224 protein-coding genes, 2 tRNA genes, 3 rRNA genes and 10 pseudogenes (1 of these 239 only partly in view) are annotated in these 220195 nt (G+C 62.6%); 120 read left to right on the top strand and 119 right to left on the bottom strand.

Annotated features, from left to right (window positions below; all coding sequences use genetic code 11):
• The 5 genes in view from citE to glmS are tightly spaced (at most 54 nt apart) and all read right to left on the bottom strand, a layout consistent with a single transcriptional unit that may run on beyond the window.
• Positions 1–6, bottom strand: partial view of an L-malyl-CoA/beta-methylmalyl-CoA lyase gene (citE, locus tag K6I40_RS11810; protein ID WP_222919183.1) — the 5' portion only. 1038 nt of this gene lie to the left of the window's left edge; the window shows 6 of its 1044 coding nt (coding positions 1–6); its start codon is at positions 4–6; the stop codon falls past the left edge of the window.
• Between the two features lie 54 nt (positions 7–60).
• Positions 61–1179: a 2-methylfumaryl-CoA hydratase gene (gene mch / locus K6I40_RS11805; protein WP_222919181.1), complete on the bottom strand. Its 1119-nt coding sequence runs from the start codon at positions 1177–1179 to the stop codon at positions 61–63.
• On the bottom strand, positions 1172–2449 hold the full coding sequence (locus tag K6I40_RS11800) for a methylaspartate ammonia-lyase (protein ID WP_222919180.1): 1278 nt from the start codon (positions 2447–2449) through the stop codon (positions 1172–1174). The genes mch and K6I40_RS11800 overlap by 8 nt, the downstream gene beginning before the upstream one ends.
• A complete protein-coding gene (locus tag K6I40_RS11795) occupies positions 2450–3883 on the bottom strand; it encodes a methylaspartate mutase subunit E (protein ID WP_222919179.1) in 1434 nt (477 codons plus the stop codon).
• A gap of 8 nt (positions 3884–3891) precedes the next feature.
• Entirely contained in the window at positions 3892–4347 is a 456-nt protein-coding gene (gene glmS, locus K6I40_RS11790; protein ID WP_222919178.1) for a methylaspartate mutase subunit S, read from the bottom strand.
• 164 nt (positions 4348–4511) lie between these two features.
• Here glmS and mct point away from each other — a divergent pair, with 164 nt between their 5' ends.
• Positions 4512–5684 carry a succinyl-CoA:mesaconate CoA-transferase gene (gene mct, locus K6I40_RS11785; protein ID WP_222919177.1) on the top strand — a complete coding sequence of 391 codons (1173 nt, stop codon included), beginning with the start codon at positions 4512–4514 and terminating at the stop codon, positions 5682–5684.
• An 84-nt stretch (positions 5685–5768) separates the two neighbouring features.
• Here the strand turns inward: mct and K6I40_RS11780 are convergent, their stop codons facing one another.
• The 4 genes from K6I40_RS11780 to K6I40_RS11770 form a co-directional block, all read right to left on the bottom strand.
• A complete protein-coding gene (locus tag K6I40_RS11780; protein ID WP_222919176.1) occupies positions 5769–7115 on the bottom strand; it encodes a hypothetical protein in 1347 nt (448 codons plus the stop codon).
• Positions 7108–8652, bottom strand: coding sequence for an AAA family ATPase (locus K6I40_RS28400; RefSeq protein WP_255681990.1), 1545 nt, complete (start codon positions 8650–8652; stop codon positions 7108–7110). Before K6I40_RS28400 ends, K6I40_RS11780 begins: the two co-directional genes overlap by 8 nt.
• 185 nt (positions 8653–8837) lie before the next feature.
• Positions 8838–9755: a hypothetical protein gene (locus K6I40_RS28395; protein ID WP_255681989.1), complete on the bottom strand. Its 918-nt coding sequence runs from the start codon at positions 9753–9755 to the stop codon at positions 8838–8840.
• A 230-nt stretch (positions 9756–9985) separates the two neighbouring features.
• A complete protein-coding gene (locus K6I40_RS11770; protein WP_222919175.1) occupies positions 9986–10153 on the bottom strand; it encodes a hypothetical protein in 168 nt (55 codons plus the stop codon).
• Positions 10154–10711: 558 nt separating this feature from the next.
• On the opposite strand from K6I40_RS11770, the gene K6I40_RS11765 reads away from it, so the two are divergent.
• The 7 genes from K6I40_RS11765 to K6I40_RS11735 all read left to right on the top strand — a co-directional run bounded on the left by K6I40_RS11765 (position 10712) and on the right by K6I40_RS11735 (position 16896).
• A complete protein-coding gene (locus tag K6I40_RS11765; RefSeq protein WP_222919174.1) occupies positions 10712–13021 on the top strand; it encodes a PAS domain S-box protein in 2310 nt (769 codons plus the stop codon).
• Positions 13022–13053: 32 nt separating this feature from the next.
• Complete coding sequence (locus tag K6I40_RS11760; RefSeq protein WP_222919173.1) at positions 13054–13380, top strand: DUF5785 family protein; 327 nt, start codon at positions 13054–13056, stop codon at positions 13378–13380.
• Positions 13381–13537: 157 nt separating this feature from the next.
• Entirely contained in the window at positions 13538–14308 is a 771-nt protein-coding gene (locus K6I40_RS11755; RefSeq protein ID WP_222919172.1) for a GTP cyclohydrolase III, read from the top strand.
• Between the two features lie 84 nt (positions 14309–14392).
• Entirely contained in the window at positions 14393–15001 is a 609-nt protein-coding gene (locus tag K6I40_RS11750) for a CBS domain-containing protein (protein WP_222919171.1), read from the top strand.
• Between the two features lie 101 nt (positions 15002–15102).
• On the top strand, positions 15103–16326 hold the full coding sequence (gene pgk / locus K6I40_RS11745; RefSeq protein ID WP_222919170.1) for a phosphoglycerate kinase: 1224 nt from the start codon (positions 15103–15105) through the stop codon (positions 16324–16326).
• The gene (locus K6I40_RS11740; RefSeq protein ID WP_222919169.1) at positions 16295–16810 is read left to right on the top strand and encodes a GNAT family N-acetyltransferase; all 516 of its coding nucleotides are present in this window, start codon (positions 16295–16297) and stop codon (positions 16808–16810) included. The genes pgk and K6I40_RS11740 overlap by 32 nt, the downstream gene beginning before the upstream one ends.
• 12 nt (positions 16811–16822) lie before the next feature.
• Positions 16823–16896: transfer RNA gene (locus K6I40_RS11735), tRNA-Thr, on the top strand.
• Between the two features lie 1022 nt (positions 16897–17918).
• Here K6I40_RS11735 and K6I40_RS11730 read toward each other — a convergent pair.
• Both K6I40_RS11730 and K6I40_RS11725 read right to left on the bottom strand, forming a co-directional pair.
• Positions 17919–18089, bottom strand: coding sequence for a hypothetical protein (locus K6I40_RS11730; RefSeq protein ID WP_222920491.1), 171 nt, complete (start codon positions 18087–18089; stop codon positions 17919–17921).
• 849 nt (positions 18090–18938) lie between these two features.
• Positions 18939–19559, bottom strand: a complete 621-nt coding sequence (locus K6I40_RS11725; RefSeq protein WP_222919168.1) for a universal stress protein — start codon at positions 19557–19559, stop codon at positions 18939–18941.
• 184 nt (positions 19560–19743) lie between these two features.
• Here K6I40_RS11725 and K6I40_RS11720 point away from each other — a divergent pair, with 184 nt between their 5' ends.
• Both K6I40_RS11720 and K6I40_RS11715 read left to right on the top strand, forming a co-directional pair.
• Complete coding sequence (locus tag K6I40_RS11720; RefSeq protein WP_222919167.1) at positions 19744–21324, top strand: long-chain fatty acid--CoA ligase; 1581 nt, start codon at positions 19744–19746, stop codon at positions 21322–21324.
• A complete protein-coding gene (locus K6I40_RS11715) occupies positions 21324–22124 on the top strand; it encodes an enoyl-CoA hydratase-related protein (RefSeq protein WP_222919166.1) in 801 nt (266 codons plus the stop codon). The genes K6I40_RS11720 and K6I40_RS11715 overlap by 1 nt, the downstream gene beginning before the upstream one ends.
• 200 nt (positions 22125–22324) lie before the next feature.
• On the opposite strand, the gene K6I40_RS11710 is transcribed toward K6I40_RS11715, so the two are convergent.
• Positions 22325–22771 (bottom strand): dCTP deaminase, encoded by a 447-nt coding sequence (locus K6I40_RS11710; protein ID WP_222920351.1) that lies wholly within the window; start codon positions 22769–22771, stop codon positions 22325–22327.
• A gap of 489 nt (positions 22772–23260) precedes the next feature.
• Here K6I40_RS11710 and K6I40_RS11705 point away from each other — a divergent pair, with 489 nt between their 5' ends.
• On the top strand, positions 23261–23929 hold the full coding sequence (locus tag K6I40_RS11705) for an O-methyltransferase (RefSeq protein ID WP_222919165.1): 669 nt from the start codon (positions 23261–23263) through the stop codon (positions 23927–23929).
• Here the strand turns inward: K6I40_RS11705 and K6I40_RS11700 are convergent.
• From K6I40_RS11700 to K6I40_RS11690, 3 genes are all read right to left on the bottom strand, one after another.
• Positions 23914–24372, bottom strand: a complete 459-nt coding sequence (locus K6I40_RS11700; protein ID WP_222919164.1) for a hypothetical protein — start codon at positions 24370–24372, stop codon at positions 23914–23916. The two genes, K6I40_RS11705 and K6I40_RS11700, sit on opposite strands and share 16 nt — an antisense overlap.
• A gap of 99 nt (positions 24373–24471) precedes the next feature.
• Positions 24472–27567 carry a PAS domain S-box protein gene (locus K6I40_RS11695; protein WP_222919163.1) on the bottom strand — a complete coding sequence of 1032 codons (3096 nt, stop codon included), beginning with the start codon at positions 27565–27567 and terminating at the stop codon, positions 24472–24474.
• 58 nt (positions 27568–27625) lie between these two features.
• On the bottom strand, positions 27626–28078 hold the full coding sequence (locus K6I40_RS11690) for a hypothetical protein (RefSeq protein ID WP_222919162.1): 453 nt from the start codon (positions 28076–28078) through the stop codon (positions 27626–27628).
• Between the two features lie 140 nt (positions 28079–28218).
• On the opposite strand from K6I40_RS11690, the gene K6I40_RS11685 reads away from it, so the two are divergent.
• On the top strand, positions 28219–28752 hold the full coding sequence (locus tag K6I40_RS11685) for a hypothetical protein (RefSeq protein WP_222919161.1): 534 nt from the start codon (positions 28219–28221) through the stop codon (positions 28750–28752).
• Between the two features lie 66 nt (positions 28753–28818).
• On the opposite strand, the gene K6I40_RS11680 is transcribed toward K6I40_RS11685, so the two are convergent.
• Positions 28819–29619 carry a hypothetical protein gene (locus tag K6I40_RS11680; protein WP_222919160.1) on the bottom strand — a complete coding sequence of 267 codons (801 nt, stop codon included), beginning with the start codon at positions 29617–29619 and terminating at the stop codon, positions 28819–28821.
• A 736-nt stretch (positions 29620–30355) separates the two neighbouring features.
• On the opposite strand from K6I40_RS11680, the gene K6I40_RS11675 reads away from it, so the two are divergent.
• Positions 30356–31126, top strand: coding sequence for a creatininase family protein (locus K6I40_RS11675; RefSeq protein ID WP_222919159.1), 771 nt, complete (start codon positions 30356–30358; stop codon positions 31124–31126).
• A gap of 153 nt (positions 31127–31279) precedes the next feature.
• Complete coding sequence (gene nikR, locus K6I40_RS11670; RefSeq protein WP_222919158.1) at positions 31280–31705, top strand: nickel-responsive transcriptional regulator NikR; 426 nt, start codon at positions 31280–31282, stop codon at positions 31703–31705.
• Between the two features lie 71 nt (positions 31706–31776).
• On the opposite strand, the gene K6I40_RS11665 is transcribed toward nikR, so the two are convergent.
• The 4 genes from K6I40_RS11665 to K6I40_RS11650 form a co-directional block, all read right to left on the bottom strand.
• Positions 31777–33105 (bottom strand): PQQ-binding-like beta-propeller repeat protein, encoded by a 1329-nt coding sequence (locus K6I40_RS11665; protein ID WP_222919157.1) that lies wholly within the window; start codon positions 33103–33105, stop codon positions 31777–31779.
• Positions 33106–33170: 65 nt separating this feature from the next.
• A complete protein-coding gene (locus tag K6I40_RS11660) occupies positions 33171–33428 on the bottom strand; it encodes a hypothetical protein (RefSeq protein WP_222919156.1) in 258 nt (85 codons plus the stop codon).
• 220 nt (positions 33429–33648) lie between these two features.
• Positions 33649–34821 (bottom strand): YhjD/YihY/BrkB family envelope integrity protein, encoded by a 1173-nt coding sequence (locus K6I40_RS11655; protein WP_222919155.1) that lies wholly within the window; start codon positions 34819–34821, stop codon positions 33649–33651.
• A 66-nt stretch (positions 34822–34887) separates the two neighbouring features.
• Positions 34888–35853: a carbohydrate kinase gene (locus K6I40_RS11650; protein ID WP_222919154.1), complete on the bottom strand. Its 966-nt coding sequence runs from the start codon at positions 35851–35853 to the stop codon at positions 34888–34890.
• 130 nt (positions 35854–35983) lie between these two features.
• On the opposite strand from K6I40_RS11650, the gene K6I40_RS11645 reads away from it, so the two are divergent.
• Complete coding sequence (locus K6I40_RS11645) at positions 35984–37105, top strand: hypothetical protein (protein ID WP_222919153.1); 1122 nt, start codon at positions 35984–35986, stop codon at positions 37103–37105.
• Positions 37106–37167: 62 nt separating this feature from the next.
• On the opposite strand, the gene K6I40_RS11640 is transcribed toward K6I40_RS11645, so the two are convergent.
• Positions 37168–38637, bottom strand: a complete 1470-nt coding sequence (locus K6I40_RS11640; protein ID WP_222919152.1) for an aldehyde dehydrogenase family protein — start codon at positions 38635–38637, stop codon at positions 37168–37170.
• A 206-nt stretch (positions 38638–38843) separates the two neighbouring features.
• Here K6I40_RS11640 and dpsA point away from each other — a divergent pair, with 206 nt between their 5' ends.
• Positions 38844–39389: a DNA starvation/stationary phase protection protein DpsA gene (gene dpsA / locus K6I40_RS11635; protein ID WP_222919151.1), complete on the top strand. Its 546-nt coding sequence runs from the start codon at positions 38844–38846 to the stop codon at positions 39387–39389.
• 143 nt (positions 39390–39532) lie between these two features.
• On the opposite strand, the gene K6I40_RS11630 is transcribed toward dpsA, so the two are convergent.
• On the bottom strand, positions 39533–39700 hold the full coding sequence (locus K6I40_RS11630; RefSeq protein WP_222919150.1) for a hypothetical protein: 168 nt from the start codon (positions 39698–39700) through the stop codon (positions 39533–39535).
• Between the two features lie 266 nt (positions 39701–39966).
• Here K6I40_RS11630 and K6I40_RS11625 point away from each other — a divergent pair, with 266 nt between their 5' ends.
• Positions 39967–40290 carry a hypothetical protein gene (locus K6I40_RS11625; RefSeq protein WP_222919149.1) on the top strand — a complete coding sequence of 108 codons (324 nt, stop codon included), beginning with the start codon at positions 39967–39969 and terminating at the stop codon, positions 40288–40290.
• A 74-nt stretch (positions 40291–40364) separates the two neighbouring features.
• Positions 40365–40925, top strand: coding sequence for a macro domain-containing protein (locus K6I40_RS11620; protein ID WP_222919148.1), 561 nt, complete (start codon positions 40365–40367; stop codon positions 40923–40925).
• A 161-nt stretch (positions 40926–41086) separates the two neighbouring features.
• Here K6I40_RS11620 and K6I40_RS28390 read toward each other — a convergent pair whose 3' ends face one another.
• The 4 genes from K6I40_RS28390 to K6I40_RS11605 all read right to left on the bottom strand — a co-directional run bounded on the left by K6I40_RS28390 (position 41087) and on the right by K6I40_RS11605 (position 44913).
• Positions 41087–41218 (bottom strand): hypothetical protein, encoded by a 132-nt coding sequence (locus K6I40_RS28390; protein WP_255681987.1) that lies wholly within the window; start codon positions 41216–41218, stop codon positions 41087–41089.
• Positions 41219–41419: 201 nt separating this feature from the next.
• Positions 41420–42415: a phosphoribosylformylglycinamidine cyclo-ligase gene (gene purM, locus K6I40_RS11615; RefSeq protein WP_222919147.1), complete on the bottom strand. Its 996-nt coding sequence runs from the start codon at positions 42413–42415 to the stop codon at positions 41420–41422.
• A 96-nt stretch (positions 42416–42511) separates the two neighbouring features.
• Positions 42512–43144, bottom strand: coding sequence for a metalloprotease (locus tag K6I40_RS11610; protein ID WP_222919146.1), 633 nt, complete (start codon positions 43142–43144; stop codon positions 42512–42514).
• Positions 43141–44913, bottom strand: a complete 1773-nt coding sequence (locus tag K6I40_RS11605; RefSeq protein WP_222919145.1) for a TraB/GumN family protein — start codon at positions 44911–44913, stop codon at positions 43141–43143. Before K6I40_RS11605 ends, K6I40_RS11610 begins: the two co-directional genes overlap by 4 nt.
• A gap of 157 nt (positions 44914–45070) precedes the next feature.
• On the opposite strand from K6I40_RS11605, the gene K6I40_RS11600 reads away from it, so the two are divergent.
• Positions 45071–45520: an acyl-CoA thioesterase gene (locus tag K6I40_RS11600; RefSeq protein WP_222919144.1), complete on the top strand. Its 450-nt coding sequence runs from the start codon at positions 45071–45073 to the stop codon at positions 45518–45520.
• Between the two features lie 182 nt (positions 45521–45702).
• Here K6I40_RS11600 and K6I40_RS11595 read toward each other — a convergent pair whose 3' ends face one another.
• The 3 genes and pseudogenes from K6I40_RS11595 to K6I40_RS11585 form a co-directional block, all read right to left on the bottom strand.
• Complete coding sequence (locus tag K6I40_RS11595; RefSeq protein WP_222919143.1) at positions 45703–45930, bottom strand: hypothetical protein; 228 nt, start codon at positions 45928–45930, stop codon at positions 45703–45705.
• 97 nt (positions 45931–46027) lie between these two features.
• Positions 46028–46813 carry an HAD-IIA family hydrolase gene (locus tag K6I40_RS11590; RefSeq protein ID WP_222919142.1) on the bottom strand — a complete coding sequence of 262 codons (786 nt, stop codon included), beginning with the start codon at positions 46811–46813 and terminating at the stop codon, positions 46028–46030.
• A 115-nt stretch (positions 46814–46928) separates the two neighbouring features.
• A pseudogene (locus K6I40_RS11585) lies at positions 46929–47332 on the bottom strand (SHOCT domain-containing protein).
• A gap of 161 nt (positions 47333–47493) precedes the next feature.
• Here K6I40_RS11585 and K6I40_RS11580 point away from each other — a divergent pair.
• The 3 genes from K6I40_RS11580 (at position 47494) to K6I40_RS11570 (ending at position 49851) form a co-directional block, all read left to right on the top strand.
• Positions 47494–47943, top strand: a complete 450-nt coding sequence (locus K6I40_RS11580) for a hypothetical protein (RefSeq protein ID WP_222919141.1) — start codon at positions 47494–47496, stop codon at positions 47941–47943.
• Between the two features lie 110 nt (positions 47944–48053).
• Positions 48054–49319: a M20/M25/M40 family metallo-hydrolase gene (locus tag K6I40_RS11575; RefSeq protein WP_222919140.1), complete on the top strand. Its 1266-nt coding sequence runs from the start codon at positions 48054–48056 to the stop codon at positions 49317–49319.
• Between the two features lie 61 nt (positions 49320–49380).
• Positions 49381–49851, top strand: coding sequence for a hypothetical protein (locus tag K6I40_RS11570; RefSeq protein ID WP_222919139.1), 471 nt, complete (start codon positions 49381–49383; stop codon positions 49849–49851).
• 63 nt (positions 49852–49914) lie between these two features.
• Here the strand turns inward: K6I40_RS11570 and K6I40_RS11565 are convergent, their stop codons facing one another.
• Complete coding sequence (locus tag K6I40_RS11565; protein ID WP_222919138.1) at positions 49915–50508, bottom strand: class I SAM-dependent methyltransferase; 594 nt, start codon at positions 50506–50508, stop codon at positions 49915–49917.
• 183 nt (positions 50509–50691) lie between these two features.
• Positions 50692–50874 carry a hypothetical protein gene (locus tag K6I40_RS11560; protein ID WP_222919137.1) on the bottom strand — a complete coding sequence of 61 codons (183 nt, stop codon included), beginning with the start codon at positions 50872–50874 and terminating at the stop codon, positions 50692–50694.
• Positions 50875–51053: 179 nt separating this feature from the next.
• Here K6I40_RS11560 and K6I40_RS11555 point away from each other — a divergent pair, with 179 nt between their 5' ends.
• Together K6I40_RS11555 and K6I40_RS11550 are read left to right on the top strand one after the other, a co-directional pair.
• Positions 51054–52280, top strand: coding sequence for an MFS transporter (locus K6I40_RS11555; protein ID WP_222919136.1), 1227 nt, complete (start codon positions 51054–51056; stop codon positions 52278–52280).
• 135 nt (positions 52281–52415) lie between these two features.
• On the top strand, positions 52416–52547 hold the full coding sequence (locus K6I40_RS11550) for a rubrerythrin-like domain-containing protein (RefSeq protein ID WP_222919135.1): 132 nt from the start codon (positions 52416–52418) through the stop codon (positions 52545–52547).
• Between the two features lie 86 nt (positions 52548–52633).
• Here K6I40_RS11550 and K6I40_RS11545 read toward each other — a convergent pair whose 3' ends face one another.
• Both K6I40_RS11545 and K6I40_RS28385 read right to left on the bottom strand, forming a co-directional pair.
• Positions 52634–55714 (bottom strand): chromosome segregation ATPase, encoded by a 3081-nt coding sequence (locus K6I40_RS11545; protein ID WP_255681986.1) that lies wholly within the window; start codon positions 55712–55714, stop codon positions 52634–52636.
• A gap of 131 nt (positions 55715–55845) precedes the next feature.
• Entirely contained in the window at positions 55846–56004 is a 159-nt protein-coding gene (locus tag K6I40_RS28385; RefSeq protein ID WP_255681985.1) for a hypothetical protein, read from the bottom strand.
• Positions 56005–56361: 357 nt separating this feature from the next.
• Here K6I40_RS28385 and K6I40_RS11540 point away from each other — a divergent pair.
• The 4 genes and pseudogenes from K6I40_RS11540 to K6I40_RS11525 all read left to right on the top strand — a co-directional run bounded on the left by K6I40_RS11540 (position 56362) and on the right by K6I40_RS11525 (position 59152).
• A pseudogene (locus K6I40_RS11540) lies at positions 56362–57872 on the top strand (phosphoenolpyruvate carboxykinase (ATP)).
• A 132-nt stretch (positions 57873–58004) separates the two neighbouring features.
• Positions 58005–58196, top strand: coding sequence for an HEWD family protein (locus K6I40_RS11535; RefSeq protein WP_222919134.1), 192 nt, complete (start codon positions 58005–58007; stop codon positions 58194–58196).
• Positions 58197–58262: 66 nt separating this feature from the next.
• Entirely contained in the window at positions 58263–58565 is a 303-nt protein-coding gene (cutA, locus tag K6I40_RS11530) for a divalent-cation tolerance protein CutA (RefSeq protein WP_222919133.1), read from the top strand.
• A 98-nt stretch (positions 58566–58663) separates the two neighbouring features.
• On the top strand, positions 58664–59152 hold the full coding sequence (locus K6I40_RS11525; RefSeq protein WP_222919132.1) for a 50S ribosomal protein L11: 489 nt from the start codon (positions 58664–58666) through the stop codon (positions 59150–59152).
• Between the two features lie 237 nt (positions 59153–59389).
• Here K6I40_RS11525 and K6I40_RS11520 read toward each other — a convergent pair whose 3' ends face one another.
• A complete protein-coding gene (locus K6I40_RS11520) occupies positions 59390–59941 on the bottom strand; it encodes a hypothetical protein (protein WP_222919131.1) in 552 nt (183 codons plus the stop codon).
• A 336-nt stretch (positions 59942–60277) separates the two neighbouring features.
• Between K6I40_RS11520 and K6I40_RS11515 the strand changes: the two genes are divergently transcribed.
• The 4 genes from K6I40_RS11515 to K6I40_RS11500 all read left to right on the top strand — a co-directional run bounded on the left by K6I40_RS11515 (position 60278) and on the right by K6I40_RS11500 (position 63728).
• Positions 60278–60910 (top strand): 50S ribosomal protein L1, encoded by a 633-nt coding sequence (locus K6I40_RS11515; RefSeq protein ID WP_222919130.1) that lies wholly within the window; start codon positions 60278–60280, stop codon positions 60908–60910.
• A gap of 1 nt (position 60911) precedes the next feature.
• Positions 60912–61952, top strand: a complete 1041-nt coding sequence (locus tag K6I40_RS11510) for a 50S ribosomal protein L10 (protein WP_222919129.1) — start codon at positions 60912–60914, stop codon at positions 61950–61952.
• Positions 61953–61970: 18 nt separating this feature from the next.
• A complete protein-coding gene (gene rpl12p / locus K6I40_RS11505; protein ID WP_222919128.1) occupies positions 61971–62324 on the top strand; it encodes a 50S ribosomal protein P1 in 354 nt (117 codons plus the stop codon).
• Positions 62325–62489: 165 nt separating this feature from the next.
• The gene (locus K6I40_RS11500; protein WP_222919127.1) at positions 62490–63728 is read left to right on the top strand and encodes a tripartite tricarboxylate transporter permease; all 1239 of its coding nucleotides are present in this window, start codon (positions 62490–62492) and stop codon (positions 63726–63728) included.
• Positions 63729–63743: 15 nt separating this feature from the next.
• Here K6I40_RS11500 and K6I40_RS11495 read toward each other — a convergent pair.
• A pseudogene (locus K6I40_RS11495) lies at positions 63744–64292 on the bottom strand (BtpA/SgcQ family protein); the annotation flags it as partial.
• Between the two features lie 288 nt (positions 64293–64580).
• Between K6I40_RS11495 and K6I40_RS11490 the strand changes: the two are divergent.
• The 9 genes from K6I40_RS11490 (at position 64581) to K6I40_RS11450 (ending at position 68507) form a co-directional block, all read left to right on the top strand.
• A complete protein-coding gene (locus K6I40_RS11490) occupies positions 64581–66188 on the top strand; it encodes a DUF5817 domain-containing protein (protein ID WP_222919125.1) in 1608 nt (535 codons plus the stop codon).
• Between the two features lie 128 nt (positions 66189–66316).
• Complete coding sequence (locus K6I40_RS11485) at positions 66317–66493, top strand: hypothetical protein (protein WP_222919124.1); 177 nt, start codon at positions 66317–66319, stop codon at positions 66491–66493.
• Complete coding sequence (locus K6I40_RS11480) at positions 66490–66942, top strand: hypothetical protein (protein WP_222919123.1); 453 nt, start codon at positions 66490–66492, stop codon at positions 66940–66942. Before K6I40_RS11485 ends, K6I40_RS11480 begins: the two co-directional genes overlap by 4 nt.
• Positions 66939–67121 carry a hypothetical protein gene (locus K6I40_RS11475; RefSeq protein ID WP_222919122.1) on the top strand — a complete coding sequence of 61 codons (183 nt, stop codon included), beginning with the start codon at positions 66939–66941 and terminating at the stop codon, positions 67119–67121. The genes K6I40_RS11480 and K6I40_RS11475 overlap by 4 nt, the downstream gene beginning before the upstream one ends.
• Positions 67118–67330, top strand: a complete 213-nt coding sequence (locus tag K6I40_RS11470; protein WP_222919121.1) for a hypothetical protein — start codon at positions 67118–67120, stop codon at positions 67328–67330. The genes K6I40_RS11475 and K6I40_RS11470 overlap by 4 nt, the downstream gene beginning before the upstream one ends.
• Positions 67317–67538 (top strand): hypothetical protein, encoded by a 222-nt coding sequence (locus tag K6I40_RS11465; protein WP_222920490.1) that lies wholly within the window; start codon positions 67317–67319, stop codon positions 67536–67538. Before K6I40_RS11470 ends, K6I40_RS11465 begins: the two co-directional genes overlap by 14 nt.
• Entirely contained in the window at positions 67531–67710 is a 180-nt protein-coding gene (locus K6I40_RS11460) for a hypothetical protein (protein WP_222919120.1), read from the top strand. Before K6I40_RS11465 ends, K6I40_RS11460 begins: the two co-directional genes overlap by 8 nt.
• Positions 67703–68278, top strand: a complete 576-nt coding sequence (locus K6I40_RS11455) for a hypothetical protein (RefSeq protein ID WP_222919119.1) — start codon at positions 67703–67705, stop codon at positions 68276–68278. The genes K6I40_RS11460 and K6I40_RS11455 overlap by 8 nt, the downstream gene beginning before the upstream one ends.
• Positions 68196–68507, top strand: a complete 312-nt coding sequence (locus K6I40_RS11450; RefSeq protein WP_222919118.1) for a hypothetical protein — start codon at positions 68196–68198, stop codon at positions 68505–68507. Before K6I40_RS11455 ends, K6I40_RS11450 begins: the two co-directional genes overlap by 83 nt.
• Before the next feature lie 145 nt (positions 68508–68652).
• Here the strand turns inward: K6I40_RS11450 and K6I40_RS11445 are convergent, their stop codons facing one another.
• The 3 genes from K6I40_RS11445 to K6I40_RS11435 form a co-directional block, all read right to left on the bottom strand.
• Positions 68653–69441, bottom strand: a complete 789-nt coding sequence (locus K6I40_RS11445) for a glucose 1-dehydrogenase (protein ID WP_222919117.1) — start codon at positions 69439–69441, stop codon at positions 68653–68655.
• A gap of 56 nt (positions 69442–69497) precedes the next feature.
• Positions 69498–70541, bottom strand: coding sequence for a zinc-dependent alcohol dehydrogenase family protein (locus tag K6I40_RS11440; RefSeq protein WP_222919116.1), 1044 nt, complete (start codon positions 70539–70541; stop codon positions 69498–69500).
• Between the two features lie 154 nt (positions 70542–70695).
• Positions 70696–71460, bottom strand: a complete 765-nt coding sequence (locus K6I40_RS11435) for an SDR family NAD(P)-dependent oxidoreductase (RefSeq protein ID WP_222919115.1) — start codon at positions 71458–71460, stop codon at positions 70696–70698.
• A 242-nt stretch (positions 71461–71702) separates the two neighbouring features.
• On the opposite strand from K6I40_RS11435, the gene K6I40_RS11430 reads away from it, so the two are divergent.
• Complete coding sequence (locus tag K6I40_RS11430; protein WP_222919114.1) at positions 71703–72104, top strand: cupin domain-containing protein; 402 nt, start codon at positions 71703–71705, stop codon at positions 72102–72104.
• A 128-nt stretch (positions 72105–72232) separates the two neighbouring features.
• Here K6I40_RS11430 and K6I40_RS11425 read toward each other — a convergent pair whose 3' ends face one another.
• A complete protein-coding gene (locus K6I40_RS11425; protein WP_255681984.1) occupies positions 72233–72844 on the bottom strand; it encodes a helix-turn-helix domain-containing protein in 612 nt (203 codons plus the stop codon).
• Between the two features lie 266 nt (positions 72845–73110).
• On the opposite strand from K6I40_RS11425, the gene K6I40_RS11420 reads away from it, so the two are divergent.
• Positions 73111–73350 (top strand): hypothetical protein, encoded by a 240-nt coding sequence (locus K6I40_RS11420; RefSeq protein ID WP_222919112.1) that lies wholly within the window; start codon positions 73111–73113, stop codon positions 73348–73350.
• An 81-nt stretch (positions 73351–73431) separates the two neighbouring features.
• Here the strand turns inward: K6I40_RS11420 and K6I40_RS11415 are convergent, their stop codons facing one another.
• Positions 73432–73854, bottom strand: coding sequence for a response regulator (locus K6I40_RS11415; protein WP_222919111.1), 423 nt, complete (start codon positions 73852–73854; stop codon positions 73432–73434).
• A gap of 127 nt (positions 73855–73981) precedes the next feature.
• Entirely contained in the window at positions 73982–74275 is a 294-nt protein-coding gene (locus K6I40_RS11410; protein WP_222919110.1) for a hypothetical protein, read from the bottom strand.
• Positions 74276–74974: 699 nt separating this feature from the next.
• Here K6I40_RS11410 and K6I40_RS11400 point away from each other — a divergent pair.
• The 4 genes from K6I40_RS11400 to K6I40_RS11385 all read left to right on the top strand — a co-directional run bounded on the left by K6I40_RS11400 (position 74975) and on the right by K6I40_RS11385 (position 77588).
• Positions 74975–75352, top strand: a complete 378-nt coding sequence (locus K6I40_RS11400) for a hypothetical protein (protein ID WP_222919108.1) — start codon at positions 74975–74977, stop codon at positions 75350–75352.
• The gene (locus K6I40_RS11395) at positions 75352–75840 is read left to right on the top strand and encodes a hypothetical protein (RefSeq protein ID WP_222919107.1); all 489 of its coding nucleotides are present in this window, start codon (positions 75352–75354) and stop codon (positions 75838–75840) included. Before K6I40_RS11400 ends, K6I40_RS11395 begins: the two co-directional genes overlap by 1 nt.
• On the top strand, positions 75833–76957 hold the full coding sequence (locus K6I40_RS11390; protein WP_222919106.1) for a tyrosine-type recombinase/integrase: 1125 nt from the start codon (positions 75833–75835) through the stop codon (positions 76955–76957). The genes K6I40_RS11395 and K6I40_RS11390 overlap by 8 nt, the downstream gene beginning before the upstream one ends.
• A gap of 106 nt (positions 76958–77063) precedes the next feature.
• Positions 77064–77588, top strand: coding sequence for a hypothetical protein (locus tag K6I40_RS11385; RefSeq protein WP_222919105.1), 525 nt, complete (start codon positions 77064–77066; stop codon positions 77586–77588).
• A gap of 61 nt (positions 77589–77649) precedes the next feature.
• On the opposite strand, the pseudogene K6I40_RS11380 reads toward K6I40_RS11385, so the two are convergent.
• Positions 77650–77958, bottom strand: a pseudogene (locus K6I40_RS11380) (BtpA/SgcQ family protein); the annotation flags it as partial.
• A 138-nt stretch (positions 77959–78096) separates the two neighbouring features.
• Here K6I40_RS11380 and K6I40_RS11375 point away from each other — a divergent pair.
• Positions 78097–79215: an NADH:flavin oxidoreductase/NADH oxidase gene (locus K6I40_RS11375; RefSeq protein ID WP_222919104.1), complete on the top strand. Its 1119-nt coding sequence runs from the start codon at positions 78097–78099 to the stop codon at positions 79213–79215.
• Between the two features lie 55 nt (positions 79216–79270).
• Here K6I40_RS11375 and K6I40_RS11370 read toward each other — a convergent pair whose 3' ends face one another.
• Entirely contained in the window at positions 79271–80059 is a 789-nt protein-coding gene (locus tag K6I40_RS11370; protein WP_222919103.1) for an aldolase/citrate lyase family protein, read from the bottom strand.
• Between the two features lie 94 nt (positions 80060–80153).
• Complete coding sequence (locus tag K6I40_RS11365) at positions 80154–80717, bottom strand: thioredoxin family protein (protein ID WP_222919102.1); 564 nt, start codon at positions 80715–80717, stop codon at positions 80154–80156.
• 124 nt (positions 80718–80841) lie between these two features.
• Between K6I40_RS11365 and K6I40_RS11360 the strand changes: the two genes are divergently transcribed.
• The 5 genes from K6I40_RS11360 (at position 80842) to K6I40_RS11340 (ending at position 84466) form a co-directional block, all read left to right on the top strand.
• Positions 80842–81510 carry a hypothetical protein gene (locus tag K6I40_RS11360; RefSeq protein ID WP_222919101.1) on the top strand — a complete coding sequence of 223 codons (669 nt, stop codon included), beginning with the start codon at positions 80842–80844 and terminating at the stop codon, positions 81508–81510.
• A gap of 207 nt (positions 81511–81717) precedes the next feature.
• On the top strand, positions 81718–81939 hold the full coding sequence (locus tag K6I40_RS11355; protein ID WP_222919100.1) for a hypothetical protein: 222 nt from the start codon (positions 81718–81720) through the stop codon (positions 81937–81939).
• An 11-nt stretch (positions 81940–81950) separates the two neighbouring features.
• Entirely contained in the window at positions 81951–82694 is a 744-nt protein-coding gene (locus tag K6I40_RS11350; protein WP_222919099.1) for a DUF6338 family protein, read from the top strand.
• Positions 82695–82820: 126 nt separating this feature from the next.
• Positions 82821–83306 (top strand): Lrp/AsnC family transcriptional regulator, encoded by a 486-nt coding sequence (locus K6I40_RS11345; protein WP_222919098.1) that lies wholly within the window; start codon positions 82821–82823, stop codon positions 83304–83306.
• 2 nt (positions 83307–83308) lie between these two features.
• A complete protein-coding gene (locus tag K6I40_RS11340) occupies positions 83309–84466 on the top strand; it encodes an aminotransferase class I/II-fold pyridoxal phosphate-dependent enzyme (RefSeq protein WP_222919097.1) in 1158 nt (385 codons plus the stop codon).
• Here the strand turns inward: K6I40_RS11340 and K6I40_RS11335 are convergent.
• Positions 84463–85256, bottom strand: a pseudogene (locus K6I40_RS11335) (ATP-binding protein); the annotation flags it as partial. The gene K6I40_RS11340 and the pseudogene K6I40_RS11335 sit on opposite strands and share 4 nt — an antisense overlap.
• A 388-nt stretch (positions 85257–85644) precedes the next feature.
• On the opposite strand from K6I40_RS11335, the gene K6I40_RS11330 reads away from it, so the two are divergent.
• Complete coding sequence (locus K6I40_RS11330; protein ID WP_222920350.1) at positions 85645–87501, top strand: PAS domain-containing protein; 1857 nt, start codon at positions 85645–85647, stop codon at positions 87499–87501.
• 4 nt (positions 87502–87505) lie between these two features.
• Here the strand turns inward: K6I40_RS11330 and K6I40_RS11325 are convergent, their stop codons facing one another.
• Both K6I40_RS11325 and purL read right to left on the bottom strand, forming a co-directional pair.
• The gene (locus K6I40_RS11325; RefSeq protein ID WP_222919096.1) at positions 87506–88093 is read right to left on the bottom strand and encodes a response regulator; all 588 of its coding nucleotides are present in this window, start codon (positions 88091–88093) and stop codon (positions 87506–87508) included.
• Between the two features lie 170 nt (positions 88094–88263).
• Complete coding sequence (purL, locus tag K6I40_RS11320) at positions 88264–90408, bottom strand: phosphoribosylformylglycinamidine synthase subunit PurL (protein WP_222919095.1); 2145 nt, start codon at positions 90406–90408, stop codon at positions 88264–88266.
• 347 nt (positions 90409–90755) lie between these two features.
• On the opposite strand from purL, the gene K6I40_RS11315 reads away from it, so the two are divergent.
• Both K6I40_RS11315 and K6I40_RS11310 read left to right on the top strand, forming a co-directional pair.
• On the top strand, positions 90756–91439 hold the full coding sequence (locus K6I40_RS11315; RefSeq protein WP_222919094.1) for a PHP domain-containing protein: 684 nt from the start codon (positions 90756–90758) through the stop codon (positions 91437–91439).
• Positions 91436–92569 carry an asparagine synthase-related protein gene (locus tag K6I40_RS11310; RefSeq protein ID WP_222919093.1) on the top strand — a complete coding sequence of 378 codons (1134 nt, stop codon included), beginning with the start codon at positions 91436–91438 and terminating at the stop codon, positions 92567–92569. Before K6I40_RS11315 ends, K6I40_RS11310 begins: the two co-directional genes overlap by 4 nt.
• Before the next feature lie 13 nt (positions 92570–92582).
• On the opposite strand, the gene K6I40_RS11305 is transcribed toward K6I40_RS11310, so the two are convergent.
• The 6 genes from K6I40_RS11305 to K6I40_RS11280 all read right to left on the bottom strand — a co-directional run bounded on the left by K6I40_RS11305 (position 92583) and on the right by K6I40_RS11280 (position 98533).
• Positions 92583–92909 (bottom strand): cupin domain-containing protein, encoded by a 327-nt coding sequence (locus K6I40_RS11305; protein WP_222919092.1) that lies wholly within the window; start codon positions 92907–92909, stop codon positions 92583–92585.
• A gap of 152 nt (positions 92910–93061) precedes the next feature.
• Positions 93062–94153: a P-loop NTPase gene (locus tag K6I40_RS11300; protein WP_222919091.1), complete on the bottom strand. Its 1092-nt coding sequence runs from the start codon at positions 94151–94153 to the stop codon at positions 93062–93064.
• Between the two features lie 148 nt (positions 94154–94301).
• On the bottom strand, positions 94302–94613 hold the full coding sequence (locus K6I40_RS11295) for a hypothetical protein (protein ID WP_222919090.1): 312 nt from the start codon (positions 94611–94613) through the stop codon (positions 94302–94304).
• On the bottom strand, positions 94610–95962 hold the full coding sequence (gene nrfD, locus K6I40_RS11290) for an NrfD/PsrC family molybdoenzyme membrane anchor subunit (RefSeq protein WP_222919089.1): 1353 nt from the start codon (positions 95960–95962) through the stop codon (positions 94610–94612). Before nrfD ends, K6I40_RS11295 begins: the two co-directional genes overlap by 4 nt.
• The gene (locus K6I40_RS11285) at positions 95959–97620 is read right to left on the bottom strand and encodes a 4Fe-4S ferredoxin N-terminal domain-containing protein (protein WP_222919088.1); all 1662 of its coding nucleotides are present in this window, start codon (positions 97618–97620) and stop codon (positions 95959–95961) included. Before K6I40_RS11285 ends, nrfD begins: the two co-directional genes overlap by 4 nt.
• Before the next feature lie 238 nt (positions 97621–97858).
• The gene (locus tag K6I40_RS11280; protein ID WP_222919087.1) at positions 97859–98533 is read right to left on the bottom strand and encodes a helix-turn-helix domain-containing protein; all 675 of its coding nucleotides are present in this window, start codon (positions 98531–98533) and stop codon (positions 97859–97861) included.
• A gap of 135 nt (positions 98534–98668) precedes the next feature.
• Here K6I40_RS11280 and K6I40_RS11275 point away from each other — a divergent pair, with 135 nt between their 5' ends.
• The 3 genes and pseudogenes from K6I40_RS11275 (at position 98669) to K6I40_RS11265 (ending at position 99572) form a co-directional block, all read left to right on the top strand.
• Positions 98669–98896: a DUF2249 domain-containing protein gene (locus K6I40_RS11275; RefSeq protein ID WP_222919086.1), complete on the top strand. Its 228-nt coding sequence runs from the start codon at positions 98669–98671 to the stop codon at positions 98894–98896.
• 62 nt (positions 98897–98958) lie between these two features.
• Positions 98959–99192, top strand: coding sequence for a DUF2249 domain-containing protein (locus tag K6I40_RS11270; RefSeq protein ID WP_222919085.1), 234 nt, complete (start codon positions 98959–98961; stop codon positions 99190–99192).
• A gap of 117 nt (positions 99193–99309) precedes the next feature.
• Positions 99310–99572 (top strand): annotated as a pseudogene (locus K6I40_RS11265) (DUF2249 domain-containing protein).
• On the opposite strand, the gene K6I40_RS11260 reads toward K6I40_RS11265, so the two are convergent.
• A complete protein-coding gene (locus K6I40_RS11260) occupies positions 99556–100497 on the bottom strand; it encodes an alpha/beta hydrolase (RefSeq protein ID WP_255681983.1) in 942 nt (313 codons plus the stop codon). The pseudogene K6I40_RS11265 and the gene K6I40_RS11260 sit on opposite strands and share 17 nt — an antisense overlap.
• Before the next feature lie 667 nt (positions 100498–101164).
• Positions 101165–102154 carry a transcription initiation factor IIB gene (locus K6I40_RS11255; protein ID WP_222919084.1) on the bottom strand — a complete coding sequence of 330 codons (990 nt, stop codon included), beginning with the start codon at positions 102152–102154 and terminating at the stop codon, positions 101165–101167.
• A gap of 197 nt (positions 102155–102351) precedes the next feature.
• On the opposite strand from K6I40_RS11255, the gene gatC reads away from it, so the two are divergent.
• The 3 genes from gatC to K6I40_RS11240 all read left to right on the top strand — a co-directional run bounded on the left by gatC (position 102352) and on the right by K6I40_RS11240 (position 104454).
• Positions 102352–102630 (top strand): Asp-tRNA(Asn)/Glu-tRNA(Gln) amidotransferase subunit GatC, encoded by a 279-nt coding sequence (gene gatC / locus K6I40_RS11250; RefSeq protein ID WP_222919083.1) that lies wholly within the window; start codon positions 102352–102354, stop codon positions 102628–102630.
• Between the two features lie 2 nt (positions 102631–102632).
• Positions 102633–103910, top strand: a complete 1278-nt coding sequence (gene gatA, locus K6I40_RS11245; protein ID WP_222919082.1) for an Asp-tRNA(Asn)/Glu-tRNA(Gln) amidotransferase subunit GatA — start codon at positions 102633–102635, stop codon at positions 103908–103910.
• Positions 103911–104040: 130 nt separating this feature from the next.
• A complete protein-coding gene (locus K6I40_RS11240) occupies positions 104041–104454 on the top strand; it encodes a hypothetical protein (protein ID WP_222919081.1) in 414 nt (137 codons plus the stop codon).
• 256 nt (positions 104455–104710) lie between these two features.
• Here the strand turns inward: K6I40_RS11240 and K6I40_RS11235 are convergent, their stop codons facing one another.
• The 7 genes from K6I40_RS11235 to K6I40_RS11205 form a co-directional block, all read right to left on the bottom strand.
• On the bottom strand, positions 104711–105061 hold the full coding sequence (locus tag K6I40_RS11235; protein ID WP_222919080.1) for a MarR family transcriptional regulator: 351 nt from the start codon (positions 105059–105061) through the stop codon (positions 104711–104713).
• 72 nt (positions 105062–105133) lie between these two features.
• Positions 105134–105949, bottom strand: coding sequence for an NRDE family protein (locus K6I40_RS11230; RefSeq protein ID WP_222919079.1), 816 nt, complete (start codon positions 105947–105949; stop codon positions 105134–105136).
• Positions 105950–106030: 81 nt separating this feature from the next.
• Positions 106031–107653, bottom strand: coding sequence for a class I adenylate-forming enzyme family protein (locus tag K6I40_RS11225; protein WP_222919078.1), 1623 nt, complete (start codon positions 107651–107653; stop codon positions 106031–106033).
• Positions 107650–108744, bottom strand: coding sequence for an o-succinylbenzoate synthase (locus tag K6I40_RS11220; RefSeq protein ID WP_222919077.1), 1095 nt, complete (start codon positions 108742–108744; stop codon positions 107650–107652). The genes K6I40_RS11225 and K6I40_RS11220 overlap by 4 nt, the downstream gene beginning before the upstream one ends.
• Positions 108741–109685 (bottom strand): 1,4-dihydroxy-2-naphthoate polyprenyltransferase, encoded by a 945-nt coding sequence (locus K6I40_RS11215; RefSeq protein WP_222919076.1) that lies wholly within the window; start codon positions 109683–109685, stop codon positions 108741–108743. The genes K6I40_RS11220 and K6I40_RS11215 overlap by 4 nt, the downstream gene beginning before the upstream one ends.
• A gap of 66 nt (positions 109686–109751) precedes the next feature.
• A complete protein-coding gene (locus K6I40_RS11210; protein ID WP_222919075.1) occupies positions 109752–110960 on the bottom strand; it encodes a hypothetical protein in 1209 nt (402 codons plus the stop codon).
• A gap of 42 nt (positions 110961–111002) precedes the next feature.
• The gene (locus K6I40_RS11205; RefSeq protein ID WP_222919074.1) at positions 111003–111893 is read right to left on the bottom strand and encodes a 1,4-dihydroxy-2-naphthoyl-CoA synthase; all 891 of its coding nucleotides are present in this window, start codon (positions 111891–111893) and stop codon (positions 111003–111005) included.
• A gap of 279 nt (positions 111894–112172) precedes the next feature.
• Here K6I40_RS11205 and K6I40_RS11200 point away from each other — a divergent pair, with 279 nt between their 5' ends.
• Positions 112173–113159, top strand: a complete 987-nt coding sequence (locus K6I40_RS11200) for a hypothetical protein (protein WP_222919073.1) — start codon at positions 112173–112175, stop codon at positions 113157–113159.
• Here K6I40_RS11200 and K6I40_RS11195 read toward each other — a convergent pair.
• On the bottom strand, positions 113129–114499 hold the full coding sequence (locus K6I40_RS11195) for a right-handed parallel beta-helix repeat-containing protein (RefSeq protein WP_222919072.1): 1371 nt from the start codon (positions 114497–114499) through the stop codon (positions 113129–113131). The genes K6I40_RS11200 and K6I40_RS11195 overlap by 31 nt on opposite strands.
• Positions 114500–114941: 442 nt before the next feature.
• On the opposite strand from K6I40_RS11195, the gene K6I40_RS11190 reads away from it, so the two are divergent.
• Positions 114942–115955, top strand: a complete 1014-nt coding sequence (locus tag K6I40_RS11190) for a J domain-containing protein (protein WP_222919071.1) — start codon at positions 114942–114944, stop codon at positions 115953–115955.
• 8 nt (positions 115956–115963) lie between these two features.
• On the opposite strand, the gene menD is transcribed toward K6I40_RS11190, so the two are convergent.
• The 3 genes from menD to K6I40_RS11175 form a co-directional block, all read right to left on the bottom strand.
• Positions 115964–117805, bottom strand: a complete 1842-nt coding sequence (gene menD, locus K6I40_RS11185; RefSeq protein WP_222919070.1) for a 2-succinyl-5-enolpyruvyl-6-hydroxy-3-cyclohexene-1-carboxylic-acid synthase — start codon at positions 117803–117805, stop codon at positions 115964–115966.
• Positions 117806–117815: 10 nt separating this feature from the next.
• A complete protein-coding gene (locus tag K6I40_RS11180) occupies positions 117816–119159 on the bottom strand; it encodes an isochorismate synthase (RefSeq protein WP_222919069.1) in 1344 nt (447 codons plus the stop codon).
• Between the two features lie 65 nt (positions 119160–119224).
• Positions 119225–119821, bottom strand: coding sequence for a sulfite oxidase-like oxidoreductase (locus K6I40_RS11175; RefSeq protein WP_222919068.1), 597 nt, complete (start codon positions 119819–119821; stop codon positions 119225–119227).
• A gap of 330 nt (positions 119822–120151) precedes the next feature.
• Here K6I40_RS11175 and K6I40_RS11170 point away from each other — a divergent pair, with 330 nt between their 5' ends.
• On the top strand, positions 120152–120451 hold the full coding sequence (locus K6I40_RS11170) for a hypothetical protein (protein WP_222919067.1): 300 nt from the start codon (positions 120152–120154) through the stop codon (positions 120449–120451).
• Between the two features lie 157 nt (positions 120452–120608).
• Positions 120609–120839, top strand: a complete 231-nt coding sequence (locus K6I40_RS11165; RefSeq protein WP_222919066.1) for a ribbon-helix-helix domain-containing protein — start codon at positions 120609–120611, stop codon at positions 120837–120839.
• A 1-nt stretch (position 120840) separates the two neighbouring features.
• Here K6I40_RS11165 and K6I40_RS11160 read toward each other — a convergent pair whose 3' ends face one another.
• Positions 120841–121029, bottom strand: coding sequence for a hypothetical protein (locus K6I40_RS11160; RefSeq protein WP_222919065.1), 189 nt, complete (start codon positions 121027–121029; stop codon positions 120841–120843).
• A 152-nt stretch (positions 121030–121181) separates the two neighbouring features.
• Between K6I40_RS11160 and K6I40_RS11155 the strand changes: the two genes are divergently transcribed.
• The 5 genes from K6I40_RS11155 (at position 121182) to K6I40_RS11135 (ending at position 125892) form a co-directional block, all read left to right on the top strand.
• A complete protein-coding gene (locus K6I40_RS11155) occupies positions 121182–121916 on the top strand; it encodes a hypothetical protein (protein ID WP_222919064.1) in 735 nt (244 codons plus the stop codon).
• Positions 121913–123007 carry a hypothetical protein gene (locus tag K6I40_RS11150; protein ID WP_222919063.1) on the top strand — a complete coding sequence of 365 codons (1095 nt, stop codon included), beginning with the start codon at positions 121913–121915 and terminating at the stop codon, positions 123005–123007. The genes K6I40_RS11155 and K6I40_RS11150 overlap by 4 nt, the downstream gene beginning before the upstream one ends.
• Before the next feature lie 117 nt (positions 123008–123124).
• Positions 123125–123940 (top strand): imidazole glycerol phosphate synthase subunit HisF, encoded by an 816-nt coding sequence (gene hisF, locus K6I40_RS11145; protein WP_222919062.1) that lies wholly within the window; start codon positions 123125–123127, stop codon positions 123938–123940.
• Positions 123941–124026: 86 nt separating this feature from the next.
• Positions 124027–124851, top strand: a complete 825-nt coding sequence (locus K6I40_RS11140; protein WP_222919061.1) for a hypothetical protein — start codon at positions 124027–124029, stop codon at positions 124849–124851.
• Positions 124852–125010: 159 nt separating this feature from the next.
• Positions 125011–125892: a hypothetical protein gene (locus K6I40_RS11135; protein WP_222919060.1), complete on the top strand. Its 882-nt coding sequence runs from the start codon at positions 125011–125013 to the stop codon at positions 125890–125892.
• A gap of 152 nt (positions 125893–126044) precedes the next feature.
• On the opposite strand, the gene K6I40_RS11130 is transcribed toward K6I40_RS11135, so the two are convergent.
• The gene (locus tag K6I40_RS11130; RefSeq protein ID WP_222920348.1) at positions 126045–126329 is read right to left on the bottom strand and encodes a DNA-directed RNA polymerase subunit L; all 285 of its coding nucleotides are present in this window, start codon (positions 126327–126329) and stop codon (positions 126045–126047) included.
• Positions 126330–126431: 102 nt separating this feature from the next.
• Between K6I40_RS11130 and K6I40_RS11125 the strand changes: the two genes are divergently transcribed.
• Positions 126432–128276 (top strand): rhomboid family intramembrane serine protease, encoded by a 1845-nt coding sequence (locus tag K6I40_RS11125; RefSeq protein ID WP_222919059.1) that lies wholly within the window; start codon positions 126432–126434, stop codon positions 128274–128276.
• Between the two features lie 62 nt (positions 128277–128338).
• The gene (locus K6I40_RS28380) at positions 128339–128992 is read left to right on the top strand and encodes a hypothetical protein (protein ID WP_255681982.1); all 654 of its coding nucleotides are present in this window, start codon (positions 128339–128341) and stop codon (positions 128990–128992) included.
• A 5-nt stretch (positions 128993–128997) separates the two neighbouring features.
• Here the strand turns inward: K6I40_RS28380 and K6I40_RS11115 are convergent, their stop codons facing one another.
• Together K6I40_RS11115 and K6I40_RS11110 are read right to left on the bottom strand one after the other, a co-directional pair.
• Complete coding sequence (locus K6I40_RS11115) at positions 128998–129639, bottom strand: METTL5 family protein (protein ID WP_222919058.1); 642 nt, start codon at positions 129637–129639, stop codon at positions 128998–129000.
• On the bottom strand, positions 129639–130034 hold the full coding sequence (locus tag K6I40_RS11110) for a hypothetical protein (protein WP_222919057.1): 396 nt from the start codon (positions 130032–130034) through the stop codon (positions 129639–129641). Before K6I40_RS11110 ends, K6I40_RS11115 begins: the two co-directional genes overlap by 1 nt.
• Positions 130035–130206: 172 nt before the next feature.
• Between K6I40_RS11110 and K6I40_RS11105 the strand changes: the two genes are divergently transcribed.
• On the top strand, positions 130207–130389 hold the full coding sequence (locus tag K6I40_RS11105) for a zf-TFIIB domain-containing protein (RefSeq protein ID WP_222919056.1): 183 nt from the start codon (positions 130207–130209) through the stop codon (positions 130387–130389).
• A gap of 61 nt (positions 130390–130450) precedes the next feature.
• Here the strand turns inward: K6I40_RS11105 and K6I40_RS11100 are convergent.
• Both K6I40_RS11100 and K6I40_RS11095 read right to left on the bottom strand, forming a co-directional pair.
• Positions 130451–131481 (bottom strand): annotated as a pseudogene (locus tag K6I40_RS11100) (hypothetical protein).
• 98 nt (positions 131482–131579) lie between these two features.
• Complete coding sequence (locus K6I40_RS11095) at positions 131580–132500, bottom strand: permease (RefSeq protein ID WP_222919055.1); 921 nt, start codon at positions 132498–132500, stop codon at positions 131580–131582.
• Positions 132501–132773: 273 nt separating this feature from the next.
• Here K6I40_RS11095 and K6I40_RS11090 point away from each other — a divergent pair, with 273 nt between their 5' ends.
• The 8 genes and pseudogenes from K6I40_RS11090 (at position 132774) to K6I40_RS11055 (ending at position 141161) form a co-directional block, all read left to right on the top strand.
• Positions 132774–133373, top strand: coding sequence for a HalX domain-containing protein (locus K6I40_RS11090; RefSeq protein WP_222919054.1), 600 nt, complete (start codon positions 132774–132776; stop codon positions 133371–133373).
• A 174-nt stretch (positions 133374–133547) separates the two neighbouring features.
• Positions 133548–134548: pseudogene (dph2, locus tag K6I40_RS11085) on the top strand (diphthamide biosynthesis enzyme Dph2).
• A 257-nt stretch (positions 134549–134805) separates the two neighbouring features.
• Positions 134806–136017: a hypothetical protein gene (locus tag K6I40_RS11080; protein WP_222919053.1), complete on the top strand. Its 1212-nt coding sequence runs from the start codon at positions 134806–134808 to the stop codon at positions 136015–136017.
• 131 nt (positions 136018–136148) lie between these two features.
• Positions 136149–136985, top strand: a complete 837-nt coding sequence (locus K6I40_RS11075) for an MBL fold metallo-hydrolase (protein WP_222919052.1) — start codon at positions 136149–136151, stop codon at positions 136983–136985.
• A gap of 58 nt (positions 136986–137043) precedes the next feature.
• Positions 137044–139209, top strand: a complete 2166-nt coding sequence (locus K6I40_RS11070; RefSeq protein ID WP_222919051.1) for an AAA family ATPase — start codon at positions 137044–137046, stop codon at positions 139207–139209.
• A gap of 81 nt (positions 139210–139290) precedes the next feature.
• A complete protein-coding gene (locus tag K6I40_RS11065) occupies positions 139291–140217 on the top strand; it encodes a hypothetical protein (RefSeq protein WP_222919050.1) in 927 nt (308 codons plus the stop codon).
• A gap of 231 nt (positions 140218–140448) precedes the next feature.
• A complete protein-coding gene (locus tag K6I40_RS11060; RefSeq protein WP_222919049.1) occupies positions 140449–141063 on the top strand; it encodes an enoyl-CoA hydratase/isomerase family protein in 615 nt (204 codons plus the stop codon).
• Complete coding sequence (locus K6I40_RS11055) at positions 140976–141161, top strand: hypothetical protein (RefSeq protein ID WP_222920489.1); 186 nt, start codon at positions 140976–140978, stop codon at positions 141159–141161. The genes K6I40_RS11060 and K6I40_RS11055 overlap by 88 nt, the downstream gene beginning before the upstream one ends.
• Positions 141162–141206: 45 nt before the next feature.
• On the opposite strand, the gene K6I40_RS11050 is transcribed toward K6I40_RS11055, so the two are convergent.
• The 8 genes from K6I40_RS11050 to K6I40_RS11015 all read right to left on the bottom strand — a co-directional run bounded on the left by K6I40_RS11050 (position 141207) and on the right by K6I40_RS11015 (position 149473).
• Entirely contained in the window at positions 141207–141995 is a 789-nt protein-coding gene (locus K6I40_RS11050; protein WP_222919048.1) for an enoyl-CoA hydratase/isomerase family protein, read from the bottom strand.
• 96 nt (positions 141996–142091) lie between these two features.
• The gene (locus K6I40_RS11045; RefSeq protein WP_222919047.1) at positions 142092–142775 is read right to left on the bottom strand and encodes a cyclase family protein; all 684 of its coding nucleotides are present in this window, start codon (positions 142773–142775) and stop codon (positions 142092–142094) included.
• 54 nt (positions 142776–142829) lie between these two features.
• The gene (locus K6I40_RS11040) at positions 142830–143546 is read right to left on the bottom strand and encodes an ABC transporter ATP-binding protein (RefSeq protein WP_222919046.1); all 717 of its coding nucleotides are present in this window, start codon (positions 143544–143546) and stop codon (positions 142830–142832) included.
• Positions 143546–144292, bottom strand: coding sequence for an ABC transporter ATP-binding protein (locus K6I40_RS11035; RefSeq protein WP_222919045.1), 747 nt, complete (start codon positions 144290–144292; stop codon positions 143546–143548). The genes K6I40_RS11040 and K6I40_RS11035 overlap by 1 nt, the downstream gene beginning before the upstream one ends.
• Positions 144292–145332: a branched-chain amino acid ABC transporter permease gene (locus K6I40_RS11030; RefSeq protein WP_222919044.1), complete on the bottom strand. Its 1041-nt coding sequence runs from the start codon at positions 145330–145332 to the stop codon at positions 144292–144294. The genes K6I40_RS11035 and K6I40_RS11030 overlap by 1 nt, the downstream gene beginning before the upstream one ends.
• Positions 145329–146252 carry a branched-chain amino acid ABC transporter permease gene (locus K6I40_RS11025; protein ID WP_222919043.1) on the bottom strand — a complete coding sequence of 308 codons (924 nt, stop codon included), beginning with the start codon at positions 146250–146252 and terminating at the stop codon, positions 145329–145331. Before K6I40_RS11025 ends, K6I40_RS11030 begins: the two co-directional genes overlap by 4 nt.
• 21 nt (positions 146253–146273) lie before the next feature.
• Entirely contained in the window at positions 146274–147635 is a 1362-nt protein-coding gene (locus K6I40_RS11020; protein WP_222919042.1) for an ABC transporter substrate-binding protein, read from the bottom strand.
• 152 nt (positions 147636–147787) lie between these two features.
• Positions 147788–149473 (bottom strand): AMP-binding protein, encoded by a 1686-nt coding sequence (locus tag K6I40_RS11015; protein ID WP_222919041.1) that lies wholly within the window; start codon positions 149471–149473, stop codon positions 147788–147790.
• A 191-nt stretch (positions 149474–149664) separates the two neighbouring features.
• On the opposite strand from K6I40_RS11015, the gene K6I40_RS11010 reads away from it, so the two are divergent.
• Positions 149665–150885: an MFS transporter gene (locus K6I40_RS11010; protein ID WP_222919040.1), complete on the top strand. Its 1221-nt coding sequence runs from the start codon at positions 149665–149667 to the stop codon at positions 150883–150885.
• Between the two features lie 4 nt (positions 150886–150889).
• Here K6I40_RS11010 and K6I40_RS11005 read toward each other — a convergent pair whose 3' ends face one another.
• Positions 150890–151039 (bottom strand): hypothetical protein, encoded by a 150-nt coding sequence (locus K6I40_RS11005; protein WP_222919039.1) that lies wholly within the window; start codon positions 151037–151039, stop codon positions 150890–150892.
• 13 nt (positions 151040–151052) lie between these two features.
• Between K6I40_RS11005 and K6I40_RS28375 the strand changes: the two genes are divergently transcribed.
• Together K6I40_RS28375 and K6I40_RS11000 are read left to right on the top strand one after the other, a co-directional pair.
• Positions 151053–151184 carry a hypothetical protein gene (locus tag K6I40_RS28375; RefSeq protein WP_255681981.1) on the top strand — a complete coding sequence of 44 codons (132 nt, stop codon included), beginning with the start codon at positions 151053–151055 and terminating at the stop codon, positions 151182–151184.
• Positions 151181–151648: a MaoC/PaaZ C-terminal domain-containing protein gene (locus K6I40_RS11000; RefSeq protein WP_222919038.1), complete on the top strand. Its 468-nt coding sequence runs from the start codon at positions 151181–151183 to the stop codon at positions 151646–151648. Before K6I40_RS28375 ends, K6I40_RS11000 begins: the two co-directional genes overlap by 4 nt.
• A 201-nt stretch (positions 151649–151849) precedes the next feature.
• Here K6I40_RS11000 and K6I40_RS10995 read toward each other — a convergent pair whose 3' ends face one another.
• Together K6I40_RS10995 and K6I40_RS10990 are read right to left on the bottom strand one after the other, a co-directional pair.
• Positions 151850–152896, bottom strand: coding sequence for a tyrosine-type recombinase/integrase (locus K6I40_RS10995; protein WP_222919037.1), 1047 nt, complete (start codon positions 152894–152896; stop codon positions 151850–151852).
• Positions 152886–153281, bottom strand: a complete 396-nt coding sequence (locus K6I40_RS10990) for a DUF5805 domain-containing protein (protein WP_222919036.1) — start codon at positions 153279–153281, stop codon at positions 152886–152888. Before K6I40_RS10990 ends, K6I40_RS10995 begins: the two co-directional genes overlap by 11 nt.
• Before the next feature lie 1443 nt (positions 153282–154724).
• On the opposite strand from K6I40_RS10990, the gene K6I40_RS10985 reads away from it, so the two are divergent.
• Positions 154725–155591 (top strand): SDR family NAD(P)-dependent oxidoreductase, encoded by an 867-nt coding sequence (locus K6I40_RS10985; RefSeq protein WP_222920346.1) that lies wholly within the window; start codon positions 154725–154727, stop codon positions 155589–155591.
• 161 nt (positions 155592–155752) lie between these two features.
• On the opposite strand, the pseudogene K6I40_RS10980 reads toward K6I40_RS10985, so the two are convergent.
• Positions 155753–157341, bottom strand: a pseudogene (locus tag K6I40_RS10980) (PH domain-containing protein).
• Complete coding sequence (locus K6I40_RS10975; protein ID WP_222919035.1) at positions 157338–157826, bottom strand: PH domain-containing protein; 489 nt, start codon at positions 157824–157826, stop codon at positions 157338–157340. Before K6I40_RS10975 ends, K6I40_RS10980 begins: the two are co-directional and overlap by 4 nt.
• A 414-nt stretch (positions 157827–158240) precedes the next feature.
• Here K6I40_RS10975 and K6I40_RS10970 point away from each other — a divergent pair, with 414 nt between their 5' ends.
• A complete protein-coding gene (locus K6I40_RS10970) occupies positions 158241–158603 on the top strand; it encodes a hypothetical protein (protein WP_222919034.1) in 363 nt (120 codons plus the stop codon).
• A gap of 25 nt (positions 158604–158628) precedes the next feature.
• The gene (locus K6I40_RS10965) at positions 158629–159339 is read left to right on the top strand and encodes a DICT sensory domain-containing protein (RefSeq protein ID WP_222920345.1); all 711 of its coding nucleotides are present in this window, start codon (positions 158629–158631) and stop codon (positions 159337–159339) included.
• A gap of 99 nt (positions 159340–159438) precedes the next feature.
• On the opposite strand, the gene K6I40_RS10960 is transcribed toward K6I40_RS10965, so the two are convergent.
• Positions 159439–159672: a transcriptional regulator gene (locus K6I40_RS10960; protein ID WP_222919033.1), complete on the bottom strand. Its 234-nt coding sequence runs from the start codon at positions 159670–159672 to the stop codon at positions 159439–159441.
• A gap of 301 nt (positions 159673–159973) precedes the next feature.
• Here K6I40_RS10960 and K6I40_RS10955 point away from each other — a divergent pair, with 301 nt between their 5' ends.
• The gene (locus K6I40_RS10955) at positions 159974–161095 is read left to right on the top strand and encodes a hemolysin family protein (RefSeq protein WP_222919032.1); all 1122 of its coding nucleotides are present in this window, start codon (positions 159974–159976) and stop codon (positions 161093–161095) included.
• A 152-nt stretch (positions 161096–161247) separates the two neighbouring features.
• Here K6I40_RS10955 and K6I40_RS10950 read toward each other — a convergent pair whose 3' ends face one another.
• The 6 genes from K6I40_RS10950 to K6I40_RS10925 all read right to left on the bottom strand — a co-directional run bounded on the left by K6I40_RS10950 (position 161248) and on the right by K6I40_RS10925 (position 166337).
• The gene (locus K6I40_RS10950; RefSeq protein ID WP_222919031.1) at positions 161248–162663 is read right to left on the bottom strand and encodes a class II fumarate hydratase; all 1416 of its coding nucleotides are present in this window, start codon (positions 162661–162663) and stop codon (positions 161248–161250) included.
• Between the two features lie 20 nt (positions 162664–162683).
• Positions 162684–164306: a PH domain-containing protein gene (locus tag K6I40_RS10945; protein ID WP_255681977.1), complete on the bottom strand. Its 1623-nt coding sequence runs from the start codon at positions 164304–164306 to the stop codon at positions 162684–162686.
• A gap of 1 nt (position 164307) precedes the next feature.
• Positions 164308–164769, bottom strand: a complete 462-nt coding sequence (locus tag K6I40_RS10940; RefSeq protein ID WP_222919030.1) for a PH domain-containing protein — start codon at positions 164767–164769, stop codon at positions 164308–164310.
• A gap of 153 nt (positions 164770–164922) precedes the next feature.
• Positions 164923–165426, bottom strand: a complete 504-nt coding sequence (locus tag K6I40_RS10935) for a universal stress protein (protein WP_222919029.1) — start codon at positions 165424–165426, stop codon at positions 164923–164925.
• 254 nt (positions 165427–165680) lie between these two features.
• Positions 165681–165941 carry a BolA family protein gene (locus K6I40_RS10930; RefSeq protein WP_222919028.1) on the bottom strand — a complete coding sequence of 87 codons (261 nt, stop codon included), beginning with the start codon at positions 165939–165941 and terminating at the stop codon, positions 165681–165683.
• Between the two features lie 69 nt (positions 165942–166010).
• Positions 166011–166337: a NifU family protein gene (locus K6I40_RS10925; protein WP_222919027.1), complete on the bottom strand. Its 327-nt coding sequence runs from the start codon at positions 166335–166337 to the stop codon at positions 166011–166013.
• A 142-nt stretch (positions 166338–166479) separates the two neighbouring features.
• On the opposite strand from K6I40_RS10925, the gene K6I40_RS10920 reads away from it, so the two are divergent.
• Positions 166480–166983, top strand: a complete 504-nt coding sequence (locus K6I40_RS10920) for a hypothetical protein (RefSeq protein ID WP_222919026.1) — start codon at positions 166480–166482, stop codon at positions 166981–166983.
• A 54-nt stretch (positions 166984–167037) separates the two neighbouring features.
• On the opposite strand, the gene K6I40_RS10915 is transcribed toward K6I40_RS10920, so the two are convergent.
• On the bottom strand, positions 167038–167445 hold the full coding sequence (locus tag K6I40_RS10915) for a winged helix-turn-helix domain-containing protein (RefSeq protein WP_222919025.1): 408 nt from the start codon (positions 167443–167445) through the stop codon (positions 167038–167040).
• Positions 167446–167544: 99 nt separating this feature from the next.
• Between K6I40_RS10915 and K6I40_RS10910 the strand changes: the two genes are divergently transcribed.
• The 3 genes from K6I40_RS10910 (at position 167545) to K6I40_RS10900 (ending at position 170965) form a co-directional block, all read left to right on the top strand.
• Complete coding sequence (locus K6I40_RS10910; RefSeq protein ID WP_222919024.1) at positions 167545–168165, top strand: hypothetical protein; 621 nt, start codon at positions 167545–167547, stop codon at positions 168163–168165.
• Positions 168166–168444: 279 nt separating this feature from the next.
• Positions 168445–169968: a cysteine--tRNA ligase gene (gene cysS / locus K6I40_RS10905; protein ID WP_222919023.1), complete on the top strand. Its 1524-nt coding sequence runs from the start codon at positions 168445–168447 to the stop codon at positions 169966–169968.
• Positions 169969–170260: 292 nt separating this feature from the next.
• The gene (locus tag K6I40_RS10900) at positions 170261–170965 is read left to right on the top strand and encodes a DUF6517 family protein (RefSeq protein ID WP_222919022.1); all 705 of its coding nucleotides are present in this window, start codon (positions 170261–170263) and stop codon (positions 170963–170965) included.
• A gap of 74 nt (positions 170966–171039) precedes the next feature.
• On the opposite strand, the gene K6I40_RS10895 is transcribed toward K6I40_RS10900, so the two are convergent.
• From K6I40_RS10895 to K6I40_RS10880, 4 genes are all read right to left on the bottom strand, one after another.
• The gene (locus tag K6I40_RS10895; RefSeq protein WP_222919021.1) at positions 171040–172134 is read right to left on the bottom strand and encodes a presenilin family intramembrane aspartyl protease PSH; all 1095 of its coding nucleotides are present in this window, start codon (positions 172132–172134) and stop codon (positions 171040–171042) included.
• A 150-nt stretch (positions 172135–172284) separates the two neighbouring features.
• Positions 172285–172545 carry a Gar1/Naf1 family protein gene (locus K6I40_RS10890; protein ID WP_222919020.1) on the bottom strand — a complete coding sequence of 87 codons (261 nt, stop codon included), beginning with the start codon at positions 172543–172545 and terminating at the stop codon, positions 172285–172287.
• 1 nt (position 172546) lies between these two features.
• A complete protein-coding gene (gene srp19, locus K6I40_RS10885; protein WP_222919019.1) occupies positions 172547–172828 on the bottom strand; it encodes a signal recognition particle subunit SRP19 in 282 nt (93 codons plus the stop codon).
• 76 nt (positions 172829–172904) lie between these two features.
• A complete protein-coding gene (locus K6I40_RS10880) occupies positions 172905–173969 on the bottom strand; it encodes a PGF-CTERM-anchored ABC transporter substrate-binding protein (RefSeq protein ID WP_222919018.1) in 1065 nt (354 codons plus the stop codon).
• A 58-nt stretch (positions 173970–174027) separates the two neighbouring features.
• Here K6I40_RS10880 and btuC point away from each other — a divergent pair, with 58 nt between their 5' ends.
• The 5 genes from btuC to gatE all read left to right on the top strand — a co-directional run bounded on the left by btuC (position 174028) and on the right by gatE (position 179378).
• A complete protein-coding gene (gene btuC, locus K6I40_RS10875) occupies positions 174028–175125 on the top strand; it encodes a vitamin B12 ABC transporter permease BtuC (protein WP_222919017.1) in 1098 nt (365 codons plus the stop codon).
• Positions 175122–176504 carry an ATP-binding cassette domain-containing protein gene (locus tag K6I40_RS10870; protein WP_222919016.1) on the top strand — a complete coding sequence of 461 codons (1383 nt, stop codon included), beginning with the start codon at positions 175122–175124 and terminating at the stop codon, positions 176502–176504. The genes btuC and K6I40_RS10870 overlap by 4 nt, the downstream gene beginning before the upstream one ends.
• Positions 176501–176758 carry a hypothetical protein gene (locus tag K6I40_RS10865; protein WP_222919015.1) on the top strand — a complete coding sequence of 86 codons (258 nt, stop codon included), beginning with the start codon at positions 176501–176503 and terminating at the stop codon, positions 176756–176758. Before K6I40_RS10870 ends, K6I40_RS10865 begins: the two co-directional genes overlap by 4 nt.
• Positions 176755–177333, top strand: a complete 579-nt coding sequence (locus tag K6I40_RS10860; protein ID WP_222919014.1) for a plastocyanin/azurin family copper-binding protein — start codon at positions 176755–176757, stop codon at positions 177331–177333. The genes K6I40_RS10865 and K6I40_RS10860 overlap by 4 nt, the downstream gene beginning before the upstream one ends.
• A gap of 128 nt (positions 177334–177461) precedes the next feature.
• Positions 177462–179378 (top strand): Glu-tRNA(Gln) amidotransferase subunit GatE, encoded by a 1917-nt coding sequence (gene gatE / locus K6I40_RS10855; RefSeq protein WP_222919013.1) that lies wholly within the window; start codon positions 177462–177464, stop codon positions 179376–179378.
• 36 nt (positions 179379–179414) lie between these two features.
• Here gatE and K6I40_RS10850 read toward each other — a convergent pair whose 3' ends face one another.
• A complete protein-coding gene (locus K6I40_RS10850; RefSeq protein WP_222919012.1) occupies positions 179415–179897 on the bottom strand; it encodes an Lrp/AsnC family transcriptional regulator in 483 nt (160 codons plus the stop codon).
• Between the two features lie 180 nt (positions 179898–180077).
• Between K6I40_RS10850 and K6I40_RS10845 the strand changes: the two genes are divergently transcribed.
• The gene (locus K6I40_RS10845; protein WP_222919011.1) at positions 180078–181028 is read left to right on the top strand and encodes a DMT family transporter; all 951 of its coding nucleotides are present in this window, start codon (positions 180078–180080) and stop codon (positions 181026–181028) included.
• 236 nt (positions 181029–181264) lie between these two features.
• A pseudogene (locus tag K6I40_RS10840) lies at positions 181265–181929 on the top strand (HTH domain-containing protein).
• A gap of 109 nt (positions 181930–182038) precedes the next feature.
• Here K6I40_RS10840 and K6I40_RS10835 read toward each other — a convergent pair.
• Both K6I40_RS10835 and K6I40_RS10830 read right to left on the bottom strand, forming a co-directional pair.
• Complete coding sequence (locus tag K6I40_RS10835) at positions 182039–183076, bottom strand: hypothetical protein (protein WP_222919010.1); 1038 nt, start codon at positions 183074–183076, stop codon at positions 182039–182041.
• Between the two features lie 88 nt (positions 183077–183164).
• Entirely contained in the window at positions 183165–183926 is a 762-nt protein-coding gene (locus K6I40_RS10830) for an RNA methyltransferase (protein WP_222919009.1), read from the bottom strand.
• An 870-nt stretch (positions 183927–184796) separates the two neighbouring features.
• On the opposite strand from K6I40_RS10830, the gene K6I40_RS10825 reads away from it, so the two are divergent.
• The 3 genes from K6I40_RS10825 to K6I40_RS10815 all read left to right on the top strand — a co-directional run bounded on the left by K6I40_RS10825 (position 184797) and on the right by K6I40_RS10815 (position 188268).
• On the top strand, positions 184797–186026 hold the full coding sequence (locus K6I40_RS10825) for an orc1/cdc6 family replication initiation protein (protein ID WP_222919008.1): 1230 nt from the start codon (positions 184797–184799) through the stop codon (positions 186024–186026).
• 78 nt (positions 186027–186104) lie between these two features.
• Positions 186105–187298 carry a dihydropteroate synthase gene (gene folP / locus K6I40_RS10820; protein WP_222919007.1) on the top strand — a complete coding sequence of 398 codons (1194 nt, stop codon included), beginning with the start codon at positions 186105–186107 and terminating at the stop codon, positions 187296–187298.
• 268 nt (positions 187299–187566) lie between these two features.
• On the top strand, positions 187567–188268 hold the full coding sequence (locus K6I40_RS10815) for a 6-hydroxymethylpterin diphosphokinase MptE-like protein (RefSeq protein WP_222919006.1): 702 nt from the start codon (positions 187567–187569) through the stop codon (positions 188266–188268).
• 64 nt (positions 188269–188332) lie between these two features.
• On the opposite strand, the gene K6I40_RS10810 is transcribed toward K6I40_RS10815, so the two are convergent.
• Entirely contained in the window at positions 188333–188521 is a 189-nt protein-coding gene (locus K6I40_RS10810) for a hypothetical protein (protein ID WP_222919005.1), read from the bottom strand.
• Positions 188522–188713: 192 nt separating this feature from the next.
• Here K6I40_RS10810 and K6I40_RS10805 point away from each other — a divergent pair, with 192 nt between their 5' ends.
• Positions 188714–188971: a hypothetical protein gene (locus K6I40_RS10805; protein WP_222919004.1), complete on the top strand. Its 258-nt coding sequence runs from the start codon at positions 188714–188716 to the stop codon at positions 188969–188971.
• 110 nt (positions 188972–189081) lie between these two features.
• Here the strand turns inward: K6I40_RS10805 and K6I40_RS10800 are convergent, their stop codons facing one another.
• Positions 189082–190245 (bottom strand): tubulin/FtsZ family protein, encoded by a 1164-nt coding sequence (locus K6I40_RS10800; RefSeq protein ID WP_222919003.1) that lies wholly within the window; start codon positions 190243–190245, stop codon positions 189082–189084.
• Between the two features lie 793 nt (positions 190246–191038).
• Between K6I40_RS10800 and K6I40_RS10795 the strand changes: the two genes are divergently transcribed.
• Positions 191039–191452, top strand: coding sequence for a hypothetical protein (locus K6I40_RS10795; protein ID WP_222919002.1), 414 nt, complete (start codon positions 191039–191041; stop codon positions 191450–191452).
• 412 nt (positions 191453–191864) lie between these two features.
• Positions 191865–192173 (top strand): HalOD1 output domain-containing protein, encoded by a 309-nt coding sequence (locus K6I40_RS10790; RefSeq protein WP_222919001.1) that lies wholly within the window; start codon positions 191865–191867, stop codon positions 192171–192173.
• A gap of 32 nt (positions 192174–192205) precedes the next feature.
• Here K6I40_RS10790 and K6I40_RS10785 read toward each other — a convergent pair whose 3' ends face one another.
• The 8 genes from K6I40_RS10785 to K6I40_RS10750 all read right to left on the bottom strand — a co-directional run bounded on the left by K6I40_RS10785 (position 192206) and on the right by K6I40_RS10750 (position 200980).
• A complete protein-coding gene (locus K6I40_RS10785; RefSeq protein WP_222919000.1) occupies positions 192206–193174 on the bottom strand; it encodes a sugar phosphate isomerase/epimerase in 969 nt (322 codons plus the stop codon).
• A gap of 104 nt (positions 193175–193278) precedes the next feature.
• Positions 193279–193524 (bottom strand): hypothetical protein, encoded by a 246-nt coding sequence (locus K6I40_RS10780; protein WP_222918999.1) that lies wholly within the window; start codon positions 193522–193524, stop codon positions 193279–193281.
• A gap of 53 nt (positions 193525–193577) precedes the next feature.
• Positions 193578–194651 carry a Gfo/Idh/MocA family oxidoreductase gene (locus K6I40_RS10775; protein ID WP_222918998.1) on the bottom strand — a complete coding sequence of 358 codons (1074 nt, stop codon included), beginning with the start codon at positions 194649–194651 and terminating at the stop codon, positions 193578–193580.
• A 180-nt stretch (positions 194652–194831) separates the two neighbouring features.
• A complete protein-coding gene (locus K6I40_RS10770) occupies positions 194832–196019 on the bottom strand; it encodes an ABC transporter ATP-binding protein (protein ID WP_222918997.1) in 1188 nt (395 codons plus the stop codon).
• A 4-nt stretch (positions 196020–196023) separates the two neighbouring features.
• On the bottom strand, positions 196024–197109 hold the full coding sequence (locus K6I40_RS10765) for a carbohydrate ABC transporter permease (protein ID WP_222918996.1): 1086 nt from the start codon (positions 197107–197109) through the stop codon (positions 196024–196026).
• Positions 197109–198146, bottom strand: coding sequence for a sugar ABC transporter permease (locus K6I40_RS10760; protein WP_222918995.1), 1038 nt, complete (start codon positions 198144–198146; stop codon positions 197109–197111). The genes K6I40_RS10765 and K6I40_RS10760 overlap by 1 nt, the downstream gene beginning before the upstream one ends.
• Positions 198136–199602 carry an extracellular solute-binding protein gene (locus K6I40_RS10755; protein WP_222918994.1) on the bottom strand — a complete coding sequence of 489 codons (1467 nt, stop codon included), beginning with the start codon at positions 199600–199602 and terminating at the stop codon, positions 198136–198138. Before K6I40_RS10755 ends, K6I40_RS10760 begins: the two co-directional genes overlap by 11 nt.
• 310 nt (positions 199603–199912) lie before the next feature.
• Positions 199913–200980, bottom strand: a complete 1068-nt coding sequence (locus tag K6I40_RS10750; protein ID WP_222918993.1) for a TrmB family transcriptional regulator — start codon at positions 200978–200980, stop codon at positions 199913–199915.
• Positions 200981–201136: 156 nt separating this feature from the next.
• Here K6I40_RS10750 and K6I40_RS10745 point away from each other — a divergent pair, with 156 nt between their 5' ends.
• Together K6I40_RS10745 and K6I40_RS10740 are read left to right on the top strand one after the other, a co-directional pair.
• Positions 201137–202120 carry a mechanosensitive ion channel family protein gene (locus tag K6I40_RS10745; RefSeq protein WP_222918992.1) on the top strand — a complete coding sequence of 328 codons (984 nt, stop codon included), beginning with the start codon at positions 201137–201139 and terminating at the stop codon, positions 202118–202120.
• Between the two features lie 188 nt (positions 202121–202308).
• Positions 202309–202752, top strand: a complete 444-nt coding sequence (locus tag K6I40_RS10740; protein WP_222918991.1) for a universal stress protein — start codon at positions 202309–202311, stop codon at positions 202750–202752.
• Between the two features lie 22 nt (positions 202753–202774).
• On the opposite strand, the gene K6I40_RS10735 is transcribed toward K6I40_RS10740, so the two are convergent.
• Positions 202775–203185 carry a universal stress protein gene (locus tag K6I40_RS10735; protein ID WP_222918990.1) on the bottom strand — a complete coding sequence of 137 codons (411 nt, stop codon included), beginning with the start codon at positions 203183–203185 and terminating at the stop codon, positions 202775–202777.
• A gap of 190 nt (positions 203186–203375) precedes the next feature.
• Here K6I40_RS10735 and K6I40_RS10730 point away from each other — a divergent pair, with 190 nt between their 5' ends.
• Entirely contained in the window at positions 203376–203615 is a 240-nt protein-coding gene (locus tag K6I40_RS10730) for a DUF5816 domain-containing protein (protein ID WP_222918989.1), read from the top strand.
• Positions 203616–203846: 231 nt separating this feature from the next.
• Entirely contained in the window at positions 203847–204155 is a 309-nt protein-coding gene (locus K6I40_RS10725) for a hypothetical protein (RefSeq protein WP_222920343.1), read from the top strand.
• Positions 204156–204175: 20 nt separating this feature from the next.
• On the opposite strand, the gene K6I40_RS10720 is transcribed toward K6I40_RS10725, so the two are convergent.
• The gene (locus tag K6I40_RS10720; protein ID WP_222918988.1) at positions 204176–205387 is read right to left on the bottom strand and encodes an alanine--glyoxylate aminotransferase family protein; all 1212 of its coding nucleotides are present in this window, start codon (positions 205385–205387) and stop codon (positions 204176–204178) included.
• A gap of 194 nt (positions 205388–205581) precedes the next feature.
• Here K6I40_RS10720 and K6I40_RS10715 point away from each other — a divergent pair, with 194 nt between their 5' ends.
• From K6I40_RS10715 to K6I40_RS10700, 4 genes are all read left to right on the top strand, one after another.
• Positions 205582–206574, top strand: coding sequence for a metal-dependent hydrolase (locus K6I40_RS10715; RefSeq protein ID WP_222918987.1), 993 nt, complete (start codon positions 205582–205584; stop codon positions 206572–206574).
• 77 nt (positions 206575–206651) lie between these two features.
• Positions 206652–207272, top strand: coding sequence for a hypothetical protein (locus K6I40_RS10710; protein ID WP_222918986.1), 621 nt, complete (start codon positions 206652–206654; stop codon positions 207270–207272).
• Positions 207265–207924 (top strand): hypothetical protein, encoded by a 660-nt coding sequence (locus K6I40_RS10705; RefSeq protein ID WP_222918985.1) that lies wholly within the window; start codon positions 207265–207267, stop codon positions 207922–207924. The genes K6I40_RS10710 and K6I40_RS10705 overlap by 8 nt, the downstream gene beginning before the upstream one ends.
• Before the next feature lie 86 nt (positions 207925–208010).
• Positions 208011–208211 (top strand): dodecin, encoded by a 201-nt coding sequence (locus K6I40_RS10700; protein ID WP_222920342.1) that lies wholly within the window; start codon positions 208011–208013, stop codon positions 208209–208211.
• Positions 208212–208359: 148 nt separating this feature from the next.
• Here the strand turns inward: K6I40_RS10700 and K6I40_RS10695 are convergent, their stop codons facing one another.
• The 6 genes from K6I40_RS10695 to K6I40_RS10670 form a co-directional block, all read right to left on the bottom strand.
• Positions 208360–208734, bottom strand: a complete 375-nt coding sequence (locus tag K6I40_RS10695) for an iron-sulfur cluster assembly accessory protein (protein ID WP_222918984.1) — start codon at positions 208732–208734, stop codon at positions 208360–208362.
• A gap of 105 nt (positions 208735–208839) precedes the next feature.
• A complete protein-coding gene (locus K6I40_RS10690) occupies positions 208840–209049 on the bottom strand; it encodes a hypothetical protein (protein ID WP_222918983.1) in 210 nt (69 codons plus the stop codon).
• Between the two features lie 89 nt (positions 209050–209138).
• Complete coding sequence (gene hisD / locus K6I40_RS10685; protein WP_222918982.1) at positions 209139–210440, bottom strand: histidinol dehydrogenase; 1302 nt, start codon at positions 210438–210440, stop codon at positions 209139–209141.
• A 120-nt stretch (positions 210441–210560) separates the two neighbouring features.
• A complete protein-coding gene (locus K6I40_RS10680) occupies positions 210561–210782 on the bottom strand; it encodes a hypothetical protein (RefSeq protein ID WP_222918981.1) in 222 nt (73 codons plus the stop codon).
• Positions 210783–210819: 37 nt separating this feature from the next.
• The gene (locus tag K6I40_RS10675; RefSeq protein ID WP_222918980.1) at positions 210820–211329 is read right to left on the bottom strand and encodes a hypothetical protein; all 510 of its coding nucleotides are present in this window, start codon (positions 211327–211329) and stop codon (positions 210820–210822) included.
• A complete protein-coding gene (locus K6I40_RS10670) occupies positions 211326–211631 on the bottom strand; it encodes a hypothetical protein (RefSeq protein WP_222918979.1) in 306 nt (101 codons plus the stop codon). Before K6I40_RS10670 ends, K6I40_RS10675 begins: the two co-directional genes overlap by 4 nt.
• 319 nt (positions 211632–211950) lie before the next feature.
• On the opposite strand from K6I40_RS10670, the gene K6I40_RS10665 reads away from it, so the two are divergent.
• Positions 211951–212580 (top strand): metal-dependent hydrolase, encoded by a 630-nt coding sequence (locus K6I40_RS10665; protein ID WP_222918978.1) that lies wholly within the window; start codon positions 211951–211953, stop codon positions 212578–212580.
• A gap of 28 nt (positions 212581–212608) precedes the next feature.
• On the opposite strand, the gene K6I40_RS10660 is transcribed toward K6I40_RS10665, so the two are convergent.
• Positions 212609–213916, bottom strand: coding sequence for a hypothetical protein (locus K6I40_RS10660; protein WP_255681960.1), 1308 nt, complete (start codon positions 213914–213916; stop codon positions 212609–212611).
• Between the two features lie 526 nt (positions 213917–214442).
• Between K6I40_RS10660 and K6I40_RS10655 the strand changes: the two genes are divergently transcribed.
• The 5 genes from K6I40_RS10655 to rrf all read left to right on the top strand — a co-directional run bounded on the left by K6I40_RS10655 (position 214443) and on the right by rrf (position 219814).
• Positions 214443–214601, top strand: a complete 159-nt coding sequence (locus K6I40_RS10655; protein WP_222918977.1) for a hypothetical protein — start codon at positions 214443–214445, stop codon at positions 214599–214601.
• Positions 214602–214737: 136 nt separating this feature from the next.
• Positions 214738–216211 (top strand): 16S ribosomal RNA (locus tag K6I40_RS10650).
• 143 nt (positions 216212–216354) lie between these two features.
• Positions 216355–216426, top strand: a tRNA-Ala gene (locus K6I40_RS10645).
• Positions 216427–216644: 218 nt separating this feature from the next.
• Positions 216645–219565, top strand: a 23S ribosomal RNA gene (locus K6I40_RS10640).
• Between the two features lie 127 nt (positions 219566–219692).
• Positions 219693–219814: ribosomal RNA gene (gene rrf / locus K6I40_RS10635) — 5S ribosomal RNA — on the top strand.
• The 16S, 23S and 5S rRNA genes sit together here with 1 tRNA gene alongside, the layout of an rRNA operon.
• Positions 219815–220195: the final 381 nt, after the last annotated feature.

Genomic DNA, 220195 nt, shown 5'->3' with positions numbered 1-220195 from the left:
AGTCATGTGTTCGTATCTGGGTTCGTGATTGTCTGCGGTCGTTTGTAATGTTCGATCGTGTTATTTAGAACGCTTTCGAATCTCCGCGGTTCGCGTCCCCGAATAGACGGGTTCGTCGTCCTGATTGAACGCGATGTGCTCGAAGGTGACTGTCCCCGCCTCGTCGCTCGAGGCGTCGTTCTCGGACGATGTCCGAGAGTCAGTCGAGGGTTCCTCGACGCTGTCTTCGGCCTCGAGCACGCGCGTGAAGGCGTAGACGGTGTCGCCAACCGCGACGAACGTGTGGAAGGATTCGTCGTCGAAGCCGACCTCGCGCCAGGTCTCCTCGTCGGAGCGGGCGTGACCCAGCGCCGTCGAGCGAGTCACATCGCCGTAAGTGACGATGTCTCCCGACGGCGAGTCGGCCATCACGTCGACGTTGTGGTGCTGTTTGGCCGTGTTGAGCGTCGCCAACGGTAGCGAAGCGACGGTCACGTCGTCTTGCGTGCGACCGCGCTCGTGCCGGTAGGCGACGGCGGCGTTCTCATCCGCGGCCTGCTCGAGCGCATCGACGAAGTCCTCGTAGTAGCCGCCGTCAGGAGCGATGAACTCGTCAGGGAGGTCGGGACCGTCGTCACCGTCCTCTTCGGCGGCTGCAGTGCCACCCCCACCACCATCCGTCGCCACGGGTTCACGCCGCGGAATCATGTTTGTCCGCTCGTAGGAACACAGCACATCGCCGGTTTCGGCGTCCGTGCCGCGGGTTCGCCAGGAGACGATACCGTACTCGGGTCGGGAACTCGAGGTAGCCGTGTTGACGACCTCGCTCTCGACATGGAGTTCGGTGCCCGCGTAGACGGGCGATTCGGGGAACCGGACATCGGTCCGCCCGAGGAAGTAGCCGCCCTTCTCGCTCAGATCCTCGACGGTGATCCCGAGGGTGGCTGCGGTCAGATAGTCCGGGTGGATCGGCGGTTCGTCGAACCCACGTTCCGCGGCGGCGTCGCTTCGCCAGTAGGCCGGGTCGTGGTTCAAGGTCTGGCTCATCCAGGACTCGTTCCCCCACTCCGTGAGGGTGAGTCCGGGATCGTGTTCGATGAGGTCACCCTCCTCGAAATCCTCGAAGCAGTTACCCTTTTCCTTGGTTTCGACTTGCTCAAGCGCCCGTGCGAACGTGTCCGGATCGGTCCAATCAGTCATCTCCAGTCACCTCGTCAGTCTCGGTCTGCTTGCGGTCCCGCTCCCGTCGGGCGATCGTCCGCCGCATCTCGTTTTCGACGATCATGTATCCCTCGTCGAAGCCCATCCCGGGCTTTGCAAGCACCTGTGCGGCGTCAGTCGCGAGCGCGACGTGAGCGCAGGCCCGCGCGGAGGTTTCGGTCTCGTTGCAGGTGCCGCCGAGGTAGGCGCGGGTTCCGGTCCCCTCGCAGTAGCGGACCGCCTGTCCGCTGCGGTGGACGCCGCCGAGGTCGGGCGTCTTGACCTGCACGAGGTCCGCCGCTTCGGCGTCGACGAACGCCCGCACGTCCGCGAAGGTGTTACACCACTCGTCGGCCACGATGTCGACGTCGACGCCCGCCGCGGCGAGCCCCTCGCGGAGTTCGACCATCGCATCGATCTGATCCGCACGGTCTCCGACGTCCATCGGCCCCTCGATCTGGACCGAGTAGGGGGCTGCGGCTTCCTCGAGCGCGGCGAAGTAGTCGACTACTTCGTCGCGGTCGTAGGGTGCGCCGAAGATTTCCCCAATCATTCCGTAGACATCGATGTGGAACCAGGGCTCGTAGCCGTCAGGGCCCAGTTCTTGGGATCGTTCGGTGAGCCACTCGACGTACTCGAGCAGCGTCTCGCCATTTGCGCCGATCTTCTCGACGCTGTTGATGAGCGCGTGAGGCAGGACGGGGACGCCCTTGACGAACATCTTTTCCGTATTATTGTAGCGGTCGTCGCCGGACTGCCCGAAGACGGGCACCGGCTCCGTCGCGGGCTCGGTGCCGAGCGCGTCGGCCATCACGTCCGTGCGCGTCGTGTTCTCGGCTTCTGCGGCGGCGGCCAGTAGCGCCTGCGAAACGCCGTACCGGATCGCTGTGTGGAGCCGGTCGCCGTCCACCTCCATCTCCTCGAGCAGTTCCGCGTTGGTGAGGAAGTCGGTGGCATCCCGTCCCTCGAGTTCGTCGGCGACGGGGCCCTCGATGACGGGGGCGTACGCCTCGGCCTGAAACAGCGGGTCGCGCCCGCCGGCACCGGAGTACTGGACCGCGGCGCAATCGCCGCGCACCACGGTACTGTCGGCGAGTTCGACGTCGACGATGATCGTCTCGCCGGCCTGGCGAATCTCGTCGAAACCGTCGGTGACGGGCTCGCCCTCGTAGGTGAAGCCATCGTGCTCTGCTCCCTGCTTGATCGCGCGCTGGTCGTCGAAGAAGAACCCGGAGTAGCCGGGCGTGGCGTGTATTCCTGTAATTTCCATTTAGACGTCACCCTGTGGTCGGCCGATGAGTTTGCCGTCGCTGATCGCGTCGACGTCGTCCGCGACCATCCGGAACGACTGGTCGCGGCCCTCAGTCGTGGCACGTTGCGAGAGTCGAGCCTTGTGAATTTCCTTGATGTCGTCGTCCATCTCGAGGTTGGCCCACTCGAAGATGCGGACGCGACCGTCGTCGTCCCGTGCGGGCAAGACAGCACCTGCCGCGCTGTCGCTGGGTGCGAACGGAACGTCGAGTGCGCCCGAATCGAAGGCCTTGAGCGTCCCCTGAACGACGTCGCCGTCGCCGTGCTCGAAGATGGTGTCCATCAGACACCGGGTCTCGCGCTCGATGAGGTCCTGTTCCTCCTCGATGCCATCGATGTCGATCTGCTGTTCGATGGCCATGTCGATGACCTGCCGCGTCGTGCGCAGACCAGCCGAGTTGGCCTCCATGGTCGGCACCCCCTGGAACTCCTGGGGCGACTTGGTGATGACCTTGTCCGGCTGGGCGATGGCGGCGGTCATGCCACCGAGGCTGATGACGCCGTTGGCCCGCGCCTCGTCCGGCGGGAAGCCGCCCATCCACTCGTGGAAGACGGTGGTGACGACGACCTCGTCGGGCAGATACTCGTTGCCCAACTTCTTGAGCGCGTTCAGCGCGGCGACGTCCTGCACGATGTTGCCGACCTGGCCGTAGCCGAGCGTGATCGAGCGAACGCCCTGGGTCGCGGCGAGTTTCCCCTCGACGATCATGATCGCGATCGCGATCGACGGCGGGACGAGCGTCCCGGTCAGCGGGCCGAACGGCTCGCGGTTGATTCGCACACCGCGTTCGGTGTAGGCCCCCGCGAGGCGGTCGACGAACTGCCACTTTTCGATGGTCTCCTCGAGTCCGTGACGTTTCGTGTACGGGATGTTGTAGGAGATCGGCCCGCCCTCGAAGCTCTGGAAGCCGCCGGCGAAGGTGATCGCCGCGAGCAGCCGAGCGTCCGGCGTGCCGTGACGGACCTCGATCGGCGCGTCGACCGTGTCGATCAGTTCCCGGCAGCCGTCGACCCCGTGGTTGACGGCCGGGAAGCCGTTCAAGGTATCGTCGCCCGTCTCGAGGGCTTTGTCCAGCCCCTGCTGGGCCTTCTCGTACTCGTTATCGCGCGTGTACGAGTCGATAGTGGTCGGAATGAGATCCGCCTTCCCCTCCTCAAGAAGGTACTGTGAGAGTTCGATCTGATCGTCGAGCCGCGGCACGCCGGCTCGGGGCTGGAGGAGAGGCTTGTCGGCCGACTCGAGGACGTCCGCGAATCGCTTGTGGTCCGGCAGCGACTCGTGGTACTCGATGGCGTCCTCGAAGTCGACGTCCGCGCCTGTCGGCCAATTCGACCGAATTTCCTCGTCGATACGCCGTAGCTCGTCGGATGGAATGCGTTCGTCTCGTATCATCTGGGCATCTACGAACTGATAGTCGCCCGTTCCGACTCCGTCGGTGAGATCCGGAGATCCTCACGGAGCGCGGCGATCGCGTCCTCGGGATCGGTTTCGGAATCGAAGACGCGGTCGAACCCGAGCTCCCGGAACGTCTGCCGGGTCTGCTCGAAGTCGTCCTGGCCGACGGCGAGGTTGCCGCCGATATAGCTGACCGCGTCGACGCCCGCGTCCTCGAGGACGCTGTGGAATCCCTGGCAGTCCTGCTCGGCATGGCCGTAGAGCGACGAGACCAGTACAGCGCTCGCATCGTGGGCTACCGCGGCCTCGGCGAACTCCTCCTGGGAGGTCTGAACGCCGAGGTTCACGACATCAAAGCCGGCTGCGCTGAAGGCTTGCTCTAAGATTGTGATGCCAACGACGTGGGCATCCGAGCCGATCACGCCGAGGACGACCGTTTGGGACATCGTATCCAGAACCATGATGGACTGGGGTATAAACCTAATGATCTTCCATGATAATACTCCTTAAACACCCTAACAGCGTCCATATGGTGGATGTTCACACGGAGTGTGGTATTTAGAGACAAACTACATAATCAATAGTAAAGGTTTTGGGAATGGTTTAGGAAGGAAGTCGTACACACATGGGTGCACTCTCGAACCTTCGCGTGCTGGATCTGACCCAGGTGCTGGCTGGGCCGTATTGCACGATGTTGCTCGCGGACATGGGCGCAGACGTGGTCAAAATCGAGCGGCCGGGCGGCGACATGATCCGGTCGAACCCGCCGTTCGTCGACGACCCCGAGGCGGAAGCCTACGGCGGCTACTTCCAGAGCGTCAACCGCGGTAAGCGCAGCATCGAGCTAAACCTCGGCGACGACGAGGACCGCGCGGACTTCCTCTCACTGGTCGAGGAGGCCGACATCGTCGTCGAGAACTACCGCTCGGGGACGATGGAGAAGTACGATCTAGGCTACGAGACGCTTACAGAGTACAATCCGGAGATCATCTACTCCTCGATTCGGGGCTTCGGCGATCCGCGAACGGGTGAAACAGATCGGCAGGGCCAGCCCTCCTTCGACCTCATCGCGCAGGCACTCGGCGGCGTCATGGAGACCACCGGCCAGCCCGACGGCCCGCCGACCAAGACCGGCCCCGGCGTCGGCGACCTCTTCACCGCGACGCTGAACTGCATCGGGATTCTGGCAGCGGTCAACCACCGCGAACAGACCGGTGAGGGCCAGTACGTCGACACCGCCATGTACGACTCGATGCTCAGCTTCACCGAACGAGCCGTCTACCAGCAGTCCTACACCGGCGAGGCTCCCACCCGCCGGGGCAACTCCCACCCGACGCTGTTTCCCTACAACGCCTTCGAGACCGCCGACGGCTACGCCGTCATCGCCGCGTTCAACAACAACCACTGGGCCGAACTCTGTGCCGTGATGGACCGCGAGGACCTCGCCGAGTCGTACCCCACAACTGCAGAGCGCCTCGAGAACCGCGCGGCGCTTCGCGAGGAACTGGCCGACTGGGCGATCGAGTTGACGAACGACGAACTCGTCGGAAGCCTCGAGGGCCGGGTCCCAGCCGCGCCCGTCCAGACCACCGAAGAGATCTTCGAAGACGACCACGTCCGCGCCCGGGACATGCTCGTGCCGGTCGAACAGCCCGGTGCCGACAGAGACGTCGAGATCGCGGGCAACCCGATCAAGATGAGCGAGACCGAACCGAAGCCCCGCGGTCGCGCGCCGCTGCTGGATGAACACCGCGAGGAGATTCTGGACGAGGAAGCAGAGACGACGGCCGACGACTGAGAGCTACATTTTCGCATTCACTACCGTTCGCGTTCGACGACGGTACACTCCGTCGAACAGACTGATCCAGAACTTCAAGTGAGTCTATAGAATTTCGCGTAACATGGCGGCTAACTGCTTTTCTAACTCTGCTGCTTGGAGGATCGTGACTGGATTGTCGGATTGCGCCTCGAACGAAGCGGTCTCGTCGTTGAGATCCTGAACGACTAGAAGTCCGTTCCAGCCAGACCCGAAGTAATTCTCATCATCACGACCGAAGACGTAATCCTCATTGACCCGGAGAAACGCGAGATATTCCAGCGTTTCCTTGATTCCGCGGCGGATCGTGTCCGTGTTGGTACTGTTTTTCACTTCTACAATCAGATACTCGTGCTGATCCTCGGATTCAGAGATAATCTCGAGGACGATTACGTCGGGGCGACCTGTGTGATTTCGAAATTCTCGGTCGAAGTAATCGCTCGCGATATCTTGTGCCGTGAGCTGAACTTCGTCGGTCCGTGAGAGTTGCTCCTGCTCTTCATCGGGAACTGCAACGAACGATAGATTCCGATCAGACGCGGAGTTATCGTGATAGAGTGCAATTTCCTTGTCACCATCGAATCGAGCCACCTCTTGTCGACCCGTTGCGATCGTTTTGAATTCCGGTTGACTCTCTTGTAGCCGTTCGAGCGTCGCGACGAACCGAAAGAGAACGAAGAGTTCGAAGAGCGAGTCTTGATCATCAGGTGCGATTGCCGTTTCCTCGAGCAACGCCCTGATTTCGTCCGCGTCTCCCTCGAACAACCGCTCTCGAGATTTGAGAAGGGACGCAGCCTCGCGGTATACCTCCTGTCGCGAGTTAGCGGCAGTCGTGAGCATCCGCTCGGTCGGCTCGTACGTGTCTGGGTCGCGAATGCGACGAACGTGGACGTTTCGCTCGACGATTCGTTGCAACTCGTCGATGAGGTTCTCGTTACCTTTCCAAGTCTCCTGAACCCACTCGTACTCGCCCCGGAGATACTCCTCGGCCTCTCGGATCGTCGTGTGAATGATCGAGATCAACCGTTTAAGGACGATATTCTCGGGAATATCGTAGTCTATCGACCGGTTGTCACAGACGAAGACCGACCTATCTCGGGGATGTTCGGAATAGCGTTTTTTGATGGTCGCTCCCCAGTTGATTCGTCCGTCAACGGCACCACGCCGTGTCCGTGACACCGTTTGCGTTTCCGTACGGATGTTCCGCAGATGTTTCGAAAGCTCTCTGACGAACGATACGACATCCGATTTGAGAACGAAGTGAAGATCAAGGAGCAGTTCGTACTCCTCGAACCGTTCGTCAAGTTGGTCCGGTTTGATCGATTGCGCCAGTTCGCGCTCCGGGAATGACCCTCGCATCACGTAAGCGAGGATATCCTCGGTAAGCTGATCGAGGAGTTCGTCCTTATTCATTCTCTACAACGCTCACCTGAAGCATCTCTCGTGCCGCACGTTCGAGCAGCGCTTCGTCGATTTCTCCGACAGCGGCTATCTCTTGAACGATCTTTCGACGCTTCGGAACGCCCTCGAGTTGTGGGAACACGTAGCTGATGACTGCTTGCGTGAGATGATACTCGAGTTCGTCTTCGGGATGCTGATTGATGTATCGGAGGATATCCTCGATGATCGCAGGACCGATCGCCCGTTCCTCCACTGCGTTGTTCGTCTCCCGCCAGACGCGACCGATAGCCATCGCTTCGGGGCGATTGAGATTGAGGCCCCACGCATCCGCGTAATCGTAGACCATCTCCTCTAACTGTTCTTCGTCTGCTCGGTCCTCGGGAAGTTCAGGGGCAGGAACGCGGATAAATGCGAACCGACGCATAAACGCGTAACTCATCTCGTAGAGCGATGTCTTGTCGTAGGTGTTCATCGTCGCGAAGATCCGCCACGAATTCGGAACGAGATACTGGTGGTCTGCCAGGGAACCGGAACTGTCGTTGATCGTCGTCACCTCGATCTCACGGCCGTTTTTCGTATACGGAAGCTGAACCGACTGCCCCGAGAGGACTGTGAAAAGCTGGCCGAACGCTTTGTCAATGTCGGCACGATTCAGTTCATCGATGATGAGTAACTCGTTCGACTGAGCATCCGTCTGGTTGTTTTTGAGGCGATTGAGGACGATCCCCGGTGTGAACGCAAGGTCGTCACCGCTGGTTTCGGATTCGTTTGGCATGTATCCGCCGACCGTATCGAACGTCGACCAGTCAGCAGTCGCCGTCGTCATTTCGAAATCAGAGTAGAGATATGGATGACTTTTCGCAAGTGAGGTGCAGACTCGACGGGCGATCTCCGTCTTCCCGGTTCCTGGCGGTCCAGTCAGGAGGACATGTTTGCCGGATTGCAGGGCTGTCGTGATCTGCTCGAGAATCCGCTCTCCCTGATCGCCTGGAAAGTAGAGACCGTCGAGTGGGTCGGTCTGAATCGATCCTTGATACGATTTGTGAACGTTGACCGTCGGAACTGCTTTCAATTCGTCCGCAATCGCATCGATGAGCGCCACTGGCCGTTCGTAATCGATTGCACCGTCGTCAGTTCGAAAGATCGCGTGCAGTGACTGGACCGGGAATTCGGTATCAGCCACATCGTTACAGATACTGTTGGCTCGTGTAATCGGGAGGAGATCCGTGGTCAGTGCAGCGGACTCTCGGTCGATTTCCGATGGCGTTTTTTCGGTGATCGATCGAGGCGTATCGATATCGTCGATCGAACCGGTGAGGAAGAGCTGATCGAACGTCGCGATCAGCGGATACGACTCTCCACGTTCGTGTTCGTCCCGCCACCACGGTTCGTCTTTCTCGAACGTACTTCCGAGAATTCCGACTCCGAGTATGCCGTTCGGCTGTTGACTGAGAGCCTCGTCCGATGGCTCCGCACGAGAATGGAGAACAACGACGTCGCCTTCCGAGAGGGTTTCCCACTGGTCACGATGTTCTTCTCCGAACGACACCGAGCTATATTCGATACTCGTTAGCCAATAGTCACACGGAGCCGTGAACTTGTACACAGTCGGCGATTCCGTCCGAATGTGAGAGACTACTGAATGTCCCCCATCTGCCAACGGGAGTACTGAGGTTGTTTTCTCATCGGCCGCGGTGTAGGTGTCGCGGAGAATACTGTTCAGCCGCGGTTGGCTCAACGGAGCCCCTTCGTCGATCTCCTCCTGAAAATGCGTACCCAGCAGAGAAAGAGCATCTTCGCTGGTGAAAACGAGAGGTGAGAACCCACGCCGAGTTCGTCGGCAATGGTCTCGAGTTCGGGCTCAATCGACTCGTAGATTCCTCGCAGTTGATCGAACGTAGCGGCAGTACTCGAGGAAACGGTACCAGACGGTTTGAATCCAGTGAGAGCGGTCGACCACTCTGCGACGAGTACCTCACCGAGACGGGTTTTGAGCCACGACGTTTCTGTTGCGGAGTCTTCGAGTCGAGTTCGGACATCGGCTATCGCTGCCTCGAGAGTCTCATATTCGTCGGCCGATTCGATCGGATAGATCTTGTTACCCTGAATTTCTTCGATGAACCCGTCGACCGAAGTATACTCTGTGAAGAATGTCGACCCGGCGCGATCAAAGTTGATGCCGCTGAACGTGTCGTTCGGCCACCCTCGGAAGCCAAGTGTCTCCCAAAAGTCCTCCTGATCGAGGGTCGTCTCGTACACAGGGTCGAGAAACAGTACGTGAGGATACGAGACATCCGTCACCTCTCCCCATCCAATTGTATCCGTAAACGCCGCTGCAGTCTCCTCGTCTAGAATCGTCGCAAAATCCACACGGGCAAGAAGCATATAGTCGCCTCCATGGCGGCCATCCCGATCGGCAAATAAGAGATAATCACCGGTATCGGCTGGTTTGTCTTCTCGATTACCCCATACTCGGAGCATCTTCTGCTCAAGCGGGATTTCACAGAGATCTTCGAGTTGTTCCCGGCGAACTCCCTCAACAACAGTTCGCTCGAAATTAGTCCGAATTGGCTCGTCGTCTTCCGTCTTTATCGGAACCTGATAGACAGTCGGTGGATCATCGTTTGCCCCATCATCCGTTGATTGTCCCATTCCCATTATTTTCTAAATCGAGACAGTATCTACCTATAAACCCTGTCACGACATCACAGTATTAAGCGTTTAAATTAAACCACTTAGAGTCAAAATAGCCTTCAAAAGAGCTGTACTCGAGGCCCCAATTCCGAACCGACCGTCCGACGAACGATGTCGGCAGGGTGGTGATTTCGATCGGCACCGCCGAACGGCCGGTTGATCGTCGGGGCTCGAGTCCGAGCCCCGGGCTACTCCTCGCGCTGGACCAGATTTGGCGGGACCGTACAGCCACAGGGACTGGCCGATGCCGTCATGGGACCGGTGACGGTGACGAACGCGACCCGCTCGCCACAGCGCGGACAGTCGGGCGGTGACGACGAGTCAGTGTCGTCACTCGCTGTCTGATCGTTACGCATCACGGCCACCGCTCGTACTCTGTTGCAACGTCGAGACTGGTCGTGTCGGGCGATTCAATGATCGTGCGGGACGTTTATATCCCGGTAGAATGTACGCAATCATGGCTTCGGTCCGCATCGGATGGAAGCCAAGTCTCGGGTGCTGGTTCCACCCGGGACGTTTCAATAACGCCCCATTTCTGGAGATCGGCTTCCAGTCTATTCGTTTAGCTGTTATGACTTATATCTACTGCAAAGTTGGTGAAAGAGACCGGCACGAACGCGATCGATCCCGCCTCGGTACGTAATCACCGCCGCTCGAGCGGGGGCCATCCTCGCGATGGGACTGATACCCAGTTCGCAGCGTTCCTCGTCGCTCGGTTCGCGGCGCTATCTCGAACGGCTTCCGGTCGGATTTGGGACACCGATTCCGGGGACGGCGCTCCGATCGATCGCAATTCTCCACCATAAATATCCACAACCGATAATCAGGAATTTCGACAGACAGGGCTTAACGGCCGCCGAAAGCGGTTCGTGAGTGGCCCCAATCTATATCCCCATCGTCCCGAGAAACAGTTCATGAACATTCGAGACGAATCCCCGCGTCGGGGCGTCTCAATGGACCCGATTCGCGTCCTCCACGTGGACACCGACCCGACGTGGACGGCCGCAACCGCCGAGTGCCTCGAGCGAGCTGAGGTCCCCATCGAAACGCTCAGTGTGACCAGCGCGAGCGACGGACTCGATCGCCTCGAGCACACCGAGATCGACTGTCTCGTCTCGGAGTACGAACTCCCCGAGATGGACGGACTGGCGTTTTTCGATGCCGTCCGAGCGACCCACGAGGAGGTGCCGTTCGTCCTGTACACCGATTCGGGCTCGGAAGCCCTCGCGAGCGAGGCGATCGGAGCCGGGGTGACGGACTACGTCCCGAAAGACGACGGGAGTAGCGGGTCCGCGAGACTGAGAGACGGGATCATCGGGGCCATCGAGACGGCCCGCGATCACTCGCAATGCGAGCGCCAGCTCCGCGCCGTCGAAACCGCACGGGAAGGCATCAGCCTACTCGACGATGCGGGCCAATTCGTCTACGTGAATCAGTCCTACGCCGACCTCTACGGCTACGAGCCGGCGGAACTGATCGGCGAACACTGGGGTCTACTCTACCCGGACGAGGATATCGAGACCGTCCGCGACGAAATCATTCCGACGGTGATGGCTGAGGGCGACTGGTACGGCGAGACGACCGGCCTGCGGGCGGACGGCAGTACATTCGTCGAGGCCCACTCGCTGTCGACGACCGGCAACGGCGACCTCATCTGTACGGTTCGAGAGATGACGGACCGCAAGGAACGCGAACGCGACCTCGAGCGCTACGAGACGATCATCGACGCCCTCGGGGACCCCGTCTACACGGTCGATTCCGCGGGGCGATACGCGTTCGTCAACGACGCCTACGCCGAGATGACCGGCTACGAGAAGAGCGATATCGTCGGCAAGCACGTCTCATTTCTCCTCGATGAGCCGTCCGTAGAAGGCGGAGAAGCGTGCATCACATCTCTGCTCTCGGACGACAGCGAGCGCCAGCGGACGTACGAGATCACCGTCGAAACGAGCGACGGCGAGCGGATCCGCTGTGAGGACCACCTCTCGCTGTTACCCCTCGAGAACGGCCGATACCGGGGCGTCGCCGGCGTCGTTCGCAACATCACCGAGCGCAAAGCGCGCGAACGTGAACTCGAGCGCTACGAGACGATCCTCGAGACGATTCCCGACGAGGTGTACACGTTGGACGCCGACGGCTATCTCACCGAGGTCGTCCCTCCGATCAACGCCGAGGAAACGACGACGGGGTACGAGCCCGAAGAGATGGTCGGCGAACACGTCTCGATCATCATGGACGACGACGATATCGACACCGCCGAATCGGAAATCGAGGCACTGTTGTGCGACGACGACCGCGAGCACGTGTCGTTCGAAATGGAGACGATCACGAAAGACGGCGAACGCCACCCGAACGAGAACCATATCGCGGCCCTGCCGACGGACGAGGACGGTCACTTCAGCGGGACCGTCGGCGTCTTGCGCAATATTTCCGACCGCAAAGCCCGCGAGCGAGAACTGACGGCACAGAACGAACGCCTCAATCGATTCGCCGGGATCGTCTCCCACGACCTCCGAAACCCACTGAACGTCGCACAGGGCCACCTCGAACAGGCCCGCGAGACCGATGACTGTACCGACGAGGATCTCGAGGCCGTCGCGTGGGCCCACGACCGAATGGCGGTCCTGATTGAGAACCTCTTGACGGTTGCACGTGAGCGGGATCCGGACCCCAACACCGAACCCGTCGATCTCGCGACCCTTACCGAGGACTGCTGGCGGCACGTCGAGACGGCCGCCGCTGCACTAGAGATCGAGACGGACGCCGTCGTCCAAGCCGACCGGGCGCGGCTCACGCAACTCCTCGAGAACCTCATCAGTAATTCCGTGGAACACGGTTCCACGAGCCCCGCTTCGGGATCTCAGCGGGACGCCGTCGAGCATGGCTCGACGAGCCCTGACTCGCAGGCTCGTCAGGACGCCGTCGAACATGACGATACCGACCTGACGCTCACCGTCGGCGAACTCGACGACGCGGACGGCAACGGCTTCTTCGTCGCGGACGACGGCTCCGGCATCCCGGCCGACGAGCGCGACGAGGTGTTCGAGAGCGGCTACTCGAGCGACGGGGCCGGGACCGGTCTCGGGCTCGCGATCGTCGAGCGGATCGCCGAGGCCCACGGCTGGACGGTGACCGTCACCGAGGGGGACAACGGCGGGGCACGGTTCGAACTGACCGGCGTTGACCTGGTCGACCGACCGCGGACCGGCGGCGACGAGGAGTAATCCTTTTGCGGGACCCCTACACACGTCCGGGTATGAGCAGCAACTGGCCGGTCGATCCCGACGGCGAGGAGGGCAGCGAGGGGATGCGCAAGTTCGACATGCGGATCATCGCGGACAAAGTCGACGAGGAGGAGGACTACCCGATGGACCGCGACGAGTTCGTCGAGGAGTACGGCGACTACCCGATCCGGATCAACTACGAGACGGTCGTCCCGCTGAGCGAGATCTTCGAGTACGTCGAACCCGAGGAGTTCGAGACGATGCTCGACATGCACAAGGCCGTCGGCGATGCGATGCGCGCTGGTAACTTCTGGAAGTACCACCCGCAGGGCGAGAATCCCGAGAAGAAACACGCCTGATACGGATTACTGTAACGATTTACCGGCGCAACCCCAGAGCGGACGGGGTTGCGCCGGCAATGACTTACAGGAGACCGTATGAGGGACGCGTCCGAGCCGCATCACGAATCTGGATTACGTATCACTTATACGACGGCGTTCGAAATGATCGCCTACAGTGACTAACACGCAGGTAACGCTCGTTCAGATCGACAACTACGGGCCGTGGACCGTGACGCCGGAGCCGCGTCGGGAGGCCGACCTTCAGACCATGCAGTCCCGACTGTTCGCCGATATCTCTCAGTTCGTGGGCAATCGCGGCGGCTACGTCTTCTTCACTCGCTTCGACAACATGATCGCCGTCACGAACGGCTGCTCGCTCGAAGACCACGCACTGCTACAGGAATCGGTCGGCAACCGCTATCCCGTCAGCCTGAGCCTCGGCGTCGCGACCGGCACGAGTCCGGTTCAAGCGCTGTCCGACGCGACCGAACGCCTACAGGATGCCGGCAGCGCACAGGACGAAAACCGACGCGAGTGTCTCAAGGGCCGAGTCATTGAGGACGACTACCGGGCCGACGAGGACATCCAGATCGCACACTTCGACGTGATCAACGCGACCGGCAACTACACGGACGAACTCAACGCCTTCGACACCTTCATCGAGATCGAGCAGGGGTATGCCGAACTCATGCGACACATGCGCTACGCCCACGACAGTCTCTCCTTTTTCGTCGGCGGCGACAACGTCATCGTCGTCTGTCCCGACCTCGCGAAAGGCGACTACGAGGAGGCCGTCGCCCACGTCGAGGAGGCCGTCGACGTCGGGATGCAGGTCGGCGTCGGCCGCGGGAAGAGCGCCCACGAGGCCGGCTTCGAGGCGAAACACGCACTCGAGACCTGCCGGGCGGACGGGTCCCGGGTCGAACTCGAGTGGGAGACGGCCTGAAACCCGAAGGGAGAGAACTTCGCCGCCGGTTTGCTTAAGTGTGACGGGGGTACCTTTTAGCCCGTTCGTGGGTACCATTCACACATGGAATCGGAACTGTCCGTCAGAGATGTCTTGACGTCTGATTACGTCGGCGTCAGCGAGTCTGACACCGTCCGCGAGGTCGTTCGACTCATGCGTGAGGAACGGACGAGTTGCGCACTAGTCGTTCGCGGCGCGAAGCCGGTCGGTATCATGACCGAGTGGGACGTGCTTGGGCTCGTCGCCGACGATCTCGATCCGGCCGAGACCACCATCGGCGACGTGATGACGACGCCGGTCATCACGGTCGGTCCCAATCGGTCGCTCACCGACGTCGCGACTACGATGGCCCGCCAGAACATCCGCAACGTCGTCGTCGAAGATGATGACGGCGTCGCCGGCCTGATTACCCAGCGAGACGTCATCGCTGCCGCGGGCTCGTTCCAGGCAACGATGACCCCGGCCCGCTCGAGCGAGCCGCCGGTCGACCGCGATCGAGCGGTCGTCGAACCCGGACCCGCACGCGCGACTGAGGAGAGCGACGCGCCGCTGCGTCCCAACGGCGGCGACGAATACACGACCCAGGGCGTCTGTGAGGCCTGTGGCTCGCTCGCTGACTCGCTCTGGGACGCCAACGGCCAACTGGTCTGTGCGGACTGCCGGACGGTGTGATCGGTAGCCGGCCCCTCCACCGGTAGGCCCGTATCAGCGGCTCCCGATCCGTATCTCTCCGATAGAAAGACCTTTCGGGTGGCGCGGTGGACAGGTCGATAATGATCGAGACCCTCGACGACCTGGACGTCGAAGGGACTACCGTCGGTGTTCGCGTCGACGTCAATAGTCCGATCGACGATGATGACACGCTCGCAGACGACGCCCGACTGCGCGCACACGTCGACACCCTCTCGGAACTGCTCGAGCACGGCGGTCAGGTCGCCGTCCTCGCTCATCAGGGTCGACCCGGCGGCGACGACTTCGTCTCGCTCGCATCCCACGCCGATCGCCTCGCGAAACTGCTTGGCCAGCCCGTCGACTACGTCGATGCGACCTTCACCGACGCCGCCCGCGAGGCCGTCAGGGGTCTCTCTGACGGCGACTGCGTCGTCCTCGAGAACACCCGCTTCTACAGCGAGGAGTACATGGAGTTCGACCCCGAACGGGCCGCTCGGACCCACCTCGTCGAGGGCCTCGAGCCGGTGCTGGACGCCTACGTCAACGATGCCTTCGCCGCGGCCCACCGCTCACAGCCCTCGCTCGTCGGTCTCCCGACGGTGCTTCCCAGCTACGCCGGCCGCGTGATGGAGTCCGAACTCGAGGTGCTGGGATCGATCGAGGAGACCGGCCACCCCCGCGTCTACGTCCTCGGCGGCGCGAAAGTGCCCGACTCGATCGACGTCGCCTGGTCCGTCCTCGAGAAGGGGCTGGCCGACCACGTCCTCACCGCGGGCGTCGTCGGCAACGTCTTCCTCATCGCGGACGGCGTCGATCTCGGCGATGCCAGCTCCGATTTCATCTACGATCAAGGCTACTGGGACGAGATCGACCGCGCCGCAGACCTGCTCGACGCCCATGGCGACCGGATCGCGCTCCCGCGAGATGTCGCCGTCGCACGGGACGGTCAGCGCCACGAACTCGGCGTCAACGCCTTGCCCCCCGGCGACGGGGAGTCCGCGATGGACATCGGCGAATCGACGCTGAACTACTACCGGCGGATCCTCATGGATGCGGAGACGGTCATCCTCAACGGGCCGGCCGGCGTCTTCGAGGACGACCGATTCCAAACGGGCACCCGACAGCTCTACGGCGCTGCCACCGACATTCCAACGAGTATCGTCGGCGGCGGTGACACGGCCTCCGCACTGCGCAAACTCGGTATCGACGAGTTCTCCCACATCAGTACCGGCGGCGGGGCCGCGTTGCGAATGCTCACCGCCGAATCGCTTCCTGCCGTGACCGCACTCAAGAATGCCCCACAACGACCCGCAGCCGACGATTGAATCCGCGTCTCGAGCCGATCTCGACACCCTCGCCGAGCTCTGGGTCCGGCTCGCCACTGACCAGCGCCGACACGATTCGGCGGTCCGCCCCGAGGCGAACCGCGAGGCCATGCGAGAGACGCTCGGGGCCTACCTGGTCAACGACGGCCTGCTCGTCGCACGCCTTGACGGCGCGATCATCGGCTTCGCCTCGGTCTCGATCGAACGCGGCACCCTCGAACTCGACACCACCCGCGGCCTGCTCTCGAATATCTACGTCGAGCCCGCCTATCGGAACCGCGGGATCGGCACGGCGTTGCTCGAGGCAGCCGAGGACTCACTCGTTCAGCGGGGCGCTGACACGATGTTGCTCGAGGTGATGGCCGATAACGAATCCGCCCAACAGTTTTACCGTCGCAAGGGGTACGATGAGTTTCGGGTGACGATGGGTCGGTCACTCGAAGACCGGGACGAAAACGATACACATTCAAAGGAGGACGGCTAACCCACAGACTGCGCCAGGGGAGCATGGGCGGTTCATGCACTCGACTTGTAATCGAGACTTCCGGGGTTCAAATCCCCGCCCTGGCTTGGCTACTGCGAACAAATTCGTGAGCAGCAGCCATTCGAGATCGCAGCCAGCGAGACGTGGCCGGGGCTCCAGTCTCAGGGTACCCCCAGGCGATCACCGATGGACTGCGGACGACGCTGTCGCGGACGGCAGACTCCGATTACCGTTTGCGGTCCATGCGTTTCGACCAGCCGCAGTTGAGACACGGGCTGAGCCGTAACGGCTCGCCACACTGTTGACAGTGGCCTTTTGGATACGTCCTCCCGCCCCCAGATCGATCTGTCATTCGAATATCCCCATAGGCAGATATCGTATTAATAGTATATAAATTAACGGTTGTACCAACCATTAGCGGTGACTGAACAGACGGATACTCTGACAGCTCATATCTGACGGCTCGATGAACTCGAGTGCGGGACGCGTATAGCGCGCTCGAGGTCGGAGTCGATAGGGTGCGGCAGCGAGGTGGGTATGGTCCGTCGCACGCGACCGTATCGGTCAGTAAGGGCCTGATAGCTGATTCGAGTTGTCGGCTCGAGAAGCGCCGGCCAGAGGCCGGTGTTGAAGTCCCAACCCTGTGATGGGGATGGCAGGGGTGGGTGGAATCCGAGATCGGAAGACAATATGGCTATTGACTTGGCGCTGGACCGATCTCGGAGGGCGAGGACCGTCCGTCTCGGATGGACAGATTCTGTCAGGGGGGCAACGACTGAATCAGTTCCTCGCCATCAGTTATGTAGTACCTGGTTGTCATAAACTTGTTGGCTAGTTGTTACGCTGGGTGAGTGGTCGGAATCGCTGCTGTCGGTCGTCGCTGATCCCGATCTGGTGTCGATCGGCAGTAATCGGGTCCGTTGCTGTTTGTAACCGTTCATCCGCATTCGAGGCAGTCCGACCGAGACACTGGCGGTCTCGAGTGGTCGTTCTCGGCGGATATAGTAGCCACTGAAACGATTTACACGCTGATCGCACAGCTGTCATGCGATCAGGTGTGTAGTGACTTTCAGTAGCTACTATAGTTCACGGGTCGGCCGCCACGTCCTCACCAGAACCCGAGTAGATTCCCCGTGACAACGACGACGAACAGCAGCAATGCGATCAACACCAGAGCCACCGGCTCGGGTGAGTCGAACGAGTGTAAAAAGCGTGTGAGTCGTTTCGATCCCATCGCTTCCCCGCTGATGATCAATCGCTCGCCCTCCTTGCTTGACATACGTTACCATATGATAGTGATCACTAAAAGGTATTCATAGCTGAGTTGTCATATCAACCGAAACTATCGTCGCCACTGATAGCCAGTACACATCTGATCGCAAAGCAGTCGCGCGATTAGTGTAAGAATCGATTCGGCTATTCCGAGAGACGACTGCGAGGATGGCGATGTAGCTCATGCTCAGTCGTGAGCACCGGCGGGATCGCGTCGACTGAACAGCGTCGGGCGTCGATGGAGGCGTCGAGAGCCGATGTGGGTAGGTTTATGATTACGGATCGTTCCCGTGTAACTGTCCGCGGGGTGCACTCGAAACCACCACCTACCGCCCCCGCGGGCAGTCGTTCCACGAGCAGCGGATGGTGTTTCTCCGTGAATGATTGGCTGACCCGACTAGTCCGTCGCAGATCGAACTTCAGGCGTCCGGACGATACATCGTTTCTATGGGAGTCGCGGCGGCGATCGCAGTGCCCGGAAAAACCGGCGACAGACCGACGGGAGACGAAATCCCAGATCCGATAGCGACGAACAATCGACCGGGCCGGACGCGTCCGCAATCCGGACCGCCGCCGACTCGTCGGACTGGGATCGGGCGCGGCTGTATGTGATAGGTACGAGACCACTCGCCGCGGTCCCTCGCAGTAGCGTCCGTCGGTTCACAGTGTCTCCCTCATTCGTGTTCGCAAATCAGAATGTAAGCAAAAAGGAGTGCTACTGTTTTGTGGAGAAACGAGACCATTCCGTGTAGGCGTCCCCAGAACGGCGACGGCAGTCCGTACCTGCTGTTGGTTCCGCTTACTCCCATCGGACAAACTACTCGGCTCCGCCGACGCGATCGAGTGCCGTCGATCTCTATTCGGTTTCGGATCCTTTCGCGACGCGGGCCTCGCTCGTCAGGGCGTCGACGTGGACGTGAAGCGGTCCCGAATCGGTCTCAATCGGGATGATCCACGAGGCGCTGGTTCGGTGGGGATCCTCGCGAACGGTCACGTCACCGTACCCCTCCTGTTCGGCCGTCTTTCTGGCGATTCGTGCGGCTTCGTCCGCGTCTTCGATCCGGATCTTGTCGTTCAGGCGGACGGTCACGACCGGCACGTCAGCCATTCGGACGATCCGCTCCGTGACGCTGCCGACCAGCACCCGATCGAGCCCGGTCCGGCCCTGCGTCCCCATGACGATCAGATCGATGCCGTGTTCGTCGGCGTACTCGAGGATTTCCTCATGGGGGACACCCCGTTCGACGGCCGTCACGGCGTCGACGCCCTCCCGGGTCGCTTCGGCTTCGACCCGCTCGACCGCTCGCTCGGCGGCCGGAATCGCTTCGTCGGTCTGAAGCGTCCCGAGCGGTCCTTCCGGAACGATCGACAGTGCGTGGACCGTCGCATCGAAGCGATCCGCGATCGTCAACCCGTGCGCGATCGATCGACGGGTTCCGTCGCTCCCGTCTGTCGGAACGAGGATATCCTGATACATGATACGCACAGTTAGGAATACGGTCGTAAATACCCTCCAGTCGCGACCGATCCATCGCGAGTCGTGTCGCGGTTGTCCGCTTCTCGGGAGCTATCACACCACTTATCAATGGAAAGGAATCCCGGCGTCCTCCCCGAACGATGTAAATCTTTTTTACGATACGCGCGAACGTACCGCATGGACTATGACAAATCTTGTCACTAACGTCGCGGACGCCGTTGAGGAACACGGCGACAATACCGCGATCGGTTTCCAGGGGTCCGAAACGAGCTACGAGGAGTTCTGGGGGCAGACGGGTGCCTTCGCGACCGCACTCGAGGAACGGGGGCTCGGCGAGGACGACCGCGTCGCGCTTTATCTGCCGAACGTGCCGCCCTTCCTGATCGCCTTCCACGGGACGCTTCGGGCCGGGGGGGTCGTCGTCCCGATGAATCCCCAGTATAAGGCCCGTGAAATCAGCCATCTGCTCGCCGACAGCGGGGCAAAGGTCGTCGTCGCGCTCGCCGATCTCGTTCCCTTCGTCACGGAGGTCCAAGACGAGACCGATGTCGAACACGTGGTCAGCATCGGTGGCGAGGCCGAGGGCGCGAGTACGCTCGAGGAGTTCCTCGAGCCGGGCGATCCCGGAATCGCCGAGCGTGACGATGACGACGACGCGGTCCAGCCGTACACGTCGGGGACGACCGGCCAGCCGAAGGGCGTCCAGCTCACTCACGGGAACCTCGCGTCGAACGCGAACGCGGCGTCGGAACTCGTTCCCGACGGAATTCGGCCGGACGACAAACAGCTCGGCGTCCTCCCGCTGTTCCACATCTATGGGATGACCGTCGTGATGAACACGGCGCTGTTCAACGGCGCTGCGTACTACCCGATGGCCTCGTGGGACGCACAGGATGCCGTCTCGCTCATCGAGGACGAGGAGCTGACGATCATGCACGGCGTGCCGGCGATGTACAACGACGTCATCAACCAGCCGAACGCTGAGGAGTTCGATATGTCGTCGCTGCGGCTCTGTGGCGTCGGCGGCTCCGGCATTCCGGTCGAGGTCCTGCGCCAGTTCGAGGAGCTCTACGAGCCGAAAATTTACGAGGGATACGGACTGACCGAGACCAGCCCGATCACCCACTTCAACAGCCCGATCGACGGACGCCGCGTCGGGAGTATCGGTAAGACCGTTCCCGGCGTCGACTCGAAGGTCGTGGATGACGACTTCGGAGAAATCCTGCCGGTCGAGGAAGGACCGGTCGACGAGGAGGAGGCCGACCTCCATGACATCACCGGGGAGATCGTTGTTGCCGGGCCGAACGTCATGAAGGGCTACTACGGCCTGCCCGAGGCCAACGAGGAGGCGTTCACCGAAGCGGGCGGCCGGCGGTGGTTCCACACTGGCGACATCGGCTATCACGACGAGGACGGCTTCTTCTACGTCGTCGACCGGGAGAAGCACATGATCGTCACCGGCGGCTACAACGTCTATCCGCGGGAAGTCGAGGAACTGCTCTTCGAACACCCCGACGTCGCCGACGCCGCAGTCGCGGGCATCCCCGACGAACGCCGCGGGGAGACTGTCAAAGCGTTCGTCGTCCGCACGCCGGACGGCGACGTCACGGAAGACGAACTCAAGGAGTACTGCCTGACCAACCTCGCGGAGTACAAACACCCGCGTGAGGTCGAGTTCGTTCAGGAACTCCCGCGGACGACGACCGGCAAGGTCCAGAAGTTCAAGCTCCGCGAACAGGACGAAGACGACGCGGAGGCCGAATAATGGCACTCGGCGATGCAGTCCTCCTCGAGATCGACGACGAGGGGGTCGCGACGATCACGCTCAATCAGCCGGATCGACGCAATGCCCTCTCGGAAGGGATCAGCGAGGGTCTCTCCGAGGCACTCGAGGAGATCGAGGACAGCGACGCGCGCTGTGTCGTCCTCGAGGGATCGGGCGGCGCGTTCTCGGCCGGTGGCGACATCGAGTCGATGGTCGAGGGGATCGAGAACGAGGTGCCCGCCGACGAGCGGGTCCGCTCGCTCGAGCGCTCGACGAACGAACTGATGCGGACGCTGATCGAGTTCCCGGTGCCGACGGTCGCGCTGGTCGACGGTCCCGCCGTCGGTGCCGGCGCGAACCTCGCACTGGCCTGTGACATGCAACTCGCCAGCGAGGACGCCGTTTTCGGGTTCGTCTTCCGCCAGGTCGGCTTGAGCGTCGACGCAGGTACCTCCTACCTGCTGCCCCGGGTCGTCGGCGAGAACGTCGCGAAGGAACTCGTCCTCACCGGCGATATCATCGGTGCCGATCGCGCCCAGGATCTCGGCCTCGTCAACCACGTCTACGGGAACGACGAACTCGACGAGCGGGTCGAGAAATTCGTCGGGAAGATCGTCTCCGGGCCGCCGATCGCGCTCCGTCACGCCAACCGACTCGTCGGCGAGGGCTTAGAGAAATCGCTTGAGCAGGCCCTGACCGACGAGGCGACGGCACAGGGGATCGTCTTCGAGACCGCGGATCACGAGGAGGGCGTCGACGCCTTCTTCGAGGACCGCGATCCCGAATACGAAGGCCGTTAGCGGTCACAGTATTCGTTTTCCCGCCGTTTGAGTGTCGCTCGAGCCCGAGATCGCGGCCACCACTCGTCGCGCGTGAGGCACAAACAGGCTCGTCGATCAGCTCTCCGACCCCCACTTCGAAACAAACCGGTAGCTCTCGGCCGAGAGCCGGGACCGGTGAACGACCGTTCGCTTCCTGAACCGATCCGATCGGCGAGTGATTACTGCGGATCAGTTCCGATCGGCACTAACGTCGATACCCGCGCGTTCTCCTTGATCTTGAGGCCCCCATCGGCCACCGAAAGCGGGATCAACGGCAGGTGGTCTCGCACCTGCATCGACGGATGGGAGCCGCCGCGAGCCAGCAGTTCGTTGCGGGGCTGGAGCTGTGCCGGCTCCGCGAGGTCAGTCAGGAACTCGTTGTGCTGGATGACGTACTGGCCACCGTCGAGGTGCCACCAGCCGAACTCGTCGTGGGGGGTCTCGAGTTCCGTCGGGACGGGCTCGAGGTCGGCATCCTCGAGTTCGTCGCCGCCGAAGTCGAGACGGCCGGGAGCGGCCACCTCGTAAATGGCACTGACCGTCAGATCGATCCCGTGGTCGGAGACCTGTATCGGTTCATACACCAGGTTGTCGACGGATTCGGCGAGGGGATGGTCGGCGGACATCTCGGGCGAGACGACGGTTCCGAGCGTGAAAAATGGTACTGTCAGCGACGGTGGATGACGGCCGCCCGTCACCGTTCCGCCGACGGAGCTGAGCACAATCGTTTTCACCAGCGCATAGAAAGCCGCTCGAATGAATAGAGAAGCCACTACCTGGGCGAGCGCATGGCCCAGAACATCGCCTGCTACCGCGAACGCGTGGCGGAGACGCCGGGCGAACTCGAGGTACGCAACAGGCCGTTGGTCACCATCGTCCAATAGGAGTCCTGGGTCGACTTCGGCTCCGCTATCTCGTCCATCCGGACGTGGCCAGTGGGTGAAAAACGACCGCTACGAGTACGTCCTCGAGTGATTCACCGAGCATCCCGACCGCGTTTCGTTCCCGGTGAGCCGGAACCGCTGAGAGCCGACGCCGGGACCGCCGTCGGAAGTCCAGATCGGTCCCGATCTGGCCTCCCTGAACCCTATGGGCTGGCGACCGTATGTGTACGTATGACCGACGTTCTTACCGACGAGATCGCTCGCTTCGTTCGCGCGGTCGGCCCGGATCCCGACGAGACGCTGATCGAGATGGACGAGTACGCTGCCGCCAAGGGGTTCCCCCACGTCGGCCCCGATGTCGGCGCGTTCCTCCGGTTCGTCGCCCGCCTGAACGACGCCGAGCGCGTCTTCGAGTTCGGATCGGGCTACGGCTACTCGGCCTACTGGTTCGCCGACGTGCTCCCCGACGACGGCGAGATCGTCCTCACAGAGGTCGACGAAGACGAACTCGAGCTCGCCCGCGAGTACATGGCTGCGGGCGGCTACAACGATATTACGCGGTACGAACTCGGCGACGCGATGGCGACGATCGACCGCTACGACGGCCCGTTCGATGTCGTACTGATCGACCATCAGAAGAGCCGATACGCGGACGCGTTCGAGGCGGTCCGCTCGAAGGTCCCCGTCGGCGGTGTCGTCATCGCTGACAACCCGATCACGGCCAGCGTCGTCGAGTTCGACGACCTGCTCGAGTGGGCCGAGGACGGTGCCCCAACGGACGTCAACGAACACACGCAGGGGGTCATCGACTATCTCGAGATGGTCCGTGCCGATCCGGCCTTCGAGACGATCGCCGTGCCCCTCGGCGAGGGAATCGCGGTGAGTTATCGCGTCGGGTAGTCGGTTGTCTCACCGTCGAACACCTGTTCGTCGGGCTCCTCAGCGGGAGCCGCGGACCCGTACTCACGAAAGCCGAGGAAGATCGTCGTCCCGGCCGCGGCCAGCAGCGTCGCCCACGTGATTGCAGTGAGTCCGGCGACCGTCACCCGTGTCGGCCCCGGCGCGATCGAGCCGATCGTCTCGAGGCCGATGGCGTGACTCCCTGCAACCCCGAGAAACGGGAGCCACAGCCCCAGCGCGGTCCAAGCGAGGGTCCGCCGAGTGACGGACTGAGCGTCGCGAGCGAGACAGTAGACGCCGCCGATGGCGAGCCCTGTCGCTCCGAGTGTGAAGCCGATTCCGTCGGCGGCGATGTTCGTGACGCCGGCGACGGCGAAGCAGACGAGCGAGGCAGCGAGCAGGGATCGATCCGAGCCGCGTGTTGTCGGAATCACGTCGTGCACCGCTTTGCCGGGTTGAGTAGGCGGCCGGATATATAGCTGTTGGCTGACTGCAGGCGTTTCGGACCGCCCGCTCGAGTCGGATCCGTCCCTGTCTGCGTCTCAGTCCGCGCCCGTATCGACGGCCGGGAGGGTAAACGAGAACGCCGCCCCCTCGCCCGGGTCGGAGTCGACTCGGATCTCGCCGCCGTGGCGCTCGACGATCCGATGACAGAGCGCAAGCCCGATTCCAGTCCCAGCGTGGTCCTCGCGGCTATGGAGGCGCTGGAACACCTGGAAGATTCGATCCTGGTCGTCGGGTTCGATGCCGATCCCCTCGTCGCGGACTGTGAGCTCCCAGTTCCGGCCGGCACGCTCGACGCTGATGTGAATCCGCGGTGGCTCGTCGCCGCTGTATTCGATCGCGTTCGAGAGCAAGTTCTGGAACACCTGCCGGAGCTGGCTCGCATCGCCCACGACACGGGGCAGGTCGTCCGCCGTGATCTCGGCGTCCCGTTCGTCGATACAGAACTGGAGGTCCTCGCGAACGTCTGCGAGGATCGCATCGAGATCGACCGGTTCGAAGGGCTCGCCCTGCGTTTCGACCCGGGAGTACTCGAGGAGGCCGTCGATCATCTCCCGCATGCGCTCAGCCCCGTCGACGGCGTAGTCGATGAACTCCTGGCCGTCCTCGTCGAGGTCGTCGGCGTATCGATCCTCGATCAACTGGAGGTAGCTGGTAATCATCCGCAGGGGTTCCTGAAGGTCGTGCGAGGCGGCGTAGGCGAACTGTTCTAAGCGCTCGTTCGATTCCTCGAGCCGGCGCTGTCGTTCCTGTCGCTCGGTGACATCCCGAACGACGCTGATCCGTTCGCAACCGGTGTCCGCGGTCGTAATCGACGTTACCGTCGCCTCTACCGGGACTCGTGCGCCGGATTTCGTCTCGATATCCGTCTCTATCGTCGGCTTGTCGCCCTCGTCGTCGGCGACCTGTCGGGTGAGTTCCATTACTCGTTCGTCGACGATGAGTGAACCGTGGCTTCCGAGTAACTCCTCACGGTCGTAGCCGGTGAGGGAGACGTACGCGTCGTTGACCATCGTGAATCGCCCGTCCTCGTCGAGGGTGTAGATGCCGTCCTCGATGGTCTCGATGATCCGTTCGTACTGCTCGAGGTGTCGCTCGCGTCGCTTCCGATCGGTGACATCGTGGAAGTACACCGACAGTCCCGTCTCGGAGGGATACACTTGGATTTCCATCCAGATGTCCAACGAGTCCGAATAGCGTTCCCACGAAACGGATTGCTGGGTCTCCATGGCTTCCCGATAGTGGTCGATGAGATCTGATCTCGTTCCGCTGGGAAACGTTTCCCAGATGTTCTTGCCGACGAGGTCCTCGTCCGCGTACCCGAGAAGCTCTTTCGCGCGGTCGTTGACGTGTGTGAACCGCCAGTCGTCGTCGAGCGCGTAGAACGCGTCCGAGACGCGGCCGAGGATCTCGCTCAGTTCGGTCTCGAGCTCCCGCTTGCGTCGCTCGAGGCGGCGCTCGTGATCTTTGAGCGCCGTGATGTCCTCGCCGGCCGAGATGACCCGCTCGAGTTCACCATCGGCACCGAACACGGGGACTGCGGTGACGGAGAACCATATCCGTTCGCCCGACGGCCCCTCGATCACGAGCACCTCGTCGGAGACCGGCTCGCCGGTCTCCCTGACACGGGCTGATGGCCCGCGATCGGGCCCGACCGGGTTGCCGTCGACATCGACGACGGTCTGTTCAGCGAGTAGCTCCGTCTCGCCGAGCGGGTCGCGGTCGTCAAGTCCGAGCGCCGTCTGCGCGTGTCGGTTCGCCAGCACGGTCTCACCGTCGGCGTCCTCGACCGAAATCGCGACCGGTGCCGTCTGGAGCAGCGTCTCGGTCTGGGCCCGCTCGCGCTCGAGGGTCTCTTCGTGGCTGATCCGGTCGAAGGTCGCCTCGAGACTCGACGCGGCGACTTTTGCGAGCGAGAGATCGCTCTCGTCGAACGCGCCGGGCACTTCGGATCCGATGATAACGACGCCGTGGTCCCCGATCGGGAGACCGATCTTGCTTCGGATCGGTGTCTCGGGGTTGTAACTATCCGAATCAACGGGTACGTCGTCGGAGATCACCGGCTCGCCGGAGTCGAAGATGCGCCGGGCGAACCCCTCTCCCGCCGCGAACGTCGGGAGTTCGTCGAACAGGGCCGCCGCGGCCTCGGACCAGGCGACCGGCTCGAGGGCCGTCCGCTCGGAATCGGAGAGAAAGACGCCGTTGAGCTCGAGATCGAGGATATCAGAGAGATGGCGACAGGCCTGCTCGGCGACGGCCTCGCGCGTTCCGGTGCCGAGCCACTCACGAACGGCCTCGTTCAGCTGTCGGAGCTGGTAGGCATGCCGGTGCTGTTCGGTCACGTCGTAGTAGAGTTCGACCCGTCCGCCCGCGTACGGGCCGGATTCGATCGGCTTGCTCCGGTGCTCGAGCCAGCGTTCCTCGCGGTCGTCCCCCGGGGTCACGCGGCACTCGAACCGCGCGGCGTCGCTGTTGTCGTCGTAGGCCGCGCTGAGGATGTCGACGAATTCGTCCGGATCATCAACTCGGTCGCGGATCGTCTCGTCGATCACGGTCCGTTTGTCCTGTCCGACCACGTCCGCCGAGTTGAGCCCGAAGTACCGCTCGGTGGCGTCGTTGATCCACGCGACGTCGAACTCGCTGTCGAGCACGAAGACCCCCACGTCGGCCTCCTCAAGTACGCCGGTAATCGATCCGAACGGATGAGGCCGAGTTGACACGGATCCCGACGCCGCTCGAGAGTCGCGGTCGAGTTCGGTGACGACGCCGATCGATCCCCGTCGACCGTCAGCGCCGGGGACCGTCCCGAGCCGTAGCTCGCAGGGAATCGTGGCGTCGTCGGCTGTCCGGATCGATCGCTCGAATTCGGTCACGTCGGTAGCGGACCCTCCCACGAACGATCCAGTACTGAACTCACCGAGGAGGACTGCGATGTGCTCGCCACGGAGCGCTTCGCGGGTGTAGCCCGTCAGCTCGAGGAGGGTGTCGTCGACCCCGACGATGCGATCGTCTGCGTCGAGCTGGAAAACCCCGTCTGCAACCGTATCGACGAACGTCCGGTACCACTGGATCGCCGCCCGATCGTTACCGTCGCTCCAGGGGGCTGGCGCCGCTGGTTCCGCCCGTTCAGTCATTGAGAGTAGGAGGCCGTTCGAACGGATAAGTCCAGCGCCGACGCCAACCTTGAGCGCGCTACTCGTCGCCGCCGTCGGTGAAGACGCGCTCCTCGGGCGTCGGTTGGCCCGGATGGATGCCGTACCAGGCGAAGCCATAGAGGACCGTCATCGACACTGCACAGAGAACGGTCGCGCCGGCGATCGACTCGAGTGCGATGCCGATGACTGGTCCGGCGAGTGCGTCGCCGACGGCGGCCGCCGATTCGCTGTCGGGGGCCGTCGCCAGCGCGTAGGGGAGAAAGGTACCGAACGCGAGCATCCACCATCGTTTCGCGGTGCGTCGGAGCCGTGCTGTTCCGTCCTCTTTCGCAGTGCTCGTGACGCCGGCAACACCGAGCGCGATCAACACGAGCGCCGGTAGTGTTCGAAGCGGGGAGTCAAAGCCAGTATTAACCGCGACGCCGGCCGCGACGATCGCGACGGAACCGGCGAGAAGCGGTATCGAGGGGCTGGTGGCCGTACGAGGCATTCTGTACTCCGGTAGCAACGCATTGCACAAAACTCTCGCGAACTGTCGACGACGGACATCACGTGCACTGATCGCCGGTCGGACACGTCCGCACAACAAAGGACGTATTACCGGTGCCCGCAACTCGAACGTGAGAACGAATGAGGGAACGCGATCGACCCGACCCCGTGACGGCTCTCCATCGACGGGCCTCGGCCGCGTCCGACCGAGCGACTCACATCGCAGCACAATTACCCGGTGCCGGGACTGCACGGCGGCTGGGACGACTCTGGCAGCGACACGTTCGGGAGCGTCCCGACCGGTATCAAGCGTCGATCACCTTTCCGACAGCGCCCGACCAGCCGACGGTCGGCGAGATCCACGGCTGGATCGAGGATCTCGAGTACGCGTTCGAGGGCCGCCTCGATGTCTACGCGCGACGCGGGAGCGTCGCAGTCGAGACGGACCCGCTCTCGGCCGAACTGTTCAACGAGGACGAGTTCGACGAGATCTGTGAGCAAATCGAGGACGGCTACGACGGCTCGCACTCGATCGCACACCTGAAAAAGTGGCGACGGAACGAGGGGCGGCTCGTGCGAGCCCACGTAATCGTTCCGGTCAAGCCGCTGTTTCCGCGCAGCGAAACCGACGAGCCGAATACGGAGCGAGCCACAGCCGAGATCGAAGCCAACTGATCGTCACGCCGTCAGTATCGTCTGTGCGATTTCGCAGTCAGTCGTGACCGCGATCAGTTACCGGGGTTAGTCATCGTCGCCCGGTCCGGGTCCGGGTTCGCGATCGGTACTCGGACTGCTGCCGGTCCGTTCACTGCTTCGCGACCGCTCGCCGGCGGACTCTCCCTCGCTCGGCGCGACATTGCTCGTCCGGTTCATCCAGCTGTCGATGTTTTCGGCGACGTAGTCCTTGCCACCCCAGCCGAACGCGACGCCAGCGCCGATGGCGATTGCCGCGCCGAGGCCCCACGCGAGCGCTCGAGCGAACACGTAGAGGATGCCGACGTCGATCCCCATCGTATCGAGGCCGATGACGATCGCCGTGAAATACAGGAACATCCGTGCGCCGGTGGCGAACCAACTGGTGTAGGCGGTCTCAGTCGCTGCGCGAGTCCGCTCGATGGCATCGCCGATGAAGTCGGCGACGACGAACCCGAAGGTAATGACGAGCAGTCCTGCGATGAACGCCGGCAGGTACGAGACCGCCGCCGAGATCCACTGCGACAGCGTTGGAATCGCGAGCGCGTTCGCGGCCGCCAGGATTGCGAGGCCGTAGACGAACCACTTCGCCAACGTCCCGAACGCGTTCGAGACCGCTCGTTCTGTGCCGCCGAGTATGCGACCCAGCGGCGTCTCGAGGACCATTCGATCGAGTTCGACGCCATCGGCGAGTCGTCGGACGACGCCAGCTGCGACGCGGCCGAGGACCCACCCGATCGCGAGAATGACCAGTGCGCCGATCAGCCGCGGGAGGAACGTGATCAGTTCCGCGACGGGATCTTGCAGCCAGTCGGGAACCTGTGCTTGGGCAGGGTACGGTGGAACCATGTACGACTCCGGTTGGTGTTGTCCGTCCTTTGTAATTGAGTCCGTATCAATCAGTCATGAAACCAATCGTTCTCAACCGACGAAATTGGGACGGTTGAAGTGTCTGTTACAATGAATTGTGTGACGGCCGTACCGTGACGGATCGATACGGGTTCCGGACGATACGACGAGCAGGATTGGAATCTGGAATGAAATGAGCCTCAAGCCGTCGGGCGATAAACGCGTATTGTGACCGAGTTCAGAACCGCAATAGCGACGACCGAGGGTCGGCTACGAACCACCGCCGTCATCAGGCCACCGAACGTGTCCAGTTTCACTCATGGGTTGTGACCGGTGCCGTGACGAATGCAAGCAAGATTATGGCGGGTTCGCGCGACCGACCGCGACGTAGAACGCACGGAATAGTATTTCTCTGCCGGTCTCTTCCGTAGTGATACGGCGACGTGAGGCCGTGTCCGAACCGTCGATTTTCCGCCGTCTTATCGGACATATCGTCGGATTCAGAGCTAATGCGGCCGTTTTGTCGGAATAGTAGCGATAGAGTCCTCTCGAACACGCTCCGAGTAACCCGGATCAGGTAATACAATGTTACCGGCCGCCCCTCATCGACGTGATGCTCCCCCGTTCGACCGGGCGATAGCCGTTGCCGGGTTTCGTCGCCGCGTCCGTGTCTCGACTCGTGAGTCGCTTGTGTCGTGGCACTACGCTATTGGTGATCCGCATACGAGAGAGCATCATGTATCTCGGCGACAAGGCATGGCCAGACCTCGAGACGTACTTCGAATCGGAATCGGTCGCACTCGTGCCGCTCGGATCGACGGAACAGCACGGACCGCATCTGCCGGAGGCGACCGACCACCTGATCGCGGAGGCGTTCGCACGCGAGGTCGCCGACCGGACGGGCTATCTCTGTACCCCAACGGTCAATATCGGCGTCAGCGGCCATCACCGGCAGTTCCACGGGACGATGTGGGTAGATCCGCCGGCGTTCAGGGAGTACATGGAGTCGCTAACCCGGAACCTCACCGTCCACGGCATCGATCGGGTAATCTACGTCAACGCCCACGGCGGGAACGTTCCCCACCTGCGGGAGGTCGGCGGACGGCTCCGGCAGGACGAGGCTGCATACGCCATCGAGTGGATGTGGGACGAGTCGATCCCCGAACTGGTCGACGACCTGTTCGAGCAGAACGGCCCCCACGGCGGGCCGAAGGAGACCTCGATGATTCAGTACCTCGAGCCTGACCTGGTCCACGACGACCGCCTCGAGGAGGCCAGAGAGACCGGTGTCCCGAGCGTCGAGGCGGCTGAGACGGTCAAACACGGCTCGCGGACGTTCTACGACGCAGCCGACAACACCGACAACGGGGTCTTGGGGGACCAGACGGACGCCTCTGCCGAAAAAGGCGAACAGCTGTTCGAGGCGGCAAGCGACCAGCTCGTGCAACTCTGTGAGTGGCTCGCCGCCCAGAAGTTCGAGGATTTGCTCCCCAAGGAGCACGTTTAGGGCGGCCAGACACTCGAGGCGGCCGATCCCGCGTCGACTGAAGACCCATTTGCGACTGCAGCCGACACCACGGCCGCCGGTCGCGTGCGCTCGCAGTATCAGTGACCGCGTGTAATGATAATCCTTAATAGATTGGTGCGGTTGTTTTATTATATGGCAGTCGTCAGCGTCTCGATGCCGGACGAACTCCTCGCGCGGCTCGATCAGTTCGCCGAGGAGCACGGCTACACCGGTCGGAGCGAAGTCGTCAGGGAAGCCTCGCGGAACCTGCTCGGGGAGTTCGAGGATACTCGACTCGAGGAGCGGGATCTGATGGGAATCGTCACCGTGTTGTTCGACTACGAGACCACGAGCGTCGAAGAGCAGATGATGCACCTGCGCCACGAACACGAGGACCTCGTCGCCTCGAACTTCCACAGTCACGTCGGCGACCACTACTGCATGGAGTTGTTCGTCCTCGAGGGCGAACTCGAGGATATCTCGACGTTCGTCGGCAAGATCAGGGCGACCAAGGACGCGCTGACCGTTGATTACTCCGTCATGCCGGTCGATAGTTTCGATCCGCTCGCACAGGGATAGCGCCGCCGAGCGAACGGAGAGAGACCCGTCGCGGGAGTACGGAACCGGTTTCCGCTTCTGGCCGCGACAAATTACGATTCACGGACTGCAAGCAGTCGGCTCTCGGTGTCGTGATCGGGGTTCGTGTGGGCGTATAGGGTGTCGCCGACGACGACGGGTGAACCGACACGCGAACCGATCCGTAATCGCCATCGTCGACTCCCATCGGTGACCGCCACGGCCGCGAGTCCCTCGCCCTGCGCGACGTAGACGGTGTCGCCAGCGACGGTTGGTGAGCGGACGCCGTCGTTCTCGGTTCGGTACGTCCAGGTAACGCTTCCGTCAGTCGCATCGACGGCATGTAAGCGACCGGTATCGGCGTCGGGATACCACTCCCCTACGTACAGCGTCCCGTCCGCGTACGCCGGCGGGCTGAGCGTCTTCCGGGGTAGCTCCCACTCCCACTCGACGGCACCGGTCGCCGCGTCCAGCGCAAACAGCCGCTCGGTCCCCGACCAGTCGGTATCGTCGACTCCCATTGAGACGTGCGGGTCCAGTGCCGACACGAAAATGCGGTCGCGGCCGGCGACGACGTGTCCCTCGAGCGACCAGCCGTCTTCGACCGCCAACTCGGCGGTCCACTCGTGGTCACCGGTCGCGCGGTCGACGGCGTAGACGTCTCGCGTTTCCCGATGTCCGTCGTTCGTATCGAACGTGAACACTCGATCGGCAGTGACCGCCGGCGTCGCCCAGTCGGTCCGCCACGTCGGCCCGTTATCGGTTTCGACGACGTGCTCGCCGAGCACGGCCGTCCACTCGAGGTCCCCCGTCGACGCCTCGCACGCGATCACCCCTCGATTCGACCCGAGATAGACGGACCCGTCGCGGACGGTTGGTCCGGTTGGGGGTCGCTCACCGCTAGAGGCGGTGATTCCGTCTTCGCGGACCCACGCCTGATCGCCGGTCGCGGTATCCAGCGCATGGAGGCGGACCACATTCCCCGTCTCGCGCGTGACCACGAGCAGTCGATCCCCGTGGAGCGCCGGTGCCCAGCGCATCGGCGGCAGGTCGTCGATAGCCCACTGAATCTCGCCGTTCCCCGCCACTGCCAACGCAGCCCCGTCGGTCCAGGCCTCGGTCAGGTAGAGAGCATCGTCGACGACCGGCGGATACACCGGTCGATCGCCGAGCGCCGTCCAGGCGACGTCAGCACCGTTGCGGGGGCCGCGCGCGTCCGGCGTGTGACGGGTGTTTCGAGCGTCGTAGGCGACTTGCGGCCACGTTCCCTCGGCGATACCGTCGTCAGTTTCGGCGGTCGCTTGGTTCGGGTCGCTGGAGTCGGTACGCGTCAGCTCGAGACAGCCGCCTCCTACGCCCGACGTGACGGCACCGATCGTCGCGAGGATCGTTCGGCGGCGCATACTCCCTCATTGACATCTATCGGTAAGTACTTTGTTTGTACTGAGTATTCCGCGTTCAAAAACGATTACCCGCCACTGATTCCGCCACGTTTTCGGTACCAGACGCGCGTACCGATCGGTAACTCGCCCTCCTCGAGGTCCAGTCTGCGCAGGACGAGGTCCCGGATTGCGACCGTGACGACGAGTTCGACCGTTTCGCCCGCGTCGGTCCGCACGTCGAAGACACAGTGGCCGTCTCGCTCGGTGACGCGTTCGATAGTCCCGACGGACCACCGTTCGATGTCGTGCGTCGGCTTTCGGGCGTGGATTCGGTCGTGAGTCACGCGTGAACGGACGTCAGTTACGCAGTTGAGTATCGCGGCTCCGCCGTCGCTCGAGTCCGATTACTCACTCGTCAGCCCGAACAGTGTGAGCCGGAGTGCGGACCGCCTCGATCGCCGCGATTTCCACGATCCGTCGGTCGTCCGGCCGGAGCGGTCGGACCGACGGGAGGAACGGGATCGGTCGCTGATATCTGACGTTCGTGCTGACGCCGGTCGGGTGCTACTCGTTTCGATCCTCGACGACACCGATGTTCAGCGTCCGGACCCGCGTCAGTACGCCGCGTAACCGCCGTCGCCACGACGACCCCCGACGGGCCGCGAGTTCGCGACGGAGTTGCTCGTTTTCCGCCTCGAGTTCCCGGTTCGTCGCTTCTAGGTTATCAACCCGTTCTTCGAGGCCGTTGACCCGGTCCTCGAGCCGGTAGCGACGCGTCCGCTGGGATTCGCGGTCGTTTCGTAACTGGTCGCGTTCGCGCCGGAGTTCCGTGAGTCGCGCTTCGAGGCGCTCGTGTTCGCGCTGGTCCGCGTCGACGAACGATTCCCGATCCGCATCCTCGGGGATGGCCTCGAGCGCCTCGTCTCCGTCGGCCGTCGCCTCGGGTTCGATATCGATGTGTCCCGAGTGGGTGGCGTTGACGACGGCCCCGACGAGCAGTATCAGGCCGCCGAAGTACAGCCAGGTCAACAGGAGGAGGATGGCACCGATCGGTCCCGCTGACTCGGAACTGCTCGAGAGGGCGACGTAGACCTGAAAGAGCGACTGCAGTGCCGCCCAGCCGACAGCTGCGACGACGACCCCTGGCAACACCTCGCGGACGGAGATGTCGACGTCGGGGAAGAGGTAGTACATCGGGAGGAAAGCGATCGTCAGCCCGACGACGAGCAACAGCGGGTTCAACAGCCCGATAAAGAGGCTGTTGGGGAAGAACGCGAAGACGATGCTAGTCGCCCCGGCCGCTACGAGCGCGACCCCGATCGTCCCGAAGACGACGGCCCCGTCGCGCAACTGGTCGACCAGCGAGTTGTCCTCGGTCGACGCGTAGATCTCCGAGAACGCGGTGTCCAGCCCCCGAAAGATCTTCAACGACCCCCACAGGAGGATGAGGAGTCCGATAATCGATGTTCCCGCGCTCCCGGTCGAACCTTCGATCCCGTCCTCGAGAATGACCTGGCCGCTCTCGGGGAGGAAGCCTTCGGTCGCTGACGACACCTGTTGGGCGAACCCCTCGCCGCCGAGAAACGAGACGAGAAAGAAGACCAGTACGAGCAGCGGAATCAGCGAGATAAAGGCCTGGTACGCGATGCTGGCCGCCATGAACGTCACGTTCTTCTCCTGAATCCCCGCCACCACCGATTTCGCGAAGGGGGCCGCACCGCGAACGTTGAGACCCATACTCGCTGTCTGTCACAGGCCCGGATAGCGCTCCGGCTTGCAACCACACGGCCCGTCCCGCCGCCGTCAGTCCGACTCCCGCTCGAGCAGTTCGTCCACTGCCTCGCGAGTCGGCAGCGCCGCCATCGCACCCGAGTCGGTCGTTGCCATCGCCGCGACCGCGTTCGCGACGGCCACCGATTCCTCGAGCCCTCGTCCCTCTCGGAGAGCGGTGATCGTTCCGGCGACGAAGGCGTCACCGGCACCCGTCGTATCGACGGTCTCGACCGCGAAGCCGGGATGGGTCACCGCGGCCGCGGGCCACGGCGCGTCGTCGGCCGCGACCGTGACGGCACCTTCCCCGCCACGCGTGACGAAGACGGTGTGGACCCCGCTCGCGTCGACCGTCGCTCGAGCGATCGCCGTCGGGGTCTCGCCACTGAACCCGAGCGCCTCGAGTTCCGCGACTGTCGCGATACAGACGTCGACGTGTGCGAGCGCGTCGCCGACCACGCTCGCGAACGCCTCGGCGTCGGCCCACAGCTCGGGCCGGAAGTTTGGATCGAACGAGACCGTACAGTCCGCAGCCGCGGCCCGCTCGAGTAGGTCCAGCGTCGCCGCGCGAGCTGGCCCACTCGCCAGCGTTACGCCGCCCGCGTGGACCCACTCACAGCCGGCCAGCGTCTCATCGTCGACCCGCTCGGACTCGAGGCGCGTGTCGGCGGTCCCGTCCCGATAGAAGGTGAACTCGCGGTCGCCGCTCTCGTCGTGGGAGACGAACGCGAGCGTCGTCTTTGCGTCCCCGTCGCGTTCGACGAACCGGTCGGGAAGGCCGTGATCGGCGAGGGTTCGCTCGAGGTACCGCCCGAACGAGTCCGCACCGACGCGAGTCCAGAACAGCGGCGACCGCTCGAGGCGAGCGAGCCCGACAGCGACGTTCGCTGGCGCACCGCCGGGGCGGCGCTCGAATCCACCCACGTCCTCGAGCGGCCCCGGGCGCTCGGGAACCCAGTCGATCAGCGTTTCGCCGGCGACGAGCACTTCGCGAGACATGCTCGAAGTTCAACCGTCGATGGCGGTAGTTCTGTCGACGTAGTGCCGAGCGTGACTACCGTATTCGACCCGGATCCGATTGAATCAGGAAACCTATATCCGATACCCGTTACAAGCAATTGATATTCGTATGGAACACACTTCACGGCGGCGACTACTCGCGGCCGTGGGATTCGGGACGAGCCTCACCGCACTCAGTGCGGGCTGTCTCGACACCCTCTCTGAAAACGAAACCGACGAATCGAATGAACCGGACGACAGCAGCGCGAGCAGTATGACGCCTCTCGAGCGCTGGGTCCCCGCGTCGGGCAGCGCTGAACTCCTCTTTCACTATCGAGACCTCACTGCGGTCCGACGGTATGAGGACGATCTGCAGGCGGCCGTCGTCGAGGACGTGCCGACGGTGCCAGACGTCGAAGGCGGTGAGATCGTCGAGCAACTCACGGACGACAAATCGGCAGTGGAGTCCGTACTCAGATTCGGATCCGAGGGCGTCGCCGGGAACGTCGTCGTCGTCGCCGGCTCGTTCGATCCCGATGCAGTCGACGCCGAGAGCAAATCTGCGGCCGGCGAGTTCGAAATCCTCGAGCGCGACGGCGTCTCTGTCGCCATCTCCGCGGAAACGGTTGTCGTGAGCCCCGACGACGGCGCGGACCTCGATGCGATCCTCGCGGCGGGCGTCGAGGGAACGAACCGTCGTGTCGACGAGCACGAACACTTCGCGCAGTTAACCGAGTGCGTCGGCGAAAGCACGTTCCTCTGGGGCGAGTACGAGGGTGACGCCGACGGCACCGGTGTCGCGTTCTCGTTGTCGGTCGGGTCCGATACGTCGACTGCCGTCTATGCCGATGCCGATCGGGCGGACGAATTCGAGGAGATGATATCGGACCGGTTTGAGGACGTGACGGTTGAGGTCGACGGCAATGTCGTCGTGGCAACGAGAACCGTTCCGACTGAGGAGTACGAGTATCAGGATCTGTTCGCCGAACGCGGAAGCGAACCGACCCGACCGCGGGCGGGAGTGTCTATCGACTCCGACTCGTCGGACCGGACGGTAACTATGTCTTATATCTCGAGAAGTGAGGCGGACCGTCTCGAAATCAGCGACGAGAGCGGGAACGAAGACGAAATGACCGAGGTCGGACAGACGATAACGTTCGAGTACGAGACGGGGGCGTCGGGAGAACTGACCGTCGTCGCCGTCGGGGGCGAGACCGAAACGGTCGTCGCTGCATACTCGTATTCCTTCTGAGTACGGGATCCGGATGGATTTAATCCGGATTCAATGGTGGTGACCGCAGGGTGACCGCCGACTTACAGAATAATGCTCTTTTCGCGCATCATCGCGTGGATCGAGGCGTCGAGACCCTCGCGACCGATCCCTGAGTCCTTGTTGCCGCCGAACGGAACGTCGCCCATCCCGTGGCTCGGCGCGCCGTTGATCCGGACCGCGCCGGCATCGATGCGGTTCGCCATCCGCATCGCACGCTTGTAGTCGTTCGTGAAGACCGCCGCATCGAGCGCGAGGTCCGAACTGTTCGCGATCTCGAGGGCTTCGTCCTCGTCTTCGAAGGTCGTGATCGCAGCGATGGGTCCGAACTGCTCTTCGTCCACGATGCGAGCGTCGCGGGGGACGTTCGCGAGCAGCGTCGGCTCGAAGAACTGATTGGCGAGTTCGTCTGGGACGCCATCCGGAGCGCGCCGTTCCCCGCCCCGAACGATCTCTGCGCCCTTGTCGACGGCGTCCTCGACGAGTGTCTCGACCCAATCGGCCTGATCCTCGCTGATCAGTGGGCCGAAGGCAGTGTCTTCCTCGAAGAGGTCGCCTGCCTGCCAAGCGTCCATCTGGCCGTCGATCAGGTCAACGAGGTCGTCGTGGACCGACTCGTGGGCAAGCACGCGCGAGATGGCCGAGCAACGCTGGCCGGCGTACTTGAACGATCCTTTAGCGCAGTTGCCCGCAACGTCCGTGAGGTCGGCGTCGTCGAAGACGACGGCCGGGGCGTTCCCGCCCAGTTCCATGTGCAGGTTGACCATGCCACTCTCGCGGGCAACGTGTTTGCCCGCGCCCGAGGAACCAGTCATCGCGATCGCGTTGATCCGGTCGTCTCCGGACAGGAAATCGCCGATCTCGCTGGCTTCGCCAGGGACGAAGTTGAATGCGCCGTCAGGAATCCCGTCGACATCGGCGATGACGTCGGCAAGGATCGCCGCCGAAATGGGCGTCTTGCTCGCTGGCTTCAGCAGAACGCTGTTACCGGCTGCGAGCGCGGGTGCGACCTGCAGCGCCGTCGTGGCGAGCGGGTAGTTGTACGGCGTGATACACAACACCGCGCCGATCGGCTCGTGTTTGACGATCGCCTGCCAGCCCTCGTGGCCGGCCGTCGACCCTTCGCGGTACTCGCCCTTGCTGACGATGTTGCGTGCCTCCTCGGCCGCCCGATCGAAGCGCTCGGCCGCCTGGCCGACCTCGCCACGAGCCGACGAGATCGGTTTGCCGGCTTCCCGGACGATGACTTCCGCGAGCTCTTCTTCGCGCTCGCGGAGTCCGTCGGCGATCGTCTCACACCACTCGGCTCGCTCCACGACTGTCGTCTCCCGCAGCTCTGGTTTGATCTCGTGGGCAGCGGCCAGTGCAGTTCGGGCCTCCGTCGGACTCGCAGCGGCTACCTGTGCGAACGTCCCGCCCTCAGCGAGGTCCGAGACTGACAGCACGTTCTCGGTCTCGAGCCATTCGCCGTCGACGTAGATCCGCTCCCGCCGCTGTGCGATTCTCGTTGCCATATCTGTTCCTTGAACCCCCTCACTGAAAATGTTTACTCAGCCCTGAAAAAACAAAGAGTATATTGACGGTGTCGTTCGGTAACACGTTCATTGCGGTTGATACGCAAATAGAGAGCCAAAACACGAAAACTAATCTTTAGGTATACCAAAGAAATGTTCTTGCATGGGGAAGCTTTAAGTGAAATGCGCGCGTATCAGTGGATAGGATGAGCACCCAAAAAACCGTCCGCCAATCGGCTGACAGTGTCGAGGAGAACGCGCTTCGCCTCGAGCAGGACAAGGCCGAGCAGATCGTCGACGCACTGAACACGGAACTGGCCAACTCGTACGTGCTCTACCACCAGCTGAAGAAACACCACTGGGTCGTCGAGGGTGCGGAGTTCCTGCCCCTCCACGAGTTCCTCGAGGAGGCCTACGAACACGTCGAGGAAGGGGCCGACATCATCGCCGAGCGCGCCCAGGCACTTGGCGGTGTCCCGGTCTCCGGCCCGTCGAACCAAGAAGAGCGTGCGACCGTCGAGTTCGAGGGCGAGGACGTCTACGACGTCCGCACGATGTTCGAAAACGACCTCGAGATGTACGGCGACATCATCGAGTCGATGCGCGACAGCATCGAACTCGCGGAGAACCTCGGCGACCACGCGACCGCCGAGATCCTGCGCGAGATCCTCGTCGAACTCGAGGACGACGGTCACCACTTCGAACACTACCTCGAGGATGACACGCTGGTGCTCGAGGACGCGACTCACTGAGCGCGACGCTGACGAGCGGTTCCAAAACGAAGTCGCGTCGACGACGATCGAAGACGACAGACAGTTTTTCGCCGATCACAAGTGACGGCGTAGTTCACGGTCGATACAGACTGGAAGTCCGTGGACCTCGAGTGACGACGAGTTCACCGCTCGAGTTTGACGGCCAGATCGGTCGCGATCCAGCCGTCGCTATTGTCTCGTTCGGTAAAGACGATCTTTCCGGGGCGGGTTTCGTGGCTGCTCACGACCGCTGCCGGCTCCTCGAGTTCCTCGTCGAGTTCGGGATCCTCCCTGCGGGCGGGTACGTCCATCACGCTGAATTAGGTGGGCCTAATTCTAAAAAGGTTTTGGTCGACCTAAGACTCTGAGATGAGCGGACATTCAGCGCATCTAGAACATCCAGAGCGGCGGCGTTCCTTTTCAGACTTCACGTTTCCACTTCTCGAGGTGACTCGGGGGCTCGTACAGCACCCGTCGTTTGCTGCGGACCCGCCATCGGCAGGGACCACTGACCCATGCGAGAGAGGCCCACGCGAAGATAGCATCTTTTTTCGGGTATCAGTGAATTGTTCATCATATGAGTTCACACGAGAACCGATCACAGGGGACAATGGGTCGACGTGGTCGGGGCCTGATCGCTCACCTGTTCGACATCGACATCGAACGCGTCGAGTCGCTGAGCTGGCCACTCGGCAATCGGGTCACCGTCGAAGCGGACGCGAACCGACGCTTTCGGTTCGATCATCGACGTTCTCATCGAACGGTGACCGCGTTCGAGGTGACAAACGATACCTGTGTCCTGCGACTCCGGACGCCGGTCGGCCGCGAGAAATTTTACGGGATCTCGAACACCGATATCGCGACCAAGCCGTTACGGGCCGACTGGATTCGAACGGACTGAACCGCCACACTCACGAGCCGAATCGGTCACGTGCCACGATCAGTTTCATTGGCCTCGGTCCGGACGCCTCACATATGGAATACGACGTCATCCAGGGCGACATCGCCGCACAGTCCGCCGACGCGCTCGTCAACGCGGCCGGCACCAGCCTCCGGATGGGGTCCGGCGTCGCCGGCGCGCTCCGCCGCGGTGCGGGCGAGGAGATCAACGAGGAAGCGATGGAAACAGGACCGGTCGACCTCGGCGCGGTCGCGGTCACCGACGCCTACGATCTCGAGGCTGACTACGTTATTCACGCCGCGGCGATGCCCCATTACGGCGTTCACGAGACTCCGACGGAGTCTCGTGAGCCAACCAGAACCGGTGGTTCTGATGACGACAGCGAAGCAACCGCGGAAAGCATTCGGGATGCGACTCGAAACGCGCTCGAGAAAGCCGACGACCTCCGCTGTCGCTCGCTTGTCGTTCCGGCACTGGGCTGTGGGGTCGCCGGCTTCGACCTCGCGGCGGGGGCCGCGATCATCGGCGAGGAACTCGAGCAGTACGAGCCCGAGACGCTCGAGGATGTCCAGTTCATCGCCAACAGCGACGAGGAGTACGACACGATTCGAGCGGCGACCGGCAAATCCGAGTAGTCGGAGATGACTGCGGAAAGCAAGTTGGATCGGTGAATGGAGCCACTATCGAAGCCGATCGGGATGTGGTACGCTCCCGGTAGTCGGATAGCAGCGTTCGGAACGATCCGCTATTCGTGGTGGACGGTGTGAGAGTGCCGACCGGGAGGCGAACGGTCGTCTCAGACGACGACGTTCCACATGTGGCCACAGCGTTCACACTCGAACGTTCGGTTGACCTCCGGGCCGAGCAGTTCACCGTCGACTTCGGTGCCGTCGGTCCCCTTGCAGTTCGGACAGCGTATGTCTCTCATAGTCAATCCGAGATGCTACGTGACGATTCCGATCCGATCTTCCGTTACTAGTGGACCTGTATGGTAGGTAGTAACATATTACTATCGTTATTTCGTTTCATCACACGACCGATCAGCACACTCCGATCGGAACGAACTGGCCGGTCGCCACGTGCACGTCCTAAATAGCGAATCAGCCACAGAACGGTCGGCCGGTCTCGTTCAGGACAGCGAGAGACCGCGAATTTCGACGGTGTCGCCGTCGGCGACATGCCCGATAACCTGCCCGTTAGTCGCCGCGGCCAGCTCCTCAGCGCGGTCCTCAGGAAGCGCGACGACGAAGCCGGTACCCATGTTGAACGTCCGATGCATCTCCGCGTCGGTTACGTCCCCTTCCGCCTGGACGAACTCGAAGACCGGTTGAGCCGGCAGCGGGTCGTCGATGACGTACTCGCACTCGCCCATCCGAAGCAGATTCGTCCAGCCGCCGCCCGTGACGTGAGCCGCCGCGCGGACCTCGTGATCGCGCATCGGCTCAAGCAGGTCAGTATAAATCCGGGTCGGCCGAAGCAGTTCCTCACCGATCGTTTTCTCCGGGTCCAGCGGGAACTCGTCCGCGTACTCGTAGTCTCGAGTCACTGCCTCGCGAGCGAGCGTCAATCCGTTCGAGTGGATGCCGTTCGAGGGGAATCCGACGAGTGCATCGCCGACCTTCGCTTCGCCGTCAAAAATCTCGTCTTTCCCGGCGAGTCCGACACAGGTGCCCGCCAGATCGAATCCTTTCACGACCTCGGGCATGACCGCCGTCTCGCCGCCGAGCATGGTGAGGTCCGCCTGCTCGAGACCGACTGCGAGCCCCTCGCCGATCCCGTTGGTCAGCTCCTCGTCGGGTTCGTCGATCGCGAGGTAGTCGACGAAGGCGACGGGTTCGACCCCCGCCGCAACGAGGTCGTTGACGTTCATCGCGATGCAGTCGATGCCGATCGTCGAGAAGTCCTCGATCGCTTCGGCGACCAGCAGCTTCGTCCCGACGCCGTCGGTCGCCAGCGCGAGATACCGATCGCCGATGTCGAGCAAGCCCGCGTACTCGGTCCGTAGGTCGCTGCCGAAGGCCTCGAGCAAGGCCGCAGTCGCGTCCTCGCTGGCCTCGATGTCGACGCCGGTCTCGGCGTAGGTGAGTCCCTCCGCGTCGCGTTCCTCGTCGTCCGTATCGGTCATACTCGAAGGACCTCCCGGCGCGAGCAAAAGGTCACCGGTCCGGTATCGAGTTAGCCGGGGCCGGCCGATCGGGTAGCCGGTGAGTAGCCGCGTCGACTAGCCGAACGGCCCGACGAACAGGACCACGTACGCCGCGAGCAGCACTGTTGGGACGAAGACGATAGCGAAAATCCCCTTATGCCACTCGAGGACTGACTTGCCGTCAAGTGGGCCAAAGGGGATCATGTTGAACGCGGCCAGGAAGAGATTGATCCAGATCCCCATCTGACCGATCGTCCCGAACGGCTCGGGGAAGATCATCAGCGGGAGGAAGAGCAGCGCTAACAGGAGGTTCGTCACTGGGCCTGCGAGCGCGATCAGGCCGTTCTCGCGTTGGGTCACCCGTCCGCGGTGGTAGACGGCCCCGGGCGCGGCGAAGAGGAAGCCGACGAGTGCTCCCATGATCGCCAGGAAGAGCATCTGATAGTCGGCCCGGAACTCGGCTATCTGGCCGTGTTCGATCGCGACGACCTTGTGTGCGACCTCATGGAGGAGGAACGCGACGCCGACGGTCACGAGGCTCAGCCCGACCATCGTGACGAACGTGCTGACGCTTCCGCCGCGATGGACCGGCGCGAACAATAGCGCGAACGCGACGCTGAGCGTGAGCCATGCGATCGAGAGATCTCGGATCTCCGTGTCGCTAAAGCGCAGTTCGGGATCGGACTGCTGGGTGGTGCGATAGCTCATGAGAGGAATCCTCTGAGTAGCTCGAGGCTATTCTGGGCTCCCTGAAGCAGTTGGCCCATGAGTGCGTCGACGCCGCCGATTTCGGGTGCCAGCCACGGCAGTACCACGAACGGGAACAGCCCCGTCGCGATCATGCTCCCGATGTTCGTGAGCGCGACGATCATTATCAGCCGGAACAGCGGCACATCGAACATCGAATCAAGGGCCTCGCCGATCGGCCGCTCGGTATCGCCGACGATCTCGTTTAGCGTCTGGATGTCCCGCACGTTGACCGGGCGATGTCTGAGTTCGACGTAGCCGGCGAACCAACCGGGCGCGAGCAGCGGGTTGATACTCGTCAGCCAGGCGACCGCACCGCCGACGCCCGCGCTAGTCCAGCGCGCGCCGGCCAGCCGCGCCAGCGTGAACGCGAAGAGCCCGTTGAACAGGAACCAGGCCGCGAACAGCTTCAGCAGGAAGGCGTTCCTGACCCCCGCCATGATCAACAGGAAGAAGAAGGCGAGGAAGCCGACGGTGATCAGATAGCCGAGGATCTTCAGTGGCGAGAACCGGCGGCTCGAGGCGGTTCCGGAAATTGACTCGAGCGTCGGAATCTCCTCGGGGTTCAGCAAGTGGCGTTCGATCCCGGCTTTGTGGCCGGCACCGACGACGGCGAGGACGTCGTACCCCTGTTCGCGAAGGTCATGGAGGTTGTGTGCGATGTAGGCGTCTCGTTCGTCGATCAGGGCGTTCGCACCGCGGGGACTGAACTGGCGGAACTCCTCCATCATGGCGGCGACGACGTCCCCGTCGGTCATCTCCTCGATATCGATTTCATCGATGTCCTCGACGTCACCGCCGAGTCCGTCGAGGCCGAGTCCGAGGACGGCACCGATTGTGACGCCGATCCCGAGTCCGGCCAGTGTCCCGGCTGTGCCCCGAACCGCATAGATACCGGCGCTCTCGACGATCGCGGCCGAGAACGGCCCGACGAAGGTCCCGGTCGCGACCAGTGCGAGACAACCGCTGATCCCGAGGACCAGTCCGGCGAGAATCCGTATCGAAAACCCCGAGAGGTAGCTGCCGGTATACTGCCCGGCGGACTCGAGGGAGGGGAGAAAGAGGAGGCCGACGAACGTGCCGACGAGCGCGCCGACTGCGCCGCCGCCGATGTACTGGAGCGCTGTGGGGTCGGTAATGCCGACTAACAGGAGGTCACCGAAGCCGAGCACTGGGGCGAGAAACGCGGCGACGATGAACCCGAGGAACGCGCCGCCGACGGCACCAAAGGTGAGCCCGAGCGTTCGGGGGTCGGTGATTCCGAGCGCGAGCCCGCCGACCATCTTCAGCTTCTCGGTTAGGGTGAGCCCGCTCCAGAACCGCTGGATCGTCGTCTGAATGTCGCGGTCGACCAGGGCGACACCGTTGTCGTTCGCTTCGGCGGCGTCGATGGCGGCCCGCATGTCGGCACCGGGTTCGATGTCGAACTGGTCGCCGAGCCGGGACTGGACGTACGATAACATCCAGTAGGCCAGAAACTGGAAGACGGTGTTGCCGGAGAGGAGATCGCCCGCTTCGATGTCGTCGGGCGTGCCGCCTTTCATCTGGCGGTACCGCCCTTCGTCGAGTTCGACGGCGACGACGTCCGGGTCCTCTTGGTCGATCGTCTCGCGAACCTCGTCAACACTCGCTTGCGAGACGTGTGCCGTGCCGAGGACCTCGACAGAGCCACGCTCACGCTCAGGTGGTGCTGGCGGCTCCGGCACGTCGGCCTCGCCTGCATCGCTCATTACTCCCCCCAACTCGGCGGCGACTTTTACCAGTATCGGACCGCGAAGGCGTGTAAAATATCTATACATTCGAACTGTTGTGCCGGCCGAACTGTTACTCGAGTCTCACCGACCGGTGAAAGCAAGACTGATTGGTGCCGTCGGGCAATACCGACCAATGACGGCCCTTCGGGAAACGGTAATCGAGAACCGGGAGATGGTGCAGCCGAATCACGCCAACACCCTCGACGTCGCTCACGGCGGCAACGTGATGAAATGGATGGATGAGGTGGGAGCGATGTCAGCCATGCGATTTTCCGGCGAGATGTGTGTCACTGCGCGAGTCAATCAGATGAACTTCGAGCGGCCGATTCCTGTCGGTGACACGGCTTATATTACCGCCTACGTGTACGACGCGGGCACCTCGAGCGTGAAGGTCCGGCTAATCGCCGAGCGCGAGAACCTGCGGACCAGGGAGCGCGAACGGACCACCGAGTCGTACTTCGTCTACGTCGCAATTGACGATGATAACACGCCGACGACGGTTCCCGAGTTGACCGTCGATACGGAGGAAGGTGAACGGCTTCGACGGGAGGCGCTCGAGGACTCTCTGGGAAGAGCCGATTGATCTTCGTCGAGAGTGGTATCGGCCTCGGAGCGTCCACCTCCGGTCTCATTGCTTTCTCCGATACGTTCCGAGTGCTGCGATTCGATCCGGCTGATCGTCGCACCGAACAAGAAATAGGTGTCACCGCTCGAGTCGATTTCGATCCGTCTGCGACCTGAACGACGGAGGCGAGTGACGCGGTGTTACTCCGCGTTAGATTCCTGCGATCGGGGATCAAGCTCCCTGACATCCTCGAGCGTTCCCTCGAGGGTCCCGCGAGTGTCGGCAATCGTCGCACCCACGAGGCCACCGATTGCGCCGCCGGTACTGGCCGCGTTTCGGCTGAACAGGCCACCGATCGCTGCGCCGATCGCTGCGCCGATTGCCGCGTATCGTGCACGGAGCAACACCGCTGTAATTCGTTCTCTCATGTGTCCTATTTGGTGACTGTTGCGGATAAATATACCTCCTGAGTGTGCATGATAGGGTGTCCGTATACGAACGGGCGAAACGATCGGAATTGGTCTGTCAGAGCAACGTATCGACCGCAGCCAGCGACTCGAGGACGTGATCAGGCTCGGTGTCGGCGTCAGTCTCGGCAAGATCCGCGCGATCGGTGACACCGGTGAGTACGAGGGCTGTCTCCATGCCGGCGCGATTGCCGAGTTCGATGTCAGTATTGAGTCGATCGCCGACGACCAGTACGTTCCGCGGATCGGTGTCCAACCGATCCATCGCCGCCGCGGCCGAGATCGAGGATGGTTTGCCCAGAATCGCGTCCGCCTCGCGGCCGGCGACGGCCGCCATCGCGGCGAGGATCGCTCCCGAGCCCGGAATCTCACCGTCATCGATCGGGATCGTCGCGTCTGGATCGGTGCCGTAGAAGGGAACGTTACCTTTGAGCGCCCGCAGAGACTCCCAGAGCGTGCCAAAGGAGAAGTCCCTGTCGAACGATCCCAGCACGACCTCGGCCGCGTCGGGATCCGTCGTCAACTCGACGGCCGCGTCCGCGAGGATCGCCTCGAGTCGCTCCCCGCCGACGAGGTAGACCCGTTCATTGGGGTGGGTTGCTGCGAGGTACTCCGCGGAGACGGTCGCCGACGTGAGGACGGCGTTCGGATCGACGTCGATCCCGTGGGGTGCGAGCTTCTCGCCGTAGTGGTCAGCCCCTCGCGTCGGGTTGTTCGAGAAGAGCAGCCGCGAACAGCCCGCCGCCTCGAGCGCACGTAGCCCGTCGGTGACGGCGGGGAGCAACGCCTCGCCGCGGACGATCGTCCCGTCGACGTCGAGGATCACCGCCTCGTAGTCAGTCATCGCTCGACGGTATGACGGGCCGGCGATTGAGTGTTTGGATGGGGTTCGCGAGTGCCAACGGCAGACGGGCAGTCGCGACGTGTAGCCAAACTCCGTCCGCCGGCGGATCGACGGGTCAGCGCTGGCGCTCGAGGGAGAGTTCCGCGGTCTCGAAATCCGCCGAATCGGCTCGCTCGTTGGATTCAATCAGTCGATCTAGCTTCGCCTCGAACTCGGCCTCGGAGAGTTCGCCAGTGGCGTATCGCTCCTGCAGCGTCGTCACGGGGTCGGTCCCGTTGTCGGCCGTCTCGCTCCTCTCAACACGTTCCGGCTCGACATCGCGCGATTCGTCGCGTCCCGTCCGGCCGGCGAGGTACCAAAGGAGGAGCCCCCGACCACGATCAGGGCAGTGGCCAGAATTGCGTACACCGGGCCGGCCAACAGCAACAACGCGATGATCAGCACGTCGGCCAGAACGAACTTGATGGCGAACAGCTCGACGAGCGAGTAGTCCCGTCCGCCGGTGCTTCCGCTGGCCATGTGTGCTAGTTGTATCCCGGCTGAAATAACTGTAGGGGCCATGTTCCCGAGCTGACGGATCGTCAGCCGGTCGTGATGTATCGACGAAGTCGGTGATGCGAGACCGGTAGTTGGCCAATCGCTGGGAAAACACCATACCGCTGCCGACCGAACGAGAAGGCATGACACTCGATGTCGAGATTCCTGATCCGCCGAGACTCCACGGCTCACAGGACCCCGGTGACTACGACGCCGTCGACGAACCGGAGGAGCGAACGGGAGACACCGTTCGCCGCGAAGCGCTGGCCGACTTCCTCGAGGCGGGTGCTTGGGAAGACGCCTTCGACGAGTGGGCCAGGGACACCTACCTGTCCGAAACGGAGTTTCGGGCCGTCCGCGATTCGGGCTTGCTCGAGAAACTCGACTTCTACTGGAACCCATCCGCAGAAGATGTTGGCTACCGCGCGCCGGCGGTTCCGGACGATCTAGCGGCGACTCACGAGGGACTCGACGATGACGACATTCAGGGCATCGAGGAGGAGTTGGACTCGCTCGGTCGGACGGTAAGCGAAGTGCTGGAAACCGATTACATCCACCGCGACGGAGAGGAGTTCGGCTACACGTGGGAGTGACGTGACGATCGGAATCGCTGACTGCAATCCGTCGAGTGCAGCCGAGGATCGCGGGTCCGTATCTTTCCGGCACCGAGGTTTTAGCCGTTCAATGCTCGTATAAAGACGACATGGACGACAATCGGGGCACCGTCGGTCCGGTGTGGTCGGGGCTCGAGAACGAGCCCCGAGAACTACTCGAAACGACCCGTCGAATCGTGGCGGCAGATACCCAGAATCCGCCGGGGAATACGCGAGCGCTGGCTGACTGGCTCGCCGAGGAGTTCAGATCGCTCGGATGCGACTGCGAGCGCTTCGCCATCGATCCGATGAAACCGAACATTGTCGCCACGATGCCGGGTGCCAGCGACTTCACGCTCCTGTACAACGGCCATCTCGATACGGTTCCGTTTCGCGAGGCGGAGTGGACGTACGATCCGCTCGGCGAGGTAGACGGCGACCGACTGTACGGTCGGGGGACGACCGATATGAAGGGTGCCATCGGAGCGATGCTCCAGGTCGCCCGAACGTACGCCAAAACGGATACCGAGCCGCCGATCACGATGCAGTTCGCTCTCGTGAGCGATGAGGAGGTTGGCGGCGAAGTCGGACTCGACACACAGTTACAAAACGCTCAACTGAACCCCGACGCCTGTGTCGTCGGCGAAGCGACTGGCCGACGCGATAGCAACTCGATCGCGGTCGGTGATCGGGGATACGTCTGGCCGTCGATCAGGTACGAGGGATACGCAGCCCACGGCTCGAGACCGATGTTCGGCGAGAACGCGATCGATCGCCTGTACGAACTGGTTCGGACCTGTCGACAGCGACTTCGAGGGCTCGAGATCTCGACCGACGGGATCGACGAAGCGATCCTTGCCGAGAGCATCGAGTACTATTCAACCCACCTCGACAGGGAGACGGCGACTGCCCTGTTTCGCTCGCCGACTGTCAATCTCGGTACGTTCAACGGCGGCAGTGCGGTCAATACCGTCCCCGCGAGCGCCGAAGCCACACTCGACGTTCGCGTGTTGCCGTCAGTCGATTCGGACGCGATCATCGCCCGGATTCGAGACTGCCTCGACGCTCGAGACGCTGCGACGCTCGTCGATGTAACGTGTAAGGCAGGGTCGTACACGGCCCCCGATTCGGCAGTCGTTCGAGCAATGAGCCGCGTCGTCGACGATGTCGTCCCGACACCGGTGTATCGCCGGTTTGCAACGGGAAGCGGTGACGCACAAGTGTTCCGCGATAACGGGGTCCCGAGCGTCGAATTCGCGACCGGCACGGGAACGGCACACGCGGTCGACGAGTACACGACCGTCGACAAACTTCTCCGGAACGCGCTCGTGTACGCGCGGCTCCCATTCGAGATCGATCGGATCCGCGGTGACTGAAACCGGACTTCCCGGCCGTGAGGTGGGAATTCTTATCCGGGAACCCGACCTACGACCGTCCATGACACTCGAGGTCGAGCCCCCCGAACCGCCGGAATTAGAGTTCGTCGATCCGAACGAGTACGAGGACGCGACCATCAGCGCCGACGATGCCGAGGAGATCGACTACCGTCGCGAGGAACTACAGGCGTTCCTCGAGGAGGGAGCCTGGACCGAAGCGTTCGACGAGTGGCGCGCGGACACGGATCTCGAGGAATCCGAGTACGAGATCGCCCGCGACCTCGATCTCTTCGCGGGCTTTGACTTCTTCTGGGACGACTTCGCCGATCGCGTAGGGTATCACGCGCCCGGCATTCCGGAGGACTGGCAGGCCCGAGAGTACCATCCCGACCTCGACACCTGGGGAACGGTCTCGTCGATCAACGCCGAACTGACCGAGTTCGGCCAGATCGTCTCGGTCACGCTCAAAGAGGAGTACGTCGACTGGGAGGCCGAGTACGAGCCGCCGGAGGATCTGCCCGACTTCGACTAACGGTCGGAACCGGCCATCGCAGCGCTCGTCGCCGATATCGCTCGCTGGACGCTGACCTCCCAGTTACCGAGTCGCGACGATTGCGAGCGTCTCCGGTCGATCGCAGGCGAGTTCAATCTCGAAGCCGGCGGCCTCGAGTTGCCCTGTCGCTGCCGCGAGGTCGAACCGCTCCTCGAGCGGCGGGCCGGCGTCCGAATCACCGTCGGCCGACCAGTCGACTGTGACCAGTCGGCCGTCGGGACGGAGGACCCGCGCGAGTTCCATGAGGGCACCATCGGCATCGTCGTCCGCCTCCGTTCCCTCCATTACCGTCGGCGACGCGTACTCATGGTGTGTCATCGTCGAGTACGCACCGTCGAGTTCTCCATCGTCGAAGGGAAGCGACGAGATTTCGGCCGTGACGAACTCGACGGCCTTGGGAACGCCCTTCTCTCGGTAGCGATCGTGCATCGCGGACTGGACGTCTACCGCGTACAGAGTGTCGACGAACGGTGCGACGTCGTCCGCGTAAAAGCCCGTCCCGGAGCCGAGATCTGCGACGACGCCGTCCGCCGTCGGCTCGAGCATCGCGAGCAGTTCCTCCCGAGAGCAGTATCGGTAGCGAGACGGGTCCTCGAGGGCGTCCGCTCGATCGACCGGATACGTGTGAAATCCCATATGGCCGTTCCGGACCGCCCGACCTTCCGCGTTGTGTTCCCTGCCGAACCCGAGCGGAGTCGCGCGTGCGTCGGTCAAACTTATTGCAGGGAGAAACGGATCGGCGACGTCACTGGTTCGGCCGTTCGGCGCTACTCGGGCCGACCGCGGCCCGAAACGCGACTCGAGGCGGATGAAAAGATGTTACCCCGACCATTCGCCAGCGATGTCGCCGGCGATGTTCCGTCGCCACTGATCGAATCCGTCTTCGCAGTCGGTGTTGTCGTCGATGTGATCGATGAATCCGGCTCCTGGCGATGCGAGTTCGTCGCCACAGAACGGACAGGTGATCGGGTCGACCCAATTTGTTGTCGTGGTAGCAGCCATTGGTACCAAAGTCGACCAGAAACTATCATATAAGTCTCACCCGTTAGGAATCATTATAATTAGTATGTTATATAATGTCATATGATTTCGAATCGGTGGTTTGTTTCCCGTCAACGGACCGACGAGGGCCGGGATCGGTGGATACACGGTCGTCCGGTTGCGACTCTCGGAGCGAACGAATGTCGGTTCGACGAGCGGCCGGACGGCTGGCGAGCTATGACGCGCTCATACTGACGGCCGCGATCTGGTTTCTCGCGAAATTCCTTCGGTACGCCTTTCCGCCGCTGTTCGACGCGTTTCAGTCGAGCTACGGCGTTTCTGATGCCGTCCTCGGAACCGCGTTTTCCGGACTGATGCTCGTCTACGCGGCCATGCAGTTTCCCTCCGGCGTGCTCGCGGACCGGCTCGGTTCGGTGACCGTTATCACGGCCGGCGCGCTCGTCGCGGCCGCGGCCGCGCTCGCACTGGTCATTGACTCGCCGTTTCTCGTCCTCGTCGGCGCGATGCTCGTGATCGGGGCCGGCACCGGCGCGCACAAGACCGTCGCCGTTCGACTCCTCGCTCGAGCCTATCCGACCCGGACGGGGCGAGCGCTCGGCGTGTTGGATACGTTCGGTGCGCTCAGCGGCGTCGTCGCGCCCGCCGCCGTCGTCGGGGTCGCGTCGCTGGCGCTCGGTCCGGTCTCGAGCTGGCGACTGGTCTTTCTGGGTGCCGGCCTCGTCGGGCTAGCGCTCGCAGCGGCGTTCCGGGTTCGGGTCCCGAAGCGCCTGCCGGGCGAATCGAGCGGCATCGATGCGAGCTCGAGCGATCGTGGCGGCGAAATAGCGCAGTACGCGTCGCTCTTTCGGGACTGGCGGTTCTCGACGTTCGCCCTGTTGACGGTCCTGTTCTCGTTTACCTACAACGGGTTGGTCGCGTTCGCACCCCGATACCTCACCGCGGAAGCGGGGCTCACGACGGCGACCGCGAGCCTGCTCTACAGCGGGCTCTTCCTCGCGAGTCTGGTACAGTTGGTGACCGGAAACCTCAGCGATCGGGTGGGCCGATTGCCCATCATCGTCGCGACGCTCGGCCTCGCCTCGATCGCGCTGGTCGCCTTCGTTTCCCTGACCGGAACGAGTAATCCGATCCTGCTTGGTGGGTTACTCGTCACCGTCGGCCTCGGCTCGCACGGCTTCCGGCCCGTCAGGGGTGCGTACCTGATGTCGGCCATTCCGGACGACGTCGCCGGCGGCGGACTGGGCGTCGTCCGAACGCTGTTGATGGGGGCCGGCGCGATCGCACCCGCGGTCGTCGGGACCCTCTCGGAGACCGCCGGCTTCAGGGCCGCGTTCTGGCTGCTCGCCTCGACGGTCGTCGGGGCAACGCTACTCGGTTGTCTGCTCTGGGTTTTCGAACGGGCGTGACTGGCTCGCGTTCCGGTCACCGACCTGCCACCGAGCCCGCGTTCGGTCTCGAAAGGGGTCCTCACTACTGCCACCGGAATCGCCGGAGAGGGTACTGCGGAAAGAGTTAACACATTCTGTTGTGTATGGTATACCATGACACTCGAGGAGCAACGCGAGTACGTCTGCGTCCAGTGTGGCCGGCGGGAAACGGTCGGGGACGCACTCCTCGGCACCTGTCAGCAGTGCGGGGGCGAGATGCGAAACGTCGAGTTGATCCGGGACTAGCCGGATCTACCCAGCCGTCACGGTCTCGATGCACCCTCCCGAGCGGTGCCGCCGTTTTGCGAGCGACTCGAGTCATCGATCCGAACTCACGTCCGAGCGAGCAACATTGCAACCCCAATCAGCACGAGTCCGACGACAACTGCACCGCCACCGATCGTCGTCTCGCCCGCAAGCGCGGTGACGCTACCGGCGACGACTCCTGCGCCCCCACCGCCGGCGACGATTGCGGACGAAAGCGTCGGTGATGCGGTCGTCTCGGCTCGAACGTCCTCGAGGTCCGCTCGAAGCGCCTCGATCTCCTCGGAGTGGCTCGTCCGAGTCTCGACATCCTCAATCCGCGTCTCAATCGACTCGGACCGCTCTTCGAGCCCCGAGAGTTGTTCAGAAACCGTCGCCACCTGTTCACCGAACGAGTCGAGTTCGCCGTCGAGCAACTGTACGTCGTCGTCGAGCGCTCGGACATCACCATCGAGTGCCTGCAGATCACCGTCGAGTTCCGTTACCGCCGATTCGTCAGGCCCCGACTCGACGGCTCGAGTGAGGTCGTCGTGATCCGAACGGAGTGACTCGAGGCGGTCGGCGACCGACGAGATGTCATCCGCGAGCGCCGCGACATCCTCGTCAGTCGCGGCCGTGTCGGCAGTGTCATCGACTCGATCTGCGAGCGTCGCGAGGTCCGAGCTGACGCCGTCGATCTCGGAGTCGAGCCCCTCGAGTGTCGACGAGAGGTCCTCGAAACGGGTTTCGTGGGTGTCCAATCGCTCTTCGGTGTCGGCGATTCGATCGTCTCTCTCCGAGAGCGTCTCGGCGAGCGACTCGGTCTCGTCCTCGAGGGTGGTCCGAAGCGCCGCGACGTCGTCCTCGAGTGCTGTCCGAACCTCGTCCACCCGATCGTCGACCGTCGCCTCTACGTCGTCCACTCGATCGGTGACCGTCGTTCGAACGTCGCTCACCTGCGCTTCGAGACTCGCCCGAACCTCGTCCACTCGGTCCTCGAGTTCGGTGTCGAGATCGTCGATCCGGTCCTCGACGGCCGCGAGATCCGTCGCGATGGCATCGGTGTCCGCAGTCACCGCATCGATCTCGGCGGTCGTGTTAGCGAGGGAGTCGCGCAACTGAGCGACGTCATCCTCTGGCACCGTTTCGTCATCGAGCCGCTCGACGGTGTTCTCGAGCGCTGTGAGATCCTCGTCGATCCCGTCCGTTGCGTCCGCGATCCGGGCTTCGAGGGTCGAGACCGTGTCGTCGATTCGCCGGTCGATCGCATCCTCGAGCGACTGGAGCTCCGAGTCGAGCGTTTCGAGGTCCTCATCAGTTGTCTCGAGATCAGCCGCGAGCCCCTCGACCGTCTCTCGACTGGCGGCCCGCGTTTCGAGGTCGTCGAGCGTTTCCGTCACGTCCGAAATCGTCTCTCCGAGGTCGTCGACCGCCGTCTCGAGGGTCGACAGATCGTCCGCGATGGCGTCAACTCGTTCGTCGTCCGTCGTCGCCGCCTCGAGGTCGTCGATCGAGTCCTGAACGGCCTCGAGACCGGTATCGAGCGCTGCGGTGCGGTCGTCCACCGTTCCGCGGACGGCATCTAGCTCGTCGTCGACGGCCGCGAACTCCTCGTCGAGCGTCGATTCGACGGTCTCGAAGCGCGCATCGGTCCGTTCGGAGTGCTCTTCGAGTCGCCCCGACACGCCGTCGATCCGTGTGCTCAGTTCCTCGAGCCGTCCCGCAACGCCCTCGATTCGCGTTCCGGCGCGATCGACGTCCGCCTCGAGGGCCTCGAGTTTGTCGGTCAGTCCCGAGACCCGTCCCTCGACCGCCTCGAGCGCCGCTTCGCTCGCGGCGGTCGTTTCGAGCTCATCCAGGTCGGCCTGGACGGCGACGAGATCTTCGTCGACCGTCTCTGTCCGATCGGCGACCGTCTCGAGGTCGGCCGCCAGCTCAATAACCCGTTCGTCGAGGCCCGCTCGCTCGTCGGCCGCAGTCGTTTCGACCGCGGCGAGGTCGTCGTCGAGGGCCTCGAGATCATCGTCGAGATCGCCGACGTCGTCCGCTACCGCCGCGAGCGCGTCCGACAACGCCTCGAGTTCATCATCGACGGTCTCGAGGTCGTCCTCGAGATCAGTCACGTCGTCGTCGCTCGCGTGCGTCCCGCTTTCATCCTCGAGATCAGTCAGATCGTCGGCAAACGACTCGAGGCGATCGTCGAGTTCGTCGACAGTTTCGGCCGCAGCCGTTCGCTCCTCGATATACTCGAGATCGTCGAACAGGACCTCGAGATCCTCGCGGACGGACTCGATCTCGGCGTCGCGGTTCGCGAGTCGATCGAACAACTGATCGATGGCGTCGTCGGTTCGCTGGGTGTCTCCGGGTGGCGCTTCCCCGTCGTCGAACGCGAGTTCGGTCGCCCCGCTCATCGCGGACGCCTCGTCCGCACTTGAGGAGTCGTCAGTGTCCTCACCGGGAGTGACGGAGGCGGACCAGGTGACTGCCTCGTAGGCCTCGACGTCGTCCCGGGCCGCCGCGAGCGCGCCTCGAGCGGCGCTCGCAGCGGGGTCGTCCGCAAGTCGAACGCCGCGAACCGAGAACGGAAGCGTCGCTGCATCGAATCGGCCGCCGATGAGGAATTCGACGCCCTCGAGCGCGGCCTCACCGGCGACCGCGATCGGAACGGATACCCCCTGCTGGATGTCGCTCTCGTCGGCCGCATCTCGGATCGCCTCGATCACCTCGGCTATCAGGGCGTCGTAGGCCTGCGCGATAGCGCTCTCGATCCCACCTGCCGCCGCGTCGGGGTCGAGCGTGAACGCCTCGAGGACGTCGGCGACCCGTGCCGGTTCGCGACCGGTTTCGCCGGCCGCACGCTCGATGATCCACTCGCGCCCTTTGGCGAGTGAGACGGCCATCGCCGGAACGCCGTAGTACGCGAGCGTGACACTCGTCGTCTGTGCCCTGAGGCAGATGCCGAGCCCAGTGTAGTTGTCGGCCGCCAGTTGGTCATAGACGACGGCGAATCCCGTGCTGATCGGCGTTGCGTCGAGTCCGCGGTCAGCTAGAATCGACTCGACGGCCTCGCGGTGTGCGTCGGTCGGCGCTGTCTTGTCGACGAGCGGTCCCGGCGTCGTATAACAGAGCCGGCCGGCCGTCGCGTCATCCACGACGTCGTCGATAAGCATATCTAACGCGGGCAATGCGTACGCCGTCGCGTCCGTTGCGAGAACGCCGTTCGCGAACAGGGACTTCGGTCCCCCGTCCGCGGCGTTGGCGGCCGCTCGAGCGTTCGTGCCGACTGCGTACGTCGCGTCGTCTACGTCGATCGTTGCCCCCGGCTCCGAGAGTCCCCTGTGCTGAGCGCGGCGTCGTCGACCGGTACAACGACCGGCGGCACCGATTCGATCGTCGGACCGTCGCCTGCGTCAGTGATGGCCCGGATTTCCCCCGGTCCGATGTCGAGACCGTAATCCATGCCCTCGGTAATTCGAACGATCCTATTGGAGGTTTGCCCCACAGTACCAGATGTGAAAATCAGCCCGGTATCGACGACTCGGGTTCACTCCATGGCTGGCCCACCGACGAGTGCGCCGAGTTCCGATCACGATCGTGCCCGTACCCTCGATATCTACGGCCGATTAAAATTATTTCTTACCCGAGTACTTGTTTAGACTTCTCCGATACCAGACTATTTTCTGGCGAGAGTGGAACTGCCACTCATACCCGATATAGGGTTCGAAATGCCATATATTCTTGCATAGCTGGGAAGTCGTACCACACAGCGATCATAATCCTCTACGTTTATCAGTCAGGACAGTGGTGTGTTACGTATATGTCTGAAACCGGGACGGAGTCCCGTCCGCTGGTCCGACAGCTTCCGGATCCAACCACAGCGTCGAACGTCCGGTATGATCCGTCGCTCGAGGAACTGCGCAAACTCGCCGAGCCCGACGAGACGACGACTGAGTTCGGATCGGCGTCGTACGTCAGTGAGGTCCGCTCGCGGAGTGCCGATCGGACGAAAAACGCCGTCGACGACGAGTTCACCGACCACGATCACGAACTCGTCGACGACGCAATCGATCTCACGAGCGACCGTGAGATGCTCTGCGTCGATCGACTGATGGGCCGTCATCCAGATGCTGCCTTCTGCTGTCGCTTGTTCGTCCCCGTCGAGCACGCTCGAATCGCCTATGCGTGGGCGAGTCTGTTCGAGCCAGCTGACGGGCAGGACCCCGATCTCTACACCGTCCACCTGCCCGATTACGACGAAACCGAGATTCGAGTCCTTCCCGATACCGGTGTGACGACCATACTCGGCACGGATTACATTGGCGAAGCCAAGAAGTCGTTCCTCCGGCTGTACATGTATCGGATCAAGCAGCAGGGCGGCCTCGGACTCCACGCAGGGAGCAAGCGGGTCCGCGTCCGTGACGATGACGACGAGCTACAGACCGTCGGCCAGGTGTTCATGGGCCTCTCCGCGACCGGCAAATCCACGCTGACCTCTCACGGCTGCTGGCTCGAGGAACCCGAAGACGCCACCATGTTGCAAGACGATGTCTGCGGTCTCCTCTCTGACGGCACCGTCGCCGGCAGCGAGGGTGAGGGACTGTTCATCAAGACGATCGGCCTCAGTAAGGACGAGCAGCCGGAGCTCTACGAGACCGCGACCGCTGAATCGGCGATCCTCGAGAACGTCGCGGTCGACGACGACGGCACTGTCCACTTCGATGAGGACCGCTATACGTCGAACTCCCGGGCCATCGTCCAGCGCGACCAACTCGAGAGCGCGGACGAGGAGATCGACTTAGACCGGATGGATCAGGTCTTCTTCATCACCCGAAACCCGCTGATGCCACCGGTCGCCAAACTCGACGAGGAGCAGGCCGCCGTCGCCTTCATGCTCGGCGAGTCGATCGAGACCAGCGCTGGCGACCCGTCACGAGCAGGCGAGTCGATCCGCGTCGTCGGAACGAACCCCTTCATCATCGGTCCGGAGGGCGAGGAGGGAATATCTTCCACGAACTCATCGACCTCCTCGAGGTCGACTGTTACGTCATCAACACGGGCTATATCGGTGAGCAGTCGAAAGACATCGGCGTCACCGAGTCCGTGATGATCCTGACGGAAGCCGCCCGCGGGACCATCGAGTGGACCCGCGACGAGCAGATGGATCTAACGATTCCCGAATCCGTCCCGGGACTCGACATCAACGACTACTACGTGCCTGACCACGTCGACGACTACGACGACGCACTCGCGGAACTACGCGCCGAACGCCGTGACTACCTCGAGCAGTTCGACGAACTCCGCGAGGAGATCAAAGACGCAGTCTACTGATCAAACGTCTCGCTTGACGAGTGAATTGGTAACCAGATCCCCAACTCTCGGACTCAGTCCGGCCCCGAGTAGTGGGGCAGCACTTGCCCGACACGAATACCGTTATATGTGTCGAGTTCTCACGGTTCGGTAATGAGCGCACAGGTACGAAAACCGACCGCGAGAATCTGTGAAGAGTGCGGTCGAGGCGAACAGTGGGACGAAAACCTCGAGGCCTGGCAGATCGCCCGCGACGATGGTGAGAAACAGGTCGGCAATCCACACTGCATCCACGAGTGGGACATCACCGGGACGTTCAAACCGGTCGACGCAACCGACAGCTGACCGACCCCGACCCGCCGTGAGCGAACGAAACGGACGTTTTTCACCGACTCGAGCGTAGCGACTTCCATGCCGACTGTTTACATTACAGCGCCACCCGAAGCCGCCGACGGGATCGCCGAGACGTTGGTCGAGGAGCGACTCGCTGCCTGCGTCAATCGTCTATCGACGACCTCGACCTACCGCTGGGAGGGCGAGATTCACAACGACGACGAGGCCGTGTTGCTCGCGAAGACCACTGACGACGTGTACGACGATCTCGTCGACCGCGTCCGTGACATCCACCCCTACGACGTCCCCTGTATCGAGCGCTTCGACGAGAGCGACGTCCTCGAGTCGTTCGCAGCGTGGCGAACGGAGAGCGTCGAGTGACGGAACGGGGTTGATTCGGCCGGTGTACGTCAGACGGTCACAGACGATGACTACCCGAATTAGCAACCCTTAAAACTCGCGCACGGGTTATCACGGATATGGCTGGAACCATCGAAGTGCTCGTTCCGGGTGGCCAGGCCAATCCTGGCCCACCACTCGGTCCCGAGCTCGGACCGACGCCCGTCGACGTGCAGGCCGTCGTACAGGAAATCAACGATCAGACCGAAGCGTTCGACGGGACCGAAGTCCCCGTCACCGTCGACTACGAGGAGGACGGCTCCTTCGAGATCGACGTCGGTGTCCCGCCGACGGCGGCACTGATCAAAGACGAGGCTGATTTCGATACCGGCAGCGGCGAACCCCAGAAGGACTTCGTCGCGGATCTTTCCGTTGAACAGGTCAAGACGATCGCCGAACAGAAACACCCTGACCTGCTCGCCTACGATACGATCAACGCCGCGAAGGAGGTCGTCGGTACCTGCGCTTCGATGGGCGTCACCATCGAGGGCAACGACGCTCGAGAGTTCAAGCAGCGAGTCGACGACGGCGAGTACGACGACGTGCTCGCTGGCGAAGCGAGCGCCTGAATACGGCGCAGCGAGTGCTTCTTCGTTCTCGTAGACCCTAGTAGTGTCAGCGACGGGCACTCGAGACGCGAGTAGACGACCGTCCGTTTTCCGCGGTCCGTTCGAGCGGAGCCAACATGCCTTGGACAGGTGGCGTCGCTGTCTCTCGATTGTGACGGCCAACAGATGGAGGATGACACGGAATGGACCCGTAGAGGCGAGTTCAACCGTAGCGAGGAAGACCGTTCGGGCGGCTACCTAGATCTTGTTCGCGGGCGGGACGGTCCGGTCGTCCGGGCGCGTCGTCCCGGTCGCCCCGGACAGGACTCGGATCGTTGCACCGATACCGAGCGCACTGGCGAATCCGAGGAGGACGGCGGTGGCCGGAAACGACAGCCCAACAATCCCACTGAGGAGTGCCCCGACGAGCAGCCCGATCGCAAGTCGACTGTCACCGAGCCGTGTGGCGACGGTGCACCCGATCGCGACGAAGCCGATCGCCGTCGCAACCGGCAGGATGATCGCGCCGAATATCACCAGTGGAATTCCGAAGAATGTCCCGAGGCTCGTATCCACGATGAGATACCCCGTGCCCGTGAGTCCACTGCTGACGAGGAGACCCGGAATCCCAACGCAAAGCGAGATGATAGGACTCTGTCGCGATTTCGACACCGCCTGTGTGCCATAGTTTTGCGCTAAGCCGAGCACGATTATCATCACGAGTATTGTCGCAGCGAACTGGATTCCCACCCGAACGATCGGCTCGAGCGATCGATACAACTCGAGTTCCCCGCCGGACGGCGTTAGCATGGCGACCGAACCGATCCCCGTTGGACCAATGATATTATATAAGTCTACTGGCCACATGAACGTATGGTACAATATAACGCATAATAGAGTTTTCGGTTATTCGAAGCGTGAATAATACGTTATTGTGGTGAACTGTGATCGAACGAACGCGGCCACGCGGGATGGCTATACTTGCTGGCAGTGGTTCTGGGATGACGAGACAGCGAGGACGCTGCGAGACGAGCATACTGGCAGTTCGACGGGTTTAAGTTCAGGATGGCACTTGGTTCAAGGGAGACAGGCATCGCCTGTTTCACTGACCCGTAGGAGCAGTCCTGCGTACTACGGAGGTGAACGATGGCAGATTCGGATATTGAAACAGCAGTAGCGCGCGCACTCGAGGATTCGCCCGATCGGAACTTTACCGAAACGGTAGACCTCGCGATCAATCTGCGCGACTTAGACCTAAACGAACCGTCGAACCGCGTTGACGAGTCGATCGTCCTACCGGCCGGAACCGGCCAGGAAACTCGGATCGTCGTCATCGCCGAAGGAGAGACCGCAGTCCGCGCCGAAGAGGCGGCGGACGAGGTACTTTCGGTGGACGACGTGGCCGATCTGGACGACGACGAGGCCAAAGACATGGCCGACGAGACGGACTTCTTCATCGCCGAAGAAGCAATGATGCAAGACATCGCCCGGCACCTGGGTACCATTCTCGGTCCCCGAGGGAAGATGCCGGATCCGCTCTCGCCCGACGACGACGTCGTCGAAACCGTCAACCGGCTCAAAAACACCGTGCAGCTTCGCTCCGGCGACCGACGAACCTTCCACACGCTCGTCGGTGCCGAAGACATGGACGCCGAGGATATCGGCGACAACATCGACGTCATCCTGCGTCGCCTGCACGCTGACCTCGAGAAGGGGCCCCAGAACATCGATATCGTCTATGTGAAGACGACGATGGGCCCGTCCGTGGAGGTGGCCTAGAATGAGCGCACAGGCTGAACGCAAAACCGAGAACCTTCCCCAGTGGAAGAAAGAGGAAGTCGACGACCTCGCACAAATCATCGACGAGTACGAGAGCGTCGGCGTCGTCGGTATCGCCGGCATTCCCTCGAAGCAGCTCCAAGACATGCGCCGCGACCTGTACGGCACTGCCGTGTTGCGCGTCAGCCGCAACACCCTGCAGACGCGCGCGCTCGAGGACGCCGGACTCGGCGACCTCGTCGAGCACATCGGGGGACAGGTCGGGATCATCGCGACCGACGAGAACCCGTTCTCGCTGTACAAGGAACTCGAGGCGTCGAAGACGCCCGCACCGATCAACGAGGGCGAAATCGCCCCGAACGACATCGTGATCCCCGAAGGGGACACCGGTGTCGATCCGGGGCCGTTCGTCGGTGAACTTCAGGGTATCGGTGCGAACGCGCGCATCGAAGAAGGGTCGATCCAGGTCATGGAGGACTCGACGGTTCTCGAAGCCGGCGAGGAAGTCTCCGCCGACCTGTCGAACGTCCTCAACGAGCTCGGTATCGAGCCCAAGGAGGTCGGTCTCGACCTGCGCGCCGTCATCGCCGAGGGCGTGCTCTTCAACCCCGAGGACCTCGACATCGACATCGAGGCCTACCGGAGCGACGTGTCGACGGCCGCCGCCCGCGCACGGAACCTCTCGCTTAACGCGAGCTTCCCGACCGCGTCGACGGCCCCGACGCTCATCGCCAAGGCCACGGGCGAGGCCAAGAGCCTCGGCCTGCAGGCCGCCATCGAGGACGAAGACCTGATGCCCGACCTCGTCAGCAAGGCCGACGCACAGCTGCGTGCGCTCGCGGGCCAGATTGATGACGAGGAGGCGCTTCCTGACGAACTTCAGGACGTCGAGGCTCCCGCCGAACCGGCGGCAGCCGACGACGAAGACGAATCGGCAGACGACCAGACTGAAGACGAGGCTGAGACCGAAGAGACCGACGGCGACGATGACGACGAAGATGACGGCGACGGCGCGGCAGGTCTCGGCGAGATGTTCGGTTAATTAACGGAGGATCCAACAATGGAATACGTATACGCTGCACTCATCCTGAACGAATCGGGCGAAGAGATCAACGAAGACAACCTGACGAACGTGCTCGACGCTGCCGGCGTCGACGTCGAAGAGTCTCGCGTGAAGGCGCTCGTCGCCGCACTCGAGGACGTCGACATCGACGAGGCAGTTTCCGAGGCCGCTGCCGTCCCCGCTGGCGGGGCCGCCGCAGGCGGTGCCGCGGGTGGCGAGGCCGCTGCCGCCGACGAAGGCGGCGACGAGGAAGAAGCCGAGGAGACCAGCGACGTGCCGGACACGACGGACGAGGACGACGACGAGGACGACGAGGCCGACGGCGAGGGTCTCGGCGAACTCTTCGGATAGACTTCAGTTCCGTCGATCCGGTTTCGACGAGTTTTCAACCCCGATTTTTATCGACGCTCGACGGCGAGTGGCGATGCTGCCTGCGCGGGGAAGCAGCGATTCGCGACTCGAGTAGTACCTCGCTGAGCCGAGACCATATAAACGAGGACGCGGCCAGAGTCGGCGATGCCCGCTCCTGTCGAGATCGTCACCGAGCCGGCGCTGACACTCCAGTTGCTCGCATGGGTGGTCGCCGGCTCGCTACTGGGGTGTTGTAGCGGGCTCGTCCCCGGACTCCACGCTAACAACTTCGCGTTCCTGCTGGCCGGCGTCGTGCCGTCAGTCCCCGGGCCGCCGCTGTTCGTCGGCTGTGCGATGCTCGCGGCCGGCGTCGTCCACACCTTCTGTAACGCCGTCCCGGCGATGGCGCTCGGCGTTCCCGACGCCGAGATGGCCGTCACTGCACTGCCGGGCCATCGGATGGTCCTCGAGGGCCGGGGCTACGAGGCGATCCGACTTTCTGCGCTCGGCAGTATCCTTGCCGTGATCGTGGCGGTCCCGCTCGCCGTCCCCGTCACCTGGGCCGTGACGGCCGCCTATCCGACGATTCGGGACCATCTCTCGCTCGTCCTCGCGATGGTCGCGGTCGCGCTGATCGTGTCGGAACCGACGTGGCGCGGCCGGTTCGGTGGGCTGCTCTCGTTCGCGCTTGCGACCGGCCTCGGCACACTCACATTGGATCTCACTGCGGATGCCCCGCTCGAGGCGGGCGGCACGCTCGCGCCCCTCTTCGCTGGCCTCTTCGGCGCGCCGGTGTTGATCGACGCGATCCGGGGAAGCGGAATTCCGCGACAGGAGGGCGACGGCATACGGGCCTCGCGACCGTTCGTCGGCGTCACCGCCGTCGCCGGCGCGCTCGCGGGAGCTGTGGTCGGCTACCTGCCCGGTATCACGGCAGCGATCGCCGCGGTTGCGGTGCTGGCGCTCGTCCCGGGCGGAGCCAGCGACCGCGGCTACATCGTCGCGACCAGCGGCGTTGACACGTCGAACACGATCTTCGCGCTCTTCGCGCTGGTCGCCATCGGTCAGCCTCGAACCGGCGTGTTAGTCGCGTTCGAAGGCACTTCCGCGCCGCTCGAGTTGCCGATCCTTCTCGCGGGCGTCGTCCTTGCAGGGCTGCTCGGGTTCGCGTTCGTGATCGTCGCCGGCGACGCCTACCTTGAGCTGGTCGGCCGACTGACCTACTGGAAGATTTCGGTCGCCGTCCTCGCGGTGTTGCTCGCTCTCTCGTATCTGTTCACCGGTCCGATCGGCATCGTGATCTTCGCCGTCGCGACCGCTATCGGACTGGTTCCGATTCGGTTGCGGTGCCGACGGGTGCACCTGATGGGTGTTCTGATCGGACCGTTGATGTTGGGGCTCTGAACGACTTTCGCGTCCTCAGTCGCTCGAGCTCGCCGCTCGAGCCGCGGTCACAACTTCTTCGACCCGCGTTTCCGAGATGGGGTTCGTCGTTACGCCGTCCGTTTTGAGTGCCGTACCGACGATGACACCCGTTGCTCCCGCCTCAAGACAGTCGCCGACCGTCTCGCTCGTTACGCCGCTGCCGACGAACACCGGTGTCTCATCATGTCCCTGATCGGCGAGTGCGTCGGTGACGCACTCGACGTCCGCGAGCGACGTTTCGACGCCCGTCCCGTGTCCGGAAACGATGACGCCGTCGGCTTTTCCCCGCTTGACCGTCTCGAGGGCCGCACGCTCGATCTCCCGTTCGCCGATCGGCGTCGCGTGCTTGACGTGGACGTCCGCGAGAATCGCGACGTCAGCTCCGATCCGATCACGAAGCCGGAGCGTCTCGTGGGCCTGGCCCTCGATGAGTCCCTGATCGGTCGCCGCAGTGCCGACGTGGACGTTGACGCGGATGAACTCGGCGTCGGCGGCCGCGGCGATCGACATCGCGGCCTGGGCGTCGTTTCGGAGAGACGACAAACTAGTCCCATGCTGACCGGTCCGCGAGCGACCGATCATAAGGACTCTCCCTCTCGGACGGATGGTTTTATATAAACAAACACCCGACAGAAATTTAAGCGACAAGTGCGCACTCGTCGCTGAGCGATATGAGTGCGAAAGCCGACCGCGGGTGGCCCAACACCCGCGATCACCGCGATGAATTGGATGGTGACGACGAGGACTGCCCGATCAAAGGAAGTGGTCGTCGTGAGTAGTAAGGAGCGCTGTACTCTTGAATCTGCTGCTCACACATCGAATCGTCTCGGGTTGGTCGGTTGTCCGGAGTGCGAGGCCTACTGGATCGTCGAGATCGACACGAAACGAACGCGGTGCCGTCGCTGCGGGACGCAGTGGGCGGTCGACGGACTGCGGGACCACGGAACTGTTTCCGCCGACGACGACGACGGCGTGGATGCTCTCCGCGAGAAACGATCGCACTTGCTCGCCAAGCAGTGGGATGAACCCGACGCATTCGCCGACGTAGCTCACTACGCGACGCTCGACGACCGGCTGAGTGATTGGCCGCTGCTCTCGGATCTCTATGCTGCTCAGGTTTCCGACCGGCCGCTGCTCTCGGATCTCTATGCTGCTCAGGTTTCCGACCGGCCGCTGCTCGCTGATATGTGGGCCGAGCCGGTCGCCGATTGCCACGAGTTCTTTAAGGCAGCATATCAGCAGTCCGGACGGAGTCACGGTACCGGTAGTACTGGCACGCAACCGCGGACAGAGGGCGATGACACGGAGCGGCTCGAGGCGCTCCTGCGCGATCCGAAGTCGGGGGACGGAGCGCCGATCGGCTGGCTCGCTCGAACGCTATTCCGCTCCGCGGCGGGACACGGAGAGAAGAATTGGAAGTGGGTTCGACGGCAGTGTGACCGGTGGTCTTGGGTGGACGTGACCGAGATCCAAGATCAACAGCGCCAATCGGACCGAGACGGAAACCGCACGGCGGCGTCGGATTTGCTGTGGGCGTTTCTCGATCCGACCGTTCTTGATACCGTAAGTAGGCATAACCGTCCGCGGGCCGGTGCGGAGAGCGCGACGGACGCGAAAGAGAAGGCGGAAGCGACGATTTCACGGCGTGCAAAGCTCGAGACGGCCGAACAGTGGGGCGATCTGATCGGATCGTTCGGAGCAAAGAAGCGTGGCTACGAGGCACTTGGCGGAGGGGATCGGACGCGGTTCATCGACGGCGGCCGAGCACGGGGAGGACCGTCACGGATCGCGGACGCATTCAGCGGTGCGGCAGCGGCCGGGTACGATCGCGGAACGGTGCTGTCGGTAACGACGGACCCGGAGCGATTCGACAGCATAGCGGCGGCGGCGGACGGGCTGCTGGATGACGCGAAGAACCTGCGGAAGAAGCTCGGGCGGCACCTCGAGAGCGGAATGCCGGCGTCGGTAACCGCGCCGGAGCCGACGCGGAAGGGACTACCGCACGGACATATCGCGATCTTCGGCCACGAGCCGGCGGACTTGCCGTCGAAACACGAACTCTGCCGATATTGGTGGGAAACGCGAGAGCGGGGCCAGCAACTCGACCTCGCGCCGATCGCGCTGGATGACGCGGACGCGAGCGACGAGCCGCGCTGGTATTGGCGCGACGATGGGCCGGACGATGCGGGCTGTCCGCCATGTGCGTATCTGTCGGAGGGCGCGGAGTCGATCGTGGCGGCGGCGTGGACGGACGCGGACGACGTGAAAGCGATCGCGAATGCCTACCGTGCTCGCGGATCAGCACCGATCACGGACGGCGAGCCGACGGCGGCGGCGGTGGGGACGAGCGTGACGCCGAGCAAGATTCGCGAAGCCGCATGGTATTGGGCGACCGACATGAAGGCGGCGACGACCGGATCGCAGGAAATCCAGCCGTGACAACGCGCTCGAGGTGACACGCGACGGTTGGCAAGAAATTCCGTGATACAAACTCTTATACCAAGGGACTTATGTTCGAGCGGTTGCATATTCGGGTAAGACCCGCTGCGACTGATCTGCTCTCTACTATGTTGCCGACAAACGAACGCGAATCCGAACCCGAGGACGCGAAGGTTGTGCTGGTTCCCGAGTCGATCGAAGGTGAAGTTCGCAACTACGCGAGGACGTTGCAGCGCTGTCGTGACGCCAGGCCGACGACCGCGACCGACGAGAACGAGGACGGCGGCCGAGGTGGCTGCGGATGACGCGCTCAAGCACGGACTCGGAGGACGAGACGGGCATATCCAAGCATAGCGAGCCCGACTATAGCGATCTGGAGATTCCGGTCGCGGACCCGTCCTCGTTTAGTTGGCCGCAACGACGCGCCGACCTGCTCGACGAGATTTATGCACGGGGGCACCCGTCACTCATTAACCAGACGGAGATGGCCGAACGCTACGACGTAAACCAGTCGACTATTTCGCGGGATCTGGACGCGCTCGCCGATCATATCGACGAGACATTGGGCTCGCGTCGATCGCTTGCGTCGTCGGCTGTCTATCAGAAATCTATTACGGGGCTGCTCGAGCAAGAAGAATACCGCGACGCCGTCCGCGCTCTGGAATCGTGGAATGAATGGATCGACGAGCAGCAGGATCTCCGCGAACTCGAGCAACGCGTCGCCGACCTCGAGCGGACGGAGGGCCGTCAATGAGCCGTCGTCGCAAGCGCGACCTCCGCGAGCGAATCCGCGACCTCGAACGCCGTGGCACTGATGACGCGGTCCGGATCTATGTCCCGCTACTCGACGGCGACGCGGACAGCGAGCCGCCGGCGTGGTCGACAAGCGGAATCTGCGGCCTCGATCTGACGGTCACGGAGGACGATCAATGACGCGACGCCGCAAACGCGACCTCGCGGAGCGGATCGCCGATCTCGAGGGGGACGACAGCCCGAACTGGTCGGTGACGATCACGCACCATACCGCCGCGTCCTTTGGATCCGGCGACGAGTATGACCTCGAGACGGTCGACGACACGGAGTTCGTGACGATCCTGCGCGTCGTCGATGACGCGGACGGAGGCGACAATGCCGATGTGTAACGAGTGCGGCGCTCACGTCTCGGACCGCTTCGCTCGCGTCTTCGGTGACGACGAGGATCGCGTCGCGGGGTGTCTGTCGTGTCGGCGGGCGGCCGATCTCGCGGCCGGCGCTGGCGCGGACCGAACGCGCCGGGCCGACTATATCGGATCGGCACAGAGGCCACTGAGTGGCCGCTCGAGCGATCGGGGAGTGGTAGCCGATGACTAAACGGACTCTGGCCTCGGATCACGCTGGCGAGGCCGCTGGCGACGGCAGCGACGACGTGGCCCACCGACTCTGGCACGCCGATCCCGAGAACCGGGCGCTCCTGTGTCGCTCGTACCGACGGCACCACCTCGCCGACCGCCACGCCGATGACGGAGGTGAGTCCGATGGGTGACGAGGACCGCGACCGCGTCGCGCCGGATCGGCCGACGATCGACGGGCCGGCGATCGAGGACGCGCCTCTGGACACGACGCTCCAGCGAGCCCTGATCGAGACGATCAATCCGGACGGAATCGCGGCGTTCGACCGCGAAGACTGGATCCGATATGCGGCGGCGGTCGTCGAGTCGCTCGAGATCGACCGCGACGACGTGGTGATCGTCGCCGACGACGACGACGGCGTCGACCTCGTCGATCGGACCGAGTATCTGCGGCAGGTGGAAACGCTGGCCGGCGCGGCGGACCTCGCGGCGCGCTGGTTAAGACGACTCTCTCCGACTCACAGAACAGCAGTATCAGCTACTCATCGACGCGAAATCGCACGAGAATCCAGTTTCCGTCGACAAATCGACGCTCTCGGCGGTCCGCGACGTGCTCGAGCCCGCGGTCGCGGCGACCGGTGTCCCCGACCCGTCGTCGCTGTCGGTCGACCAACTCGCGATGCAACTCCAGCCGGAAGATGGCGAGCCCGACGCGCTCGTCCAGAACGTCGAGACGGGCGGCGTTCCGGCCGACGACGCTGACACCAACAGCGATCCCGACACCGACGACGTGACCGACGCGCTCGCGTCGCTCGAGCAAGCGGAGGCCCACGAGGTCCGGACGACGCTCGCCAAGGCCCAAACCCTCGAGAGCCGGCTACCGGACCACGCTGCCGCGCTCAAGCGACAGGCCGCCCGGACGCTCGGCTGCGAGGTCGCCGACCTCGAGCCAGTGCTCGACGAGACACCGAGCGATCCAAGACTCGTATAGCGCTCTCAGTCGCTCTCGTGCTCGCTCTTTCTTTCGTTTACAGTAGTTGGTAGTACGGTTTCTTTATTCAGAGTTAGGCGTGTAACTCGCGGTCAGTACAGGTGGTTTACCTCACAGCAGTAGCACTGCTGATGAGGGCCATCCATTACACAGTCTGACCGCCATCCACGACCATCGCATGGCCGAGGGTGAAGGAGGCAGCATCCGAGCACAGCCAGAGAACGGCGTTTGCGATCTCTTCGGGCTCGCCCATCCGTCCGATCGGCTCCGAATCGATCATTTGCTGGCGGCCTTCTTCGGTGTTGCCGGTGACGCGGTCCATCATCGCCGTGTCGATGACACCGGGACATACGGCATTAATACGAAGGTCTGTGTCGGCATATTCAAGCGCTGCCGACTTCGTCAAGCCGACGACGCCATGTTTCGCAGCGCAGTATGCGGCTCCAGGGAATCCCTTGACTCCAGCTCCTGAGGAAATGTTCACGATCGCACCGCCCTGCTCGAGGATCAGCGGGATCTCGTACTTCATGGACAGAAAGACACCACGCAGGTCGGTGTCGACAACGCGGTCCCATTCGGCCTCGGCCAGGTCCGCTACGTTCCCGCCCTGCTGTTCGACACCGGCGTTGTTGCAGGCGAAGTCAAGACATCCGAACTCCTCAATAGTCTCCTCAAGTGCCGCCTGCACATCTTCTGATTCCCGCACATCGCACGTGACGGCAAGCGCGTCACCACCGAGTTCCTCAATCTGTTCTGCCGTTTCCTGGTTTCCGTTCTCGTCAATATCAGCAACGACGACATTAGCACCTTCTCGTGCGAACGCTAGTGCTGTCGCACGGCCGATGCCGCTTGCCGCTCCGGTGACAAACGCGACCGTATTCTCAAAGTTCCAGTACTCGCTCTGTGGCTTCGGTAGATCCCTGTTACTCGACATTGGTTGCTCCAATCTGGTTTGCTAAGTGATTTGTTCGCTGCCGGCGCATCGGTGTGTCACGCATCGAGTTTCACCATGACCTTCACTGCCTCGCGTTCGTCCATCGCCTCGTATCCCTGGGGAACACCGTCGAGATCAACGGTTTTCGTGAAGATCGGCGACGGATCGAGGGTCCCTTGGAGAACGTCCTGCATAAGTTCCTCAGCGTACGCCCGAGTGGGTGCTGGACCGCCGGTGAACGAGGCGTTCTGGAAGAATAACTGCTCGACGAAGTCGGGACTCTCAACGTGTGGAACGCCGACATACCCGATATTGCCACCGGGCCGGACTACCTGCGTGGCCGTCTCCAGTGACGATTCCGCACCGACGCATTCGAGGACGTGGTTAGCGCCACCGTATGTGATCTCCTGAATCTCCTCAATTGCCTCTTCGCCGCGACTGGAGACAGTCTCTGTCGCGCCAAGCTCCTCGGCGAGTTCGAGACGATCTTCGTGGTGGCCGACCGCGATGATGCGCTCCGCTCCGAGGCGTTTCGAGGCGAGGACAGCACAGAGTCCGACTGCACCGTCACCGATGACGACGGCGGTATCACCGGCCTCGACGTCCGCGCAGACGGCGGCGTGATGGCCAGTTCCCATCACGTCCGTCAGTGGGAGGAGCGCTTCGAGCGCGTCTTCGTCGTCTGCGTACCGGTCTGGGACGCGAACGAGCGTGCCGTTGGCATGCGGAACACGAAGTTTCTCTGCCTGTGCGCCGCCGACACCTGGGCCGTCCCAGAACCCGCCGGTTTTGCATGCGGTGTGGAGTCCCTTGCGGCAGAACTCGCACTCGCCGCAGCTGATAGCGAACCCAGCGAACACACGGTCGCCCGGTTCGACGTGACTGACGTCGTCGCCGATTTCTTCGACGATGCCCATCGGTTCGTGGCCGACAGGCGAGCCTTCTTCGTAGTCTTCTTGCCCCCGGTAGAACCAGAGGTCCGACCCGCAGATCGCGGTGTGCGTAATGCGGATGACTGCGTCTGTCGGCTCCTCTACTTCGGGGGTGGGATGCTCTTCAATACGGACGTCACCTGGCCCTCGGTAGGTTGCTGCCTTCATAGTTTGATTCAGTTTCAACTCGGGGCCTGTATCTCATAGATTCAATGCTATACCGAAAGGGTGTTTAAGTACAGCCGGGGGCAGGGCCAAGGATTCCCGACGAAAGCGTTTGAGGAATCACCGCCTGTGTGGACCGCACGAGTGGCGGGTATCGTCAGAGCTGTTGATCGGTTGGCCGGATGAGCATCTCATTAACACTGACGTGCTGCGGCTGGGTTACGGCGTACGCAATCGCACGTGCGATGTCCTCGCTCTGGAGCGGTGTGATCGAATCGAGAAAGCCGTCTTCGATCTGTTCTCTGATTTCTTCGTCAGGGATGTGTTCTTGGAGTTCGGTTTCGACTGCACCGGGTTCGATGATCGTCGTTCGGATTCCCTCGGTGGTGACTTCCTGACGGAGGGATTCGGTGAAGGCGTTAACACCGAACTTCGTCGCGCTGTAGCCCGAGCTGTTCGCGTTCGCGTCCCGACCGGCCGTCGAAGAGACGTTGACGATGTGGCCAGCGCCCTGTTCCTGCATCACCGGGAGCACGGCGTGGGTGAGGTTCATTAACCCCAGTAGATTGACTTCGACCATCTGCCGGAAATTCTCACGGTTGGCCCGTTCGACGGGTTCGAGCAGCATCACACCAGCATTGTTCACGAGTACGTCGACCGAGCCGAATTCCGCCAGAGTCGCTTCGACGAGCGCGTCGATGCCGTCTTCATCCGTGATATCAGTCGGCACCGAGAGTGCATCTCCTCCTGCCGATTCGATTTGATCGGCGAGCGCTTCGAGTTCATTCTCGCGGCGGGCAGCGAGAACGACGCTCGCCCCCCGTGAGGCGAGGGCCTTGGATGTGGCCTCCCCAATCCCGGAGGATGCGCCAGTCACGATAGCCACCTGTCCATCAAGTTCAGAATCGGGATCTGCTGTCATCAATTGCTACGAAGCCCCCAGTGGCAATGAGATTGGTACTATCGTGAAAGGGTGTTTAAATACCCCACAAATCGAACGCGAGAGGAGATGCCAATCCCTTATCCCTCTATAACGAGTCTCTTTCGTCGCGGTGAACGCCAACTCCTCACTGCTACACTTGGATCACAGCAGCATTTAAATGCGCTTTCCAGATAGCATCGAATCCAAGTGGTATGAAGGCCAAATCGGGATGAGAATTACAGATGGAGATTACAAATGGCTGCTCGCAACCGTCAACTGAAGGGCCTGAAGAGTACTTCACCGGTGACGTTCGAATCGACCCCTTATTCGATCCGGAAGATGAGGCCCGCGCGACCGCGGCGAGCGTGACGTTCGAGCCCAGCGCGCGTACCGCGTGGCACACGCACCCGCTGGGACAGCGGCTCGTTATCACGAGCGGATGTGGGCTCGTCCAGCGCGAGGACGGCCCGATCAAGCAAGTCCGTGCAGGTGATGTCGTCTGGTTCCCGCCGGGAGAGAAGCACTGGCACGGCGCACGACCGGAGAAGGCCATGACGCACATCGCTATTCAGGAGCAACTGGACGGAGAAGCCGTCTCCTGGATGGAACACGTTACCGACGACGAGTACACGGATAGCGAGTAACCCCTATCGTCTGACCCCTCCTGTGAGTCGGCGCTAACGACGGAACTCATGAGGTGTTCAAGAAAGAATTCTGGCTCTTTATGATTTGTAAAGGGATCGTCCTCTGAACCGCTGGTGTTAGTAGCTCGCTACTGCGAAAGCATCTCCAGACGGGGAGAGGTTCCCAGTGTCGCGGTGACGAGTTGGCGCTCGGCGCGGCCAATGAGGTCCGATAACGAGGGTTGAGAAACACCCAACTCGTCTGCGAGCTCTTCCGCCGTCGTCTGGCGTGGCCGCTCGTAATAGCCCCGAGACAGCGCGAGTGACAGCGCCTCGTATTGCCGCTCCGTCAATCCGTACGGTGCCGATTCCTCAGATGGTGAGGAGTCGTGTGTAATCGAGACGATCTCGACTGAAATGCCATGTTCCTCACAGCTGGTCTGGAACGTATTGAACGCAGGATAGTCTTTGAAGACTTTCTGCTCGTACCAGCCCTGGGGTGTGATTTGTATCGCATCAACAAGCCCTGCATCGGGAGTGTCCTCGAACGCTTCTGCGACCGACTCTCTAAGTACGGCCTCCAATTTGAACACCTCCTTTCCCCTTGCACTTCCGAGTTCGGTCGCTTCGATAACTTCGTCAAGTTCTAAGAGGTCCTCTTCAGCGAGGGTTTCAGTAGAGTCGATCTCAACGACGAACAGTTGGAGGCCCTGTTCTAATCCGAGTACGTGTGGGCACTGTATTTCGTCAACCTGTTCCAATTCGGCGACGCTGACGAGCGGCAGCAAAGACGAACGAAGGTGAACCTCCGCAGTGATAGTCATTACCTAAGAAGTACGTCCCGGCCGCGTTTATTTGTTTGTCTTTCACGGGAGGGTTTTCATTCGTCAGTCACGCCCGCCACTACTCCGAGGAATAAGCATCTGTAGTTACCGAATCGCCCAATTCAGTTTCACCACGGCGCGGCGGGTGGATACTCGAGCAGGACCGTCCCGTCGGCGCGCGTGGTCCGTCGCTGTGGGTCGAGATGGGGCTCATCGTCGCGCAGGGCCGCCACGACCACGTCGGCGACGGCGTCCGCGGCCACCGGTCGACCGGCTTCGGGGCGGCGGCGACGGAGTGGGCGACGTTCTGCTCGCGGCGCTGCCGCGCTCGCTGGCGTGGCGACGACGTGGTCCTCGGCGCGACCGAGCAAGCGACGCTCGCACTGTTCCGTGACGGCGTTCGCTCGAGCGATCCGAGCGCGATCGCGTGGTCCTGTTCCTGACAGACAGGGCCGCGGCCTTCGAACCCCGTCCAGACATCCTTTGACTATCGAATAGCTATGGTTCCGGTGGTAAACGAGCGGTCATAAACCAGAAATCTGCGATCGCGTTGACAATCTGTCGTACTGGTCTGGATCATCGGGCTTTGGTATATAGGCGTTAGCGCTGAGATCGTAGGTCCGTTCAGCGACTTCCTCGGTGTCCTCTGCGACCAGTACGAGGACTGGTTGGCGGCGTAATTTCGGATCGCCCTTGAGCGTCCTCAGAAGCTCTATAGCGTCCTCCTCTGGGAGGTGGAGATCGAGCAGGATGAGATTCGGCGGTGGTGCGTCCGCGTGCTCACCGTGTCGGTGGATAAATTCGACTGCATCCTCCTTGTCTCCGACAACGTGGGTCGTGGCCTCTGGATACGTCTGCGCAAACGCCTCTGTAATCCGATTAGCGTCCTCTGGATCGGATTCTATCAGCAGAACATCGACTGATTCGTCTCGTTCCCTCATTCCCATTAACTGGAGTTATAAACACGACACGGATGAACGCGACGGCCACACATTTTGGGACTGCATCGTTACTCGGCTCACGAACAACGCTTCTATCACTCCAAATCGGGTTGGTGACGTATTAGTAGACTGGTCAGATACCCATAATATGGCTATCGCACTCCGGACACGGGATTCCGTTCTTCTTCTTTGCACTCCAACCGCCGATGCGGTAGCCAATGTATAGTCCGATGAGGGCGGTGAACGGGAACGCAGCCATTCCAAGGCCAGCCGTTGCGACACCAATCGAGAGACCAATAAAGAAGCCGATGAGACCGACTATCAGCGCGCCAGCTACGGCGTACTTTCGTCGGTTCGTCGGCGGTTCAACTTCGACAACACCACTGCACGAGCTGCACTTAACAGGAACATCGTATATTGATGCCATGTGAAATCATCCAATTCTTATCAGTCAGGTACTTTACTGTTTTGCTCTGGCGACAAATTCTTCTGGTGATGCATCGGTGAATTCACCCTCATACCTGCCGTGGCACGAATGGCATAGCGTGATTAGATTCGAAAGATCGTTATAGACTCGCCACTCGCTATCGTCGAACTGACTCCGTGGGGTGATGTGATGAACCGCCGGCTCACGGCCGATCTCATCTCGGGTCTTTCCACAGATCCGGCATTGGTGTGAATCGCGTTCTAAGCACTTGTTCTGCTGTTTCGTCCAGTTGGCTCCGTAGGATTTCTGAGAATAAGGTGAATCCAGTCCAGCGGACTTGTATACCCCTCTGACGAACGATTTCACGAGGATATTCAACATTGCTAACTACGTGATAGCCCAACGTAATATCACTTTCTACGAAACGATGCCTACCGATAAGTTGCCTCTTTGTTGTTACCTTTCGAATCTTCTCGGTCCTATCAGCGATCTCCTCACTCTTCTTCTCGAAATCTTTACTAGAACTGGACCGACGTACTGAGTTTCTCTCGGTCCTGAAATCCTGCTTTGCTGTGAAGTAAACTTACATTCTACACTCTGGTATGGGCTCACATGGCGGGGAATGAGCAATCCACAGCCAAGTCCTACCCGACGTCGGAGCAATACGATCGCTGGAAATCGCGAGCAGGTGAGCTAGATATGTCAATTTCTGAATTTATTCAGGCAATGGTCGAGGCCGGCATGAAGACCGAGCGCGGGTTCGAAATCGTAAACCAACAGGATGAGACAGTCGAAGAACTTCGCGAACAGCGTCGAGAATTGAAACGAGAGCGCGATGAGTGCCGGCAGCAACTCGAGAAGGCCCGCGAACGGTTAGCCGACCGCGAGCGCGAGACGGTGCACGAATTTGTGACCGCCAAGAGTCCGACAGGTGTTGAGTTCGAGTCGATTGTGAGTCACGTCCGAGAGACAGCCCCGGACCGTGTGACGACACACCTCGACGCGCTCGAGGGCGATCAAATCCAACGAAATCCAAACGATGGGACGTGGTTTGCGATCGAGGAGGGTATGGACTAATGGCCAAGCAGAAGCCAGTTGATCCGCGTAACCGGATTGGCGTCTACAAGCGGCTCGCCGATGTCCCAGATCGGTATCGACTCGAGAATCAAGCCGCCGAATACGAAGGCCGCGACGTATGGTCCGAGTTTATCGAGTATGAGCGTGAGACAGTCGGTTACGACTCGGACAGATATATTCAGAACAGCGAGCGCTGCGAGCGGTATTGGAAGGAACACATGGAGGACCGTGGCCGACATCACGCGCTTGCGACGCCGACTGATGTCGAGACATTCATCTCCGGGTTACTCGATCGAATGGAGTCGCGAACAGCGTACCAGCCATATTGGGTTCGTCTCGAATCGTTCTATGATCACCTTCAGTGGCGCGTTGATCATCCACACCGCTACCACCCGGTCGTGATGGCTGCGACCGTCCCTGAAAGCGCGGCCCGACGGGTATGGGAGGAGAAACTCGATCGTTACGGCTCACGTGAGATCAATGAGTGAACCTACTGACACAGAAGCCATCGATACGCTCCGGCAGGAGATCGCAGCGGCAACCGGCGGGAAAGCAGACAACGATCCACTCGTCGAGTACATACCGAAATTCGAGGATCTGGATGAATACAAGCCGTTTCAGGCATTCATCGCAGAGATTCTTGAGCCCGATGACCTTGCGCCAAGGACCCGCGGTTCGTACGAGCGTACTTTCCGTTACTGGATCGAATTCATGGAAGAAGAGGGTCGGCATCCAGCATTGCCGGGAGAAGGACATGCTCGACGATTCATCCGGGTACTTCGCGACGACTACGACCACCAGCCGAGTACGATCCGCAAACAGATCCAGCACCTCGATCGCGTTTGGGAGTATTGGCAACGAGAGTCGATGTTTCCACATTCAACGGATTTCAATCCGTTTGCGATCGCGCTCGAGAAGGAATCGCTCGGGAGCAGTTCGATCAAGAAGGAACTTCCCCGGATTGATGAATCCGAACTACGGGAGCAGCTACAGGATCTTCTCCATATTCGAGATCGGGCGATCGTCATTTCCCAGCTCAAGTTAGGGCTTCGGGCGGGCGAAATACAGAATATTCAACTGCAAGACATCGCACTGGAGCACGCTGATCTCAACGATCATTATCCCGACCTCGGGACCCACGACAAACTCCGCGATCGGGACAACGTGATCTATATTCCGTCTTGCCACGAGCGAAAGGGGAACAAGAGCAAACGGCCGCGGCTCTTGCCGCTCGATGACGAGATGCGGCAGGTACTGATTCGGTACCTGTTGATTCGGCCGGATACCGGATCCCCGTGGGTGTTCCTATCGAAAGCGGGCCACCGGCAGTTATCCGACGAGAAGCCAATCAACCGAGCATGGAGTGATGCGTTCCCGGAGGACGAGTATGGCGAGACTGACGAGTATCGCGCTGTCACGTCACATTTCGGACGGCACCGGTTCACGACCTATTGGATGATCGACCAAGAGCTGAGCCGCGAACTCGTCAAGTACATGCGAGGGGATAAGACCGGCAAGAACCGCGAGGCGATCGACGATTACGTTCATGCATATTACGAGGACATCGAGAATCGGTATCTCGAGTACATCTACAAGCTGCTGTGATCTCGACACAGCAAGTGCGTCTGCGTACTGACCACTGATGATTCTATCAGGCTATACGATATTCAGAACGTTGTATTGAAAGTGATGAGGTTATATTACTGATAGTATGCTGATTGACGCACTCGTCCGTTTATTTGGGCATAACCTCCCGGTTCTCGCATTACTGGTCGTTGGATTCGCCGTCGAGAAGCACTACGTAAGCCGAGTGACCGTGTTCACAAATACGATTGCACTCAACGTCCATTTCTTAAGTCTGGATGAAGCACCTCGGCTCCTCGTGTGGTATGGAGACCTTGGACTCTTACTCGGATTGTACGGTTTTACAGCGTACCTCCTCAGCGTGAAGACATCAATTCTGTATAACCTCCCGGCGTACACGCTCTATTCTTCGCTTCCAGTCGCGCTCGTTATCCTCACAGGTCCGAATGGATGGCTTGCTGCGTTGGTTCTTGCGTCACTGGTGAGTCTTGTGGCCGGACACATGTTAGAAGAGGAACTCGGGATGAATATTGCACACTGGGGTCCGCGTCCCGGGCAGGTTACTCGGTTCGTTGAGACAGCACGGATGAGGTATCTCGATGGCGCTGTGACTCGAACGGTTGATTTGTCGCTGGGGAAGTTCGATCGGTAAATCTGAGTAAGAAGCCTACTCCGATCGCGGATGCAGTCTATGGTCCCAGTTTTGGGGTTTAGTTTCGGAGCACATTGATCCCGACCGGCACGTCGACGGCGTCGGTCAGGGCCGTCGCGACGGCAGTCATCTCCGCGACAACGTGTTTCGGCACGTCCTCGGGATGAAACGGCGCGTTGCCGAAGTTCTCGAGAATGATCCCATCGACACCGCCCGCCTTAAGGCGGGTGGCATCCTCGAGCGCGCGGGTTCGGACGGCGTCGCGATCGCCGTCGAAATCCGGTACACCGGGGAGCGGTGGAAGGTGTACCACGCCGACGACGGGGCGGTCGGCGTCGAATCGCTTCCGGAGGGGTGTGCCCGATACCATATCGGTGGTGGGGCAGCGATCGGGATAAGTGGGTGTGGAGGCGCTCACCGGCGGACAGCGTTCGTGTCGTTCGAACGCGATCCGGCAAACCCCTCTCCCTCCACGGCTGTTTTCTCTCCGACGTGGCTATACCCGGCGATGGCTGATCTACTCTCTCCGTTATCGTTGCGTGACCGCGAGACGAAGAACCGAATCGCTGTCTCGCCGATGTGTCAGTACTCCTGTGATCCGGACGGGCTCGCAACCGAGTGGCACCGCGTCCACCTCGGGAGTCGAGCCGTCGGCGGTGCCGGGATCGTCATGACCGAAGCGACCGCCGTCTCACCGGCGGGTCGGATCACACCCCACGATCTGGGAATCTGGAGCGACGAGCACGCGACCGCGCTCGAGCCGATCACCGAGTTCGTCCGCGACCAGGGCGGGGTGCCAGCAATTCAGCTCGCCCACGCGGGCCACAAGGCCAGCAAGGAACGGCCCTGGGAGGGTCATGTCCCGATCCAGTCCGACGAGACCGGACCCAGCGGTGCGTCTGGCTGGGAGGTGCTCTCTCCGTCGCCCGACGCCTACCCGCCGTTCGACGGCGACCGCCCGGCGATACGGAAGGCCGACCAGGACGATATCGAGGGCGTCATCGATGCCTATCGTGCGGCGGCCGAACGCTCGCTCGATGCCGGGTTCGAAATCGCAGAGGTCCACGCGGCCCACGGCTACCTGCTCCACGAGTTCCTCTCCCCGGTCACGAACACCCGCGAAGACGACTACGGCGGCAGCTTTGAGAATCGAACGCGGTTGGTCCGCGAGGTCGTCGCGGCCGTCCGCGAGGTCTGGCCGGACGACAAGCCGGTCTTCGTCCGCATCTCCGGGACGGACTGGCTCGACGACCGCGAGTCGTGGGACATCGAGCAGTCGGTGCGACTGGCGGACGATCTCGCCGATCTCGGCGTCGATCTGGTCGACGTGAGTTCGGGCGGGCTCCACCCCGAACAGGCGGTCCCAGGGGGACCGAACTTTCAGGTGCCGCTAGCAGAACAAGTCCGTGAGGGTGCCGACGTCGCCGTCGGCGCGGTCGGCGGCGTCACCGAACCCGAGCAGGCCGACGCGCTGGTCCGCAACGGCCGCGCCGACCTCGTGCTCGTGGGCCGGGAGTTCCTGCGCGATCCGTACTTCGGACTCCGCGCGTCCGGCGATCTCGAGCGCGATCCGGACGAGGTCGCGAATTCGTGGCCGGTCCAGTACCGGCGCGCCGTTCAGCGGTAACGCGGTCGGCTCGACCGAAGTTTCGAATCGGTTTGGTACAGGCCAGGGGATCGAGTTACTCGCCGTCGTAGTCGTCCAGCCACCCGGTGACGGACGACTGCAACGCACCGGTCGTCGTGCCGATATTCAGCAGCTGGTAGCCGTTCTCCGCTTTCTCGTTGACGTCGTCCATGCCGAAGCCGAGCCCACCCACTGGAACGTCGGCCTCGACGGCGGCCGATCGGATCGTCTCGACGGCCTCCTCGACTTCTGGATGGTCGAATTCGCCCGGATGACCTAGCGAGACCGAGAGATCGAGTGGGCCGATGAAGACGAAGCCGAGTTCTGGCACCGCGAGGATGTCGTCGAGGTCGTCGAGGGCCGACTGGGTTTCGACCGTAACGCCGATGACGGCCGACTCGTCCTCGCTGGTCACGTACTCGTCGGTCAGCCCCCAGCGACTGGCACGCGGGTTCGCCATGCCGCGCCGGCCGGGCTCGCCGTCGTACTCGAACCGCCCCGCTCGCACCGCCGCCTCGAGTTCCTCGCTACTGCCCACCCGCGGGAGGAAGACGTTCCGGACGCCGGCATCGAGGACCTTCCGGACCAGCGATGGATCGGTGTCGGGAACGCGGACCAGTAGCTCCGTGTCGGTGCCGTCAGCCGCCCGGAGCAGTTCCTCCAGTTTGCCGGCGTCCCGCGGACTCGGCCCGCCGTGCTCGAGGTCGATCCAGACGAAATCGACGCCCAGCGCCGCGTAGAGTTCGACGACCGTCGGGCTGTAGGTATTCTCGAGGACGCCGAGTGCGACCTCGCCGGCCGCGAGCGTCTCGCGGAGCGCATTGCCGCGCGGTTCCTGACTCATACGCTGCCCACACCGGCCCGCGACTAAAGTCTGGGGCCGAACGATGCGCTGTCTCTGAAGCGAATCCGTCGAAAACAGCGGTTCGAGGGGCGTCTTACTCGTCGTTCCACTTGATGGAACAGCCGCGAGACGGCTGCCACTCGAGGTCGACCGCTTCGTCGGCCAAGACGGCGTCGATGGCCTCGCGGATCTGATAGCGGCTCGGTTCGTCGTCGGGATTGGGCGCGTCGTCAAGCCGGCCGTGATACGCCAGCCTAAACTTGCCGTCTTCGCGCGCGAACAGGAACGGATCCGGCGTACAGACCGCGCCGTAGGATCGGGCGACCGCCTGACTCTCGTCTCGGAGGTACGCATCGTAGTCGATCCGCCCGTCCGTGACGAACTCTTGCATCCGCTCGAAGGAGTCGTCGGGGTACTCCTCGGCATCGTTCGAATTGATTCCGACGACCGAGACGTCAACGTACTCATCGGCCAACTCGTTCAGCAGGTCGAACTTCGCTTGCGCGTACGGACAGTGGTTGCACGTGAACACGACCAGCAGCGCCTCGTCATCGGTGAACGACTCGAGCGAGTACGTCTCCCTGTCGACGCCCTCAAGTTCGAACTCGGGGGCAGTATCGCCGGCCTCGAGTTCGGATTCGGATTCTTTGAGAACCATATCCAGCGCTTTGGCCCGTTCGTCCTTAATCGTCACGTTCACAGCGGTCGGCTCGCTCGGGGCGGCAACGCGGGGACGACCGTGACGACTTACATATTAGTACCCCCGGCCGCATCGACAGGGTATGAAGACGCTCGAGGTCACCGACGAACAGTACGCGTTCATCCAGTACCTCCGCGAGGAGATCTCCGAATCGGTTGTCGGCAAGTACGGCTTCGTCCGCGAACAGGACGCCGTCCAGTTCCTGATCGACAATCTCGATGAGGAGATCGAACTCGAGGCCGACGGCGAGTTCGAGTCCTCGGCCACCGACGACGTCGCCGCGTCCGTCGGGGCAGCCATCGACGGAGGGACAGACCCCCATGAACTCGAGGAGGTCTCCTATATCGAAGACGAGACGACGGAGGCCGACGCGGACGAGGGCGACGAAGCTGACGCGGACGACGACCGCGAGTCCGAGTCGAACGGTCCAGGCGAGTCAGATATCGACGACTCGAGCGAGACGGAGCCGTCCGATTCATTGGACGACACCGAGGGAGAATCGGATGATAGCGGGGATGAACCGGACGCCGACGATGGCGACGACGAGGACGCCAGCGACGACGGCGACGGGTCGGCTGACGACGACGACATGTTAGACGAGATGATGAGCCTGCTCGAGACCCACGACGACAAGTGGTCGGAATCGGGCTCGGCGGACTTCCGGTACACCGTCGAACTCCCCGACGGCTCGAGCGAGCAGGTTCAGACGAAAGACGACGTGCGGGCGCTGCTGTTCAAGAACTATCGGTGAATTCGGCCGCCTAACCAACCGCCGAGGGCCCGAGAGTACGTGCATTTAGTCGATCAGTCTCAGGACGGACTGTCCGCGGGGAGTGCCGGAACCGGTCTCCGACAACGGAGCAGCGCGGCCACACTTATGGAGACACGAATATGGATGAGACGTACTGGTTAGTAGCCGTGACAAGGAGATATGGCGTCTGGAAGTGCACGAAAAAGTATGACCGAGCGATCTCGCGGAGACGAGTTCGATGACGAAATCATGCAACATCTCCTCGACAGTGTCGAGGACGAAGTGGATGAAGCCACGCTGGAGGAGGTACAAGCGGACGAAATACACGAGGTCGTCTTCTCTACATTAAGGGTTCTGGAACGTGAGCCCGAGGCCGCGACGGTCATCGATGTACTACAAGATAAGAATCCCACCCGAAACGGACCGTAACAACACTGTCGATGGTTTCCGCGCTCCAGTTTCCCGCGCTCGATCTCTTGTATGCATTTTTCTTTCTCCTCCCGGGATTTCTGAGCCTGAAAACTGCCCTGTACAGCAGCCAGTCTCTGAGTGGAACTACCGACGAATTCGAAAAAACCGCGTGGTCGCTACTCGCGAGTGGGACCGTTCTCTCAGTTCTGTTCGTGTTATTCTTCGTCTCTATGTTCGGTCGCCTCAGGTTAGCGTCCCTCGGTATTACGGAGACCGGCCCGGTATTTTCTACGAGTTGGGGACTGCTCGCGTCGGGATATTTGATAGCCCTTCTCCTTGGGGTAGCGTTGGGATACGCATTCGGGAAGGGATGCGACAAACTGGTCGAGTCACCGGGACGGGGTACTAAAACGCGCGACAACGCTTGGGAGTATTTCCTGCGGAACTCGATTCAGGAAGAGAACCGAGAGCACCACCCCGAACCGCGAGTCCAACTGCGGGTGAAATTGCACAACGGAACGGAAATTGCTGGCTATCGGTCGTATGCGGGAGACACCCACGGAGATCTACTGATCGGTGCGCCGCATCTCATAACGGAGGACTCGGTACGAGCGTTCGAAGGTGAGCACGCCCGGTGGAGCGAACTTGACAAGACGAAATTAGGGAAGTACGTCTATCTCCCTCAGGAGAGTATCGACTATGTTATTTCCGAATCGGCAATTGAAGAGCCGGGTCGCAAATCCATACGCCAGCTCATACGGAACCGCCGCTGATCTCTGTCGCAGCGGTTGCGCACCTCGGACCCTTTACTGGGAGCGAAACGTGCCCGTCCTCGGACGCCATCCAGATGGCGGACGAACAACGTTAGAACTTTACTCGCGCTCGCGCTTTCACGCGGTATGAGCGAACGCGAGGTGCTCGAGTTGCTTCGTGAGAACGCGCGCTACTCCACGGCGGATATCGCGCGAATGACCGACCTTGAGGAGAACGAGGTCGAGGCGACCATCGAGGAGCTCGAGGCAGCGGGCCTCGTCCGGGGCTACCAGGCGGTCGTCGACTGGGACAAGCTGGAAGACGAACGCGTCCGCGCCGAAGTCGAGTTGAACGTCACGCTCGACCGCGAGACGGGGTACGACGATATCGCGGAGCGCCTCGCGCGGTTCCCGCAGGTCAAGGCCCTGCGGCTGATCAGCGGCGACTACGACTTCGACATGGAAGTCGAGGGAGACTCCATCCGCGAGGTCTCGCAGTTCATCAGCGAGAAGGTCGCGCCCGTCCCCGAGATCACCCAGACGGTCACTCACTATGTGATGACCTCCTACAAGGAGAACGGGATTGAACTCGGCGACGGCGAGGGCGACGACCGCCTCTCGTTCTCACCCTGACCATGACGTTCGAACTGTCAGACCGCGTGCAGACGGTGCCACCCTCGGGGATTCGGCGCTTCTTCGAGATCGCCGAGGAACGCGACGAGGTCATCTCGCTCGGCGTGGGCGAACCCGATTTCGCGACGCCGTGGGTAGCCCGCGACGCCGCGATCACGTCTTTAGAGCAGGGAAAGACCTCCTACACGGCCAACCGCGGGAAGCGCGAGCTTCGTGAGTCGATCGCCGACTACGTCGCCGACCGATTCGATCTGGGGTATGGCCCCGACGAGGAGATCATCGTCACAGCGGGCGCGAGCGAGGCGGTCGATCTTGCCTTCCGGGCCTTCGTCAACCCGGGCGATACGGTCGCGATCGCCCAGCCGGCCTACATCTCCTACGAACCCGGCGTCATCTTCGCCGGCGGGGAGGTCCTCCCCGTGCCGACGAAAGAGGAAGACGACTTTCGGCTGACCGTCGAGGCCCTCGAGGAGGCCGGTGCCGCCGACGCGGACATGCTCGTCCTCTGTTATCCCAACAATCCGACAGGCGCGATCATGCCTGCCGAGGACCTCGAGCCGGTCGCGGAATTCGCCCGCGAGAACGACCTGACGGTCCTCTCCGACGAGATCTACGCCGAGCTGACCTACGACGGCGAACATACCTCGATCGCGAGCTTCGAGGGGATGCGCGAGCGGACCATCGTTTTCAACGGCTTCTCGAAGGCCCACGCGATGACCGGGCTTCGGCTGGGCTATGCCCTCGGCCCCGCCGATGCCATCGGTGCGATGAACAAGATCCACCAGTACACGATGCTCTCTGCGCCGACGACGGCCCAGCACGCCGCAATCGAGGCTCTGGACTCCTGTGCGAGCGACGTTCAGGACATGGTCGAGCAGTACGACCGCCGCCGGCAGTTCGTCCTCTCGCGGTTCCGCGAGATTGGGATGGATGTCTTCGAGGCCAAGGGCGCGTTCTACTGCTTCCCCGAGGTCCCCGAGGGATTCACCGCGGAGGAATTCGCCGAGGCGGTCCTGCGCGAACAGGGCGTCGCCGTCGTCCCTGGCGATATCTTCGGCGACGGGTTCGAGGGGCACCTCCGAGTCTCCTACGCGACCGGGCTCGAGGACCTTCGGCAGGCGCTCAACCGGATCGAGGCGTTCGTCGAAGAACACGCCTAAATCGTCGCCACCGGACCGAAACCGGTCGACCACGCTACCGTCTTACTATCGATGCGTCGACGAGAGGGCGTCCGCCAGTTGCTGGCGGCTTCGGACTCGTTCTCCGGTTCCGCACAGGCGAGGAGCGTGAACGAGAACGTCGATCCGACGCCGGGCTCCGAATCGACCCAGATCTCGCCGTCGTGGCGCTCGACGATCCGTTTACACAGGGCCAATCCGATTCCCGAGCCACTCTGTTCAGCCGTCGAGTGACAGCGCTGAAAGATCTCGAAGAGACAATCGGCATCGGCGGCATCGATCCCGTCGCCCTCGTCGCGGACCGAAAGCATCCATGTCCGTCCCTCCCGGACTGCCGATACGTGTATCCGGGGCGGCTCGTTGCCGCTATACTCGATCGCATTGCTCACTAGATTCTGAAAAGTTGCTGGAGCTGTCGGTCGTCCCCGTCGATGACAGGGAGTGACTCTCGTGTGATTTCGGTATCGGTTTCCTCGATCTTGAACTGCAGGTCCGTCAGTACGTCGTCGAGGACAGCGTCCAGATCGACTGGCTCGAACGGGTCGCCCTCCGTCTCGACCCGCGAGTACTCGAGCAACCCGTCGATCATCGCGCACATCCGGCCGGCACCGTCGACGGCGAATTCGATGAACTCCTCGCCGTCCTCGTCGAGTTCGTCGCCGTACCGGTTCTCGATGAGTTGCAGGTAGCTCGTCACCATCCGCAGGGGCTCCTGTAAATCGTGGGAGGCAGTGTAGGCGAACTGTTCCAATCGCTCGTTGGACGCTTCCAACTCGGTGACTGCCTCCTTGAGGCGCTCCTCGGTTCGTTTCAGCGTGTCGTTCTGTTCCTCGAGCGTTCTGGCGTTGGTGAGTGCTCGTGCTTCGTGGACGCCGATCCCCAGCCCCGTGACGGAGCCGATTGATGACAGGATAGCCTGGGTCCCGCACGTAAACTGGACCGCAACGCTGGGGTGGAGGACGCGGGACTGCCGGTCGAAGGGTCGTATCGCGAACGTATGCGATACCGCCACACGCCGCTGCTCGGCCACGACACTGAAATAGGCCGTTCACTAACTATATGCTGACTGTCTGTCGATGATACTAACGCCTGTGAGAGGCGATTGCCTTGAACACAAGGGGGACCGAATCCGTCGGTAGGAGGGGTAGAGAGCCGTGACAATGCGATCCGTTCCGATCGCTGACCGGGTGACCGACGCCTTCTTCGCCCTCGATACGGGCTTTCGGTTCACCTATCTCAACGAGCGGGCCGAAACGTTGCTCAAGCGCTCCCGCGGGGAACTGATCGGGCGAGTCATGTGGGACGAGTTCCCTCAGACCGTCGAGACCCAGTTTCCCGACGGGTTCCATCGCGCGATGGACGAGCAGGTACCGGTTTCCTTCGAAATCTATCACACGCACCTCGAGACCTGGTTCGAGGCTCGGGCGTATCCCTCAAAAACCGGACTCTCGGTGTATATGCGCGACGTCACCGAGCGGAAAGCACAGGAGACAACGTTGGCCCAACACGCAGCCGTCGTCGAGGCGGTCCACGACGCCGTCGTCACGCTCGATCGCGACCGCGAAATCGTCACAATCAATGCCGCGACCGAGTCGATTCTGGGCGCAGATCGATCAGTGCTCGTCGGCGAACACATCGAGACGTTGACCGAAATGGCCGGGGTCGACGGCCAACACGCTGTCGACATCGGTCGAGCGATCACCGATATCGACGTCGGGAACGCCGACCGCCGCCAGCTCGAGCTGCCTTATACCGGCCCGAACGGCGATGACCGGATGGCCGAGTTCCGGTTCGTCCCGATCGAAGACAATACGGCGACCGTTGCCGCCGTCATCCGAGACGTCACTGATCGACACGAGTACGATCGCGTCGTCACATCGCTCCACGAAATCACGCGCTGGCTCCTCGAGTCCGACGATCCCGAAGAGATCTGTGCGATCTCCGTCCACGCCGGCAGCGACTTGCTTGATCTCCCGATCAGCGGCGTCTGGCTCCTCGAGGAGGAGCAGGGCTACCTTGAACCCGTCGCCGGGACTGCTGGGGCTCACGACGAGTTCGGCGGCTTACCGCGATTCAATCCAGGTGAAGGGCTCGTCTGGGATATCTTCGAGGCCGGCGAGATCGAACGGTTCGACGACCTCGGGGCGATCGACGACCTCTACAATCCGGACACGCCACTCCGATCGGAGATCATCGCGCCGATTGGCACGCACGGCGTTCTCATGACCGGCTCACTCGATTCACACCGATTCGACGAGACCGATGTCGATCTGATCTCGACGCTCGTCGAGAACACGCGGGCCGCCCTCGATCGGGCCGAGCGAGAACAGGTCCTTCGGGACCGGACGGCTGAACTCGAGCGCCAGACCGAGCGACTCGAGGCAGTCGCCGAAGTCCTCTCGAGCGACCTGCAACGCCAGCTCGCGGCAGTCGCCGACGCGCTCGAGGACGATCGAGCCGACGAGTGGGAGTTCCCGCTCGCCGAGGATACCGTCGAAACGACGCTCGATCGCGCCGAAGGGCTCGTCGACGATATCCGGGAGTTCGCCCGCAATGCTTCGCGAGTCAGGACCCGGAGCCAGATCCGACTCGAGTCGGCGATTACGGACGCCATCAGCGATTCGCGTCTCGACGAGGACGACGTCATCGTCGATGGCTCAGCAACACTCCGGGCAGACCCCGACCGGTTCGTCCACCTCCTCGAGACGGCCTTCGACAGCGCCGTGGCGCGGGCCGACAGCGACGTGACGGTCCAGATCGGGCTGGTTGGGTTCGACGACGGCGGCAGCCGCGGCTTTTTCGTGTTCGACGATGCTGCGGAAACCCCGCCGAACGCACACGGTCGCGTGCTTGACCCGACCGCCGCCGACGAGACCACGATCAATGGGCTCGGCCTCGCGCTCGTCCGGGCCATCGCCGACGCTCACGACTGGGAGTGTACCGTCACCAATGGAGACAACGGCGGCACGCGGATCGAGATCCGAGACATGACGACCCTCGATCGCCGCCTCGAGTGAGATCTCACTCCTGAATAACGGACTCGTTTGCGATATCGCGACAGAGCTGGCGGTAGCCGTCCTGTTCGAGGAGTTCCTGCATCGTGTCGTTGACCTCCACGCGGAGGACCGCCAGCCGATCTCTGAGTTCGGCGTACTCCTGGCTCGACTTCCGCTGGGCGTCGGTCTTCTGGTCATCTAACAACGCCTTCTTCGAGGCGAGCGCGAAGAACTCCTGTAGCTGCTCGTCGTAGGTCGCCCGGAGTAGCAGTTGATCGATAATGTCGATCAGTTCGTCCTTCGAGACGGGTTTGACGAGGTAGTCGTCGAACCCCATTTCGATGATGTCGAAGTCCGGCTCGACTGCCGTCACCATCGCGACGCGGCAGTCGAGGTCCCGCTCCCGGATCGTATCGAGGACGGTGTCACCGGAGAGCCCCGGCATCCGCCGGTCGAGCAGCACGACGTCGATCGTACTGTCGATGGCGTCCAGCGCTTCGTTGCCGTCGTAAGCCGTCTCGACGTCGCAGTCACCCTCGAGCCAGGCGGCGTAGAGATCCGCGAGGTCGGGTTCATCTTCGACGATCAGGACGGACGGGGTGTCGGTTGTCATCGAAGTTCCTCCGGGACTATCGGTTCGTTGGATGAATCGTCCCGGCCGTATATCAATATACCGGACAATAGCTCGAGAAAACACCGAGCGGGAGGTCAGTATCGCCATCTCGTGGAGCGGACGCGAGTATCACGTCCGACCGATTCATCGACCGCCGCCAAACGAGCCTGTTACTCAAGTTCGCGGTCGATCGTCGCGCGTCGTTCGCTGATCGCGTCCGCATCGGTCTTGATCGTCTCATCGCCGACGCGGACGGTGAGCGTCCCGTCGCCGGTCGCCGTTCCGAGTTCGACGACGGGTGCGACACCGTCGAACGCCTCGCGGACCGTCTCGGGCGAGTCGGTCTGAATCAGCGCGCGACCCGGCTGTTCGTGGAACAACGCGCCCGCGGGATTGTCGCTCGGAATCGCCACCTCGAGACCGGTGTCTTCGGTGACCATTTCGGCGAGCGCGACGGCGAGGCCGCCGTGGCTGACGTCGTGGACCGCGAGCGTCGCGTCGTCGTCCGCGACCGCGGCGAGCGTCTCGACGACGGCGGCCGGATCGGTCGGGAGTGCAGGGAAGGCGTCACTCCCGTCGAATTGAGCGAGATACTCCGAGCCACCGAGTTGGGCGTCGTCGGCCTCGAGGCCGAGGTCGCCGACGAGAAGCAGGTTGCCGTCGGCCTCGACCGACAGCGGCGGTGCGTCGTAGCCGTCTTTCGATCCGACCATCGCCAGCGTCGGGGTCGGCGGGATCGGCCCTGCGACGGAGTCGTTGTACAGCGAGACGTTCCCGCCGACGACCGGCGTCGATAGCGTCTCGCACATCCCGGCGAGCCCGTCGACGATTCCGTTGAAGCCACCGTAGACGTCGGGCTTCTCAGGGTTGCCACCGTTGAGACAGTCAACCGCGGCCAGCGGCGTTGCACCCTTGGCCGCGATGTTCGTCGCGTTCTCGAGCGCGACCGCGCGGGCCCCCTCGTAGGGCGCGGTATCGGTCCAGTTCGGCGCGGCACCGGAGGAAAGCGCGAGCCCTTGCTCGGCTTCGCGAACCGCGATAATCGCAGCGTCGTCGCCCGGCCCGACGCTCGTGCGCACGCCGACCTCGTGGTCGTACTGCCGGTAGACCCACCGCTTCGAGGCGGTGTTCGGACTCGAGACGACCGCGTCGAACGCCGCCTCGAGATCCGCGTCTGGAAGGTCCGTCTCGGGTTCGGCGGGCTCCTCGGATGCGAGGTCGTTCATCGGTGCGCCCTCGCCGAGGAAGTAGGCGTCGACGTCGACGACGGTCTCCCCTTCGAAGGTACACGTGTAGTTGCCGTCGGTGACCTCGCCGATGACCGAGCAACCGAGGTCGAACCGCTCGACGATTTCGCGCACGCGGTCGACGTTGTCCGGCTCGACCTCATAACACATCCGCTCCTGCGATTCAGCGAGCAGGATCTCCAGTGCGTTCATGTTCGGCTCGCGCTGGTGGACCCGCTCGAGCTCGATGTGTGCGCCGAGATCAGCTTTGGCGACCATCTCGCTCGAGGCACCGCCAAGGCCGGCAGCACCGAGGTCGCGGGCGGACTCGACCAGGTCCTCGTCGACGAGTTCCTCGTTGGCCTCGATCAGCAACTTTTCCGCATATGGGTCGCCCACCTGTACGGCGGGTCGGTCCTCGGTCTCAGCGTCCTCCGCTAAGTCCTCGCTGGCGAAGCTCGCGCCGCCGAGTCCGTCCCGGCCGGTACCGTTTCCGACGAGTACCAGTTTGTTGCCGGGCTCCTGGGCCTCGGCGGTTACAAGCCGCTCCTCGTTCGTCAGCCCGACGCAGGCGACGTTGACCAGCGGATTGCCCTCGTAGTCGGGGTGGAAATCAACGCTACCCGCGACTGTCGGTACGCCGATGCAGTTGCCGTAGTGACTGATGCCCTCGACGACGCCCTCGAAGAGGTACTGCGAGTGGTCGTCGTCGAACTCGCCGAAGTATAGCGAGTCCGCGAGCGCGATGGGGTAGGCACCCATCGAGAGCGTGTCCCGGACGATGCCGCCGACGCCCGTCGCCGCGCCATCGACCGGGTCCACGTAGGAGGGGTGATTGTGGCTCTCGACCCCCAGCGTGATGTAGGTCTCCGTGTCACCGTCCCCGGGGAGCGCGACGACCGCCGCGTCGTCACCCGGCCCGACGACGACCTGCTCGCCCTCGCTGTCGAAGGCCGACAGCAGCGGTCGCGAGGAGCGGTACGCACAGTGCTCGCTCCAGAGGTTCTCGAACAGCGCCGCCTCCGCTCGAGTCGGCTCTCGATCTAACTCGGAGACGACGAGTTCGCGGTCCGAATCGGCAAGACTCATTCACCTAGGTGGTGAAAGTCGGCCGGTAAATGGGTTTCTATATGCACGTTCATGGATAGAATGTCGTGGGCAGGGCGGTCGGGCGACAGACGGTTTGATCGGCCCGATGATCACTGCGATGTCGGCTTGGCTCGAGCGCGTGACCGTCGATAAGGCGGGACTGGCGTCCTGTCGAGATGCGAACAGAACGGGCGACGTCGGTGGACGATATCGACGTTCACTCTGCGAACCGTATACCGAGTAGCCCCATCGTCGGGACGACCCACTGGCTCGAGCCGCGACGACGACTCTGACCCGTCGATCGAGGGATCGAGTCGCTTTTCATCAGGCCGCATAAACGTGCGGTCGTGCTGTCGGTCGAACTCCACACGCACTCGTCGCTGTCCTACGACGGCCGCGACCCGGTCGAGCTCATCTTGGAGCAGGCCGAGGCCGTCGGTCTCGACGCGATCGCAGTGACGGACCACGACGAGATCGATGCGAGCCTCGAAGCCGTCGAGCGCGCCCCCGACTACGGACTGGTCGGCATTCCGGGGATGGAAATCTCGAGCAAGGCGGGCCACGTACTCGGCCTGGGGCTCGAGGAGGCCGTCCCGCCGGGGCTCTCGTTCGAATCAACGCTTGAGGCGATCCACGACCAGGGCGGGCTGGCCGTGATCCCCCATCCGTTCCAAGAGTCGCGCCACGGCGTGATGGCCCGGATATCCCGCGAACAGCTCGCCTTCGGCGACGCGATCGAGGTCTACAACTCCCGGCTGTTTACCGGGCGCGCCAACCGACAGGCCGAACGCTACGCCCGATCGCGGGACCTGCCGATGACCGCCGGCAGCGACGCCCACATCAGCGAGATGGTCGGCCAGGCGGTCACCCGCGTCGACGCCGACGAACGCTCCGTCGACGCGATTCTCGACGCGATCGCGGCGGGACGAACAACCGTCGAAGGGAAGCGAACCCCCTGGCGGATCAGCGTCCAGCAGTTCGCCGGCGGCGTCACACGACGACTGAGCCGCGTCCTGAAACTCATCCAATGACAGACCCATCGCTTCGCGGTACCGAACCACCGACCGTTCGTACCGCCCTCGAGAACCACGACCCGCTCCCGGGAACGACCGGCTTCGCGGGAGCGGTCGACGACCAACTCGTTCGCGACGTGCTCGGGCGGGTGCCCCTGTTCGTCGAAGCGGAAGCGAGTACGTCGCGCGCGGACCCGGCGTGGGCATTCGAGCCGACCGCGCTCGAGGAACCGACGCTCTTTCCGGCCGGCGCGGCCGCGGCCATCGACGGCCCGCTTCCCGAGTCAGAGTCCCACTGGTCACTGCCCGATCCCGAGCCCGCCGAGCCTGACGCTGCCCTCGAGGACCTCGAGCGCGCGATCGAAACGGCGACCGACGCGGTTCGGCGGGACAACCGCGATATCGCCGTCGCCTTCTCCGGTGGCGTCGACTCGGCACTAGTCGCCGAACTGCTGGACGCGCCGCTGTACGTCGTCGGCTTTCCGGACAGCCACGACGTCGAGGCTGCGCGGACGGCCGCCGACGCGATGGATCGTGAGCTGACGGTCGTCGACCTCGAGCCTGCCGACCTCGAGCGCGCCGTGCCTGAGGTGGCGCGGGCGACCGGTCGGACGAACGCAATGGATGTCCAGATCGCGCTGCCGCTGTATCTGGTCGGTGAGCGGGTCGCCGCCGACGGGTTCGACGCGCTCGCCGTCGGCCAGGGCGCAGACGAACTATTCGGTGGTTACGAGAAGGTCGTCCGGCTCGATCACCGAGTCGAGGCCGAGACGGTTCGGGGAGCCGTCCGTGAACAGGTCCGCAGCCTGCCCGACCAGCTGCCCCGAGACGTGCTGACGATCGAGGCGACGGGCCTCGAGCCGGTCGCGCCCTTCCTCCACGACGCCGTGGTCGAGGCGGCTCTGCACCTCCCGGACGAGCTCCTGGCCGACGAGGACGAACGAAAACGCGGGTTCCGGAAGGTGGCGGCTCGGTACCTGCCGGACGAAGTCGCCCACCGGGACAAGAAAGCGGTCCAGTACGGCAGCCTGGTTGCCCGCGAACTCGATCGGCTCGCCCGTCAGGCCGGCTACAAGCGCCGGATGGACGACCACGTCGGCAAGTACGTCTCGTCGTTGCTCGGGGACGGCGAGATCCAGCGCAACTGACCCGCCGGCTCCGTCAGGACGGCAGCGGACAGAGACTCGCCGTGAAGACCACCGTCTCGTCGGTCTCGTTTCTCGCCCCGTGGGCGACGCCGCGCTCGTGGTGGACCACTCCGGGCGCGTCAATCCGCTCGCTCTCCTCGCCCTGAATCACGGTTACCGTCCCCTCGAGCACGTGAAAGACGTTCGTGCTGTCGGCGTGTTCGTGGGCCTCGAGTTCCGCACCCGGTCCGAGGGCGAACGCCTTCACGAGGACATCGTCGGTGACGACCAGTTCCGCGGTCTCGACCTCGCCGTTATCCGGATCGAGGTCGGCGATCGAATCGGCGTACGTATCGAGCATACGGGTCGATTCGACGGGATACGGTATAACGGCGGGGGAAACGGAGACCGAGGTCCGGGAATCCGAGCGGATTCGCATCGCTCTGTTTCGACGCTGACTGGCGTGAAAACGCAATCTGCGATCCGAACGCCCGTTCTCGAAGCGGCGAAGAGTTAGTCTTCCGTCTCGGTCGGCAGCTTGTTCGCGGGTTCCTGCGTGATGTTCTCCGAAACCGTCCGGCGGTTGGCCTCGCCGATCTGGTCGGCGATCTCGCCGACAAGGTCCTCGAGGTGGTTCTGGACCTCGCTATCGTCGTCCTTGACGAGCGCGCCTTTACTGCCGTCGGCCCCGAAGTCTGGGTGGATCGGGATCCGACCCAGAAGTGGGACGTCGTATTTGTCGACGATGGTGTCCGCGCCACCGGTCCCGAACAGGCCGTGCTGGTCGCCACAGGACGGGCAGATGAACGAGCTCATGTTCTCGACGACGCCCAGCACCGGTGTATCGTGTTTGTTGAACATCTGAATCCCCTTTCGGGTGTCGTCTAACGCCATCTCCTGGGGCGTCGTGACGACGACCGAGCCGGTCACCGGCATCGACTGGAGCAGGTTCAGCGTCGCGTCGCCGGTCCCCGGCGGCAGGTCGACGATGAGGTAGTCCAGTCGGCCCCACTCGACGCCTTCGAGGAACTTCACCATGAACTTGTTGACCATCGGTCCTCGCAGGATCGCGGGGTCGTCATCGTCCTCCATCATCATGCCCATGCTGATGATGCGGACGCCGTCCGAACGGGGCGGCACGATCTCTTCATTGGGTGTGACACCGGGATCGCTCTCGGCCGGGAGGATCTGCGGGACGTTGGGCCCGTGAATGTCGGCGTCGAGCAGGCCGACCATCGCACCGCGTTTCTCGAGTCCGGCTGCGAGGTTGGCCGCGACCGTCGTCTTCCCGACACCACCCTTCCCGGAGGAAACGGCGATGACGTTGCGAACCCGCGGGAGGACCTCGTCGTCGAAGCCGTGATCCTCGCTAACGTGTGCCCGAAGGTCGGCCTCGAGACCGGCGTTCTGGATAACCTCGCGGACCTGATTGCCGATCTCCATCTCGGAGGGCGCGTAGGGCGCGTTGAAGGCCAGCGAGATCCGAGCGGTCTCGTCATCGATGGTGACGTCGTTGACCAAGCCCAGCGAGACGATGTCCTCGCCGATGTCCGGATCTTCAACCCCCTCGAGTTTGATTTCGAGTTCGTGTTCTGTGATGCTCATAGTGACTGTATGCTAGCCGAATGGAGGGTGTGCAACGGGATACGTGTGATGGTTCGATACTCGAGAGCCGGAACTCACGGGTGGCATAGTGGGTGATAGTAGCAAGCGCGAAAGATGAAATCGGTGTTCAGCTGTGATTCGGAGACGGTTACGGCGGGCCGACGCTGCTGATCGGCTCCGGCGGGCCGCCATAGAAGACGACGCCGATCAGCACGGTCAGGACGAACATCCCGACCCACATCGACGTCGTCAGTCCGACGAGGTAGCTCACGCCGGTCAGTCCGGCCTTCGTGTCGCGGGGTTCACCGAGGAACCACGCTGCGAGCATGATGTAGACTGGGACCAGAATGACTGCGAAGATGATCCAAGTCCCCTCGTTGGCGAAGCCGGTGAAGCCGGCGGTGCCGTCATAGCCGTGGTACAGGAGTTCCGACGGAATTGTTGTTAATGCTGAGTTCATGCTTCCACCTCGGGTTCAGTCGCTTCGTCCTCGTGTGCGTGGTCGTCGCGCAGGTGTTCGACCGCGTGAAGTTCGACCACTGGGACTAGCTTCGAGAGGTTGAGGAATAAAAGTACAACCAGCGCAGTCGTCCCGACGAGTGACAGCCACTCAACCAGGCTCGGGAAGTAGGTCCCGGGCGTGTTGGCGTAGATATTGAAGTGTGGGTCCATGAACCCTTCAACGACGAACAGGATCTTCTCGGTCAGCGTCCCCATAAGCACTGCACAGCTGACGACGAGCGCCCGTTTCTTGCTGAATAGTGCCGGACGGATCCCCTGAGCGAAGATATACACGAGTGACGAGAAGATCAGCCCAATCGCGATACGGTAGAGCGGATGAGCGATCTTCGCCTCAGCCGCGTGTGCTTTGTCAAGCGGGCCGAGGAAGATACCGTTGAAGACTGCCTGCAGCTGGAACCAGAGGAACAACAGGGTGAAGAACCCGAGCCACAGGAGTAGCCCGCGGAAGATGTCGTCGGTGATGATGTGGTCCCAGTCGTACGCGCGGCGGAACGCGTACGAGATGATGATCACGCCGCTGATCGCCGACATCAGCGCAATGCTGAGGAACATCGGTCCCTGAATTCCGCCAGACCAGGCGGGCATCGCGGGAAGCAACGCGAACAGCCACGGGATGACGCCACCGTGAAGCAAGAGCGGGGCCATGATGATGACTGCCGCTGCGAGCCACCAGACCATCCGATCGATGACCTCGTCTTCCTTCTTGGTATACCCGATCGTCAGCAGCTTGTAGACCGGCTCGAACATGTCGGGAAGATCGTCACGCAGGCGGTTGACGTCGTACCGTAGTGTCAGGCCAAGATAGGTGGCCGACAGCACAAAGTACGCCGTGATGACGGTCACGTCCCATACGAGCGGTGAGTTGTTGACCGTGATGTGGTAGTGACCAATGATACTCGTGACCATCCGGTCCGGACGGCCCATGTGGACCAGAATGTAGAAGCCGGCGGCCGAGAGGCCGCCGATCGTTGTCATCTCTGCAAGCCGAGCGATCGGCAGGTATCGGTCCATGCCGAGTAGACGGACGGCGGCTGAGAGGATGATGCCGCCGTGAGCGACACCGACCCACCAAATGAACGCGCCGATGTACAGGCCCCAGGTCGAACCGCCACCGCTCCCCCAGTCGCCAAGACCGGTGACGACCAGACCCTTCTGGAGCTGGAATCCCCAGGCGATGAGGAAGGCAATGAGGCCGACGGCCGCAGCGCCGTATATAATAAAGTACTTCTTCGTGAGCGTATTGATCGGGCGAAGGATGTCCGCTTCAGTTGGCTCCTTCGTGCTCATAGCGACACCCCGTCAACACCGCCGATGGTCTCTTCGTCGAGGAGGTCCTGCCGTTTATCGACAAGGTCTCCTACGTCCTCGTACTTGGTTGGCCCTTCGACCTGTTCGGCCTCCGGTCCGGGCTCCTGGCCGAGATAGGTGACGTTCGGGTTCGTCCCGACGTCCTCGAGCAACTGGAACGAGCTCGGTTTGCCCGTGTACTGGTGGAGACGGAACTTCGCCTCCTGTTCGCTCCCGTCGCCGAGTTGCAGGTCGTCACGGGCCTCCTCGCTCTCGAGGTCGACGTACTGCTGGAAGGCCTCGACAGCGGAGAGGATCTTCTGTTCGTTCTCGAGGATGGTGTTGCTCTCTTCGCCGCTGGGCTCGGTACCCTCGCTGACGATGTCGATCGCCTTCATGATCGCGAGGACGTCCTCGGTGAGGCCGTCGATCTTCCCAATCGCGGTCTCGAGGTCGTCGCCTTCGCTGAGGGCACTGTTGATCTGGTCCGCCGACGGAGCGGACTTGTTGCTTTCGGTGCTGTTCGTCAGGTGAATGATCGCACGACTCTTGCTCGGGTGGTCACGGTGCTGAGACGGGTCGCTCTTCTCGTCTTTGACGTTCCCGAACTGGATCGCGTTCGGCGGACAGGCCGTTTCGCAGGCGCTCGTCCCGACCTTGTCTTCGCCCTGCTCGCCGTCCTGCATGGACGGACACATCGTACACTTACTCATCGTACCCCGGGGCGCGCGACTGTCAACCCAGCGCTCGCCGTGTTCGTACTCGGCGTGCGTGATCTGATCGGGGCTGTCGACATCGCGTTCATCCCCCTCCGGGATGTCCTCGTAGGCCACGTCGGGTTCGTCCCACTGGAAGTAGTTGACGCCGTAGGGACAGGCAACCTGACAGTATCGGCAGCCGATACAGACGTCGTAGTCGGTCAGGACGAGTCCGTCCTTGTCGCGGGTGTGACGGGCCGTCGTCGGACAGACCTTCTCACAGGGAGCGTCCGTGCAGTGCTGGCATGGCCGCACGAGCATGTTGAAGTCGCTCCCCATGTTGAAGTCGGTGTAGACGTCGGTGTTGCCGCCTTCCTCGGGGCTGCCGTGGAGGTCGTCCTCCCAGGCCATAACGTACATCCAGTTGACGCCGGCGTCGAGATCGTTCTCCTGGGTACAGGCCGTCATACAGGTCAGACAGCCGTCACAGCGCTCGAGGTCAATCGTCATCCCCCACTGGGTATCGCTGTGCTCGTTGGTTTCCGAGTGCCCTCCTTCGGCGGAGAGGCTCTCCGCGGGACCGTCTTGGGTAGCGCCGAACGCTCCCATTCCGACGGCTGCTGCACCGACACCCATCTTCTTCATCGTCTCCCGACGGGTTTCTCCATCGTCGCCGTCGAAGGCATTGAGCATGCTGGAGGCGGTTCCCTTCGCCTCCTCCTGTGCTGCCTCGTAGGCTTCTTTGGTCGGTCGCTCGTCCTCGCCGAACTCCTCCATCACGTCCTCGTGATAGCGTTCGTGGAAGTCGGCTTCAGAGAGCTCGCCCTTGGTGACCCGCATCGCATCCTGGGCCATCTCCATACCGAGATCGCTGTCGTACTCGGTATCGTCGAGCATCGTCTCGAGTTCGTCCTCCCACTCTTCGCCGAGTGGGTGGAATGATTCATCGTCCGTGCTCATTAGATCAGAACACCTCTGAATATGACACTGGTGTCATGCCGGAGGTACTCGACGGCATACACTTGAAATCGTTCATTTATCTATCCTCATTCCCCCTCTCACAACCGTACTCGGATGAAATACCGAGCCGATTTCCAGCGCGTGAGAATCGATGCGAACATATTCGGGGATACAAGTACAGCTAGTCCCGAACGTGGCCGGTGCTCGACCGGATACCGTATCGCACCGAACGGCCCTTTTAGGTACTCGCGAGTTCCTCTTCGAGCGTTTCGTCGCTATCAACGCTCGGGAGATCCTCGACGAATCGTTTGATTACCGCTTCCTCGGCTCGATGGAGCGTCTCGCTGCAGGTCGACTTGGCGATATCGAGGTGGTCGGCTAGTTCGGTCAGCGAGGACCGCCGCGGGGTGTCGTAGTACCCCTCTTCGACCGCCGCGACGATCACCTCGAGTTGCCGCTCTGAGAGCAGTTGACTCTCGTGGAGTCGCTCGCGAACGTGCTCGATCCGATACTGGAGGCCGAAGTACTCGAGCTGTTCGGCGAGTTCGGCGAGGCGTTCACGGGAGCCCGTAACATCTATTTTCGCCTCACCGTCCTGTATTTCGACCGGGAGCTCGATGGGCATTCCCGACTCCCGGGAGGAGAACAACAGGAGCGGTGACGTCGTCTCGAAGTGGACCGTCGCCTCGTTGTCGCTCCACTGGGCGAGCGTGATTTCGGTGAGCTGTGGGTGATCGTTCATGGCCTCGATCACCTCGGGGACTGCCGGACCGGCGATTCGGACGAGGGCGAAGCCGGACTCGGATCCGGGCACGGCCGCGAGGACCCGGAAGGTCGACTCGGGATAGTTCGTCGATATCTGCTGGATCCAGACGTCCTCGGGCATCGTGAGGGTAAGAGTTGCTTGGGCCATACGAACGTGTTCCGCTCGAAACTATATCCCGGTGGCTACGAATATGTTCGCCGGATTCCCGCTCCGCGGGAAGACCGAAAGTTGCGAACACGTTCGAACGAACGATCAACCGATCCCGGGTCGAACCCGAAACCGATGGCAACGAAATCCACCGAACGAACGCTGGATGTGAGGGAAATCGACGGCCCACCGTTCGATGACATCATGGCCGCACTCAAGGACCTCGAGACGGAGCACCGACTACGACTGATCGCCCCATTCGAGCCGGAGCCACTTTATGAGGTGCTCGACGACCGTGGGTTCACCCACGAGAGCGAGGAACGCGAGGGCGGCGTCTGGCACGTCTTCATCGAGCAGGCGTAGCGATCCGGACCGATCATGTTCGCACGAAAGGCAATGCTGGACTCGTTCCGAGGACGAATTGCATGACACGACTCGATGTCAGGGACATTCCACCGGTGAACCGCCATCCCACGATCCACGACGAGTTCGACGCCCTCGAGTCGGGCGAATCGCTGACGATCGTCAACGATCACGAACCGAAGCCGTTGTTCTACGAGTTCGAGGCCGAGGTCGACACCTTCGACGCCGATGGCTACGAGGTCGAACAGATCGCTTCTGACGAGTTCGTCGCGACGTTCCCGAAAGTAGAGACGTGATTCGGGTCGGTCCGTGAGCACTGGGCGATCCGCCAACTGACCCACACTCGCTGATCCATACTGCGACCGAACACGTACGGGGCGAACAATAGCTATCGCAGGACCGAACGGGAACATATGTCAACACCCACCACTGTCGTCGACCGTACCGACGCACCGAACAAGCGACCGCGAGAGACCCTCGACGTGCGGCCGCTCGGTCCCCCAATCCGCTCCAGCAGACCCTCGAGTTGCTCGTTGAACTACCCGAGGAGACGGTGCTCACCCAGCGCAATGACCGCGCCCCGCAATTCCTCTACCCGAAACTCGAGGATCGCGGCTATCGCTACGAGACCACCAAACTCGAGGGCGAAGTCGTGACGGTCATCTGGAACGACTGATGTCCGCCGTCGACTCGAGGTGTTCGCACAGCAGTGCCGTCACTCGTTCAGATTTTTCATGGTGAACCCAGTGACTCGCCTCCGGTAGTAACTCGAGGCGGCTCTCCGGACAAAACCCCACGCTGTCGACCGCGAGGGCGGACACAAGTGCCGCGTCCGCTTCGCCCCAGACGACGAGTGTCGGCACGTCGACCCGGTCAGTCGACGGACTCGGCGGATGTCGTGCGACCGCCCGATACCAATTGAGCATCCCGGTGAGCGCCCCGTCGCGGTCCCAAGCGCGGCGATAGCGGGCGAGACCGTCGTCGCTGAACGTCCCCGGTGCGGCGGTTTCGCGAAGGGTTCGCTCGAGCAGGCGATAGTCGTCGTATCGGCAGGCGACCTCGGGAAGCCACGGCAGCTGAAACGCCATGGCGTACCAACTTCGACGCAGTTGATTGGGGTTCGCGATGACTTGATGTCGGTAGGCGGTCGGATGCGGTGCGTTGACGACGGCGAGTCGATCGACCGTCTCCGGATAGTGGAGTCCGAGATCCCAAGCGACCATGCCGCCCCAATCATGGCCGACGACGTGTGCGGCATCTCGGTTCTCCGTCGCGATCAAGTCGGCGACGTCCCGCGAGGAGTCGCGAATTCGGTACGCTCGTACGCCGTTCGGTTTCTCGCTCAGGTTGTACCCGCGAAGATCGGGGACCAGAACACGGTAACTGGCCTCGACGAGCGGTGCGATCTGGGTTCGCCAGCTATACCAGAACTCGGGAAAGCCGTGGAGCAAGACGACCAGTGGATCCGTCTCGTCGCCTGCCGTGACGGCGTGTAGCTCGATCCCGTTGACCGTCCGATAGGTTGATTCCGCATTGACCGTCGGCGGAATGACGGGCCCGATTTCCCCGTTCGTGACCAGCGATCGCGAATTTGCGCCCATCACTGCACCCTCCATCACGGACCATCATATCGATTCGGTGGGTGTCCCCGAGAATACCCGGCCTCGAGCCGCCGAAATGGAGTTAGCCGGTGCCGGGACCGGTCACCGTCGTTGAGTCTCGGTCACGCACTGACCCGCGCGGGCCGTCGCGGTGTGCTCAATATCGCCGCCATCGCAGACGAGCCGATCAGAGACGTCTCCGGCGAGAGTCGTGACTGGGAGTCATCTCTCCCCTCTTGAATCGCTTTTTTCGCCCGAAATAACCCGCTATCCGTATAGCCTGCCGCTCTTGATTCGTCTTCGCTCGAGGCGATTAGGATCCGGCGCTCGCTGACAATCCCGACTGTCGAGTCATTCCACCACCGCTCGTGAATCGGACGGCCCGCCGTCAAGACCCACTCCTTCACGTCCAGACGCGAAGGCAGTCGGTTGAACAGAAATGGAGTTGGACGTGGTCCTGTCCCGCCGGTTCGACGTGGGTCGTTAACGTGTATGCAACCTCATCGGTGTCACAGTTATCGCAGTGCATACTGTCAGCATCGATGAAATCAACCTTGAGTATACAGTTCGTAACCGATCGATCGTGAGCGCTCGGTGCGGTATTATAATATTAAGGGCTAGTAATATGTTATTGAATGGTCGGCTCGCCAGCGGTTCAGTGGACGAGTCAGACGGTTGCTCCGTCCTCAGCCTCGAGCAGTTCGTGGTACCGGTTTCGGATGGTGACTTCGGAGATACTGGCAACTTCGCTGACGTCGTTTTGGGTGATCTGTTCGTTCGTCAGGAGCGCAGCCGCGTACACTGCTGCCGCGGCGAGGCCGACCGGAGATTTGCCGCTGTGAATTCCCTTCTCCTTCGCCGTCGCAAGCAGACCGCGAGCGCGCAGTTCGCTCTCGTCGGAAAGGTCGAGGTCGCTGGCGAAACGGGGCACGTAGCTTTCGGGATCGGCCGGCTGGACCTCCAGCCCGAGTTCGCGGACGACGTATCGATAGGTGCGGGCGACTTCGGTTTTCTCGACGCGGGAGACCGCGGAAATCTCGTCGAGACTGCGCGGCGTGCCGGCCTGTCGGGCCGCGGCGTACAGCGAGGATGTTGCGACGCCTTCGATGGAACGGCCCGGTAGCAGGTCCTCCTCGAGTGCACGCCGATAGATGACGCTGGCAGTTTCCTGGACGTTTTCGGGGAGGCCGAGCGCGGAGGCCATCCGATCGATCTCTCCCAGCGCTTGCTTCAGATTGCGTTCTTTGGAGTTGCGAGTCCGGAACCGCTCGTTCCAGGTGCGCAGACGCTGCATCTTCTCGCGCTGGCGAGAGCTCAGGGACTTTCCGTAGGCGTCCTTGTCCTGCCAGCCGATGTTTGTCGAGAGCCCCTGATCGTGCATCATGTTCGTCATCGGGGCACCGACGCGGGATTTCTCGTCTTTCTCGGCGGCGTCGAACGCACGCCACTCGGGGCCGCGGTCGATCTCGCCCTCGTCGACGACCAGTCCACAGTCCTCGCAGACGGTCTCGGCGTGTTCGTCGTCGGCGACCAGTCGGCCGTCACACTCCGGACACTGCTCTCGCTCGCGGTCGGTTTCGGCCGACGCTTCGCTCTCGGTTTCGGGCTCGGTCTGGTCTCGCTCGTCAGTCCGCGTTCGAATGGGAGTATCTGTCATTGTCTGCGAATCGGGAACCTGTCGCTGGAAAACGTTCGCTCGTTCAGTCTTAACGGATTGCTGTCACTTAAACGCTGTGATCAGCGTCGCGAGGCGGAACCGAGTTGCGGAGCCGACGATTGACGCGTGGGAACACGGTCTCCGGTCGTGCCGGCCGTATCGAAACCCTTACTCTCCGGAGGCCGGTGCGAACACGTATGAGCGACGACGCTGTGAGTCCCGAGGAGGTCCGCCACGTCGCGGATTTGGCTCGCGTCGACCTCGACGATGACGAGGTCGACCAATTCACCGGGCAGTTTGCGGACATCCTCGAGTACTTCGAGACGTTAGACGAGGTGCCGGAAGTCGACCGGGACGCCGACCTCGCGAACGTGATGCGACCGGACGAGGAACGCACCTCGCTCGACAGCGAGGAAGCGCTCCGGAACGCGCCGGAAACTGAGGATGGCTACTTCAAGGGGCCGAACGTCTCGTAACCATGTCTGAAAACATTTTCATCACCGAGGAGCGGATCGAGGGTGCCGAGGACGGCCCCCTCGCCGGCAAAACGGTCGCAGTCAAGGACAACATCTCCACCGAAGGCGTCCGCACGACCTGTGGCTCGCGGATGCTCGAGGACTACGTCCCGCCCTACGACGCCACGGTCGTCTCTCGACTCAAGGACGCCGGCGCAACGATCGTCGGCAAAGCCAACATGGACGAGTTCGGGATGGGGACGACTACCGAGACCTCCTACTTCGGCGAGACGGACAACCCCGCCGCACCGGGCCACGTCCCCGGCGGCTCTTCGGGCGGCTCCGCGGCCGCCGTCGCCGCTGGTGAGGCCGACCTCGCGCTCGGCTCCGATACCGGTGGCTCCGTCCGCTGTCCGGCCGCCTTCTGTGGCGTCGTCGGTATCAAACCCACGTACGGACTGGTCTCGCGGTACGGCCTCGTGGCCTACGGCAACAGTCTCGAGCAGATCGGCCCCTTCGGCGAGACCGTCGAGGACGCCGCGCAGTTGCTCGACGTGATTGCCGGGAGCGACGAACGTGACGCGACGACACGCGAGGGTCGCAGCGAGGGCGACGACTCGAGCTACGCAGACGCCGCGACCGGCGATGTCGACGGGCTTTCGATCGGCGTTCCGACGGAGTTGCTCGAGGGCGCCGACGAGGGCGTCGTCGAGACGTTCTGGGATGCACTGGGCGAACTCGAGGATCGCGGCGCGGAGTACCACGAAGTCTCGCTACCGTCGGTCGAACACGCCGTCGAGGCCTACTACGTGATCGCGATGTCGGAGGCGTCCTCGAACCTCGCGCGGTTCGACGGCGTCCGCTACGGGCACTCGGGCGGTTACGACGGCAACTGGAACGAGACCTTCGCCCGGGCCCGCGAGGAAGGCTTCGGCGACGAGGTCAAGCGACGGATCCTGCTCGGTACCTACGCGCTCTCGGCGGGCTACCACGACAAGTACTACAAGAAGGCCCAGGACGCTCGCGCGTGGGTCAAGCAGGACTTCGATGAGGCGCTCTCGGAGGCCGACGTGCTCGCAAGCCCAACGATGCCGGTCCCGCCGTTCGAACTCGGCGAGAGCCTGGATGATCCGCTCCAGTTGTACCTCGCCGACGCGAACACGGTGCCGGTCAACCTCGCCGACCTGCCCGCCATCTCGGTTCCGGCGGGCGAAACCGACGGCCTCCCCGTCGGCCTCCAACTCGTCGGCCCCGCCTTCGGCGAGGAGCAGTTGATCCGCGCTGCGAGTGCACTCGCCTGACACCGCTCGAGCGTCTGCAGACTGGGCTCGATTCGATGACGGTGGCGATGGCGCGGCAACCGAGGCATAGATTTTTAACCCAATTTTCCTAACAGTAGTCTAACCGAACGAGTCGTTCGGTTTGAATGTCATGAAGATCGCACAGAATCAGGAAGTTGAGTTCGACGAGTTCTCGCGGGCGTGTGATCTCGTTGAGGCGTACTTCGGCGAGATGATTGACGATGTTGCGCTTCACGCCCCAATCTCACGCCGCCAGCTCATCGCCGTTCTCGCTCGTGCACAGCTCTCCGGTCGCCAGTTCGCGATCGACGGACTGACCGAACAGGGTGAGATCGTCTACCAGTCCACCAACGAAACCCTGCTTTGGCTTGACGGCGGATTCTGGACCGATATGCGTGGCACACACCACCTAGAGCCCGACGAGAGCCGGGCCGCACGCGAAGTCCATCGGCAACTCATCGAGGCCCTCGACGGCGACGTGTCCTACTACAACCACGACCGCGACCCGTTCGTCCTCATTGAGCGGTTCGATCTCTACGAGTAGTAGTCTCTGATTCGGTCCGGTCGAATCCCCTTCTGGACCCGCGTTCTGCTATCAGATCGAGAGGACTCACCATCAATTCACTCACGTCGCTCAGGTGCGGTGTACAGCAAACCCGAACGGCTGAATCCGGCGAATCGTGCCGAACCGGGTCGCCGGAACGCGGACGATCCGACACCGAGCGCTCGAGGCGCTTCCAGGGCGACAAATCCGCAAAATCCGTGTTTTAGCCTGTTCGATCGGCCGTCAGACGGGCCGATTACTCCTCGTACGCGAGGTTCATGATCCACTGCGAGAAGGCGTCGCTGTTGGGATCGACCTCTTCCTCGCCGATGAAGGGCGAGAGCATGTCGCCGGCCATCAGGAGGGTGAAATCGAGGTCTCGAGCGGTCGGCGAGATGTAGTAGGTGTTGTGTCCGGCGTAGACTGTCTCCTCTCGATCGACGAGTTCCTTCTCGACGAGGGACTCGACGATCCGGCTGCCCTTCCGCGAGGAGACGTCCAGTTCCTTCCAGAAGTCGCTCTGGTGGATGCCACCGGACTCACGAACGAGTTCGAGACCGGCTCGCTCGTCGTCGGTGAGTTCGGCTTCGGCCGCGGAAACGCTCACGGTGACCACCTCGCCGTGTGCGTCGCTACTGGCAGGAGTGCGTCCATATCCATATGAGATAGAGCGAGCCGCTTAAATGTGCCCTTCGCCGTCGACCGCTGGGTCGTCGCCCTGACACTCCGGTTCGACACCAGCAGCCGTGCCGGCCGCCGCGGCGACGGTCACGTCCTCGTAGCCCGTCCGACAGGGCGGTCCCGGCGCGTAGGCGTACTGCGTCGTCTCGGAGCCGAGCGCGATCAGCGATGACGACCGAGTCCCGAACCCATTTCGGTGGATACAGACGCCGTACTCGTGATCGCCGAGGACGTCGCCAGCCCGCTCGAGCCACCCCGCGGCCGTCTCTCCCGGCTCGGCCGCGAGCGTCTCTCGCACTGCTCGAGCGTTCGCCGCCTGCTCCCGACCCGCCTCGGGCCGAATCGACGGCACGTCGACGTCGTCGTCAACCGCGACGTTGACGACGACATGAACTCCTGGCTCGAACTCGGTCAGGGAGAGCGCGCCGTCCCACTGATAACAGAACGCGTCCGCGTCGTCAGCGACGACGAGGTAGAAGCCGCTGTACTCGTCGGCATCGGTCGCGTCTTCGACGATCGATTTCGCTGTCGCGGCGGATCGCGCCTCGAGTACGTCCGCGACGAGCAACCCGCGCGACCGTTCGCCGGCGAGGTCGGTGGTGGTCCATTTATTCGTCAGTCCCACGAAGACGCCGAACTCGTTGTAGCCAATCCACGTGCCGCCGGCCTCGGCGTCCCGCGGCGCGACGATCAGCGGCTCCTCGTCGTAGATGGCGGGCGGAACCGACTCCCGGCCTAGTGCTTCGTCGCGGTTCGCGGCGACCGCGACCGGCGCGTCGTCGAAGACCTGCCAGGCGAGCGTGAGCGTACACACGAGACGAGGGTAGGGACGCCAGCGCCTTAACTTCCGTTCCAGCGGCAGTCTCGGCGGGCAGTGGACGCGAGTGATCCGCGGTCACACGGCGTCAGTGACGTCCGTCCCCGCCTCGAGCAGGCGCTCTCGAACCGCCTCGCGGTCGACGGTTCCCGAGGCCGTCCGGGGGAGCGCGTCGGCGAATCCGATCGTCTTCGGTCGCTTGAACCCGGCGAGGCGCTCGTCGCAGTGGGCGAGCAGCGACCGGGGCTCGAGGAGCCGATCGGCGTCCGGTCCCGTCTCCGGATTCGTCTCCGAATCGGGAACGACGAGCGCGGCGACTCGCTCTCCCCACTCCTCGTCCGCGAGCCCAACGACCGCGGCATCCTCGACGCGGGGATGCTCCCGGAGCACGGCGACGACCTCTCCGGGATCGACGTTCTCGCCGCCGGTGACGATGCGATCGCTGCGGCGGTTGAGGACCCACAGCCGACCGTCGGCGTCCCGATAGCCGACGTCGCCGGTGTGGAAGCCGCGTTCGCCGAACGCCGCCGCCGTCTGCTCGTCCTCGAGGTAGCCCGGCGTCACCGTCGGTCCCGAGACGACGAGTTCGCCCGGTTCGCCGGGTTCGACCGTCGAACCCGTCTCGTCGACGACTGAGACGTCGGTAAAGACCAGTGGCTGTCCCACGGTCCCCTCGTGTGTCCCGGTCTCCGCGGGCGTCGCCGTCGCGATCTGGGACGCCGTCTCAGTCATCCCGTAGGTCGGATGGACCGGGACGCTTGCCTCTCGACAGCGCTCGAGAAACTCGTCGGACGCGGGCGCGCCGCCGAGCAGGACGAACCGCAGCGCGTCGGCCGGCTCCCAGCCGGCGTCGAGCAGCCGCTTGCACATCGTCGGGACGAGCGAGACGCCGGTCACGTCGGAGTCGTCAAGCGCGCGAGCGGTCGATTCCGCGTCGAATTCGCGCTGAATCACCACGGTCGTCCCGTACAGCACCGACCGGATCACGGGCGCCAGCCCGCCCATGTGGTACATCGGGAGACAGCAGAGCCACCGATCGGCCGGATTCACGCCCAGCCGGAACGCGGAGGCGGTCGCGCTCGCGACGAGGTTGCCGACCGTCAGCCGGACACCCTTTGGCTCCCCGGACGTGCCGGACGTGAACATGATCAGTTGGGTATCGTCGCGCTCGAGCGCGACCGGCTCGACCGATCGCGACTCGAGGCCGGGATCCGTCGCATCGCTCGAATCAGACAGGACCAGCGGCCCCGTCCGTTCCCTTTCCGGGTCGTCCACCGAGTAAACGTCGACTGAACCGGTTTCGGCAGCAATCTCGAGCGCAGCGGCTTCGGTCCCGCGTTCGCAGACGATCGCGGCGACGTCCGTCCGTTCGACCTTCGCCGCGAGTTCGCCGGTCGTCTCGCGGACGTTCAGCGGGACCACGGTCGTGCCGGTCCGCATCGCGGCGAAAAAGAGCGTCGCGAAGGCGGGACGGGTGTCCATGAGGAGACCGATCCGCTCGCGGTCACCTCGCTCGGTACCGCTCCCCTCGAGGGCGCGCTCCTCGAGACGCAACGCGAGGTGGTCGACGCGGCGGTCGAACTCGCGGACGCTCCACTCAGTGTCGGTCTCGATATCGAGTAGCGCCGTCCGCTCTGGCGTCGCCGCGACGCGGTGGCTGACCAGATCGCGCGTCGGCCAGTCGATCGGCTCGCCGATCATCGCTCTCCCCACACATCCGAGACGCCGAGTCCCTTCGCCTGCGGGACGACGGCCGACCCCTTCTCGAGCAACACGGGATCCCGTCCTAGATCGGTCGCGAGCAGTTCGCCGGTTGCGAGCCCGCAGGCCGGCACGTCGGGAATCGCCGCCGCGAGGTGGACCGCGCCCGTCCGGGCGACGACCCCATCGATCGTCGTCGTCACCAGCGGCGTGACGTCGAGTTCGGTCAGCCAGGCTGCGACCTTGCGGGCCACGTCGATCCCGCCCAGCGCCATGGGTTTCAGGACGACGACGTCCGCCGCACCGGCCTCACAAATCGCGTCGACGCCGTGCTCGAGCAGCCCCTCGTCGAGTGCGATCGAGACGCCAGTCTGCAACTCGCGGAGGTCGGCGTGGCCCTCGAGCGCTCCCGCGGGCAGCGGCTGCTCGAGGATCGAGACGCCGAGGTCGCCGAAGGTCTCGAGTGCCGACTGGGCTTCCTCGTAGGTCCAGGCCTCGTTGGCGTCGGCCCGCAGTTCGACGCCGTCGCCGACGGCCTCGCGCACCCGGCGAACGCGCTCGACGTCTTCCTCGACGCTCCGGAGGCCGACTTTCAGCTTACAGCAGCCGAAACCGCGATCAACAGCAGCGCGCGCCTCTTCGGTGGTCTCGGCCGGCGATCCGTCACCGATCGTCGCGTTGACCGGCACCCGGCCGACCATCGGCCCTTGCCCGAGGTAGCGATACAGCGGCGTCGACTCGCGGGTCGCCTGCAGGTCCGCCAGCGCCATCGCGAGCGCGTGTCGGGCCGCGACTTGCCGGTCGACCACCTCGAGTGCCTCGCTCGGGCCGTCCATTCGAATCGCCTCACGTGCGCGCTCAAGAGCCGCTTTGCAGTCCTCGTGCGACTCCGTCCAGCCCGACAGCGGTGTCGCTTCGCCGTAGCCGACGGCCGGATCGTCGCCGGGTCCATCCCCACCCGTCGCACCGTCGATCAACCGAACGAGAAAGCCGTCACGGGAGTTGATCGTCCCGTCTGCCGTCTCGAGGGGGTCGGCCAACTCCAGCGAGAACGACCGGTACTCCAGGGCGAGGTCGTCGTTCGGGCTCATAGCACCACCAGTCCTCCGGCGAAACAGATCGCGTACATCGCGAGCAGTTTGCCCGTCTGCTCGAGCGCCGGGTTGAGCGCCTCGCCGTCAGTTCGCGTACAGACCGTTCGGGCGACCATCGCGGCATAGGGAAGGGTCACCAGCGGGAGCAACGCGCCGGGGCCGAAGTCCGCACGGAGCCAGAACCAGACGGGCACGAGGTAGGCGAGCGCGAGCATGGCGACGTACTCGAGGCGGCTCCACCGGTAGCCGAGTCGGACCGCCAGAGTCCGCTTACCGGTCTCGGCGTCGGTCTCCCTGTCGCGGATGTTGTTCACGATGATGATGGCCGTCGAGAGCCCGGCAACCGGCAGGCTCGCTGCGAGGGCTTCGCGCGTGACCGTTCCGTCGGGAACCGTCGTCGCGAGCGGCTCTGCGAGAACCGCCACGGCCTGAACGTAGTAGGTCCCCGTCACGGCGACGAGGCCGAAGAAGACGAACACGAAGAGGTCACCCAGCCCGTGATAGCCCAGCGGGTAGGGGCCGCCGGTGTAGGCCCAGCCGCAGAAGACGCTCACGACCCCCACGACGAGGATCGGGAGCCCCCCGACGTAGACGAGATAGGTGCCGGTGAGGATCGCCAGCCCGAACGTCACGACGGTCGCGAGCTTGACCTGTCCGGGGGAGATGAGCCCCGATTGGGTGACGCGGGTAAAGCCCTCGCGGTCCTCGGTGTCGGCACCCTTGACCGCGTCGTAGTAGTCATTCGCGAAATTCGTCCCGACCTGAATCAGCGCCGCACCGACGAACGCCATTACCGCCGGCAGCGGCGCGAACACACCCTCGTGAACTGCCAACCCCGTCCCCACGATGATCGGAGCCGCAGCCGCGGGCAAGGTCTGGGGGCGGGCCGCCATCAGCCACGCCTTCGTCCGTGAAATTTCGACCTCAGCCGAACTCATTGCTCGAGTGTCCCACTCGAGAGAGTGTCAACGTTGGCATTGCGAGTCGCCGCCCCGACCGAGTGCTCACGCTGCGGGGACCACCAACTCGAGCGGTGGCATGTCGAAAAAGGCCGTCTCGTACCCCTGATGGCGGGCCGCTTGTGGCGGTGATTCGACCTCGAGCGTGACCGAATCGCCCGGCCGGATGTCCGTTACCGATCGTCCGTAGTGTAGGCCGACCTCGGCATCGAGCGTTTGCGTCAATTCGAGTTCCCCGTTGCCAACGATCGAACCGTCCCGTCGGACGGTAGCGCGTAGTGACATGTTCACCAGCGGCACGCGGTTGTACGGCGTTCGCGGCGAGACGAGCAGGTATCGATCCTCACCGTCGGCCAGGCGAGAGTCGGACTCGAGCAGCGTGACGATGACCGCCGCGTCGCCGCTGCTGGGACGGCCGTCGTCGACATTCGTGTCGGCCTCCGCGTTCGACTCGACTAGCCGCGTGCCGGGGACGTCGGCGGCCGGCGGTAGCGCGGAGTACGGTAGCTCGGCGTCCATACTCCCATCGTCGCCGTGTGCCATCGGCTCGAGCGCCCCCCGTTCTCCCCAGCGCTCTCGCTCGAGCAGATCTATCCCCTCGACGACCTCCTCGCGGAACGCCCGGTCGTACGTGAACTCGAACGTCGCGGATCCGCCGTCGGTGAACCGTCCCGCGAGGGAGCCGGTTCGACGCGTCGGGAGCGGCGGGAGGTTGACGCTGGCGGTGTAGGTGTCATCCGCTGGCAGGGAGACGTTGTCACCGAAGTGGACGCCCATCTCCTGAGAGAGCATGGGCCAGAGCTGTCGGGACGTGACCTGCTCTCCCCGCTGAGTGATCGTCACTCTCGGCTCGGCGTCCCCGGGGAGGACGACGCCCGTCTCCCGATCCCAGCAGATGAGCATGAGATGGACGCCGTGACCGGCCGCCGGTTCGACGAGGTGACGGTCGGTCCCGGTGACGGTCCAGAACGGATGCGGATACGAGAGCATCGGCACGAGCGTGTAATCGCCGGCCGTGACCTGCTCAAGTACCCGCATCGACTTCCGGTGGCCGGGGAGATAGACCGCCTCGGGTGGGTCCTCGATCCGCGGGATCGGTGCGGTCCCCGAGACGTCCGGAGAGTCGGTCCCGTTCCCGCCGTCATCGGCGCTGCCGTCGCTCTCGCCGGATTCAGTGCCCGGTGCCGCACAGCCCGCGACGGCCAGTGCCGCCGGGAGCGCGGTCGTCCGCCGGAGGATCGTTCGTCGGTTCATATCAGCTGTGGCCTCGAGTAACGCCGCGACCGCTCGGTCGCATCAGTAGTGCCACGGGAAATCGTCGAAGTCCGGCTCGCGACCTTCGACGAACGCGTCCCGCCCCTCCTTCGCCTCGTCGGTCATGTAGCCCAGTCGCGTCGCCTCGCCGGCGAAGACCTGCTGGCCGACCATCCCGTCGTCGGTCATGTTGAACGCGTACTTGAGCATCCGCATCGCCGTCGGGCTCTTCGAGTTGATTCGGTCGCCCCACTCGAGGGCGGTCTCCTCTAACTCCTCGTGGGGGACCGCTTCGTTAACCATGCCCATCTCCGCGGCCTCCTCGGCGTCGTAGGTCTTCCCGAGGAAGAACACCTCGCGGGCTTTCTTCTGGCCGATCTGTTTCGCGAGGTAGGCCGAGCCGAAGCCGGCGTCGTAGCTCGCCACGTCCGGGTCGGTCTGGAGGAACTTCGCGTGCTCCTCACTCGCGAGCGTGAGATCGCAGACGACGTGCAGCGAGTGGCCCCCGCCGACAGCCCAGCCCGGCACCACGGCGACGACCACCTTCGGAATGTGGCGAATGAGGCGCTGGACCTCGAGAATGTGGAGCCGGCCCTGCTCCGATGCCCGCTCTTCGTCGCCCTCGTACTGGTAGCCGTCTTCACCCCGAATTGTCTGATCCCCGCCGGAACAGAACGCCCAGCCGTCGTCCTTCGAGGAGGGACCGTTCCCGGTCAGCAGGATACAGCCCACGTCGGTCTGGCGCTTGGCGTGGTCGAGTGCATCGTAGAGTTCGTCGACAGTGCCGGGTCGGAAGGCGTTGCGTACGTCGGGCCGGTCGAACGCGATCCGGACCGTGCCTGAGTCGACCGCTCGGTGGTAGGTAATGTCCTCAAACTCGTCGTTTAGCTCCGTGGGGCCCCATTGCTCGGGATCAAAGAGTTCCGAAACCATTGGTTCGACGTTGGTGTGCCGGACATGAAATAGGTTCGCGTCGCGCTCGGCCGACTCGAGGCGAGTCTCTTGCTGCCACGGCGGGACCGCGAGTCGTGGTGGGTTTCGGTGATCCGATCGGAACGCGCGGATCGTGACGACCGATGAGGATTTTTACCCTAACATATCGAGTTCAGAATGAATGGCTCGCAGTCCTCCCACGGTCACAGCTGTGCCTGTGATAGCGAACGGAGCGATCGAACAGTCCAGTCAACCGATCCGAATGGAGCACGGGTCAGTATGAACCGAACCCTCGTCGGTTCGATCGTCGCTGGGATCCTCGGCGGTCTCGCGAATGTCGCGGTGACCCTCGAGTTGCTCGAGCGCGTGGACTCCCCGCTGTTCGAGTCGGGGCGGGAGACGACCCTCAACCCGGCGGTCATCGGCTCGGTTGCCGACGCGCCCCACGTCTGGCTGGGCGTGTTCGCGCTCGGCTTCCTTCCGCTGTTCGTCACGGCCGTCACCAGACTGCTCGCACCGACCGGCGGGTTCGCGGCCCTTCTCGGCGGCGTCGCGTACATCGTCCTGACCGCGCCGGTGCCCGAACAGGTGGCCGAAAACCTGATCGAAGGACCATTCTACGCGACGAACTACGCGAAGTCGTGGTATGCATGGCTCCCCCTGTTACTGGTCGCCGCCGTCGCCGAGTTCGCGCTTCGACGCGGGTACGGCCTCGGGATGAGCGTCTGCGGCATTGTCCAGAGGTTCCACTGTCCCGGTCGCAGTTTTCGACGATCGTTCTCGGCGTCAGCGTTCTTGTCGGTCTCGGTGTCGGGCTGCTGGACCCCACGGCATACTATCAGACCGATGTATCGACCGTGCTCGCCGTCTTTGTCCCGGGAACGATCGCCACGGCGATCGCTCTCAGCGCACTGCTGTCCCGAGGACTCATTGCACCGCTCGCCCTGTACGCCTACTGGGCACAGGGTATCGTCGCTTCCACGGTGTTTCCGCCGCACCCGTCGCCGGAGTATCACACGCACCCGGAACTGCTGTTTCTGTTCCTTTCCGTTGGCTTGTTGCTCCTCGGGGCGCTCGAGTTGGCGCTCCGATCCCGATTCCGCGGCTGGGACGGCGGTCGGTTCGCCGGGCGGACCACGTGAACTGCCCCGGCGAACGCTCATCACGACGCCACCCGGCGAACGTCGATTCTGTTCCCGAGAAACGCCTCTGAGAGCCTTACGGAATATCAGCGCTCACTCCCGCGTGGCGTTCAGTCCCTGCTGAATATCGACGGCATAACTCTCGTCGACCTCGATGGGCGCGGGACTGTTCCGGACTGTGTTCGTCGCGACGACGCCAGCCTCGCCCGACCGGATTCGGATGCCCGCATCCGCGGCGTCACTGATCGTGTTCCCCGTTACGGTGAAGCTGTAGGGGCGCTCCGTCTCGCGGGCGGCCTGATCGTCGCTGTCGGACGGAACGGTCCGCGCGAGCACGCCGACCGGACAGTTGTCGACCTGATTGCCCGAGATGGTGATATCGAACGAGCGCGCCAGCGGCGTGCCAGCGATCTCCTCGCGGACGTGGGTTTCCTTGTACTCGATTTCGATTCCTGCCTCACCGCCGGGGTCAGGGGCGTACTCCGTGAGGTCGCGACAGACGTTCCCGACGATCGCGCCCTGCTGAGCGGGCGAACAGGCGATGAGACTGTGGCCGCCGTCAACGACCACGTTGTTGGAGACCGAGAAGTTGCTGACGTTGTAGGTGGCAATGTTGTTGTACGTCACGCCGGCGACGTAGTTCCGCGCGATGACGACGTTTTCGGAGCGGCGCAGGTCCCGGTCGCTGCCGGTCGGGGCGCTGCGACTGGTGATTCCGTACCAGTTGGGGTCGAGAACCTCGTTGCCGACGATCTGCACGTTCGTACACCGCGAGAACGAGATTGCCATCTGGAAGCCGTCGACGGTGCGGTTGTTCGCCACCAGCAGGCCGTCACACTCGTCGGCCTGTATCGCGTGGTTGTCGAGTTGCGTTCCGTTCGCGTCGAACGCGATGTTGGCGATCGCCACGTCGTCGCCGCGGGCACGGATCAGGTCGTGTCCCGACTGCTCGTCGGTTGTCTGGTCATCTCGCATTCCCGTCCGGGACACGACGAACCGCGTTCCCTGCTGGCCAACCAGCGCGGTGTCGTCGCCGAGCGTGGCCGGGCTGCCGAACTGGAAGTCGTCGCCGCTCGCGACGACGGTTCCGCCGGTTGGAAGGTCGTCGAACGCGTACTGGAACGCCTCCTCTGCAGTTCCATCGGTCGTGAACGCGACCGATCCAGTCTCACCCTCGAGGACGTGGTAGCTAGCCTCGCCGTCTTCATCGCGGCCACGTCCGGAGTCGCGATTCGACCACTGGCCGTGTCCGTTCGACCCGTGACCGTTCGGTCTACGGCCGTCGGAACGGACGACGTAGTAGACGGCATTCGAAAGCCCCCCGCCGTCGCCTCCCCGTGCCTCGGCGAATCCGGTCAACGTGCCGAGGCCGGCGGTCGCCCCGAGTCCACCCAGAAACGTTCGTCGCGTCGACTGTCCGATTCCGGCTCGCTGGCCACTGGTGTCGTTGGTATCGTTTGACATCACCCGTCACTGCCGATGGGTCCGCAATAGGTCCTTATAACACTCATATAGTTGAATTCCCACCCCCATTGTATGGAACATACCAATCCTGACGGTTGTATATCGATCCCGTTCAAATAGACATACAGTTCGACCGTCGCCAGCGTCGCCGAACTGTTCGATCTGCCGACCTCGAGCCAAGTTCCAACTGAGTGCTCGAGGCGATAGCGGTACGAATCGACACTCCTCCGAATTCGTCGGTCTCAGGTCGGCAAGCGGCTGCTATATGCCGACAGAGACGCAGAGATCCGGCTCCGTTCTCACCCCAATTTTGTATATCGGTATGTAGTTTATTAGTCTGAGTCTCGACGAAATTGAACACAGCTTCGGGTCTCCGCTCGAGTTCGCGCGCCGATCATCTAGTCCGATTGATTTTTTTAGCCGCCGTTCAACTCCGTAGGCGATGGGGGAGACGTACTACGATGTCCTTGAGGTCGATCCGGATGCGACACAGGACGAAATCGAGTCGGCCTATCGCGAGCGCGTCCTCGAGACGCATCCGGACCACTCCGACGACCCCGACGCGACCGAGAAGTTCCAGCGGGTGATGACCGCGAAATCGGTACTCACGGACGGGACGGAACGCGCACGGTACGACCGACTCAGCCACGAGGCGTACGTCGGACTCGGCGACGGAACGACCACCAACGACCCGAGTGCTGCGAGCGACGAGTCCGCGCGGTCGGCCGCGGCGTCGAGCCGAACGGGTACTCGACAGGCGTCGACCGGCCGCGAGACGGGAGCCGAGGGGAAAACGGCCACCAGCTCGGGGACGGCGACCGAGACGGGAACAGCCGGGTCCGACACGGCCGGCGGACGGACGACCGCAAACGGCCGACGGACGAGCGAACGAACCGGGAACAGAGACTCCGCTCAGACGGGGAGCCGTCACGCACGGCAACGGTCCAAACGTCGCCGACAACGAGCAAAACAGCGAGCGGCGAACGGCGGTCCGTTCGACGCGGACGAGTCCGGGAGTTCGACCACCGAAACGGCAACGGCGTCGGGGACCGCGACTGACACTGGGGACCCCGAGGGAGCCGGGTACTCCGTCCACGACTGGGACGATGAGGTCGACCTCGAGTGGGAGGGGCCGACGATCGATCAGACCGCGGTAATTTCGCTCGGTACCGTTGCTCTCCTGTATCCGCTCTTCGTCGCCGCGAGCCTGACGCCGATGTTTTCGCTGCCGATCAACGCGATCATCGTCGTCTGTACGCTCGCACTGATCGGCTACCTGTTAACGATGCCGCGGATCGCGGCCGTGACGTTCGGCGTCTGGAGCGTGCTCTTTCCCGTGGGCATCGTTCGGTTCGCACCGGTCGAGTTTCTCTCCCTGTTCGGCCTGCTGGCGCTGGCCTTCGCCTGGGTTCCGTTCGGGTACGCGGTCGCGCTCTGGTGGGTCTTGCGGCCCTGAAATTAGCCCTAGTCGGATTCGATCCCTGTTCTGACTGCCTTCTCGACACGCTCCTCGAGGACCTCGCGCCGTCGGTGACTCGCTTCCGAATCGAATTCGACGGAGAGCACCTGCGTTCCCGTACGCTCGAGTGACTGTCGGTAGGCGTCCGCGAACGCCGCGGGCGCGACGCGCTCGAACTCGAGGCCGTGTGCATCGGCGAGCGCGTCGAACGCGACGCCGTGGGGCGTCTTGAACTGGTCCGTAAAAGGTGGATCGAACTCTTCGATCGGGAGTTCGTGGAAGATACCGCCGCCGTCGTTGTCTAGGAGGACGATCGTGGCGTCGACGTCACATCTATCGATCGCGAGCAGACCGTTCGAATCGTGGTAAAAGGCGAGGTCGCCGGTCACGAGAACCAGCGGTTCGTCGGTCGCGCTGCCGGCCCCGAGCGCCGTGCTGGCAATCCCGTCGATTCCGCTCGCGCCGCGATTCGCAAGCACCGTCAGGTCGGCCGCTCGCGGCCGAGCGAACCGGTCGGCGTCCCGAATCGGCATACTGTTAGAGACGAACACCGTCGCCGGATCCGGCGCGTTCGACACCACCGACGCGAGGATCGCCCCCTCGAAGGGGTCAGACTCGAGTGTGTCCGCGGTCAATGCTTCGTTGCGGATCGACCAGTGGCGGCGTTCGGCCGCATCGAACCGGGTGCGCCATGCGTTGTCGGTCCCAGTTTCCTCGGTCTCGGTCTCGCTCTCGATGGTTTCGAACGCCTCGAGCAGTCCGTCGACGACGGCATCGGGCTCGGCCGCCAGCAGGTCCGTCGCAGTAAAGGTCGCCTCGCGCCAGGATCCTGCAGGATCGACGAGGAACTGCCGGGCGTCGGCGTCCCGCAGCCAGTGGCGGAGCGGTTTCGATGTCGGAGAGGCCCCGAACCGGAGCACGACGTCCGGGGCTGGTAATTCGGCAACATAGGTATCGTAGCCGCCGTAGATCGTCCGTGGTCCCTCATTTCCGTCGTCGCTTTCGCTCTCCTCGCCGACGTGGGGGCCAAAGCGCAGTCCCGAAAGTGGGTCCGCGAGGATCGGTGCACCGAGCCGGTCCGCGAGTTCGGTGACGGCCGCGGGTTCGAGAGTCGCGAGCGTCGCTGGATCAGCAGGGCCCGCGACGATCAACGGTCGGTCGGCGGCCGCGAGCGCTCGCAGCAGCCGTCGGTGGTCGTTGTCGGCGAGCGCCCGCGTTCCGTCGGTGGTGTCGACGAAGGGGCCGTCCCGCCCCCGTCCGGCCGTCGTCTCGGCGAACGAGTCGGGTACGTCGCCCGGCACCTCGATCGGCTCGAGGGGCTTGCGGAACGGACAGTTGAGGTGAACGGGACCGGGTTCGACGCCGGTCGTTTCCGAGAGCGCCCGCGCGGCGGTCGTCCGGAGGCTCCGCACTTTCCGTTCGTCGGCTTCCGGCTCCGGGAGTTCGGCATCCCACCGGACCGCATCGCCGTAGAGTTTGACCTGGTCGACGGTCTGGTTCGCGCCGCTATCCCGGAGTTCGGGCGGCCGATCGGCCGTGAGGACGAGCAGCGGGACGCGGGCCCGGTCGGCCTCCATCACGGCAGGGTGAAAGTTCGCCGCTGCCGTGCCGGAGGTACAGACCAGCGCCGTCGGCTCGCCGGTCCGGCGGGCGCGACCGAGCGCGAAATAGGCCGCCGAGCGCTCGTCTAAATGCGAGTAGACGTCGATCTCGGGGTGCTCGGCGAACGCGACCGTTAACGGCGTCGAGCGGCTCCCGGGGGCGATACAGACGGCCTCGAGGCCGCCCGTTGCGAGTTCGTCGGCGAGAACGCGACCCCATAGGGTCGCGCGGTTCGGTGCGGACATCGGTCAGGGACTACCGTAGTTCATCGAGGATCGGTCGGTACTTCAGCTGTACTTCGTCCCACTCTTCCTCGGGATCGCTGTCGGCGACGATGCCGTTCCCGGCGAAGAGCGTCACCGTTCCGTCGGCCGCGATGCCGGAGCGAATAGCGACCGCGAACTCGCCGTCGCCATCGCCGTCGAACCAGCCCACCGGCGCGGCGTACCAGCCCCGTTCGAACGTCTCCGTGTCCCGGATCGTCTCCCAGGCCACGTCGGGCGGGACGCCGCCGACCGCGGGCGTCGGATGCAACGCCTCGACGATCTCGAGAACGTGGCTATCACCCGAAAGCGTCGCCTCGATCGGGGTCTGGAGGTGCTGAATCGTCGCCAATCGGCGGATCGTCTGTTCGCACACGGTGAGATCGCGCGTGAGCGGGGCGAGTTGCTCCCGGATCGCGTCCACGACGAGCCCGTGTTCGCGCTGGAACTTCTCGTCCGCTCGCATCCGCTCGACGTACTCCTCGTCTTCTGCCGGCGTCTCGCCGCGGGGCACCGACCCGGCGAGGGCTTCCGTCTCGACGCGCTGGCCGCGTTTCGAGACCAGTCGCTCGGGCGGCGCGCCGAAGAAGATGCCACCGATCTCGTGACCGACCAGAAATCGGTAACAGTTCGGATACTGGCGGCGCAGCCGCTCGAGGGTCGCGGGCACGTCGACCGGCCCCTCGAGTTCGACTGAGAGGGCCTGCGCGAGGACGACTTTCGTCAATCGGCCGTCGGCGATCCGCTCGAGCGCGATCTCGACCTGGCTGGTCCACTGGGCTGGCGAGGTCGTCCGCCGTGTTGCGGCGACGCCGGGCGTCGAACCGCTCGGTCGCATCGCCGGTAGCGCCGTCAGGCGGTCGTGCCATCGCTCGAGGAGGTCGTCGGCTTCGTCACTCCGATTGCCGACGGCCGTCAGCCACGTCCCGTCGTCGGTCCGAGTGACGAGCACCTGCGGGACGACGAAGGACGCCGCGTCGAAGCCGGTCCAGGGCGGGTCCGGTTCGTGACCGTCGTGAAACGAGACGCCGCCAAAGGCTCGCGGCCGGGCCGCGTCGGGCCCCTCGTGTTCGAGGCCGTCGAAGGCGCGACTCGCCTGCGTTCGAATGCGATCGAATCGGTCGATGCCGCCGGCGGTGAAGCGAGCGGCGACACCTCGACCGACGAGTTCGAGACCGCCGGGCGTGGCCCACTGGACGCGTGACTCGGCGCTGCCATCGAGAATCGCACTGAAAGAAACACCTTCGAGTTCGCGACTCCGACTGACGAGATCGACGGCGTTGTCCACCGAACCCATCTCACCCGTCAGTCGTCCATCGCCCGACGATCGATCCATCGACCGCACGTCAGGACCGCCCGGCCTTCAGCCTAACTATTTGCTGACCGGCGGGGACGGTCGCGTTAACTGTACCGCTCCTCCTGCCACGGGTCCGCCGTCTGCGAGTAGCCCCGCCGCTCCCAGTAGCCCCGCTGGGGTTCGGTGAGGAACTCGACGCCGTCGACCCACTTCGCGCCCTTGTAGGCGTACCTGTGTGGTGTGACGACGCGAAGCGGACCGCCGTGGTCCTCGGGGAGCGGTTCACCGTCAAATTCCCAGGTGAAGAGGACTTCCTCGCGCATGCAGTCCTCGAGGGGTAGATCTGTCGTGTAATCGTCGAGCGCGGAGAACATGACGTGGACGGCGTCGTCGTGAACGCCGGCTCGCTCGGCGAGTTCAGGGAACGGAACGCCCGTAAACTCGCAGTCGAACTTACTCCAGCCGGTCACGCAGTGAAAGTCCTGTTGTTGGGTAACGGTCGGCAGCTCCTGGAACTCGTCCCACGAAAAGGATAGTTCCTCGTCGACCGCGCCGGTCACGGTAAACTCCCAGGTCTCGGGGTCCCAGTCGGGCGTCCCGCTCTTCGAGAGGACGGGAAACGCGGACGTCTCGCGCTGTCCCGGCGGCAGTCGCTCGTCGCCAAACTCCTGATAGAGGTCCGTAACGTCCGTCGTATTCATACTCGTGGGTAGGTCCCGATAAACGTAGATGTGACGCCATCGTCTGACGTCTGAAACCGGTTCGAGTCGATACATTCTGTCCGTTCGAGTCGGCCACATCGATGGTCGTGCTTGAATCCGGGGCATCCAATCCGATCCAATCAAACTGATTCGGGACCTGTTCACGGGTTCCGCGGCGACCGAGACCGTTCTTGCTCGAGCAACGCCGGATTAGTGGGACGGAATCGGGACCGAAACTGATCGAAACGATCTCGTCGCGGTCCCAACTCGCGAGTTTCCGGCGAAACCCTCGCCATCCCTTAGTACGGTCTGGCCGAGAGATAGCAGTGCATGGCGAGTAGACAACAACTAATGGAACAAGAACCGTCCGGACAGGCAGCAGAAGAAGTCGGCGAGCAGGCGATGGGACCCGCATTCGTCGCGTCGGCCGCATCGGTAGGCCTCTCGCTCTATTATTTCTTCCTCCGGGGAGAGCGCCAGCTCGGCACGTTCATCGGCCTCTGGCCACCGACCATCCTCGCGTTCGCGAGCTACTTCAACCAGCGTAGGATGCGCCAGCAACTCGAGACGTTAACCCAACCCGGGATGAAGCTGAAAGACGCCTTCGACTCGATGATGGGCAACCGCTAAGTCGAGTCGAGTTACCCAACTTCTCACCACGGGCCCCGCCGCCGACTTCGGCCTTCGTTCGACGGGACGCATTGCCGTCCGACGATTGATCGTTTCGTTCCAGTCGTTGTAGGGTCCCCGTCAAACCTAAATACCCCCTCGCCGAAAGCCGAATCAGATGCCGAAAGTAGAGATCACCATACCGGAGCACCTCGAGATGCAGATCGCCCAGATGGTCGAACGCGGCGAGTTCGTCAACCGCGAGGAGGCGATCGAGGACCTCCTTTCGACGGGCATCAAGGCCTACAAGACCAGTGGACCCTCGGACGAAGAGGAGGGAACAGGTACCGGCAGCACCGGCTTCGAAGACGACGGCATGATGGGCCACGACGACGAGTACGTCTTCTAGCTTACACGCCAACTGCAAGCAACGGTATTCCGAACGCAATCGCCACGCCGACCAGCGCGACGATTGTCCCGATCAGGACGGCTCGCGACGAGTAGTCGCTCATCGGTGCGGTCGTTCGGTCGGCCTCGAGATCGTGGCCGACGTCTGCTCCTGTGTCCTGGTCCGCCGACTGCTCTGCGTCGTCTGTCATACGTGCGTATTGCCGGGTCGACGCCTTAAAGACACCTCTCTCGCCGGAGCGGGAATACACCGCTCGAGCGATCGGCGCACTCGGGTCGCCTTTTCTGAGCCCCGATACGTCAGACAGCAAGTATTTATCAGGGTATTACGTATCGGGGGCCGATGCCCTCCGTGCTACTCTCTCGCCGCCGGTTGCTGAGCGCAAGCGGTGGCTGTCTCTCGGTCGCGACCGCAGGCTGTGCCGGCACCGAAAGCAGCGATTCAGCGACCGGGACCGCCGACGACGGTGTCCGCGTCGAATCGTCCCACGAGTACGAGAAAAAGGCCGTCCGCGTCGAACGTGATTCTCCGTTCGTGTATCCGAACGACGAGGCCGCCGACCACGCCGAGGATGGTCTGGGAGCCCGGCTTCACGCTTCGTTCTTCGTCACCAACACGGACGACGCCGCGGCGCTGCGAATCGACGCTCCCGACGCCGACGCGGCCGATGTGCGATCGTTCGTCGAGGCGACCGACTTCGCCGCGGAATCCGTCCTTGTCGACCAACGGTCGATCGACGACTGCTACCGGCGACGTCTGCTTGGCGTCCGCGCGGCGGACGATTCCGTCCGCACGAGCTACTGTCGGGAACTGAAGGCCCCGACGAGTGCCTGTGAGGCCCAAAAGACGGTGTTGGAAGCGACCCTCGTCCGCATTCACCGCCCCTACGAGGACCACCCCTCGAGTCGGAGCAGCAGCGAAAGCAGGTCCTGTTCGGGCAGACTTCCCGCCGACGCGACGGATGGAGAGTCGACCAACGAGACGGAAGCCAACGACACGACGACCGACGAGACGACGGTAAACGAATCCCGGAAAACGGACGAGAGAAACGAGACGAACGAGGTAAGCGACCGATGACGGGACACCGTGGCGGCCACCGGCGGCAGTTCCTCGCGGGACTCGCCGCGATCGGCGGCGCGACGGTCGCCGGCTGCAACGGCATGCCCTGGAGCGACGATACCGGGTCGACGTTCACTGCGGCCGACGCCGCCGCCGTCGTCACCGACTCGTCACCGCCGATCGAGTGGCCGGTTCCGGTCGTCCCCGCCGCCAGCGCCGTCGACGAGGGCCTCGAGCGCGTCGACACCCTGCTCGCTGACGTGCCGGACCCGCTCGACGCCGAGACGGTTCCCAACGGCGTCGTCAGGGAGGCGATCCGCGACGGCCGAAACAGCGCCCGCAAGCACCGAGCTGAGGCCGCCGCGGCGACCGGCGACGAGCTGTACCACGCGCTGCACACGACGCGCGACGCTCGAGAAAATGCCCGAGTTGCGACGACTACCTTCGCCGCGATCGACGATGAAGCACTGGTCGAACCCATCCTCGACGAGCGCTACCGGGACCGACTCGACGAGCCGGCGGATATGTCATCGGTCTTTGACGCCGCACTCGAGGCGTCGATCGATCGCGTCGACGTCGCCGACCTTCCGGCCCAGCGGAACGATCGGGACTGGCTCGATGGCGTTGATTCGGATCTCGATGACCACCTCGAACGCGTGCTCTGGCGCATCGTGGATCCAGTCTTGAGTGCGAGAAACGGCCTGCGCGAGGCGATCGAGGACGGGAGACTGGGAATCGGCCTCCACGAGGCCGTCCGGTTCGAACAGCGGTATCGGGCTCTCGAGCGCGTCCGCGACGGAATCGAGGACGGGACGGTCTCGGTCCCCGACACCGTCGACGAGATCCGCGCGGAACGGACAGCCGCGATCGACGCGGCCGCGTCGGTGCGGGAGTCGCTACCCTATTCCTCGCTCGGGACGTACGTCCTCGCGGAGACGTTGCGATCGCTCGAGTGGACCGACGAGCAGATACGGCGAGCCGCGGACAACGACGCCGACACTGCCGTCTCGCTCGGCGACGAATACGGCGAGTACGTACGCCTGCGATCGCAGTTCGAGGTCCTCCTAGACGCTGTCACGGCGTTCCGCAAGCGGCTCCAGTCGGCCTGAATAGCCCGTCCAGAGCCGACCCGGGTCCGCCGTCGCGAATCCGTAGACGGACGGTCGCCCAACACCCGATCCAGACCGCTTTACTATCCCCGGTGCGAACGGTCCCGTAAGAACCACATGGTACTGACCAAGCGAGTCATCCCGTGTATCGACGTAGATCTCGACGAGGATGGGAACCCGGCGGTCTACACCGGCGTCAACTTCGAGGACCTGAAGTACACCGGCGATCCGGTCGAGATGGCCAAGGCCTACAACGAGGCCGGCGCAGACGAGTTCGTCTTCCTCGACATCACCGCCTCCGCAGAAGGCCGCGAGACGATGCTTGACGTCGTCGAGCGCGTCGCAGACGAGGTCTTCATTCCCCTCACCGTGGGCGGCGGCATCCGCACCACCGAAGACATCAAGGAGACGCTGCGGGCCGGCGCGGACAAGGTCTCGATCACCACGGGCGCGCTCGAGCGACCCGAACTGATCAACGAGGGCGCGCGTGCGTTCGGCAGCCAGTGTATCGTCATCAGCGTCGACGCCAGACGGCGCTTCGACGAACAGGGCGAACACTACGTCGAGGTCGACGGCGAGTCCTGCTGGTTCGAGTGCACCAAAAAGGGCGGCCGCGAAGGGACCGGGATCGACGTCCTCGAGTGGGCGGCAGAGGCCGAGTCTCGCGGTGCAGGCGAACTCTTCGTCAACTCGATCGACAAGGACGGAACGAAAGACGGCTACGACCTGGCGCTGACGGAGGCGGTCTGTGACACGGTTGATACGCCCGTTATCGCCTCCTCGGGCTGTGGCGGCCCCGAGGATATGTACGACGTATTCACCGAAGCGGGTGCCGACGCCGGCCTCGCGGCCTCGATCTTCCACTTCGACGAGTACTCGATCGAGGAGACGAAGGCCTACCTCGACGAGCACGACGTTCCCGTTCGTCTCTGACTCCAACTCGAGCGAGTCGCGTTCGATCGATGGATTTCGTTCAGTATCCGATACATTTATATTCGAGAGATTACCGATTAGTATCAGTGAAATGGCGGTGTACGTGGTGTGGGAAACCGCACGCGGAGAACGACCCACCCTGTGATGAGTGTGGGCACAACGCATTCGAGGAGGCGATCGTCCGCGAGGGGGACGGCGAGTCGACGTCCTCGCCGGCTGGCGGAATAGATACCGGACCATCCTACGTCTGGGCCTGCACGAGCTGTGGCCGCGAGCACGTCAAGAACAATCCACCCTGCTCGCGCTGTGGCAATCCAACCCTCGAGAAGGCCGAGCAGACCTACGACGACGTCGACCGGGAACTCAACACGTCGGGCTGGCTGGGAGTCACTAAACCGTACCTGCCCGTAGTCGCCGTCGTCGTCCTGATCGGTGCGCTGTTCGCGACTGGAGTCGTCACCCCGTCGATGCTACCCGGGATCGGCCAACCGTCACCACCCGACGCGCCCGGCAACGGAGCCGAGGCGGCGGGTATCAACCTCGAAGAGACCGAAAAGCTGGTCCACGACCTCCTCGAGGACGAGCGTGAGTACTCGCGGACGTACGACGACGGGATCGCGGCGTACGCGGAGTACAACAACCGAGCGTTCGTGGCGCACGAGTATGACGGCAGGACGGCGGATTCGGTGGACTCGAGTGACTTCGGTGTCGACTGTCGTGGCGAACCGACCGCCGGCAAAGTACGGGTCCGCTTCTCAGTGACCGATTATGACGACGCGGAATCGCTCGCGGCGGACCTCGCGGCGATCATGGCTCCGAGCGATCGGGTCACCGGCCCCGGATACGACGGCGAGGGACTGGACATCCACGTCGTCGACGGATCGGTCTACGTGTTCTACGCGACGTGCTAGCCGGACCGTATTCGATCGAACGCTATCCGAGCCGTCTGTCTCTCTGAAACGCGGACCGAGCGACCGAAAGAATGCTGTCGAGTCGGGACTGCCGATTCACGGGCCGATGCGTTCGGCCGCCCAATACGCTTATCCCTCCGCAGTCGTGCTCTTCTATCAGTGAACTGGCGGTGTACGCGGTGTGGGAAACCGCACGCGGAAAACGACCCTCCCTGTGACGCCTGCGGTCACAACAGCTTCGAGAAGGCGATCGTTCGCGTCGACGAGGAGAGCGAATCCGGGGCCGGGAGCGACGGCGCTCCTGACACCGATCGCGAGCCGATACCGTCCGGAACCGTCGAAACCGGCCCGGAGTACGTCTGGGCCTGTCCGAACTGCGGCCGCGAGCACGTCCGAAACACCCCACCGTGTTCGCGCTGTGGCAACCCGGACCTCGAGCAGGTCGAGCGGACCTACGAGGGTCTGGAACGCGACCTCGAGACGCCGAGCTGGTTCGAGGTCGCGAAACCCTATCTTCCCGTTTTCGCCGTCCTCGGCGTCGTCATCGCGCTGTTCGCGACGGGGATCGTCCCACTGTCGGTGCTACCAGGGCTCGGACCGCCGTCGCCGCCAGATGCACCCGGCGAGGGGTCCGAGGCTGGGGGTCTCGATCTCGAGGCCACGGAAGAGGAAATTCACGACCGACTCGAGGACGAACGAGACGACGCCGAGAGCCGAACCGTCGACAGCGGCCTCTCGGCCTACGCGGAGTACCAGAATCGGCGGCTCGTCGAGCGCGAGTTCGGGGATTCCGATCCCGAGAGCGTAGCCGCCGACGAGTTCGATCACGCATGTGGCGACGCGATACCCCAGGAGGTACCGGTCGTCATTACGGCCGTCTCGGCTGCGGACTACACCGATGAGTCGGCCCTCGCCGAGGCGATCGCCGCAGAGTACCGCTCGCGGTACGGCGACGAGATGCAAACCGGGTTCGACGCGGAAGGAATCAACGTTCACGCCGCCCCGAACGGGGACATCTACACCGTTTATGCGACGTGCTGACGAGGGATGCGACGCACTGACGAGTCGCCGTCACTCGACGACCGTGATCGAGTCACCGCTGTCGGTGACGGGCAGGCAAACCGATTCGAGCGAAAAACGAGAGCCGAAATCGAGTCGTGCGATCGGCTATCGGCCGACTGCGGGCCGTGCCTTCAGGCGGCCGTTTCGAACGCGTCTCGGAACGACATTGCCTTCTCGCGGACGGTCACGGCCCCGTCCTCGAGGCATTCGAGGGGGTCAGCGCCGCCCTCGGTCTTGACGGTCAGGATGGGCTCGGTCTGCCCACCCGACTGTTCGGGGTTGACGTCGTAGGTCGCTGCGCTCACGTCATCGTGCTCGAGCAATGCGCCCTTAAGCACGTTCATGAAGGTGTGGTCCTCGCCGGCGATTTCGATCGAGAGTTCATCCTCGGTGCTCTCGGTGACCCGCAGTTCCATGTTATCCAGTCCGGCCGTCGGCTGCTTGTACCTTTCGAAGCCGCCGCTCGTCGCGGCTCGCTGAAGGCAAATCACTATACGCCCCGGTTCGAACCACGAGATATGCTCTCGCTTACGGCCCTACTGACGGTCCTCGTCGCCGCGGTGCTGGTGGGGTCGATCGCGGTCGTTCGACGGGTCCATCGGCCGACTCGGCGCTGGCGTGATGTGCTCCAGTCACGATTCGTGTACGGCGTCCCATGGGGATCGCTCATCGTCATCGCGTTCGTGGTCTGCGTCTATCTCTTCGTTCAGGACGGGATCACGAACGTCGACGATCCGGTGACGATTCCCTACCGAACGTGGTCGTACTTCTACCCGCTCGGGATGGCCACGGCAGCGTTTTCCCATGCCGGTCCCAGTCACCTCATCGGAAACCTGGCTGGAACGGTCGTCGTTGCACCGCTCGCAGAATTCATCTGGGGGCATTACCCAGCCGAGAGCGACCCGACGCGGGCCAACGCTTGGCACACCGATCCTCGAGTGCGGGCGTTCGCGGTCTTTCCGCTGGTCGTCATCGGCATTGGACTAGTGACGAGCCTGTTCGCGCTCGGTCCCGTAATCGGCTTCTCCGGTGTCGTCTTCGCCTTCGCCGGCTTCACAATTACCCATTACCCGATCGTCACGATCGTCGGCACCCTCGGCGTCCAGAGCGTGGTCTTGCGACTCTTTTACGCGCTCCGGCATCCGATCAGCGTCTACACCGCCCAGCCAAGCCCGCCTTCTGCCCCGTCGTGGGCCGGCATCGCCATTCAGGGCCACGCGCTGGGCCTCTTTCTCGGCTTCGTCCTCGGCATTGCGCTCCTCGAGCGCCGGGGGGAGCGCCCGAATCCGCTGCGACTCTGGCTCGCAGTCCTCCTGTTCGGGTTTTCGAAGCGACTGTGGGCGATCTACTGGTTCGGCGGCGAGAACACGTACGTCCTCTATCAGGGACTGGGCGTCGCCGTCGTGTCGGTACTCGCACTGGTGGTCACGCTCTCGATGACCGCGTCGGAGCGGCCGCTCGTCCCCCGACGACTCGAGGGGCTGTTCACTCAGTCAGCGCGGCCGACACCCCGGTCGGACGGTAGCGGTCGGCCGTCGATCGATCGGGTGCTCGAGCTGGCCGATGCCAGTTATCGAGACGGAGCCGTCACCGCACGCATCGACCGCGTCCGCGAGATCGCCGCAGGCACCCGAACGCGAGCCCGCGACTCGAGTTCGCTGCTCGATCTCAGCCGCAAACAGACCGCCTTTCTGGCGGTTATCTGCATCCTCGCGGTCCTCGCCGGCATCGCCATCCCCACCAATTTCCTCGTTGTCGACGAGACCACCGCGTCCTCGGATTCGGCCGTCCAGATCGAGGACTACACGATCGAGTACGTCGAAGACGTCCAGAACGGGCTCGTCAGCGGCATCGGCATCGATGCCCTCGAGAGCGACGAGGGCCTCGAGTCGAGCGGGGTGATTGTCTCGAGTGACGAGCGGGAGATCTGGATCGAGGCGGTCAGCGCACAACGCCTCGCCTTTACCGGCGAGGAGACGGTCTCCGTTGGAGGTCCCGGCTGGCGCGAGACGGCCCACGTTGAACGCATCGGCTGGGAACCAGTCGGCAACGACACCGTCTATCAGGTCTGGCTGGGTGAAGACGGCGAGACAAACGAGCTCGCATACGAATCGAACGAGTCACGGGCCGAGGCGCGGATCGCCGGCCGGAACGTGACGATCGGCTCCGACGACGGGACGTTCGTGCTCGAGGTAGCCTCAACCGAGAACGACGCCGTCGCGACGACGCCGATTCCTGACGTAAACGAAACGACGATGGCGGGCGGGGTCACCTTCGACCACGAGAACGAGTCGATCTATGCGGCCGTCGATGGGACGCGGGTCGCGGTCGCGAGCGAGGAAACGTACGATACGGTCGGCTAAGCGTACCCGGTGACGCGGTCGATCGGCGATACTTTTTATCGGCTTTCAAAATAGTTACTCGTATGTCATTAGATGGGGCGCATCTTCGCCGTCTCGCCGAGAAGGGGCACTCACTCGTCCTCACAGTACTGTCTTGGGTCGTCAGCATCGCTCGATCGGGACTCCGTTGGGTCACCACGCGACTCACTGCGCTGTGGTCCGGCCGAGCGGGGCAGTCCCTCCGCGGGCCGGTTCGGACGGTGCTCGTCGGCCGCCGTCCGATCGCCTCCCTGTCTCTCGTTCTCTTGGCAGCCATATTCGCACTCGCAACCGCGGTGGGAGTCGGGATGACGGCCGGCAGCGACCGCGTCGCCAACGCAGCCGTCGAAACGTGGAGCGGAGCCGAACTCCATCACGAGATCGTTGTTGCCGCCTGCTTGCTCGTCGGCGTCGGCGCTCTGAGCGCCGCCCTCAATTCCGGGTTCGTCCCGACGTTCGCGCTGGTCGCCAGCGTCCCGTTCGGCATCGGACTCGCACGGTACGGAACCGAATACACGGTCGGAAACATGACCCTGATCGTCTCACTGCCCGAGGCAATCGCCGATGGGACGGGCGCTGCACTCGTTGTCGGCCTCCCACTCGCGGTGCTCGGATACCTCGTGGGGGCCAGCGTCCGACGCGTCGTCGGCAAGGATCGCGGTAATTCCGGCCCCCGAATCCGTCCCGAGCGAACCTGATACTGTTACTCCCACTCGATTCGGAAGACCTCGGCCTCGAGCGTCTCCCGGGCTTCGGTGTGAAACTCGAATCGCTTCGCGATGGGAAATTCGGCCCGGAACGCGTGGGTCACGTCGCCGCCCTCGTCTGCGGCGAAGGCCTCGACGAACTCCTGACTGCCCTCGTTGTGAATCGTATAGGAGACGGCAGCGATTTTGCTGGCCGTCTCGAGGAAGTCCCGATCTGCATGCCGATTCCCGCGTTGAGCGCCGAACGGGGGGTTCGAGAGGACTGTCGCATCAGTCGTCGAAAACGGATGCCGAGTGACGTCCCCGCGGAGCCACTCGAGAGCGCGGTCGCTTCCGTCTCTGCGATCGTCCAGAACTGTTCGTTCGTTCCGGCGAGCCAGTTCGAGCGCGCCCGGATCCACGTCGATCCCCGAAACCCGATTGGCACCGGCGAGCGACGCCGCGATCGCGAGCATTCCGGTACCGGTTCCAAGATCGATGACTCGCCGTTCGAGATCATCCTGTAAGCCGGCCAGATGGCAAATGTGTGCTGCCAGCTCCGCGGGTGTCAGATACTGTTCGAGGTCGACGGCGGGCTCCGAAAAGTCCGCGATCGACTCGAGTCGGCGGGCGAGCGTACGCCGCGAGGGACCGGCCATCAGGCGTTGACGGCGATCGGTCCCTCGAGGTCGAACGCGAGCCCCTCGCGGTCGGCCCGTTCGGCACAGGCCGCCAGCGCCGGTTTGACCTTCTCGGGATCCGCAACGTCGTCAACGGTGACGGACACGGTGCCGACGCCGAGGAAGGAACCGGCGCGCACGTAGCCGCGGATGCGATCCACTTCGTCCTGCGTCGCGAGCGAGCAATCCTCGTCGAAACACGCGTCGACAGTCAGTTCGGCGAGAACCATCCCCTCGTCGGTCAGTTCGGCCTTGAGATCGCGGAGATACTCTGGTGCCGTCGACTCGAGTGCCGCGGCCTCGAGGGCGACAGGAGTGGCGTCTGCGGGCTGACAGCGATCAATCGCGGATCTATGGGACGATGTCGTACTCATTACCGAACCATACATGGCTTGCATACAAAAGTTTTTTGAATACGCAGTAGTAATACACTTGAGTCGGCGCGATGCCGTCTGCAGTGCCGAACACCCGATTCGATCGATGGAAACGTTCCCGTTCCACGATAGGTTCGAATAGAGTTAAGGATGCCCCGGGAAAGTTACACGTATGGAGCAGTGTCCGCGGTGTCGGGGTGCCGTCGAAGAATTCTCGCTCGGAGAGGTGTCGACGGTCACGTGCCCTCACTGTGGGTTCGCCGACGTCCCCGTCGAACACCAGCCTGAGGGCGAGGATCCCGAGTCTTGGCGGGACGCGTTCAATCGCTTCTACAAGGAATCGGCTAACGACTAGCCTCGAGACGCGTTGGTGTTTCTCGAGTACCGAAAGAATCGCGACACCCAGCCCCGACGAATTACTCGTTCGCGGCTGCCGCTTCCGCTTCTTCGTCGTCCGATTGGTGCTCGGCGTCCTCGTCGGAGCGCGCGGCGACGAGGCCACCACGGGCGACACTGTACAGCGGTTCGTTCGCGTGGGTTACGCCGCTGATCGAGAACGGAATGTTCGCGTCCTCCAGGTGGTCACGGAACAGCGCCTCGAAGCCACTGGGGCTCGAGGTGCCGCCGGTGACGACGACGGGGACGTCCAGCCCTTCCTCGACGTCTTCCTCGTCGACCTCTTTGACGATGTTCTCGATGACGTAGTCGAGCAGGTTCTCGTAGTAAATCGAGAGAGCGCCCTCAACGCCGCCGACATCGGTCGTAAAGTCGAGTTCGAAGTCATCTTCCTTGATCGAGGTGACCTTGTCGACGGGCGTGCCGGTCGCACGGGCAGCCTGCTCGTCGACCCAGTCGCCACCACGGGCGACGGAGAACTTCATGACGGGCACCGCGTAGTAAGAGAGACAGACGTTCGTCATCCCGGCACCGAAACTGATCCCCAGTCCGGTGAAGTTGTTGTCCGCGAGTTCGCTGTAGATGACGGACATCCCCTCGTTGATTGGTTCGGAGTCGTACCCCATGTCGTCGAGGAACGACTCGATTGTCTTCTGGTGGTACAGCGTCGAGAGATCGGAGTCAATCGGATCCGCAGGGGACGAGAAGTAGAGTTTCTCGTCGGGATACGCGGGCTCGCCGACGACCTGCTCGATGATGAGCTTCATCATCGGGATCGCGCTCTGCTCGTCGTTTGAGAGGATCCCGTGTTTCATCGGACGGCGAGTCTCCTTGTTGAAATGTTCGCAAAGTTCAGGGCATCGTCACCGACGACGTAGACCTTGTCATCTTTGCGGATGTGGAGCACTTCGCTTCGCGAGAGCATCTGCTCGGCCATATCCGAGTATTCGATCTCGACGAATGAGTTACGCTGTTGCACGAAAACCGTATCGTTCCCATCCTGCTGTGCTGACAGGATGTTCATCGTTCCGACGTCTAGGCCTTTGGCCATATGTGGGCAAGGCCACCGACGGATTATAAATCTATGTGCATTAATTTCACTTTCAGGTATTACGATACAACACGCTATTTCTTCTAGCGGGCGGGGTCTTAATTCCGTTTTACGAGCTTCCGCAACCGCTCGAGCAGACCTGAAAACGGGTTCGTCACGGTGTCGACGGCACTGTCGTCGGCCGTCGCCAGTTCCTCTGCACGCTGTTGCTCGCGCAGTTCTTTCAGTTTCGCCGTCTGGTCGTCGACTGTCGAACTCGAGGTAGTCTCTTTCGTTTCGCCGCCTTTCAGTCCCTTGAGGCCGGCGACCTGTGTCTCGACGCCCGACGAGCGGGTGGTCGTGGTGCCGGCATCGGAGTCGATGCTGACCTCCTCGAGATCGTCGCTCGCGAAGTTCAGTCGTTTGTGCTCGGTTTGCTCGACGCCGCCCCACGAGAGTTCGACGCCGTCCATCGCATCGTCGATGTCCTGTTGGATCTCAGCATCGGTGTGTTCGGGGTCGTCGTCATCCTCGTCGTCTTTGGTTGCGACGACCTCGGCCTGCTGTGCCATGTCGAGATAGTGGGCAATCAGTGCCGCACCCGTCGAGGCGGTGATGCCGGCGAGCCCGAGGGCATAGACTGCGACGACCTGAACGGTGTAATCTGCGCCGTAGCCGTTCCAGTCCTTGGGATAGACGAAGAGGAAGCCGGCGACCGCGCCGGCGGTGATGGCGACGCCGGCGATCGACGTGTACAGCATCCGACGCTCCGAGGGCAAGAGCACGACGATTCCGAGCATCGTCACTGGGAGTGCCATCATCGCGAGCGCGTACGCGGGGCCGACCCACGCGAAGTAGATCCCGGATCGCGCCTCGAACGTACTGCCCCAGAGGAAGAGCACGAGGCCGATGATCGCCAGCCCAATTCCGCCGAGGAACAGACCGAATCCGACGTAGACGTCGGTCCGATCCTCCGGTTCACCGATGTATCGACGATAGAGGTCGAAGAGATAGCCGTCTGCGGCCTGTTCCGCTGCCATTAGTCCTCTGTATATACTCCAGTACTATGACTGTTGGGACGAAAAACGAACCGAGCAAGTGACCGTATACTCCGTGTCAACCGGAAAGTGGCCAGTAGATGCCGCGAGCAGTGCTCCTACGCCCGTTTCCGTTGCTGACACCCCTGTACTAGTGTGGCGTTCCGCCGCCGAACGGTGGTTCCGCAAACCGAATCGCTCAGGTTTATGTAAATAGTTATAAATTATCCCATAGTTTGATATTGGTCGAACCACGAACTGATGCCGTTCCGAATAATGGTTGGTAATCCAAATACAATCCTCGTCGCGGATGACGATCCCAGCGTGGTAACGGGGATACGGTCATGGCTCGCGGAGGACTATCGCATCGAGACGACGACAGACGGCGACGACGCTCTCGCAGGACTGGACGATGTCGATGTCGTACTGGTCGGGCAGGGCCTCCGGACGGCGGCCGGAACCGCCGTTGCAGCGGAGGTCGAGCGCCGAACCGCGACGGGAACAACGGTGACGCTTCGCAGCGGCGAGCGAGAGGATTCTCACAATGTGGCTGGTGAAACACTCGTCAAACCACTCACAAAAGCCGACCTCCGCGAGACCGTCGATTGCCTGATGCGCCGCGCCCGTTACGACGAGTTGATGGCCGAATGCACGACCCTCGCCGCGAAACGCGGCACGGTCGAGGCCCGCTCGAACGCGGACGACTCCCTCGAGTGCGACGCGGAGCACACGGCCCTCGAGCGACGACTCGAGGCGGTGTTTTCGGAGCTGGACGAGCTGGTAGAGTCATTTGACAGCGACGACTTCCGTGCCGCGTTCGAGACGTGTACGGTCGGGGACGCCAATCGGCCCAGGCGGGCCAGCGAACTTTCCTGATCGCAGTCAGTAAGACGCTGTCGGGAGACACCATTCCGGGACCAGCCGCGGATTCGCCAGTGTACGGTGAACACACGCGTTTCTGTACAGCGTGCAGTATATACGTCCGTGGGCGTTAGGACGCTCAATGAGTCAGGAGTCGGAGTACACCGAGGGGACCTCCGGAATACGGGAATGAGTCTTAAGCACGATCGGGAGTGGGACTACGAACTCGAGGAAATCGTCAACGCGATCGAGGAGCGGGACGCGACGAAAGTCGGATTGCAGTTCCCTGAAGGGTTGAAGCGTCGCGGACCAGCCGTCGCGGATGATCTCCGGAAGCTGGCCGACGACGACGTCACCTTCATGCTCTCGGGCCAGCCGTGTTATGGTGCCTGTGATCTCGATACGTATCTGATGAAACGCACCGACGTGTTCGTTCACTTCGGCCACTCGCCGATGAAGGACACGGACAAGGTAATCTACGTGCCGCTGTTCTCGAACGTCAACGTCACGCCGATCATGGAGGAGTCGCTAGACACCTTAGAGCCCCCGAGGAGACCGAGGGCATCGGCCTCGTCACGACGGCCCAGCACATGAATCTCTACGACGAGATGAAGGCGTTCTTGGAGGACCGGGGCTACGAGGTCCACAGCCGTCGCGGTGACGAGCGGCTGACCAACGAGGGTCAGGTGCTCGGGTGCAACTACGCGAGCGCGGACGTGCCCGCGGATCAGATACTCTACGTCGGCGGCGGGAAGTTCCACCCGCTCGGGCTGGCGATGGAACACCCCGACAAACACGTCGTTATCGCGGACCCGGTCAACAATGTCGTCACCGTCGCTGACACGGACAAGTTCCTGAAACAGCGCTACGGCGCGGTCCACCGCGCGATGGACGCCGAGAAGTGGGGCGTCATCTTCTGTACCAAGATCGGCCAGGGTCGCTGGGACATGGCCCAGGAGATTGTCGACGACAACGACAACGCCTACCTCATTACGATGGACGAGGTGACGCCGGATCGCTTGCGCAATTTCGACATGGATGCGTTCGTTAACACCGGTTGTCCGCGGATCACGACCGACGACGGCCCGCAGTTCCACAAGCCGATGCTCACCCCCGGCGAGTACCGAATCGCCGTCGGCGACGAGCCACTCGACAGCCTCTCGTTCGATACGTTCCACGGCACCTGGTAGCGACGAGAATCACTCGTCGTCCCTCGCTCGTTTTCCGAGTCGGTCAGTATCGGTGTCGTCCTGATATTGACGATTGTCGGCGATAGACGGCCCTACTGATTAGTTGTATATCCATCAATCGAGAGGAAATAGAGTAATACGTTCTCGACTAAAATGGTATATATGGTTGAGTATAGGCCTCAAAAAGAGTAATTAGATATTAATTCCAAAGTGGTTTGGAGCAGTCCTTTTGCACGCTAGTCCCTGACCAGTAGTCGATGAGTAACTCAGCCCAGAGCGGATCCGCGGCCGCTACCCGCGACGATCTCTTCGCCGCCCTCGCCGACGCCCACCGACGGACCGTCCTCCGTCTCATTCGCGATCGAAGGCCCCAGGAAATTGGGAAAAACGATCTTGCGTTCCGGCTCGCGGCAGTAACATCTGATAAACAACTCGCTGCAGTGACCGACGACGACCACCAGCGAGCTCTCATCGCGCTCCACCACCGGCTCGTGCCCCGCCTGACGGACGCGGGGCTGCTCGAGGAGACCGATGATGGACTGATCCGGACCACCGATCACTGGGCGTTCCATGAGCCCGTGTTCGAGACCATCATGTCGGATCACGGGACGGCTGATGCGGACAATATTGATGCCGTCTTTGAGGCTCTCACCAACGACCGCCGACGGATGATCCTCACGGTGCTCAGCGATCAGTATCATCCGATCGCGACCGAAACACTCGCCCGCGACGTCGCGGCGCGAGAGATCGACGCGAGCGAGCGTGACGTCTCTCAGGAGCACGTCGACAAGGTGCTGGCATCGCTCGTTCACGTTCACCTCCCGCTGTTGCACGACGCCACGCTCGTTGGCTACGACGACGACACGGATCGCGTCTCCTACGAGGGCCATCCCGCCGTTCGCACAGAGTGGATCCGACCCGCAGACAGTGCGCCAGCGACGGACGTCAGGACAGCTGCTGAGGACACGGAAGTCGGTCAGTCGGACGTTCGATCCCTCGAGGGTCGGGATACGATCATCGCGACTGGACAGTCACTCTGTGAGCAGGCCGACGACGAACTCTTCTTGCTGTTCACGACGACCGGATTGCTCGAAGAGGGCTGTTTCCGCCGGATCGAGGACGCGGTCGACCGCGGCGTCGACGTCACCCTCGGATCGCGAGATCCGCGCGTTCGCGACCTCGTCCGTGAACGCGTGCCCGAAGTCGAGCTCTGGGAGCCCCAAGTGGACTGGCTCACCCTGCCGCCGGAGGGCGAATCGGTCGGTCGGCTGGTGTTTGCCGACCGCGAAGCGGTCATGATCGGCACGCTCGGACAGCGGGCTCCAGGCGACGACGAGTACGCTGAAACGGCACTCGTGGGAGATGGTCCGGACAACGGCCTCGTCGTCCTCATGAACCAGATGCTCGGCTCGCGACTCGACGAACTCGACGCGCAGCGTGCGGACCGCTGCTCGCAGTTTCCGCTGTAACCTGTGACTGCGAATCCAGTCACACCATCTGTTTTCTCACGGCCTAATCACGCCACATTGTACTGTCGGCGCGGTCTGACCCATCAGCGAAGACGACAACACTTACCCAGTCGGTCCTCGCATCCTCGAGTATGATCGCAAGCGACTGGGGTGACTGGCTCGTTCGCGAGATCGAAGACGCGAATCCGGACGGCGTCGCGGTCTGGTATCTCGGCTGTAACGGCTTCATCGTCAAGGGCCGCGAAGGAACGACGATCTACATCGACCCGTACCTCGGACTGGGAAGTCCGCCGCGGACCGTCCGCATGATTCCCGTGCCGTTCAATCCGGACGACGTGGCCGAAGCTGACGCGCTGCTGGCGACCCACGAACACACCGACCACGTTCACGGGCCGAGCCAAGCACCGATCCTCGCGAACACGGGTGCGTCCTTCTATGCGCCCGACGACAGCGTCGCAGTCGCCCGCGAAGACGAGGCGTGGACCGACGAGTGGGAGGTAACCGACGACCAGCTAACCGAAGTCACCGAAGGCGAGACCCTCGAGATCGGTGAGTTCACCGTCCACGTCGAGCAGGCGAACGACCCCGATTCGACCCACCCCGTGAGTTACGTACTCGAGCACGAGGCGGGAACTTTCTTCCACGGCGGAGACACGAAGCCAACCGACGAGTTCGAGCGGATCGGCGAGGAGTACGAAATCGACCTTGCGGCGCTCGCGTTCGGCACCGTCGGGCGGGTTCCAGACAAACAGACCCGCGAACTAACGCGAACTCGCTGGTACAACGACGAGAACCAGATCGTTGAGTGCGCCGACGCCCTCGAGTGCGAGCGGCTCCTGCCGAGCCACTGGGACATGTGGAAGGGACTCACCGCCGATCCGACGGCGCTGCACCACCACACGAACAGCTTCGAGTATCCGCAGCGACTCGAGGTCGTCGAGATTGGCGATCGGGTCGACCTGTCGTAGATCAGATATAAGTCCGTCCGCACAATTTATAGTAATGGTATGGTAACGTTGGTTCCATATGAGTAGCACCGCCGACACGGACGACGTGATCGAGGTTAGTACTAACGGGATAGCCGTCCGAAAGACGTTCACGGCGGACGAGTTTCCCGTCCCCGCGATCCGATTCGAGATCGAGTCGAATCGCGACGATCCGGTAACGTTTCAGCTCTCAGAGGACGTTCCTGAGTCGTTCCCGATGGACAAGGTGGGGTTTCATCCCGACTTTCACAGCGACGACTGGACAGCCTATCAGGACCACCACGTCGAGTTTATCGCCACGCTCGAGCCCGGCGAACGACTCGAGACGGTCTACGGCATTCAGATCGACGACGAGAGTCAAGCCGCGGAGTTCCTCACGGAACCGACGATCGTTGAACGCGAGACCGGCAACGACGGGACGGTAGAGGCCGACGAAGTCGACGACGAGGTCATAGACAATATCGTCTCCGAGGACCGCAATCAGGCCGTCAAAGACATGATCGCCGGCGACTCCGACGCCGTTCCGGGACTCGAGGACGACGAGTCCGACGCGGCGACCGACTCTAGCGAGGATTCCGACGAGGAGTCGAGCGGACTCGATCTCGATCTCGGCAACGTCGATCCCGGCCCTGACCCGGCCGGTACCAACGCGGACGACACCGAGGAAGAAACGGATACGCCCGACATCGACCTCGGATTCGAGGAAGAGGAGATCCCGGAGCCGGACAGCGACGACGACCCCACGACCGATGTCGACGCGGACGACGACGGAACCGACGAGCCCGACGAGTCCGCAGTCGAACTCGATCTCGGTACCGATACGGACGAGACAGGGACTGACGACGCCGGACTGGGCGGTCTCGAGGCTGACGACACCGACGAGACGCTCGAAGACGACGCCGAGGCGGACGAGGAGGCCGAACCCGCAATCGATCTCGGTCTCGAGGAGGCGGCGGACACCGCTGACGAAGACGAGACGGCCGCGGAGACCGAACCTGATGCCGCCGAGTCCATTGACGGGGTCGACGAATCGGACGACGAGGCCGAGGACGGCGATAGCGAGTCGCCCGAACTGGAGCTCGACGCCGGTTCCGAGACCGACGCTGACGCAGATGAAACGGATGCTGACGAGCCGGCTGTCGATGCAGACGAAATGGATACCGACGAGCCGGCTGTCGAGACGGACGAGAGCGACAGCAAACCGGCTGCCGATTCCGAACCGACCGTCGAAGACGACGAACGGGAAGCCATGGACGACGAACCCGTGACGGACGATGGCGTTGCGGACGACTCAAGCGAGACGGCGACTGAGCCCGACCTCGAGCCGGAGTCCGAAGACGCGGTAGCCGAGGTCGACGATGCCGACGCCGAGGACGCGGCCGTGGCAGCCGAGGCGGAACCGACCGATACAGCGCCGACCCCCGAGCCCGATGTCGACGAGTCGATCGCGACTCGTCTCGCAACCGAGATCAGTGACGAGACGGTCGACGACGACGATCTCGAGACCATCCAGACGGCACTCGACCTCGAGCCATCGGGGCCCGCGATCGCGAAAGTCGAGCACCTCCAGCGCCGCGTCGAGGAGGTCACCGCCTACACCGACGCGATCGAGACGTTCCTCAAGGAGAGCGGCACTGGTGCACAGCTCATCGAGGAACTCCAGACCGATATCGACGCACTCGAGTCCGACTTCGCGTCGATGGACGAGCGACTCGCGGGAACGGAGTCACAGGTCGGCGAACTCGACGAGGATATTGCCGATCTTAGCGACTGGAACGCCGATATCGAGGCAAATCTGAACGCGGTCGACGACGATGTCGGCGACCTCGAGGCGACCGTCGACGACCTCGCAGCAGATATCGATGGAGTCGACGACGAAGTCGAAACGGTGTCGGACGGGCTCGAGACGGTCGAGGGAGATCTGGAAATCGTCGAATCAGACGTTGAGTCGGTTGAATCGGACGTCGAGTTCGTGGAGGAAGACGTCGAATCGGTCAAATCGGATGTCGAAGCGGTCGAAGCCGACATCGAGTCCGTGGAGGAAGACGTTGGATCCGTCGAATCGGACGTCGAGAACGTCGCGGAGAATCTCGAGGACGTCGAAGACGATGTCGAATCCGTCGAGGACGAACTCGAGGACGTGAAGGCGGACGTAACGGATATTCAGGAGTGGCGCGACCAACTCGGCTCGATGTTCTCGGACTGAGCCGAGTCGTCACTATCGGCCCAACGTAGAGCTATTCCGGAAACACAACTCGTTTATCCGTCGGCAGTGGAATATCGGTCGATGGGCGAGACGATACCGATCGCTGTTCCACGTAAGGGGCGACCCCTCGAGTCGGTACTCGACCGACTCGCGGACCGCCTCAACGTCCCCGAACTCGCGGACGACATCACGTCGACGCTTCGCCACGAAAAGGCACTCACGAAGGGATCGATCAATCCTGACGAGGAGGACGTCTACCATCGTCTCGCTGACTACAGCACCGTGGATGATCCGACCGAACCCGAGTACACGCTCTTGCGGGATGATCGGGCCGGCAAACCACGGCGGATCGTCTTCGACAGCGTGACGATCCCACTGACGGCCGTCGAGGGAGCCCCTGACGACGCGACGATCCAACTCGTGGGTCGCGAGGAGCCGTTCCGCTCCCTGCGCACCCACGAGTTCGCGCTCGGCTTCGACAGCGCCGATCTCGTCCTTGAGGAGGTCGTCGAACTCCGATCGGAGCCGCTCGGCCGGATCGCCGACATCAACGCCCGGATAAACCCCTCCGACACCGACGTTCAGGTCGTCACCGGGCTCGGCGATACCGTCTACCACACGCTGTTGGCCGCGCCTGAGATCGTCCCGGCCTCGGGATCGCTCGATCGCGACTTCCTCGAGCGCTACGAGGGACCGCTCTGTATCGAGCCGAGATACGAACGGCTCGTTCAGGCCGTGCTCGGCACGCGGGCGCTCGAGGGCATCGACTTCCGCTACCCCGAGGAGGGACGCGAGGAGGAGGCGGCCATCGCCGACGCAGGGATAGGTGTCTACCTAACCGTCACCGGATCGACCGCGCGCGAACACGGACTCTTGCTGGGCGAACAGTTGTTCCCTAGCGAGACGGTATTGCTTGAGAACACGGCGGAGACGACTCAGACTGTCGAACTTGTCCGATCACTGTTAAACGGTGGCGACCTCGAGACGGAACTCGCCGTCGGTCGATAGGCATCGTACCGTTCGGTCGCTGTGAGACCGCCGAGTTCGTCAGTATCGCTTTTTCGGAGCGATTCGATAGTGATCGTTCGTCTCGAGTAGCGACGAACTCTTCAAGCCGATGCGACTACCGACAACCGGGAGGCGAGTCAATTCTGGGGAAACACTCACACTCGGCCTGAGGTACGAACACCCACGAGTGAGAGTGACATTCTCGTAGAGCGATCGAACGGCCGTGCGACGGTGACGCTCGACCGACCGGAAAAGGCCAATTCGTTGACTGGCGAGATGTTCGCCGCGCTCGGTGACGCGTTCGCCGAGTTCGCGGTCGAGGATGTCGACGTGGTGACGATCCGCGGTGCGGACGGGACCTTCTCCGCCGGCGTGGACATGTCGGACATGCCGGAGTGGGGCACGGCCGACCCGCTCGTCGTCCGCGATCAGCTCGAGTCGATCCACGAGGACTTGCGGGCCATCGAGCGACTGGACGCGCCCGTCGTCGCCGCGCTGGAGGGCCACGTCCTCGGTGGCGGCCTCGAACTGGCGCTGACCTGTGACGTCCGTATCGCCGACAGTTCCACGGAGTTCGGCCTCCCGGAGTCCGAGATGGGACTCGCGATGGATTTAGGCGGCGCACAGAAGCTACCGGGATTCGTCGGCGAAGGACTGACCAAGTACCTCGTCATGACCGGTCGAACAATCGACGCCGACCGCGCGTTCGACGCGGGGCTGATCGAGGAAGTCCACATCCCGCGGCGTTCGAGGACGAGTTGCGGGCCCTCGAGGACGACCTGGCGAGCAAACCCACCTACGTCCACGGGCTCGCCAAACGCCAGATTCACTCGGCCCGACCGCTGAACCTCGAGGAGGCGATGCAGCAGGTAATTCACCACGCGATCGCCGCCTATCAGGAAGACGAGACCCAGCGGCGGGTCGCCGACTTCTTCGACGACTGACCGACTCCGGCGGTGCTATCGACCTTCGAACGTCGACCCAAGGTGCTACCGACCCTCGAACTCCGGCTCCCGTCGCTCTAACTGCGCCTCGAACCCTTCTTTCCGGTCGCGGGTTCCATACACCTGCATCGCCAGCCGGTGCTCGGTAGAGAGACCGTCCTCAAGGGGCACGTCGAACGTCGCCTGAAACGCCTCGAGCGCGTTCGCGATGCCCAGCGGTGCCTTCTCGGTCAGTTCGTCGGCTAGTTCCTTCGCGCGGTCGTCGACGGCGTCCTCGGCGACGACCTCGGTAACGAGGTTACACTGTGCCGCCTCCTCGGGGTCGACGTAGTCGCCCGTCAGCACGAGTTCCTTGGCCTTCCCGATGCCGACAATTCGGGGCAGGCGCTGGGTCGAGCCCTGATGCGGGAAGATGCCCAGGTTCACCTCGATGATGCCGTACTTCGTCTCTGCACCCAGCACACGGAGGTCCGCCGGGAGCGTGAGTTCGAACCCGCCGGCGATGCCGGCACCCTTGATGCCCGCGACGACCGGCGTCGTCGTCTCGTCAATCGTATCCAGTAGTTCGCGGAATGCGCGGTGGAACTCGTCGTGCTCGTCGACGTCCTTCTCGTGCATCATCTCGAGTTGGAAGCCGGCACAGAACACCGAGCCCTCGCCCAGCAGGGTCGCGGCGCGGACGTCGTCGTCCTCGTCAACCTCGCTGATGGCAGCGGTGAGATCCGCGACGGTCGCCTCGTTCATCGCGTTGCGTTTTGCCGGGCGGTCGATAATCACGTCGGCACGCTTCCCGTCGCGCTCGATCCGAACGTGACTGTTTCCGATTTCGGACATACGACCCCCTCATCAGGGAGCAGTAAAAGCGTTTTCCAGGTCTGTCTGAGAGACAGGTTCCGTCGTCGATGAGACGCGACCGCGTCTCGAGACGAATTACGGCGAGGCCGTCGGGGTCGCGACGAACCGAGCGGGCGCACCGTCGCCCCCGTCGAGGGACAGCGGAAATCCGAAGACGGTCGGACGGGTGCCGGCCAGCGAGGCCGGGATGCTGAGGTGCTCTGCGATGAGCACACCCTCCGACAGCAGTGCGTAATGGATCGGATACTCGTCCCAGCCGTCGGGTCGCGTAGCGCGGGGCCGGTCCGGACTCGGCGTGTCGACGGCCAGCAGTTTCACCCCCTGCTCGAGCAGCCAGTCGCCGACGTCGGCGGCGAGCCACGGGTACCGCTCGTACTCCTCGCAGTCGTATCGGTCGCCCCAGCCGGTCCGGATGAGGAGGATATCGCCGGATCGAACGTCGTCCGTAGCCGCCGCCAGTTCGGCTGCGGTGATCGGTTCGGATTCCTCGCGGGCCACGTCGATGACCGTCGCGGGACCGGCGAATCGCTCGAGCGGGAACTCGTCGATTGTCGCGCCGTCGGCGATCATGTGTCGGGGCGCATCGACGTGCGTGCCGACGTGGGTCGGTGTCCCAACCCACTGGGCGTTGACCCCGTCGCGATCGACATCGCTTATCGTCTCGAACTCGGGGGCCGGAAGCGCCGCCGAGTGTGGGATGTCGCCGTCGAACGGCTGGGTGAGGTCGATCCAGTCCGTGTGGGGTGGGTCATCGGTCATGGTCGAAGAGACGGGACGGCGGACGGTAGAAGCGACGATCAGCGGTGGCGTCAGTCAAGCGCCGCCGATAATCTGCATCAGTTCCTCGTCTTTGGTGACCGCCGCGGCGTCGTCCGTCTCGGCGATGATCTCGCCGCGCTCGATGACGTACAACCGGTCGACGAAGTCCTTGACCTGATTGATCTGGGATTCGGCGACGAAGACGGCGGCGTCGAACTCCTCGCGGATTCTCGGAATGCTCTCGATCAGGTCCTGCTTGATGCTCGGTGCGAGCCCCTCGAACGGTTCGTCTAACAGGACCAGTTCCGGTTCGGCGACGAGCGCGCGGGAGACGGTGACCATCTGCTGTTGTCCCCCGGAGAGTTTCCCGGCCGGCTGGTCGAGGAAGCTCTCCATCGCGGGGAAGATGTCGAGGACGACCGAGAGTCGGTCATCGAAATCGATCGCGTCGCTCTCACCGCCCCACAGCGCCATTTCGATGTTCTCTCGAGACGTCAGCTTCGAGATGAGACGGCGGTCCTCGGGTGCGAAGCCGATCCCGAGACGCTTGCGTTCGTGGGTCGGGGCATTCGTGATGTCCTCGCCGCGGAACGACACGGACCCCTGCTGGACGGTCTGGAGCCCCATGACGGAGCGGAACGTCGAGGTCTTGCCGGCCCCGTTCCGACCGATGATGCCAACGGTTTCGCTCTCGTCGACCGCGAGGTCGATGTCCCGCAGCACGGTGATGTCCTCGATCGAGGCGTCGACGCCGTCGAGTTCGAGCAACATTACTCCTCACCCCGGATGCGCTGTTTGACCGTTTGATCCTCGAGTACTTCCTCGGGCGTGCCGTCGATGAGCTTGCGCCCCTGGTCCATCGCGACGACGCGTTCGGCGTAATCGGCGACGAGTTCCATGTCGTGTTCGATGAACAGTACCGCCGAGTCGGAGGTCTCGAAGTAGTTCTGTAGTCGGTCCATGATGGCGTACTTGTTCTCCGTCGCGACACCGCTGGTCGGCTCGTCGAGGATGAGCAGTTTCGGTCGCATCGCGACACTCATGCAGACGTCGAGGATCTTCTTGTCCCCGTGCGGGATCGCTTCGGCCTCCGTCTCCCGCTTCTCTGCGAGGCCGAATTCGTCGAGCAGGTCGACCGCTTCGGCGCGGGTGTCGTTCTCCCAGTCGAGCACGGTAAACAGGGAATTATTCTTCTGATCCCGGGAGAGGATCGCCGAGCGGACGTTCTCGACGAGCGTGAGGTCGTCGCAGACCCGTGGGATCTGAAATGAGCGGACGAGTCCCGCTTGAGCACGGTTGTAGACCGGCGACCCCTGCAGCGATTTCCCGTCGAAGACGATCTCGCCGGATGTCGCGTCGAGCACGCCGGTCAGCAGGTTGACGAAGGTCGTCTTGCCGGCACCGTTCGGGCCGATGATGCCGACGATCTCGCCGCTGTCAACTTCGAAGTCCATCCCGTCGACGGCCCTGAGATCGCCGAACTCCTTGGTCAGCCCCTGGGTCTCGAGGACGGACATCACTTCTCACCTCCGCCGTCTCGCCAGTCGCGAACCCTGCGACGGATCCGTGCGCCGATGCCTGAGATGCCCTCAGGCTCGAACACGATCACGAGGAACAGGACGAGGCCCATCATGAAGTGCCAGTACTCGGTCAACTGCTGGGCCTGGCTGCGGATGAGGATGAACGCGCCCGCGCCGGTGATCGGGCCGAAGAACCAGCCTGTGCCACCGAGGACGGTCATGAAGGCTAGCTCGCCAGAACGCGCCCAGTGGAGCACCGTGTCCGGCGTGACGTGGCCGTTGAGGAACGCGTACATCGCGCCTCCAAGACCGGTGAAGACGCCGGACATGATGCTCGCGTACCACCGGTAGCGCCGGACCGGGATGCCGATGGCGCGCGCTCGCTCCGGGTCGTCCCGGATGGTCTTGAGCGTGAGGCCGAACGGCGAGTGCATGAACGTCCACAGCAACACGACCGTCACCACGAACGCGATCAGGATGACGTAGTAGAGGATCCCCATCAGGTAGCCTGCGTACCCCCATACCGTGAGGTAGTTGATGCCGGCGATGGTTGGCGTCGTGATCGCGACGCCGTCGGTACCCCCGGTGACGGTGTACATCTTCACCGTCAGCACGTAGATCAGGTGTGCGAGCGCCAGCATCAACAGCGCGTAGTACACCTCGGTGTGGCGAACCGAGATGAAGCCGATGACGACCGCGATGGTCCCCGCGACGAGGACGCCGAACGGGATCAACAGGAGCAGTTCGGTTATCCCGTAGAACTGCATCGCGAGTCCGACCGCGTACGCCGACCCGCCGAAGAAGGCAGCGTGCCCGAACGAGAGCAGGCCGGTGTAGCCCAAGAGCACGTTGTACGCCAGCGCCGCGATAGCGAACGCGAGTATCTGCCCCAGCAAGAACACCTCGTACTGCCCCGTTCCGGGCAGGTACGGGAAGGCGAACGCGCCGACCAGCAGCAGGGCACCGGCGGCGCTCGAGAGATTGCCGAACCGCTGTCTGATACCGACCGCAACTCCGGTTTTCGTGTCCTGACTCATGCTTCGATCTCTCCGAACAGTCCGGTTGGTTTAATCAACATTACGACGGCCATCAGGAGGAAGACGAGCGCCAACTCGAGGACCGGCACGTAGTACGCCCCGTAGGCCTGTACCATGCCAATAGTTAGCGAGGCAGCGATGGCACCCTTGAGACTCCCGAGGCCGCCGATGACGAGCACCGCGAACGCGAGAATGACAAACTCGAGTGCCAACCCGGTCGTCATAGAGGCGGTCGGGAGGTAGAGCGCGCCGCCGAGTGCCGCCAGCGCGATGCCGATGACGAACACTTTGAGGTGGATCGACCGCGTGTCGATCCCGGCGAAGCTGACGGCTTCCTCGTCCTCGGCCATCGCGAGCGTGATCTTTCCGAGGCGGGTCTCCTCGAAGAAGTAGTAGAGCGTGCCGGCGACCAGGGCGGTGACGAGGATTGTCAGCACTGACCACCACGGGTACGTTCCTCCGGGGAGGGTGAACGTACCGAGCAGGTTTGAGGGTGCCGTCGCGCTCACCGGCTCGCCACTCCAGATGAACTTCATCGCATCCTCCATCATCAGGATGATCCCGAACGTTGCTAGCAGCTGGTAATCGTCCTCAAGGCCGTACAGCGGCTTGAACGCGGTCCGTTCCATCACCAGGCCAATCGCCGAGACGACGGCCGGGACGACGACGAGGAGCAAGACGAGAAAGACGACGAACAGGCCGACGAACCCGAGGCTCCCGCCGACCGCGTCGACGGTCGCGTGGACGAGGCTAGCGGCCAGATACGCCCCGAGTGGTAGGAAAGCCGCGTGGGCGAGGTTCAGGAAGTTGAGCATCCCGTAAATTAGGGATAGGCCGGTGCCAAGCAGGAACAGCGTCGCCGCTCCCGATAGGCCGTTGAGAAGGATTACCAGTTGTTCGCTGATGAGTTGTTGAACCATGAGTTGTATACTGGCTGTGGGCTACAGTTGGTCGATCCACTCGCCGGTGGTCATCGACGCGGGCGGGTTGACCTGTTCGGGAGTGATCCAGACGGTATCCCTGAGAGCGACCCGATCCTCTTGGGGATCCGAGAACCCGTAGAAGGAGGGTTCGGTGACATTGTGGCTCCCCTGTGGCATGTTGACGAAGCCGCTGGGCGAGTTGAAGCCGATCCCCTCCATCGACTCCACCCACTGGTCTTTCGAGGGGTACTCGCCGCTCAGGTTGTACGCCCGCTCGACCGAGTAGACGTACGCCCAGATCGCCTGCCATGCGTGGAACGCGCCGTGTGCATACGGCGGTTCGTCGTACTCGTCCTGGTAATTCTGGACGAACTCCTCGTGGAGCGTGTTCCACTGCTGGGTGCCGAAGGGGTAGTGCGGGCCGCGAGCGCCGAAAATGATCCCCTCTGGAATCTCGTCCGGAATGTTCCCCATCACGTGACTCCCCGCGGTGAAACAGGGGATTGTGTCGTCAAACAGCCCCTGATTGTTCGCTTGTGTGATGAAATTCACTGCGTCGCCGCCCCAGTGGCTCGAGTAGATGAAGTCCGGATTGGTGCTGTTGAGCGCGCTGATCGTCGAACTGTAGTCGTCGTTCGGGAACGGCGTGAACCGCGCGTCGACGAGTTCAACGTCGATACCGAGACTCTCGACGGCTCGTTCGAACAGATCCCAGTTATTCCGCCCGAAAGCGTAGTCCTGATTGACTCCCGCGACGGTCCCGACCTCGGGGAGGGCGTTTTGCAAGAGCCGCGCCGCGCCGACCGCGTCGGTCGAACTGCTCGCACACGTCCGGAAGACGTACTGCGGGTCCGTCACCGCGTCGTCGAACAGGTCCGTCGTCCCCGTGTCCCAGACGACCGTCGGCTGCTCGAGTTCCTCCGCGATGGGTGCGACCGACAGCACGTTTGCGCTCGAGATGTATCCGAAGATCACGTCAAAGTCCTCGCGGGTCGCCAGCCGCCGGTACTGTTGGACGACCTCGTCGACGTTTTCGTCGAACTCTTCCATTTCGATCTCGCGTTCGCCCAAGATCCCACCGCTCTCGTTGATCCGATCGACGGTCATCCTGGCCGATTGCATCATCGGGACGCCGAAGACGGACGCCGAGCCGGACGTAAAGCCAATGCAAGCGATTCGGAGCGGTTCGTCGGGGATCGGGCCGCCGCCCGACCCGTCCTCGCCCTGGTCTGCGGGGTTGCTACACCCGGCGAGCCCCATCGACGCCGCGACGGTCGCGGTTCCGGCACCCTTCATGAACCGTCGCCGACCAATCTTTTCTTTGATATTTGGGATCCCACGCTTCACGATTTTGCCATCAGGATCGAACGACGATGCCATACCGTGCCATGACATTATACCCCACAATAAATATTATCCCTAGTTGAAATGTTATTTCGCACGATCGTTCACCTTAGGATAGTCACAGCAATCTAGAAACGATAGCTGTTTCCGGTGATTTCGAGGAGTTCAACCAGCTTGACCGTCAGTAATTATTCGAGGATCCCCTCGCGTTCCTCGAGCGAGGTCCGACGGATCTTGCCGGACGAGGTCTTCGGGAGTTCTGCGAGGAACTCGATGTCCTGTGGATATTCGTACTTCGCGAGTCGGTCGCGGATTTCCTGACGGAGGCGCTCCTTGAGCTCGGGAGATGCCTCGTAGCCCTCGGCGAGCACGACGAAGGCCTTCGGAACTTCCCCGCGCTCGTCGTCGGGAACGCCGATGACGCCGGCGTCCGCGACCGCGTCACTGTTCGCCAGCGCCTCCTCGATCTCGACGGGGCCGATGCGATAGCCCGCACTGATGATGACGCTGTCTTTCCGCGAAACGAACTCCAGGTAGCCGTCCTCGTCCATTCGTCCAAGGTCCTCAGTGAGCAGCCAGCCGTTGTGGACCTTCCGATTCGTCTGCTCGGGTTTGTTCCAGTACTCTTTGAAGCAGACCGGGTTCCCCTCGTATCGGACGGCGATCTCGCCGACTTCACCGGTTTCGACCGTCTCCTCTGCGGTGTCCGGATCGACGATCGCGATCTCGTGGCCCGGCGCGGCGCGGCCGATCTTGCCGTCACGGAACTCGGTCAGTGCTGTACAGTCCCCGGCGAGCATGTTCGCTTCGGTCTGGCCGTATGCTTCGTGGACGGCAGCGCCGTCGAAGACGTTTCGCGCCCACTCGACGATCGTCCGGCCGAGCGACTCGCCACCGCTGGGCAAGCATCGAATGCTGGAGACGTCCCACTGACCGGGATCGTCTAGTCGCTCCAGCATTCGGAGCGCCGTCGCGGGGCCGAAGAAGACCGAGACGCCGTGGCGTTCGATGATCTCCATCGCGGTCTCGGGATCGAACGACTCGTCGGCGGTGTGGGCGACCACCGGTTTCCCGTAGAACAGCGCCGGGAAGACCACGTCGAACAGCGTCGCTACCCAGGCCCACTCCGATGGCGTCCAGAACACATCGCTCTCCCGCAGTTCCATGTTACAGAACCCGCTGACGACCAGCGGGAGGTTCCCGAGGAGCACCCGATGTGCGTGCCTGACGCCCTTCGGGTCGCCCGTCGTCCCCGACGTGTAGATGATGATGGCGTCGTCCCCAGCGGCCGTCTCCACGGTTTCGAACTCCCGCGAATGCGAGTCGACTAGGTCCCGGAAGGCGAGTTCATCTCTCTCGGGTTCAACGTCACCGACCGCGACGACCGTCTCGAGTGACGGCGCACCGCTTGCGACGTCTCGAAGCGTCTCGACGTTCGAGTCGTCGACGAAACAGGCGACCGCATCGGCGTCGTTCAGCCGGTAGGAGACGGCCTCCGTCCCGAACAGTGTACTCAGCGGGACCGAGACTGCGCCGAGCTTCCAGCAGGCAATGTGGGCAACGACCGTCTCCGGCCGCTGGCGCAAGTTGATCGCGACCCGGTCGCCCCGCTCGACCCCGCGGCTCCGCAACGCGTTCGCGATCGCGTTAGCGGCATTTCGGAGTCGCCAGAACGTGTACGTTTCCCGACCGCCCTCGCCGTCGTCGGCAAACATCGCGACCCGCCCCTTCTCATCGGCCCACCGGTCACAGACGTACCTCGCCATGTTGAACGTCTCCGGAACCTCCCACTCGAACGCCTCGCGGAGGCTGTCGTAGTCGTCCCAGCCGTCGTCGTAAAAGTGGTACCCCTCGAGTTTGTCCGTAGCTGTCATATTCTACTGAATTACTAGGCTGGTAATACAATTTATGGTGAGACATACCAACCCACTCCGTCGATTAGTGTTTCAAGCGCAGTATTTCGGAAAAGAAGTCGGAAGTCGAAATCGGAACCCTTCGCGCTGAGATCAATTCGGGATAAATATAAGTAGACGAGTATGAAAGGGGCCCAATTAGTACAGTATGTGTGGACACGACTCTCGGCGGTCGATTCGGTGGGTGTGACGGAATGGGGACCCAGCAGTCTCGAGCCGGTATCTTCGCGGCGTGTTTCCTCGTCTCGGTTGGCGCGAACGCGTACATGATCGCCCCGGCAAGCATCGTGCCACTGCTCGAGGCAGCCTTTGGAATCGACAAGGCCAGCGCCGGACTGGCGATCAGCGCGGCCATCCTCGGCTCCGTTCTCATCCAGCTCCCTTTCGGCTATCTGATGGATCACTACGACAACCGGCGGCTGATGACTTTCGGCACGGTCATCTTCGTTCCCGTCGCGATTGTCGGATCGTTCGCAGGCACGTATCCGCTCTTCCTCGTGACTCGAGCCGTCGCGGGAATCGCCGGCGGTGCGCTGTTCGTCCTCAGTACTAACGTCGTCGCGCAGGTCTACAGCGGTCCCCGGCAGGGGTTCGTGACGACGGTGTTCATCGCGAGCGCGCCGCTGGGGTTCGCCATCAGCCAGTTCGGCGGTCCGATCGTCGCATCGGCGTTCGGCTGGGCGACCGTGTTCATCGTCTCGCCGCTGCTCTCGGCGGTCGGGTACCTCGTTTTTCGCCTCTCGCAACCGACGGCGATCCAGACCGACGACCAGATCACGTTCGGCGAGTTCGGGGACGCGCTGCGGAACCGATCGGTACTGCTCGTCTCGCTCTCCGGGTTCTGTTCATATCTCCTCTATATCTTCATGAACTCGTGGATGCCGACCTACGCGACAGAACGGCTTCCGCTGTCGCTCGGCGAGGCGGGCGCGATAACGGCGCTATTGCCCGCAATCGGCATGATTGCCCGACCCGTCGGTGGCTGGCTCTCGGACTACGTTGGCTACCGTCGCCGGCTTGTCGTCGTCTGCTCGCTCGCCTTCGCGCTACCGGCGTTCTTCGTCGTCTCACGGACCATCTCGACGGTCCTCTTTTCGATTATTCTGCTCGGCGTCGGTTTCTCGCTCCAGTTCGGGATGGGCGTCTACTACGTGTACACGCGGGAACTCGCGGCGGCCGGGTCCGGCGGGACGAGTCTCGCAGTATTCACGTCGATCGCGTTCACCGGAACGCTCGTCTCGCCGACGCTCGGCGGCTGGCTGATTGGTGCGTTCTCCTGGGAGACGACGTTTCTCCTGTACGCCTGCATCGGGATCGCCGGCATCGGCGTCCTGTTCCTGACGAGCGACTCGAACCCGACTCCAGTCGAGTGACTCGTCAGTCGGAATCCACAGCGACGGTTACCCGCTCGTGAACCACCGACGCGAGCCACCGCTCGAGATCTGCAGCCGTCATCCGTCCCCGGTGAGCGACGTAATCGGACGGCCAGCGCATCACGTCCGCCACAACGCTTAACAGACCGATCATGGGGTATGGACGTATGTCAGATCCGACACCAACGGCGGTCGAGCAGACGACTCGTCGACGAGAAGCAGGAAGAACGGTCGCAGCCAAATCTGGGGTGCGACCCCTCGAGAACGCGGGCGGGTCCGTCGCGGAGGCCGGCCGATGAGCGCCGGAACCGACCCTGAAGCAGACAGTTTCTTCGAGCGGGCCGCGGTCGGCGATCGCATGGTCACTCAGGGCCGGACGATCACCGAGGCCGACGTGACGAACTTCGCTGGCGTCTCCGGCGACTTCAACCACCTCCACACCGACGGTTCCCGGATGGCCGACTCGGCGTTCGGCGAGCGGATCGCCCACGGCATGCTCGTCCTCTCGGCCGCGACGGGCCTGATCTGGCAGAGCCGCACCGCCCTCGAGCGCGAGTCGATCGTCGCCTTCTACGGCATGGATAATCTCCGATTCACCGCGCCGACGTTCATCGGCGACACGATACGCGTCGAACGCGAGGTCCTCGAGACGGAGCGAACGCCCGACGCGCCGGGTACTGGCACGGTTCGCTATCAGGTCGATGTTATCAAAGCCGACGAGACGACGGTCCTTTCCTGTGAGATGACCTCGCTCGTCGAATAGCGGGTCCCCGTTTTCGTCCCGGATGGCACCATATCGGTATAGCACAATGGGATTTATGAGTCGTGTTTGGGACGCCACGATTGAGTCGATGTGTAGTAAATTCTCAGTGGCTCACGAACCGATTCGGCAAGAAGCGACCGAAGCGTCTGCATCGAATTCTCCGAAACTGTGTCCCTCGTCGCCCACATTGTCGCTGTCTCGCTACTGAGTTACACGGTAGATGCACTCAAGGTAGGTCTCGCGGACTCGGTCACCCCAATTATGGGTGTAGGTGTCGATCACGTCGCCGGCGACGTCGCCCCGGAGGTACTGGACAATCCCCCGATCGCCGGTCCGATCCCGCAGATGGGTGGTGAAGAAGTGCCGAAAGTAGTGGGGCGTGACGTTCTCCTGGGTCCCGCCGCCGGTCCGGTACCAGCCGTGCTCTCGAGCGTGTTTCTCGACGATATAGCGCACGTCCGACGGCGTGAGCCGCTCGCCCCACGAGTCGCGAGTGTCGAGAAAGAACGGCCGCGCCCCCGAGACCGCGTCCGGCCGGATTGCTAGCCACTCGAGCAGTACGCGCCGAAGTTCAGCGTCGACGGGAACCACCGTGTCCCGCTTTCGCTTGTTCGATGCCGTCCGTTCCTCGCCGTTGACGGTCGTTCCGCGGGCCGGTTCGGATGAGACGAACAGCGACGACGGCCGCCGTTCGAGTCCGACGCGAGGCGTCCACTCAAGGTCAAGTTCTGGCATCTCGAGATGGAGGTCCCGCAGATCGAGATTACACAGTTCGCCGACGCGCATCCCCGTCTTCAGGAGAGTGACGACGACGGCCCGCTCGAGGGGATGGTCGATCGAGCCGACGAACGATCGCATTTCGCCGACCGAGATGTCCCGTCTCGTCGGGTTCGTATCGATCGATTCGGACATCTCCTCCATAACCAACCCCATCGGGTTGTCGTCGAAGACGCCGACGCGGGTCATGTAATCGTAGAACCGGTTGAGATACGAGGCGTAGGTCGCGATCGTGCTGGATTCGAACTCGCCGCGCAGCGAGTGAATCCAGGCCATGCATTCACGACGCTGGGTCGCCCCGACCGCCTCGACGTCGAAGCGCTCCCGGACAAACGCCTCGAACCGCCGGAGCACGCGGTCGTAGGCCTCGAGGGTTCGCTCGCTCTTCCCGTGGTATCGCTGATCGTCGAGGAAGTACTCGATCGGATCCGTCACGTCCGCCGGGGCGTCGGGTCCGGGTTCAGTCGCCATCGCCACCACCGTCGACGGTCGTGTACCCACCGTGGCGTCCGCTGTATCGAATTCGGTTTGCCGACTGCAGTTCCTCGAGGAGCTCGTCCAACCGCGACTCGATGTCGTCCGCAACTGCCTCGAGGAGCTCGTCCCAGGAATACGTGTCACTAGAGAGTAATTTAAGGACCCGTGTCTCGAGGCCGTTACCCCCAGGGTCTGGGTCCGAGGAATCGGGTTCCGCTGAGCCGGATTCGAACCCCTGACGCCCCGCCTGGACCATCGTTCGAACAAACTCGCTCTGGCTCATATCGAGTTCGTCGGCGTGGGATTCCCACTCATCTTTCTGGTAGGCCGGGACGTACGTTTTGACAGAAGTTTTAGACGTATCCGCCGAATCGCTCATACGCCATCCATCAGACGCGAGGATATTCAATCTACCCATTATTCGAGCTAAGTGAGTTTATCTCAATCTACGGGGCCCATATTGTGCGAAGTATGGTACTGTAGTTAGATATTAACTGCAGTAGCAGGCCTATGAATGCAGATGTACATCCCTGAGATGTAGGGCCACAATTTGAGATATATATCGTAGGGCAGATAATCAGCGATCAATCTCTCGCCGTCACTCGCGTCATCTATCACTCACTTGCCGGCCAGTAAATGCGATCACCTTCACTCTCATGCGTTACTTGAGTGGGGATCACCAACTCGAATGGAGGATTTCAAAGCCACTCGAGGAACCACGATTTCTCCTCAGTTAGTACGGCCGTCGACTCAGTCGACTGGCTACCGAGAAGTTGTGATCGTCGATCAATTCGGGTTGGGACGTCGGCTCGAGTTCCCGTTCCGCCCTCCGTTCGAGCGCCGCAGTTCGATCGTCGATTTGTCGAACGGTATGATTGGGAGAGTGGCTCTAGCGACTCGAGTCGACCTGTTCCCCTCCATCGGGCAGAAATACCATCTGTCGGTACGGACCAGCACGATACCGGATCCCGAGACCGGCTCTCGAAGCTGATTCGACCGCTATCCGGATGGTGACAGCGTGTGTGCCCGTCGACTTTACGAGTCGCCGTGTTACTGACCTCAAGCACCAGTGACTTTGGCGCTGTCACGGGAACTGTCCGGCCGTCAATCGAAATTGATGTTGCCGGTTGATGTCGGTCGTCTTGGCCCTGCCCACCGGAACCCTCCCTGCTGTGGCATCACGATTCACTCTCTGTACTTCGTTCTCGAATTCATCGGTATTTCTGTGACTCAGGATCGATTGCTCGCTACGAGGACTCGTCGGCAGGACGTTGGCCTCGGTGGTTATCTGCTATCCCGTCGTAGTAATCAGCCGTGATTCGGGGGTCTCGATCCGACTATAATAAGCCGTTCACTCCCCTGACGGAGACACTCGTTGGAGTAGACCCATCTGCGTAGCCATCAGTACCATTCGATCGAATCCGCTCAGAACGCCACTGAGAGGGTTCCAGAGCAGTAGACCGGTGATCGACATCGAAACCGGCCCGTCCGATCCGTATTGGTTCGACATACTTGTAGTACAGTAACAGTCTCGAACAGTCCTGCATTCGACGGTATAGTCGATTTGATCCCGATTTTCACACTGGATCGCTGTCCGAACCTAGACTGATGAATCATATGTCGCTATATTCAGTCTAGAGTGTAGACCCATCGCGGCAGCGACTATTCGATAGGTGTCCGAAAACGGACTGTCGGAATGGGATGAGGCGGTCGAATTCCGGTCAGGTTCGGAGGAGTTCGTTCGAGTTACTCATGCGTACCGTGACTTCCCATTGGCGGTAGTTATTCCCTGCTGGTTGCCGTCCGAATCGATATGGCTGACATGACCGTGAACGAGGCCCTGGCGAAGTACGGCCCGTCCGAACTCACGCGCGACGATCTGCTGAAACTCGAGGACCCACAGTACACCGCCGAGAACGTCGCGATCGTGACGGGAGCGGGGTCCGGTATCGGACAGGCCACTGCGCTGGCGTTCGCGGCGAACGAACTGACCGTCATCGCGACGGACCGCGACGAAGAGGGCCTCGACGAGACGCAGAGCCAGGCCGAGGAGCTGTCCCTGTCGGGGGAACTCGTCACGGTCGTCGGCGATCTGACCGACGACACAGCCCTCGAGCGGATCGTCGACGAGGCGGCCGAGCAGGGCAATGTCCGCTATCTGGCCAACATCGCCGGGATCCAGACGGTCGCGCCGATCGAATCGTTCCCGCTCGAGAAGTACGATTTGATGCACGACGTCATGCAGCGCGCACCGATGGTACTCACGAAACACTGCCTGCCACATTTCCGAGACAACGAGGACGGGAAGGGCGTCGTCGGGAACATGTGTTCGGTCCACGGCCATATCGTGACCCAGGACAAGGTGGCTTACAACACGACGAAATTCGGGCTCCGGGGACTCACGCAGTCGATCGCGGCTGAAGGCGAGGGCGACGTCCGAGCGTTTACCGTCAGCACCGCCTACGTCAAGACGGCGCTCGTCGCGAAACAGCTCCCGGATACGGCCGACCGCCGTGATATGACCGTCGACGAGGTCGTCGAGAACGTGATGCTCGAGCATACCCAGGTCAAAGAGATGATGGAACCGTACGAAGTCGCGAACCTGTTCGTGATGGGCTGTTCGCATCACAGCGCGCATCTCAACGGCGGCGATATGACCCACGAGGGCGGGATGAGCCTGACGTACTGATTCTCATCGTAGCCGCGCCAGAGCTGGTCAGCGTTCCTGGCAGTGTAGAACGACCCGGACGGTTTGCCGTTGGTCCCCGCTCGATTTCGACGGCAGGATAGTCCGAACCGCTGAGGTAGTGCCCCGATCCGCTCGAGCAGCAGGCACTTGCCACCGGTGAATCACCGCTCGTCGTCGCTCTCAGTCGACGAGTCCTCGTCCGACGAATCGCTTGAGTCCCGAAACCACCGCCCGACCGTCCGCTGGCGCTGACGCGCCCGGAGCCGGTCCTGTAACCGCTCCTCAATGACGGCCTGCATCTCGAGGCCCCGATCCGTATCCACGTCGTAGGCGGTCGCGGCCCGGCCGAGCAGCGAGGCGGAGCTAGCGGTGTCGGCGGTGACGCTGGCGAGTCGTCGTCGGCGCTGGAAGATCGTCTCCTGGTGGAGGACGGCCTGGACCCGGTAGTAGGGGACAACCTTCGTTGTCCGCCGCCAGAACCCCGTGCGCGTGAGGAAGTACCGGTCGTCGATGCGGTAGCCCCGATTCCGCCACTTCAGGTGCGCCGCGATTGGGGCGAGTATGACGAGGGCGGCGATGACGTACCACTGACGGACGATCCCCGTATATCGCGCCAGCAGATACGCGATGCCGACGATGGCACCCACGACGAGCAGGTATCGGACCGCGTACCGCTCACGAGCACGGCGCGGCGGCGACTCGAGGTCAACCGGGCCGAACGGTTCGATCGCACGGGCGAGTTCGGCGACCCGATCGGCGTCGGCGAGCGGAATCGCGGACTCCGCCCCGCGGGAGTCGGACTGACCGGGCGCGTATCCGGCTGTCTCGACGCTCAGTGCGGCGTAGCCGAACCACCGGAACGGGATCGACTCCGAGACGGTGAGCGTCTGGACCTTCTCGAGGGGATCGTCCCGCTGTAGCGCTGGAGGAGGCCGCGTTCGTAGTAGAGTTCGTCGCCGACACGGGTGAGCCGAAAGCCGTAGTATCGGGTGAACGTGAGGGCGGCGCTGATGACCCAGGCTGCGAGCAGGAAGAGCAGGAGGCCCCAGACGAGCGCAAACAGGCCCGTTTCCGGGCCTGGAAGCCCGCCGATACGGTCTGTCGGAACCAGCGCCACGGGATCGAGGCCGCTGGCGAACGAGAGCGCGATGCCGCCCAACAAACTTGCCCCCGGATCGATGGTAAAGACACTCAAGATTGTGAGTTCGTGCGGCTGAATCTCGAATAGGACCTCCTCATCATCGCCCGTCCCTGTTTCGAAGTCATCGGCCTGAGTCTCCGACACGGAGGTATCCGAGTCGGGTTCGCTGGCACTCGCACCACCGCGGAGCTGTCGCCTGAGGTGGTGGGCTTCCGCCTCGCCGACATACTCCAAACTGACTTCGGTCTGCCCCCCGCCCGCGGTCTCGATGTGGACGGCGGCGATCCCGAGGACGCGGCCGAGGACGTTCTGTCTGATATCGACGTTCTGGACTCGTCCTAAGGGGAGCTCGCGGTCCCTACGTGCGAGTACCCCCGAGGTAACGTCGAACGTATCGTCAGTGAGTTCGTACCGGAACCGTTGGTAGTAGGCGAACTCGTAGATGATGCCGATGACGATGCCGATTGCGACGAGTCCGAACACGGACAGCAGGTCGGTCCCGTTCCCGCCGGGCGAGGCGACGATCCCCACGACGAAGAACAGAAAGCCGGTGTTGAGGCTCCGCGAGAGCGAGCGGACGGCAACCGACGCCGGATGGAGCGTCTTCATACGGCATCCTCACCCGCGCTCTCGATCGCGAGTTGGCGAAGCGACTCCTGCAGGTCCTCGGCTCGAGCCGGCGTGAGTCCTGGGATCGCAACGTCGGAGCTCCGAGAGCCGGCCGTATAGACGACAACTGTCGCGAGCCCGGTCATTCGCTCGAGCGGCGACCGCCGGGAGTCGACGTGCTGGACCCGAACGTAGGGGACGACCGTTTTGATGCGCGTGAAGACGCCGCGTTTGATATAGAGATCGTCGTTCCGGAGTTCGAACCGCCAGACGCCGTAGCGCAGCCAGGCCACGACGACGCGCAGGAGAGCGAGAACGACGGCGATCGCGACGGCGGCAGGCACGAGGGCGTCCGGCGCTGACTCCCAGATGTCTGTGCGGGTGAGACCGAGTGCCGCACCGACGATGATCCCACCGAAAATCGTGGCTCGAACGAGCGAGAGGAGCAGCCAGACGACACGCACTCGCGGAGTGAGCCGTTCCATACGTACTGTGAGGACACAACCGGATTAAAGGGTGGGAAAGCGGCGGCGGTTCTCACGGCTTGAAAGGAGGGCGATCCGGCGGTATCGTTTGAGACTGTACAGGTTTGAGACTGTACAGTTCAGTATTGCCGCGACGCACACAACTCCTCTCTCGAGGGATAGAGACCAGAGCCGCGAACGAAGTCGTTCTCACCGGCGAGGCGATCGACCCGGAACGTGTTCGCGGACTGGGAGTGGCCAACCGAGTCGTCACCGAACGCGTCGAGGAGCGGACGCGACTTCGTCGGCGGAATCGTCGATCACGACGGAGACGTGGGCAGCGAACTGCAATCGAAGACATCCGTTTCCGAGAGAGTGTGCCGCTCTGCCGGCAATCCACAGCTATTTGTGCATAGTTGTCATACAGCTTCGGTAATGGGCAATGATCACGTCACCCCCGATTTGTTTGCCCTCCGAACGGCAGCCGATGACGTTCCGGTCGACCACGTAATCCGCCTCCTCGGAAAGTACCACGCTCGAAACGCGATTGTCACCCTCCACGATCACCAGACGGTGACGGTCGACGAACTTGCCGACGTTCTCGTGGCCGCGGCCGCCAGTAGCGACGAGACGATCGCGACGCCGTCGGATCGCGATCGGATTCGGATCCGACTGTATCACGTGATTCTCCCGCAACTCGACGAACTGGGATTCATTTCGTTCGACAGCGAGACGAACACCGTGACCGAGACGTCGATTCCGGGAGCGGTCACTGCCGCACTGGGGATCGACGACTGACTAACATCACTCGCTTCGAGACGCCATCGAGACCGTCGACCAACGGCGGAAAACGCTCGAGATACACACCGATGAGGAGTCGGTCGTCGCGGAGTTCCGACAGCAGTTCGACACGCGGAACGTCGACGTAACTCACCGGCCACTGGGTGCGATCGACGAGACGGGGTTCGTAATTGTACGGGACAGCGACGGCGAGTTTCAGGGTGCGTTGGGGATCGACCAGTTCGAGGCGGTCCTCTCACCCGAGATCCATCCGCCGTGGGAACTCGCCGAAACGGAGCTCGATAGCGAGGACCTGTTCAGCTTCCTCGAGAACACGCTGTTTTCGTCGTACGACCGTCGACAGATGGTGGCCACGTCTCGAGAGATCGAAGAACGGGCGTGGCGCGTCGGAACGGGACAGTTGTACACTGGTTTCCAGCGCCCCGCTGCGCTTCGGGACCAGACCGACGTATACGAGCGGTTCGGTGAACACGATTCGATCACCGTGACAGTATTCCTCGACGGAGAGTACGAAGGGCCGCTCACTGACGTTGTGACGGTCATCACGGACACCGGTGGCGAACTCGGCGCCTTCTGGCTCGTGGTATACGACGGCGGCGGGAGCGAGAAACACCGCTGTGCAGTGGTCGCCGAAGAACGCGATCCTGGTCAGTACTACGGGTTCTGGACGTACGATCCGGCGATCGTCGGTGACTTGATCGCGTATCTCGAGACGACGTACGACGGTCCCTAATCCAACGATCGATCGTCAGTTGGGTCTCGGATCCGGTCCCGTTGCTGTTGCATTATCGTTGTCCGATACGGCAGACGAAGCAAAAACGCGCCTCGAGAGTTACTGCGTCGCCGTTCGGACGTCCCCGACACGATAGAGGTCTTCTTGGAGTCCATCCCCGTCACAGTCCTCGTTTGGACACTCGTAGTGCCAGCCGTCCTGAGTTGCCGTCCCCTCCTGGAATTGCTCCCCACATACTTCACAGAGAAGTTGTCCGTTTGTACACGTATCGCGGTGTAACTCGAGGGCGAGCTCGGTCCGAAACGACTGGTTGCAGTCACGACAGGTGTGCATATTTCGTCTGATGCGAGCATCCGCCAAAACTGCTTGGGTTCTTTTATTCCGCCCGATTCAGGCCTGATTCGGCGTCACTATCCCGATTTGCCGACGACAGCTTGGGAAAAAAGACAGCTCAACCGACGTGTTTACCCGCTCTCGAGTAGTCCGTCGGGTGGGAGATTGAATGAACAGTGTTCCGTGTGAACATACCCGCTGAGAGACTGTCACTGTACTGGTAGTCTGATCATTTCCCAGCCGATTTCGTTCGGGTAGAATTCCCCGACCGATTTGTGTTCGGCGAGACAACGGGTAGGTGATGAACTCGCTCGTCATCGGTGGGCGGCTGTTCGCGGGCGTCTTGCTCATTCTGGCGAACGCCTTCTTCGTCACCATCGAGTTCGCGCTGACTCGCGCTCGACAGTTCACTGAGGAGGAGTTCGTCGGCGACGACCCCGCACTCGAGCGGGCCTGGGCGATGACCGACGACCTCGAACTCTATCTCACGACCTGTCAGGTGGGGATTACGGCCTCGAGCATCGCGGTCGGCATCGTCGCCGAACCCGCGCTGGCGGCCATCTTCGAGCCGCTGTTCGAGAACACGGTGCTGGCTACGGTCGGGAGCGGGGCGATCCTCGCATTCCTCATCATCAACCTCGTCCACCTGACCCATGGCGAGCAGACGCCGACGTATCTGGGCGTCGAGCGGTCGCGGATGGTCTGTCGGTACGGTGCTACACCGCTGTACTGGTTCTACTGGATTATTTCGCCAGTCATCACGCTCGGAGACGGGATCGCGAAACTGACGCTCAAACTCTTCGGGATCGAGATGACCGGCGCGTGGCTCGAGACCGAGGAGGATGTCATCGAGTCCCGTGCCGACCTCCGGAATCGGCTCGGCTCGATCCTCGAGGAGGGCGACCTCACCGAGGAGCGCCGCGAGGAGGTGATGAACACGTTCCGGATCGGCGAACGGTCTATCAGCGAGTTACTGGTGCCCGCCGAGGAGATTGTCGCACTGTCGACCGAAAACGATCCCGCGGAGAACATCCGGGAAATGGAGGAGCGACCGCAGACCCGCTATCCGCTGGTCGGCGACGAGTTGACCGACTTCCGCGGCATCCTCTATACGCCGATCCTCGTCAGGCACCGTGAGGAACTGGCCGACGGCACTGTCGACTTCGAGGAGCTGGCAGCGCCGCCAATGACGCTCTCGCCCGACACGGACGTCAGCGACGCGGTCGACCAGTTCCAGGCGGAGAATCAGGAACTCGCCTTAGTGATCGAGGACAGCGAGGAACTTCGTTCCTCGAGCAGTCGGACGCAGTCCGACGACGGTGCGGTCGTCGGCCTCGTCACCGTCACCGATCTGCTCGAGGCGGTGATGGGCGACATCGAGGACCCGCTCGATCAGGCCCAGCTCGAGCCGGTCGATGGCTGATCGGCCGTTGGACGAACGCTGACGGAGAACCCGTACCGGGTGCTGTACTGTCGCTTTTCGTCCGTCGGGGTCCTTATCGCATGACCCAGAGCGTAGCGAATCGAAAAAACACCGTCAAACCGACGAACCAAACGAGTCGCGTCCGATCCGTCTTAGTCGTCCTGCCCAAGGATGCCGCGCTCGGCCATCTTCCGGGGGTCGAGCACCTCGTCAGCTTCCTCCTCGTCGAGGTACCCCTTCTCAAGGACGACCTCGCGGACGGTCTTGTCCTCCTTGAGCGCGGTCTTGGCGACCTCGCTGGCCTTGTCGTAGCCGATGTGGACGTTCAGCGAGGTAGCCATCGCCATCGACTGCTCGACGCGGTCCTCGCAGTACTCCTCGTTGGCCTCGAGCTTGCGGACGAAGCGTTCGCCGAAGACCTGGCTCGCGTTCGAGATGAGTTCGGCCGACTCGAGGAAGTTGTGGGCCAACACGGGCTTGTAGAGGTTGAGGTCGATCTGGCCCTCCGCAGCGCCGGCGGAGACGGCGGCGTCGTTACCGACGACCTGCTTGTGGACCTGGTTGACGGCCTCAGCGACGACCGGGTTGATCTTGCCGGGCATGATTGAGGAGCCGGGCTGGTTCTCGGGCTGTTCGATTTCGCCGAGCCCGTTACGCGGGCCGGAGGCCAGCAGGCGGAGGTCGTTGGCGATCTTGTTCAGCGAGCCAGCGATCGTCCGGAGCGCGCCGTGAGCCTCGCTCATTGCGTCGTGGGCGGCCTGGGCCTCGAAGTGATTGTCGGCCTCACGGAACTGGACACCAGTCTCCTTCGTGATGTACTCCGCGGCGCGGCCGGGGAACTCCTCGTGGGTATTTAGGCCGGTCCCGGTCGCGGTCCCGCCGAGCGCGAGTTCCCCGAGGTGGTCGCGGACCTGATCGACGCGAGCCAGTCCTTTCTCGACCTGGGTGCGATACCCGCTGAACTCTTGGCCGAGCGTGACCGGCGTCGCGTCCTGCAGGTGCGTGCGCCCCGTTTTGACGACATCGTCGAACTCATCTTCCTTCTCCTCGAGCGCCTCGCGGAGGGTGTCGAGGGCCGGAATAACGTCCTTCTCGACGGCCTCAAGGGAGGCGACGTGCATCGCGGTCGGGATGACGTCGTTCGACGACTGGCCGTAGTTGACGTGGTCGTTGGGGTGGACGACGCGGTCGCCGATCTCGCTGCCCATGAGCTCGGCGGCGCGGTTGGCGATGACCTCGTTGGCGTTCATGTTCGAAGACGTCCCGGAGCCGGTCTGGAAGATGTCGACCGGGAACTGGTCGTCGTGTTCGCCGGCGATGACCTCGTCGGCGGCCTCGATGATCGCCTCGGCGACGTCGTCCTCGACCAGACCGAGGTCGCGGTTGGCCTGTGCGGCGGCCTTTTTGACGACGCCAAGCCCGCGGACGAACCGTCGGCTGAACGTGATCCCCGAGATGGGGAAGTTCTGGATCGCACGCTGGGTCTGTGCACCCCAGTAGGCGTCCGATGGTACCTGCATCTCGCCGAGGCTGTCCTCCTCGATTCGGTAATCGTCTCTGTCTGCCATACGCGGAGCCTCGGGACCGGTCACGTAAAATCCACCGAAAGCCCGAGATCGTCTTTGCGGGCGCGTTTACGCAGCGCCGACTGAAGCTGTTCCCGGCCCGTGCCGTGAATCTCGCGGGCCGTCTCGAGGTCGATATCGTCGATCGTCGGCGTCCCCCAGGCGAACGTCCGGGAACTGGCGGTGTCGACGGCCAGCGACGCCAGCCCGAGTCGGCGCTGGAAGACCGACCGCCGCGTCGAGACCGTCTGAATCCGGTAGTAGGGAATGACGGTCGTCCGGCGTTTCCAGAACCCGCTCCGGATCACGAGGTGGTGGTCACCGACGAAGTAGCCGAGGTTGACGTACCTGCAGTGTGCCGCAGGGGGAACGGCGGCGAAGACGATCGCGGTGAGATACCACTTCTCGAGGTCGGAGACCTGCGCGAGTCCGAACGCCGCGGTAACGACGGCGGCCGCGACGATGGCGTACCGAACGAGGTATCGTCGGCGGGCCAGTGTCGGCGGACGCCGGAATCGGGGCGATTCGACGCCAGTGAGGTTCTCGGCGAACTGATAGACGCGATCGGTTCCGGCCAGTGGGACGGCTGACTGGTTGCCACCGCCGCTGTCGGGACCGTATCCCGCGGTTTCGACCCAGAGCCCGGCGTAGCCGACCAATCGCTGGAGCGGGTTCTCGGTGACGGTGACCGACTGGACTTTCTCGGCGGGGATCGAGCCGCTGTAGCGCTGGACCAGTCCGCGCTCGTAGACGAAATCGTCCCCGGCCCGACCGAGGCGGAACCCGTAGTAGTTTGCCACCGTGTAGATCGCACTCGCGACGTACGTAGCGACCGACCACTGGATGGCGGTAATCCCGATCAGCACGAGGAGTGGTCCCACACCGGTACCGTCAAGCGTGTCCGGACCCCCGAAGGGACGGGCAATATCAAGAACGAACGCGGGGACGAAACTCGAGCCGGAATCTGCACCACCCAGGAAGAACAGTATCGCGATCGGGAAGACCGCTGCGCCCCATCGGAACGAGGTCAGGGCATAGAGCAGGAGTTCCCGGAACTCGAGGTCGAACAGGAGGGTCGGTGCACCCTCGTCTCGAGACCGCTCGTCCCGTGCGGTTTCGCTGTTGGTGGAGGAGTCGGATGTGTCCGCTGACACTGCCCGATCCTCGTTGTCTGCCGTCACCTCGGTCGTCTCAGTCGTATCGGTTCGCGCCGTCAGTCGGCGGATCTCGGATCGAAGCCGCTCTGCTTCGTCCTCGCTGACGAAGTTCAGGGTCGCCTCGGTGTCGCCGCCGCCGGCGGTCTCGATCGAGACAGCGGCGAGTCCAAAGAGCCGCTGGAGGATGCCCTGCGAGACGTCGACGTTCTGAATGCGCCGGTATGGGATCTCGCGGGAGCGCCGAGAGAGGACGCCCGAGGTGACGTCGAACGTCTCCGATGTGACCGTGTACGTAAACCGATAGTAGTAGGTGAGGCCGTAGGCGACGCCGGCGACGAATCCGATCGGAGCCAGCACGAACGTCCAGCCGACGTCCACGACGTCGAAGACGCTCGAGAGGATCATGACAACGAAAAACGGCATCGAGAGCCCGGTGACGCCGCGCTGAAGTGCCATCGTCACCGCACTGAACGGGTGTAAGCGATTCATATTAGACGGCGTCCTCGGCCTCGCTCTCGACGGCCAGTTCGCGGAGCGTGTCCTGCAGACTTCGGGCCCGATCCGGCGTCAACCCCGGAATGCGAACGTCGGCGTTCCGGGAGCCGGCCGTGTAGACCACGACGCTCGAGAGCCCGAGGACCCGCTCAATGGGCCCGAACTGGGTGTCAACGTGCTGGACCCGGACGAACGGGACGGCCGTCTCGACGAAGGTGACGACGCCTCGCTCGAGGTAGAGGGCGTCGTCCTGCAGTTCGAACCGCCAGACCTGATAGAGGCGGACGACGTAGCCGATTCCGAGGACGAGCGCGAGCGCAACGACGACGCCGATCGCGGCCGGCGGTACGGTGACCACCCACTGGTTGAGAGCGGCGAGAGCGATGGCGAGGACGACCACCGCGAGCGCGCCGCGGGCGATCCAGAGCAACCGGATGCGGGGATGAAGCGACTCCATGTTCGTATCATGTCAATGCTAGTGGATAAAGCTACGGCTCCGACCGATCACACAGCGCAGTGATTGGGCTCAGTGACGGGGACGGCGTCTCGAGTGCGAATTAGTCGCGGTAGGGACCGGTACGAGTCAATCGGCAGCAGGGACCGGTGCGGGTCAGTCGGCGGTGGGGACCGTGAGCACGGGCACTGACGCCGATCGGTGGACTCGCTCGGTGACGCTCGTCGGAGACAGGTATCGTCGGAGGCCAGTCCGAGTCGGTTTACCGACGACGATGAGGTCGACGTCGTTGTGACTCGCGTACAATTCTATTTCCTTGGCCGGGTCGCCGTATCGGAGCCGCTTCGCGACCGATATGTCGGTTTCGGTGGCGACGTCGCCGACCGCATCCAGCGCCGCTTCAGCGCTCGCCTCCCGTCGCTCGACCCGCATGTCCCAGTGATCGACGGACGCGTTCATCTGAACGACCGACAGCGCGTCGACTCGAGCGCCGTGACGGGCGGCCAGCGAGACGCCCGCAGCACCGACGTCGTCGTCAGTATCGCCGTCGATCGCGACGAGGATGCGGTCGAACGATCCGCGGTCGCTCGCTGTCGCGTCCGCGGAATCGTGATCCTCAAGGACGGTCGATTCCGTCGTTCCGAGAGATGACGATGCCATTAGTACATCGTACGGGCAGAGACGATATATAATTGTCCAGAAAATCACGCATAGTTGTTCGCTTTTTCACTTCCTGAAGCAGTTTCGGACAATGAATCCGATTCACGGTGTGAAAGCGGCGCTCCTGATTGGTTTTCGCTCCCGCTATCGGGCTCCGCGGTCGAAGCGCTGCTCATCATCACTGGTGGTTTGGACACGCAACGGCTCTCGCCCGCCTGCGACGCCACTGAGAGCAGGGCGAAAACGTACCGTCCCTACTGGTCGGCCTCGAGGTCCTCGTACTCCTCGGGCGTGTACGTCGAGAGTTCGAGGGCGTGAATGTCGGTCGTCATGTGGTCGCCGAGCGCGTCGTACACTTCCTGATGTTGCTGGACGAGCGGCAGGTCGTCGAAGACCGGCGAGACAACCGTCGCGGCGAGGTGGTCCTCGTCATGTTCGTCGCGCGCGTGAGTGACCGTTGCCTCAGCGTCCTCGAGATTCGATTCGATAAGTTCCTCGACTGCAGTCGGGTTCATACTGGGTAACTGAACCGCTCGAGCCAAAAGCACCGCGGTCGCGGCCAACGAGACGGTGGCCCGAGCGATTCAGAACGGCGTATCCGGCGGGACATCGCGGCCCGAAGACCCCTCGTCGGCCAGCCCCTCGAGTCCGGTGCTCACGGAGACGTGGTCGATCGGGTCGATTTCGTCGGGGAGCCGCTGTTGAATCGCCTGGGTCGTCATCGGGCTGACCCCGCAGCCACTGCACGCGCCGCTGAGGTTGATCGAGACGCGACGCTCGTCCAGATCGACATCGGTAATCGAGGAGTCGCCGCCGTGCATCTCGATCTGGGGGAAGTTCCGTCGGAGGAACAGCGATACCTCTTCGCGGACCGCATCCTCAGGGGACTGCTCCGTGTCGGACTCGCTCATGGGAGAGACGAGGGACTGGAGCGATATATACTGTCGGGCGAACCGGTACCCCCGAGCGTCGGAAACGGCATGGACCGAGCGGCTGTGAGCCGTCCGACCCGATGACGGCGACTTTATATCGACTCGAGACCCCGTCCTCGATATGTCACTGGCAGCCGAGACGCGTCGCGTGGTCGATCGGCATCCGTTCCTCCGGACTGCCCTGCGAGCCGGCGTCATCAACTACACCGCCGCCGCCCGGTTTCTCGCGGTCGACGGCGAGACAGACGCGATCGCGACGGCGCTGCGCCGATACGCCGACGAGTTGCCGTCGCACGAAACCGAGTCACGAGACGTCCGCGTCCGGATGGAAAGCGGAATCGGCCCGCTCGAGGCCGGAGAGCCGGACGGTGACGCGCTCGTCACGATCGGTGGCGCGGCCTTCGGTCCCGACGGTGGCGGCCGGACGGCTATCGTCGCGACCGGTGACGTTGATGCGTCCGCGCTTGCCGACACGCTCGTACGACTCTCCGTCGAGGATATTTCACCGGATGCGGCCGGCGTCGCTGACGGAACGCTGGTGATCGTGGTCGATCGACTCGAGGGAGCGAACGCCCTTCGGGCGATCGAGAACGCGCTCGAGCGAGCGACCGTTCGGTCCGAGTAACGGCCGAGAAAATACCTGCTGATCGCTCGTTCGGACTCATTCCCGGACGCTCAGTTATGCCGCGTCGCTATCGTACGCCTCGCTGAAATCCCGTTCGCGTCGGAGGAGTTCTTCGACGCCGTGCTCGAGGAGGACATCGCCGAGGATCGTCGCCCGGTAGTACGCATAGAGTCCCTCGCTGTCACGGTCGGTCTGCACGCGTTTCTCGACGAGTCCTACGTCCCGGAGCTTCCCGAGATGGTAGTGGAGCGTGCTGTCGTCGACGTCCAGAACCGAATCGAGTTCCGTGGGCGTCAGTTCGTCCGTGTGAGAGAGCCGGTAGAGGATCTCGAACCGGGTCCGGTTCCCGATCGCGGCCTGCATCTCGAGGTACTCCTCGAGGGAGAGTACGCTCCGCTCCGGGAGGAGGTCGGCCGGATCCTCCGGGGCATCGTCGGTGATCCGCGTGTGTTTCGTCCCCATCGTACCGAGGAGTACTCGCTCTCGGCTCTTAGTCCTTGTCAAGCCAGTTGTTACTGAAAACGCCATTCTTTATATACTTCGGGGCGGATCATCCCGGACATGGCCCGGAATATTACGCGGGATCTCATTGCGAATCGACTCGGTGACGTGGCGTACGATCGGTTCCTCCTCTATCTGATGGGGCCGTACAAATCGTTCAACCTAAACTACGTGTTGAGCGACGAGGAACTCGAGGAGATTTCGGTCGCGGACCTTCCCGGCCCGTTCAGGAAACTCTTCCAGAACGAGGACGCGATCGACGAGGCAGCGGCCCTGCTCCGGCGGGTGCAGGGAACGCTTCGGACCGATCCGGGGGTAAACGCCTTTCTCGCGGTCGACGTCGATATCGATACGGATGAGATCGATGCAGTGACCCAGAGCATCGAGTACGCCCGACGGGCGAACACGACCGTCTTCGTCCTCCCCTTCCTTGGACACAACTTCGGCATCGGGGAGGAAGCGGGGAGTATCCTCGAGAATATCGCCGAAACACACGGCGACAGGATCGTCTTCGTTCACGAGGCGAACGTGACCAGCGAGATGATCCGGTCGGCACGACGCCGCTGGGACCTCCGTCTCGAAACGTACGAGACGGAAGCGGAACTGATCGATACGGTGCGGCGGTTCGTCGTCACGACGATGAATCGCGAACGGTTCGGCGATCTCGAGGCACTCGAGTGACGGCGATCGACCCCGGGGAAGCCGGCCGATTCACGTCTCCGTTCGATATCAATCGGGCTCGTCGACGGTCGTGCCGTCATCCGCGTGGACGGCTGCGGAGATGGGGACGTCGTTCCGAATCAGTCTCGGCTTCGACCCCGTCTGATATGAAAAAAGAAAATCTCATGAACGCGTCCAAACGTCTCGCCCGGTTCGGCACGCGGCGCGTCGTAAAGAGGGCAAGTGCCGCGTTCGGGCGGTATCACACCGTTTAACTTTCGTCCGGGGGAAGTGAGGGTAATGACCCTGCACGTGACGAACACGTTGACGGGCGAGAAAGAGCCGTTCGAGCCACGGGATCCCGAGAACGTTCTCCTTTACTACTGTGGCCTGACGGTTTCGGACCCGCCACACCTGGGCCACGCGCGCTCGTGGGTCCACGTCGACGTCATGCATCGCTGGCTTGAGCACCTCTCATACGACGTGCGTCACGTCGAGAACTTCACCGACGTCAACGAGAAGATCGTTGCTCGCGTCGGCGAGGACGATCTCGGCGAGAGCGAGGCCGCAGTTGCGGAGACCTACATCCAACGGACGATCGACGACATGCGATCGCTGAACCTCCTGCGCGCCGAGGTCTACCCCCGCGTCTCCGAACACGTCCCCGAGATCATCGACCTCGTCGAGACCCTGATCGAGAAGGGCTACGCCTACGAGTCCAACGGCTCGGTCTATTTCGACGTGAGCGGGTTCGACGAGTACGGCAAGCTCTCGAACCAGGAACTCGACGAGATCGAGTCTCAGGGCGATCCCGACGAGCGCACCGAGAAGCGCAACCCGGCGGACTTCGCGCTCTGGAAGGCCGGCGGCGTCGATTCCGACGCGGTCGAAGAGCACCGTCACGAAGGCGTCGACCACGGCGGCGACACGCCCGAGGGCCTGACCTGGGACTCGCCGTGGAGCGAGGGTCGCCCCGGCTGGCACATCGAGTGCTCGGCGATGAGCATGACCCACCTCGACGAGACCCTAGATATCCACGTCGGGGGCCGAGATCTAGTCTTTCCCCACCACGAAAACGAAATCGCACAGTCGGAAGCCGCAACCGACCAGCAGTTCGCGAACTACTGGCTCCACTGCGAGCTGTTCCAGATGGACGAAGAGAAGATGTCCTCGAGTCTGGGCAACTTCGTCACAGTTGAGGAGGCGATCGACCGCTGGGGGACGAATATCGTGCGAACGTTCCTCACTGCCGGTTCCTACAACAGCAAACAGCTCTACTCCGACGAGACGATTTCCGAGGCAGAGGAGCGGTGGGACCAACTCGAGCGGGGCTACGAGGCGGCCGTCGAGGCGCTGGACTCCCCGGCGGCGAGTTCGAAGGCCACGGATGACTCCTTACGCGACGAGATCAACGGCGCTCGCGAAGCGTTTACGACCGCGATGAACGACGACTTCAACACGCGGGAAGCCCAGTCCGCGCTGCTGTCGATCGCGACGGCGATCAACCGCCATCTCGAGGACGCAAACGACGATAGCGGCCAGGACATCGATCCCGGCGGGTACGATTACCGCGGGCTTCGGCAGGCCGTCGAGACTCTCGAGGAACTGGGCGGTATCCTCGGCCTCTCCTTTACCGGCGATACGACCGGATCCGCGGCGCTTGCGGGCGACGTCGTCAACCTCGTGCTTGACGTCCGCGAGCAGGAGCGCGAGGCCGGTAACTACGAACGCGCCGACGAGTTGCGCGACGAACTCGAGACGCTGGGAATCGAAGTTCAGGATACGGACGACGGCTCGACGTATCGGCTGCCATCCAGGGAGTGAGTTCGGTTTCGCGGGGACCGACCCTGCCGTGGCCGACCAGTGATCGAGGCACTCTGTTCGGTCGACCGGTTAGTGCTCGATGAGACTACACCGGTAGCAACGCGTCTCGAGTGTGACGCGCTCGTGGAAAGTGATCCGTAGTGACGACGGGCTAACGGCGTTCCAGAGCCGCGTTCGCGGAGTCTCGACGATCGGCGCGTAGGCGACGGCAGTGAAATCGCGTTCGAATGTTCATCAGACTGTGAAGATCGGCGCGGCGCTTATTCCCTCGACGCTGGTCGGAGTGAGTGATATGGATCGACGGCAGTTCATCAGTGCGCTCGCGGTCGGCAGTATCGGGACGGCGGCCGGCTGCCTCAGCGACATCGTCGACGACGCGACGACGTTTTCCGCAGCGCCGGCGCGCGTCGCCGAGGCGGCGGCCGCGGAGGCCGGCTATGAGTATCAGGGCACGAGACGGCGGGTCGACGAGGAACGCGTCGGCGGCGAAGACGTCGAGGCGACGAGCTACATCAGTACGTACGATCGGGCGATCGACCTGCCGGCCGATCGGTTCGGCGAGGAGCCGGTTCGCTCCGGCGCGTTCGGCGTGCTCACGACACCGCAGGTCCGCGTCGGTGACGAGGACTTCAACCCGGTCAGCGACCTCTCGAACCGGGAGATCGCCAGTCGCCTTCAGAACGACTACAAGGGACTCGAGATCGACCGGGCCGTCGGCGGCCGCGCGCTCGAGGCGCTGGGCGAACGCTTTTCGTTGCAGTCGTACGCCGGTACGGCGATGCTACAAGATGAATACGAAGTCGATGTCGTCCTCGAGATCGTCCAGCGCGAACATGAAGACGACCACATCGTCGTGGCCGCCGTCTACCCCGCCGACAATGTCCTTCCCGGCGGGTCGGAGCGAGAGCGAATCGATACGCTGATCCGCGGCCTCGAGAGCTACGACGACCTCGAAGTCGATATCGTCGAGAACGGTGGGGACGGCGACGAGGAGTGAACGAGATCGGTGATCGACGGCCGGCAATTCTCGGCGACGCGATACCGATGTGACCCGCGATTTCACGATTACGTTCAGAGGCCGATCGCGGCGGCGAGCGAGAGCCCGCTCGCGAGCGCGCCGAGCAGGTAGCCACCGATTGCACCGCCGTTGAGCAGCGGCAGTCCGGCATGGGCTCGCCCCTCGAGCACCATGTACATGAGCGCGAGCAGGCCGGCGATCGTTCCGAGCGCCGCGCCGAGTGCCGGCAGGTTCAGCGTGATAACGGGGACGGCGAGGGTTCCGACGTCGAGGAAGGCGGCTGCACTGGCGACGAGGACCGTCGGAATGACGGCGTCGCCGAGGCCGATGAACAGCGCGTCGCGATCGAGCGCGCCCTCCTCGGTCTGGCCGTCGTTTTCGGCCGTGGCAGTATCGTCGGTTTGGGCTGCACCGCCGGTCGTCTCGTCAGTGGTGTCGTTGCCGGGAGTATCACTGGGGATATCGCCGTTGGTCTCGGCCTCAGTCTCAGTCTCAGTGCCGCCGTCCTCGAGGACGTCGTCAGTGCTGCCGGCCGCGAGGTATGAATACGAGAGCGTCATTGGGATGACGAGCACGACGGGGATCTTGAGGTCCATGACGCCCTCGGCGAGGTCGAGCATGTGTTCGGTGCCGTAGACGCTGATGGCGTCATAAATCGCGAGCACGGAGAGCAATAGCAGTGCGGGGAGGAGGCCGAAGCTGATCCCGAACAGGGCGGCGGCACCGCCCCCCATGATCACGCCCGCGCTGTCGATAACGTACCACTCGGGATACCACAGCAGTGCGCCCCCGACGGCCAGCGAGGCGACGATTGCAAGGCCACTTGCAACCCCGTTCGAGACGAACGGTCCGACAATCGAGGGGACGAGTTCGGCGAAGACGTACCACGAGATCATCACGCTGACGCCGATAAGCAAGAGCCTGATGAGCCAGTCGAGGTCGTACTTGAACGCGGCGAGCATGAGCCCGGTCGCGACGAGCATGACGCCGACGTAGAGGATACTATTGGTCGGATCCTCGGGATTCTCGACGGCCTGCCGGCCCGATTCGCTGAACGGGTCGACCAACGCCAGCGCGCCGAGCTGGACGCCGAGAAACAGGAGGACCGTCGCGCCGACTGCGGCGAGGATCCGGGTTCGGTCGTTCATAGCGCGGCGTTTGCACCCCGCTCCTATTGGTTTTTCCACTCCGCGTTCGCGAAAACTGCGGCCGAATCTCTGGACCGAGCGGACCGAACCCGGACAGGAACGGCCGGACAGCCGGACGGTCGGATGATCGACGGCCGAACGGTCTGGACGCTACCGTGTGTACAGCGTCGATCCGACCAGCGACGGCAGGTGAACGCCGTCATCGGGCGTCACCGCCAGATAGGGCCGCGAGACGGGCCCGAAGACGTCGACGACGCGGCCGACCGTCTCGAGATCGTCATCGATGACCATCGTGCCGATCTCGTCGCGGTGGACCTCGATATCGGTGGTAGGCCCGTCACCGTCAACCTCGTCCGCCCGCAAGATCGCGAGCCCCTGTGCGGTACGGACGACTGCGCCAACCCGGCGCATGTTACTCACGCATCGCGACGACGTACGCCGCGACGGCCTGTACGAGGTCGTTTTTCGTCGAATCGTCGGCCCCGCGGACGACGACCCGGCCCCGATCGGCCCAGTGCTCTCGAGAGTAGGACTTGTCTCGCTCGATCGTGGCATCGTACCCGATCTGCTGGACGGCCTTCGCGATCTCGTCGACCGTCGGCTCCTCGACTGCCAGGTCCTCGGACACGCGCCGTCCCTCGGCCCGCGAGAGGGCCGCATCGAGATAGGCGGGCCAGATGACGTTCTCGACCATGCACTTTCCTGGGAGGTCCGGCGAGTAAACGCTTTTCAAAACGATACGTCGAGCGAACGGAACCAGCGGACCAGTCTTATCGATTCCGCGCGATGAATCCGGTCACTGCCAGCACTGCAACGAGGGCGACAGACACTCCGAATCCGGGAATAGCGCTTTCCTCATCCGATTCGTTGCCGTCATCGGCAGCGCTCTCGTCGGACGCCTCGAGTTCGTCGCTCGCCTGTTCATAGGCCTCGGGGTGGACCGTTTCGACGATCGCCACGATCGCGTCGACGATCTGCGGGGCCGGTTGGCTCATCTGATTCGCGTTGACGGCGAGGACGTTGTCCTCTTGGTATGCCGTCGTCGCCCGGACCGACTCGTGAATCGGCGGCTCCTCCCTGTCGTCGGGATAGATGATCCAGTCGGGGTTCTCGTTAACGACCGTTTCGGGATTGATCGTGCCGTAGCCCTGAATTCCGGCACGGTCCGCCATGTTTTCGACGCCAGCCGTCGTCATCGCTTCGTGGATGAACGTGCCCGAGCCGGCGGTGTAGCCGTCGCCCATCGCGTAGTACGCCAGCGGTCGGTCAGTCCCCTCGAGCGCTCGATCGACGATCTCGAGTCGCTCGTCCATCCGGTCGACGGTCTCCTCGGCACCGTCGCACTCGCCGGTGAGTTCGCCGGTCGTCAGGACGTTTTCGCGAACGTCGTCGAGCGATTCGGCATCCGCGAAGTGATAGACGGTGAGGCCGGCGTTGCGGAGTTGTTCGACGTTCCCCTCGTCCGTCGCATTGGCGGCCAGAACGAGGTCGGGGTCGAGATCGACGACCCGTTCGGGAACGAGTTGGTACGTGTCGGTGACGGCCGTTCGGTCACCGATCTCGAGATCGCTCGTCGCCGGGTTGTCCGGCAGTCCCACGAGGCGATCCTCGGCACCGATCTCGAACACCGTCTGGGCATCGCTCGGCTGGAGCGCCACGACCGAGTCGGGCGGTTCCTCGAGCGTGATCGTCTCGCCTGTGGCGTCGGTCACCTCGAGCGGAAACTCGCACTCGAGGGTCGATTCGGTTTCGCCGTTCGACTGCCCGGCTGTAACAGGCGCGAACGCGGAAACGGCGATCAGAACGGCCAGGAAAACGGATAGGTGTCGCTGCATCGCTCCATCCTCCACTCTACTTCAACAAATATTTGCCTACTGCAAGATTGGTTGTCATATGTATCGACCGGCCCGAACGGCGGCGTGGTTGGCCGGGTTAGTCGTCCTGCTCGTTACCGTTGTCCTCGCCAGCGCTGCACTCGGCCCGGTCAGGATCGACCTCCTCACGGTCGCGATGGCGATGCTGAACGCGATCGTCGTCCCCGCCGGTGTGACGGTCGGTAGCGCGTCGGTCCCCATCCTCGGCGTCTCGGTTCCGGTCCCCGGAATCGAGTACGCTGCGGTCTTTTCCTTTGACGTGCCAGCGACGCGTCAGATCATCGTCGCGGACATTCGGTTGCCCCGCATCGCGCTCGCGGCGACGATCGGCCTCGCACTCGCCGCTGCGGGGACGGTGATGCAGGGGTTCTTTCGAAATCCCCTGGCGGATCCGTCGATCATCGGCGTGTCGTCCGGTGCCGCCGCGGGGGCGGTCGCCGCGATCGCGTTTCCGTCGCTGATCCCGTTCGGCAGCCTCCATCTCTCTGCATTCGTCGGTGCACTCGGGACGGCATTTCTCGTCTACGCGATCGCGACCGACGGCGGGCGAACGCCGGTCGCGACGCTGTTGCTCGCGGGCGTTGCGGTCCAAGCCTTTCTCGGCGCAATGATCTCCTACATGCTCGTCCACAGCGGCGACTCGCTCAGGGAGGCCGTCTTCTGGATGATGGGGCATCTCAACAACAGCCAGTGGAGCGACGTGCAGTTCGCCTTGCCGATCACGCTGGTCGGCGTCCTCGTGCTCTGTGCGTTCCGGCGGGAGCTGAACGTCTTGCTCCTCGGCGAAGAGGACGCTCACCACCTTGGCATCGAGGTCGAACGGACCAAACTCCTCCTGCTCACGGTGGCGACTATCGTCACCGCTGCCGGCGTCGCGGTCGCGGGCATCATCGGCTTCGTCGGGCTCGTCGTCCCACACATCATGCGGTTGATTGTTGGTCCAGACCACCGGATCCTGTTGCCAACCAGTGCACTCGCCGGCGCGTCGTTTCTGGTCGCGACTGACACGCTCGCCCGAACCGGACCGGCCGTCGTTCCGGTCGGTATCATCACGGCGGCACTCGGCGCGCCGTTCTTCCTGTTTCTACTCACCCGTCAGGAGGTGCATTCGCTATGACCGGCCCCCACCGTCGCGAAGCCGAGGAATCCGGATCCGAGTCGGGGGCGGCGACCGAGTCAGGGACGGCGACCGAGCCAGTGACGATCACCGTCGACGACTGCTCACTGTCGTTCGGCGATCTCTCGGTGCTCGAGGACGTCTCCCTTACGATCGAACCGGGCGAGTTCGTCGGCTTCGTCGGCCCGAACGGGGCGGGAAAGACGACGCTGCTTCGCCTCATCAGCGGCGCGCTCGAGCCCGATTCCGGGACCGTCGCGATCGATGACGTCGATATCCACAATATCTCGTCACGGGCCTCGAGTCGGCTCGTCTCAGTGGTCCCCCAAGATACGACGCTCTCGTTTTCGTTCCCTGTCCGGGACGTCGTCGAGATGGGCCGCCATCCACATCGCTCGCGGTTCTCCTCGCCGACGCCCGAAGATCACGACGCTGTCAAGCGTGCCCTCAAGCGGACGCGCACGGCCGACCTGGCCGACCGACCGATCGACGAGGTCAGCGGCGGTCAGCGCCAGCGCGTCGTGCTGGCGCGAGCGATCGCTCAGGCAACGCCGGTCATGCTGCTCGACGAGCCGACTGCCAGTCTCGATATCAATCATCAGGTCGAGACGCTCGAGTTGGTCCGCGAACTGGTTGATGGGGGCCGAACCATAGTCGCGGCGATTCACGACCTGGATCTGGCGGCGCGGTACTGCGATCGGCTCGTAGTGCTCGCCGACGGGGTGGTCAGCCGGGATGGGCCGCCCTCGGAGGTGCTGACCGGCGACGCGCTCGCGGACTCGTTCGAGGCGAACGCGGTCGTCACGCCAAATCCGGTGACGGGGACCGAAACGGTGACCGCGTTTGCGGCCGACCGGCAGGCGACGCCACTCCCGGATCGAGTGCACGTGCTGGGCACGGGAACGGCCGCTGCCGGCGTCGTCGCACGACTCGCGGCCGCGGGACTCGAGGTCACGCTCGGCCCGGTCTCCAGGGGCGATGCGGCAGCGGAGACGGCCCGATCGATCGGGGTCGATACCGTCGAGACCGAGCCGTTCGCTCAACTCTCCTCGACGGAGCGTCAGAGCGTTGCGTCGCTGATTCGGGATGCCGATGCGACGATCCTCGCGGATTTCGTGGTAGGGTCCGGCAACCAGTCCCTCCTCGAGACCCTCGACGAGACGGACGCGCTCGTCCTGGTTGAGACGCGACCGTTCGCCGAGCGGAACTTCGCTGGCGGCGCGGCTCGAGAGCGCTACGAGGCCTACCGAGAACGAGGACTCGAAGTCCCCGGAAGTCGCGTACTTGAGGCGCTCTCGACGGTTAGCGGAAGTCGATCGCGATCGCGGTCGCAATCGTCGACGCAGATCGATTCGACGACTGACGGCAGCGAACGGTGAACGGTACCGGCCGCCAGGGCCGCTCGAGCGTGCAAGCGGTGATTTACGCGAGCGGCGCTCGATCGGGGAAACTGAACCGCGAGTCGAGCGGTCGGAATCGTCGCGTCTCAGTGCGGTTTTCCGGCGGCCCGACGAGCGGTACCAATCAGTCGCTAGGGAGTGGCTATCGACGGTTCCACCGTCAAACCGCGTTCTGTCTCGAGAAACGGGAGCACGTCTTTTTCTTCGCCGTGGACGTCGGGCACAATGCATGACCCGCTCTACACGAACGCGGCGAACGGCACTCAAACTCATCGGGGCAACGGCTGCGGTCACCGGTGCGACGAGCGTAGTGACGGCCCAGGAGACCGAAGGCGATCACGACGATCATGGACACAGTGACGAGGGCGAGGACGAAGGAGCCGACCGGCAACCGATCATCCTCGCGGGTCGAACCGAGTACTGGTACGGCATCGCACCGCAGGAGATCGAAGGCGAAGAGAACCCGACGCTGAATCTCGAGGACGGTCAGGAGTACGACCTCGTCTGGATTAACGTCGACGGCGCGGAGCACGAACTGATCATCGAATCCGAAGACGGCGAGGAACTCGAGGAATCCGACTCCTCGGAGATGGCCGGCGAGGCCGTGTCGATGACGTTCGAAGCGAGCGAGGACGCCGCCGAGTACTTCTGTGAGTACCATCCCGAGGCGATGCGCGGCGACGTCGAGTTCGATGACGGGTTCGATCTCTCGCCGCAGGAAGGCAATGACGAGGACGGGAACGGAACGGAGAACGAAACCGAGCAGGAATCCGGGAACGAGACGACCGACTCCGAGACAGGGTACTGATCCGTCCCGTCGGATTCCGACGCCCCGTTTTCGGTCGCCGTAATCACGTCGGTCGCGGGAGACGAGTCGGCCGTAGTAGCGAGCCGGACTGGACGGTTTTTTACCCCTCCGCCACCGAGTGGCCGCCAATGGCCGACTACGATTACGAGTCTCTCGGACTCGTCGCCGGGCTGGAGATCCACCAGCAACTCGATACGGCGACGAAGCTGTTCTGCCAGTGTCCGACCGACCTCCGCGAACCCGAGGAGTCGACGCGCCGATTTACGCGCTACCTCCACCCCACCCGGAGCGAACTGGGCGAACTCGACGACGCCGCCGTCGAGGAGAGCAAGGTCGAACGCGAGTTCGAGTACCTCGCCTACGACACGACCTGTCTCGTCGAGGAGGACGACGAACCACCCCACAAGCTGGACGAGGAAGCCCTCGAGACGACCCTCGAGGTCGCCCAGCTGATGGATATGAATCCGGTCGATCAGGCCCACGTCATGCGCAAAATCGTCGTCGACGGCTCGAACACGACGGGCTTCCAGCGTTCGTCGCTGATCGCCACCGACGGCGCAATCGAAACCAGCGAGGGCACTGTCGGCATCGAGGACATGCTCCTCGAGGAGGAGAGCGCCCAGCGCGTCGCAGAGACCGACGACGGGGTGCGCTACAGCCTCGACCGATTGGGAATCCCGCTGGTCGAGATCGGGACGAGCCCGGACATCTCGAGCCCCGAGCAGGCCCTCGAAGCGGCCGAACGGATCGGGATGTTGTTGCGCTCGACGGGGAAAGTCAAGCGCGGACTGGGGACGATTCGTCAGGACGTCAACGTCTCCATCGAGGAGGGCGCGCGCGTCGAGATCAAGGGTGTCCAGAGCTTGGACGATATCGACGATATCGTGCGCAACGAGGTCGCTCGACAGGCCGAACTCGTCGAGATCCGAGACGAACTCGTGGCTCTCGAGGCGTCGGTCGGTGACGTACGGGACGTGACCGACGTGTTCGAGGATACCGAGAGCGGCGTCATCGGCGGTGCGCTGGGTTCAGGTGGCTCCGTGATGGCGGTGCCCCTCTACGGCTTCGACGGCATCGTCGGTCGCGAAATCGCGCCCGACCGCCGGCTCGGAACCGAGTTCTCCGATCACGCGAAGCGCCACGGCGCGGGCGGCATCTTCCACACCGACGAACTGCCTGCGTACGGCGTTACGGAGGACGAGGCCGCCAACCTTCGCGATGCGGTCGGCGCCGGATCCGAGGACGCCGTCGCGATCGTCGCCGCCGACACCGAGATCGCGGAGTCGGCCATCGAGGCCGTCGCAGAGCGCGCGGGAACCGCACTCGAGGGGATCCCCGAGGAGACCCGCGGTGCGAACGACGACGGGACGACCCGGTACCTGCGGCCGCTGCCCGGCGCGGCGCGGATGTACCCCGAGACGGACGTCCCGTCGGTCGAACCGGATCCGAGCGAGGTCCCCGAGCCCGAACTCCTGACCGAAAAGGTAGATCGCTACCAGGACGAGTACGACCTCGGCGAAGGGCTGGCCGAACAGGTTGCCTACGGCGAGTACATGCCGCTGTTCGAGGACGTCGTCGCCGACGGAATCTCCGCGAGCGACGCGAGCGGAGGCTCGTCGGACTCGTCCGACGGTGTCGACCCCACGCTGGCCGCGACCACGCTCGAGTCGACGCTAACCGAACTCCGGCGCGACGACGTCTCCATCGAGAATCTGACTCGGGGCCACCTCGAGGGTGTCCTCCTCATGGTTGAGGCGGGCGACCTCCCCAACGAGGGTGTTCCGGACCTGCTCACGGTGCTGGCCGAGGAGCCGGATCGGGCAGCCGAGGAGGCGGCCGAAGACGCCGGGCTCGGCGGAGCCGACGAGGACGAGGTCCGGGAGGCAATCGCTGAGGTCGTCGAACGAAACGAAGGCCAGGTCGAAGAAGAGGGAATGCAGGCTTTCTCGGGACTCATGGGCGAGTGCATGGGTGCGCTCCGCGGGAAGGCAGACGGCGACCTCGTCAGCGAGGTCCTGCGCGAGGAGATTCAGAAACGAGCGTAGCCCGCTAGAACCGGAGTCCTGTTGACCCCGCTTCTTTCACTCACCGACTAGCTCCTCGAGCAGCGTCTCGAGGCTATAGCTTTGGAGCGCGTCTCGTTCTTCGATCGCCGAGATGACAAACGTCGAGTCGGTCCATTCGACGCCCTCGAGTTGTTCGAATTCGGCGATCAGGCGTTCGACCATGCCGCTGTCGCTCAGGCGCGCAATGACGATAAAATCCGTCTCGCCCATCGTGAAGTAGACGTTCGTGACTCCCTCGACGGTCAGTAGCCGATCCGCGAACGTCTCGTAGGAGCCCTGATAGTCCGCGTGAACCTCGATCAGCACGGTGACGCCCAGACCGAGTTCCTCGAGATCGATATCGTAGTGGTCGTTCTCGATGATTCCCTCCTCCCGGAGATTGTTGAGGCGATAGTGGATCGTCGAGATCGGAATGCCGGTCGCCTCGTGGAGCCGTTCGGGACTCCCCGTCTCGAGTTCGGCGATCGCCTTGAGGAGGCGCACGTCGCGTTCGTCCATAGGACGAGGTTCGGCCCCGGGCGACATGTGTTTTCCGACCGACGTAATTGAATATTTCTCCAAGGATAGTCCGTTATGTGGTGGCTGATTCGGAATACATTCATATGTGTGATTTTTGATTTTCAAAACACCGCGTGCTTGTAGAAGGGTCTAAATATGATGGCGATTTCCGAATGGAATATGAATACAATCGGTTCGGTTCCAGATGGGTACCGCGAAGCGGTGCTCTTTTCGATACTCGCACTGTGTTGGGGGAGTTCGTTTGTCGCAATCGAGATCGGACTCGAGTACGTCCCGCCGCTCCTGTTCGCCGGCTTTCGTTACGCGATCGCGGGCGCAATCGTCTTCGGATACGCGGCTGTGGTAAACGATCGGGTTCGACCGGTGGGTCGAGGGGAATGGGCGGCCGTCGCTATCGCCGGCATGTTCGTCATCGCGCTCTATCACGGACTGTTGTATCTCGGCGAACTGTACGTTTCGGGCGCGGTGGCGGCAACGATCGTCAGTACGGCCCCGATCCTGACAGCAGCGTTCGCCGCCGTGGTGCTCCCGGAGGAGCGGCTGGCACCCGCCGGAGTTGTGGGCTTCGTGCTCGGTCTGGTGGGCGTGATTGCCGTCGTCCAGCCGTCGTCAGCCGCACTCGGAAACGATGTCACAGTCGGTGCTACCCTCGTGTTCGGTTCGGCCATCGCGTTCGCACTCGGGGGCGTACTCGTCCGGCCGATCGACTCGGCGCTGCCGATCGAGACGCTCCAGGCGTGGGCGATGCTCATCGGAGCCGGCGTGTTGCTCGGATGGGCGTTCCTGCGCGGGGAATCGGTCGCGGCGATCGAACTAACGTCGGCGATGGTGCTCTCGTTTGCCTATCTGACGCTCGTCTCCGGCGTGTTCGCGTTCTTCCTCTACTTCCAACTGCTCGAGCGAAGCGGAGCGACGCAGGTCATCCTCGTCAGCTACGCCGAGCCGGTGGTTGCGATGGGCGTGAGTTGGGTCGTGTTGGGATACCTCGTCGATTCGCTCACGCTCGTCGGCCTGGTGACGATCCTCGCAGGTTTCGTCATAATCAAACGTGAGGCACTGCGGTCCTTGCTTCGCTCGGCTCTCGGACGTCCGTCCACCACGACTCCGTGATCGACCCCATTGCGAGGCTGGCGGTACTGTTTCGCCATCCCCCGAACGGCCCGGTCGATCGTGGGCCGGTCGATCGTGGGCCCGTCGATACCGGTTTCTGACCGGCACTGACAGACGAGTTTGATCGGTCACGGTAGTTTCCGACCGCACCGGACAGTCAGGTCCAGCAGGTTATGGTTCATATCTACACTATCGAAAACATTTATTGATACACACGTTGCCCAAACACCTGATTGATGACTGTGACGAGAGAAACTGATCCAACGGCACTTACTGCGGTGTGTCACGTCCGCGCACCACTGCTGCTCGAGCCGGTCGACGCCCAGATCGAGACGCTGCAGGCCTGCGAGTCGGAGGGCGCGATCGACGACCTGTTGCTCCGGAGTTGGCCGAAGGAGGTTTCGCTGTCCGAGGAGAGCCCCATCAGGAAGTCCTCGAGAACTATGAGCGGTTCTCGGAGTGGGCCGACGAGCGAGGCGTGACGGTCCGGCCGCCGTTCCGGGAGCGCTCGACGACGTCCCACGTAACCGGCAAGACCCGAGAGCTGCTCGTGACGCCGCTGCTGTGTCTCGAGCTCTATGCCGACGACGAACTGATCGGCGTCTTCCCCCACTCCGACGAGGCGACCGAGGATACGTACACCACCGATGAGGCGATCGCGACGCTTCGAACCGGCGAACTCCCGACACCGCTCGGGTCGATCGCCGACGCGGACGAAGGCCTCGAGTCGGCGACGGTGGATACGTGCCCCGACTGCGGTGGGTCGCTAATCGGCGGGCAAGGACTGTTCGCCTGTAGCGATTGTGGCTGGCTCGGCACCGTCACCGAATCCGGACGGTACGAGTCGCAATCGGACCGGCCCGCACGGGAGCGTGACTCATCTGTCGTCGAAACCCACTAATACTCCCCGAAAAACGGGATCCAGTCGGACTCGAGGAACCGCCGGACTTGAAGAACCCTGGACTTGACTTGAGGACCGAGTTGGTCCCAACTCAGTCGACGGTTTTGGGCTACTCGCGGGCGAATTCCCCGCTGTACTCGGCGTCGATTTCGACGCTCGAGGCGGTCGTGACGAAATCAACCGCCTCCGCTTCCGTTCCCAGCGACGACTCGAGGCGGGCCTCGTCGACTTGGTCCTCGCTGCTGTAGGTGACGACGGCGCTCGCGGTCGCGGCCGCATCAGTGTCGGTTACCGCAAGTTGCTGGTGGACGCCGTTCGCCCCCTTGAAGGCGTCGAACTCGAACTGCAGGCCGTCCTCGTCGGTCGCTCGACCGCTCGAGAGGGAGTCCGCATCGAACTCGTCACCGTCGGTGTACAGACAGCTCGTAATGCCGCTGTTCTCGCCGGCCCGAAGCAGTCGGTCGAAACCGTCGTCGTCCTCGTGTTTCGGCGTTCGATCGCCGGCCGCCGTCGCGACCGTTCGCTCGACCGCTGTGACCGGATCGAACGCGGACCCGCTCTCGTTCGGATACGAGTAGGCGTAGACATCGTCCGACACGCCGACAACCTCGTCGCTCTCGCCGTCGGTATAGACGGCGTACGCGTCCGCCTCGCTCTCGGCGGTGTAGCCCGCCGCCTCGAGAGCCGTCGCGAGGCCGTCACGATCGTACGAGCCGACGAGGGCGTAAACGCCGTCGGCGTAGACGAACTGTTCCTCGCCGTCGGCCGTCTCGTTGTGGTCGGTGTACGCACCAAGTCCGGCGGAGGTGCCGAGTTGTTGGAGCCCGAACGAACAGAGAAGCGCGACGATGACGGGGTTACCGACGAGCGGGTCCGTCGGTTCCGCTCCGGCTTCAGCACCCTCGTCGTTGAGCAGGGTACTCATGGTTTCAACGTCGATCGCGCCGTAGAAGTACGCCGAGCGATCATTCATCGGGAGCATCGAGGCGTACGGCGGGAGGTCGCCCTCGATCGAGTCGGACGTGTTATTCGAGTCGCTCTCGTCGGTTCCGTTGCCGTTTCCGTCGGATGTCTCCGAACACCCGGCCAGAAACGCCATGCCACCGCCTAGCAGATGCAACGCTTTCCGTCGACGAAATTCAGTCATCCAGTAGTCGTGGTTACTGGGGCCGTATTACTGTAATGGCCGTCAAGAGCGGCTGTGTTGATCGATTTGACACCTTCTGATCGAGGAGTTAGTCCTCGGCCGGCCGTTCGGTCGCCCGCCGGATGAGTCCCAGCAGCGTGTTCGCCTCGCGTTCGGTTAGGTCGGCCCGCCCGTACACCCGTCGTAGCATCCGCATCGTCTTGTCGCGTTTCTCCTCGGGATGGTTGATTTCCTCGAGCAGCGCCGCCCACTGGTCATAGAGCCGATCGATCGTCGACTCAGGCGCGCGGACGCGCTCGAGATCGGGCAACTGCGTCTCCTCGAGAGTGAGCGAGCGGAGTTCGTAGAGGGTAATGGTGGCGGCCTGCCCGAGATTGAGCACGGGATACTCGGCGTTCGCGGGGATCGAGCAGATCTCGTCGATCCGGGCGAGTTCCTCGTTCGTCAGACCGACGCGCTCGCGGCCGAAGACGAGGGCAGTCGGTGCCTCGACGGTCGGTAACCGCTCGGCCAGCCCGGCCGGGGTCGAGTAGGGGAACCGCATATGGCTGTGATCGTCCTCATTGGTTACCGCCGTACAGCCAATCGTATGGTAGTTTTCGGCGAGGTGATCGAAGGTGATCTCCTCGGCGTTCGGAAGGACGTCCTCTCGAGCGTGCCCAGCGAAGCCGTACGCCTCACCGTCGGGGTCGAGTTCAGGCGGGTCGACGAGCAGGAGGTCCTCGAAGCCGAAGTTCTTCATGGCGCGAGCGATCGTGCCGACGTTGCCCGGCGACTGAGCGTCAACGACGGCGACGACCGGCGACGTTCGATCCATAGAACGGTCGGTATCGGATGATTCGTCGCTCATTGGCTCATTGGAGCAGTGGACTCGAGGCGAGGGAGTTCCCGTCTCGGTTCGGTTCCGAGATAATCGGGTGTGATCGTGGTCGACGGAAACGACGTACCGGTGGTCGCGTTCATATCCGGAGTCCGAGCGGGAACGCAAAAAGGAGCGTGTTCGCCGCCTCGATCGATCGGCTCCAATAGGAGAACATGTCACCTCTCCTCTTTCCTCTCTCTTTCGTCTCTCTTATTCAAACTAGTACTAGTACTAGTAACAGTATTAGTAACTAGTTTCTATAGTTCCTCGAGGGAAATACGCCGCCTCGAACACGTGTGTTTGGGTTTTCTGCGGCAGAGACCGGTAACGTCCTCAGTGAGAGAGGGACACACCCCCTCGCGTTTGTAACGGGATTTCTGTGGGGGGACCCTGTTTGGAAACACACCTTCGTCGCGGATGTAAATTCGATCCGGAATAGGGGTTTCGATCCGGATATTCCGGAATCAACTGCTCCCACCCCCACGCTATTGCCGTTACAAACGCGAGGGGGGTGTGTCCCCCGTATGGAATCTGAAAATCAACTTCTCACAGCCTGAAGAGACTGTATTCTGCGAGTATCGGGTAACTCTGTCCCTAGCGAAAGGACGGAATCCAACTCCCGGAACCGGATCGAGTGGCTCTCATACCGACTCGATCGTCCGAGCCTTACATCCGCGATGGGGGTGTCCGTCTCGGGGCTCGCTCCTGTCTCAGTTAGATACGCGAGGGTGGCCCTGTACCATCTTTCCGAGTATACCGCTATTATCTCCTATTTCGAGCGCTCATACGGTATATTTACATACGCGATCGATCTCCATACCTTTATTTCAATTCAGTCGGAAGAGACTGGATATCGCAATGTCCGCCAACGACGATCGAGACCCGCTCTTTCGGTACGACGATCCGGTCTTCGCCGACGAGCGCCTGCTCGAGATCACGCACCTGCCCGGTCCGGATCGGATCGTCGGTCGCGACGAGCAGATGCAACGGGTTGCGGACGCCCTGAATCCCGCGATTTTCGGGAGCGAACCCAACCACCTGTTCATCTTCGGCAAGACCGGCACCGGCAAATCGCTCATTTCGCGGTCAGTCACCCAGCGCGTGATCACCGAAGCCGAGCACGACGATATCACGGTCAAGTACGCCTTCATCGACTGCGGCGAACAGAACACGGAAGCATCTATCGTCAAGACGATCGCTCAGATCGTCAACGAACCCGACCTGAGTGGGGTCACCATCCCCGACCGCGGGCTGGGTACCGGCGACTACTACAAGCGCCTCTGGCAGGCCATCGATCACTGTACCGACGTGACCATCGTCATCTTAGATGAGATCGACATGCTCGAGGACGACGAAGTCCTCCGGAAGCTCTCTCGAGCCGGCGAAAACCGACGGATTTCGGACTCGAGTATCGGTATCATCGGCATCTCGAACAAGATCGACTTCCCCGATCACCTCTCCGAACGCGTCAAATCGAGCCTCTCGCGGGACGAACTTGTCTTTTCGCCGTACGATGCCAACCAGCTCGTCGAAATCTTGGAGAAACGACGCGATGCCTTCCACGACGGGGTGCTTTCTGACGACGTGATTCCGCTGACCGCTGCACTTGCCGCACAGGAACACGGGGATGCACGCAAGGCGATCGACATCCTCCGGAACGCGGGTCGGATCGCGAAGAAGCGAAACGATACGCGGGTCACCGCGGATCACGTCCGGGACGCCAAGGAGAAGACCGAGGCCGACCGCTTCAACGAGTTGATCGAGGGCTCCCCACAGCAGGCCAAGGCGATCCTCTACTCGCTGACGTTGCTGACCGAGAACAGTTCGGAAAAGGAGTTCCCCACGAAGATCATCTACAACCAGTACAAGGAGGTCGCTCGCCGGCTCGACTTTGACGTTCTCTCGGAACGCCGGGTTCAGGAAATCCTCCAGGAACAGAACTTCCTCAACGTGATCCAGTCCGAGCGCGAGGGCCGGGGTCGCGGCCGGGGTGCACACGCGAAACACCGCCTCCTCGAGAACCCCTCGATCGTCAAGAAGGTGCTCCTCCGGGACTCGCGGCTGGCCGTCCTCGAGGACGAGGAGTAGCCTGCCCGCTCGTCGCCGCTCGGTTCACTGGCTCGCCGGAACCGCGATACCTTTTTGCCTCGCTTCCGCAGACCGGGTATGAACAGCGTCGATGCCGCCGGCCTAGGGATCGGTGACGAGCATCCGCCCCGGATCATGGGCGTGTTGAACGTCAGCGAAGAGTCTCCGTACGACCCGAGCGTCTTCGACGACCCCAGTGAAGCGGCCCGCTACGTTGATGCGGACCTGATCGATGAGGGTGCAGATATCGTCGATATCGGCCTCGAGTCGGCGAACAAGCGCTTCGACGTGCTCTCGGCCGACGAAGAACTCGAGCGACTCCACATCGCACTCGAGACGATCGAGAGCGTCTCCGGGGACGCGATCTTCTCGATCGAGACCCGGTACGCCGAGGTCGCCGACGAGGCGCTTTCCCAGGGATTCGACATGGTCAACGACATCTGTGGGTTCGCCGACCCCGAGATGCCGACCATCTGCGAGGAGCACGACGTCGCCGTCGCGAAGATGGCGAGTCCGCCCGATATCGAGCGGCCGGGTGTCATCGAGGAGACCGACTGGGCGGCACGGAAGTCCCCGGACTGGGCAGCGGACGCCGACTACGTCGACCAGGTGTACGAGGCACTGAAACAGAACGGGCTGACCGACAAGACGATCATCGACCCCGCGTTCGGCGGGTGGAGCGAGGCTCAGACGCTCGAGGACGACCGCGAAACCTTCCGCCGGCTCCGCGAACTCCGTGCGCTCGACCGGCCGATGCTGGTCTCAATCAACCGCAAGAACTTCCTCGGCGAAATCGCGGGCCGCGAGACCGACGAACGGCTGCCGGTGAGTCTGGCAGCGACCTCGATGGCAGTCGAGCGCGGCGCACACGTGATCCGAACCCACGACGTGGCCGAAACGCGGGACGCAGCCCTGATCGGGAAAGCCTTCACCGAGCGTGCGAGTGCCAGCGTCGACGGGATTACGATCTCGCGACTGGACGTGAACTCGACCCGTGAGTTCCGCCTCCAGCTCAGAGAGCGCGGCATCGATCCCGCGTTCGCCGACGATTGGGGGACCCAACTCCTCGAGGTCGAGGGACTCGACACCGACGCCAGCGAGCAGTTGATATCGATCGCAGCGGACCACGGCGCGGTCGTCCAACGCACGTCTGACGGCCGCCTCCTTCTTATGGGATCGACGACAGCCGTTTCCGATGTTTCAGGTCGTCTCAACGGAAAAAGTGGCAGCCTCGACGGCCTCGGAGAGAAGCTGTCAAAGCTGCTGCGTTAAGAGAAAGCTTATGCCGTATGCTTCGAAAGGGGGATTGGACGCCGGGCAGCCTCCCGGGTAGGGGTACTTTGGAGGCGACCCCCGGCCCATAACACGGAATTATTGTGCTACTATGTTGCACAGCACCGGCTGGGTCCAGCGTGGTGTGTTAACGCCAACATATACCATTTCTGACACCATATCAGACCGTACTGACGCCACGACTATCTATCGGTCCTCTCGAGACCGAACACACAAACGGATCGAGCGACGAAGACGGGTATTACACATGGAGTTCGACGAATGGGAGCCGGTCTACGAGGCGATCCTCCGGGATTTCGGCTACGAGCGCGCCGGCGACGAGCGAGGGCGTGACCTCCTCGGCTCCCTTCTCGAGGCGTCGTTCGACCCCACCGAGTTGCCGATCGGTTCCGACACGACCGTCGCCGTCGCGGGTGCCGGACCATCCCTCGAGACCGACCAGGATCTCGAGCGAGCGCGCGAGGCCGATGTCGTCGCCGCCGCGTCCACGGCCGTCGACACGCTCGCGAGCCACGGCGTCACCACTGACTGCATGGTGACCGATCTCGACAAGAACCCGGCGACCGTCGAGCGACTCACCGAACGAGGCGTTCCGGTCGCGGTTCACGGCCATGGTGACAATCTCGACGCGATCCGTGCGGTCGTTCCGGGCTGCGACCACGAGTACGTCCTGCCGACGACACAGGCCGCACCTCGGGACCCAATCCACAATTTCGGCGGCTTCACAGACGGCGACCGAGCGGCGTTTTTGGTGGATCACCTCGGGGCCGCCCAACTCACGTTCGTCGGCTGGGACTTCGACGACCCCGCGGTCGACCCGCTGAAAGCGCGCAAACTCGAGTGGGCCGAACGACTCCTCTCCTGGCTCGAGGGACGTCGCGACGAGCGGTTCGCGGTGCTAGACGGGCGACGAGACGCAATTGAGACGGGCGACCTCCCGATCGCGTAGCGATACTCGCCGACTCCCGCCCGACCGATGTCGCCGGCTTCCCCCCGGTGACATCTGGCCCCGATCACTGAATCCGATACTCGACGATATCGCTACAGCCACAGGACGGACAGCTCGCGAGCGTCGACTCGAGCGTCGTGCCACACCGACGGCACTCCTCGATGACCGTTCCGTCGTCGCTCCGGAGCAAGACCGCCTCGAGTGCTTTCCGCATCGTCGATCGCGTCGTGGTACCGTTCTCCTGACCCCTCATGGTCAGTCTATCTCGAATATCACAGTTGGTTATTGTCTCACTATACTGACCGACACGGGGTTCGATAGCTCCGATCCGTGGTAGTCCGTCCCTATACCCCCGAGTCCGAGATCTCTCGGCTCTCCGCTGGTCTGCTCGTCTCGAACTGGATCATCGGCGACTTGCTTGGTGCGACCATCATCGGAGCTATATATGGGAACGGATCGGGTTGAGCGATCCGGCTTCGCGCTCAGTTCGCTCCTGCTCATGGCACCGGGGCTACTTTCGACGTCGGTCTTCGGTCTCTTCGGACTCGTCGGCGTGACCGCCTCGGTCGACGCGCTCTTGCTCGATCTCACGCTTCGCGGTATCGGACTCGCGCTGTTCGTCGTCCTTGCGGCGAAGAACCGACAGGACGCGACGGCTCCGGGCGAGGTGAATCAGCCGACAGTGGACGGAACCAGACGATAGGCGACGAATCCGCGAGCAGTCAACGAGACCGTCAGTGACGAACTCACACGTTTCTCGAGGAAGTCGCCCATCTCTCGTCGGCGAGAAAACCGATCGGGCTGCGGTGGCGTTTAAAATAGCGCGTCGAGTTCGCCGCCGGTGTCCATCAGCGACGCGAAGTCTTCTTCGGCGTTCGCCCGGACGTCTGCGGTCGTCTCCTGAGCCTCGATCGCGACCTGCTGGAGCTGGTCGATCCGTGGCACGTCGGTCACGCCCGACAGCAGGACGATCGCGCCGACCTCGTCCCGATCCGTGATCGGGTAATCACCGCCGCGGATCTCCATGCTGCCGGTCTCGTCCTCGAGCCACTGGCGGCCGCGTTCGACGCCCTTGCGATTGAGATAGCTCGGTGGGCCGCTCGCAACGACGAGGCCGCGGTCGGCGCTACCGACGTCACAGGGAAGGGTGAGCCGGCCGAGAGCGGCCTTGCGAACGAGGCTGGTCAACCGGTTCGTCGCCGCGCCGTCGTCGAAGTCGTCGTCGCCGCTGGTCAGCGAGGACAGCAGACCGCCGCCCGTCTCGACCGTCTCGCTGGCGTAGCCGATCGTGGAGACGCCGCTGGACGAGAGCGTGTTGATGATCTCGCTCGAGTCGACGACGCTCTCGGCAACGTGATCGCCCTCTCGGACCTCGCCGGCAGCGAAGAGGAGGCCGAACCGCTCGACGATTTCACGGTTGATGCGGTCGTAGCCACCCTCGACGGACTCGCCGGCGCTGCGCCAGGCGTCGTTGTCGAAGACCAGCAGGTTGTCGACCTCGTCGACGAACGTCCGGAACGAGCGGGCCGCGTTGAGCGTGTAGATGCCGCCCTCGTCCGTCCCGGGGAGGATACCGAGCCCGTAGACGGGCTGGGTGTAGATCCGTTGGAGGTGTTTCGCGAGGACGGGTGCGCCACCCGATCCGGTGCCACCGCCCATGCCTGCGACGACGAGGAACGCGTCGATTTCGTGGACCGGGATCCGATCGATCGTGCCCTGTAGCTCGTCGATGTTCGCCTCGGCGATTTCCGCGCCGAGTTCGTTGTCCGCACCGACACCGTGGCCCTTCACACGCGCCTGTCCGATGAGGATGCGGTTCTCCTCGGAGACGTGCTCGAGGCCTTTGAGGTCCGTCGTCGCCGAGTTGACTGCGACCGCCGATTCGACGAAACCGCCGTCGATCGCGTCGTCGAAGGCGAGGAACTCGTCGACGACCTTCCCGCCTGCTTGACCGAAACCGATGAGTGCGAGTTTCATAGCTGTCTGTCGTGGCCGTTCCCCGGCGCGACTGTGATCAATCAGCGGAGACCGAACGGATCGGCCGAGAGGGGAACGGGTTCCACATCCCGTGAGTCTGCGGAAACAGGTATTGTTATTCCCTACGTATAGATGAAGAAATACGTTCACGAACTCATTACTATCAGCTAAGAAGTACTTTCATCGATAGCTATCGCTCTCGAGTCGATCGATGCATTCTTGGAGGTATTCGTAGGCACCGTCACGGGTTTCATCGGTGCAGGGTTACCCGTATTCGGATCGCTGGTGTCGTTGGACGATGCCAGAGTGTTTGTGGCTTATTGGTTTCCTCGAGTCCGATGTCCCGGCCGTCCCGGAGAACCTGCATGATGAGGTCGACGAGATTAGTACCGATCGCTCGTCACTCCCATTATTGTAACAATCGGCGGCGAGAACCATAATCTGCACTATAATCGTAGAGGGGAACGCACTCATAATCTTCATACCAGCGAATACAGCCATCGCTCCAAGCATCGCTCTGAGCGCGCGGTTATCCTCATCGACGAGTGGTGGATCGTCACCCTCGGTCTCATCTTCGCGCGCCTAGTCATACGTCCCGCTGTGCCGTTCGGTACCGTTCCGTTGTGCCGCTCGGTACCGCCCGGGTGACTATCATATAGAATATATAAACCGTGATTTTCACTAGTAAATGTATTGTCTTCCAGAGGTATACTGATGGACTTGTCTCCAATTATTCGATTTCGTTTCCCTTTCATTCATTAGCTATTTACTAAGTGATCCACTGCTCCAGTGTATGGAGAGACGAAGTTTCCTCGGTATGATTAGCTCTGGCGTCGCCCTCTCAGTTGCAGGATGTACTGGGAGTGGTGACAGCGGGAGTAGTGACGGAGGAAATTGTCACGAAGAGACAGTAGTTGATGAGTTTGATACATATAGTGCTGGGGAGTCCATTACATGGCGCTTTGACCTCGAAGAGGGAGCGGAGTTAGAAATGAAGGCCGTTCAGAGCGGCGAAGAGGCCAGACCAAAGCTCGAAGTCAAAGATCCGAATGGAAATACGATTGCGGAAGTCGGCCCCTCCGAAAACATCCGGCGGACTATAACCGCAGATACATCTGGTAACTACTATGTCGAGTTCGTCAACGAAGCGATGATAAATAGCGGACAGTGGGACATCACTATCGAATCGCGAACTGCTGGTTGTTGAGCTCGGCATCACAACCCTTGCAATACTAACCCTTTCTCTTGATGGGAATTAGAGACTGCGTCTGCGTTCCTGGTCTCAACTGACTCTTCTCGATGGACCACTCGCCATCGTGTCTACAGGTGCTTTTCCACTGCCCACCGACTCCCATGACTCGAGCTTCGTCACTAATCGCATCGTCCATCTCATCGTTTCTCTCAATTTCCTCTAGTTCCACCACACCGATCGTCAGGACTGGGTCATCGAACGCTTCGAACGGGTGCGCAGCGAGGCTCTGGAATAGCGGAGCGTCCAACTATCGTTCGAGGACGGATCTCTGATTCAGTAATCGGATGCCGAACCAGATATTACCGAGGGGCATCGATCAATTATATTTGCCATCACCCTTATCAGCTGGAATATCTTAGGCGCTAGTATGTCCTCCCGGGACGAAATGTCGACGCCCGATGGCGAGGTACCGCCAACCCAAGCCATCATCGAGGCGATTGCCGCACACAAGGGCATCGACGTCACCGAGGTCGAGCCCCCCGCGTACGACCCGTTGTTTACGGTCGTCAATCCGGAGGCGCTCAACGCACTGTTCCACACGACCGCCGGCACCGCGAGCAACGTAGTGGTCCGACTCGAGTACGAAGGGTACGAGGTCGTCGTCCGGCCGGGCAGTGACGTCGACGTCCGCGACTCCTCGTCTACCGACTCGGTCAACGGCCCGATCGGAGAGTAACCGTCGGGAGAAGAGGCCGTTCCCGACGCGGTCTATTCTGCCCAGTAGGCTCCCCCGGGTTGGGTCTCGAAAATCGCCCGTTCGAGGAGGTCAGTCGCCTTCTCGAGGCCTTCCCGCGAACTGGTCAGGGAGTCCTCGTGTTCGATGCTCAGGGCCCCGTCGTAGCCGACCATCCGGAGCGTCGAGACGATGTCCTTCCAGTGGGTTTCGTCGTGGCCGTAGCCAACCGACCGAAAGAGCCATGAGCGGTTGGGCTCGTCGTCGTAGGCGGTCGTATCCAGTACCCCCTTTTCGCGGGCCTGTGCGTCGTAGATCTTGGTATCCTTGGCGTGGACGTGGTGGATCGCCTCGTGCTCACCCAGATACCGAATCGCGTCGGTGATCGTGATCCCCTGCCAGTAGAGATGCGAGGGGTCGAAGTTCACGCCGATCCGGTCGCCGGTCTCCTCGCGCAGCCGCGCCATCCCGTGGGGCTCGTAGATCAGCATGTTCGGATGCATCTCGATCGCGATATCGACCTCGTGATCGGCGGCGTAGTCGGCGATCTCACCCCAGTACTCGACGGCTTGCTCCCACTGGTACTCGAGCGCGTCGGCGTGTTCGGGCGGCCACGGAGCCGTGATCCAGTTTGGCACCTCGTCGTTCGGCCCGCCGGCCGGGAGTCCCGAGAAACAGGTTACGGTCCCAACCTCGAGCTGGGCGGCCAGTCGGATCGCCTCGCGAAGTTCGGTGTCGGCTTCCTCGGCCCGCTCGTCGTCGGGATGGAGCGGGTTGTTGTGCGTCGCGAGTGCGCTGATTCGCATGTCGTATTCCGCGAGCAGGTCGTGGAGTTCGGCCTGTTCGGTCTCGTCGTCGAGGTACTCCGACCGAGTGAGGTGGTCCTGGCCCGGATGCCCGCCGACGCCTGGTTCGATCGCTCCGACACCGAGCCCATCGAGGTACGGCAACGCGCTCTCGAGCGGTTCATCGGCCAGCGGTGGCGTGTGTACACCGATATCCATAGGCCAAACGACTATCGCCGGGGAAATAAAACGAGGGCTGGCAGGCATTCGTTCGCGGTCGTTTGACGCCCTCGTTGACTCGGCTCGGCGACCTGAGGAATTCGTCACCCCCTGATCGTCAGAATACCGTCGTTGACGGTGACATCGCTCGCATCGGACGGAACGTCGAACTCGAACTGATTCCCACCGACGGTGACGATTGCCGTCTCGCCGACGACGTCAACCGACGGCTTCTCGCCGGTCTGGCCGAAGTCCACGGCGATGACGCTCTCACCCTCGTACTCGCGGTTAGTGATCGTGATCTTGTCCTCGTCGCCGGCGACGTCTTCCAGTTCGGGAGGCGTTTCCATATCCGGGCGTTGGTGGCTCCCTGCCGTAAACGTCGTGCACGAAACTGCCCCGTCTACTCCCCGATGGCGATCGTGTGTCCCTCCTCACTCGAGCGGTAGATGCCGTTGATGACCTGCTGAACCGCGAGGGCCTCCTCGATGCTGTTACCGCGTTCGCGCTCGCCCTCGCTGATGATCCGATCGAAGAACTCCCGTTGCTCATCGGTGTGGGTATCGTTCTGTCGCGTCTCGATGGTCGTGTCCTCGAGGTGGTCCGGCCCAATATTGCTCGCCGAGTGGATCGTGAGATCGCCGTCGAGGAGATCGAATCGGGCCGCTGATTTGGTCCCGCGGGCGACGAACTCGTGAGTCGCCGGCCGGTTGGTCGCCCATGCGACCTCGAGCGAGATGGTTCGGTTCCCCGCACAGCGGATGAAAGCGCTGGCCGAGTCGTCGACGTCGAACCCTTCGGGGCCCGCGTCGTCGGCCCACATGTCGAGGTAGGCGTACTCTTCGCGGGAACCGAACTCGCTACGAGCGATGCCGCTTACTTCCTCGACCTCGGGGTAGCCAAGCAGGTAGAGGGCGAGATCAATGGCGTGGACGCCGAGATCGATCAGCGCACCGCCGCCGGCGACCTGTCGACGGGTGAACCACGACCCTCTCCCCGGGATGCCGCGCCGCCGGACGTAGTTTGCTTCGAGGTGGGTGACGGTGCCGAGATCGCCCCGATCGATCCGGTTTTTCACAACCCGGACAGTGTTCGCAAAGCGGTTGTTGAACCCCACCATGGCGTAGCCGTCCGATGTTGCCGCTGCGTCGGCGATCCGCTCGGCGCTCTCGATCGAGTGACCCAGTGGCTTTTCTAGGAGGACGTGGAGGCCCCGCTCGAAGGCATCGATCGCGTACTCTTCGTGATACTTGTTCGGTGTCGTGATGATGACCGCGTCGACGGTATCGTACAGTTCGTGGTGGTCATCGTAGACGTCCACGTCGTACCGTCGTGCAAAGCGCGTTCGCGCCTCGGCGGCGACGTCCATCCCCCCGGCGAGGTTCACGCCGAGGTCGACGAGTCGCTCGGCGTGGTACTGGCCGATGTTTCCGAGGCCAACGATCCCGGTTTCTATTTCTGCTCGATCTCGTGTCATTTCCCTGTTGTTCTGGCACTGCTGGCATTCGTCTCGTTTCAGCCCGATACACCCATACCCGCTATATCGAATCCTTTGACTCGAGGAACTTCCGTCCGTCGCCAAACGACCGGGCACTCATCGACCGGGAACCGGAGACCAGTGTCCCCTCGAGAGCGGTCTTGTCACCGGAGCGAACATTCAGCTGTCCGCTTCCGTTGGTGTCGTGCCGGGCTCTCGCTCCGGGAGGTCGGTGATGCCGTGGACCAGCGCATTTCCAGTGGCCGTCTCGAAGAGGTGGATCTTCGATCGGTCTAGGACGACGTCGACGTCTTGGCCCGCCTCGATGTCCGTGTCGGGGGTAACACTCATGAGCAACTGGTTCGGTGACGTGGCGGGATCCTGATCCATCGATCCCGCGGCGGCCTCGGAGAGCAACAGATAGACGAAGACCTCGTCGCCCATCGGTTCCAAGACGTCGGTTCGGGCATCGATCCTGTCCGTCGACGAGGCGAGCGAGTCGGCGTACTCCGAGAGATGAACGTCCTCCGGTCTGATGCCGAGCGTGACGTCGTCGCCAACGGTCACGCCGGGAAGACGGGACGGGTCGAGATCGATGGTGAAGTTGTTCGTCTCGAGGCCATTCTCGACGAGTTCTCCCTCGATGAAGTTCATCGACGGCGAGCCGATAAAGCCTGCAACGAACAGGTTCGTGGGTTCGTTGTAGCAGACCAGCGGCGGCGCGATCTGCTGGAGCCTGCCGTCGTTCAGGACGGCAATTCGGTTCGACATCGTCATCGCCTCGGCTTGGTCGTGAGTGACGTAGATGACTGTCGCGTCCAGTTCCCGGTGGAGTCGCTGCAGTTCCGTCCGCATGTGGACTCGCAACTTTGCGTCTAAGTTCGCCAGCGGTTCGTCCATCAGGAACACGTCCGGGTTGCGAACGATTGCACGGGCGATGCCAACCCGCTGTTGCTGGCCACCGGACATCTCCTTTGGCATCCGGTCGAGCATCCCCTCGAGTTGGACGATGTCGGCGGCCTGTTCGACACGACGCCGGACTTCCTCGTCGTCGTACTTCCGGAGCCGCAACCCGAAGGAGATGTTCTCGTAGACGTCCATGTGCGGGAACAGTGCGATGTTCTGGAAGACCATCGCCACCCCGCGATCCTTGGGTGCGAGGTTGGTGACGTCGTCGTCGCCGATATACACGTGCCCCTCGGTCGGCTGGGTTAACCCTGCGACCGTCTCCATCGTGGTCGACTTTCCACAGCCCGAGGGACCGACGAGGGTAACGAACTCACCGTCTTTGACCTCGAGGCTGATGTCGTCGACCGCCGTTTCCTCTCCGTACCGTTTCGTGACGTTCTCGAGTCGTACTCGTGACATTGTCTTACTCTTTGAGTGCTCCCGCAGTCAGCCCGCTGACGATCTTTTCCTGTGCGATCACCACGAGAATCGCGACGGGGATGACCCCGATGATGCTCGCGGCCGCCATGAGGTGGTACAGCACCTCGTATTGGCCCTGATAGGCGAGGATCCCCTCAAGGATCGGTGCCCAGTTTTCCGGCTGACCGTCCGTCATCAGGAACGAGAAGAAGAACTCGTTGTAGACGGCGATGAAGGTCAACACGCCGGCTGTCGCAACGCCCGGTGCCGACAGCGGGATGATGACCCGGAACAGCGCGCCCAGCCGGGTCGTCCCCTCGACGCGCGCCGCGTCCTCGAGGCCGTCCGGAATTTGCCCGTAGAACGTCGTGAGTATGAAGATCGCGAGTGGCATGAAGATTGCCGACAACGGCGTCACCATCGCGAATGGCGTGTTGTAGAGGGTCCCGTCACCGGTGAGCGGTTCGAGGACCGCAAAGGAGGTGTTGAACAGGTCGTTCAGCGGGATGAAGAACGCGGCCGGCGGGAAGAAGGAAATAACCAGTACGAGCAGCATGAGCGGGATGCGGCCGGGGAACTCGAGACGGCCGAACGCGTAGCCCGCGAGGCTGCCGACGATGAGGACGACGACTGTCGAGGCCAGCGCGATCACGAAGCTGTTGAACATGTACCAGTGGAACGGGATCGTCTCGAAGACCTCGATGAACGCTCCCGGGTTGAAGCCGTTCGGCGTGAAGACGATGTTCTGAAGCTGTCCCTCCGGTGTCAGTGCGACCATGAGCAGCCAGTAGAAGGGGAACAGCGTCGTAAAGAGGAAGAAGATCGCCGCGACGTAGAACATCGCCCGGTAGACTCGGCCGGGGTTTTCGATGGAGTCGGCGACCCACCGCTGGAACGGGCCGCGGTCGAGTTCCGCCTCGCGATCGTCCTCGAGGATCGCCGTGCCGTCGTCGGTGCGGTGCGAAGACGCGTCCGTCGGTCGACCGCCGTCGGGTCGGCGGAGCGTCGGATCTCGGCGTCGTTCGCCGCCGGTCTCGTCGATTCCTCCGGTGTCGTTCGGTGAGTCGGTGGAGTCTGTTGGATCGGTCATCAGTACATCCCTCCTTCGGTGTCGCGGAAGAGCAGTACGTAGCCGCCGATGATCAGGCCGATCACAAGTGCGGTCGTGAACGCGACGGTAGCTGCCGTCGCGAAGATTCGGGTGCCGCCGAACATCGCCTCGACGACGAGGCAGGTCAGCGACGGCACGGTCGTACAGCCGGCGGTCGACTCGATCAGTCCGAAGACCCGCATTGCGTCCATGGTTCGGAACAGCATTGCGACCAACAGCGCCGGCATCACGAGCGGCAGCGTAATCATCTTGAATCGTTGCCAGGGCGAGGCACCCGCGACGCGGGCGACGTCGTAGAGGCTCCGATCGACGCTCTGGAGCCCCGCGAGGATCAACAGTGCCATGAACGCCGACGACTTCCAGATGTCGGCCACGAGGATGATGATGAACGCGTCCCGGCTGTTGGCCAGCGGGCTGGCGCTGAAGATCCCGAGCCACTGCATGATGTCGGTGCCGAAGCCGACCTCCGGCTGGAACAGCAGGAAGAAGATCATCCCCTGAATGACGATCGGAACCGCCCACGGGAGGATGATCGCCACGCGGACCCAGCGTCGCCCGGTAAACTCCTGATCGAGCACGTAGGCCTGACCGAACCCGATGATCGTCTCGAAGAGAACGCTGATGATCGCGAACGCGAGCGTGACGAACAGCGCCTGCTGGAAGAACGGTACACCGAGTTCGATGAACGGGAACGATGTTGACAGCGATACGTCGAGGAACTGCCGAGCCAGTCTCGCGTTCCCGGTGAGGATGTCGACGTAGTTTTCGACGCCGACGAACGCCCCGAGCGGCTCCATTCCGCGCGTCTGATCGGCCCGTAGCGACATGATGAACGTCCTGAGCAGCGGGTAGAACGCGATCAGCGTCAACAGCGCGAACGCCGGTAGCAACAGCAGGTACGCGTAGGCCGCCTCGCTCAGACTCTCCATCCAGTTGACGACTGCGTTACCGGTCCGGTCCCGCTCCGTGCCGGACTCACCGCCGGTCAAACCCTCCGTATCGGTATCAGTTGCCATTTGTTTGTACCTCCGCTTCACTCCGTTTGAGCCGCTCCGCGAGATCGCTCATCGCGTTCTCGGGCGTTTTCGTCCCGCGATACGCCGCGTTGACCTCTTGATAGATCAGTGCTGACTGCTCGGGCCAGAGGTCGGTCGCCGGTCGCGGAACCGCGTTTTCGCTGGCCGACTCGACCACGTCGCTGTAGCGAGCGACGGGGCCGATTTCTTCGGGATCAGCCTCCGAAACCAACTCGAGGTTCGGCGGGAGGTAGCCGCCGAGTTCGAAGACCGTGAGCATGACCTCCTCGGTGGCGAACGCCTCGAGGACCTGCAGCGCTTCCTCTTGGCGCTCCGAAAACGGGCTCACGACGAGGTTCCAGCCGCCGAGCGCCGAACTGGTTCCGCCGGTTCCCTCATACTCGGCGTTCTCCTGAGAGACCGCGTACGGTCTCGTCATGACCCCGAGATCTTCGCCGAAGACCTCCTCCGCGCCGGTCTGTGCGATCGCGAACGACCAGTTGCGGTTCGAGACGGCGTCGCCGCTGTCGAACGGGTTGAGCGACTCCTGTTCCGTCCATTGGACGATCGCCGACGGGCAGATCTGGGCGTACTTGTCGATCGCGTTCTCGTCCTCGCTGTCGATGAACGAGCGCATCATTCGGATCGCGTCGATGACCGGCTGCTCGTTGACGGTGATCGGCCGTTCACCGGCAGTAAACAGGGTATCGGTCCCGCCGAAGTAGGCCCCGCCCCAGGACGTCATCACTTCGTTGAACGTACAGCAGGACAGCCCCTCGTAGGCGGCCGCCTGCGTGGTGAACCCGTAGTCGACGCCGGCCTGATCTCTCGCGTCGCTGACCGCGTTTGCGAACTCCTCCCAGGACGGCGGATTCGTTCCCCAGCCACTGGTATCATAGCCAGCGTTCTCGATCAGGTCCTGCCGGTACAGCATGAACCCCAGGTCGGGGAATAGGGGCAGTCCGTGGAGGTCTCCGGTCTGGGGGTGGCGCGCCGTCTCGAGGATGGCCTCGAGGTAGTCGTTGTTGACGCGTTGGAGCACGTCCTCCGAGAGCCGCTCGGTCAGGTTGACCGTCTGGTTTCGAAGGATGAACGGGACCGTCCAGCCGCTGTCCATCATGTGGATGTCCGGCGGCGAGCGACCCGCCTCGAGGGCTGACTGGGCCGTTTGCATTCGGGATGCAGAGTCGCTGACGACGGTCTGGATCTCGAGGCGGATGTCCTCGTCCAGCCCGGCATCCCAGAGGGCCTGCTGGACCGAGGGGCCGTCGCCGTCGCTGTTGATGATCCCCTCGACGCCCGTATCAGCGGTCATCACCACCGTATTCGGTCTGCGACCCCGGCCGAGACAGCCGGTAACGGCGATCGCTCCCGCTGTCGATGCCGATGCAGCCCGCAGGAACGACCGTCGTTTCAGACGGGCGCAGTCGCGTTGGCTGGTGGTATTGCGTCCCATGCGCAGCAACGAACCACGTTCTGCACCTTAATTGTTAGCTATAAATATTGTAATAAAATGTGAGTGTTCGGATCTCGTTTTGGTTATGACAACCCATCATCGACTGCCGGAGGGACGGGACATCGGCTCGTTTGCAGTCGGAATCGCTAATCACCTATTGCCCTCCGACGGTCGGCAGGTGCCAGCCAACAGACTACGATACTGCTCGCTGTACGTAGCCGGGCGAATTCACTGCACAGGTTCGGCGTGTCCGGCCGAGTTGCTGTGGTGGCCGTCGGCTACCAGCGATGGTGATTTCCCAGCGGCGAGATCAGCGATCCTCGAGCGTCGGCGGTTCGTTCCGACCGATGTGGATCTCGTGGGCTTCGACGTCCTCGAGGGCGGCGACGCGGCCACCGACGGAGACATCCTCGCCCTCCTCGGTTTCGATCATGAGGCTGGCAACTTCCTCGCTGACCTCGAAGGAAACGTCGCGGATGCGACCGCGGACGATTCGCTGGCCACCGACTTCGACGTCGCGGCCGTCGATGGTCGCGTAAAACTCGCCGCCCTCGTCGAGGAGGTCCTTTACACACCGGCGGATCGAGGCGTACCTCCGGGGGTACGTCCGGGCAGTACCATCCTCGCCGAGTACCCGTTCGGCGGTCGTCCAGAGGACCGTTCCGAAGAACCCGGAGATGAGAAAGCCGAGCGCGGATCGGTTGAAGATGACGCCATACCGGTCCTGATCGTCACGCAGGGCATCCTGCGTCGCATAGACCGAGTAGTTGCCGTCGGCGACGGCAACGACCGGCGTCGTGATGCCCCGCCGAGCACGGGCCGTCGTGGCGATTTCGCCGTACTCGAACTCCGACGGATCGGGCGCTTCACTCGCTGGCGTCACGATCAGATCGACGCTCACACCGGCCTCGACGACCGCACGTAGCTCCGCTTCGAACCGGGTCAGCAGGTCCGGCGTCAACGACAGGGAGAGTTCGTACTCCGCAGCGTCAATGACCTCCTCGAGGTAGCGCAGGATCGTCGATCGCGATTTCACGAGGGAGACGGCCTCAGTATCACGAGCCGGCGCGGTGTATCGGGCCTCGAGCTCCGAGATCATCTGCTCGAAGGAGGTCTGGACGTCGTCGAAGGCCTCCCCGGGATCGATCGCGACGACCTTCATGGGACGGGATTCTCGCAGTTCGACCAGTCCGCGGTCGCTGAGGCTGCGCACGGTGTCATAGACGCGGGGCTGGGGAATCTCCGTTCGGTCCGCGATCTCACTCGCCGTGAGCTGTCCCTGCTCTAAGACGGTGAGGTAGGCGTCGATCTCGTACTCGCCGAGGTTGAACCGATCCCCGACACGCTCGACGGTCGAGCGAAGTTCATCTGGTGCCATATCTGACCCTACACTTCCGATCGATAAATGATTTATTATATTCTGAGTAGCACTCGTTTTCGAAATCGGGTTGTGATGGTTTCAGTACCCGAACCTGACGGTCAGAACCCTTAACCACAACGGGCCTGAGCCTCTTGGTATGTGCGGGGTCCTCAGATGAACGTGAGGTCAGCGGTCGAGGCGGTTCAGGGCGCCATTCCAGGTAGTACGTCCGAACTGGCGGTCGAGATCGCTCTGGCGGTCGTCGTCCTCGTCATCGGCTGGTACCTCTCGAAGCTCGCCGTCCGGCTCGCCGGTCGCACAGTCGCACGCAGGATCGAACGGCCAAGCGTCACGCGGACCGTCCTGCGTGGTGTCAGAATCACCGTTCTCCTCTGGGCGGCCGTCGTCGCGGCCGGCATACTCGGCGTCGGCGACACGCAGATCCTCCTCTCGGTGACCGTCATCTCGGCCGTGATTGCGATCGTACTCGCACCGCTGGTCGGGAGCCTGATCAACGGCCTCTACGTCCTCGCCGACCGGCCCTACGAGATCGGCGACATGATCGAGGTCACCGACGCCGGCCACCGCGGGTTCGTCGAGGACATCACGATCCGCTACACCAAGATATTCACGCTCCAAAACACCTTCATCGTTATCCCCAACTCCGAAATTCACGCCCGCGACGTCGTCAACTATTCCGCGGAGGACGAGCGGACGCGAGTCTCAGTCGGGTTCGATATCACCTACGAGAGCGATCTCGAGGCGGCACGACAGGCCGCCGAACGGGCGGCGAGAAGCGTTGACAACGTCATCTCTGGCGGTCCGGATATCCGGATCGGCAGCGCTCGGTACGCCGCAGCCCCCTCCTGTTATATTGACAAATACGGCGATCACGGGATCGCCCTCGAACTATTCTTCTGGATGAAACATCCCTACAAACAGACCGTCATCCGGTCGGCAGTCCAGGACGCCATCGGCGAGCGCTTCGCGGACATCGACGCGGAGTTCGCCTACCCGCGTCGCCACCACGTCTTCGACGAAACCAGCGGCATTGCACGGCTGTCTGTCGACGACTCCGGCTTCGAGCGACCGCGTGCAGACTCGCCCCGATCGCCGGGTTCGACGGGTGAGAGTCCCGCGGATACGACCGATCAGTGACGGTGGCCAGTGCACCCTCGAGTGGGGGCTACTCGATCGTCATCGAGCCGATGTTTGCGCTGTTGCTCGGCACTGTCTGCTATCGCCTAGCACTGCTCAACCGAGAGCTCGCTGTCCGCGTTTTCTATCGGCCGATACTGTGGGGGTGATTTATGCTATCTCCGGTTCAATTCACCGTTAGTCGACAGATGTACGACGACATTCTCATTCCCACCGACGGCAGCGACACGATTCCCGAGACGCTCGCCCACGGTCTGCCGATCGCCGCGGACAACGACGCGACGGTCCACTCGCTGTACGTCGTCGATAGCCGCGTCACCGCCGCGGCCGGCGACCAGACCAGTACCGATCTCGAGCGCTCGCTCGAGGATGAGGGTCGGGAGGCCGTCGCCGCTGTCGAGGAGCGAGCGGCAGCCGAGGGGCTCGAGACCGTCGGTGAAGTGCGTCAGGGGACGCCCGCGAAGACGATCCTCGAGTACGCCGACGAAGAAGGGATCGACCTGATCGTGATCGGGACGCGGGGGAAGAGCCCGCGAGAGAAGGTGACATCGCTGGGGAGCGTTTCGGAGCGAGTCGTCGACAACGCCTCGATTCCGGTGTTCGTCGTGCGAAACGCGGGCAACGACGAGTGAGCGGCCGGTCTCTCGGCCGAACTCAGGCGCGTGCGCCATCGACCGTAATGACTTCGCAGTCGAGATGGGTCCGCAGATAGTGGTCGATATCCGGATTATCCGTAAACCGCTGGAAGATCCGTCGCAGGCGACTCGCCTGTTTACTACCGATGACGACGGCGTCGGCCCGCTCCGCGGCGACTTCATCGAGGATGCTCTCCTCGACGAGAAAGCCAGTGCGGACGACGTACCGAGCGCTCTCGAGCCGTCCGAAGGCCCGTTCGACGGCGTTTTTCAGATCCATACGCGTTACTTTTTTCCCGTTCTGATAGAGGTCGACGTGGAGTATCGTCAGCGCTGCCTCGCGCTCGCGGGCGACCTCGATCGCCTGCTCGAGCGTTCGCCGCGAGTGTTTCGACAGCGGATACCGAACGGGAACCACGACCAGCGACATTAGGCGTTCGAACGATTCCCGGGCGGGTAAACCTTTCAGTACGGACAGTTCACACTGCGAACTTGTCTCATGTGGCGACCCATACCATTCGGTGAACTCATCCGGGCTCCGCCGCTCCAGTGAGCCACTCGAGCCGGCGAATCCGACCCGGAAAGATAGTCATTTACCGCGAGCGAGGTTACGCACGGGCATGCAAACCTGGTCGACCGACGACGGCGACACGGTCTACGTCTCGGAGACGGACGGCGACAGGGGATCGAAGGGACCGTTTCTCGTCGCCTACGAGTCGTCCGATGCGGAGCACCGCTATGGCTGGTTCTGTACGAACTGTGAGAGCCTCGACAACGCGATGGACGCGATGGGCCGAATCAAGTGCAACCGGTGTGGGAACTTCCGCAAACCGACCGAGTGGGACGCCGCTCACGAGTAATCAGTATTGGAATCCGTTCGAGTCTTCTCGATGAACACCCCATCGGCTGTGCAACCGAGAGGATGGCCGGTAATAGACTATTACTGACCGAACCCTCTCTCCGCTACGACACGGACGAATCGAAATTTCGGGATAGATTCGACTCCTCGGGACCCGCCCCGGTCCTTCTTGTCACGTACTAACATTTATGGTGGATGCCGACATAGGTAGTAGTGAATGGGTCCTGTTAACATGCGACTCGTCGAGCAGGCCAGGTCGATATTCGCTGAGTTGGGCTACACCGTCGAAGGCAACGGCCCTGAGTTCCGCGCCGAACGAGCATGGAAAGTCGTCCATGTAAATACCGTCCTCGAGACGGGAGAGCTCCCATCGTCTGCGTCGGGACAGTTCCACTGTTTCGTCGCCGAACCCGAGGACGCCGACGACCTTGAGGCGCGACTCGAGCAGACGAACCCGAACTACGAGTGGGCCATCATCATCGTCGACGGGGAAGACTATCAGGTCGAACGAGCACCACCAGGACCGCGAGTAACAGCGTAAAAACGGCAGCTACTACCACCCTATTCTTCGAGCGCGTTGCGCGTCGCAGTCACACCTGCGCCCGGATCGACGTCCGCGCCCATCGACGCTAAGACGCCACCGAGCGCCGTCACGACGTAGATCACGTTTTCGGGCCGTGCGGAGTATCCCATGCAGCCGATCCGGAAGATTTCGCTGGCGAGATCACCCAGTCCGCCGGCGATCTCGAGATCGTACTGCTCGATCAGGGCGTCACAGACCTCACCATCGTCGATACCCTCGGGGACGCGGACGGCGTTCAGACTCGGCAGCCAGTACTCGTCGGGCGCGTTCATCGCCAGCCCCATCGCTTCAACACCGGCTTTCAGCGCGCCGGCCAGCCGCTCGTGGCGTGCCCAGCGTTCCTCGATGCCTTCCTCTGCGACGAGACGCAGGGCCTCCCGAATCGCGTAGACGTTCGTGATCGGCGCGGTGTGGTGGTAGGCCCGTTCCTCGCCCCAGTATCCCTCGAGCAGGGAGAGATCGAGATACCACGAGCGGGGGTCTTCATCCCGTGAGAGGACCTTCTCCATCGCAGTGTCCGACAGGGTGAGCGGGCTTGCACCCGGCGGACAGGAGAGACACTTCTGTGGACCCGAGTACGCGACGTCGATGCCCCACTCGTCGACCTGGAGTTCGACGCCGCCCAGCGAGGTGACGCTGTCGGCGATCACGAGGGCATCGTGGTCGTGGGCCGCGGCGGTCAGTTCCGGCACGTCGGGCTGGAGGACGCCGGTACTCGTCTCGGCGTGGACGAACCCGAAGACGTCGGGGTCGTGTTCGGCCAGCGCGTCCGCGACGTCATCGGGCTCGAGCGGTTCGCCCCACGGCGCGTCGACCTCGACGGTCTCGCCGCCCGCTCGCTGAGCCATCGAGGCCATCCGGCCGCCGAAGTAGCCGTTCGTCGGGACGAGCATCGTGTCGCCGGGCTCGACGACGTTGCCGATCGCGGCCTCCATCGCGGCCGACCCGGTCCCCGAGACCGGAATCGTCCACTGGTTGTCCGTTCGGAACGTGTAGCGGAGCAGTTCCTGAACCTCGTTCATGATCTCGATAAACGAGGGATCGAGGTGGCCGACGAGCGGCGTGCTCATCGCTCGGAGTACACGCGGGTTCACGTCGCTCGGTCCGGGCCCCATCAGGGTCCGATCCGGTGGTGTGAGTTCGCCGACGGATGGCGCTCGAGCCGCCTCGTTCAACGCGTCCTGAGCCATGGGTATGTGCTCGCGTGCCACTCGCAAAGACCTACCGGCACCGGCGAATTACAAGGCCCGATCGGTCGAAGCACGGCTCGTCTCTCGGTCTCGGCCTCAGTTTCCCGCCGGCCCACGCGTCACTAGACGATGATTGGTAGCGCAGACCGCGGCTGCGAGTCCCTTAAGACGACTCAACACATATTCGATCTATCGTGTTCATCGGCCACGGACTCCTCGCGTTTGCCGTTGCGGCGTTCGCCGCCGACTGGCGAGGCTGGGAGCCCCGACGGGCCCTCCTCGTCGGTGCCGTCGCCGGTGTGTTTGCGACGATTCCCGACATCGACATCGTGTACGCGCTCGTCGGCCTCCTCGAGTGGCAGGCGGCGGACGGGGCGCTCGGGGCATCGACGGCCTTCTGGGACGCGAGCCGTGATGTCCACCGATCGGTCACCCACTCGCTGGTCGTCGGCGCGGTCGCCGCACCGGCGTTCGGACTGCTCGCTGCCCGCAGCAGTTCCGATCGCGCGCTATTTGCCCGTGTCGCTGCGATCGGCCTCCTCGCGGCACTCGTCGCGATTGCCTTCGTCTGGGACGGCCCGATCGCGGCACTCGTCATGAGCCTATTCGCGGCGAGTGGCCTCCTCGTCGCACGCGGCGTCGCTCGAGCGTCGACGCTCTCGCCGGCGACGGTCGCTATCGCTGCGCTCTGGGGGCTCTGGTCGCACCCGTGGGGCGACCTCGTCACCGGATCGCCCCCCGACTGGTTCTTCCCGTTTCCCTCTCCCGTTCTCGAGTCGCGTCTCGTCCTTCACTCGGACCCGACACTGCACCTGCTCGGCGCGTTCGGGATCGAACTCGCGACGATCTGGCTCGCACTCGCGGTCGTCTGCCGGCTCACCGATCGCTCGATATTCGCGGCCATCGACCGTCGGGCCGGGATTGGCGTGGTCTACGGCGTGGCCGCGCTCGCAGTGACGCCGCCGACGCTGGCGGTGTCCTATCACTTCGTCTTCTCCATTCTCGGCGTCGGCCTCCTCTGTGGCGTCGTTCGGGAGACTCCCTCTTTGGCACGTTCTCGCGCGAGCTATCGCGGATCGCCGTCTCCCGACGGCGTTCTCGAGATCGCACTTACTGCGCTTGCTGCCGTGACCGTTGCGCTCGTTGCGTACGCCACTGTCTACCTGTTTCTCGTCGGTCCAGCGTGACCGGTTTGCCTTTCGGCCTCACATATTCGTTCAAGAGACGACATACGTTTTAGTGAGAACAGTCAGTATCGATCACTGTGTCTCAGACTTCACTCGAGGAACTGATCGCTGACGGCCGGACCAACGCGGCGATCGCGTGGGTGTTAGTCGCCGCGATCGCAGCGATCGGCGTCAGCGAACTCCTGACGGGTAGCGGGTTCCTGTGGGCGACGTTTGCGGCAGTACTCGTGGCACTGGCGTTGCTTCCTCCGATCGCCTTTCGCTCGGGATTCGTGATGCTTCCCTGGGAGGTCCTGCTTCTGGCGGCCCTGCCCGTCCTCGGAATGGCCATCGGTGCGGACCGATTGACCGGTCACTTCGCGGCGTACCTCTCGGTCGCAGCTATCGCGCTCGTCCTCTCCGTCGAACTCCAGTCATTTACGTCCGTGCGGATGACCTCGACGTTCGCCATCGTCCTGGTCGTCGTCGCGACGATGGCCGCGGCGGGGCTGTGGGCCCTGCTTCGATGGAGCGCGTCTCAGACGCTCGGGGTCCCGTTTACCACCGACCACGACGCGGTGATGTGGGAGTTCGTGTATTCTGCCGTCGCCGGCCTCGGTGCCGGCGTCGTCTTCGAACTGTACTTCAGACGGCTCGCCCGCCTCGAACAGCGCCTTCCCGAGGAGGTCCAGTCGGTCGCCGAGGGAGATAATGCGTAGCCTCGCGAGCCGACTGCCGTCCCAGCATCGCCAGCGCCAACTCTCCTATCTCATGGAAATCGGGCTAATCGGGATGCTGTTCGTCGGCATTGACCGCGGCAACGGCGGCATCGTGATCAACACCGGCGTCGCGCTGCTCGTGACCCAACTCCCCCCGATCCTCGAGCGCGACTACGAGATTCCGATGGATCCGCGGCTCACGCTGTGGATCACCACTGCCGTCTTTCTCCACGCGTTCGGTACCGTCGGGCTCCCGGGGGCCACCAGAACACTCTACAGTCAGGTCTGGTGGTGGGATCACATGACCCACGCGCTGTCGGCGTCGCTTGTCGCCGGGGTCGGGTACGCCACCGTCCGCGCGTTCGACGAACACGCCGAGGGCGTCCACCTCCCGCGGAAGTTCGTCGCCGTGTTCATCCTCCTGTTCGTCATTGCCTTCGGCGTCCTCTGGGAAATCCTCGAGTTCGCTATCGCGCTCTCGGCGCAGGCGTTGGGAATCAGGGCTGTTCTCACGCAGTACGGCCTCAACGACACGATGCTCGACTTTGTCTTTAACTCGATCGGCGGCCTGCTCGTCGCGCTATGGGGCGGTGCCTATCTCTCCGACGTTCAAGGCGCGATCCGCGACCGATTCGACGCGCGGGACGACTAACTCGGACGGCATCGGTGACGATAGGCCACTCTCGGTCTGAACGGACGCCGTGTTTTACGTCGCTACGAGGTGTAGGTGCTGTGGCCATGGTCTTCAAGAAAATAACGCTCATTGGCACCAGTCCCGAAAGCTTCGACGCCGCGGCCGACGACGCCATCGACCGCGCAGAAGCGACCCTTCAGAACGTCCAGTGGATCGAAGTCGACGAACTCGGCGTGGAAGTTGCCAGCGTGGACGACCGAGAGTACCAAGCCGAAGTCACCGTCGCGTTTGAACTCGAGGAGTAACCGATCGGAGCGGCAGTTCTGGCCTGCTGCTCGTGATCGCCCCCTTCTTTCAGAGCTAGTCTCCGGACCCCCGACTATCGGTTGCCAGTCGAGCGTCAAAACGTCGAAAACGGGGGAGCGATGCGAAACGCGGTGCGGACGAATCCGATTACGTCCGGAACGACTCGCCACAGCCGCACTCGCTGACGACGTTCGGATTGTCCACGTGGAACCCTTCGGCCTGCAGACCGTCTTCGTAGTCGAGGATGCTGCCCTCGATGTATTTCAGGCTCGCCGGATCGACGAACACGCGCAGATCGTGGTGTTCGTAGATCGTGTCGTCCTCGTCCGGCGCGTCGTCGAACCGCATACCGTAGGAGAGACCGGCACAGCCACCCTGCTGGACGAACAGCCGAAGCCCGGCTTCCGTCACGTCCAGGTCCTCGCCCTTGAGGAGGGAGAGCGCCTGTTCGGCCGCGTCTTCGGTCACTTCAATTTTCGGGCGCGTGTCCGTCTCCCCGCCATCCATACTATCCGTGCTCATACCACTCCATTCCGGCGCGACGATGTTAACTGTGACGCCATTCTCGCACAACGGAACTAGCTAAATTCGGTTACGTGCGGCCTCGATCGTGTGATATCGACCCGTCTAACAGTTCGCGCGACGGAGCGATCGATAGCACGTCCCGAACTGTCGCTCGTCGTTGCGCGAGAGCTCGATATCGTGTTCCGCCAGCAGTTCGAGCATCCGCTCGAGCTCGCAGTCGTACCACATCGAGAGGAGCCGCACGTTCCGCTGTGCGTAGTCGTAGTTTCGCTCGAGGACGCGCCCGTCCATCGGATCGACACGCGGTTCCATCTCGGTCTCTACTCCAGCTTCCAGCTACGTAAACCAGTCTGTGTTTCCGTCCACTGAAACCGCGATAGAGGCATTACTGGTGGCAATTGCTACTGTTCTGCATCGTCCTCGCGTTGGTCGAGTCGAGCCCGGACGCTCTCAGCGTGGGCCTCGAGCCCTTCGGCCTCCGCGAGCGTGGTGATCGTTTCGCCCAAGTCGGCGAGGCCCTCACCGGAGAGTCGCTGGACCGTCGTCGACCGGAGGAACGTCTCGACGGCAAGCCCGCCGGTCACGTGCGCACCGCCGTTGGTCGGCAGGACGTGGTTGGTCCCGCTGGCGTAGTCGCCCGCCGCGACGGGGGTGTTCGGGCCGAGGAAGACACTCCCGGCACTGTCGATGCGTGCAAGGAGCGATTCGTCATCCTCAGCGATAATCGCGAGGTGTTCGGGGGCGTACTCCTCGGTAAAGAGGATTGCTTCGCTCATCGAGCGAGCGCAGAGGACGCCGCTCGCGTCGTTTGCGAGCGCATCTCGAATCACGTCTTCGCGCTCGCGTGCGCCGGCCTGCTCGTCGACGGCTGCGGCCACCGCGTCGGCAGTGTCTTCGTCGTCGGTGACGGCCACGACCGAGGCGTTGGGATCGTGTTCCGCCTGCGCGACCAGTTCCGCGGCGACGAGTTTCGGATCCGCGCTCTCGTCGGCCACTACGACCACTTCGCTCGGCCCCGCGAGGAAGTCGATCTCGACGTCGCCCCGAACGTCGGCCTTGGCCGCGGTCACCCACTTGTTTCCTGGGCCGACGATCTTCTGCACGCGGGTGATCGTTTCCGTCCCGTAGGCCAGTCCCGAAATCGCCTGTGCGCCACCGACGCTGAAGACCGCGTCCGCACCCGCGGCGTGGATCGCTGCCAGCGTCACCGGATTCAGGTCGTCTGCCGGCGGCGTGACCACGGACACGTGGTTGACGCCAGCGACGACCGCCGGTACGACGCCCATGATCGCACTCGAGGGGTAGGCCGCCGAACCGCCGGGAACGTAAACGCCGACGCGCTCTATCGGTCGAAACCGGCGGCCGAGCTCTCGGCCCGTGTCGAACTCCCGCTGCCAGTCCTCGGGGAGTTGTGCCTCGTGGAACTCGCGGACGTTCGCTGCGGCCGTCTCGATCGCGTCCCGAATCCCGTCGTCGATCTCGTCGTACGCGCGCTCACAGTCGTCAGTGATCTCGAGGTTGCCGACCTCGACGCCGTCGAACTCGCTGGTGAACTCGCGGACGGCGACGTCACCCTCCTTCCGAACCCGCTCAACGATCTCCCGGACGTCTCCCCTGACCGATTCGATACCAGCGTCGCGATCGAAGAAGGCGACGCGGTCGTCCGGCCCGAGGTCGGCGATCGTCTGCACGTCGATTGTCATGCCTCGAAGTTCGTGGGGCGGTCGAAAAACGGTTTCCTTCCGGTCAGACGGTCGACTGTAGATCGATACCGGATCGATCACACCACGGCGTTGCGATCGACCGGCACACACCCGAGCGTCTCACGCGTCGGGATTCTTGACATCCCAGATCCCGACGAAATCCAGTGTCGCCCTGACGAAGAGGTAGACGAGGAGTACGAAGCCGACGATGGCGAACGGTGCCTGCAGAAGATTTGCGGTCTCCATTTCGAGGACGATTCGACTGAGTCCCCGGATGAAGAAGCTCAGAATGACGAGTCCGAACGCGATGACCGCGAGTTTGACGAATCCCGATCGGTCCATGTGCTCTCCTACGACCGCGGTCGCTAAATTATGTCGGTTACGTCACGTTCACCCGATCATCGGGCCCCTCACCATCGGTCGGTACTGGCGGCTCGGATACTCGAGCGATCTCAATGACAGACGCTCGGCGTGCTGATTGGTCCACCTCGTTCTCCGTTTGATCACCGTTACCGCTCGGTGACCGCTTGCTCGAGTCACAGCCACCATCACTGACCGTCCCGGACCGGACGGCGTCAGTCGGTGCCGGCTCGTTTCCAGCCCCCGAAGCGTCGCCGTTCCACTCGTCGGTTACCGTGAGAAACACGCCATCGGGCGTCGGTGTTCGGACATCGACTCCCACGACGCCGATGCCGGCGTCGCAAAGGGCGACCAGCAAGCCCCTTCCGAGCGCCCGCCCGCTACTCGAAGTCATCGTCAGTCCTAACTCGCTCAGCTCGATCACCGTGCCGTCCGCGAACAGCCCCCTCGCATGCGATCGAGACGGCTGGTTCACTCTCGTCAGCGTCCCCAGTTCGACGGTATGGATCTTGCCGCCGCGACGTTTCAACGCGTCGGGCGTGCCCTCCGCGACGACGTCACCGTTCTGAATGACCGACAGACGGTCGACAGCTGGTTGGCCTCCTCGAGGTTCTGGGTCGTCAGAAAGACGGTCATCCCCTCGTTGGGGAAGACCAGCGACGGCCGATGGATGAGTACGGTCGCTGCGTTGAGGCACTTTTTCATCCCGCCGGAGAAGTCGTCGGCGGTCTCATCCGCGACGTCTGTTAGCTCGATGAGCTTGAGCAGGTCGTCGATCCGTGCCTCGCGCCACGCCGTCTTCGTCGACACGCGCGAACTGGCGGTTTTCACGATCCGTCTGCTCCGGGCCAATACTCGTCCCCTAAACCATGTCTCTGACCGGCGCACGCATGCTCCCGATTCCGAGACGATATCGAGCCCGTTCGTTACCGAGCCGGCGGTCGGTCACAACACCGTCGCCAGCGTCTTGATTATCGCCGTAACCGTTCGGATTTGCCCGATGTCCGTCGTCCGTAATCCGATGTTTCCTGCGCATAACAGCCTACTGATAAATTTTCGCGCTGATACGGGTCTCAAGAACGGGCTCCCTCCATCATTCAGCGTCGGCAAGCGCTGCATAACTATTCTGCGCCCACTGCACCACCGTCGTATGTGGCCATGGGAACACGCGATCGTCGCCTATCTCTTGTATTCACTGCTCTGTCACGTCGTCGTTCGTGATTCGCCCGGCGGACTCGATGCCTTCGCCGTCGTCTTCGCGTCGGTCCTCCCGGACCTGATCGACAAACCCCTCGCGTGGAACTACGGCGTCTTCGATGTCGGCTACGGGATCGGCCACTCGATCTTTTTCGCAGTGCCGCTGGCGATCTTCGTCGGAACGGTCGCACGCATAGCCGATCGACCGCTGGCCGGCCTCGCGTTCGGACTCGGCTACCTGTCGCATCCCTTCGCCGATGTCGTCGATTCCGTATTTCGACAAGGTTCCTTCCTCATCGAGATCATGCTCTGGCCTATCGCACCAGTCGAGGGCCATCCACCCGGACCCGATGTCCTCGAGGTATTTTCCATGCTGATCGGTCGCTACTCGAGGACCATCCTCGCCGGTGACCTCTCGACGTACCTCTGGATACAAGTCGGACTCGCCGGACTCGCGATGCTCGTCTGGCTTCTCGACGGCGCTCCCGTCCTCCGGGAGTGCCTGCAGGCGAGCGCCCGAACAGTCACTGCAATTCTGGGGCGGGATACCGCCTCGAGTCAGAACGAAACGAACCGACGATGAATAACTGGTCGTTCCTCAGCCCTAATACTCAGCCGCAGTAACAGTTGCCGTCTGGACAGAATGCCATTTCCTGGTCACCGACGTCGATGCCGAGCGTCGAGAGCGAGCCGAGGAACCGTTGGCTCATATCTGTATTCGGACGAACGGTTCCAGCGACCGCACCTGTCGGTGATTCGCCTGCATCGATCATCGTCGTGATCTCTCGCTTGGCGTGGTCGATCACCGCAACGTGATTTGCCGTCTGTACCGGGACGTAGAGTTTCTCACGAGAGGGCCCCCACGCACCCGAGATCGACCGCCCGCCGACGTCGAGTTCGCGGTCAACCGCTCCGGCCTCGCAGTCGATCACCGTTACGACCGCCGCATCCGGCGTGAAGAGGTATGCTACCTCCCCGTCGGGACCGATCTCGCTCGTGATTGGGGCCGCCGGTAATCCGTCATCGCGCGTGATACGCTCCCGCTCGACCGGCGCTGTAGGGTCCGAAATGTCCCAGATGCTCTCCGATCCCTCACGTGGCACCGCTGGATCGGATCCTAACTCTCCTTCGCCGTTTTCGACGACCAGAGTCTCTCCCCCGAACGAGGCCGTCCCCATGAACGGCAAGACGTTCCCGTCATCGACGGGCTCGCCGACGTCGGCCCGCGCGACGACCTCGAACGGATCAACGTCAACGACGGCCACCGTCTCGTTTGCGATTTCCGGCACAAAGACGTACTCACCGTCCGGTCCGAGCGTCGCGTCGCAGGGCCCCGTGTATTCGGTCTCGATCTCGCCGGTCACCTCCCCGAACTCGTCGCTCTCACGGTCGGCATCGATCCGGACGATAGCGTGCGTCTCGGACTCGTCCGGATCGGGCTCGAGCGTCGTCGTCCCACCCGAAGCGACTATCAAATGCTTCTCGTCCGGCGTCAGATTCGGATAATTCGGCCCAAAACCCGTCTCCACGCTGCCGATCTCCTCGAGCGTATGTTGGTCGAACGCCCGGACGCCGCCAGTGACGTTGAGCCAGAGTACGTCGTACCTCGAGTCGGCACTCGTTCCGTACTGATTGGCGGGGAACGACGCTGTCGTATCAAGAAAGGGGCTCTCGAGGAGTTCGTCCGCCTCGGTATCGATGACGCTCACCGTCCGATCGCCGTTGTTGAACACGAACATCGTCGGCGCGCGCTCGGTACTCTCCTGAGAGAGATAGCCTGCCACGGAGATCGTCGCACCCACGGTCGCAGACGACTCGAGGAGTCGTCGTCGATCGACGCCGCTAGCGAACGGATCAGTCGAGCCCGTACTCGGGGTCGATCTACAGTCGCCCCCATCGCTCTCCTGTTGTCCGTCCATACCGTTCGTCCGACGGCTGGTGACAAAAGGGACCATGCTTCATAGGTCGGTGATCGTAACCGGGTGCGATCACCGAACCCGTTGTATGGCTTCCACCCTCGAGTGGCGTGTTCGTCCCGATGACCGCCGTCTGTCGTATTTCGTCTGCTCGATCTTGTTTCTGGTGACTGTATCTTTCTCGTGAATGCCCAACATAGAGCAATGAACGCCCGAGACGACGGCCTTATGTGTTCACCCGGCTTTCGACAGTAATGCGAACGACGTGGCGCTCGCCGCCACGTTCCCTCCGGCCGCGACCCGGCACGGAGGCAGGCATCATATCCACCCTCTCGAAGCAGCGGATTGATCCGTAGCTTCGTCTCGAGGGCATTTGGACTCAACGCGACTGACGCCGCTCGCCGGCGTTACGATACGACGCCCTTATATAATCGGGGCGCGTCTCTTAGAGTACGCGGAAGTCCCCGCCGGATGCGATTCCCGGAGCGGACGTGATCCGATGCCCTTATATGTACGAGGGCAGTTGGATATGAACGCGAAAGAAGACGTGATCGACGGGGCGTTCAACTCGCTCCGTCATCTCGGATGGTTCGTCTCCGAAGGGGTTATGTACCCCGGAGGGAGTACGAATACATCCGAAGGAGATGAGGATCCTACCCCTGCGGTCCGCCGTACAGATGGGATCTGATGTTAGCCTTGGTAGTTCGGTGACGCCCGCTTGGTCATCCGACCAGCGTCATTGAACGTGGACCATTTATGTGTGAGTGTGTTTGCAACATTCACCGCCAACAGACCCTCCCCACTATGGGGAGTACATATATAGCATTCCGGTTGATCCTGCCGGAGGTCATTGCTATTGGAGTCCGATTTAGCCATGCTAGTTGCACGAGTTCAGACTCGTAGCAGATAGCTCAGTAACACGTGGCCAAACTACCCTATGGATCCGAATAACCTCGGGAAACTGAGGCTAATTCGGAATAGAGTTCACCACCTGGAGTGGTGTGAACTTGAAACGCTACGGCGCCATAGGATGTGGCTGCGGCCGATTAGGTAGACGGTGGGGTAACGGCCCACCGTGCCCATAATCGGTACGGGTTGTGAGAGCAAGAGCCCGGAGACGGTATCTGAGACAAGATACCGGGCCCTACGGGGCGCAGCAGGCGCGAAACCTTTACACTGCACGCGAGTGCGATAAGGGGACTCCGAGTGCGAGGGCATATAGTCCTCGCTTTTCACTACCGTAAGGTGGTAGTAGAATAAGTGCTGGGCAAGACCGGTGCCAGCCGCCGCGGTAATACCGGCAGCACGAGTGATGACCGCTATTATTGGGCCTAAAGCGTCCGTAGCTGGCCACGCAAGTCTATCGGGAAATCTGCGCGCTTAACGCGCAGGCGTCCGGTGGAAACTGTGTGGCTTGGGACCGGAAGACCAGAGGGGTACGTCCGGGGTAGGAGTGAAATCCCGTAATCCTGGACGGACCACCGGTGGCGAAAGCGCCTCTGGAAGACGGATCCGACGGTGAGGGACGAAAGCTCGGGTCACGAACCGGATTAGATACCCGGGTAGTCCGAGCTGTAAACGATGTCTGCTAGATGTGGCACAGGCTACGAGCCTGTGCTGTGTCGTAGGGAAGCCGTGAAGCAGACCGCCTGGGAAGTACGTCCGCAAGGATGAAACTTAAAGGAATTGGCGGGGGAGCACTACAACCGGAGGAGCCTGCGGTTTAATTGGACTCAACGCCGGACATCTCACCAGCATCGACAATGTGCAGTGAAGGTCAGATTGATGATCTTACTGGAGCCATTGAGAGGAGGTGCATGGCCGCCGTCAGCTCGTACCGTGAGGCGTCCTGTTAAGTCAGGCAACGAGCGAGACCCGCACCCTTAATTGCCAGCAACACCCTTGTGGTGGTTGGGTACATTAAGAGGACTGCCAGTGCCAAACTGGAGGAAGGAACGGGCAACGGTAGGTCAGTATGCCCCGAATGTGCTGGGCGACACGCGGGCTACAATGGCCAAGACAGTGGGATGCAACCCCGAAAGGGGGCGCTAATCTCCGAAACTTGGTCGTAGTTCGGATTGAGGGCTGAAACTCGCCCTCATGAAGCTGGATTCGGTAGTAATCGCGCCTCAGAAGGGCGCGGTGAATACGTCCCTGCTCCTTGCACACACCGCCCGTCAAAGCACCCGAGTGGGGTCCGGATGAGGCCAGCGCAACGCTGGTCGAATCTGGGCTCCGCAAGGGGGCTTAAGTCGTAACAAGGTAGCCGTAGGGGAATCTGCGGCTGGATCACCTCCACAGATCGGGATCAGGCCGTCGCGCCTGACCCACCTTAGCGGATTGCGGTTCCACGTTCGATCGACCACCGTATGGCCGATCGGGCACCTTTGAACTACCGAGGCTAACGTGATACGCTCTGTCCGCCCTTCGTGGGCGGACGTGGGCCCATAGCTCAGTGGTAGAGTGCCTCCTTTGCAAGGAGGATGCCCAGGGTTCGAATCCCTGTGGGTCCATGGCTCGGAAGACGACCGAATCGTGCCCCTTAAGTGGGGCAGACGATTCTGGTCTAATCCGAAGAAACCGATGCACCATCCCGTGTAAACGCGGGTGGGAAGGGTTAATGCATGCCGCGTCTACGGCGTGCAAATGAGACCGTGTGTACGTGTAGTCCAGGCGTCCACTGGACCCGTTCCCGGGTCACTACGTGGTTGCTTTGCAACCGCCGATCCGATGAACGTGGCTACTGTGCCAGCTGGTGGATCGCTCGGCTTGAGAGCTGATGAAGGACGTGCCAAGCTGCGATAAGCCTGAGGGAGCCGCACGGAGGCGAAGAACTCAGGATTTCCGAATGGGAATCCCCACCGCAATTGCTTCGCGCAATGGGGAACGTCGAGAATTGAAACATCTTAGTATCGACAGGAAAAGAAAGCAAACGCGATGTCGTTAGTAATGGCGAATAAACGCGACACAGTCCAAACTGAAGCCTTCACGGGCAATGTGGTGTTCGGGCTGACGATCACTCTCCGAAAGTCGACAGGAAGTCTCTTGGAATAGAGCACGAAACAGGGTGACAGTCCCGTATTGTCGACAAGTAAGAGACGAGTCAGTTCCAGAGTATCGGGGGTTGGATATCCCTCGTGAATATCGCGGGCATCGACCGCGAAGACTAAACACTCCTCAAGACCGATAGCGAACAAGTAGCGTGAGCGAACGCTGAAAAGCACCCCACGAAGGGAGGTGCAATAGGGCGTGAAATCAGTTGGCGATGGAGCGACAGGGCATACAAGGTCCCGGACAAAATGAATCAGGTGCGAACCTGTAGTAAGAAGTTTGGGAAGCCGGTGTTCTGTCGTACGTTTTGAAAAACGAACCAGGGAGTGTGCCTGTTTGACGAGTCTAACTCGCTTATCGAGGAAGGCGTAGGGAAACCGATATGGTCGCAGTGCTTTGCACCAGGACCACCGTGTTCAAGCGCGGGGAGTCAAACGGGCACGACCCGAAACCGGACGATCTAGGCGTGAGCAAGATGAAGCGTGCCGAAAGGCACGTGGAAGTCTGTTAGAGTTGGTGTCCTACAATACCCTCTCGTGACTTACGTCTAGGGGTGAAAGGCCCATCGAGTCCGGAAACAGCTGGTTCCAACCGAAACATGTCGAAGCATGACCTCTGCCGAGGTAGTTTGTGGGGTAGAGCGACGGATTGGGGGACCGCACTCCGAGAGGAGTGCGCCCCCCTGTCCAACTCCGAACCTACAAACGCCGTTTGACGCAGGGAGTCCGGTGCACGGGGTAAGCCTGTGTACCGTGAGGGAGACAACCCAGAGCTGGGTTAAGGTCCCCAAGTGTAGACTAAGTGCGATCGAAGGTGGTCTCAAGCCCTAGACAGCCGGGAGGTGAGCTTAGAAGCAGCTACCCTCCAAGAAAAGCGTAACAGCTTACCGGCCGAGGTTTGAGGCGCCCAAAATGATCGGGGCTCAAGTCTACCACCGAGACCTAGCAGTGCGGATCAAACCGCAATCTTGTAGGTTGGCGTTCTGTTCGGGTGGAAGCACGGGTGAGAACTCGTGTGGACCGTTCAGTAACGAAAATCCTGGTCATAGTAGCAGCGTTAGTCGGGTTAGAACCCCGACGGCCGAACGAGTAAGGGTTCCTCAGCAATGCTTATCAGCTGAGGGTTAGCCGGTCCTAAGTCAGCCCGTAAGTCGAAGCTGACAACAGGGAAATAGGTTAATATTCCTATGCCAGTGTGCACTCAAAGCCGACGCTTTGGGGCCGCCTGAGCTGGGCCTTCGCCCAGTCGAACTGTCGAAATTCGTGGAAGCCGTAACGGCACGAAGCGAACGAATGGCAGGATCGCGCAAGTCAGGCCAACCTAGAGCCCGTGAAAAGGCGAGCACACTGTTCGTACCGAGATCCGACACAGGTACTCATGGCAGCGAAAGCCAAGGTCTGTCGGGATCAACCGACGTTAGGGAATTCGGCAAGTTAGTCCCGTACGTTCGCAATAAGGGATGCCTGCCTCGCGAAGAGGCAGGTCGCAGTGACTCGGGCGCTCCGACTGTCTAGTAACAACATAGGTGACCGCAAATCCGCAAGGACTCGTACGGTCACTGAATCCTGCCCAGTGCAGGTATCTGAACACCCCGTACAAGGGGACGAAGGACCTGTTAACGGCGGGGGTAACTATGACCCTCTTAAGGTAGCGTAGTACCTTGCCGCTTCAGTAGCGGCTTGCATGAATGGATCAACGAGAGCGCCACTGTCCCAACGTTGGGCCCGGTGAACTGTACGTTCCAGTGCGGAGTCTGGAGACCCCCAAGGGGAAGCGAAGACCCTATAGAGCTTTACTGCAGGCTGTCACTGAGACGTGGTCGCCATTGTGCAGCATAGGTAGGAGGCATTACACAGGTAGCCGCGCTAGCGGCTCACCGAGCCAGCATTGAAATACTACCCGATGGTGACTGCGACTCTCACTCCTGGCGGAGGACACTGGTAGCCGGGCAGTTTGACTGGGGCGGTACGCGCCTGAAAAGATATCGGGCGCGCCCCAAGATTTCCTCACCCGAGTCGGAGACTCGGGGAAGAGCGCAAGAGCAAAAGGAAGTCTGACAGTGTCGAACACAACGATCGACGCTGACGCGAAAGCGTGGTCTAGCGAACCAATTAGGCTGCTTGATGCGGCCAATTGCTGACAGAAAAGCTACCTTAGGGATAACAGAGTCGTCACCCGCAAGAGCACATATCGACCGGGTGGCTTGCTACCTCGATGTCGGTTCCCTCCATCCTGCCCGTGCAGAAGCGGGCAAGGGTGAGGTTGTTCGCCTATTAAAGGAGGTCGTGAGCTGGGTTTAGACCGTCGTGAGACAGGTCGGCTGCTATCTATTGGGGGTGTTACGGTATCTGACGGGAACGTTCGTATAGTACGAGAGGAACTACGAATGGGTGCCACTCGTGTACCAGCTGTCCGGAAGGGCACGTGCTGGGCAGCGACGCACCACGGGGTAAGAGCTGAACGCATCTAAGCTCGAAACCCACCTGGAAAAGAGATACCATTGAGATCACTCGTAGAAGACGAGTTCGATAGACTCGGGGTGTACGCACCAAGGCAACGAGGTGTTGAGCCCGCGAGCACTAATCGATCGAGCCACACATTCATACATTACATCGCATTGGATCCGTGACGCGAGAACGGGTCCGGACGTAAACTGGACTACACGTACATACGGTTAGACACGCCACCGATATTGGCATGACAACGGTTCGATCCCGTTGATCGGCATTAGGGCGGCCACAGCGGCGAGGTACCTCCCGTACCCATCCCGAACACGGAAGATAAGCTCGCCAGCGTTACGGTGAGTACTGGAGTGCGCGAGCCTCTGGGAAATTCGTTTCGCCGCCACCACTCATACTACTTTCAACCCCACACAGCCGGTGCTGTGTGGGGTTTTCTGCGTATATCGTCCCCTCAGAAGCAGTACTATACTCACTATATAGCTTGGAGAGACCGGCCTCCCTAGAATGTCGCCATCTCAACACCAAATATTTTTGGAGCGGGTCTTAACCAGTTGTCTCTGGAAGACCAAATCATGGATACAGGGGTAGAAAATCTCGATCATGACACTATTTACGAACTCCTTTCGGAATCCCGTCGCCGATATATTTTGTACTATCTTTTGGACAGTGAGCATGCGAACATCGATGGGGTAGCCCTTCAGATTGCTGCTGAGGAACAGGACAAAGCGATCGAGTTAGTTTCGGAAGACGAGAAGGAGACGATAACAAT

Origin of the sequence: Natrinema sp. SYSU A 869 (genome assembly GCF_019879105.1) — an archaeon.
In the GTDB taxonomy this organism is placed as follows: Archaea; Halobacteriota; Halobacteria; order Halobacteriales; family Natrialbaceae; genus Natrinema.
This window is presented reverse-complemented; position numbering and strand designations above follow the sequence as displayed.

What these genes read in the sequence shown, in the direction of transcription:
- mch (WP_222919181.1), bottom strand. Translation starts at nt 1,179, where the DNA reads ATGACTGATTGGACCGATCCGGACACGTTCGCACGGGCGCTTGAGCAA.
- K6I40_RS11800 (WP_222919180.1), bottom strand. Translation starts at nt 2,449, where the DNA reads ATGGAAATTACAGGAATACACGCCACGCCCGGCTACTCCGGGTTCTTC.
- K6I40_RS11795 (WP_222919179.1), bottom strand. Translation starts at nt 3,883, where the DNA reads ATGATACGAGACGAACGCATTCCATCCGACGAGCTACGGCGTATCGAC.
- glmS (WP_222919178.1), bottom strand. Translation starts at nt 4,347, where the DNA reads ATGGTTCTGGATACGATGTCCCAAACGGTCGTCCTCGGCGTGATCGGC.
- mct (WP_222919177.1), top strand. Translation starts at nt 4,512, where the DNA reads ATGGGTGCACTCTCGAACCTTCGCGTGCTGGATCTGACCCAGGTGCTG.
- K6I40_RS11780 (WP_222919176.1), bottom strand. Translation starts at nt 7,115, where the DNA reads ATGAATAAGGACGAACTCCTCGATCAGCTTACCGAGGATATCCTCGCT.
- K6I40_RS28395 (WP_255681989.1), bottom strand. Translation starts at nt 9,755, where the DNA reads ATGGGACAATCAACGGATGATGGGGCAAACGATGATCCACCGACTGTC.
- K6I40_RS11770 (WP_222919175.1), bottom strand. Translation starts at nt 10,153, where the DNA reads ATGCGTAACGATCAGACAGCGAGTGACGACACTGACTCGTCGTCACCG.
- K6I40_RS11765 (WP_222919174.1), top strand. Translation starts at nt 10,712, where the DNA reads ATGAACATTCGAGACGAATCCCCGCGTCGGGGCGTCTCAATGGACCCG.
- K6I40_RS11760 (WP_222919173.1), top strand. Translation starts at nt 13,054, where the DNA reads ATGAGCAGCAACTGGCCGGTCGATCCCGACGGCGAGGAGGGCAGCGAG.
- K6I40_RS11750 (WP_222919171.1), top strand. Translation starts at nt 14,393, where the DNA reads ATGGAATCGGAACTGTCCGTCAGAGATGTCTTGACGTCTGATTACGTC.
- pgk (WP_222919170.1), top strand. Translation starts at nt 15,103, where the DNA reads ATGATCGAGACCCTCGACGACCTGGACGTCGAAGGGACTACCGTCGGT.
- K6I40_RS11740 (WP_222919169.1), top strand. Translation starts at nt 16,295, where the DNA reads ATGCCCCACAACGACCCGCAGCCGACGATTGAATCCGCGTCTCGAGCC.
- K6I40_RS11730 (WP_222920491.1), bottom strand. Translation starts at nt 18,089, where the DNA reads ATGTCAAGCAAGGAGGGCGAGCGATTGATCATCAGCGGGGAAGCGATG.
- K6I40_RS11725 (WP_222919168.1), bottom strand. Translation starts at nt 19,559, where the DNA reads ATGTATCAGGATATCCTCGTTCCGACAGACGGGAGCGACGGAACCCGT.
- K6I40_RS11720 (WP_222919167.1), top strand. Translation starts at nt 19,744, where the DNA reads ATGACAAATCTTGTCACTAACGTCGCGGACGCCGTTGAGGAACACGGC.
- K6I40_RS11715 (WP_222919166.1), top strand. Translation starts at nt 21,324, where the DNA reads ATGGCACTCGGCGATGCAGTCCTCCTCGAGATCGACGACGAGGGGGTC.
- K6I40_RS11710 (WP_222920351.1), bottom strand. Translation starts at nt 22,771, where the DNA reads ATGTCCGCCGACCATCCCCTCGCCGAATCCGTCGACAACCTGGTGTAT.
- K6I40_RS11705 (WP_222919165.1), top strand. Translation starts at nt 23,261, where the DNA reads ATGACCGACGTTCTTACCGACGAGATCGCTCGCTTCGTTCGCGCGGTC.
- K6I40_RS11695 (WP_222919163.1), bottom strand. Translation starts at nt 27,567, where the DNA reads ATGACTGAACGGGCGGAACCAGCGGCGCCAGCCCCCTGGAGCGACGGT.
- K6I40_RS11690 (WP_222919162.1), bottom strand. Translation starts at nt 28,078, where the DNA reads ATGCCTCGTACGGCCACCAGCCCCTCGATACCGCTTCTCGCCGGTTCC.
- K6I40_RS11685 (WP_222919161.1), top strand. Translation starts at nt 28,219, where the DNA reads ATGAGGGAACGCGATCGACCCGACCCCGTGACGGCTCTCCATCGACGG.
- K6I40_RS11680 (WP_222919160.1), bottom strand. Translation starts at nt 29,619, where the DNA reads ATGGTTCCACCGTACCCTGCCCAAGCACAGGTTCCCGACTGGCTGCAA.
- K6I40_RS11675 (WP_222919159.1), top strand. Translation starts at nt 30,356, where the DNA reads ATGTATCTCGGCGACAAGGCATGGCCAGACCTCGAGACGTACTTCGAA.
- nikR (WP_222919158.1), top strand. Translation starts at nt 31,280, where the DNA reads ATGGCAGTCGTCAGCGTCTCGATGCCGGACGAACTCCTCGCGCGGCTC.
- K6I40_RS11665 (WP_222919157.1), bottom strand. Translation starts at nt 33,105, where the DNA reads ATGCGCCGCCGAACGATCCTCGCGACGATCGGTGCCGTCACGTCGGGC.
- K6I40_RS11655 (WP_222919155.1), bottom strand. Translation starts at nt 34,821, where the DNA reads ATGGGTCTCAACGTTCGCGGTGCGGCCCCCTTCGCGAAATCGGTGGTG.
- K6I40_RS11650 (WP_222919154.1), bottom strand. Translation starts at nt 35,853, where the DNA reads ATGTCTCGCGAAGTGCTCGTCGCCGGCGAAACGCTGATCGACTGGGTT.
- K6I40_RS11645 (WP_222919153.1), top strand. Translation starts at nt 35,984, where the DNA reads ATGGAACACACTTCACGGCGGCGACTACTCGCGGCCGTGGGATTCGGG.
- K6I40_RS11640 (WP_222919152.1), bottom strand. Translation starts at nt 38,637, where the DNA reads ATGGCAACGAGAATCGCACAGCGGCGGGAGCGGATCTACGTCGACGGC.
- dpsA (WP_222919151.1), top strand. Translation starts at nt 38,844, where the DNA reads ATGAGCACCCAAAAAACCGTCCGCCAATCGGCTGACAGTGTCGAGGAG.
- K6I40_RS11630 (WP_222919150.1), bottom strand. Translation starts at nt 39,700, where the DNA reads ATGGACGTACCCGCCCGCAGGGAGGATCCCGAACTCGACGAGGAACTC.
- K6I40_RS11625 (WP_222919149.1), top strand. Translation starts at nt 39,967, where the DNA reads ATGAGTTCACACGAGAACCGATCACAGGGGACAATGGGTCGACGTGGT.
- K6I40_RS11620 (WP_222919148.1), top strand. Translation starts at nt 40,365, where the DNA reads ATGGAATACGACGTCATCCAGGGCGACATCGCCGCACAGTCCGCCGAC.
- K6I40_RS28390 (WP_255681987.1), bottom strand. Translation starts at nt 41,218, where the DNA reads ATGAGAGACATACGCTGTCCGAACTGCAAGGGGACCGACGGCACCGAA.
- purM (WP_222919147.1), bottom strand. Translation starts at nt 42,415, where the DNA reads ATGACCGATACGGACGACGAGGAACGCGACGCGGAGGGACTCACCTAC.
- K6I40_RS11610 (WP_222919146.1), bottom strand. Translation starts at nt 43,144, where the DNA reads ATGAGCTATCGCACCACCCAGCAGTCCGATCCCGAACTGCGCTTTAGC.
- K6I40_RS11605 (WP_222919145.1), bottom strand. Translation starts at nt 44,913, where the DNA reads ATGAGCGATGCAGGCGAGGCCGACGTGCCGGAGCCGCCAGCACCACCT.
- K6I40_RS11600 (WP_222919144.1), top strand. Translation starts at nt 45,071, where the DNA reads ATGACGGCCCTTCGGGAAACGGTAATCGAGAACCGGGAGATGGTGCAG.
- K6I40_RS11595 (WP_222919143.1), bottom strand. Translation starts at nt 45,930, where the DNA reads ATGAGAGAACGAATTACAGCGGTGTTGCTCCGTGCACGATACGCGGCA.
- K6I40_RS11590 (WP_222919142.1), bottom strand. Translation starts at nt 46,813, where the DNA reads ATGACTGACTACGAGGCGGTGATCCTCGACGTCGACGGGACGATCGTC.
- K6I40_RS11580 (WP_222919141.1), top strand. Translation starts at nt 47,494, where the DNA reads ATGACACTCGATGTCGAGATTCCTGATCCGCCGAGACTCCACGGCTCA.
- K6I40_RS11575 (WP_222919140.1), top strand. Translation starts at nt 48,054, where the DNA reads ATGGACGACAATCGGGGCACCGTCGGTCCGGTGTGGTCGGGGCTCGAG.
- K6I40_RS11570 (WP_222919139.1), top strand. Translation starts at nt 49,381, where the DNA reads ATGACACTCGAGGTCGAGCCCCCCGAACCGCCGGAATTAGAGTTCGTC.
- K6I40_RS11565 (WP_222919138.1), bottom strand. Translation starts at nt 50,508, where the DNA reads ATGGGATTTCACACGTATCCGGTCGATCGAGCGGACGCCCTCGAGGAC.
- K6I40_RS11560 (WP_222919137.1), bottom strand. Translation starts at nt 50,874, where the DNA reads ATGGCTGCTACCACGACAACAAATTGGGTCGACCCGATCACCTGTCCG.
- K6I40_RS11555 (WP_222919136.1), top strand. Translation starts at nt 51,054, where the DNA reads ATGTCGGTTCGACGAGCGGCCGGACGGCTGGCGAGCTATGACGCGCTC.
- K6I40_RS11550 (WP_222919135.1), top strand. Translation starts at nt 52,416, where the DNA reads ATGACACTCGAGGAGCAACGCGAGTACGTCTGCGTCCAGTGTGGCCGG.
- K6I40_RS11545 (WP_255681986.1), bottom strand. Translation starts at nt 55,714, where the DNA reads ATGCTTATCGACGACGTCGTGGATGACGCGACGGCCGGCCGGCTCTGT.
- K6I40_RS28385 (WP_255681985.1), bottom strand. Translation starts at nt 56,004, where the DNA reads ATGGATTACGGTCTCGACATCGGACCGGGGGAAATCCGGGCCATCACT.
- K6I40_RS11535 (WP_222919134.1), top strand. Translation starts at nt 58,005, where the DNA reads ATGAGCGCACAGGTACGAAAACCGACCGCGAGAATCTGTGAAGAGTGC.
- cutA (WP_222919133.1), top strand. Translation starts at nt 58,263, where the DNA reads ATGCCGACTGTTTACATTACAGCGCCACCCGAAGCCGCCGACGGGATC.
- K6I40_RS11525 (WP_222919132.1), top strand. Translation starts at nt 58,664, where the DNA reads ATGGCTGGAACCATCGAAGTGCTCGTTCCGGGTGGCCAGGCCAATCCT.
- K6I40_RS11520 (WP_222919131.1), bottom strand. Translation starts at nt 59,941, where the DNA reads ATGCTAACGCCGTCCGGCGGGGAACTCGAGTTGTATCGATCGCTCGAG.
- K6I40_RS11515 (WP_222919130.1), top strand. Translation starts at nt 60,278, where the DNA reads ATGGCAGATTCGGATATTGAAACAGCAGTAGCGCGCGCACTCGAGGAT.
- K6I40_RS11510 (WP_222919129.1), top strand. Translation starts at nt 60,912, where the DNA reads ATGAGCGCACAGGCTGAACGCAAAACCGAGAACCTTCCCCAGTGGAAG.
- rpl12p (WP_222919128.1), top strand. Translation starts at nt 61,971, where the DNA reads ATGGAATACGTATACGCTGCACTCATCCTGAACGAATCGGGCGAAGAG.
- K6I40_RS11500 (WP_222919127.1), top strand. Translation starts at nt 62,490, where the DNA reads ATGCCCGCTCCTGTCGAGATCGTCACCGAGCCGGCGCTGACACTCCAG.
- K6I40_RS11485 (WP_222919124.1), top strand. Translation starts at nt 66,317, where the DNA reads ATGTTGCCGACAAACGAACGCGAATCCGAACCCGAGGACGCGAAGGTT.
- K6I40_RS11480 (WP_222919123.1), top strand. Translation starts at nt 66,490, where the DNA reads ATGACGCGCTCAAGCACGGACTCGGAGGACGAGACGGGCATATCCAAG.
- K6I40_RS11475 (WP_222919122.1), top strand. Translation starts at nt 66,939, where the DNA reads ATGAGCCGTCGTCGCAAGCGCGACCTCCGCGAGCGAATCCGCGACCTC.
- K6I40_RS11470 (WP_222919121.1), top strand. Translation starts at nt 67,118, where the DNA reads ATGACGCGACGCCGCAAACGCGACCTCGCGGAGCGGATCGCCGATCTC.
- K6I40_RS11465 (WP_222920490.1), top strand. Translation starts at nt 67,317, where the DNA reads ATGCCGATGTGTAACGAGTGCGGCGCTCACGTCTCGGACCGCTTCGCT.
- K6I40_RS11460 (WP_222919120.1), top strand. Translation starts at nt 67,531, where the DNA reads ATGACTAAACGGACTCTGGCCTCGGATCACGCTGGCGAGGCCGCTGGC.
- K6I40_RS11455 (WP_222919119.1), top strand. Translation starts at nt 67,703, where the DNA reads ATGGGTGACGAGGACCGCGACCGCGTCGCGCCGGATCGGCCGACGATC.
- K6I40_RS11450 (WP_222919118.1), top strand. Translation starts at nt 68,196, where the DNA reads ATGCAACTCCAGCCGGAAGATGGCGAGCCCGACGCGCTCGTCCAGAAC.
- K6I40_RS11445 (WP_222919117.1), bottom strand. Translation starts at nt 69,441, where the DNA reads ATGTCGAGTAACAGGGATCTACCGAAGCCACAGAGCGAGTACTGGAAC.
- K6I40_RS11440 (WP_222919116.1), bottom strand. Translation starts at nt 70,541, where the DNA reads ATGAAGGCAGCAACCTACCGAGGGCCAGGTGACGTCCGTATTGAAGAG.
- K6I40_RS11435 (WP_222919115.1), bottom strand. Translation starts at nt 71,460, where the DNA reads ATGACAGCAGATCCCGATTCTGAACTTGATGGACAGGTGGCTATCGTG.
- K6I40_RS11430 (WP_222919114.1), top strand. Translation starts at nt 71,703, where the DNA reads ATGGAGATTACAAATGGCTGCTCGCAACCGTCAACTGAAGGGCCTGAA.
- K6I40_RS11420 (WP_222919112.1), top strand. Translation starts at nt 73,111, where the DNA reads ATGGGGCTCATCGTCGCGCAGGGCCGCCACGACCACGTCGGCGACGGC.
- K6I40_RS11415 (WP_222919111.1), bottom strand. Translation starts at nt 73,854, where the DNA reads ATGGGAATGAGGGAACGAGACGAATCAGTCGATGTTCTGCTGATAGAA.
- K6I40_RS11410 (WP_222919110.1), bottom strand. Translation starts at nt 74,275, where the DNA reads ATGGCATCAATATACGATGTTCCTGTTAAGTGCAGCTCGTGCAGTGGT.
- K6I40_RS11400 (WP_222919108.1), top strand. Translation starts at nt 74,975, where the DNA reads ATGTCAATTTCTGAATTTATTCAGGCAATGGTCGAGGCCGGCATGAAG.
- K6I40_RS11395 (WP_222919107.1), top strand. Translation starts at nt 75,352, where the DNA reads ATGGCCAAGCAGAAGCCAGTTGATCCGCGTAACCGGATTGGCGTCTAC.
- K6I40_RS11390 (WP_222919106.1), top strand. Translation starts at nt 75,833, where the DNA reads ATGAGTGAACCTACTGACACAGAAGCCATCGATACGCTCCGGCAGGAG.
- K6I40_RS11385 (WP_222919105.1), top strand. Translation starts at nt 77,064, where the DNA reads ATGCTGATTGACGCACTCGTCCGTTTATTTGGGCATAACCTCCCGGTT.
- K6I40_RS11375 (WP_222919104.1), top strand. Translation starts at nt 78,097, where the DNA reads ATGGCTGATCTACTCTCTCCGTTATCGTTGCGTGACCGCGAGACGAAG.
- K6I40_RS11370 (WP_222919103.1), bottom strand. Translation starts at nt 80,059, where the DNA reads ATGAGTCAGGAACCGCGCGGCAATGCGCTCCGCGAGACGCTCGCGGCC.
- K6I40_RS11365 (WP_222919102.1), bottom strand. Translation starts at nt 80,717, where the DNA reads ATGGTTCTCAAAGAATCCGAATCCGAACTCGAGGCCGGCGATACTGCC.
- K6I40_RS11360 (WP_222919101.1), top strand. Translation starts at nt 80,842, where the DNA reads ATGAAGACGCTCGAGGTCACCGACGAACAGTACGCGTTCATCCAGTAC.
- K6I40_RS11355 (WP_222919100.1), top strand. Translation starts at nt 81,718, where the DNA reads ATGACCGAGCGATCTCGCGGAGACGAGTTCGATGACGAAATCATGCAA.
- K6I40_RS11350 (WP_222919099.1), top strand. Translation starts at nt 81,951, where the DNA reads ATGGTTTCCGCGCTCCAGTTTCCCGCGCTCGATCTCTTGTATGCATTT.
- K6I40_RS11345 (WP_222919098.1), top strand. Translation starts at nt 82,821, where the DNA reads ATGAGCGAACGCGAGGTGCTCGAGTTGCTTCGTGAGAACGCGCGCTAC.
- K6I40_RS11340 (WP_222919097.1), top strand. Translation starts at nt 83,309, where the DNA reads ATGACGTTCGAACTGTCAGACCGCGTGCAGACGGTGCCACCCTCGGGG.
- K6I40_RS11330 (WP_222920350.1), top strand. Translation starts at nt 85,645, where the DNA reads ATGCGATCCGTTCCGATCGCTGACCGGGTGACCGACGCCTTCTTCGCC.
- K6I40_RS11325 (WP_222919096.1), bottom strand. Translation starts at nt 88,093, where the DNA reads ATGACAACCGACACCCCGTCCGTCCTGATCGTCGAAGATGAACCCGAC.
- purL (WP_222919095.1), bottom strand. Translation starts at nt 90,408, where the DNA reads ATGAGTCTTGCCGATTCGGACCGCGAACTCGTCGTCTCCGAGTTAGAT.
- K6I40_RS11310 (WP_222919093.1), top strand. Translation starts at nt 91,436, where the DNA reads ATGACAGACCCATCGCTTCGCGGTACCGAACCACCGACCGTTCGTACC.
- K6I40_RS11305 (WP_222919092.1), bottom strand. Translation starts at nt 92,909, where the DNA reads ATGCTCGATACGTACGCCGATTCGATCGCCGACCTCGATCCGGATAAC.
- K6I40_RS11300 (WP_222919091.1), bottom strand. Translation starts at nt 94,153, where the DNA reads ATGAGCATCACAGAACACGAACTCGAAATCAAACTCGAGGGGGTTGAA.
- K6I40_RS11295 (WP_222919090.1), bottom strand. Translation starts at nt 94,613, where the DNA reads ATGAACTCAGCATTAACAACAATTCCGTCGGAACTCCTGTACCACGGC.
- nrfD (WP_222919089.1), bottom strand. Translation starts at nt 95,962, where the DNA reads ATGAGCACGAAGGAGCCAACTGAAGCGGACATCCTTCGCCCGATCAAT.
- K6I40_RS11285 (WP_222919088.1), bottom strand. Translation starts at nt 97,620, where the DNA reads ATGAGCACGGACGATGAATCATTCCACCCACTCGGCGAAGAGTGGGAG.
- K6I40_RS11280 (WP_222919087.1), bottom strand. Translation starts at nt 98,533, where the DNA reads ATGGCCCAAGCAACTCTTACCCTCACGATGCCCGAGGACGTCTGGATC.
- K6I40_RS11275 (WP_222919086.1), top strand. Translation starts at nt 98,669, where the DNA reads ATGGCAACGAAATCCACCGAACGAACGCTGGATGTGAGGGAAATCGAC.
- K6I40_RS11270 (WP_222919085.1), top strand. Translation starts at nt 98,959, where the DNA reads ATGACACGACTCGATGTCAGGGACATTCCACCGGTGAACCGCCATCCC.
- K6I40_RS11260 (WP_255681983.1), bottom strand. Translation starts at nt 100,497, where the DNA reads ATGGGCGCAAATTCGCGATCGCTGGTCACGAACGGGGAAATCGGGCCC.
- K6I40_RS11255 (WP_222919084.1), bottom strand. Translation starts at nt 102,154, where the DNA reads ATGACAGATACTCCCATTCGAACGCGGACTGACGAGCGAGACCAGACC.
- gatC (WP_222919083.1), top strand. Translation starts at nt 102,352, where the DNA reads ATGAGCGACGACGCTGTGAGTCCCGAGGAGGTCCGCCACGTCGCGGAT.
- gatA (WP_222919082.1), top strand. Translation starts at nt 102,633, where the DNA reads ATGTCTGAAAACATTTTCATCACCGAGGAGCGGATCGAGGGTGCCGAG.
- K6I40_RS11240 (WP_222919081.1), top strand. Translation starts at nt 104,041, where the DNA reads ATGAAGATCGCACAGAATCAGGAAGTTGAGTTCGACGAGTTCTCGCGG.
- K6I40_RS11225 (WP_222919078.1), bottom strand. Translation starts at nt 107,653, where the DNA reads ATGATCGGCGAGCCGATCGACTGGCCGACGCGCGATCTGGTCAGCCAC.
- K6I40_RS11220 (WP_222919077.1), bottom strand. Translation starts at nt 108,744, where the DNA reads ATGAGCCCGAACGACGACCTCGCCCTGGAGTACCGGTCGTTCTCGCTG.
- K6I40_RS11215 (WP_222919076.1), bottom strand. Translation starts at nt 109,685, where the DNA reads ATGAGTTCGGCTGAGGTCGAAATTTCACGGACGAAGGCGTGGCTGATG.
- K6I40_RS11210 (WP_222919075.1), bottom strand. Translation starts at nt 110,960, where the DNA reads ATGAACCGACGAACGATCCTCCGGCGGACGACCGCGCTCCCGGCGGCA.
- K6I40_RS11205 (WP_222919074.1), bottom strand. Translation starts at nt 111,893, where the DNA reads ATGGTTTCGGAACTCTTTGATCCCGAGCAATGGGGCCCCACGGAGCTA.
- K6I40_RS11200 (WP_222919073.1), top strand. Translation starts at nt 112,173, where the DNA reads ATGAACCGAACCCTCGTCGGTTCGATCGTCGCTGGGATCCTCGGCGGT.
- K6I40_RS11195 (WP_222919072.1), bottom strand. Translation starts at nt 114,499, where the DNA reads ATGTCAAACGATACCAACGACACCAGTGGCCAGCGAGCCGGAATCGGA.
- K6I40_RS11190 (WP_222919071.1), top strand. Translation starts at nt 114,942, where the DNA reads ATGGGGGAGACGTACTACGATGTCCTTGAGGTCGATCCGGATGCGACA.
- menD (WP_222919070.1), bottom strand. Translation starts at nt 117,805, where the DNA reads ATGTCCGCACCGAACCGCGCGACCCTATGGGGTCGCGTTCTCGCCGAC.
- K6I40_RS11180 (WP_222919069.1), bottom strand. Translation starts at nt 119,159, where the DNA reads ATGGATCGATCGTCGGGCGATGGACGACTGACGGGTGAGATGGGTTCG.
- K6I40_RS11175 (WP_222919068.1), bottom strand. Translation starts at nt 119,821, where the DNA reads ATGAATACGACGGACGTTACGGACCTCTATCAGGAGTTTGGCGACGAG.
- K6I40_RS11170 (WP_222919067.1), top strand. Translation starts at nt 120,152, where the DNA reads ATGGCGAGTAGACAACAACTAATGGAACAAGAACCGTCCGGACAGGCA.
- K6I40_RS11165 (WP_222919066.1), top strand. Translation starts at nt 120,609, where the DNA reads ATGCCGAAAGTAGAGATCACCATACCGGAGCACCTCGAGATGCAGATC.
- K6I40_RS11160 (WP_222919065.1), bottom strand. Translation starts at nt 121,029, where the DNA reads ATGACAGACGACGCAGAGCAGTCGGCGGACCAGGACACAGGAGCAGAC.
- K6I40_RS11155 (WP_222919064.1), top strand. Translation starts at nt 121,182, where the DNA reads ATGCCCTCCGTGCTACTCTCTCGCCGCCGGTTGCTGAGCGCAAGCGGT.
- K6I40_RS11150 (WP_222919063.1), top strand. Translation starts at nt 121,913, where the DNA reads ATGACGGGACACCGTGGCGGCCACCGGCGGCAGTTCCTCGCGGGACTC.
- hisF (WP_222919062.1), top strand. Translation starts at nt 123,125, where the DNA reads ATGGTACTGACCAAGCGAGTCATCCCGTGTATCGACGTAGATCTCGAC.
- K6I40_RS11130 (WP_222920348.1), bottom strand. Translation starts at nt 126,329, where the DNA reads ATGGAACTGCGGGTCACCGAGAGCACCGAGGATGAACTCTCGATCGAA.
- K6I40_RS11125 (WP_222919059.1), top strand. Translation starts at nt 126,432, where the DNA reads ATGCTCTCGCTTACGGCCCTACTGACGGTCCTCGTCGCCGCGGTGCTG.
- K6I40_RS28380 (WP_255681982.1), top strand. Translation starts at nt 128,339, where the DNA reads ATGTCATTAGATGGGGCGCATCTTCGCCGTCTCGCCGAGAAGGGGCAC.
- K6I40_RS11115 (WP_222919058.1), bottom strand. Translation starts at nt 129,639, where the DNA reads ATGGCCGGTCCCTCGCGGCGTACGCTCGCCCGCCGACTCGAGTCGATC.
- K6I40_RS11110 (WP_222919057.1), bottom strand. Translation starts at nt 130,034, where the DNA reads ATGAGTACGACATCGTCCCATAGATCCGCGATTGATCGCTGTCAGCCC.
- K6I40_RS11105 (WP_222919056.1), top strand. Translation starts at nt 130,207, where the DNA reads ATGGAGCAGTGTCCGCGGTGTCGGGGTGCCGTCGAAGAATTCTCGCTC.
- K6I40_RS11095 (WP_222919055.1), bottom strand. Translation starts at nt 132,500, where the DNA reads ATGGCAGCGGAACAGGCCGCAGACGGCTATCTCTTCGACCTCTATCGT.
- K6I40_RS11090 (WP_222919054.1), top strand. Translation starts at nt 132,774, where the DNA reads ATGGTTGGTAATCCAAATACAATCCTCGTCGCGGATGACGATCCCAGC.
- K6I40_RS11080 (WP_222919053.1), top strand. Translation starts at nt 134,806, where the DNA reads ATGAGTAACTCAGCCCAGAGCGGATCCGCGGCCGCTACCCGCGACGAT.
- K6I40_RS11075 (WP_222919052.1), top strand. Translation starts at nt 136,149, where the DNA reads ATGATCGCAAGCGACTGGGGTGACTGGCTCGTTCGCGAGATCGAAGAC.
- K6I40_RS11070 (WP_222919051.1), top strand. Translation starts at nt 137,044, where the DNA reads ATGAGTAGCACCGCCGACACGGACGACGTGATCGAGGTTAGTACTAAC.
- K6I40_RS11065 (WP_222919050.1), top strand. Translation starts at nt 139,291, where the DNA reads ATGGGCGAGACGATACCGATCGCTGTTCCACGTAAGGGGCGACCCCTC.
- K6I40_RS11050 (WP_222919048.1), bottom strand. Translation starts at nt 141,995, where the DNA reads ATGTCCGAAATCGGAAACAGTCACGTTCGGATCGAGCGCGACGGGAAG.
- K6I40_RS11045 (WP_222919047.1), bottom strand. Translation starts at nt 142,775, where the DNA reads ATGACCGATGACCCACCCCACACGGACTGGATCGACCTCACCCAGCCG.
- K6I40_RS11040 (WP_222919046.1), bottom strand. Translation starts at nt 143,546, where the DNA reads ATGTTGCTCGAACTCGACGGCGTCGACGCCTCGATCGAGGACATCACC.
- K6I40_RS11035 (WP_222919045.1), bottom strand. Translation starts at nt 144,292, where the DNA reads ATGTCCGTCCTCGAGACCCAGGGGCTGACCAAGGAGTTCGGCGATCTC.
- K6I40_RS11030 (WP_222919044.1), bottom strand. Translation starts at nt 145,332, where the DNA reads ATGAGTCAGGACACGAAAACCGGAGTTGCGGTCGGTATCAGACAGCGG.
- K6I40_RS11025 (WP_222919043.1), bottom strand. Translation starts at nt 146,252, where the DNA reads ATGGTTCAACAACTCATCAGCGAACAACTGGTAATCCTTCTCAACGGC.
- K6I40_RS11020 (WP_222919042.1), bottom strand. Translation starts at nt 147,635, where the DNA reads ATGGCATCGTCGTTCGATCCTGATGGCAAAATCGTGAAGCGTGGGATC.
- K6I40_RS11015 (WP_222919041.1), bottom strand. Translation starts at nt 149,473, where the DNA reads ATGACAGCTACGGACAAACTCGAGGGGTACCACTTTTACGACGACGGC.
- K6I40_RS11005 (WP_222919039.1), bottom strand. Translation starts at nt 151,039, where the DNA reads ATGATCGGTCTGTTAAGCGTTGTGGCGGACGTGATGCGCTGGCCGTCC.
- K6I40_RS28375 (WP_255681981.1), top strand. Translation starts at nt 151,053, where the DNA reads ATGTCAGATCCGACACCAACGGCGGTCGAGCAGACGACTCGTCGACGA.
- K6I40_RS11000 (WP_222919038.1), top strand. Translation starts at nt 151,181, where the DNA reads ATGAGCGCCGGAACCGACCCTGAAGCAGACAGTTTCTTCGAGCGGGCC.
- K6I40_RS10995 (WP_222919037.1), bottom strand. Translation starts at nt 152,896, where the DNA reads ATGGCGACTGAACCCGGACCCGACGCCCCGGCGGACGTGACGGATCCG.
- K6I40_RS10990 (WP_222919036.1), bottom strand. Translation starts at nt 153,281, where the DNA reads ATGAGCGATTCGGCGGATACGTCTAAAACTTCTGTCAAAACGTACGTC.
- K6I40_RS10985 (WP_222920346.1), top strand. Translation starts at nt 154,725, where the DNA reads ATGACCGTGAACGAGGCCCTGGCGAAGTACGGCCCGTCCGAACTCACG.
- K6I40_RS10975 (WP_222919035.1), bottom strand. Translation starts at nt 157,826, where the DNA reads ATGGAACGGCTCACTCCGCGAGTGCGTGTCGTCTGGCTGCTCCTCTCG.
- K6I40_RS10970 (WP_222919034.1), top strand. Translation starts at nt 158,241, where the DNA reads ATGGGCAATGATCACGTCACCCCCGATTTGTTTGCCCTCCGAACGGCA.
- K6I40_RS10960 (WP_222919033.1), bottom strand. Translation starts at nt 159,672, where the DNA reads ATGCACACCTGTCGTGACTGCAACCAGTCGTTTCGGACCGAGCTCGCC.
- K6I40_RS10955 (WP_222919032.1), top strand. Translation starts at nt 159,974, where the DNA reads ATGAACTCGCTCGTCATCGGTGGGCGGCTGTTCGCGGGCGTCTTGCTC.
- K6I40_RS10950 (WP_222919031.1), bottom strand. Translation starts at nt 162,663, where the DNA reads ATGGCAGACAGAGACGATTACCGAATCGAGGAGGACAGCCTCGGCGAG.
- K6I40_RS10945 (WP_255681977.1), bottom strand. Translation starts at nt 164,306, where the DNA reads ATGAATCGCTTACACCCGTTCAGTGCGGTGACGATGGCACTTCAGCGC.
- K6I40_RS10940 (WP_222919030.1), bottom strand. Translation starts at nt 164,769, where the DNA reads ATGGAGTCGCTTCATCCCCGCATCCGGTTGCTCTGGATCGCCCGCGGC.
- K6I40_RS10935 (WP_222919029.1), bottom strand. Translation starts at nt 165,426, where the DNA reads ATGGCATCGTCATCTCTCGGAACGACGGAATCGACCGTCCTTGAGGAT.
- K6I40_RS10930 (WP_222919028.1), bottom strand. Translation starts at nt 165,941, where the DNA reads ATGAACCCGACTGCAGTCGAGGAACTTATCGAATCGAATCTCGAGGAC.
- K6I40_RS10925 (WP_222919027.1), bottom strand. Translation starts at nt 166,337, where the DNA reads ATGAGCGAGTCCGACACGGAGCAGTCCCCTGAGGATGCGGTCCGCGAA.
- K6I40_RS10920 (WP_222919026.1), top strand. Translation starts at nt 166,480, where the DNA reads ATGTCACTGGCAGCCGAGACGCGTCGCGTGGTCGATCGGCATCCGTTC.
- K6I40_RS10915 (WP_222919025.1), bottom strand. Translation starts at nt 167,445, where the DNA reads ATGGGGACGAAACACACGCGGATCACCGACGATGCCCCGGAGGATCCG.
- K6I40_RS10910 (WP_222919024.1), top strand. Translation starts at nt 167,545, where the DNA reads ATGGCCCGGAATATTACGCGGGATCTCATTGCGAATCGACTCGGTGAC.
- cysS (WP_222919023.1), top strand. Translation starts at nt 168,445, where the DNA reads ATGACCCTGCACGTGACGAACACGTTGACGGGCGAGAAAGAGCCGTTC.
- K6I40_RS10900 (WP_222919022.1), top strand. Translation starts at nt 170,261, where the DNA reads ATGGATCGACGGCAGTTCATCAGTGCGCTCGCGGTCGGCAGTATCGGG.
- K6I40_RS10895 (WP_222919021.1), bottom strand. Translation starts at nt 172,134, where the DNA reads ATGAACGACCGAACCCGGATCCTCGCCGCAGTCGGCGCGACGGTCCTC.
- K6I40_RS10890 (WP_222919020.1), bottom strand. Translation starts at nt 172,545, where the DNA reads ATGCGCCGGGTTGGCGCAGTCGTCCGTACCGCACAGGGGCTCGCGATC.
- srp19 (WP_222919019.1), bottom strand. Translation starts at nt 172,828, where the DNA reads ATGGTCGAGAACGTCATCTGGCCCGCCTATCTCGATGCGGCCCTCTCG.
- K6I40_RS10880 (WP_222919018.1), bottom strand. Translation starts at nt 173,969, where the DNA reads ATGCAGCGACACCTATCCGTTTTCCTGGCCGTTCTGATCGCCGTTTCC.
- btuC (WP_222919017.1), top strand. Translation starts at nt 174,028, where the DNA reads ATGTATCGACCGGCCCGAACGGCGGCGTGGTTGGCCGGGTTAGTCGTC.
- K6I40_RS10870 (WP_222919016.1), top strand. Translation starts at nt 175,122, where the DNA reads ATGACCGGCCCCCACCGTCGCGAAGCCGAGGAATCCGGATCCGAGTCG.
- K6I40_RS10860 (WP_222919014.1), top strand. Translation starts at nt 176,755, where the DNA reads ATGACCCGCTCTACACGAACGCGGCGAACGGCACTCAAACTCATCGGG.
- gatE (WP_222919013.1), top strand. Translation starts at nt 177,462, where the DNA reads ATGGCCGACTACGATTACGAGTCTCTCGGACTCGTCGCCGGGCTGGAG.
- K6I40_RS10850 (WP_222919012.1), bottom strand. Translation starts at nt 179,897, where the DNA reads ATGGACGAACGCGACGTGCGCCTCCTCAAGGCGATCGCCGAACTCGAG.
- K6I40_RS10845 (WP_222919011.1), top strand. Translation starts at nt 180,078, where the DNA reads ATGAATACAATCGGTTCGGTTCCAGATGGGTACCGCGAAGCGGTGCTC.
- K6I40_RS10835 (WP_222919010.1), bottom strand. Translation starts at nt 183,076, where the DNA reads ATGACTGAATTTCGTCGACGGAAAGCGTTGCATCTGCTAGGCGGTGGC.
- K6I40_RS10830 (WP_222919009.1), bottom strand. Translation starts at nt 183,926, where the DNA reads ATGAGCGACGAATCATCCGATACCGACCGTTCTATGGATCGAACGTCG.
- K6I40_RS10825 (WP_222919008.1), top strand. Translation starts at nt 184,797, where the DNA reads ATGTCCGCCAACGACGATCGAGACCCGCTCTTTCGGTACGACGATCCG.
- folP (WP_222919007.1), top strand. Translation starts at nt 186,105, where the DNA reads ATGAACAGCGTCGATGCCGCCGGCCTAGGGATCGGTGACGAGCATCCG.
- K6I40_RS10815 (WP_222919006.1), top strand. Translation starts at nt 187,567, where the DNA reads ATGGAGTTCGACGAATGGGAGCCGGTCTACGAGGCGATCCTCCGGGAT.
- K6I40_RS10810 (WP_222919005.1), bottom strand. Translation starts at nt 188,521, where the DNA reads ATGAGGGGTCAGGAGAACGGTACCACGACGCGATCGACGATGCGGAAA.
- K6I40_RS10805 (WP_222919004.1), top strand. Translation starts at nt 188,714, where the DNA reads ATGGGAACGGATCGGGTTGAGCGATCCGGCTTCGCGCTCAGTTCGCTC.
- K6I40_RS10800 (WP_222919003.1), bottom strand. Translation starts at nt 190,245, where the DNA reads ATGAAACTCGCACTCATCGGTTTCGGTCAAGCAGGCGGGAAGGTCGTC.
- K6I40_RS10795 (WP_222919002.1), top strand. Translation starts at nt 191,039, where the DNA reads ATGGAGAGACGAAGTTTCCTCGGTATGATTAGCTCTGGCGTCGCCCTC.
- K6I40_RS10790 (WP_222919001.1), top strand. Translation starts at nt 191,865, where the DNA reads ATGTCCTCCCGGGACGAAATGTCGACGCCCGATGGCGAGGTACCGCCA.
- K6I40_RS10785 (WP_222919000.1), bottom strand. Translation starts at nt 193,174, where the DNA reads ATGGATATCGGTGTACACACGCCACCGCTGGCCGATGAACCGCTCGAG.
- K6I40_RS10780 (WP_222918999.1), bottom strand. Translation starts at nt 193,524, where the DNA reads ATGGAAACGCCTCCCGAACTGGAAGACGTCGCCGGCGACGAGGACAAG.
- K6I40_RS10775 (WP_222918998.1), bottom strand. Translation starts at nt 194,651, where the DNA reads ATGACACGAGATCGAGCAGAAATAGAAACCGGGATCGTTGGCCTCGGA.
- K6I40_RS10770 (WP_222918997.1), bottom strand. Translation starts at nt 196,019, where the DNA reads ATGTCACGAGTACGACTCGAGAACGTCACGAAACGGTACGGAGAGGAA.
- K6I40_RS10765 (WP_222918996.1), bottom strand. Translation starts at nt 197,109, where the DNA reads ATGACCGATCCAACAGACTCCACCGACTCACCGAACGACACCGGAGGA.
- K6I40_RS10760 (WP_222918995.1), bottom strand. Translation starts at nt 198,146, where the DNA reads ATGGCAACTGATACCGATACGGAGGGTTTGACCGGCGGTGAGTCCGGC.
- K6I40_RS10755 (WP_222918994.1), bottom strand. Translation starts at nt 199,602, where the DNA reads ATGGGACGCAATACCACCAGCCAACGCGACTGCGCCCGTCTGAAACGA.
- K6I40_RS10750 (WP_222918993.1), bottom strand. Translation starts at nt 200,980, where the DNA reads ATGGCACCAGATGAACTTCGCTCGACCGTCGAGCGTGTCGGGGATCGG.
- K6I40_RS10745 (WP_222918992.1), top strand. Translation starts at nt 201,137, where the DNA reads ATGAACGTGAGGTCAGCGGTCGAGGCGGTTCAGGGCGCCATTCCAGGT.
- K6I40_RS10740 (WP_222918991.1), top strand. Translation starts at nt 202,309, where the DNA reads ATGTACGACGACATTCTCATTCCCACCGACGGCAGCGACACGATTCCC.
- K6I40_RS10735 (WP_222918990.1), bottom strand. Translation starts at nt 203,185, where the DNA reads ATGTCGCTGGTCGTGGTTCCCGTTCGGTATCCGCTGTCGAAACACTCG.
- K6I40_RS10730 (WP_222918989.1), top strand. Translation starts at nt 203,376, where the DNA reads ATGCAAACCTGGTCGACCGACGACGGCGACACGGTCTACGTCTCGGAG.
- K6I40_RS10725 (WP_222920343.1), top strand. Translation starts at nt 203,847, where the DNA reads ATGCGACTCGTCGAGCAGGCCAGGTCGATATTCGCTGAGTTGGGCTAC.
- K6I40_RS10720 (WP_222918988.1), bottom strand. Translation starts at nt 205,387, where the DNA reads ATGGCTCAGGACGCGTTGAACGAGGCGGCTCGAGCGCCATCCGTCGGC.
- K6I40_RS10705 (WP_222918985.1), top strand. Translation starts at nt 207,265, where the DNA reads ATGCGTAGCCTCGCGAGCCGACTGCCGTCCCAGCATCGCCAGCGCCAA.
- K6I40_RS10700 (WP_222920342.1), top strand. Translation starts at nt 208,011, where the DNA reads ATGGTCTTCAAGAAAATAACGCTCATTGGCACCAGTCCCGAAAGCTTC.
- K6I40_RS10695 (WP_222918984.1), bottom strand. Translation starts at nt 208,734, where the DNA reads ATGAGCACGGATAGTATGGATGGCGGGGAGACGGACACGCGCCCGAAA.
- K6I40_RS10690 (WP_222918983.1), bottom strand. Translation starts at nt 209,049, where the DNA reads ATGGAACCGCGTGTCGATCCGATGGACGGGCGCGTCCTCGAGCGAAAC.
- hisD (WP_222918982.1), bottom strand. Translation starts at nt 210,440, where the DNA reads ATGACAATCGACGTGCAGACGATCGCCGACCTCGGGCCGGACGACCGC.
- K6I40_RS10680 (WP_222918981.1), bottom strand. Translation starts at nt 210,782, where the DNA reads ATGGACCGATCGGGATTCGTCAAACTCGCGGTCATCGCGTTCGGACTC.
- K6I40_RS10665 (WP_222918978.1), top strand. Translation starts at nt 211,951, where the DNA reads ATGTGGCCATGGGAACACGCGATCGTCGCCTATCTCTTGTATTCACTG.
- K6I40_RS10660 (WP_255681960.1), bottom strand. Translation starts at nt 213,916, where the DNA reads ATGGACGGACAACAGGAGAGCGATGGGGGCGACTGTAGATCGACCCCG.
- K6I40_RS10655 (WP_222918977.1), top strand. Translation starts at nt 214,443, where the DNA reads ATGAACGCGAAAGAAGACGTGATCGACGGGGCGTTCAACTCGCTCCGT.